The organism is Enterococcus sp. DIV0724b, assembly GCF_050531475.1.
GTDB lineage: Bacteria > Bacillota > Bacilli > Lactobacillales > Enterococcaceae > Enterococcus_L > Enterococcus_L haemoperoxidus.
The window spans coordinates 2,018,497-2,249,182 of sequence record NZ_CP172890.1 but is presented as its reverse complement, the minus strand read 5'-3'; the positions used below and the strand labels follow the sequence as shown (position 1 = coordinate 2,249,182).

197 protein-coding genes, 15 tRNA genes, 3 rRNA genes, 1 other RNA gene, 2 riboswitches and 2 other annotated features (2 of these 220 running past the window's edge) are annotated in these 230,686 nt (G+C 35.9%); of the genes, 184 read left to right on the top strand and 32 right to left on the bottom strand.

The features are described from left to right. The 7 genes from IGJ02_RS10345 to manA all read left to right on the top strand — a co-directional run. Positions 1 to 1,508 carry the 3' portion of a beta-glucoside-specific PTS transporter subunit IIABC gene (locus IGJ02_RS10345; protein ID WP_010763305.1) on the top strand. 382 nt of this gene lie to the left of the window's left edge, so only the last 1,508 of its 1,890 coding nucleotides appear in the window; its start codon lies beyond the left edge, outside the window; the stop codon is at positions 1,506 to 1,508. A 395-nt stretch (positions 1,509 to 1,903) separates the two neighbouring features. Continuing rightward, positions 1,904 to 3,352: a glycoside hydrolase family 1 protein gene (locus IGJ02_RS10340; RefSeq protein ID WP_430601928.1), complete on the top strand. Its 1,449-nt coding sequence runs from the start codon at positions 1,904 to 1,906 to the stop codon at positions 3,350 to 3,352. A gap of 152 nt (positions 3,353 to 3,504) precedes the next feature. After that, positions 3,505 to 4,086, top strand: a complete 582-nt coding sequence (locus IGJ02_RS10335) for a guanylate kinase (RefSeq protein WP_010763308.1) — start codon at positions 3,505 to 3,507, stop codon at positions 4,084 to 4,086. A gap of 168 nt (positions 4,087 to 4,254) precedes the next feature. Continuing rightward, the gene (locus IGJ02_RS10330) at positions 4,255 to 4,902 is read left to right on the top strand and encodes a TetR/AcrR family transcriptional regulator (RefSeq protein WP_010763309.1); all 648 of its coding nucleotides are present in this window, start codon (positions 4,255 to 4,257) and stop codon (positions 4,900 to 4,902) included. A gap of 505 nt (positions 4,903 to 5,407) precedes the next feature. Beyond that, positions 5,408 to 6,244: a VOC family protein gene (locus tag IGJ02_RS10325; RefSeq protein ID WP_430601927.1), complete on the top strand. Its 837-nt coding sequence runs from the start codon at positions 5,408 to 5,410 to the stop codon at positions 6,242 to 6,244. Between the two features lie 39 nt (positions 6,245 to 6,283). Next, positions 6,284 to 7,321, top strand: a complete 1,038-nt coding sequence (locus IGJ02_RS10320) for a serine hydrolase domain-containing protein (RefSeq protein WP_430601926.1) — start codon at positions 6,284 to 6,286, stop codon at positions 7,319 to 7,321. A 42-nt stretch (positions 7,322 to 7,363) separates the two neighbouring features. Next, on the top strand, positions 7,364 to 8,338 hold the full coding sequence (gene manA / locus IGJ02_RS10315; RefSeq protein WP_010763312.1) for a mannose-6-phosphate isomerase, class I: 975 nt from the start codon (positions 7,364 to 7,366) through the stop codon (positions 8,336 to 8,338). 18 nt (positions 8,339 to 8,356) lie between these two features. Here the strand turns inward: manA and IGJ02_RS10310 are convergent, their stop codons facing one another. The 3 genes from IGJ02_RS10310 to IGJ02_RS10300 all read right to left on the bottom strand — a co-directional run bounded on the left by IGJ02_RS10310 (position 8,357) and on the right by IGJ02_RS10300 (position 11,355). After that, positions 8,357 to 9,076 (bottom strand): type 1 glutamine amidotransferase, encoded by a 720-nt coding sequence (locus IGJ02_RS10310; RefSeq protein ID WP_010763313.1) that lies wholly within the window; start codon positions 9,074 to 9,076, stop codon positions 8,357 to 8,359. A gap of 139 nt (positions 9,077 to 9,215) precedes the next feature. Further along, positions 9,216 to 10,550, bottom strand: coding sequence for a MurT ligase domain-containing protein (locus IGJ02_RS10305; RefSeq protein WP_430601925.1), 1,335 nt, complete (start codon positions 10,548 to 10,550; stop codon positions 9,216 to 9,218). A gap of 166 nt (positions 10,551 to 10,716) precedes the next feature. Next, positions 10,717 to 11,355: a helix-turn-helix transcriptional regulator gene (locus IGJ02_RS10300; RefSeq protein ID WP_010763315.1), complete on the bottom strand. Its 639-nt coding sequence runs from the start codon at positions 11,353 to 11,355 to the stop codon at positions 10,717 to 10,719. Positions 11,356 to 11,795: 440 nt separating this feature from the next. On the opposite strand from IGJ02_RS10300, the gene ssnA reads away from it, so the two are divergent. The 30 genes from ssnA to IGJ02_RS10150 all read left to right on the top strand — a co-directional run bounded on the left by ssnA (position 11,796) and on the right by IGJ02_RS10150 (position 47,966). Further along, positions 11,796 to 13,130 (top strand): putative aminohydrolase SsnA, encoded by a 1,335-nt coding sequence (ssnA, locus tag IGJ02_RS10295; RefSeq protein WP_430601924.1) that lies wholly within the window; start codon positions 11,796 to 11,798, stop codon positions 13,128 to 13,130. Positions 13,131 to 13,169: 39 nt separating this feature from the next. After that, the gene (gene ygfK / locus IGJ02_RS10290; protein WP_430601923.1) at positions 13,170 to 16,181 is read left to right on the top strand and encodes a putative selenate reductase subunit YgfK; all 3,012 of its coding nucleotides are present in this window, start codon (positions 13,170 to 13,172) and stop codon (positions 16,179 to 16,181) included. Positions 16,182 to 16,232: 51 nt separating this feature from the next. After that, positions 16,233 to 17,615, top strand: coding sequence for a dihydropyrimidinase (gene hydA / locus IGJ02_RS10285; RefSeq protein ID WP_430601922.1), 1,383 nt, complete (start codon positions 16,233 to 16,235; stop codon positions 17,613 to 17,615). Positions 17,616 to 17,668: 53 nt separating this feature from the next. Next, positions 17,669 to 18,862, top strand: a complete 1,194-nt coding sequence (dpaL, locus tag IGJ02_RS10280) for a diaminopropionate ammonia-lyase (protein ID WP_430601920.1) — start codon at positions 17,669 to 17,671, stop codon at positions 18,860 to 18,862. 5 nt (positions 18,863 to 18,867) lie between these two features. Then, the gene (locus IGJ02_RS10275) at positions 18,868 to 20,184 is read left to right on the top strand and encodes a YgeY family selenium metabolism-linked hydrolase (RefSeq protein WP_430601919.1); all 1,317 of its coding nucleotides are present in this window, start codon (positions 18,868 to 18,870) and stop codon (positions 20,182 to 20,184) included. Positions 20,185 to 20,286: 102 nt separating this feature from the next. After that, positions 20,287 to 21,480, top strand: a complete 1,194-nt coding sequence (gene ygeW / locus IGJ02_RS10270; protein WP_208928074.1) for a knotted carbamoyltransferase YgeW — start codon at positions 20,287 to 20,289, stop codon at positions 21,478 to 21,480. Between the two features lie 312 nt (positions 21,481 to 21,792). Further along, complete coding sequence (gene arcC, locus IGJ02_RS10265; protein WP_430601918.1) at positions 21,793 to 22,731, top strand: carbamate kinase; 939 nt, start codon at positions 21,793 to 21,795, stop codon at positions 22,729 to 22,731. A 30-nt stretch (positions 22,732 to 22,761) separates the two neighbouring features. Then, the gene (locus tag IGJ02_RS10260; RefSeq protein WP_010763323.1) at positions 22,762 to 23,142 is read left to right on the top strand and encodes a Rid family detoxifying hydrolase; all 381 of its coding nucleotides are present in this window, start codon (positions 22,762 to 22,764) and stop codon (positions 23,140 to 23,142) included. Between the two features lie 99 nt (positions 23,143 to 23,241). Continuing rightward, positions 23,242 to 24,561: a nucleobase:cation symporter-2 family protein gene (locus tag IGJ02_RS10255; protein ID WP_430601917.1), complete on the top strand. Its 1,320-nt coding sequence runs from the start codon at positions 23,242 to 23,244 to the stop codon at positions 24,559 to 24,561. 108 nt (positions 24,562 to 24,669) lie between these two features. Beyond that, positions 24,670 to 25,257 (top strand): nucleoside-triphosphatase, encoded by a 588-nt coding sequence (locus tag IGJ02_RS10250; protein ID WP_430601916.1) that lies wholly within the window; start codon positions 24,670 to 24,672, stop codon positions 25,255 to 25,257. Between the two features lie 52 nt (positions 25,258 to 25,309). Next, positions 25,310 to 25,696, top strand: coding sequence for a winged helix-turn-helix domain-containing protein (locus IGJ02_RS10245; RefSeq protein ID WP_010763326.1), 387 nt, complete (start codon positions 25,310 to 25,312; stop codon positions 25,694 to 25,696). After that, positions 25,693 to 26,706 (top strand): XdhC family protein, encoded by a 1,014-nt coding sequence (locus IGJ02_RS10240; protein ID WP_430601915.1) that lies wholly within the window; start codon positions 25,693 to 25,695, stop codon positions 26,704 to 26,706. The genes IGJ02_RS10245 and IGJ02_RS10240 overlap by 4 nt, the downstream gene beginning before the upstream one ends. A 26-nt stretch (positions 26,707 to 26,732) precedes the next feature. Continuing rightward, the gene (locus IGJ02_RS10235; RefSeq protein WP_430601914.1) at positions 26,733 to 27,764 is read left to right on the top strand and encodes a FecCD family ABC transporter permease; all 1,032 of its coding nucleotides are present in this window, start codon (positions 26,733 to 26,735) and stop codon (positions 27,762 to 27,764) included. Positions 27,765 to 27,776: 12 nt separating this feature from the next. Further along, positions 27,777 to 28,571, top strand: a complete 795-nt coding sequence (locus tag IGJ02_RS10230) for an ABC transporter ATP-binding protein (RefSeq protein ID WP_430601913.1) — start codon at positions 27,777 to 27,779, stop codon at positions 28,569 to 28,571. Continuing rightward, complete coding sequence (locus tag IGJ02_RS10225; protein WP_430601912.1) at positions 28,568 to 29,680, top strand: ABC transporter substrate-binding protein; 1,113 nt, start codon at positions 28,568 to 28,570, stop codon at positions 29,678 to 29,680. The genes IGJ02_RS10230 and IGJ02_RS10225 overlap by 4 nt, the downstream gene beginning before the upstream one ends. Before the next feature lie 22 nt (positions 29,681 to 29,702). Continuing rightward, positions 29,703 to 30,872 (top strand): double-cubane-cluster-containing anaerobic reductase, encoded by a 1,170-nt coding sequence (locus tag IGJ02_RS10220; protein ID WP_430601911.1) that lies wholly within the window; start codon positions 29,703 to 29,705, stop codon positions 30,870 to 30,872. Next, positions 30,869 to 31,621 carry an acyl-CoA dehydratase activase gene (locus tag IGJ02_RS10215; protein ID WP_430601910.1) on the top strand — a complete coding sequence of 251 codons (753 nt, stop codon included), beginning with the start codon at positions 30,869 to 30,871 and terminating at the stop codon, positions 31,619 to 31,621. Before IGJ02_RS10220 ends, IGJ02_RS10215 begins: the two co-directional genes overlap by 4 nt. 107 nt (positions 31,622 to 31,728) lie before the next feature. Continuing rightward, the gene (gene xdh, locus IGJ02_RS10210) at positions 31,729 to 34,305 is read left to right on the top strand and encodes a selenium-dependent xanthine dehydrogenase (protein ID WP_430601909.1); all 2,577 of its coding nucleotides are present in this window, start codon (positions 31,729 to 31,731) and stop codon (positions 34,303 to 34,305) included. A 120-nt stretch (positions 34,306 to 34,425) separates the two neighbouring features. After that, complete coding sequence (locus IGJ02_RS10205) at positions 34,426 to 35,025, top strand: NTP transferase domain-containing protein (protein ID WP_430601908.1); 600 nt, start codon at positions 34,426 to 34,428, stop codon at positions 35,023 to 35,025. Position 35,026: 1 nt separating this feature from the next. Further along, positions 35,027 to 36,178 (top strand): selenocysteine lyase SclA, encoded by a 1,152-nt coding sequence (gene sclA, locus IGJ02_RS10200; protein ID WP_430601907.1) that lies wholly within the window; start codon positions 35,027 to 35,029, stop codon positions 36,176 to 36,178. Between the two features lie 18 nt (positions 36,179 to 36,196). Beyond that, positions 36,197 to 37,219, top strand: a complete 1,023-nt coding sequence (selD, locus tag IGJ02_RS10195; protein ID WP_430601906.1) for a selenide, water dikinase SelD — start codon at positions 36,197 to 36,199, stop codon at positions 37,217 to 37,219. 16 nt (positions 37,220 to 37,235) lie between these two features. Continuing rightward, on the top strand, positions 37,236 to 37,826 hold the full coding sequence (gene yedF, locus IGJ02_RS10190) for a sulfurtransferase-like selenium metabolism protein YedF (RefSeq protein ID WP_010763337.1): 591 nt from the start codon (positions 37,236 to 37,238) through the stop codon (positions 37,824 to 37,826). 15 nt (positions 37,827 to 37,841) lie between these two features. Then, entirely contained in the window at positions 37,842 to 38,099 is a 258-nt protein-coding gene (locus IGJ02_RS10185; protein ID WP_010763338.1) for a DUF3343 domain-containing protein, read from the top strand. Then, a complete protein-coding gene (yqeC, locus tag IGJ02_RS10180) occupies positions 38,087 to 38,818 on the top strand; it encodes a selenium cofactor biosynthesis protein YqeC (protein WP_010763339.1) in 732 nt (243 codons plus the stop codon). Before IGJ02_RS10185 ends, yqeC begins: the two co-directional genes overlap by 13 nt. Next, positions 38,806 to 39,636 carry a selenium-dependent molybdenum cofactor biosynthesis protein YqeB gene (gene yqeB, locus IGJ02_RS10175; RefSeq protein WP_430601903.1) on the top strand — a complete coding sequence of 277 codons (831 nt, stop codon included), beginning with the start codon at positions 38,806 to 38,808 and terminating at the stop codon, positions 39,634 to 39,636. Before yqeC ends, yqeB begins: the two co-directional genes overlap by 13 nt. A 291-nt stretch (positions 39,637 to 39,927) precedes the next feature. Beyond that, entirely contained in the window at positions 39,928 to 40,371 is a 444-nt protein-coding gene (locus IGJ02_RS10170; protein WP_010763341.1) for a flavodoxin, read from the top strand. Positions 40,372 to 40,434: 63 nt separating this feature from the next. Further along, entirely contained in the window at positions 40,435 to 41,274 is an 840-nt protein-coding gene (locus IGJ02_RS10165; RefSeq protein WP_430601901.1) for a sulfide/dihydroorotate dehydrogenase-like FAD/NAD-binding protein, read from the top strand. Beyond that, a complete protein-coding gene (gene gltA, locus IGJ02_RS10160) occupies positions 41,267 to 42,694 on the top strand; it encodes an NADPH-dependent glutamate synthase (RefSeq protein ID WP_010763343.1) in 1,428 nt (475 codons plus the stop codon). Before IGJ02_RS10165 ends, gltA begins: the two co-directional genes overlap by 8 nt. A gap of 23 nt (positions 42,695 to 42,717) precedes the next feature. Further along, the gene (gene nifJ, locus IGJ02_RS10155) at positions 42,718 to 46,257 is read left to right on the top strand and encodes a pyruvate:ferredoxin (flavodoxin) oxidoreductase (RefSeq protein WP_430601900.1); all 3,540 of its coding nucleotides are present in this window, start codon (positions 42,718 to 42,720) and stop codon (positions 46,255 to 46,257) included. A 434-nt stretch (positions 46,258 to 46,691) separates the two neighbouring features. Next, positions 46,692 to 47,966: an NCS2 family permease gene (locus IGJ02_RS10150; protein WP_010763345.1), complete on the top strand. Its 1,275-nt coding sequence runs from the start codon at positions 46,692 to 46,694 to the stop codon at positions 47,964 to 47,966. A gap of 85 nt (positions 47,967 to 48,051) precedes the next feature. Here IGJ02_RS10150 and IGJ02_RS10145 read toward each other — a convergent pair whose 3' ends face one another. Beyond that, positions 48,052 to 49,452, bottom strand: a complete 1,401-nt coding sequence (locus IGJ02_RS10145) for a TrkH family potassium uptake protein (protein WP_430601899.1) — start codon at positions 49,450 to 49,452, stop codon at positions 48,052 to 48,054. A gap of 332 nt (positions 49,453 to 49,784) precedes the next feature. Here IGJ02_RS10145 and IGJ02_RS10140 point away from each other — a divergent pair, with 332 nt between their 5' ends. From IGJ02_RS10140 to upp, 7 genes are all read left to right on the top strand, one after another. After that, entirely contained in the window at positions 49,785 to 51,302 is a 1,518-nt protein-coding gene (locus IGJ02_RS10140; protein ID WP_430601898.1) for a flavocytochrome c, read from the top strand. 174 nt (positions 51,303 to 51,476) lie between these two features. Then, on the top strand, positions 51,477 to 52,070 hold the full coding sequence (locus tag IGJ02_RS10135) for a thymidine kinase (protein ID WP_430601897.1): 594 nt from the start codon (positions 51,477 to 51,479) through the stop codon (positions 52,068 to 52,070). A 57-nt stretch (positions 52,071 to 52,127) separates the two neighbouring features. Continuing rightward, entirely contained in the window at positions 52,128 to 53,201 is a 1,074-nt protein-coding gene (prfA, locus tag IGJ02_RS10130) for a peptide chain release factor 1 (protein WP_010763349.1), read from the top strand. Further along, the gene (gene prmC / locus IGJ02_RS10125; RefSeq protein WP_430601896.1) at positions 53,194 to 54,045 is read left to right on the top strand and encodes a peptide chain release factor N(5)-glutamine methyltransferase; all 852 of its coding nucleotides are present in this window, start codon (positions 53,194 to 53,196) and stop codon (positions 54,043 to 54,045) included. Before prfA ends, prmC begins: the two co-directional genes overlap by 8 nt. 4 nt (positions 54,046 to 54,049) lie before the next feature. Continuing rightward, a complete protein-coding gene (locus tag IGJ02_RS10120; protein ID WP_010763351.1) occupies positions 54,050 to 55,087 on the top strand; it encodes an L-threonylcarbamoyladenylate synthase in 1,038 nt (345 codons plus the stop codon). Positions 55,088 to 55,142: 55 nt separating this feature from the next. After that, a complete protein-coding gene (glyA, locus tag IGJ02_RS10115) occupies positions 55,143 to 56,381 on the top strand; it encodes a serine hydroxymethyltransferase (RefSeq protein WP_430601895.1) in 1,239 nt (412 codons plus the stop codon). Positions 56,382 to 56,460: 79 nt separating this feature from the next. Beyond that, a complete protein-coding gene (gene upp, locus IGJ02_RS10110) occupies positions 56,461 to 57,090 on the top strand; it encodes a uracil phosphoribosyltransferase (RefSeq protein WP_010763353.1) in 630 nt (209 codons plus the stop codon). Between the two features lie 91 nt (positions 57,091 to 57,181). Here the strand turns inward: upp and IGJ02_RS10105 are convergent, their stop codons facing one another. After that, a complete protein-coding gene (locus IGJ02_RS10105) occupies positions 57,182 to 57,418 on the bottom strand; it encodes a hypothetical protein (protein WP_010763354.1) in 237 nt (78 codons plus the stop codon). Between the two features lie 137 nt (positions 57,419 to 57,555). Here IGJ02_RS10105 and IGJ02_RS10100 point away from each other — a divergent pair. The 19 genes from IGJ02_RS10100 (at position 57,556) to IGJ02_RS10010 (ending at position 75,047) form a co-directional block, all read left to right on the top strand. Continuing rightward, positions 57,556 to 57,628, top strand: a tRNA-Thr gene (locus tag IGJ02_RS10100). A 218-nt stretch (positions 57,629 to 57,846) separates the two neighbouring features. Then, positions 57,847 to 58,686, top strand: coding sequence for a hypothetical protein (locus IGJ02_RS10095; protein WP_430601894.1), 840 nt, complete (start codon positions 57,847 to 57,849; stop codon positions 58,684 to 58,686). A 184-nt stretch (positions 58,687 to 58,870) separates the two neighbouring features. Beyond that, positions 58,871 to 59,008, top strand: coding sequence for a hypothetical protein (locus IGJ02_RS10090; RefSeq protein ID WP_430601893.1), 138 nt, complete (start codon positions 58,871 to 58,873; stop codon positions 59,006 to 59,008). Positions 59,009 to 59,201: 193 nt separating this feature from the next. Then, positions 59,202 to 60,653 carry a MucBP domain-containing protein gene (locus tag IGJ02_RS10085; RefSeq protein WP_430601892.1) on the top strand — a complete coding sequence of 484 codons (1,452 nt, stop codon included), beginning with the start codon at positions 59,202 to 59,204 and terminating at the stop codon, positions 60,651 to 60,653. Between the two features lie 319 nt (positions 60,654 to 60,972). Then, the gene (locus IGJ02_RS10080) at positions 60,973 to 61,158 is read left to right on the top strand and encodes a hypothetical protein (protein WP_010763358.1); all 186 of its coding nucleotides are present in this window, start codon (positions 60,973 to 60,975) and stop codon (positions 61,156 to 61,158) included. 743 nt (positions 61,159 to 61,901) lie between these two features. Beyond that, positions 61,902 to 62,459 carry a phage major tail protein, TP901-1 family gene (locus IGJ02_RS10075; RefSeq protein ID WP_430601891.1) on the top strand — a complete coding sequence of 186 codons (558 nt, stop codon included), beginning with the start codon at positions 61,902 to 61,904 and terminating at the stop codon, positions 62,457 to 62,459. A gap of 89 nt (positions 62,460 to 62,548) precedes the next feature. Continuing rightward, a complete protein-coding gene (locus IGJ02_RS10070; RefSeq protein ID WP_430601890.1) occupies positions 62,549 to 62,956 on the top strand; it encodes a tail assembly chaperone in 408 nt (135 codons plus the stop codon). A 53-nt stretch (positions 62,957 to 63,009) separates the two neighbouring features. Then, positions 63,010 to 63,315: a hypothetical protein gene (locus tag IGJ02_RS10065; protein ID WP_430601889.1), complete on the top strand. Its 306-nt coding sequence runs from the start codon at positions 63,010 to 63,012 to the stop codon at positions 63,313 to 63,315. Continuing rightward, a complete protein-coding gene (locus IGJ02_RS10060) occupies positions 63,315 to 66,242 on the top strand; it encodes a hypothetical protein (RefSeq protein ID WP_430601888.1) in 2,928 nt (975 codons plus the stop codon). Before IGJ02_RS10065 ends, IGJ02_RS10060 begins: the two co-directional genes overlap by 1 nt. Continuing rightward, positions 66,242 to 66,961: a hypothetical protein gene (locus IGJ02_RS10055; protein WP_430601887.1), complete on the top strand. Its 720-nt coding sequence runs from the start codon at positions 66,242 to 66,244 to the stop codon at positions 66,959 to 66,961. Before IGJ02_RS10060 ends, IGJ02_RS10055 begins: the two co-directional genes overlap by 1 nt. After that, the gene (locus IGJ02_RS10050; RefSeq protein WP_430601886.1) at positions 66,961 to 68,373 is read left to right on the top strand and encodes a phage tail protein; all 1,413 of its coding nucleotides are present in this window, start codon (positions 66,961 to 66,963) and stop codon (positions 68,371 to 68,373) included. Before IGJ02_RS10055 ends, IGJ02_RS10050 begins: the two co-directional genes overlap by 1 nt. 11 nt (positions 68,374 to 68,384) lie before the next feature. Continuing rightward, a complete protein-coding gene (locus tag IGJ02_RS10045) occupies positions 68,385 to 69,116 on the top strand; it encodes a hypothetical protein (protein WP_430601885.1) in 732 nt (243 codons plus the stop codon). A 15-nt stretch (positions 69,117 to 69,131) separates the two neighbouring features. Further along, the gene (locus tag IGJ02_RS10040) at positions 69,132 to 69,743 is read left to right on the top strand and encodes a hypothetical protein (protein ID WP_430601884.1); all 612 of its coding nucleotides are present in this window, start codon (positions 69,132 to 69,134) and stop codon (positions 69,741 to 69,743) included. 289 nt (positions 69,744 to 70,032) lie between these two features. After that, a complete protein-coding gene (locus IGJ02_RS10035; protein ID WP_010763359.1) occupies positions 70,033 to 71,217 on the top strand; it encodes an FtsW/RodA/SpoVE family cell cycle protein in 1,185 nt (394 codons plus the stop codon). A gap of 18 nt (positions 71,218 to 71,235) precedes the next feature. Beyond that, positions 71,236 to 71,592 carry an arsenate reductase family protein gene (locus IGJ02_RS10030; RefSeq protein ID WP_430604098.1) on the top strand — a complete coding sequence of 119 codons (357 nt, stop codon included), beginning with the start codon at positions 71,236 to 71,238 and terminating at the stop codon, positions 71,590 to 71,592. Then, positions 71,592 to 71,927, top strand: a complete 336-nt coding sequence (locus tag IGJ02_RS10025; RefSeq protein WP_010763361.1) for a glycine cleavage system protein H — start codon at positions 71,592 to 71,594, stop codon at positions 71,925 to 71,927. The genes IGJ02_RS10030 and IGJ02_RS10025 overlap by 1 nt, the downstream gene beginning before the upstream one ends. A gap of 48 nt (positions 71,928 to 71,975) precedes the next feature. Continuing rightward, positions 71,976 to 72,220 (top strand) — a binding site (T-box leader). Between the two features lie 258 nt (positions 72,221 to 72,478). Further along, a complete protein-coding gene (locus IGJ02_RS10020; RefSeq protein ID WP_430601883.1) occupies positions 72,479 to 73,513 on the top strand; it encodes a methionine ABC transporter ATP-binding protein in 1,035 nt (344 codons plus the stop codon). Then, positions 73,506 to 74,192: a methionine ABC transporter permease gene (locus IGJ02_RS10015; RefSeq protein WP_430601882.1), complete on the top strand. Its 687-nt coding sequence runs from the start codon at positions 73,506 to 73,508 to the stop codon at positions 74,190 to 74,192. The genes IGJ02_RS10020 and IGJ02_RS10015 overlap by 8 nt, the downstream gene beginning before the upstream one ends. A 21-nt stretch (positions 74,193 to 74,213) precedes the next feature. Next, the gene (locus tag IGJ02_RS10010; RefSeq protein WP_430601881.1) at positions 74,214 to 75,047 is read left to right on the top strand and encodes a MetQ/NlpA family ABC transporter substrate-binding protein; all 834 of its coding nucleotides are present in this window, start codon (positions 74,214 to 74,216) and stop codon (positions 75,045 to 75,047) included. A gap of 82 nt (positions 75,048 to 75,129) precedes the next feature. Here the strand turns inward: IGJ02_RS10010 and IGJ02_RS10005 are convergent, their stop codons facing one another. Together IGJ02_RS10005 and hemH are read right to left on the bottom strand one after the other, a co-directional pair. Continuing rightward, positions 75,130 to 75,702: a hypothetical protein gene (locus tag IGJ02_RS10005; protein WP_430601880.1), complete on the bottom strand. Its 573-nt coding sequence runs from the start codon at positions 75,700 to 75,702 to the stop codon at positions 75,130 to 75,132. Between the two features lie 160 nt (positions 75,703 to 75,862). Next, entirely contained in the window at positions 75,863 to 76,801 is a 939-nt protein-coding gene (hemH, locus tag IGJ02_RS10000; RefSeq protein ID WP_430601879.1) for a ferrochelatase, read from the bottom strand. A 327-nt stretch (positions 76,802 to 77,128) separates the two neighbouring features. On the opposite strand from hemH, the gene sufC reads away from it, so the two are divergent. From sufC to IGJ02_RS09955, 9 genes are all read left to right on the top strand, one after another. Continuing rightward, positions 77,129 to 77,899 (top strand): Fe-S cluster assembly ATPase SufC, encoded by a 771-nt coding sequence (gene sufC, locus IGJ02_RS09995; RefSeq protein WP_010763366.1) that lies wholly within the window; start codon positions 77,129 to 77,131, stop codon positions 77,897 to 77,899. Between the two features lie 14 nt (positions 77,900 to 77,913). Further along, positions 77,914 to 79,200 carry a Fe-S cluster assembly protein SufD gene (sufD, locus tag IGJ02_RS09990; RefSeq protein ID WP_430601878.1) on the top strand — a complete coding sequence of 429 codons (1,287 nt, stop codon included), beginning with the start codon at positions 77,914 to 77,916 and terminating at the stop codon, positions 79,198 to 79,200. Then, positions 79,197 to 80,432, top strand: coding sequence for a cysteine desulfurase (locus IGJ02_RS09985; protein WP_430601877.1), 1,236 nt, complete (start codon positions 79,197 to 79,199; stop codon positions 80,430 to 80,432). Before sufD ends, IGJ02_RS09985 begins: the two co-directional genes overlap by 4 nt. Beyond that, on the top strand, positions 80,419 to 80,886 hold the full coding sequence (gene sufU, locus IGJ02_RS09980) for a Fe-S cluster assembly sulfur transfer protein SufU (RefSeq protein WP_069639886.1): 468 nt from the start codon (positions 80,419 to 80,421) through the stop codon (positions 80,884 to 80,886). The genes IGJ02_RS09985 and sufU overlap by 14 nt, the downstream gene beginning before the upstream one ends. A gap of 27 nt (positions 80,887 to 80,913) precedes the next feature. Then, positions 80,914 to 82,308: a Fe-S cluster assembly protein SufB gene (gene sufB, locus IGJ02_RS09975; RefSeq protein ID WP_069654610.1), complete on the top strand. Its 1,395-nt coding sequence runs from the start codon at positions 80,914 to 80,916 to the stop codon at positions 82,306 to 82,308. A gap of 184 nt (positions 82,309 to 82,492) precedes the next feature. Beyond that, positions 82,493 to 82,984, top strand: coding sequence for a hypothetical protein (locus IGJ02_RS09970; protein WP_208928007.1), 492 nt, complete (start codon positions 82,493 to 82,495; stop codon positions 82,982 to 82,984). Continuing rightward, the gene (locus IGJ02_RS09965; protein WP_208928006.1) at positions 82,974 to 83,591 is read left to right on the top strand and encodes a hypothetical protein; all 618 of its coding nucleotides are present in this window, start codon (positions 82,974 to 82,976) and stop codon (positions 83,589 to 83,591) included. The genes IGJ02_RS09970 and IGJ02_RS09965 overlap by 11 nt, the downstream gene beginning before the upstream one ends. Before the next feature lie 11 nt (positions 83,592 to 83,602). Beyond that, entirely contained in the window at positions 83,603 to 84,529 is a 927-nt protein-coding gene (locus tag IGJ02_RS09960; protein ID WP_430601875.1) for a hypothetical protein, read from the top strand. A 699-nt stretch (positions 84,530 to 85,228) separates the two neighbouring features. After that, a complete protein-coding gene (locus IGJ02_RS09955) occupies positions 85,229 to 88,408 on the top strand; it encodes an SIR2 family protein (RefSeq protein ID WP_208928004.1) in 3,180 nt (1,059 codons plus the stop codon). A 245-nt stretch (positions 88,409 to 88,653) separates the two neighbouring features. Here IGJ02_RS09955 and IGJ02_RS09950 read toward each other — a convergent pair whose 3' ends face one another. Further along, entirely contained in the window at positions 88,654 to 88,962 is a 309-nt protein-coding gene (locus IGJ02_RS09950; protein ID WP_244148179.1) for a hypothetical protein, read from the bottom strand. 177 nt (positions 88,963 to 89,139) lie between these two features. On the opposite strand from IGJ02_RS09950, the gene IGJ02_RS09945 reads away from it, so the two are divergent. The 6 genes from IGJ02_RS09945 to IGJ02_RS09920 all read left to right on the top strand — a co-directional run bounded on the left by IGJ02_RS09945 (position 89,140) and on the right by IGJ02_RS09920 (position 98,235). After that, positions 89,140 to 89,454, top strand: coding sequence for a helix-turn-helix domain-containing protein (locus tag IGJ02_RS09945; protein ID WP_208928003.1), 315 nt, complete (start codon positions 89,140 to 89,142; stop codon positions 89,452 to 89,454). Positions 89,455 to 89,705: 251 nt separating this feature from the next. Continuing rightward, positions 89,706 to 91,379 (top strand): HsdM family class I SAM-dependent methyltransferase, encoded by a 1,674-nt coding sequence (locus IGJ02_RS09940; protein WP_208928002.1) that lies wholly within the window; start codon positions 89,706 to 89,708, stop codon positions 91,377 to 91,379. Beyond that, complete coding sequence (locus tag IGJ02_RS09935) at positions 91,369 to 92,583, top strand: restriction endonuclease subunit S (protein WP_244148178.1); 1,215 nt, start codon at positions 91,369 to 91,371, stop codon at positions 92,581 to 92,583. The genes IGJ02_RS09940 and IGJ02_RS09935 overlap by 11 nt, the downstream gene beginning before the upstream one ends. A 33-nt stretch (positions 92,584 to 92,616) precedes the next feature. Further along, positions 92,617 to 95,841 (top strand): type I restriction endonuclease subunit R, encoded by a 3,225-nt coding sequence (locus tag IGJ02_RS09930; RefSeq protein ID WP_430601874.1) that lies wholly within the window; start codon positions 92,617 to 92,619, stop codon positions 95,839 to 95,841. An 87-nt stretch (positions 95,842 to 95,928) separates the two neighbouring features. Then, complete coding sequence (locus IGJ02_RS09925) at positions 95,929 to 97,485, top strand: endonuclease NucS domain-containing protein (protein WP_430601873.1); 1,557 nt, start codon at positions 95,929 to 95,931, stop codon at positions 97,483 to 97,485. Positions 97,486 to 97,530: 45 nt separating this feature from the next. Continuing rightward, positions 97,531 to 98,235, top strand: a complete 705-nt coding sequence (locus IGJ02_RS09920; RefSeq protein WP_430601872.1) for a hypothetical protein — start codon at positions 97,531 to 97,533, stop codon at positions 98,233 to 98,235. Positions 98,236 to 98,370: 135 nt separating this feature from the next. Here the strand turns inward: IGJ02_RS09920 and IGJ02_RS09915 are convergent, their stop codons facing one another. Further along, positions 98,371 to 98,640 carry a hypothetical protein gene (locus IGJ02_RS09915; RefSeq protein WP_430601871.1) on the bottom strand — a complete coding sequence of 90 codons (270 nt, stop codon included), beginning with the start codon at positions 98,638 to 98,640 and terminating at the stop codon, positions 98,371 to 98,373. 889 nt (positions 98,641 to 99,529) lie between these two features. Between IGJ02_RS09915 and IGJ02_RS09910 the strand changes: the two genes are divergently transcribed. The 8 genes from IGJ02_RS09910 (at position 99,530) to IGJ02_RS09875 (ending at position 107,917) form a co-directional block, all read left to right on the top strand. Next, a complete protein-coding gene (locus tag IGJ02_RS09910; protein WP_430601870.1) occupies positions 99,530 to 99,874 on the top strand; it encodes a hypothetical protein in 345 nt (114 codons plus the stop codon). Between the two features lie 285 nt (positions 99,875 to 100,159). Then, a complete protein-coding gene (locus IGJ02_RS09905) occupies positions 100,160 to 100,864 on the top strand; it encodes an ABC transporter ATP-binding protein (protein WP_430601869.1) in 705 nt (234 codons plus the stop codon). Beyond that, complete coding sequence (locus IGJ02_RS09900) at positions 100,858 to 103,167, top strand: ABC transporter permease (protein WP_430601868.1); 2,310 nt, start codon at positions 100,858 to 100,860, stop codon at positions 103,165 to 103,167. The genes IGJ02_RS09905 and IGJ02_RS09900 overlap by 7 nt, the downstream gene beginning before the upstream one ends. A gap of 197 nt (positions 103,168 to 103,364) precedes the next feature. Beyond that, positions 103,365 to 104,033 (top strand): TetR/AcrR family transcriptional regulator, encoded by a 669-nt coding sequence (locus IGJ02_RS09895; protein WP_430601867.1) that lies wholly within the window; start codon positions 103,365 to 103,367, stop codon positions 104,031 to 104,033. Further along, the gene (locus IGJ02_RS09890; protein ID WP_430601866.1) at positions 104,011 to 104,967 is read left to right on the top strand and encodes an alpha/beta fold hydrolase; all 957 of its coding nucleotides are present in this window, start codon (positions 104,011 to 104,013) and stop codon (positions 104,965 to 104,967) included. Before IGJ02_RS09895 ends, IGJ02_RS09890 begins: the two co-directional genes overlap by 23 nt. Positions 104,968 to 104,985: 18 nt before the next feature. Then, entirely contained in the window at positions 104,986 to 105,171 is a 186-nt protein-coding gene (locus tag IGJ02_RS09885; RefSeq protein ID WP_430601865.1) for a hypothetical protein, read from the top strand. A gap of 280 nt (positions 105,172 to 105,451) precedes the next feature. After that, a complete protein-coding gene (locus IGJ02_RS09880; protein WP_430601864.1) occupies positions 105,452 to 105,733 on the top strand; it encodes a hypothetical protein in 282 nt (93 codons plus the stop codon). 489 nt (positions 105,734 to 106,222) lie between these two features. Then, positions 106,223 to 107,917 (top strand): metallophosphoesterase family protein, encoded by a 1,695-nt coding sequence (locus IGJ02_RS09875; protein ID WP_430601863.1) that lies wholly within the window; start codon positions 106,223 to 106,225, stop codon positions 107,915 to 107,917. A gap of 168 nt (positions 107,918 to 108,085) precedes the next feature. On the opposite strand, the gene IGJ02_RS09870 is transcribed toward IGJ02_RS09875, so the two are convergent. Together IGJ02_RS09870 and IGJ02_RS09865 are read right to left on the bottom strand one after the other, a co-directional pair. Beyond that, positions 108,086 to 108,913, bottom strand: a complete 828-nt coding sequence (locus tag IGJ02_RS09870; protein ID WP_430601862.1) for a hypothetical protein — start codon at positions 108,911 to 108,913, stop codon at positions 108,086 to 108,088. A gap of 21 nt (positions 108,914 to 108,934) precedes the next feature. Then, positions 108,935 to 109,189 carry a hypothetical protein gene (locus tag IGJ02_RS09865; RefSeq protein WP_010763396.1) on the bottom strand — a complete coding sequence of 85 codons (255 nt, stop codon included), beginning with the start codon at positions 109,187 to 109,189 and terminating at the stop codon, positions 108,935 to 108,937. A gap of 637 nt (positions 109,190 to 109,826) precedes the next feature. Between IGJ02_RS09865 and IGJ02_RS09860 the strand changes: the two genes are divergently transcribed. The 4 genes from IGJ02_RS09860 to IGJ02_RS09845 all read left to right on the top strand — a co-directional run bounded on the left by IGJ02_RS09860 (position 109,827) and on the right by IGJ02_RS09845 (position 115,015). After that, positions 109,827 to 110,537, top strand: coding sequence for a DNA alkylation repair protein (locus IGJ02_RS09860; protein WP_430601861.1), 711 nt, complete (start codon positions 109,827 to 109,829; stop codon positions 110,535 to 110,537). Positions 110,538 to 110,785: 248 nt separating this feature from the next. Further along, on the top strand, positions 110,786 to 112,624 hold the full coding sequence (locus IGJ02_RS09855; protein WP_430601860.1) for a beta-glucoside-specific PTS transporter subunit IIABC: 1,839 nt from the start codon (positions 110,786 to 110,788) through the stop codon (positions 112,622 to 112,624). A 52-nt stretch (positions 112,625 to 112,676) separates the two neighbouring features. After that, positions 112,677 to 114,143 (top strand): glycoside hydrolase family 1 protein, encoded by a 1,467-nt coding sequence (locus IGJ02_RS09850; RefSeq protein WP_430601859.1) that lies wholly within the window; start codon positions 112,677 to 112,679, stop codon positions 114,141 to 114,143. Positions 114,144 to 114,163: 20 nt separating this feature from the next. Beyond that, positions 114,164 to 115,015 (top strand): PRD domain-containing protein, encoded by an 852-nt coding sequence (locus IGJ02_RS09845; protein WP_430601858.1) that lies wholly within the window; start codon positions 114,164 to 114,166, stop codon positions 115,013 to 115,015. Between the two features lie 157 nt (positions 115,016 to 115,172). Here the strand turns inward: IGJ02_RS09845 and IGJ02_RS09840 are convergent, their stop codons facing one another. Further along, positions 115,173 to 115,946 carry a MurR/RpiR family transcriptional regulator gene (locus IGJ02_RS09840; protein WP_430601856.1) on the bottom strand — a complete coding sequence of 258 codons (774 nt, stop codon included), beginning with the start codon at positions 115,944 to 115,946 and terminating at the stop codon, positions 115,173 to 115,175. Between the two features lie 219 nt (positions 115,947 to 116,165). Between IGJ02_RS09840 and IGJ02_RS09835 the strand changes: the two genes are divergently transcribed. The 10 genes from IGJ02_RS09835 (at position 116,166) to IGJ02_RS09790 (ending at position 130,219) form a co-directional block, all read left to right on the top strand. Then, positions 116,166 to 117,590 carry a PTS transporter subunit EIIC gene (locus tag IGJ02_RS09835; RefSeq protein WP_430601855.1) on the top strand — a complete coding sequence of 475 codons (1,425 nt, stop codon included), beginning with the start codon at positions 116,166 to 116,168 and terminating at the stop codon, positions 117,588 to 117,590. 14 nt (positions 117,591 to 117,604) lie between these two features. Next, the gene (locus IGJ02_RS09830; protein WP_430601854.1) at positions 117,605 to 119,101 is read left to right on the top strand and encodes a sulfatase; all 1,497 of its coding nucleotides are present in this window, start codon (positions 117,605 to 117,607) and stop codon (positions 119,099 to 119,101) included. Positions 119,102 to 119,172: 71 nt separating this feature from the next. Then, positions 119,173 to 120,009, top strand: coding sequence for a formylglycine-generating enzyme family protein (locus IGJ02_RS09825; RefSeq protein WP_430601853.1), 837 nt, complete (start codon positions 119,173 to 119,175; stop codon positions 120,007 to 120,009). A gap of 21 nt (positions 120,010 to 120,030) precedes the next feature. Then, positions 120,031 to 121,131, top strand: coding sequence for an SPASM domain-containing protein (locus IGJ02_RS09820; protein WP_430601852.1), 1,101 nt, complete (start codon positions 120,031 to 120,033; stop codon positions 121,129 to 121,131). A gap of 19 nt (positions 121,132 to 121,150) precedes the next feature. Then, a complete protein-coding gene (locus IGJ02_RS09815; RefSeq protein ID WP_430601851.1) occupies positions 121,151 to 121,930 on the top strand; it encodes a sulfite exporter TauE/SafE family protein in 780 nt (259 codons plus the stop codon). A 281-nt stretch (positions 121,931 to 122,211) separates the two neighbouring features. Next, positions 122,212 to 122,658 (top strand): MarR family winged helix-turn-helix transcriptional regulator, encoded by a 447-nt coding sequence (locus IGJ02_RS09810; RefSeq protein WP_430601850.1) that lies wholly within the window; start codon positions 122,212 to 122,214, stop codon positions 122,656 to 122,658. Beyond that, entirely contained in the window at positions 122,658 to 125,039 is a 2,382-nt protein-coding gene (locus tag IGJ02_RS09805; RefSeq protein ID WP_430601849.1) for an ABC transporter ATP-binding protein, read from the top strand. Before IGJ02_RS09810 ends, IGJ02_RS09805 begins: the two co-directional genes overlap by 1 nt. 15 nt (positions 125,040 to 125,054) lie before the next feature. After that, positions 125,055 to 126,896 (top strand): ABC transporter ATP-binding protein, encoded by a 1,842-nt coding sequence (locus IGJ02_RS09800; protein WP_010763403.1) that lies wholly within the window; start codon positions 125,055 to 125,057, stop codon positions 126,894 to 126,896. A 248-nt stretch (positions 126,897 to 127,144) separates the two neighbouring features. Beyond that, positions 127,145 to 127,312: riboswitch (M-box (ykoK) riboswitch) on the top strand. A gap of 260 nt (positions 127,313 to 127,572) precedes the next feature. Next, the gene (locus IGJ02_RS09795; protein WP_010763405.1) at positions 127,573 to 129,159 is read left to right on the top strand and encodes a phosphatase PAP2/LCP family protein; all 1,587 of its coding nucleotides are present in this window, start codon (positions 127,573 to 127,575) and stop codon (positions 129,157 to 129,159) included. 88 nt (positions 129,160 to 129,247) lie between these two features. Further along, entirely contained in the window at positions 129,248 to 130,219 is a 972-nt protein-coding gene (locus IGJ02_RS09790; protein WP_430601848.1) for a diaminopimelate dehydrogenase, read from the top strand. Positions 130,220 to 130,443: 224 nt separating this feature from the next. Here the strand turns inward: IGJ02_RS09790 and IGJ02_RS09785 are convergent, their stop codons facing one another. Together IGJ02_RS09785 and nrdI are read right to left on the bottom strand one after the other, a co-directional pair. After that, positions 130,444 to 130,653, bottom strand: coding sequence for a DUF378 domain-containing protein (locus tag IGJ02_RS09785; protein WP_010763407.1), 210 nt, complete (start codon positions 130,651 to 130,653; stop codon positions 130,444 to 130,446). Positions 130,654 to 130,939: 286 nt separating this feature from the next. Then, positions 130,940 to 131,374: a class Ib ribonucleoside-diphosphate reductase assembly flavoprotein NrdI gene (gene nrdI / locus IGJ02_RS09780; RefSeq protein ID WP_430601847.1), complete on the bottom strand. Its 435-nt coding sequence runs from the start codon at positions 131,372 to 131,374 to the stop codon at positions 130,940 to 130,942. A gap of 245 nt (positions 131,375 to 131,619) precedes the next feature. Between nrdI and IGJ02_RS09775 the strand changes: the two genes are divergently transcribed. Further along, positions 131,620 to 132,081: a hypothetical protein gene (locus IGJ02_RS09775; RefSeq protein ID WP_010763409.1), complete on the top strand. Its 462-nt coding sequence runs from the start codon at positions 131,620 to 131,622 to the stop codon at positions 132,079 to 132,081. A gap of 95 nt (positions 132,082 to 132,176) precedes the next feature. Here the strand turns inward: IGJ02_RS09775 and IGJ02_RS09770 are convergent, their stop codons facing one another. Then, a complete protein-coding gene (locus tag IGJ02_RS09770; RefSeq protein WP_430601846.1) occupies positions 132,177 to 133,283 on the bottom strand; it encodes a hypothetical protein in 1,107 nt (368 codons plus the stop codon). Positions 133,284 to 133,504: 221 nt separating this feature from the next. Beyond that, a riboswitch (TPP riboswitch) is annotated at positions 133,505 to 133,602 on the top strand. 53 nt (positions 133,603 to 133,655) lie between these two features. On the opposite strand from IGJ02_RS09770, the gene thiT reads away from it, so the two are divergent. Together thiT and IGJ02_RS09760 are read left to right on the top strand one after the other, a co-directional pair. Beyond that, positions 133,656 to 134,255 carry an energy-coupled thiamine transporter ThiT gene (gene thiT / locus IGJ02_RS09765; RefSeq protein ID WP_430601845.1) on the top strand — a complete coding sequence of 200 codons (600 nt, stop codon included), beginning with the start codon at positions 133,656 to 133,658 and terminating at the stop codon, positions 134,253 to 134,255. A 353-nt stretch (positions 134,256 to 134,608) separates the two neighbouring features. Next, a complete protein-coding gene (locus IGJ02_RS09760; RefSeq protein ID WP_430601844.1) occupies positions 134,609 to 135,916 on the top strand; it encodes an MFS transporter in 1,308 nt (435 codons plus the stop codon). A 180-nt stretch (positions 135,917 to 136,096) separates the two neighbouring features. Here the strand turns inward: IGJ02_RS09760 and IGJ02_RS09755 are convergent, their stop codons facing one another. Further along, positions 136,097 to 136,498, bottom strand: coding sequence for a DUF2871 domain-containing protein (locus IGJ02_RS09755; RefSeq protein WP_010763413.1), 402 nt, complete (start codon positions 136,496 to 136,498; stop codon positions 136,097 to 136,099). A gap of 170 nt (positions 136,499 to 136,668) precedes the next feature. On the opposite strand from IGJ02_RS09755, the gene IGJ02_RS09750 reads away from it, so the two are divergent. Both IGJ02_RS09750 and IGJ02_RS09745 read left to right on the top strand, forming a co-directional pair. Then, positions 136,669 to 138,327 (top strand): glycoside hydrolase family 13 protein, encoded by a 1,659-nt coding sequence (locus IGJ02_RS09750; protein ID WP_430601843.1) that lies wholly within the window; start codon positions 136,669 to 136,671, stop codon positions 138,325 to 138,327. 200 nt (positions 138,328 to 138,527) lie between these two features. Next, positions 138,528 to 139,745 (top strand): pyridoxal phosphate-dependent aminotransferase, encoded by a 1,218-nt coding sequence (locus IGJ02_RS09745; protein ID WP_010763415.1) that lies wholly within the window; start codon positions 138,528 to 138,530, stop codon positions 139,743 to 139,745. A gap of 104 nt (positions 139,746 to 139,849) precedes the next feature. On the opposite strand, the gene IGJ02_RS09740 is transcribed toward IGJ02_RS09745, so the two are convergent. Continuing rightward, positions 139,850 to 140,026 carry a hypothetical protein gene (locus IGJ02_RS09740; RefSeq protein WP_010763416.1) on the bottom strand — a complete coding sequence of 59 codons (177 nt, stop codon included), beginning with the start codon at positions 140,024 to 140,026 and terminating at the stop codon, positions 139,850 to 139,852. A 192-nt stretch (positions 140,027 to 140,218) separates the two neighbouring features. Between IGJ02_RS09740 and IGJ02_RS09735 the strand changes: the two genes are divergently transcribed. Both IGJ02_RS09735 and nagA read left to right on the top strand, forming a co-directional pair. Beyond that, positions 140,219 to 141,046, top strand: coding sequence for a helix-turn-helix domain-containing protein (locus IGJ02_RS09735; RefSeq protein ID WP_010763417.1), 828 nt, complete (start codon positions 140,219 to 140,221; stop codon positions 141,044 to 141,046). Positions 141,047 to 141,149: 103 nt separating this feature from the next. Continuing rightward, a complete protein-coding gene (gene nagA / locus IGJ02_RS09730; protein WP_430601842.1) occupies positions 141,150 to 142,298 on the top strand; it encodes an N-acetylglucosamine-6-phosphate deacetylase in 1,149 nt (382 codons plus the stop codon). Between the two features lie 44 nt (positions 142,299 to 142,342). Here the strand turns inward: nagA and IGJ02_RS09725 are convergent, their stop codons facing one another. Both IGJ02_RS09725 and IGJ02_RS09720 read right to left on the bottom strand, forming a co-directional pair. Next, positions 142,343 to 142,729, bottom strand: a complete 387-nt coding sequence (locus IGJ02_RS09725; RefSeq protein WP_010763419.1) for a hypothetical protein — start codon at positions 142,727 to 142,729, stop codon at positions 142,343 to 142,345. Between the two features lie 32 nt (positions 142,730 to 142,761). Further along, positions 142,762 to 143,430: a DNA/RNA non-specific endonuclease gene (locus IGJ02_RS09720; protein WP_430601841.1), complete on the bottom strand. Its 669-nt coding sequence runs from the start codon at positions 143,428 to 143,430 to the stop codon at positions 142,762 to 142,764. A 201-nt stretch (positions 143,431 to 143,631) separates the two neighbouring features. Between IGJ02_RS09720 and IGJ02_RS09715 the strand changes: the two genes are divergently transcribed. From IGJ02_RS09715 to IGJ02_RS09700, 4 genes are all read left to right on the top strand, one after another. After that, positions 143,632 to 144,333, top strand: a complete 702-nt coding sequence (locus IGJ02_RS09715; RefSeq protein WP_430601840.1) for an ABC transporter ATP-binding protein — start codon at positions 143,632 to 143,634, stop codon at positions 144,331 to 144,333. Further along, positions 144,334 to 147,768 (top strand): FtsX-like permease family protein, encoded by a 3,435-nt coding sequence (locus IGJ02_RS09710; RefSeq protein ID WP_430601839.1) that lies wholly within the window; start codon positions 144,334 to 144,336, stop codon positions 147,766 to 147,768. A gap of 323 nt (positions 147,769 to 148,091) precedes the next feature. Beyond that, on the top strand, positions 148,092 to 148,649 hold the full coding sequence (locus IGJ02_RS09705) for a hypothetical protein (RefSeq protein WP_249024381.1): 558 nt from the start codon (positions 148,092 to 148,094) through the stop codon (positions 148,647 to 148,649). A gap of 20 nt (positions 148,650 to 148,669) precedes the next feature. Beyond that, positions 148,670 to 150,142 carry a flotillin family protein gene (locus IGJ02_RS09700; protein WP_010763424.1) on the top strand — a complete coding sequence of 491 codons (1,473 nt, stop codon included), beginning with the start codon at positions 148,670 to 148,672 and terminating at the stop codon, positions 150,140 to 150,142. A 158-nt stretch (positions 150,143 to 150,300) separates the two neighbouring features. On the opposite strand, the gene IGJ02_RS09695 is transcribed toward IGJ02_RS09700, so the two are convergent. After that, a complete protein-coding gene (locus tag IGJ02_RS09695; RefSeq protein ID WP_010763425.1) occupies positions 150,301 to 150,900 on the bottom strand; it encodes an FUSC family protein in 600 nt (199 codons plus the stop codon). A 116-nt stretch (positions 150,901 to 151,016) separates the two neighbouring features. Between IGJ02_RS09695 and IGJ02_RS09690 the strand changes: the two genes are divergently transcribed. From IGJ02_RS09690 to IGJ02_RS09680, 3 genes are all read left to right on the top strand, one after another. After that, a complete protein-coding gene (locus IGJ02_RS09690) occupies positions 151,017 to 151,982 on the top strand; it encodes an aromatic acid exporter family protein (RefSeq protein WP_010763426.1) in 966 nt (321 codons plus the stop codon). A 266-nt stretch (positions 151,983 to 152,248) separates the two neighbouring features. Further along, positions 152,249 to 152,437 (top strand): hypothetical protein, encoded by a 189-nt coding sequence (locus tag IGJ02_RS09685; RefSeq protein WP_430601838.1) that lies wholly within the window; start codon positions 152,249 to 152,251, stop codon positions 152,435 to 152,437. A 191-nt stretch (positions 152,438 to 152,628) separates the two neighbouring features. After that, the gene (locus IGJ02_RS09680; protein ID WP_010763427.1) at positions 152,629 to 153,132 is read left to right on the top strand and encodes an HD domain-containing protein; all 504 of its coding nucleotides are present in this window, start codon (positions 152,629 to 152,631) and stop codon (positions 153,130 to 153,132) included. A 52-nt stretch (positions 153,133 to 153,184) separates the two neighbouring features. On the opposite strand, the gene IGJ02_RS09675 is transcribed toward IGJ02_RS09680, so the two are convergent. Further along, entirely contained in the window at positions 153,185 to 154,552 is a 1,368-nt protein-coding gene (locus IGJ02_RS09675) for an MATE family efflux transporter (protein ID WP_430601837.1), read from the bottom strand. 319 nt (positions 154,553 to 154,871) lie between these two features. Between IGJ02_RS09675 and IGJ02_RS09670 the strand changes: the two genes are divergently transcribed. The 5 genes from IGJ02_RS09670 (at position 154,872) to recQ (ending at position 161,384) form a co-directional block, all read left to right on the top strand. Beyond that, positions 154,872 to 156,140: a voltage-gated chloride channel family protein gene (locus tag IGJ02_RS09670; RefSeq protein ID WP_430601836.1), complete on the top strand. Its 1,269-nt coding sequence runs from the start codon at positions 154,872 to 154,874 to the stop codon at positions 156,138 to 156,140. Between the two features lie 55 nt (positions 156,141 to 156,195). Next, complete coding sequence (locus IGJ02_RS09665) at positions 156,196 to 156,474, top strand: UPF0223 family protein (protein WP_430601835.1); 279 nt, start codon at positions 156,196 to 156,198, stop codon at positions 156,472 to 156,474. A 1-nt stretch (position 156,475) separates the two neighbouring features. After that, on the top strand, positions 156,476 to 157,249 hold the full coding sequence (locus IGJ02_RS09660; protein ID WP_010763431.1) for an inositol monophosphatase family protein: 774 nt from the start codon (positions 156,476 to 156,478) through the stop codon (positions 157,247 to 157,249). 246 nt (positions 157,250 to 157,495) lie between these two features. Further along, complete coding sequence (gene typA, locus IGJ02_RS09655; RefSeq protein WP_010763432.1) at positions 157,496 to 159,322, top strand: translational GTPase TypA; 1,827 nt, start codon at positions 157,496 to 157,498, stop codon at positions 159,320 to 159,322. Between the two features lie 274 nt (positions 159,323 to 159,596). After that, the gene (gene recQ / locus IGJ02_RS09650; RefSeq protein WP_430601834.1) at positions 159,597 to 161,384 is read left to right on the top strand and encodes a DNA helicase RecQ; all 1,788 of its coding nucleotides are present in this window, start codon (positions 159,597 to 159,599) and stop codon (positions 161,382 to 161,384) included. Positions 161,385 to 161,451: 67 nt separating this feature from the next. On the opposite strand, the gene IGJ02_RS09645 is transcribed toward recQ, so the two are convergent. Then, positions 161,452 to 162,231, bottom strand: a complete 780-nt coding sequence (locus IGJ02_RS09645) for an ABC transporter ATP-binding protein (RefSeq protein WP_010763434.1) — start codon at positions 162,229 to 162,231, stop codon at positions 161,452 to 161,454. A gap of 158 nt (positions 162,232 to 162,389) precedes the next feature. On the opposite strand from IGJ02_RS09645, the gene IGJ02_RS09640 reads away from it, so the two are divergent. The 23 genes from IGJ02_RS09640 (at position 162,390) to IGJ02_RS09530 (ending at position 176,362) form a co-directional block, all read left to right on the top strand. Then, complete coding sequence (locus IGJ02_RS09640; RefSeq protein WP_010763435.1) at positions 162,390 to 162,959, top strand: YceD family protein; 570 nt, start codon at positions 162,390 to 162,392, stop codon at positions 162,957 to 162,959. A gap of 56 nt (positions 162,960 to 163,015) precedes the next feature. Beyond that, entirely contained in the window at positions 163,016 to 163,195 is a 180-nt protein-coding gene (rpmF, locus tag IGJ02_RS09635; RefSeq protein WP_010763436.1) for a 50S ribosomal protein L32, read from the top strand. 245 nt (positions 163,196 to 163,440) lie between these two features. Beyond that, entirely contained in the window at positions 163,441 to 164,862 is a 1,422-nt protein-coding gene (gene gndA, locus IGJ02_RS09630; RefSeq protein ID WP_010763437.1) for an NADP-dependent phosphogluconate dehydrogenase, read from the top strand. Positions 164,863 to 165,010: 148 nt separating this feature from the next. After that, positions 165,011 to 165,697 carry a response regulator transcription factor gene (locus IGJ02_RS09625; protein ID WP_010763438.1) on the top strand — a complete coding sequence of 229 codons (687 nt, stop codon included), beginning with the start codon at positions 165,011 to 165,013 and terminating at the stop codon, positions 165,695 to 165,697. 11 nt (positions 165,698 to 165,708) lie between these two features. Further along, a complete protein-coding gene (locus IGJ02_RS09620; protein ID WP_430604097.1) occupies positions 165,709 to 167,211 on the top strand; it encodes a HAMP domain-containing sensor histidine kinase in 1,503 nt (500 codons plus the stop codon). Between the two features lie 627 nt (positions 167,212 to 167,838). Then, positions 167,839 to 169,399 (top strand): 16S ribosomal RNA (locus IGJ02_RS09615). Positions 169,400 to 169,481: 82 nt separating this feature from the next. Further along, positions 169,482 to 169,554 (top strand) — tRNA-Ala (locus tag IGJ02_RS09610). Positions 169,555 to 169,741: 187 nt separating this feature from the next. After that, positions 169,742 to 172,653, top strand: a 23S ribosomal RNA gene (locus IGJ02_RS09605). 98 nt (positions 172,654 to 172,751) lie between these two features. Then, positions 172,752 to 172,867, top strand: a 5S ribosomal RNA gene (gene rrf, locus IGJ02_RS09600). Together the 16S, 23S and 5S rRNA genes with 14 tRNA genes alongside form the textbook arrangement of a ribosomal RNA operon. A gap of 7 nt (positions 172,868 to 172,874) precedes the next feature. Further along, positions 172,875 to 172,948, top strand: a tRNA-Asn gene (locus IGJ02_RS09595). A 47-nt stretch (positions 172,949 to 172,995) separates the two neighbouring features. Next, positions 172,996 to 173,084, top strand: a tRNA-Ser gene (locus IGJ02_RS09590). A 14-nt stretch (positions 173,085 to 173,098) separates the two neighbouring features. Continuing rightward, positions 173,099 to 173,170 (top strand) — tRNA-Glu (locus tag IGJ02_RS09585). A 12-nt stretch (positions 173,171 to 173,182) separates the two neighbouring features. Continuing rightward, positions 173,183 to 173,255 (top strand) — tRNA-Val (locus tag IGJ02_RS09580). 9 nt (positions 173,256 to 173,264) lie between these two features. Beyond that, positions 173,265 to 173,338: transfer RNA gene (locus tag IGJ02_RS09575), tRNA-Asp, on the top strand. A 13-nt stretch (positions 173,339 to 173,351) separates the two neighbouring features. Next, positions 173,352 to 173,424: transfer RNA gene (locus IGJ02_RS09570), tRNA-Phe, on the top strand. A 3-nt stretch (positions 173,425 to 173,427) separates the two neighbouring features. Further along, positions 173,428 to 173,508, top strand: a tRNA-Tyr gene (locus IGJ02_RS09565). Between the two features lie 9 nt (positions 173,509 to 173,517). Further along, a tRNA-Trp gene (locus tag IGJ02_RS09560) sits at positions 173,518 to 173,588 on the top strand. 13 nt (positions 173,589 to 173,601) lie between these two features. Continuing rightward, positions 173,602 to 173,674: transfer RNA gene (locus IGJ02_RS09555), tRNA-His, on the top strand. A 32-nt stretch (positions 173,675 to 173,706) separates the two neighbouring features. Beyond that, positions 173,707 to 173,779: transfer RNA gene (locus tag IGJ02_RS09550), tRNA-His, on the top strand. Positions 173,780 to 173,795: 16 nt separating this feature from the next. Then, positions 173,796 to 173,867, top strand: a tRNA-Gln gene (locus tag IGJ02_RS09545). A 34-nt stretch (positions 173,868 to 173,901) separates the two neighbouring features. Continuing rightward, positions 173,902 to 173,972: transfer RNA gene (locus tag IGJ02_RS09540), tRNA-Cys, on the top strand. A 16-nt stretch (positions 173,973 to 173,988) separates the two neighbouring features. Beyond that, positions 173,989 to 174,072 (top strand) — tRNA-Leu (locus IGJ02_RS09535). A 70-nt stretch (positions 174,073 to 174,142) separates the two neighbouring features. Then, positions 174,143 to 176,362, top strand: coding sequence for a BspA family leucine-rich repeat surface protein (locus IGJ02_RS09530; protein ID WP_430601833.1), 2,220 nt, complete (start codon positions 174,143 to 174,145; stop codon positions 176,360 to 176,362). An 80-nt stretch (positions 176,363 to 176,442) separates the two neighbouring features. On the opposite strand, the gene IGJ02_RS09525 is transcribed toward IGJ02_RS09530, so the two are convergent. Continuing rightward, a complete protein-coding gene (locus IGJ02_RS09525; protein WP_430601832.1) occupies positions 176,443 to 176,988 on the bottom strand; it encodes a PadR family transcriptional regulator in 546 nt (181 codons plus the stop codon). A 125-nt stretch (positions 176,989 to 177,113) separates the two neighbouring features. On the opposite strand from IGJ02_RS09525, the gene IGJ02_RS09520 reads away from it, so the two are divergent. Further along, positions 177,114 to 178,319 (top strand): MFS transporter, encoded by a 1,206-nt coding sequence (locus IGJ02_RS09520; RefSeq protein ID WP_430601831.1) that lies wholly within the window; start codon positions 177,114 to 177,116, stop codon positions 178,317 to 178,319. 44 nt (positions 178,320 to 178,363) lie between these two features. Here the strand turns inward: IGJ02_RS09520 and IGJ02_RS09515 are convergent, their stop codons facing one another. Further along, positions 178,364 to 181,024 (bottom strand): sigma 54-interacting transcriptional regulator, encoded by a 2,661-nt coding sequence (locus IGJ02_RS09515; protein ID WP_010760240.1) that lies wholly within the window; start codon positions 181,022 to 181,024, stop codon positions 178,364 to 178,366. A 247-nt stretch (positions 181,025 to 181,271) separates the two neighbouring features. On the opposite strand from IGJ02_RS09515, the gene IGJ02_RS09510 reads away from it, so the two are divergent. From IGJ02_RS09510 to ssrA, 23 genes are all read left to right on the top strand, one after another. Beyond that, positions 181,272 to 181,607 carry a PTS lactose/cellobiose transporter subunit IIA gene (locus IGJ02_RS09510; protein WP_010760241.1) on the top strand — a complete coding sequence of 112 codons (336 nt, stop codon included), beginning with the start codon at positions 181,272 to 181,274 and terminating at the stop codon, positions 181,605 to 181,607. A gap of 22 nt (positions 181,608 to 181,629) precedes the next feature. Next, a complete protein-coding gene (locus IGJ02_RS09505; RefSeq protein ID WP_010760242.1) occupies positions 181,630 to 181,932 on the top strand; it encodes a PTS sugar transporter subunit IIB in 303 nt (100 codons plus the stop codon). A 23-nt stretch (positions 181,933 to 181,955) separates the two neighbouring features. Beyond that, a complete protein-coding gene (locus tag IGJ02_RS09500; RefSeq protein WP_430601830.1) occupies positions 181,956 to 183,215 on the top strand; it encodes a PTS sugar transporter subunit IIC in 1,260 nt (419 codons plus the stop codon). 9 nt (positions 183,216 to 183,224) lie between these two features. Continuing rightward, positions 183,225 to 184,280 carry a tyrosine-protein phosphatase gene (locus IGJ02_RS09495; RefSeq protein WP_430601829.1) on the top strand — a complete coding sequence of 352 codons (1,056 nt, stop codon included), beginning with the start codon at positions 183,225 to 183,227 and terminating at the stop codon, positions 184,278 to 184,280. 269 nt (positions 184,281 to 184,549) lie between these two features. Continuing rightward, positions 184,550 to 185,386: a BglG family transcription antiterminator LicT gene (gene licT / locus IGJ02_RS09490; protein WP_010760245.1), complete on the top strand. Its 837-nt coding sequence runs from the start codon at positions 184,550 to 184,552 to the stop codon at positions 185,384 to 185,386. A gap of 162 nt (positions 185,387 to 185,548) precedes the next feature. Next, positions 185,549 to 187,432, top strand: coding sequence for a beta-glucoside-specific PTS transporter subunit IIABC (locus IGJ02_RS09485; protein ID WP_430601828.1), 1,884 nt, complete (start codon positions 185,549 to 185,551; stop codon positions 187,430 to 187,432). A 40-nt stretch (positions 187,433 to 187,472) separates the two neighbouring features. Then, positions 187,473 to 188,903 carry a 6-phospho-beta-glucosidase gene (locus tag IGJ02_RS09480; RefSeq protein ID WP_010760247.1) on the top strand — a complete coding sequence of 477 codons (1,431 nt, stop codon included), beginning with the start codon at positions 187,473 to 187,475 and terminating at the stop codon, positions 188,901 to 188,903. Between the two features lie 220 nt (positions 188,904 to 189,123). Continuing rightward, positions 189,124 to 190,149 carry a putrescine carbamoyltransferase gene (gene ptcA, locus IGJ02_RS09475; protein ID WP_034682663.1) on the top strand — a complete coding sequence of 342 codons (1,026 nt, stop codon included), beginning with the start codon at positions 189,124 to 189,126 and terminating at the stop codon, positions 190,147 to 190,149. 90 nt (positions 190,150 to 190,239) lie between these two features. Beyond that, a complete protein-coding gene (locus IGJ02_RS09470) occupies positions 190,240 to 191,619 on the top strand; it encodes an APC family permease (protein ID WP_430601827.1) in 1,380 nt (459 codons plus the stop codon). A gap of 13 nt (positions 191,620 to 191,632) precedes the next feature. Continuing rightward, positions 191,633 to 192,724, top strand: coding sequence for an agmatine deiminase (gene aguA / locus IGJ02_RS09465; RefSeq protein WP_430601826.1), 1,092 nt, complete (start codon positions 191,633 to 191,635; stop codon positions 192,722 to 192,724). Between the two features lie 10 nt (positions 192,725 to 192,734). Continuing rightward, a complete protein-coding gene (gene arcC / locus IGJ02_RS09460) occupies positions 192,735 to 193,673 on the top strand; it encodes a carbamate kinase (RefSeq protein WP_430601825.1) in 939 nt (312 codons plus the stop codon). Positions 193,674 to 193,789: 116 nt separating this feature from the next. Beyond that, positions 193,790 to 194,887, top strand: a complete 1,098-nt coding sequence (gene aguA / locus IGJ02_RS09455) for an agmatine deiminase (protein WP_430601824.1) — start codon at positions 193,790 to 193,792, stop codon at positions 194,885 to 194,887. An 11-nt stretch (positions 194,888 to 194,898) separates the two neighbouring features. Further along, the gene (locus tag IGJ02_RS09450; RefSeq protein WP_430601823.1) at positions 194,899 to 195,696 is read left to right on the top strand and encodes a MurR/RpiR family transcriptional regulator; all 798 of its coding nucleotides are present in this window, start codon (positions 194,899 to 194,901) and stop codon (positions 195,694 to 195,696) included. A gap of 745 nt (positions 195,697 to 196,441) precedes the next feature. Continuing rightward, positions 196,442 to 198,982, top strand: a complete 2,541-nt coding sequence (cutC, locus tag IGJ02_RS09445) for a choline trimethylamine-lyase (RefSeq protein ID WP_430601822.1) — start codon at positions 196,442 to 196,444, stop codon at positions 198,980 to 198,982. A gap of 140 nt (positions 198,983 to 199,122) precedes the next feature. After that, positions 199,123 to 200,139 (top strand): DMT family transporter, encoded by a 1,017-nt coding sequence (locus IGJ02_RS09440; protein WP_430601821.1) that lies wholly within the window; start codon positions 199,123 to 199,125, stop codon positions 200,137 to 200,139. Beyond that, positions 200,139 to 200,417 (top strand): hypothetical protein, encoded by a 279-nt coding sequence (locus IGJ02_RS09435; protein ID WP_430601820.1) that lies wholly within the window; start codon positions 200,139 to 200,141, stop codon positions 200,415 to 200,417. The genes IGJ02_RS09440 and IGJ02_RS09435 overlap by 1 nt, the downstream gene beginning before the upstream one ends. Positions 200,418 to 200,434: 17 nt before the next feature. Then, positions 200,435 to 201,385 carry a choline TMA-lyase-activating enzyme gene (gene cutD / locus IGJ02_RS09430; protein ID WP_430601819.1) on the top strand — a complete coding sequence of 317 codons (951 nt, stop codon included), beginning with the start codon at positions 200,435 to 200,437 and terminating at the stop codon, positions 201,383 to 201,385. Positions 201,386 to 201,730: 345 nt separating this feature from the next. Then, positions 201,731 to 202,888: a histidine kinase gene (locus IGJ02_RS09425; RefSeq protein WP_010760259.1), complete on the top strand. Its 1,158-nt coding sequence runs from the start codon at positions 201,731 to 201,733 to the stop codon at positions 202,886 to 202,888. A 16-nt stretch (positions 202,889 to 202,904) separates the two neighbouring features. Beyond that, the gene (locus IGJ02_RS09420; RefSeq protein WP_010760260.1) at positions 202,905 to 203,639 is read left to right on the top strand and encodes a response regulator transcription factor; all 735 of its coding nucleotides are present in this window, start codon (positions 202,905 to 202,907) and stop codon (positions 203,637 to 203,639) included. 123 nt (positions 203,640 to 203,762) lie between these two features. Next, a complete protein-coding gene (locus tag IGJ02_RS09415; protein ID WP_430601818.1) occupies positions 203,763 to 204,242 on the top strand; it encodes a GAF domain-containing protein in 480 nt (159 codons plus the stop codon). Between the two features lie 75 nt (positions 204,243 to 204,317). Next, positions 204,318 to 204,740: a VOC family protein gene (locus IGJ02_RS09410; protein WP_430601817.1), complete on the top strand. Its 423-nt coding sequence runs from the start codon at positions 204,318 to 204,320 to the stop codon at positions 204,738 to 204,740. A 160-nt stretch (positions 204,741 to 204,900) separates the two neighbouring features. After that, positions 204,901 to 205,224: a DMT family transporter gene (locus IGJ02_RS09405; RefSeq protein ID WP_034683140.1), complete on the top strand. Its 324-nt coding sequence runs from the start codon at positions 204,901 to 204,903 to the stop codon at positions 205,222 to 205,224. A 141-nt stretch (positions 205,225 to 205,365) separates the two neighbouring features. Then, positions 205,366 to 205,733, top strand: a transfer-messenger RNA (tmRNA) gene (gene ssrA, locus IGJ02_RS09400). A gap of 232 nt (positions 205,734 to 205,965) precedes the next feature. On the opposite strand, the gene IGJ02_RS09395 is transcribed toward ssrA, so the two are convergent. Beyond that, positions 205,966 to 206,832, bottom strand: coding sequence for a LysR family transcriptional regulator (locus IGJ02_RS09395; RefSeq protein ID WP_430601816.1), 867 nt, complete (start codon positions 206,830 to 206,832; stop codon positions 205,966 to 205,968). 121 nt (positions 206,833 to 206,953) lie between these two features. On the opposite strand from IGJ02_RS09395, the gene IGJ02_RS09390 reads away from it, so the two are divergent. The 4 genes from IGJ02_RS09390 to IGJ02_RS09375 all read left to right on the top strand — a co-directional run bounded on the left by IGJ02_RS09390 (position 206,954) and on the right by IGJ02_RS09375 (position 210,068). After that, positions 206,954 to 207,529 (top strand): DapH/DapD/GlmU-related protein, encoded by a 576-nt coding sequence (locus IGJ02_RS09390; RefSeq protein ID WP_010760265.1) that lies wholly within the window; start codon positions 206,954 to 206,956, stop codon positions 207,527 to 207,529. Between the two features lie 160 nt (positions 207,530 to 207,689). After that, entirely contained in the window at positions 207,690 to 208,028 is a 339-nt protein-coding gene (locus IGJ02_RS09385; protein WP_430601815.1) for a cyclophilin-like fold protein, read from the top strand. A gap of 22 nt (positions 208,029 to 208,050) precedes the next feature. Then, positions 208,051 to 208,797: an SDR family oxidoreductase gene (locus IGJ02_RS09380; RefSeq protein WP_010760267.1), complete on the top strand. Its 747-nt coding sequence runs from the start codon at positions 208,051 to 208,053 to the stop codon at positions 208,795 to 208,797. 290 nt (positions 208,798 to 209,087) lie between these two features. Continuing rightward, on the top strand, positions 209,088 to 210,068 hold the full coding sequence (locus tag IGJ02_RS09375) for an aldo/keto reductase (RefSeq protein ID WP_430601814.1): 981 nt from the start codon (positions 209,088 to 209,090) through the stop codon (positions 210,066 to 210,068). Between the two features lie 42 nt (positions 210,069 to 210,110). Here IGJ02_RS09375 and IGJ02_RS09370 read toward each other — a convergent pair whose 3' ends face one another. Then, complete coding sequence (locus IGJ02_RS09370; protein WP_430601813.1) at positions 210,111 to 210,911, bottom strand: MBL fold metallo-hydrolase; 801 nt, start codon at positions 210,909 to 210,911, stop codon at positions 210,111 to 210,113. Positions 210,912 to 210,933: 22 nt separating this feature from the next. Continuing rightward, complete coding sequence (locus IGJ02_RS09365) at positions 210,934 to 211,251, bottom strand: carboxymuconolactone decarboxylase family protein (protein WP_010760270.1); 318 nt, start codon at positions 211,249 to 211,251, stop codon at positions 210,934 to 210,936. 126 nt (positions 211,252 to 211,377) lie between these two features. Here IGJ02_RS09365 and IGJ02_RS09360 point away from each other — a divergent pair, with 126 nt between their 5' ends. Further along, a complete protein-coding gene (locus tag IGJ02_RS09360) occupies positions 211,378 to 211,770 on the top strand; it encodes a MerR family transcriptional regulator (protein ID WP_010760271.1) in 393 nt (130 codons plus the stop codon). Between the two features lie 22 nt (positions 211,771 to 211,792). Continuing rightward, a complete protein-coding gene (locus tag IGJ02_RS09355; RefSeq protein ID WP_010760272.1) occupies positions 211,793 to 212,686 on the top strand; it encodes a MurR/RpiR family transcriptional regulator in 894 nt (297 codons plus the stop codon). Positions 212,687 to 212,745: 59 nt separating this feature from the next. On the opposite strand, the gene IGJ02_RS09350 is transcribed toward IGJ02_RS09355, so the two are convergent. Beyond that, positions 212,746 to 213,342 (bottom strand): histidine phosphatase family protein, encoded by a 597-nt coding sequence (locus IGJ02_RS09350; RefSeq protein ID WP_430601812.1) that lies wholly within the window; start codon positions 213,340 to 213,342, stop codon positions 212,746 to 212,748. Between the two features lie 250 nt (positions 213,343 to 213,592). Here IGJ02_RS09350 and IGJ02_RS09345 point away from each other — a divergent pair, with 250 nt between their 5' ends. Then, on the top strand, positions 213,593 to 215,440 hold the full coding sequence (locus IGJ02_RS09345; protein ID WP_430601811.1) for a beta-glucoside-specific PTS transporter subunit IIABC: 1,848 nt from the start codon (positions 213,593 to 213,595) through the stop codon (positions 215,438 to 215,440). A gap of 76 nt (positions 215,441 to 215,516) precedes the next feature. Beyond that, positions 215,517 to 216,968, top strand: a complete 1,452-nt coding sequence (locus IGJ02_RS09340; protein WP_430601810.1) for a 6-phospho-beta-glucosidase — start codon at positions 215,517 to 215,519, stop codon at positions 216,966 to 216,968. 94 nt (positions 216,969 to 217,062) lie between these two features. Here IGJ02_RS09340 and IGJ02_RS09335 read toward each other — a convergent pair whose 3' ends face one another. From IGJ02_RS09335 to IGJ02_RS09320, 4 genes are all read right to left on the bottom strand, one after another. Then, entirely contained in the window at positions 217,063 to 217,359 is a 297-nt protein-coding gene (locus tag IGJ02_RS09335; RefSeq protein WP_430601809.1) for a bacteriocin immunity protein, read from the bottom strand. A 272-nt stretch (positions 217,360 to 217,631) separates the two neighbouring features. Further along, complete coding sequence (locus IGJ02_RS09330) at positions 217,632 to 219,278, bottom strand: hypothetical protein (protein ID WP_430601808.1); 1,647 nt, start codon at positions 219,276 to 219,278, stop codon at positions 217,632 to 217,634. A 412-nt stretch (positions 219,279 to 219,690) separates the two neighbouring features. After that, positions 219,691 to 220,605 (bottom strand): helix-turn-helix domain-containing protein, encoded by a 915-nt coding sequence (locus tag IGJ02_RS09325; RefSeq protein ID WP_010760278.1) that lies wholly within the window; start codon positions 220,603 to 220,605, stop codon positions 219,691 to 219,693. Between the two features lie 470 nt (positions 220,606 to 221,075). Next, the gene (locus tag IGJ02_RS09320) at positions 221,076 to 221,408 is read right to left on the bottom strand and encodes a hypothetical protein (protein ID WP_010760279.1); all 333 of its coding nucleotides are present in this window, start codon (positions 221,406 to 221,408) and stop codon (positions 221,076 to 221,078) included. 222 nt (positions 221,409 to 221,630) lie between these two features. Between IGJ02_RS09320 and IGJ02_RS09315 the strand changes: the two genes are divergently transcribed. From IGJ02_RS09315 to IGJ02_RS09270, 10 genes are all read left to right on the top strand, one after another. Then, positions 221,631 to 221,948 (top strand): hypothetical protein, encoded by a 318-nt coding sequence (locus IGJ02_RS09315; RefSeq protein ID WP_430601807.1) that lies wholly within the window; start codon positions 221,631 to 221,633, stop codon positions 221,946 to 221,948. A 216-nt stretch (positions 221,949 to 222,164) separates the two neighbouring features. Then, positions 222,165 to 222,212: a sequence feature (sodium ion sensor (DUF1646 type); this cis-regulatory element may regulate processes involved in with the transportation of sodium ions), on the top strand. A 169-nt stretch (positions 222,213 to 222,381) separates the two neighbouring features. Beyond that, the gene (locus IGJ02_RS09310; protein WP_430601806.1) at positions 222,382 to 222,708 is read left to right on the top strand and encodes a hypothetical protein; all 327 of its coding nucleotides are present in this window, start codon (positions 222,382 to 222,384) and stop codon (positions 222,706 to 222,708) included. Continuing rightward, positions 222,695 to 224,698 carry a V-type ATP synthase subunit I gene (locus tag IGJ02_RS09305; RefSeq protein ID WP_430601805.1) on the top strand — a complete coding sequence of 668 codons (2,004 nt, stop codon included), beginning with the start codon at positions 222,695 to 222,697 and terminating at the stop codon, positions 224,696 to 224,698. The genes IGJ02_RS09310 and IGJ02_RS09305 overlap by 14 nt, the downstream gene beginning before the upstream one ends. A gap of 15 nt (positions 224,699 to 224,713) precedes the next feature. Beyond that, on the top strand, positions 224,714 to 225,187 hold the full coding sequence (locus IGJ02_RS09300) for a V-type ATP synthase subunit K (RefSeq protein WP_010760283.1): 474 nt from the start codon (positions 224,714 to 224,716) through the stop codon (positions 225,185 to 225,187). Positions 225,188 to 225,200: 13 nt separating this feature from the next. After that, complete coding sequence (locus IGJ02_RS09295) at positions 225,201 to 225,782, top strand: hypothetical protein (protein WP_430601804.1); 582 nt, start codon at positions 225,201 to 225,203, stop codon at positions 225,780 to 225,782. Between the two features lie 168 nt (positions 225,783 to 225,950). Continuing rightward, the gene (locus IGJ02_RS09290) at positions 225,951 to 226,952 is read left to right on the top strand and encodes a V-type ATPase subunit (RefSeq protein ID WP_430601803.1); all 1,002 of its coding nucleotides are present in this window, start codon (positions 225,951 to 225,953) and stop codon (positions 226,950 to 226,952) included. Next, the gene (locus IGJ02_RS09285) at positions 226,942 to 227,253 is read left to right on the top strand and encodes a V-type ATP synthase subunit F (RefSeq protein WP_430601802.1); all 312 of its coding nucleotides are present in this window, start codon (positions 226,942 to 226,944) and stop codon (positions 227,251 to 227,253) included. Before IGJ02_RS09290 ends, IGJ02_RS09285 begins: the two co-directional genes overlap by 11 nt. Positions 227,254 to 227,417: 164 nt before the next feature. Further along, positions 227,418 to 229,199 carry a V-type ATP synthase subunit A gene (locus IGJ02_RS09280; protein WP_430601801.1) on the top strand — a complete coding sequence of 594 codons (1,782 nt, stop codon included), beginning with the start codon at positions 227,418 to 227,420 and terminating at the stop codon, positions 229,197 to 229,199. Next, complete coding sequence (locus tag IGJ02_RS09275) at positions 229,192 to 230,568, top strand: V-type ATP synthase subunit B (RefSeq protein WP_010760288.1); 1,377 nt, start codon at positions 229,192 to 229,194, stop codon at positions 230,566 to 230,568. Before IGJ02_RS09280 ends, IGJ02_RS09275 begins: the two co-directional genes overlap by 8 nt. A 6-nt stretch (positions 230,569 to 230,574) precedes the next feature. Then, positions 230,575 to 230,686 carry the beginning of a V-type ATP synthase subunit D gene (locus IGJ02_RS09270; RefSeq protein ID WP_010760289.1) on the top strand. Its footprint extends 524 nt past the window's final position, so 112 of the gene's 636 nt are visible here — the first part of the coding sequence; it begins with the start codon at positions 230,575 to 230,577; the stop codon falls past the right edge of the window.

The window sequence follows — 230,686 nt, the reverse complement described above, 5'->3', positions numbered from 1 at the left end:
CACTGGCTGTTACATTAAACTGGCTGACAGCTGAATCAGGTGTCTATGTTGTTCTTTTTGCAATAGCCGACGGAATATTCACATTTCTACCGATTCTTTTGGCATTTACTGCTGCGAAGAAATTCAAAACGAATGAGTTTTTAGCAGTCTGTTTAGCAATGGCACTTGTTCATCCAAGTATTACTGCTTTAGCAGGACAAACGTTAAGTTTTGCTGGAATTCCAGTGATTATCGGAGCTAGCGCATATACGTCATCTGTTATTCCGATTATTCTAGCTGTATATGTTCAAAGTCATGTTGAACGTTTCTTCAAGAAAGTAATTCCATCTTTCTTACAAATTATCTGTGTTCCTTTAGCTGTTTTTCTTGTGATGGCGCCCGTTACGTTTATCGCAATTGGCCCAATCGGTACAATTTTAGGTGATTTACTAGGAAAAGGATATGATAGTATTTATGGTATCAGTCCAATTATTGCCGGTGCAGTTATGGGTGGTTTATGGCAAGTATTTGTAATGTTCGGTATGCATTGGGGCTTTGTTCCGATTATGTTATTAAACCTTTCAGCAGCAGGTGGTGGTGTAGATACAATGGCACCAATGCTTTTACCAGCCGTATTAGCACAAGGTGGTGCTGCATTAGCAGTCTTCTTCATGACAAAAAATGTGAAATTAAAAGGTTTAGCTTTATCTTCAACAATCACTTCGGTCTTTGGGATTACAGAGCCGACTGTTTATGGTGTTACTTTACCACTTAAAAAACCATTTATTGCCGCTTGTATTGGTGGCGCTGTTGGTGGAGCCTTCATTGGTTTCAGTCACGTTCAAAACTATGTATTTGGTTTAATCAGTTTATTGAGTTTACCAGGATTCATTCCTCAAGATACAAAAGATACTTCTGGCTTAATTGCGGCAGTCATCGGGACAGTAATTGCATTTGTGATTGCTTTTGTATTAACATTTATTTTGAAATTTGATGATAAACCAGAAGTAGGTAGTGAAACTGCTACAACAGGTAATAACGCTAACTTAGATGCGCAAAATGGCAACAAAAATGATAAAATTGTTTTAACAAGCCCAATTACAGGTACAATTGTTCCTTTAGATAAAGTGGAAGATCAAGTATTTTCATCAGGTGCTTTAGGCAAAGGAATCGCAATCGAACCAACATTAGGTGAGCTTTATGCTCCTGCTAACGGAGAAATCACAACACTATTTCCAACAGGACATGCGGTTGGGATCACAACGGAAGATGGTGCAGAGGTATTGATGCATATCGGTATGGATACTGTTGAAATGGATGGTGAAGGATTTGAAATAGCAGTGAAACAAGGCGATAAAGTGAAGCAAGGTGATCTGTTAGTGAAATTTGATATTGAAAAAATCAAAGCTGCAGGGCATCCAGTGGTAACACCAGTCGTTGTGACAAATAGCGGTGATTATTTGGATGTATTAGATATGGATCAAACAGATGTTTTACATGGAGAAGATTTTTTGGCAATCGTACGTTAATAGATTTTACTCATAGACTTTTAGGTTATCTAGCTTCATGAGCCAGTATCTCGGAAAAAAGATAAAATCTGCCTGTGACCAAAAGCGTCACATCATATTTTCCTATTTTTCGACGATACAAAGCGGCTCATTATGCTTTTAGGTTATCTAGCTTCATGAGCCAGTATCTCGGAAAAAAGATAAAATCTGCCTGTGACCAAAAGCGTCACATCATATTTTCCTATTTTTCGACGATACAAAGCGGCTCATTATGCTTTTAGGTTATCTAGCTTCATGAGCCAGTATCTCGGAAAAAAGATAAAATCTGCCTGTGACTAAAAGCGTCACATGATATTTTCCTATTTTTCGAAGATACAAAGCGGCTCATTACGCTTTTAGAATAAGGAGGAAAACAAATGGCAAACAAAAGAACAGTATTTCCAGATGGATTTTTATGGGGCGGTGCAACAGCAGCCAATCAACTAGAAGGAGCTTATCGCTCAGATGGTAAAGGGTTGTCAGTAGCAGATGCAATGCCTGGTGGCAAACAACGTTTCCAAATTTTAGGCAGTGATTCGTTCAATTGGGAAATTGATGAGGACAAATTTATTTATCCCAACCATCGTGGTATTGATCACTATCATCGTTTTAAAGAGGACATTGCCCTTTTTGCAAAAATGGGGTTCAAATGTTACCGATTTTCAATTGCTTGGGCTAGAATTTTCCCTAAAGGCGATGAAGCGACACCAAATGAAGCTGGGTTGAAGTTTTATGACCAAGTGATCGATGAGTGTTTGAAACATGGTATCGAACCTGTAATTACAATCTCACACTATGAAATGCCGTTACATCTAGCTAAAGAATATGGTGGTTGGAAAAATCGTAAAATGATCGATTTCTTTGAAACCTATGCAACGGTTGTGTTAACCCGTTATGGTAAAAAAGTGAAATACTGGATGACGTTCAACGAAATCAATTCTGCTTTCCATTTCCCAGCATTAAGCCAAGGAATGGTCAAAGCAACTGGTGCTGGTGATTATCAAAATGTTTTCCAAGCATGGCATAATCAATTTGTGGCTAGTGCTAAAGCTGTAAAAATCGGTCATGAAATCAATCCAGACATACAAATTGGTTGTATGATCATTTATGCAACAACATACAGTATTGATGCAAACCCGATCAACCAAATGGCAACATTAGCACAAAACCAAGAATTTAATTTTTATTGTACAGACGCTCAAGTACGTGGCGAATATCCTGCTTACCAACAACGCATGTTTGATAAATACGGAGTCTCTGATTTAGAAATCGGAGCTGATGATCTAGCCTTAATGAAAGAATATACGGTAGATTATATCGGCTTTAGTTATTATATGTCTTCTGCTGTTAACGAAACGGCTGAAGAAGAAGATACAGTAGTTGGAAACTTATTAGGCGGTGTGCGTAACCCATTCTTAGAGGCGAGTGAATGGGGCTGGCAAATCGATCCTGAAGGTTTGAGAATTGCGTTAAACGAATTATACGATCGATACCAAAAACCATTATTCATTGTAGAAAATGGCTTAGGAGCAATTGATAAAGTAGACGAAAACTTTTATGTTGAAGATGATTACCGTATTGATTATTTACGTCGTCACATTGAAGCAATGTCAGATGCTATAAAAGATGGCGTTGACTTAATGGGCTACACACCGTGGGGCTGTATTGATTTAGTTAGTGCTTCAACTGGCGAAATGAGCAAGCGGTACGGTTTTATCTATGTAGATTTAGATGATAATGGTGAAGGTACGATGAACCGTTATGAGAAAAAATCATTTAATTGGTATAAAAAAGTGATTGAAACAAATGGACAAGAGTTGAAATAAAAAATAAACCAGAGCAGTAGAACAGAGTGGGAATCTCTTCTACTGCTCTGGTTATTTTTCTAGCTAGTATTCTAATAATAATTACCTGTTTTCTTTTTCATTGATGCTATCTCTTTGTTGTTGTATAGTGAATTTATAAGGGGGAATGAGTAGTGAAAAGAAAAAAACTCAAATATCCATTCTTTGTTATTATCGGTCCTAGCGGTTCAGGAAAAACTAGAGTAGCAGAAGCTGTTTTTCCAAAGGAATATAAGGTGATTTCTCATACAACTCGCCCTATTCGAAAGGAAGAAGTAGCGGGTGTAGATTATTATTTTGAAACGAAAGAACGATTTCAGCACTTAATAAGTACAGATGCTTTAGCAGAGCATGATACATATCATGATAATCAGTATGGTGTAGGAACAGCAGAACTAATTCAAAAAACAGCTGATCATTATGCGTATGACGTTTTAACGATCAAAGGGTTTCAAGAAATCGAAAAACAATTTGGAAATATGGTCATTCCGATTTTTTTAGAAGTATCCAAAAAAAATGTATTAACGAGGTTACAGACCAGAGAAGATGATATCATGGTTATAAAACAACGTGGTGCTTTATACGATCAAGAAATTGAAAATAAAGACAAAGTGAAGAGGTACCCAAATCACTATATAATCAATGCAAATCAGCAGTTTGAAAAGGTTGTTCAAGATGTCAAAAAAGCGGTAAACGAGAGTTGTAAAATCATTTGATTGGATTTCATAGAAAAAGTGGGAAAGCAATATGTCTATTGTACCCTCTTTTTCTGTCTTAAATATTTTTGTTGTCCTCTTCATTTTCTATTGCTTTTTTATCTCATGGTGCTATAATGACAAAGTGTCACATGACAACTTGTCATTTAGAAGAAAGGGATGCAATAAATGCCAAAAACAACTTTTTTTCATTTAACTGAAGAGAAACAGCAAAGAATATTGGAAGCCGCTTCGATTGAATTTTCTAGAACTCCGTTGAAAGACGCATCTATCGCTAATATTGTGAAATTAGCTGAGATACCAAGAGGCAGTTTCTATCAATATTTTGAAGATAAAGAAGATCTATACTATTATTATTTCGACTTTTTAAGACAGGATAGTAAAAGGAATATTGAAAAATGTATCAAAAACGCAGATGGGGACTTGTTTGATGGGATGTCAGCTTACTTTTCGAAAATGATTGTGGAAGTTTTAACAGGGGAACATGCATCTTTTTATCATAATCTTTTTATGAACATGGACTATCAAGCAACCAGCCGAGTTTCTCCTCAATTCAGTTCAAGTGACAAAAAAGGTGAACAATGGCAAAAAAAACGCCATGGACATAAGATTTATAAACTAATTGACCTTTCCAAATTGTTGATTCATAATGAACAGGAATTTAAAATGTTGATGCAAATGCTTATGAATACTGTTTATTCTTCAATTGCAGAAGGATACCGTCAACTTGGTGAAAATCCTGAATACGACATTGAGCAAATCATTAAAAACTTTAATACCAAATTGAATTGGATTAAAAATGGTGTCTATAAATAGTTAGTCTGAAATAAATATTGAAGACCTGAGAGTAAAATGTTTGGTTCGTTTTATTCTGAGGTCTTTTTATAAAAGATGTAACTTTATAAAAAGAAAGAACCTAGACTTGCAATAAAGAAAAACTCAGAAGATTTTGGGATCAATGAGAGTGTATCGAATAGGTATACATCAATGGAGCAAACAATCTGAATAAGCAGAATTTTTGATTTAAAAATAACACGTACTTCAGGTATAAAAGTGAAAAAATGAAGAGGTTAATGAAGCAGAAGATGGTTGCATTGAATAATCATGATTTTTTGTATTAAAATTACTCTATTCAAGATTGGTATAGTGTAATTACTTTTTGAAAAACAATCTAATATTTATAAATTGGTCTAGGTAGATAAAACACTGTTTTCTCAAAAGTTTCCTATATTTCTTATTTTTTTGAAAAGAGCATTTACTTGCTGAAATCACTAGAGATGTTTAGAATAATTGTAGGGAGACATTCGGAGGGGGAAGACGAATGGAAAAATTTAAATTATCGGAAGATGTATATGTGAAAACGGTTGCGCTTCGCATAAAAGATGTAGAGAGAATGGTTAGTTTTTACAAAAATGTTTTGGGATTTGTTTTAAAACTAGAAGAGAACAATTTATCAATATTTGGCTCACAAGAAAAAGATAGTCGATTATTAATATTAGAAGAAATAGATTCTGAAAAAGGCCACATAGACGTTTCAGATAAAGCTGTCTGCTTTTCATTGTTGATCCCAACAGAAGAAGAGTTTGGCAGCCTTTTGAGAAGAATTACAGCACATAATTATCCTATCAGCAAATCAGTCCAAAAAAAGCAACGAAAAAGTGTATTCTTAAAAGATCCAGAAGGAAATGAACTAGAAGTTAGTTATCAAGGGGCAAAAGATTCAGCTAAAGAAGTCACTGAGATACTTGATATACAGCCTTTGATCCAGAAAAGCAAAGTCTTATATTCAAGCCTTTCAGTAGGAGTGCGATTTGACCGAATCAAATTACACGTAACAGACAAATCAGAACATCATTCTTTTTATCAAGATATGTTGGGGATGACTTCTGAAAGTAAATTAGCCAATACATTATCGATGAACGATGGAAATTTCAGCATTCATCTAGACGATTCAGAGAAACAAAATAGCCAGAAAGCCGATTCTAAAGAATCCTTGGGATTGGATTTTTTTGTCTTAACTTTAAATCATGAAACAGAAATGAAAAAGCTGAAAAAGCATTTAGAAGAGCAACAACAAGAATTTTTTGTTGATAAAAAATTAACGATTTTAACGATTTATGATCCTAGCGAAATTGAATGGTGGTTCGTTAGAAATTAAAGAGACAAAATAGTCCGAAAAGCAATGAGGTAAATAACGATGTATGAAAAGACAAAGGCAAAAATCAAAGAATTGATGGAAGACGAGGTTTTCCCAGGAGTCAGTTTTTCGTTTATAATGGCTGATAAATCAGAAGATCATATTTGGGGAAATGCCCAAATCATACCGACAGTCGAGCCGCTAAAGCCTGCGCTGCTTTTTGATGTAGCTTCGTTGACTAAAGTTGTCTGTACGACAACGGTGGTTTTGCAATTGGCAGAAGCAGGAGTAATCAATATTGATGTTCCATTTAAACATTATTACTCAGTTTTTGAAGATGAAAAAATAACGATTCGTCATCTGTTGACGCACACTTCTGATATCCAGAGTTATATTGAAAATCGAGATACTTTGTCAAAAGAGGAATTGAAAGCTGCATACAATCAAGTTCAATCAGGTAGACATTTAGGTGAGAAGGTAGCTTATACAGATACTGGAACAATTTTACTTGGATTTATGTTGGAAGAAATGGTAGGAAAAGAAGCTATTGAGATTTTTAAAGAGCGTGTTTTGCAGCCTTTAGATATGAAAGAAAGTATTTTTCTACCGACAGATGCGGCCAAGATTGTACCGACTGAAGCTCATCCAATTAGAGGATTGATTCGCGGACAAACCCATGATCCAAAAGCCTTTGTTTTAGCTGAACATGCTGGTAATGCTGGTCTATTTACTAATTTGACTGATCTTAAGAAGTTTACGCAAATGTATTTGAACGAAGGCTCGTATCAGGAAACAAAAGTATTGGAAAAAAGGACTGTTCGTTCATTATTAGTTGATCAAACACCGAATAAACGTGGCAATCGTTCTCTAGGCTGGGATTTAAAAGAGGATTTGACAGGAAGAACGATTTTATTTCACACGGGCTACACAGGGACCTTTTTGTTGATCGATCCTACTGAAAAAGAAGCGTTTATTTTTCTTTCCAATCGTGTTCATCCTATTGACAAAAGAGCAGAATACATCGAAAAGAGAGACGAACTTATTGAAATTTATTTGCAAGAAAAAATAACAAACAAAGATGAATCGCTTTCTTTTTAGTGGTATAATTAATGAGTATAAGTGGAAGGGAGTCACTAAACTATGCAGCAACCGTTATTTTTAAAACCAGTATTTCAAGAAAAAATTTGGGGTGGGGATCGTTTACATACTGTATTCGGTTTTGACTTGCCAAGTAATAAAATTGGAGAAGACTGGGCGATCAGTGCTCATCCTCATGGGGTAAGTACAGTAGAAAATGGTGAATTTTCTGGTAAGAAGCTAGATGAACTTTGGGCAGATCATCGTGAATTATTCGGTAATGTCAAGGGAGATGTTTTTCCTTTATTAACAAAGATTTTGGATGCCGAAGATGATTTATCTGTACAAGTCCATCCAGATGATACTTATGGTTTGGCTCATGAAGGCGAACTTGGGAAAACGGAGTGTTGGTATATTATCGATGCTGAACCGGGCTCAACAATTATTTATGGACATAATGCCAAGAGCCGTGACGAACTAGAAACAATGATCAAAGAAGCACGTTGGGATGACTTACTGAAGAAAGTACCTGTTAAAAAAGGTGACTTTTTCTATGTACCAAGTGGCACGATTCATGCGATCGGTAAAGGGATCATGATTTTAGAAACGCAACAAAGCAGTGATACTACGTATCGCGTGTATGACTATGATAGAAAAGACGATCAAGGACACGCAAGAGAATTGCATATTCAACAATCTGTTGATGTGACGACCGTTCCTGCTGAAGATGCGCAATTATCGATCCAACAGCAAAATCAAGGACAATCAAGTATCATTACGTATTTGAAAACACCTTTTTTCAATGTGTATGAGTGGCAAGTCAAAGGTGTACTGAATGTAAAGAAAAATGCACCGTATACGTTAGCAACGGTTATTGACGGTGTTGGTCATTTGATTGTCGAAGAGGCTGATGCAGTAAAAACTGAAAGTTATGAACTGACTAAAGGAACAAGCTTTATCATGCCAAATGATATCGAAAAATGGCGAATTGAAGGCGATTTGACGATTATTGCGTCAGAACCTGGAATAGATGCATAGTATTTAAGTAAAAAAGTGTTAGGAATTTTTCCTAACACTTTTTTCATTAACTGCCAGCATTTCCTGTGGAACTTCAAATGCTTCGTTATATTTTTTTTCTAAAGCTGTTTTAATCAACCGAATTCCTAGATTTTCATTACGAGCAAGTATCGGTCCGTGAAAATAAGAACCAAAAACATTTTTGTAGATCACACCTTCAGAACCATCTTCGCTATTGTTTCCTTTTCCTTTAACTACATTACCTAAAGGGCGCTCTCCTTTACCTAAGAATGTGCGGCCGTTATGATTTTCAAAGCCATAATAGGTTTCATTGAATTCTTCATTGTGAATCACGATATCACCGATATAACGGTTATTATCTTGGCTTAATGTATAATGATCCAATGCTCCTATTCCATGGATTTTCTCACCTTTAGCGCCCATATAATAATGCCCTAATAATTGAAAACCACCACAAATCGCTAACATGACCCCATCATTTTCGATGTATTCAGTTAAAGATTCCTTTTTCGTTTGGATATCGTCTGAGATGATCAACTGTTCAAAATCTTGACCACCACCAACAAAAACTAAATCATATTTATTAGGATCAAAAGGTTCATGAATACTAACGATTTCAGAACGAAAGGTCACATTCATTTTTTCAGCAAGGTATTTTAACATTAGTAAATTACCATTATCACCATAAGTGTTTAGTAAATTTCCATATAAATGACACACAACTAATTCTTTAGTCACTGATTGTTCCTCCTCATTTAAAAGCGGAATGGGCTCGATCTGTCTCGACAGAAAAATAGGAAATAAAGACTGAGGCGCTTTTTGCCTCATTCATTATTTATCTTTATTCCGAGAGACAAGCCCATGTAGCTAGATAAAACTATTTAATATAACCTTGTGCAACTAGTGATTTACGTAATTGTAAAACTGCTGTATACGTAGCTAAAATATAAACATGTTCTGTCGGCAATTCTTTTATTGCTGTGATCACGTCATCTAGGTTAGGAATTTCTTTTAATTTATCTTCAGAAATACCTGCGACTTTCATCCGTAAGGCCATGTCCTGATGACGATCTCCACCAGCAATGACTTCTGGGATATCCATTTGAGCAAAGGCTTCATGATCACCATCCCAGATCCAGCTAACATCTATACCATCTGCATAATTTGCATTTAGTAATGACACAAGAGAAAACGGATAGGGGGCAAGTTTCATCATATCGATTACTTGGTTCAAGCCAACTGGATTTTTTACTAAGACTAACGTACATAATTTACCATTGATGTTGATTGTTTCTTGACGACCAAAAACTTTTTCATCATAGCTTAAACCAGCTTTGATTTTCTCAGGAGAAACGCCATAGTGCTCAGCAACAGAGGTTGCAGCCAAGGCGTTATATACATTATACATACCACCAACAGCAATACTATATTCGGCACCATCGATTATAAAATCAGCAGAAGTATTATCCATAGCAACCATTTCAGTTAATTGAACATCTAATTCAGGGCGATGGAAGCCGCAGTTAGGACAATAATATTTTCCAAGATTGGCATAAGTAATCATTTTATAATGCAAAATATGATGACATTTTGGACAAAGTAATCCATCTGTATTGTAATGAGCCATCTGTTCTTCATCCGGCATATGATTAAAACCATAGTATTTTCTTGGATTGATTGTTTCAACTGAATTGAAAATCGGTGAATCACCGTTGCATATAATGGGTGCATTAGGCGCAGCAGCAGCACCGTCAACAATTAGTTTATATGTGGTGTAAATTTCACCATAGCGATCCATTTGATCACGGAAAATATTCGTAAATAAGAATAGTTTTGGTTCGATATATTTTGTGACGCGACTTAAACTCGCTTCATCAATTTCTAAAACTGCAAATTTCTTCTTAGCACCTTTATTTTTGGCCGATAAGAAAGTTGAAACAATTCCTTGTTCCATATTCGCACCAGTCGGATTAGTCAGTACGTGATCAAATTCTTGTCTTAAAATATTCACCGTCAAAGCCGTCGTTAAGGTTTTTCCGTTTGTACCAGTAACAACAACGATTTCATAATCTTTTGCTAGAGTATCCAAAATTTTTGGATCGATTTTTAATGCTAATTTTCCAGGGTAGCTACTGCCGCCTTTGAAGAAAGTTTGTAAAACCCATTGCGAAGTTTTCCCAGCGGCTATTGCTACATGACTTCTGATTCCCATAAAGTGACCTCCAATTTATATCAACGATCGTTGTTAAACTCAATCTATAATAACACAATTAAAAAAAAAAATTAATTCCTTTTACTCTTTCTTACTATATTAGGCAGAATAAAAAGTAGGTAGCTACGTTCAAGAAGAACATAACTACCTATTTAATCATAAATTTTTACTTAGCATCGATATAGCTGTATAACGTATATTTAGAAATATTGAAAAATCCAGCCACTTTATCGCCTGATTTTGTTACAAGAAATGCCCCTTTACTGTTTAAAAACTGGATGCATTTGATTTTGTCATCTTTTGTCATCAGAGGAACTGGTTTACCGACTAATTTAACGGATTCTTCAATTAAATCATCCAAAAGTTCATTGATATCTTGAGGAATATAATCAGGTTCTTTATCGTTTTCTTGTTCATTGATAGAAACAAGGGATTTTAAAGTTGATTCCGCAGCGATCAATGCAGTAATATCATAATTGATCGCGAAAATGCCATCTAAACTACCCGATTTATCTTTGAAATAAACGGTACTTGATTTCAAAATTCGGCCGTCATGTGTTCGTGTTAAGTAATTGATATGATCGACTAAATCAGCGGGGTCTTTTTTTAGAGCTTCTAGAACAACTTGAGAAGGACCATCACCAAGTTGACGAGAAGAAACATGCCCATTTTCAATGGAAACGATGGTGTTGTTTACATTATTTTCATTGATTTTGTGAATCACGATTTCACAATTTTCACCAAACTGACCAGCTAAAGCTTTTGCGACTTGAGTAAGAAAATTTAATTTTTCATCGGAGAGCATGGCTTTGTTGCTCCTTTCTAATTAAGAAGTTATATCGAGCATTTAACATATATCTCTGTATGTTCGAGTAATCTAATTCTTATGGTTTTAAGAAATAGCAGATACGCACCAGTGCATTTTAAGAAAAATTCATTATCTGCAACTGGCTTCGTGTGTAATAATATCATGCGGTAAATGATAATACAAGACAATGGGCATTCTGCACTAAAAAATATTTTTTAGGTAGCATTGTTTTTTTTTAGGTTAGGTGGTATAATTTACTCGAGTTAAGGGAAATAGTTAAATATAAGTTTGAATGCAAGCGCTTTTTTTATCAGTAGTGATCGGATTAATAGATTGTTATTGGTATATCAAATTGTTCGTGAATGTTTGAACTATATATTATGTAAGCGATTTCTGTATAGGCAGAAACAATTAAATGAAATTATAGGAGGGTAATGATGTTATTAATAGGAAATGGACGACTGGTTACTAGAGATAAGGAAAGTACTTTTTTTGACAATGGTTGTGTTGCTATGGATGGTCAGAGGATTAAAGCTGTAGGGGCAACAACAGATTTAAGGAAAGATTTTCCCAATGCGGAATTTATTGATGCCAAAGGCGGAGTGATCATGCCTGGATTTATCAATATGCATAATCATATTTACAGTACTTTTGCTAGAGGGCTAAGTATTAATGGATATCATCCTAAAAATTTTATGGATATTTTGGAAGGACAATGGTGGCGAATTGATCGGACATTGAATTTACAAGATTCGTATCATAGCGCAAAAATCGCTTATTTAGATAGTATCAAAAATGGTGTGACGACTGTTTTTGATCATCATGCAAGCTATGGAGCGATTGAAGGGAGTTTGACTCAACTTTCTGATGCGGCAGACGAGTTGGGCGTTCGTACTTGTTTATGTTATGAAGTATCAGATCGTGATGGTGAAGAAAAAATGAAAGCAGCAGTCAAAGAAAATGCTGATTTTATCAAAGCAAGTGCTGCTCGTACAGATGATATGCAAAAAGCGATGATGGGCATACATGCTGCGTTTACAATGTCAGATAAGTCATTGGACCATTGTGCTGCATTTACTCCAGAAGGCGTTGGTTATCATATTCATATTGCAGAAGATATTGCTGATGTCTATGATTCACTGGCAAAATATGGAAAACCGATCGTGAATCGTTTATATGATTTAGGTATTTTGGGCAAGCAAACGATGGCAGGGCATTGTATTCATATCAATCCTCATGAAATGGCCTTATTGCGGGATACAAATACAATGGTAGTCACAAATCCAGAATCAAATATGGGCAATGCTGTGGGATGTCCACCGGCAATGCGCATGCTTAATGAGTATGGAATCTTGATGGGGCTTGGCACAGATGGTTATACAAATGATGTTACAGAATCATACAAAGTAGGCAACATCATCCATAAACATCATCTAGTAGATCCAAATGCTGCTTGGACAGAGATTCCACAAATGTTGTTTGACAATAATCCGCAAATGGCTAATCGCTATTTTAAGAAGAAGCTAGGTGTTTTAGAGCCCGATGCCGCAGCAGATGTAATTGTGTTGGATTATAAAGGCCCGACACCTATGACGAAAGACAACGTTAATGCTCATATTCTATTCGGTATGAATGGCGGAGCAGTTACAGATACCATCATCAATGGTGAAATACGTATGAGAAACAGAGAAATTCAAGGCGTTGATGAAGAGAAAATCTGGCATGATGCACAATCACAAGCACAATCTCTTTGGACAAGAATCAATAGCTAGTAAATACTAGCCTAGAAAAATAAAAAAGGAGTGACAAACATGAGTGACATCATGCACCCGATTTCAATCGATGGGTTATTGAACTGGATCTTAAAGGAATACAAAAATGAATCAACTATTTTTGGTGTAAGAAAATTCTACAAAGCTGACCCTAGTAAAAAGTTGTCTTTATTCGGTGAAAAAATGGAGACACCATGCGGACCTGCTGCAGGACCGCACACGCAATTATCTCAAAATATTATTGCATCCTATTTAACTGGTTCACGATTTTTTGAAGTTAAAACAGTCCAAGTCATTGATGGGGAAGACCTACCAGTAAGTAAACCGTGTATCACAGCAGCTGATGAATGTTACAACGTAGAATGGTCAACAGAGCTTAGGGTTCCTCAAGCATATGATGAATATGTCAAAGGTTGGTTTATTCTAAAATTGCTTAGTAAAGAACTTGATCTAGGTGATCCAGACGGTTTTATTTTCAATATGAGTGTGGGCTATGATCTTGCTGGGATTCAGTCACCCAAAGTGGATAAATATATTACAGATATGCAGGATGCTGAAAAAACACCGATTTGGCAAGAATGTATTGAAGCTGCTTATAAGTATTTACCCCAATTTGAAAAAATTGATAAAGCATATATTGACTCAATCAGTCCTAAGGTTTGTCGATCGATCACACTTTCAACATTACACGGCTGCCCATCAGACGAAATTGAACGGATTACAACGTATTTAATAGAAGTAAAAGGGCTAAACACATTTATCAAATGTAATCCGACCATGCTTGGTTATGAATATACACGCCAAACAATGGATGAATTAGGGTTTGATTATATGGTGTTTGATGATCATCATTTTGTCGAAGATTTACAATTTGAAGATGCTGTTCCGATGCTGACACGCCTACAAACGTTGGCACATCATAAAGGACTTAATTTTGGTGTGAAAATCACTAATACTTTTCCTGTAGGGATCGCGGAAGAAGAATTACCTGGAGATGAGATGTATATGTCAGGTCGTTCGTTGTTTCCATTGAGCATTTCCTTAGCGAAAAAATTATCAGATGCCTTTGATGGAACGCTGCAAATTTCTTATTCTGGCGGTGCGGATATCTTCAATATCAAAGACATTTTTGATGCAGGAATCTGGCCGATCACGATGGCAACAACCTTGTTGAAACCAGGTGGCTACCAACGGATGAATCAAGTCGCAAATTTGTTAAGTGAATCAGCGTATCCAAGCCATGTTCATGTTGATCTAGCCCAACTTACGACCATTGTTGAAAGAGCCAAAACGCAAGCGCGGTACAAAAAATCTATCAAATTACCAGAAAGTTCCAAACTACGGACGACAGTCCCATTAACCAATTGTTACACAGCTCCCTGCCGTAGTGACGGCGGTTGTCCAATCAATCAGGATATTCCAGCTTATCTTCGTTATGTAAGCGAAGGAAACTATTTAGAAGCCTTAAAAGTGATCGTGGATAAAAATCCGCTGCCATTTATTACAGGAACGATTTGTGCTCATCCTTGTATGACAAAATGTACGCGTCAGTTTTATGAAGGCTCGATCAAAATTCGTGAAGCAAAATTAGAAGCTGCTGAACACGCTTATGATGAACTAATGGCAGGAATGGAAAAGCCTGTTCGTAAAGATAATGCGGCTAAAACAGCAGTTGTCGGTGGTGGACCAGCTGGAATTTCTGCTGGATTCTTGCTTGCTCGTGAAGGCATGCCAGTGACAGTATTTGAAAAAGCCGATACGATTGGAGGTGTCTGTAGCCAAATCGTACCAGAATTTAGAATTTCAATGAAGTCTGTCCAAAATGATGTAGAGATGGCTAAATTTATGGGAGCTGAATTTAAGACTGGACAAGCTGCTCCAAGTATTGAAGTTTTGCGCGAACAAGGATATACCAATATTATTTATGCGATTGGCGCTTGGAAACATGGCAATCTAAGACTAGAATCCGGCAAACCAGTAAACTCATTAGAATTTTTAAAAGCCAATCGAAAAAATCCGCAAATCAATCCTTATGGCGAACAAATCGTAGTTGTAGGTGGTGGAAATACAGCGATGGATTGTGCTAGAGCTGCAACTACTTTACCGAACGTGAAAAAAGTATCCGTTGTGTACCGTCGAGACAAACGAAACATGCCAGCAGATGAGGAAGAATTGTATTTTACTTTAGAAGACGGCGTAGCATTTTTGGAATTACTATCTCCGATTAAACTAGACAATGGCAAACTAACTTGTGAAAAAATGCGCTTAGGAGAACGTGATAGTTCGGGGCGTCGCAGGCCAGTTGCTACGGGTGAATTTACGGAAGTTCTGGCTGATACCGTGATTGCAGCAGTTGGTGAAAAAGTCGATACAGATTTTTATCAATCAATTGGGATCAAAACTGATCAATATGGAAAAGTTGTCTCAAATCAAGAAACGCTCGAAACTAATTTGAAAGATGTCTATGTGATTGGTGATGCCAATTTAGGACCTGCAACTATTGTCGAAGCCATTGCAGATGCAACTAAAGCTGCAAGAAACATTTGCAAAATTCATAACGAGCATTTTGAACAAACGAATCTTAATAAAGATGTGGCAGCTGTTCGGAACAAACGAGGCATTCTAGAATCAAATGAAGCACTTTGTGGGCAAGCAAGTAACTGTTTAGAATGCTCAACGATATGTGAATCGTGTATGGATGTTTGCCCAAATAGAGCGAATACCGTTGTAAATGTTAAAGGTCAACCACAACCGCAGATTGTCCACATTGATCGGATGTGTAACGAATGTGGTAACTGTGAAACCTTCTGTCCATATTCAAGTGCACCGTATAAAGATAAATTCACTTTATTCAACACAGAATCTGATTTTGAAAATAGTACGAATTCTGGTTTCTATGTAATCGATCCAATGGAAAAAAAATGCCTTGTTCGTTTATGGGGCAATATTTCAACAATTCATTTGGACACACAAGGAGCAGATATTCCAGCGGACATCATCGATTTAATGGATACGATGATCGAAGACTATGACTATTGTATGCAAGTGTAAAAAAAGACATGAGTTGCGCAAAAACAACTTCTGAATGATGGAGGTTAAAAAATGTCTATTCTTTTCAAAGGCGGAACAGTAGTGTCCGCAAAAGATCGCCGTCAAGTAGACGTAAGAATTGATGGAGAAAAAATTATTGAAATGGGGACAAATTTAAAAACAAAGGATTCTAACGTAGTCGATGTTTCAGGATGCTTTTTACTACCGGGATTTATCGATGCTCATACTCATTTAGAGCTAAATAATGGTAAAGGATCAATGGGCACCGCAGATAATTTTTATACAGGAAGCAAAGCCGCGGTTGCCAAAGGAACAACTACAGTGATCGATATGGCGACTCCAAGTAAAGGCAGCTCATTGAAAGACTGCCTAAAGGCTTGGGATCATTTAGCTCGGGGAAACAGCTCTTGTGATTACACTTATCATATGTCGATCATTGAGTGGAATCCAAGCATTAAAGCAGAAATCAAGGAAATGATCGATGCCGGTATTACCTCATTTAAGATGTATATGGCCTATGACAATTTAAGAACAACGGATGGGGAAATTTTTGAAGCAATGAGTGAAATTCGTAAGTTTCAGGGCATGTTAGGGATTCATTGTGAAAATGGTGATATGGTCAATAAAATGATCGCAAAATTTGTAGCAGAAGGGAAACGCTCCCCACATTATCATCCATTAACAAGACCTGATTCAGTTGAAGCTGAAGCGGTAGAGCGTTACTTAATGATTGCTGATTTAGTTGGTCTATCTGTTAATATCGTTCATTTAAGTAGCAAACGATCATTAGAGGCAGTCCAGCGTGCAAGAGCTCGTAATCAAAAAGTTTATGTAGAAACATGTCCTCAATATTTAGTTTTAGATGATCATTTATATGATGGACCTGAATTTGAAGGAGCAAAATATGTTTGTTCACCGCCTTTGCGTAAGATCAGTGATCAAAAAGCACTGTGGGATGGTGTGATCAATGGTCAAGTGAACACGATTTCAACAGACCATTGTAGCTTTAACTTTGAAGGACAAAAAACAATCGGAAAAGATGATTTCAGTAAAATCCCGAATGGCATGCCAGGAGTTGAGACTCGCCCCGAGTTGATTTATACCTATGGGGTAACGACTGGAAAAATCAGTTTAGAACGAATGATCGGGTTACTTTCAGAAGATATCGCCAAACAGTTTTCAATGTATCCGCAAAAAGGCATCATCCAAGTAGGCAGTGATGCAGATATCGTCGTTTGGGACCCAAATACGACTGGAATTATTTCAGCTACAACGCAACTTCAAAATGTTGACTATACACCGTATGACGGGATGCAAACAACAGGCAGTGCTAAGTCAGTTTATCTCAGAGGTCAAAAAATAGTTGAAGAAGGTCAAGTTGTTTTAGAAAAACAAGGGAAGTTTATATTCAGAAAAAGTACAAAGAATAACTAGAGGAATCTATCAACTGACGTTGATTTAAATAAAAAGATGGAGGGGAAAATTTTTTGGAAAAAATAAAATGGACGGCAAATGAAATGCCAAAAACAAATGATCAGTATTTAACACTGATGTCAAAGGAAGCAATCGAAAAAGCTTTAGCTTTTCATCGTAGTTTCCCTCAATACAGTCAGACGCCATTAGCTGAATTAAAAAATATGGCTGAATATTTAGGACTAAAAGATTTTTTTGTTAAAGATGAATCCTATCGTTTTGGGTTAAATGCATTTAAAGTGCTAGGCGGTTCATTCGCTATGGCCAATTACATTGCAGAAAAGCTTGGAAAAGATGTTGCAGATTTGACATACGATGTTTTAACGTCCGATAAACTTCGGAATGAATTTGGTCAGGCGACATTTTTCACGGCGACCGATGGAAATCATGGACGTGGTGTGGCATGGGCTGCAAATAAATTAGGGCAAAAAGCAGTTGTATTAATGCCTAAAGGCTCTACTCAAACAAGAAAAGAAAATATTGAAAAAGAAGGTGCAACAGTTACCATCGAAGAAGTCAATTACGACGAATGTGTACGTATGGCTAACAAGATGGCTGAAGAAACTGAAAACGGTGTCATGGTTCAAGATACCGCGTGGGAGGGGTATGAAAAAATTCCGACATGGATCATGCAAGGATATGGAACAATGGCATTGGAAGCATCTAAACAGTTAAATGAATCTGGGAAAGAACGACCAACACATGTATTCGTTCAAGCAGGTGTTGGTAGTTTAGCAGGAGCTGTTGTGGGGTATTTTGCTAATCTTTATCCTGATGATCCACCGAAAATGATTGTTGTTGAAGCGCAAGCGGCAGATTGCCTGTATCAATCTGCAATTGAAAAAGATGGCAAGATTCGTTTTGTTGAAGGCGATTTACAAACCATAATGGCAGGACTTGCCTGTGGTGAACCTAATACAATTTCATTCGATATTTTAGAAAATCATACCTCAGTCTTTGTTTCAGCGCCTGACTGGGTTTCAGAAAAAGGGATGAGAATGCTTGGAGCACCATTAAAAGGTGATCCTCAAGTGATTTCAGGCGAATCAGGAGCAGTCGCAATGGGCATAGTTGCAACGGCTATGCAAGATCCTGAATACAAAGAGTTACGTAACGTACTAGAACTAGATGAAAATTCAAGCGTTCTAATGTTTTCAACAGAAGGCGACACAGATCCAGATAACTATAAAAAAATCTTATGGAGGTAATATAAATGGATTTCAAAGAAATTAACGAAGCAGCAGAAGGTTACAGAAAGGATATGATCCAATTTTTACGAGATTTAGTCAAAATTCCAGGAGAAAGTGCTGAAGAAGGCGCAAAAATGGATCGTGCTAAAGCCGAAATGCAAAAATTAGGTTTTGACAAAATCGAAGTAGATCCTCAAGGAAATTTACTTGGATACATGGGAAGTGGTAAAAAATTGATTGCGTTTGATGGTCATATGGACACAGTGGGAATCGGCGAAATGAGTAACTGGGAATTTGATCCGTATGATGGTTATGAAACAGATACAGAAATCGGCGGACGTGGTACATCTGACCAAGAAGGCGGTATTGTTTCAGCCATTTATGGCGCTAAAATCATGAAAGATCTTGGGTTATTAAATGAAAAATATACAGCATTAGTAACGGTTACCGTACAAGAAGAAGATTGTGATGGATTATGTTGGCAATACATCATCAAAGAAGACGGTATTCGTCCTGAATTTGTTGTCTCAACTGAACCAACAGATGGAGGAATCTATCGTGGTCAACGTGGTCGAATGGAAATCAAAGTAGACGTTAAAGGGGTATCTTGTCACGGGTCAGCTCCTGAACGTGGGGATAATGCGATTTATAAAATGGCCGACATTTTACAAGATGTGCGTGCGTTAAACAACAATGGGGATACTGAAAGTACTGTGATTAAAGGTTTAGTTCGTATGCTTGATGAAAAATATAACCCTGAATGGAAAGAAGCACGTTTCTTAGGAAAAGGAACTGTTACAGCTTCACAAATCTTCCATTCATCACCAAGTCGCTGTGCAGTAGCAGATGGTTGTACAGTTTCATTAGATCGCCGAATGACTGCAGGGGAAACTTGGGAAAGTTGTTTAGAAGAAATTCGTAACTTACCTGCAGTTAAAAAATACGGAGATGATGTTGTCGTTTCAATGTATGACTACGATCGTCCATCATATACTGGTTTAACGTATCCAATCGAATGTTATTTCCCAACTTGGGTGATTCCAGAAGAACATGGTGTAACAAAAGCCTTGATGGAAACACACAGAAATCTTTATGGTGAAGAACGTCTTGGCTCAAAAGAAACGATTGACATGCGTAAAGCACGTCCATTGTTAGACAAATGGACATTCTCAACAAATGGCGTATCGATCATGGGACGCAATGGCATCCCTTGTATTGGGTTTGGTCCAGGAGCCGAAGCCCAAGCGCATGCGCCAAATGAAAAAACATGGAAAGATGATTTAGTCCGTTGCGCTGCAGTGTACGCTGCATTGCCAACTGTCTATTGTGAAAATAACTAATCACCAGAAATAAAAATAAAAGGGAAAAACGATCCGATATTCTGATGTGTAAAGGACGTTGGAATATCGGCTATCGTATTATTCATATAGAGGAGAAATGACATGGAAACTTTTAACGACTATATTGCAAAATTGGACAAATTAGAATTTGATAAAATGTATGAAAACGATTTTTTCTTAACATGGGAAAAAACACGTGATGAATTAGAAGCTGTTTTTACAGTAGCTGATACTTTACGTTATTTACGTGAAAATAATATTTCAACGAAAATTTTTGATAGTGGTTTAGGGATTTCATTATTCCGTGATAACTCAACAAGAACTCGCTTTAGTTTTGCTTCTGCTTGTAATCTTTTAGGATTAGAAGTTCAAGATTTAGACGAAGGGAAAAGTCAAATTTCTCATGGTGAAACTGTTCGTGAAACCGCGAACATGATCTCGTTTATGGCGGATATCATCGGGATTCGTGATGATATGTATATTGGAAAAGGCAACACTTACATGCGAGAAGTGTCTGAATCAGTTCAAGAAGGACATAAAGATGGCGTGTTAGAACAACGGCCAACATTGGTCAACTTACAATGTGATATCGATCATCCTACTCAAGCAATGGCAGATGCATTACATTTGATCCATGAATTTGGCGGTGTCGAAAACTTAAAAGGCAAAAAAGTAGCGATGACTTGGGCGTATTCACCATCTTATGGCAAACCATTATCAGTTCCTCAAGGAATCGTAGGTTTAATGACACGTCTTGGTATGGATGTTGTGTTAGCTCATCCAGAAGGCTATGAAATCATGCCTGAAGTTGAAGAAGTTGCGAAGAAAAATGCAGCTGAAGCTGGCGGTTCATTTACCAAAACAAACAGTATGGCTGAAGCCTTTAAAGATGCCGATGTTGTGTATCCTAAGAGCTGGGCACCATTTGCAGCAATGGAAAAACGTACACAATTATACGGTGAAGGGGATCAAGCTGGTATTGACAAGCTGGAAAAAGAATTGCTTGCTCAAAATACCAACCACAAAGATTGGGAATGTACAGAAGAATTGATGAAAACAACAAAAGATGGAAAAGCGTTGTATATGCACTGCTTACCTGCTGATATCACAGGTGTAAGTTGTGATGAAGGGGAAGTTGAAGCTTCAGTCTTTGACCGTTATCGTGTTGAATTATACAAAGAAGCAAGTTATAAACCCTATATTATTGCGGCTATGATCTTCTTAAGTAAAGTAAAAAGCCCGCAAGCTACATTAAAAGAACTTGAAAAAAAAGCAACACCAAGAGAAGTCAAATAGCGCTAAGATAAATTAGGCATGAAGTGAGATGCTTTCTCTATCGATGATGATAGTGAGAACAAACTAATTTGTTCTCTTTTCAAAACGTAAATGAAACAATCATAAGACCTTTCCAAGTCCATTTATGAATACTATCTGTTAAAGATAAGACTGTATTGACAGAAATCTGCTGTCCACAGATTCTGATCACTTCATGCAAAATTCAGTGCTTACTTAACAGTCAACGATATGATTTATTGAGAGAAAGCATCTTACTTTTAAAATAACCAACAAAGAAATAACGATAAAATTGAAAATGAGGTGAATCACTGAATGGTAAAACGAGTTGTAGTTGCTCTTGGCGGAAATGCGCTTGGCAATAATTTAACAGAACAAATGACTGCCGTGAAAGAAACATCGAAAGCCATTGCAGATTTGATTGAAGCAGGATATGAAGTTATTTTGTCTCATGGAAATGGACCACAAGTTGGGATGATTCAACTGGCAATGGAAGAACTTTCATTGAGTGATCCAAGTAAATATCCAACGATTCCATTATCAGTATGTGTGGCAATGAGTCAGAGTTATATCGGCTATGATCTACAAAATGCGTTACGAGAAGAATTATTGAGTCGTAAGTTGGAACAACCAGTGGGAACGGTGATTACACAAGTAGCAGTGGATCCCAAAGATCCAGCGTTTGAGTATCCAGCCAAACCAATTGGTCGTTTTATGACCAAAGAAGAAGCTGATGCGCTTGTGAAAGAAAAACAAATAACGGTGGTTGAAGATTCTGGTCGCGGGTATCGTCAAGTTGTGGCATCACCAAAACCAAAAGAAATTATTGAAATCCAAACGATCACTTCTCTGATCAACGCAGGCCAAACAGTGATCGCGTGTGGTGGCGGAGGCATTCCTGTAGTGAAAAATGGCAACCATTTAAGTGGAGCTGCGGCTGTTATCGATAAAGATTTCTGTAGCGAGTTATTAGCTGAACTGGTTGATGCAGATTTACTAATTATTTTGACTGCAGTAGAAAAAGTTTGTATTGATTTTGGCAAATCAACACAAAAAGAATTAAGCGAAGTTTCAACAGCTGAAATGAGAAAACATGCTGCAGATGGACAGTTTGCACCAGGTTCAATGTTGCCGAAAGTCGAAGCAGCAATCCAATTTGCTGAATCAAAACCGGGACGAAAAACACTGATCACGTTATTAGAAAAAGCCAAAGACGGAATCGTTGGAAAGACGGGAACGATCATTGAGCAATAAATCAAAATAAGCAAGAGAAGGAGTGAGTCGATGACAAACAAAATGGTCAACTCAACAAATGCTCCAGCCGCTGTAGGACCTTATTCCCATTCAGTTTTAGCTGGACAAACACAATATATCTCTGGGCAATTAGGATTAGATCCGGTAAACGGAGAAATGAAAGCAACAGTTGAACAACAAGCAGAACAAGCCCTGATCAATTTAGGTGCAATTTTGAAAGAAACGGGTATGACGTATGACAATGTTGTAAAGACAACGGTTTTCTTAAAAAACATGTCAGACTTTAGTAAAATCAATGCTATTTATGGAAAATATTTTTCTAATGTTCTTCCTGCCCGTTCTTGCGTAGAAGTATGCGAATTACCTAAGAGTGGACTTTTTGAAGTAGAAGCAATCGCAGTCAAAAATTAATTTTTGAAATATTTCTGATCAAAGAAAAGGGTTGCGGATTTTTAAACTCGGATAAGTGCAGTCCTTTTTAAAATAAAAAGCGAAGAAGGAAACTTGCCTATGAGTGAAAAAGAAGAAAAGGCATTGTTTGACTATGATGCCAAGTTATCGATCAAAGAAGCCGTTCCAATGGGCTTACAGCACGTAGTAGCAGCAGTTGTCGGGATCGTTACGCCAGGAATCATGATTGCCAAAGTCTGTAACCTAAGTTCTGGAGATACAACGATCATGATTCAAACGTCACTGATTTTCTCTGCCGTAGCAACCTTTATTCAACTGTTTCCGATTTTTGGAAAAGTCGGTTCTAGGTTACCTGTCATGATGGGGGCTAGCTTTGCATATGTCCCGATTTTAATGGCTATCGGGGGAGACTTTGGGATTGCAGCGATTTTTGGCGCTCAATTAGTTGGAAGTATTTTAGTGATTTTAGTAGGATTATCAATAAAAAAAATTCGAATATTGTTTCCGCCGCTTGTCACAGGGACTGTAATTTTAAGTATTGGGTTGTCGCTTTTTCCAGTTGCCATTAAATATATGGCTGGTGGAGCTGGAAGTCCTGATTTTGGGTCAGCACAGAATTGGTTAGTCGCGTTACTGACGTTTGGCGTGGTATTTTATTTTAACTATTTTTCAAAAGGATTTCTTAAATTATCTTCTATTTTGAATGGAATGATTATTGGTTACATTGTATCGTTGGTTTTAGGAATGGTCAATTTTACACCTGTTAAAGAAGCTTCTGTTTTTCAAGTGATTACACCGCTTTATTTTGGCTTGGATTTTCAAATTGTTCCGATCTTGACCTTAGTAGTAATGTTCATCGTTGATGCAGTCCAAGCTATTGGACAATTTACTGCAACGACAGTTGGTGCAATGGATCGGGAACCAACGGACAAAGAACTTTCAGGTGGAATTATGGGAAGCGGTTTCTCGAATTTTATTGGTAGTTTCTTTGGTTCGGTACCTGTTGCAACATTTGGTCAAAACGTCGGACTTGTTACGGTGACAAGGGTAATCAATAAATACGTTATGGTTTTTGCTTCTGTAATCTTACTAATAGCAGGATTTGTTCCAAAAGTTGCATCGATTTTGACAACGATTCCTTATGCAGTGATCGGTGGTGCGACTGTTTCTGTTTTTGCCTCGATTTCGATGACAGGAGTACGGATGATATCAACACAAGAATTGACACCTAGAAATACTGGTGTTGTGGGGATTGCGTTAGCTTTTGGTATCGGCGTTACCTTGTCAGTAGGCTGTTTGAGTGGTTTTCCACCATGGGTAACAACGATTTTTGGAAACTCAGAGGTTATTTTAACGACAATCGTTGCAGTTATTTTGAATGTGGTCCTTAAAGAAGAGAAGCAACTGGCAATTGAATAACAATTAAGATTTTCTCTTTTAAAAAAGATGCAAAAGATAAATGAATAAACAGTTTTGTCTTTTGCATTATTTTTATGAAGAAATCAAGTAAGTAAAGGAAAATGAAACATGAATAATTTTTTTCTAGAAGGGGACAAATTTATTGGAAAGTCCACTTTACTACGAGAAGTAATAATGGCTACAGGAAAATCTGTCAGCGGTTTTTACGTGAATCGCCGAATTAATGATCAAGGACACATCGTTGGATTTGAACTGAGAGCAGCAAAAGAATGGGGACAACAAACTCCAGATATGACGCCAATTGCAGATCATTGCTTTATCCACACTGAGAAGGGGCGACGAACAAGAAATTTACAGGTATTTGAAACGTTTGGAAAAGCGTTATTAAAAGAAGCTAAAAACGACACGGCCGATATTATTTTACTAGATGAAATCGGGGGCATCGAATTATTATCAAGTCCATTCAAGGTTGAACTTTTAACACTGATCCAACAACCTAAAAAAATTCTAGGCGTGTTTAAATCAGAAGAAAATTATCATAAACAAAAAAAATACACGCTTGAAAAATTAGAAATAGGACAACAAAGAGTAATGTTAAGACAAGAAATTCTTAAAGAGAATGGTCAAATTCTCAAGTTGAATGAACATAATTATAGTATTGTCAAAAATCAACTTCTCAAATTTTTAATGGAATAATTTTTTTTAGAAATCGTTATCTTTTTGAAGTATAACGAAAGGAGGTTTTAGGTTGAAAGAGCAAGAGGCATTTAATTATACGCTTAATCTAAAGTTGCGAACAAACCGAATTTTTTTCGGACCGGGCGTTGTTGAATTACTTCAACGGATTTCTCAAACTGGCTCGCTAAATACAGCGGCGAAACAGATGCATATGTCATATAACAAAGCATGGCGGATGATCAAAAAAGCTGAAGAAGAGTTGGGCTACCCTCTGATCAATAAAAGTGTAGGAGGCAATAATGGTGGTGGATCGACAGTAACAACACAAGGGAAACGCCTTACAGCGAAGTTTTTACTTTTTCAAAAGAAAACGTATCAAATCACGAATCAATATTTTTCAGAGATTTTCAATGATGATTTAAATCCAGAAATAGTAGAGTTGGAGGAAAGAGAATGAAGGGATTTTTTCAACAAATAGACGAAGCAATCAAACAAAAACAAGATACAGTCTTAGTCACAGTGATTGAAAGTTCAGGGTCGACACCAAGAAGTGCAGGTGCTCGAATGCTAGTGGGGAAATCTGGAAGAATCGCTGGAACGATTGGTGGCGGTGCAGTTGAGTTTCGCGGAGAAAAAATTGCGAAAGAAGTGTTGAAGCATCATCTGTCTAGAGCAGAAAAATTTGTACTAGCACCAAATGATATTGTAGATCTAGGCATGATTTGTGGTGGAAATGTAGCACTCTTTTTTCAATATCTTGCTTGGCAAGATGCCAGTGTGCAGGAAGTCTGTGAAGAAATCATCAACCATTTCCAACATAATCAGCAGTGTTGGTTACTTACTGAATTAAACGCTGAAGGAGCAAATGGTTTTGGGTTGTATAGTTTAGAAACTGGATTAATTGGAAATGTACCTATTGAATTAAAAGAGGCTCAGTTTCTACCAAGATTGACACAAGTCAACATTGATGGGCACATTTATTCAATAGAACCATTATTGCAAACAGGCAAAGTCTTTGTTTTTGGCGGTGGTCATGTTGCTCAAGCTTTGGTTCCTGTTTTAAAAACACTGGATTTTTATTGTGTCGTTTTAGATGACCGGGCAGACTTTTTAACAGAAACTGTATTTCCGGATGCAGATCAGCGGAAGGTCATTGATTTGAATAATATTGAAGCCTCAATTGGAATCACCGAAGCAGACTATGCGGTAGTGATGACGCGTGGTCATCAATTTGATTTTCTGTTAGCAAAACAATTATTGGAAACCTCAGCCCACTACATTGGTGTAATGGGAAGCAAACAAAAGATTGCTACACAAATCAAAAAATTAAAAGAATGCGGCTTTTCGATGACAGATATAAAACGTATCAATATGCCAATTGGATTAAAAATAAAAGCAGAAACTCCCGCAGAACTTGCAATCAGCGTTGCTGGAGAATTAGTTAAAAAGCGAGCAACATCAAGATGAAATCGGTCAAAATAGGAGTGAGCGCAATGAAGGATAGATACTCGAAGATCAACCAGAAAAAAATGATCATTTTAGGTTCGGTGTTACTTTTTCTGCTAGTGTTTACAATCTCTTTCTTTTTAGGGAAGTTTCCAATTGCTAGTGGAGATTTCTTTCGAGCTATTTTGAACAAAATAATTCCGTTGGAGCAAACTTGCAGTAGTCAAGTTGAGACGATTTTGTTTAAGATTCGTTTTCCTAGAATCCTCATGGCAGTGCTCATCGGTGCGGGTATCTCGGTAGCTGGGGCAACCTACCAAGCTCTATTTCAAAACCCGATGATTTCACAAGATATCCTGGGTGCTTCACAAGGCGCTGCGTTTGGGGCTGCTATTGGATTATTTTTCTCTTTGACGTATGAACAAGTGATTTTACTGTCTTTTATTTTTGGGTTACTAGCAGTGGGTGCGGTACTTTTAGTGAGTAAATTTTTGCGGACTGACTCTGTTTTGAATATGGTTTTGATCGGGATGATGGTGGGATCGCTTTTTTCTTCGGCTGTTTCCTTTTTGAAATTAGTAGGCGATCCGACGAATACACTTCCAGCAATCACGTATTGGCTAATGGGGAGTTTGTCATCAATTAAAATACAAGACATTCCATTTGTAGCACCTTTGATTTTAGTTGGAATGATCCCGATATTCTTGTTACGTTGGCGTTTAAATGTTATTTCTTTAGGTGAAGAAGAAGCCTTGACCTTAGGTGTGAACAATCGTGTTTTAAGAGTGATTTTGATTATGGCTGCCACCTTGATTACAGCAAGTGCGGTATCTGTCAGTGGGTTGATTGGTTGGGTAGGATTAGTTGTACCGCATTTTTCGCGGATGTTGATCGGCAATGACTACCGCTATAGTATTCCAGTAACAGCAATAGTAGGTGGTACTTTTCTATTATTTGTAGATGATTTTTCCCGATTGATTTCGACAAGCGAGATACCGATCGGGATCTTGACATCGTTTATAGGTGCACCGATTTTTCTAGTATTGATTGCTAAAAATAATCGTTCGATTAGAGAATGAGGAGGCGTTGTGATGTTGGAAGTAATTGATTTAGAATTTGCTTATAGAAAACAAAACATACTAAAGAACATTTCATTTAAACTTGAATATGGGCAGTCGGTTTGTTTATTAGGGAAAAATGGAGTGGGGAAAAGTACATTGTTTAAATGTTTACTTGGAGTATTAAATCCTAATATAGGATCTATTAAAATCAACGGTCGTTTGATAACAGAGTGTAAAAGGAATGAACTTGCACAATTGATTTCTTATATTCCGCAAAAACAACGTGGAGTCTTTCATTTTACTGTTTTTGAAATGGTTTTGATGGGAACGACGGCCAGATTAAAAAATTATCAGCAACCTGGTCAAGCTGAAAATGAATTAGCAGAATCAGCCTTGACCATACTAAATATTTCCCATTTAAAGAATCGCACTTATTCAGAAATCAGCGGTGGAGAGCAGCAGCTTGTGATTATTGCACGCTCAGTGGCTCAACAAAGTAAGATCATTATCATGGATGAACCTTGTGCCAATCTTGATTATGGAAATCAAATCATGGTTTTAGAAATGATTCAAAAGCTAGCTGAGCAAGGCTATTTGATTATTCAATCCACACATGATCCAAACCATGCCTTACAATATGCTGATTATGTTTTAGTTTTACATGAAGGACAGCTGATGCAAGGTACCCCAAAAAACATCTTAACAAGTCGACAGTTAGAGGCTATGTATCATGTGCCAATCACCGTTCACGAACTGACGGCATATGAACAAAGAATCTGTTTACCAACGAAAAAACTATTGAATAGAAAGGATGAAACAAAATGACAAGAAAACCAAGTTTGACTTTGTTATTAGGCGTAACGATTCTTACGATGATCGGTTGTTCAAATAATAACCAAAACACAAGTGAAACTGAGAATATGGAGACCACTGTTCGTTCGGTCCAAAGACAAGAGGTAAATACACGTACATTTGTTGATTCTGCTGGACGTGAAGTCATTGTTCCGACTAAAATTAAAAAAATTGCGCCATCAGGTCCATTAGCTCAACTAGTATTGTACACAAGTTCACCAGATTTACTAGTTGGTTTAGCAACGCCATTTTCAACGGAAGCAAAAGAATTTATTGATAAAAAATATCAAAATTTACCTAACTTTGGTCAATTTTATGGAAAGAATGCTAGTTTAAATATGGAAGCATTAAGTGCGGCTGAACCAGATGTGATCATCGACATCGGTGAAGCTAAAAAGACAGTAAAAGAAGATATGGATAAATTACAGGATCAGATCAATATTCCAACGATTTTCATTGAAGCCAATTTAAAAAATATGCCTGAAACGTATAAAAAAATAGGGGACTTACTTGGGGAGACAAAAGAAACAGAAAAGCTTAGTAAATATTGCCAAAAGGTTCTAAAACAAGCAGATAGTGTTCGATCTTCATTAAAAGAATCCGATCAAAAAAGGATTTATTATGCCTCAGGAAATGCTGGTCTAAATACAAACGCTGAAGGTTCATTTCATGCTCAAGTAATAGATGAAATTGGGGCTAAAAATGCTGCTACAGGGGTTGATATTGTATCAAAAGGTGGAGGTACGCTCATTTCAATGGAACAATTAGTTCAGTGGCAACCAGATTATATTTTAGCTGAGACAAAAGATGTCTATGAACTAATCAAAACAGATGAGTCTTGGCAAGAGCTGACAGCAGTTAAGGAAGGAAAAGTTTATCAAGTTCCAACAGTTCCTTATAATGTTTTAGGTTCGCCACCCTCTGTCAATCGTATCATGGGAATTCAATGGCTAGGACAATTGGTTTATCCAGAACAATATAAGCTAGATATCGAAGAGACACTAAAAGAGCTCTACTCTCTTTTCTACCATGTTGAACCAACTTCAGAACAAGTTAAAACGATTCTCACAAATGCTCAATAAAAATGATACTAGGAGAGGTTTTATGAAAATCAAAACAGATTTACCAGAAATTTTTGCAGAGTTTGATGATGCCAGACGTCAAGGATTTGTTCAGGTCAAAAAATTAAAAGAACAAGGTGTGCCAGTTGTAGGCGTGTATTGCACGTTTATGCCAGAAGAAATCGTATTAGCAGCAGATGCCGTTCAAATCAGTCTTTGCTCTACATCAGATGAAACAATTTCAGCAGCAGAGGAAGATCTACCGAGAAATCTGTGTCCCCTAATTAAGTCTAGTTATGGTTTTGGTAAAACAGATAAATGTCCATTCTTCTATTTCTCTGATTTAGTGGTAGGCGAAACAACGTGTGACGGCAAAAAAAAGATGTACGAATACATGGAAGAATTCAAACCACTTTATTTAATGAATTTACCTAACGCACGAAATTCCAAAGTAGCATTTGAATTATGGAAAAATGAAATCGTTCGTTTTAAAGAAAAATTAGAAACTTTTCTCGATGTAACAATTACAGAAGACGGGATTAAAGAAGCCATTCGTTTAAAAAATAGGGAACGAACAGCTAGAAAAAAGTTTTATGGACTAGGCAAACTAAATCCGCCTGCAATTGAAGGGTCAGAAATTTTCAAAGTCATGTATGGTGCCAATTATACCTTCGATAAAGAAAACCTGATCCAAAGACTAGATGATACAACAAAAAAAGTTCTCGCACAGTATCCTGAACAACATCAGCCAGATGGCAAACCTAGAATCCTGATTACAGGCTCTCCAATGGGTGGTGTGACTGAAAAAGTTATTCGAGCAATTGAAGAAAATGGCGGTACTATTGTCGGTTTTGAAAATTGTACAGTCGCCAAAGCTGTTGAACGATTAGTGGATGAAGAAAAGGCAGATAGTTATGAAGCCTTAGCTGAAAAATATATTGATATCGGCTGTGCATGCATATCCAATAATACGAGTCGTTTTGATCTATTGAGCCAAATGATCGACGAGTATCAAGTAACCGGCGTAGTGGATATGGTATTGCAATCATGCCATCCATATTCAATCGAAGCCTTAAAAATTAGACGGTTTTGCCAGAAGGAAAAAAATGTCCCGTATCTATACTTAGAAACTGATTATTCTACAGCCGATATCGAACAAATCAATACACGAGTAACTGCCTTTATCGAAATGTTGGAGGATTGTTCATCATGAAAGTGATTGGTCTTGATAGTGGATCAACTACCACTAAAGGGGTTCTTTTTGAACATAATCAACTAATAAAAAAATGGTTGGTATTGACAGCTGGTGATCCAAGACAAGCAGCTGAGCAAGTCATCACTGAGTTAAGCAATAATGAACAACACAAAATAATTACAACTGGCTATGGTCGAAAATTATTAAACGCTGATAAAGCAGTTACTGAAATTACCTGTCACGCTAAAGGTGCATCCTATCTTAGTCACAGTATTCAAAATGTGATCGACATTGGTGGTCAAGATAGCAAGGTAATCAAAATGGATAAGGATGGGCATGTTTTAGATTTTAATATGAATGACAAATGTGCTGCTGGAACTGGACGATTTGTTGAAGTATTAATGCGAACATTAGGAGAAGAAATCGACCAAATCGATAGCTTTGTTGCTACAGCTAAACCGGTAAAAATCAATAGTATGTGTACGGTGTTTGCAGAATCAGAAGTCATTAGCTTAATTGGCAAAGGTGAAAAAAGAGAAAATATTGCGTTAGGAGTTCTACATTCAATCGCTGCTCGTATCAGCAATCAACATAGACAAATCAATCCCGACCAAGGAGCAATCTTTTTTTCAGGAGGCTTGTCACACAGCAGAAAAGTAGCAGAACTGGTTGCCGAGTATACTAAAAAAGAAGTATACTATGATCAAGAACTGTCACAATATGCAGGAGCAATTGGTGCCGCATTGATCGGTATTCAGGAAAAATAAACAAAAAATGTTTTTTTGCTAAATAATAATTTTTAGACCTAAATTTTATGGTATAATCATAGTGATTAAAAGCTATACTTATAACAGAAATTGAGGTGTAAAGAAGAATGTATTCATTGGTAGTAAATGGTAAGACGGAAACCTGCGGAACAAATAAGAAGTTGATGGATTTTTTGCGAGACGATTTAAGGTTGACGGGGACAAAAGATGGCTGTAACCAAGGTTCTTGTGGTGCTTGTTCAGTATTGATAAATGGAAGGGTTTCCAAATCGTGTTTATTTAGTTTAGAGAAGTTAGACGGAAAAGAAGTTGTCACGATCGAAGGACTGGATCAACGCCAAAAAGATGTTTATGCCTATGCTTTTGCTAAAACTGGTGCAGTACAATGCGGCTATTGTATTCCTGGAATCGTGATCTCAGCGCATGGTTTACTAAATAAAAAAGCGAATCCTAGTGATGAAGAGGTAAGAAAAGCGATTCGTGGCAATATCTGTCGTTGTACAGGTTATGTAAAGATTGTGGAAGCAATTCAATTAGCAGCTAAACTATTTCGTGAAGAATTGAGCATTCCAAAGGAACACTCAAATGGAAAATTAGGTGAAGATTTCAAAAGAGTTGATGCCATTGAAAAAACATTGGGAACTGGATTGTATGTCGATGATATTAGCGTTGTTGGGATGCTTCATGCTTCAGCTGTCCGCAGTACCTATCCAAGAGCGAAAGTTTTAAAAATCGATACGAGTAAAGCGCTGGAACATCCAGCTTGTGTAACTGTGTTAACGTCTAAAGATGTTCCAGGAAATAATAAAATTGGTCACTTAGAATTTATCTCTGATTGGGACGTCATGATACCAGAAGGCGAAATCACTCGTTATGTCGGTGATGCAATTGCTTTAGTTGTATCAAATGATAAAGAAGACTTGGAAGAAATCAAAGAATTGGTAGAAGTTGAATATGAAGAATTAATACCAATAACTTCTTGTGAGGCTGCATTGGTAGAAGGTGCACCGTTGATTCATGAAAAAGGCAATATTTTATCTCATGAACATCTTATTCGCGGCAATGCAGATAAACAGTTGGCGGCATCTGAATACGTCGTAACCCAACATTATTCAGTCCCAATCAACGAACATGCCTTTATGGAACCAGAGTGTGCAATTGCGATGCCTGAAGGTGAATCTGGAATTTTACTTTATAGTGCAGGACAAAGTATTTATGATGAACAACGTGAAGTGGCGCGTATGTTAGGCATCGAAAAAGAGCAGGTACATGTCCAAGCCAAATTAGTGGGTGGCGGTTTCGGCGGAAAAGAAGATATGAGTGTGCAGCATCACGCATCACTTGCGGCTTGGTGCTTGCAAAAACCGGTAAAAGTTTTGCTTAGTCGACAAGAAAGCTTGATGATTCATCCCAAACGTCATGGTATGGAGATGGACTTTACTACAGGCTGTGATGCTAAAGGGAATTTAACTGCAATGAAAGCTGTGATTTATGCAGACACTGGTGCGTATGCTTCTTTAGGAGGACCAGTACTTCAACGTGCTTGTACACATGCAGCTGGACCGTATAAATATCAAGATATTGATGTAGAAGGATTCGCTGTTTATACGAATAATCCGCCATCTGGAGCATTTCGTGGTTTTGGTGTGTGCCAAACTGCTTTTGCGATTGAAAGCAATCTTAATTTATTAGCAGAAAAAGTGGGAATCTCACAATGGGATATCCGGTATAAAAATGCGGTTGGGCCAGGTGATTCATTACCAAACGGTCAATTAGTATCAAAAAATGCAGCACTTAAAGAGACGTTACTAGCCGTCAAAGAATCGTATGAAAAAGCAGAAATAGCTGGAATATCTTGTTTCTTTAAAAATAGTGGGATTGGTGTTGGTTTATCTGATGTTGGTCGTTGTATCGTTTCAGTTGAAGAAGGCAAAGTCCATGTTAGAACCAGTGCGGCATGTATTGGACAAGGGATGGCAACTGTTACGACTCAAGTAGCGTGTGAAACCTTAGATTTACCACCAGAAATGATTATTGCGGAGACTCCAGATACGCGTAGAACACCAGATTCCGGTACAACAACCGCATCACGACAGTCTTTATTTACGGGAGAGGCAACGAGAAGAGCAGCGATGCAATTGCGTTATGAGCTAGATATGGGACGTGCGTTATCGGATTTAGAAGGCCAAGAATTTTACGGAGAATATTCAGCTAAGACAGATCCTTTGATCAATGATAAAAAAAGTCCGGTTAGCCATGCAGGTTATGGCTATGCGGCTGAAGTCGCAATTTTGGATGAAAAAGGCAAAGTAGAGAAGATTGTAGCTGCTTATGATATGGGGCAAGTCGTTAATCCCAAAGCTGCCGAAGGCCAAATCGAAGGAGGTATCGTCATGGGAATGGGCTATGCGTTAACAGAAAAATTCGTTTTAGAAGAAGGTTATGTGAAAGCAAAATATGCAACATTAGGGTTACTTAATGCTGCACAAGTACCGCCAATCGAAACGATTTTAGTTCAGGCAAAAAATATCCATGACGGCTTAGCATATGGGATCAAAGGTGTGGGCGAGTTAGCAACGATCCCAACAGCACCAGCATTAGCCGGAGCTTACTATGCTTTAGACGGACAACTTAGACCGACCTTGCCAATGGAAGATACATTTTACCAAAAGAAGAAAAAATAATTAAATGATTTTGTGAGGTGCTTGAAAAAAGACGCACAATAGCGCCAGAAACGCATCCGATAAATCAGATTGGGTGCGTTTTTATTTTTAATGATCGAGTAAAACAAAAGGAGCACATAAATGTTGAAAATAAGTGCAGTTATTATGGCTTCGGGTTCTTCTACAAGAATGGGCGAGAATAAATTATTTCTTGATTATCAGGGAAAGACCTTTTTAGAGCATACGCTAAACCTTACAAATAAACTCGCATTTTTTGAGCGGATATTAGTTATTTCACCAGAAAATTTACAAAGATTGGAGCGACACAAAAATCTAAAAATCATTCAGAATACAGAAGCAAAAAAAGGGCAAAGTGCAAGTGTTCGGTTAGGCACCAAAGCCGCAACAGGTGAAGGGTATCTTTATCTTACGGTGGATCAACCTTTGTTAAACCAAGCATTATTGGAATCACTTTTTCCTGCTTATTCAAAAGAAACGATCGTTTTTCCAGTGGATCGATTGGGCGCCCCATGCAGTCCCATTTTCTTTGGTGAAAAATTCCGTTCAGATTTGCTAAAAGTGACAGGAGATTCTGGAGGACGAGCTGTTCGTAACAATCATCCAGAAGCATGGCGAGAAATTCAGGTAAAAGCTTCTGAATGTTTGATTGATATTGATACACCAGAAGAATATAAAAAATTGATCGATCAAAATTTGGAGATTAGAGGGAAAGGGTTTTAAAATGAAGCAGCCAATTTATTTGAATTATGCAGCAACGTCCAACTATAAATTTGAATCGACTATCCAAGAGTTGAGTCACTATTTAGAAGCAAATAATAATATAAATACGAATCGTGGTTTGCAAAACAGTGATGAACTTGGATTGATTTTTGAAACGCGTGTTGCTTTAGCAGATTTTTTTCATGCACCTGATCCAGCACATATTATTTTCACAGCAAATGCAACAACTTCGCTGAACATGATTTTAAATGGCCTATTGAAATCTGATGATCATATCATAACGACACAAGTAGAACATAATGCAGTTGCTAGGCCGCTTCGTTTGTTGGAAATGCAACAGAATATCTCCGTGACATATTTACACTGTGAATCAGATGGAAAGCTTGATCCTACTCAAATAGAATCATTGATCCGACCAGAAACCAAAGTAATGGTGATGACTCATGCATCAAATGTGTTAGGCACAATTTTACCCATAAAAGAATGCTTCAAAATCGCAAAAGCTCATGGAATCATTACAGTTTTAGATTGTGCTCAAACAGCAGGTTTCTTACCTATTGATATGGAAACAATGTCGATCGATGTTTTAGCTTTTACAGGGCATAAAAGCTTGATGGGTCTTTCTGGAATTGGCGGATTTGCTTTGGCTCAAAATATAGAGAAAAAAATTGATCCTTGGATGAGTGGAGGAACTGGAAGTGCTTCATTGTCACTAGAGCAACCTAGTTTTTTGCCAGATAAATTTGAGCCTGGAACCTTGAATACAATTGGTATTTTAAGCTTAAAGAGTGCATTAAAAGCAATCAATACACTTGGTTTAGATAAAATTGTCACGCATGAACGAGCAATAACTGCTCGATTTTTAACAGGATTAAAAGATCTGCCTATAACTATTTTAGGAAGTGTTGACCCAGCGGAAATGGTGCCAGTTGTTTCTATTACGTCAACAATGTTTGATCCAGGAGAACTTGCTCAGCAATTATTCGATCGTTATCAAATCATTACACGTTGTGGATTACATTGTTCTCCGCTTGCACATCAAACGGCCGGGACGTTAAAAACCGGAGCGGTACGATTTAGTTTTGGTTGGCACACAACGATTGATGAAATCGATTATACCTTGAAAGCATTAAAAGAAATTTTGTCGAAATAGACGCAAAGGAGAAAATCAATGGACTTTTTATCACAATGTACGTCTGGCGGCTGTGGAGCTAAAATCGGACCAAATGAATTAGCTGGATTTTTAAAGAATCTGCCCAAGAGTTCTGACGAGAAATTATTAGTGGCTTTTGATGCATCGGATGACGCGGCGATATATCAAGTATCAGAGGAACTTGCATTGATTTCAACGGTAGATTTTTTCTCGCCAATGGTAGAAGATCCTCGTACGTTTGGTCGGATCGCCGCAGCAAATGCAATGAGTGATGTGTATGCAATGGGAGGGCAAGTCCTATTTGCATTAAATTTAGTTTGTTTTCCTGAAAAAATGGATAAACAAAAGCTTTCAGAAATGCTGATCGGTGGTGCAGAAAAACTTGAAGAAGCGAATGCTTCATTAGCCGGAGGCCATTCGATTTATGATCATGAACCTAAATACGGACTGGCGGTAACAGGACAAGTTGATCCGCAAAAAATCATTCATAATAATACACCGAAAATAGGTGATGTCTTGATCCTTACAAAAGCTTTAGGTGTTGGAATGATTCAATCAGCTGTCAGAGGAGGTCTCGCTTGTAAAGAATCAGAAGCAGCAGCAATTGCATCAATGGAACGATTAAATAAATATGCTGCGGAAAAAATGCGTGATTTTCCTGTTCATGCTTGTACTGATGTGACGGGATTTGGTTTACTGGTTCATGCACTAGAAATGGCTGGAGACAATGTGACATTGATTATTGATACGGAACAATTACCACTTTTACCTCAGACATATTATTATGCAGAAGAATTTTTAGCGACAGCAGCCGGGCAAAGAAATCGTCAATGCATTGGGAGCAAAGTCGATTTGAACACCGTTTCACCAGCATTCCAAGAAATTCTATTTGACCCCCAAACGTCAGGTGGCTTACTTATCAGTGTTGCTGCAGAAAAAGCACTGGAATGTCTTAAAGCTATTCAAAAAAATGACCCAGTTGCTGCAATCATTGGTGAGGTTTATAAAAAAGAATCAAATCGGCCGATTATTCTGGTCTAAGGAAGAAGGAACAGCGATGAAAAAAATCAATGCATTAGGAAAACCATGCCCAATTCCAGTAATTGAGGCGAAAAAAGCGATTCGTGAGTTAAACAACGCTGGAGGAACTATTGAAATAACAGTCGATAATGAAGTATCCGTAAAAAATATCGAAAAAATGGCTGTGGGTCTAGGGCTAAAAACGATTAGTCAAAAGTATAAAAATGATGAATTAACGGTTGAAATCACTGTGCCCAAACACCTCGATCAACTAAATTCTGCTAGTTCAGATAACGAATTAGTGATCGCTTTTGGCAGAAAAACAATGGGAGACGGAGATGCTGATTTAGGTGCAATGTTATTAAAAAGTTACATTTATTCATTAACTGAATTAGACACGCCACCTGAACACCTGTTATTTTTTAATAGTGGTGCATTTCTAACAAATCAAGGTTCTAATACTTTAAAAGACTTACAAGTTTTATTAGAGAAAGGAACACAAATCAGTACGTGTGGAGCGTGTTTAGATTTTTACGAGATCAAAGAAACAATAGCAATCGGTGAAATCACAACTATGTATGGTATAACAGAAGTAATGGCACAAGCAAAAAAAGTCATTAATTTCTAAGGATGAGGTGAAAAAATGGAGTATCTTTTAACGTTTCAAAATACCCATTATGCAGTTCACGGTGAAAAAGTATTGCTCAATAAAAAGATTCATGTATCCGTAATGGCGTTGCCGACAAGTCTAGGGGATTTTTGTGGAATTTGTTTAAGGATAGCTATGGAAGATCTAACACATGGCCGAGCGTTTCTAGCAGAAGCTAATATACCGGTCGAAGGAATTTTTAGGATTGAAAGAACTAGGAAGGAAAGGAAGTATGTACCATGGAAGCCCTGATTGATTGCTTTGATTTTAAGGGACAACAAGTGGTTTCACTGATCGGAAGCGGTGGAAAAACAAGTTTAATGTGGTATCTTGCCGAATATTATCGAAATCAAAATGTTCTAGTTAGCACGACAACTAAGATTGGGTACCCTGTTGATCGTCCATATGACTTTTTTTATAGTAGTAATTTTTCAAATTTAGGCAGTGATGGGCAGGGGATCACCTTAGCAGGAAACCTTACTGCAGGTGGATATAAACTAAGCTCACTGCCACTTACGGTGATTGAAGAGTCACTTCCACATTTTGATAAGACCTTTCTAGAAGCTGATGGTTCTAAGCAATTACCTTTAAAAGGCTGGGAAACATTTGAGCCTGTTGTTTTACCTGAAACGACTGTTACGATTGGCTTGGTTCCAATATCTGTTGTTGGAAAAACAATCGACCAAATGACTGTTCATCGTCTTGCGTTATTTTTACGAGCAACAGGTGCTACTCAAGGAGAGAAAATCAAAGAAGAAACACTAGCCGAAATCATTGCCAGTCCGACTGGGTTATGGGAAAAAAGCCATGGGCAACGTATCTTATGCATTAATCAAGTCGAAACGTTAGAACAATTAAGGCAGGCCAAAAAAGTCTTATCTTTACTGCCGAAAATGCTATTAAAACGTTTGAGTAAAGTAATTGCATGCAATATTCAAACTAAAGAAGGAGTTGTCATATGGGAAAAATAAAACAATCAATTTCTGAAACTGTCGTAGTTGTGCGAGGTGGCGGCGATTTGGCTACTGGTGTTATCCAAAAATTAGCTCATACAGGTTTCAAAGTAGTGATTTTAGAAACGGCGAAACCATTGGCCATTCGCCGTACAGTAGCATTGTGTACAGCTATTTTCCAAAGCAAACAGCAAGTAGAAGACATAGAAGCGGTCTTCGTTTCTTCTGTGTCAGAATGTGAGACGATCTGGAACAATAAACAGATTCCAATATTAATTGATGCCGAGGCGAAATCTTTGCCTGAACTGAAGCCCATCGTCTTGGTCGATACGATTCTAGCTAAAAGAAATCTAGGTACAAACAAAAGGATGGCGCCTATTACGATAGCTCTTGGACCAGGCTTTTCAGCACCAGAAGATGTTGATGTTGTGGTTGAAACGATGAGAGGACATTATTTAGGGCGATTGTATTTTGAAGGGACAGCCATCCCCAATACTGGAATACCTGGAGAAATCGGTGGGAAAAGTGCCGAACGCGTGATACATTCACCTACATCAGGAAACGTTCAACATGTAAAAAAAATTGGAGATGTTGTGAAAAAGGGAGAAGTGCTTTTTTATGTAGGTCAAGCAGCTGTAGAATCACCACTAGACGGTGTATTGAGAGGCTTGATTTCAGATAAAGTAGTATGTCAAGCAGGATTAAAATGTGGCGATGTCGATCCACGACCAGTTGAACAAGTCGATTGCTATACAATATCGGATAAAGCACGGGCTTTAGGCGGAGCTGTTTTAGAGGCAATACTCTTGTTGGGACGGGAAAAAGACTTATTTTGATGTAAATAAAAATAAGTTGCTAAAAATTATTTTTTTTACCTAAAAAATATTGTTTTAAAGGTCTGAATTATGGTATAGTATAAGGGAAGATTTTGCATAATGTTTGATTTAAAAAGAAAGCGTTTTAATTTTTTTGAGATATGTGAAAAAGGTAATTTGGAACTAAACGTCTTTAACAGTACCATAGCTACATGCTTTTTTGATATTAAGTATGAGAAGAATGAAAAGGGTTACACCTTATCTTTTTATACTTTAAAATATTAAGTAAAAAAGGTGAGAGGATGAGTAAATATGGCATTAGTAAAAATCATTTATGCAAGTATGACAGGCAACACAGAGGAAATTTCAGAAATATTAGAAAGTACGGTGCAAGAAGCAGGATTTGATGTAGAAAGAGAAGAGTGTTCAGAAGTGGATGTCGACTTCTTTGATGATGCAGATGCATGTGTGATCGCTACGTATACGTATGGTGACGGTGAATTACCATTTGAATTTGAAGATTTCTATGATGAATTAGAAGAAAAAGATTTAGCTGGAAAAATTTTTGGCGTGGTGGGTTCTGGCGATCGTGAATACGGAGATTTATTCTGCAAATCAGCTCATGATTTTGTGGCTGCATTAGAAAAATCAGGCGCTAAAAAAGTAGCTGAAACAGTTGAAATCGAAAATAATGCAGAAGACGAAGATGTTGAAGCACTGAAAAAATTTGTCCAAGAATTAACGTCTGGGTTATAAAAGTTTCTAAAATCATATGAAAGAAGGAAAAATGAATGAAGCCATTCATTAACGGTACTCCATATGTATAAAATAACCAAAAGTGAGCAGCTTTCGAAAAATGAATATGATTTTTGGATTGAGGCTCCTCGGATTGCCAAGAAGGCTAAGCCAGGACAATTTGTTATGTTGCGGATCAATGAAATGGGTGAACGAATCCCTTTGACAATTGCAGATACTGATGATTCTGGCGGTAAGATTCGTTTAGTTTTTCAAGTAATAGGTAAAACAACTGCTGAACTGGGGAAACTTACGATTGGTGACACCATTTTAGATTTAACTGGACCACTTGGTATGCCGACAGAAATAAAAAATTACGGGACAGTTATGATCGTAGGCGGTGGCGTTGGAATTGCTGCAGTTTTCCCAATCATTAAAGGGTTAAAAAAAGCTGGAAATCGAGTTATTACAATTCTTGGTGCCAAAACAGCTGAACTTGTGATCCTTCAAGAGGAGTGTCGACAATATTCTGATGAACTGATCGTCACGACAGATGATGGTACAAAAGGCATGAAAGGTCTTGTAACGGATGCAATGGAGCAAGTGATTGCAAACGAAACAATCAACAGTAGTTGGGCGATTGGTCCCAGTATGATGATGAAATTTTGTACCATGACTGCAGCAAAATATGAATTGCCACTTTATGTTTCACTAAACCCGATTATGATCGATGGAACAGGTATGTGTGGCGGCTGTCGAGTAACGATCGACGGGAGTATCAAATTTGCCTGTGTCGATGGCCCAGAATTTAAAGGAACAGAGGTTAATTGGGATGAGTTTATCAGTCGCATGAAACAATATAAGACGGAAGAAGAAACCTGTTTGGTGGATTATCAAAAAGTGCAGGTGATAAATCGTGGTTAGAAGAAGTAGAACAAAAACACCAATCGCTGAACAAGACCCAGCAATTCGTAAGTCAAATTTTGATGAGGTTTGCTTAGGGTATACGCTCGAAGAAGGTGCGGCTGAAGCTGTTCGGTGTTTACAATGTAAAGAGGCTCCCTGTATTGCCAGTTGCCCTGTGATGATAGATATTCCTGGATTTATTCTTGCAATTAAAAAAGGAAATATGCAGGAAGCAGCTGATATTTTAGGAAAATATACGAACCTTCCAGCAATTTGTGGAAGAGTTTGTCCTCAGGAAAAGCAATGCGAACAAGTCTGTAAGTTGGGACTGGCTAAAAACTTTGAACCAGTCGCAATCGGTAAATTAGAGCGTTTAGTTGCAGATTGGGCTTTAGAAAATCAAGATTTTTCGAAATGCATTCAAAATAACGAAGCGAAAATTGGTCGAATCGCCGTCATTGGTTCTGGTCCTTCTGGTTTAACGGTTGCTGGTGATTTAGCAAAAATGAACTATGAGGTAATCATTTATGAAGCACTACATGATTCTGGTGGTGTATTGACTTACGGCATTCCAGAATTTAGATTACCTAAGAGAATTGTAAAAAAAGAAATCGAAAGCATTGAAGCGTTAGGTGTAACGATCGAAACCAATGTTGTGGTTGGTAAAACAATCACGATGGATGAGGTCATGAACGAATTTGATGCTTGCTACATTTCTGTTGGAGCTGGAGCTCCTAACTTTATGGGAATACCTGGAACAGCATTGAATGGGGTTTATTCTTCTAGCGAATATTTGACACGAATCAATTTGATGCATAGTTATGAGTTTCCGAAATTCGATACACCAATCAAACGTTCCAAAAATGTTGTAGTGATCGGTGGTGGAAATGTGGCAATGGATGCGGCGCGTTCAGCTAAACGTTTAGGCGCTGATCATGTCAGTATTGTCTATCGCAGGTCATTAGAGGAATTGCCCGCGCGTATCGAAGAATACCATCATTCTGTTGAAGAAGATATCGACTATCATTGGTTGAGCAATCCAGTCGAATATATGAATAACGGTGTTGGGGATTTAAATGGTGTGAAATGCGTCAAAATGGAACTAGGTGAACCAGATGAATCTGGAAGACGTCGTCCAGTTCCAATCAAAAATAGCGAATTTATTATCGAAGCTGACACAGTGATCGAAGCAATCGGTCAAGGGTCCAATAAAGTGTTGTTATCCACTTTCCCAGAACTTAAATTGACAAAATGGGGTTACATTGAGGCGGATCCAAAAACGGGAACTACATCAATTCCTGGCGTCTTTGCCGGCGGAGATATCGTAACAGGTGCAGCAACAGTAATTTTAGCCATGGGTGCTGGAAAAATTGCTGCTGTAGAAATCGACAACTATGTACGAGAAAAAAACAAAACGCCCGTAACAACAAAAGTCTGAGGAAAGATAAAAGGTGAGAACAAATGAAAAAAACAAAGACGATGGATGGAAATACAGCAGCTGCTTATATTTCTTATGCCTTTACAGAAGTAGCGGCAATTTATCCTATCACGCCTAGCTCGACCATGGCGGAATTAGTAGATGAATGGGCAGAAAATGGCTTGAAAAATATTTATGGGCAAAAGGTCCAAGTTATTGAAATGCAGTCAGAAGCTGGAGCTGCAGGCGTTGTCCATGGGTCGTTAAAAACTGGGGCATTAACAACGACTTATACAGCATCACAAGGCTTGTTGTTGATGATTCCTAATATGTATAAAATAGCTGGTGAACTATTGCCAGGTGTTTTTCACGTGGCTGCTAGAGCGATCACAACGAGCGCCTTGAGTATTTTTGGTGATCATGGAGATGTTATGGCGACCCGTCAAACAGGTTTTTGTATGTTGGCAGAGTCAAGTGTACAAGAAGTAATGGATCTTTCAGCAGTAGCACATTTAGCCAGTATTGAAGGCAGTTTACCGTTCGTCAATTTTTTTGATGGTTTTAGAACAAGTCATGAACTGCAAAAAATCGAAGTACTTGATTACAGTGATTTAAAAGAGATGCTTGATCAAGAAGCAGTGGATCGCTTCAGAAATAGAGGAATGAATCCAAATCATCCAACAGTATCTGGAACAGCTCAAAATCCAGATATCCATTTTCAACAAAGAGAAACCGTTAATACAAACTATGAAGCAATGCCAAGAATCGTTCAAAAATATATGAATCAAATCAATGAATTACGGGGCACTAATTATGATTTAACAGATTATTATGGGGTAGAAGATGCGACAGAAGTCATTATATCCATGGGTTCAGCATCACCTGTTATTCAACAAACGGTGGATTATTTAAATAATCGAGGACGAAAAGTCGGATTGATCAATATCCATTTATACCGTCCTTTTCCAACAGAAAACCTACTAGAAAAATTACCAAAAACTGTAGAAAAAGTCGCTGTTTTAGATAGAACTAAAGAAGCTGGATCTGACGGAGAACCATTGCTCTTGGATGTTCAAAGTGCCTTATATCAACATTCTAATCGTCCAATCGTGATCGGTGGACGCTATGGCTTAGGATCAAAAGATGTGACACCTAACCAGATCAAAGCAGTTTATGACCATTTATTACAACCGTTTGCTGAATTGAAACAACGCTTTACAATAGGAATTGTAGATGATGTGACGTATCGTTCATTACCGCAAGGAGAGCTTTTAGATTTAACACCTGACTCAACCTTTCAAGCAAAATTCTGGGGATTTGGCTCAGATGGTACAGTTGGTGCTAATAAACAAGCAATCAAAATTATAGGAGACAATACCGATCTGTATGCACAGGCATATTTTAGTTACGATTCTAAAAAATCAGGTGGCTTGACTATTTCTCATTTGCGTTTTGGAGAAGAACCGATCGCATCCACTTATTTAGTAGAACAAGCTGACTTTATAGCATGCCATAATGCTTCTTATATCCATAATTATGACTTATTGAAAGGATTGAAAGATGGCGGAACGTTCTTATTGAACACCATCTGGGACAAAGAAAAAGTTTATCGCTTACTTCCAGCAAAGTTAAAAAAATATATAGCAGAACATACTATTCAGTTTTATATTATCAACGCTGTAGAATTGGCACGTGAAATTGGATTAGGTCGTAGGATCAATACAGTGATGTCAACTGCGTTCTTTGAAGTAACGGATATTCTGACACGAGAGGAGTACATGCCGTTACTAAAAGCGGAAGTCAAAAAAACTTATGGAAAAAAATCAATGGAAATCGTGGAAAAAAACTTCCAAGCAATTGATAGAACTTTTGATTCTCTTCAGAAAATTGAGGTTCCATCTGAATGGGTAACAATCGTTATCGAACCTGAGAAAAAAGACGAAACATTACCTAAATACGTTACAAATATTCTACAGCCAGTCAATCGTCAAGAAGGAAATGAATTGACCGTTAGAGATTTAATCGATAACGGGATGAAAACAGGCGAAATGCCAATGGGCACAGCGGCTTTTGAAAAACGTGGCATTGCCTTAGAAGTGCCAGAATGGCAAATGGATAAATGTACGATGTGTAATGAATGTGCATTTGTTTGCCCCCACGCAGCGATTCGTCCATTCTTAGCAAATGAAGCTGAAATGCAAGAAGCTCCAGAAGGATTTATCGCTAGAGAAATGCGTGGCGCAGATGGCTTGATGTATCGAATTCAGGTGTCTTTAGAAGACTGCACTGGTTGCGGTCTATGTGTTCAAGCTTGTCCAGTCAAAGAAAAAGCCATTTTGATGAAACCTTATGAAGAACAAAAAGAGCAAGCAATCAATTGGGCGTTTGCAATGACCTTACAGCAAAAAGAAAATCCAGTCAGAAAATTATCCGTTAAAGGATCTCAATTTAACCAACCACTGATGGAATTTTCGGGAGCATGTGAAGGGTGTGGCGAAACACCTTATATTAAATTATTAACACAATTATTTGGAGATCGAATGATGATGGCCAATGCGACTGGTTGCTCTTCTATTTGGGGTGGCTCGTCTCCTGTTACACCCTATACAACAAATGAATGCGGGCAAGGACCTGCTTGGAGTAACTCACTATTTGAAGATAATGCCGAATATGGCTATGGAATGTATGTAGCGAATAAGACCAAACGACAATATTTAGCAGATCAAGTACAAGAAGCTATCGATAAAAATATAAGCTCGAACCAACTGCAAGCTTTAATGGAAGATTGGTTAGCGCATTATTTAGAAGGGGATGGCACTCAACAACGCGCAACAAAGTTAGCAGCAGCTTTGAGCGAGGAATATCAAAGAAATCAACTTCTAGAGAAAATTTACAAGCAAAGGGATTTACTTGTAAAAACCAGTCAATGGATAGTCGGTGGTGATGGTTGGGCATATGATATTGGTTTCAGTGGAATCGATCATGTCTTGGCAAGTGGGGCAGATGTCAATATTTTCGTCATGGATAATGAGGTTTATGCTAATACAGGCGGTCAGACATCCAAAGCGACACCAGCAGCAGCGATTGCTAAATTTTCTGCTGGAGGGAAACAGAACGCTAAAAAAGATTTAGGCATGATGGCGATGACGTATGGCAATGTTTATGTAGCACAAATCGCGTTGGGTGCTAATTCAATGCAGACCATAAAAGCAATCGATGAAGCTGAGCGTTATCCAGGACCATCACTGATTATTGGCTACACGCCTTGTATCAATCATGGTATCAAAGGTGGTATGATCGAAACATTATCTTTAGCAAAAGAAGCGGTTGAATCTGGCTATTGGCAATTGTATCGTTACAATCCACAACTAATTGAAAAAGGTAAAGACCCAATGGTTATCGACTACAAAAAAGCTGATTTCTCTAAGATGCGTAATTTCCTTGAAAAACAAACTCGATTCTCTGCGCTTCATACAATCAAAGACGATCAAGAAGTCGTTGAAAATCTTTTAACGAAAACAAAAGATGATGCAGAAGATCGGTCTGATAATTATGTGAAATTAGTGAGTCAGATCAAGAAATAAAAAAATAGGAACATAGACTATCAAAGCAACTGGTAAAACGATATTTTCGTTTTATTCCAGTTGCTTTTTTACAAGAAAAAAATAATAATAAAAAATTCTTCAAAAATTTCAAAAAGCGTTTACAATGTGGTATTCTTACAGTGTTGGAATTTAAGTAAAAAATAACTTTATTACGAGTCCGAGACAAAACTGTTCAACTTATTTCCGGAACCTTTCAAAACTTAGTGCTTGAGCACTTAGAATTTGATGTGATCGAAGTGTAGTAGCTGCTTTTTTTCTCGCCGTTTACTCGCACCCTTAGCTGTTAGTCTTATGTAGTTTCTCAGGCTAGTCACTGCACTATGGTTAGATAGCTACAAAACCTGAGAAGGATTGAAAGTCTTGGGAAAAGACTTAACGAGCCTGCTATGCTTTAAATTTTAAGGAGGATTTTTATGTTTGATTGGAAGAAGTTAAAAAAAGAAGATATAAAAAGAGAAATTTTAGCAGGAACCACTTCATTCTTTGCCATTTCCTATATCATTATGGTAAATACTGTGATTTTGGCAGAGGCTGGCATGCCAAAGGAACTAACGATTTTTGGAACGATATTTATTTCAATTATTGGCTCAATTTTGATGGGACTAGTTGCAGATGCACCCATCGTGTTAACCACCGGAATGGGGGTTAATTCATTTTTTACCTATACGTTGGTACTTTCATTAGGCTTGACTTGGCAACAGGCACTCGCCGTTAGTTTTTGTGCAGGGATTGTTTATTTATTAGTTGCATTTACACGGCTAAGCAAGTTATTTGCAGAAGTCGTACCGGAATCATTAAAAACCGGGATCACTGTAGGAATCGGTTTTTTTCTTGTATTGATTGGGTTGGAAAAAGGGCACTTGATTTTGCGAGGGGAACATACTTTTTTGCAACTTGCGTCGTTAGATAATAGCTTAACTTTATTAACATTATTTTCGTTGATTTTGACTGTATTTTTATTTATAAAAGGAATTCAGGGCAGTTTTTTTATTGGGATTGTTGCTGTAACAATTATTGCTAATATTTTTGGTTTGGTACCTTCAGCAGAACATTTTTCATTAGGCGGATTGAGTCATTATTCTACGATTTTTTTACAACTAGATTTCAGCACTTTTTTTTCAAAAAGTTTTTTGTTAGGTGTATTTGCGTTATCGATGATTTTAATTTTTGAATCAATGGGGCTACTTAAAGGGTTGATGCCAGAAGCAGATGAAAAAAAATATTTAAGAGCGTATCGTGTGACAGGCTTTATTACGTTATTATCTGGTATTTTTGGAACAAGTCCGACTGTGGCAGCGGCTGAAAGTGCAACTGGGATTGAAGAAGGAGGAAAAACGGGAATAACAGCCATTACTAGTGGAATTTGTTTCTTTTTAGCATTACTCGCGTTGCCGTTGCTTTCTTATATTCCTGATTCAGCTTTAGCGCCAGCAATCATCATAACGGGTTTCTTAATGATCCAGCAAATCAAAACGCTACATTTTGAGGATTTCAGTGATTATTTTCCAGCAATGTTGATGATTGTTTTGATTCCGTTTACCATGAATATATCTGATGGAATGGCATTTGGCTTTGTAGCATATCCAGTGACGAAATGGATTGCAGGGAAAAAAGCAGAATTATCATTACCAATGTGGTTGATCTCAGGTTTGTTTTTGATGTATTTGATTGTGAATGTCCTGATATGATATAAAATAATAAGGATGTTCCTGATTTCACTATTTACAAATAAAATAGGGTGCCAAACAAAAATGATGTTTGGTACCCTATTTTTTATCCAATTATGATTTTCTCAGAAGGATATTCATAGCCGATATCTCGTGTTTCTTTTGGTACAAATAACATTAAAGTATAAAGCATTCCGATCCGTCCAATAAACATTAACAGAGCGATCATTAACTTACCAACTGTGGTTAAATCAGAAGTGATGCCTAGTGACAACCCAGTCGTACCAAAAGCAGAAGCAACTTCGACAATAATAGCAATCAACGGATGGTCTTCTGTCGCAGTTAAAAATAAGACGGCAAAGAAACACATGATTAACGAAAGCATAAAGACAACAATCGATTTTTTTACATCATCATCATCGATCCGTCGTCCAAACACATTGATTTTATCTTCACTTTTCAAAAAAGCATACAAGTATAAACCAATGATCGCAACGGTCGTTGTCCGAACCCCACCACCGACAGAACTAGGGCTACAGCCAATAAACATCAAAAGAGAAAATACCATTAATGTCGTAACCTGAAAATCACCTAAATCATTGATCTGCAGACCTGCATTTCGAGTCGTCATAGAATAAAACATTGATGTGATCCAACGCTGGATCTCACCCATCCCCACAAACAAATGATCTTTCTCCAATAAATAAATCAAAATTGTACCGCCGATAAATAAAATCACAAAAGCCAATACAGCAATTTTACTAAACAATGAAAAACGGAAAGGCAATCCTCGTTTTTTCTTCTTAAAAAACAACCACTCACGAACTTCCATCAATACTGGAAAGCCAATCCCACCGACAAAAATCAAAAACATAATCACGATCAAAAAAAGATAATCGTTGGCAAATGGGATAATCGAATCTCCTGTAACGTCAAATCCAGAGTTGGTAACTGCTGAAATCGATTGATAAAAACCAAAGAAAATCGCTCTGGGCCAGGTTTTATAATAGCCGGAGAAGTAAAAATAAATGGAGAAAAATGTACCAAATATTACTTGAAACCATAAAATAATGGTAAATGTGATTCGAATCAAGCGAACGATACCGCTCAATTTTGGTTGGTTCATATCGGTCATGATTAATTGCCGTTGTTTTAAAGAAATTCTCCGTTTAGATAGAATGATGAAAGCTGTAGATATCATCATGATCCCCAAACCACCAACTTGAAATAACACTTCCAGTAAAATTACGCCGCGGTCATTAAAGACAGAATTAATATCAAATGTAGACAAACCTGTAACACTTACTGTACTGATGGCCATAAAGAGCATATCGATGAAGCCCACATGAGAGCCGGGTTCTCTAAAAAAGGGCAGACAAAACAATAAGTAAGAAACCACTGTCATGATAACATAATAGGAAACAATTATTTGTATAGATGAGAAATTATTAGAAATATAACGCCTTCCATTGCGTTGCGCCAGCCATAAAAGCCGAAATCGATTCATAGTGGACCTCCTGAATATCATTAAACCAAGTATAGCAGAAAATAAATGGTGGGCAAACAAAGAATAAACCCTTAGAAGAAATAAGAAATTGATTAAAAATAACGAGAATAGAGCACAAATCAAACAGAACATGCTATTTTATTGTGAGGGGATTAACATTCTTTTGTTTAATAGGTTGAAAAATAAACTTAATTAAACTAATGAGTGTAGTATAAAAGAGAAATCTATCATTTTAAAAATGTGATTATATTCACATTTATGTAAGATATTAGGTAGATTTAAGTTAAATAATCAGGAGTTGGATGGTTAAAAATTACTGAGGTGGGGAAAAAATGAAAAAAGTCATCATGAGTTTACTATCATTGAGTCTATTTGCAGGAATTGCGGTAGGTTGTACCAGTGATCAAGACAAAACAACCAAGAAAAGTAAAGAATCCAAGGAAAGCACAGAAGTTACTTCTGGTGCATCAGCCAATGGCTATACAGATTTAAGTGAATTAGAAGATCAATATGACATCGTGATCATCGGTGCAGGTGGCGCTGGCATGACAGCTGCATTACAAGCCAAAGAAGCAGGAATGAATCCAGCTATCCTAGAAAAAATGCCAGTTGCAGGTGGCAATACAATCAAATCTTCTTCAGGTATGAATGCTTCTGAAACAAAATACCAAAAAGCAGAAGGTATCACAGATAGCAATGATAAATTCTTCGAAGAAACACTTAAAGGTGGAAAAGGAACGAATGACAAAGAACTATTACGCTTTTTTGTCGATCATTCAGCAGATGCAATCGATTGGTTAGATACGAAAGGAATTGAACTAAGCAACTTGACAATTACCGGTGGAATGAGCGAAAAACGCACTCACCGTCCAGCTGATGGTTCTGCAATCGGCGGCTACTTAGTTGATGGACTTGTTCGGAATGTCAAAGAAGAAAAAATTCCGTTATTTGTAAATGCAAACGTGACGGAAATCACTGAAAAAGACGGTCAAGTCAACGGTGTTAAAGTCAAACTAAATGACAAAGAAACAAAAGAAATCAAATCAAATGCTGTAATCGTTACAACAGGTGGTTTTGGTGCGAATAAAGAAATGCTAGAAAAATACGATCCAAAATTAAAAGATTATGTCACAACAAACCAAGAAGGTACAACAGGTGACGGTATCAAGATGATCGAAAAACTTGGCGGTGCAACAGTGGATATGAAAGAAATCCAAATTCATCCAACTGTTCAACAAGATAAATCATTCTTGATTGGTGAAGTTGTTCGTGGTGAAGGCGCAATTTTAGCATCACAAGAAGGTACACGTTTCGTGAATGAAATGGATACGCGGGATAAAGTGTCAGCGGCCATCACTGAATTGCCAGAAAAATCAGCATACCTAGTCTTTGATCAAGGTGTTCGTGATCGTGCGAAAGCAATTGATTTTTATGATGAACAAGGCTTTGTTGTAGAAGGTACAACAATTGAAGAACTTGCGAAAAAGATCGATATGCCAGAAGCCAAATTAAAAGAAACAGTAGAACAATGGAATAAAGAAGTTCAAGCGAAATCTGATACTCAATTTAATCGCGCAACAGGTATGGATCATGATCTATCAACTGGACCATTCTATGCAATCAAAATCGCACCAGGAATCCACCATACAATGGGCGGTGTGAAGATCAATACGAAAACAGAAGTCTTAAAAGAAGATGGCGCCCCAATCAAAGGATTATATGCCGCTGGTGAAGTAACTGGTGGATTACATGGTGCAAACCGTATTGGCGGAAACGCTGTAGCGGACATCATCATCTTTGGTCGTCAATCTGGAACAGAAGCAGCGAATTTTGCATCAGCACAAAAATAAGTAAGTCTAAGAAAACCAATAGATCGAACGTCCGCGTTTGCCTATTGGTTTCTTTTTATCGTCTAAATGAACTTATAATCAAAAACTAAGAAAGCAATTTTTCAAAAATACTGCTTTTTTGTCGAAAATATAGTAAAATACGAGAGGAACTAAACGAGAGGTGACGACGGAGTAATGGCACAATTATTTTTTAAATATGGCGCAATGAATAGTGGTAAAACAATTGAAATATTAAAAGTAGCGCACAATTATGAAGAACAAGACAAACCTGTTGTCATTATGACAAGCGGACTTGATACTAGAGATGGCGTTGGTGTCGTTTCAAGCCGTATCGGCCTTAGAAGAGAAGCAATCCCTATTTTTAAAGAGACGAATGTCTATGATTTGATCCAAAAGCTTGATTATAAACCTTATTGCATCTTAGTGGACGAATCACAATTTTTAGGCAAACAACACGTGATTGAGTTTGCCCGAGTTGTAGACGAATTAAATATTCCAGTTATGGCATTTGGTCTGAAGAATGATTTCCGTAATGAACTATTTGAAGGATCGAAATACTTGATGTTATATGCAGATAAACTAGAAGAACTTAAAACAATCTGCTGGTTCTGTCATAAAAAAGCGACGATGAATCTACATTATATTGATGGTCAACCAGTTTATGAAGGAATTCAAGTCCAAATCGGTGGAAACGAAGCTTATTATCCTGTGTGCCGTAATCATTATTTCCATCCCCCAATCGATGGTGAGCAGGTAGAACATAATTAACTCAGTAAAAGTGGAAAATAAACGATACTTATCAACTAAAAAGAGGAGCAACTAACTATGTACGATCAGTTACAATCAATTGAAGATCGCTATGAAGAGCTGGGCGAATTATTAAGTGACCCAGAAGTCATCAGTGATACGAAACGCTTTATGCAATTATCTAAAGAAGAAGCGAATACCCGCGAAACAGTCGACGTTTATCGTCGCTATAAGCAAGTAGTCGAAGGAATCAGTGATACCGAAGAACTATTAGGTGAAAAGCTAGATGCCGAAATGGCTGAAATGGCCAAAGAAGAACTTTCAGAATTAAAAAAAGAAAAAGACGTACTGGAAGAACGAATCAAAATTTTACTATTACCGACAGATCCAAATGACGATAAGAATATCATTATGGAAATCCGTGGTGCAGCTGGCGGGGACGAAGCAGCTTTATTTGCTGGTGACTTATTCGGGATGTACCAAAAATATGCGGAATCACAAGGATGGAAAACGGATGTCATGGAAGCGAATATTACTGGAATCGGTGGATATAAAGAAGTGATCATGATGATTTCCGGAGATAATGTTTTCTCTAAACTAAAATATGAGAGTGGTGCGCATCGGGTTCAACGTGTACCGTCAACAGAATCTCAAGGTCGTATCCACACATCAACTGCAACTGTCGTTGTTTTACCAGAAGCAGAAGAAGTAGAATTAGATCTTGCAGATAAAGACATTCGCACAGATATCTACCATGCTAGTGGAGCCGGAGGTCAGCACGTCAATAAAACAGCTTCTGCTGTTCGTTTGACCCATATTCCAACTGGGATTGCTGTTGCTATGCAAGATGAACGTTCTCAAATCAAAAACCGTGAAAAAGCAATGAAAATTTTACGTGCCAGAGTGTACGACCAAATGCAGCAAGAAGCGCAAAGCGAATATGATGCAAATCGCAAATCAGCTGTTGGGACAGGAGATCGTTCTGAACGAATCCGTACCTATAACTTTCCGCAAAATCGTGTAACGGATCATCGTATTGGTTTAACCATTCAAAAACTTGATCAAATTTTAGCTGGAAAATTAGATGAAATCGTTGATGCATTAGTGTTATACGATCAAACATCAAAATTAGAAGAGATGCAAAATGGGTAACCGTTATTTTGAAGTCCTTGAACGGGCTTCTTCTTTTTTAGAAAAACAAGGACAAGAAGGCTATAGTATTCTTTTTGTTTTTCTGGAAAGAAAAGGCTGGACCAAGACGGATTGGCTGCTTCATCTGAAAGAAGAAATAACATCCGAAGACGAGCAACAAATCAATGAGGACGTATTGAGGCTTGCTCAAAATTATCCGCCACAATATTTATTGGGATATAGCGATTTTTATGGTCATCGTTTTATAGTTAATGAGCATACATTGATTCCAAGACCTGAGACAGAGGAGCTCGTCGACCGTTGCTTAAAAGAAAATCCAAATGAGCGATTGACAGTTGTTGATGTTGGGACTGGAACAGGTGCAATTGCGATTAGTCTAAAATTGGATCGACCAAATTGGCAAGTGACTGCAATCGATATTTCAGAAGAAGCATTGAACGTTGCCAAGAAAAATGCAGAACAATTAAAGGTAGATATTTGTTTTTGTCATGGCGATGCACTTAAACCAATGAAAGAGCAAAAAATCGATATCTTGATTTCAAATCCTCCTTACATCAGTAATACTGAATGGGACTTGATGGATGAAAGTGTGCGAACATTTGAACCCAAAACTGCATTGTTTGCAGAAAACGATGGGTTAGCGATTTATCAACGATTGGCTGAAGAAGCAAAAGAGTTGCTGAAGCCAGATGGAAAAATTTATTTAGAAATCGGTTTTCAACAAGGCGAAGCAGTCAAACAACTTTTTCAGCAAACCTTTCCACAAAAACAAGTACAAGTTGCCCAAGACTTATCGGGAAATGATCGAATGGTGATTGTTTCATCTAAAAAAGAGGAGGGGTAGGAAATTGGAAACAAAACAATTTACAGCGGATAACATCGATCAAGCTGCAGAACTTATCCGTAAAGGGGAACTAATCGCTTTTCCAACCGAAACTGTTTATGGACTTGGCGCAAACGCATTGGATGAACGTGCAGTAAAGCAAGTTTATGCAGTTAAAGGACGCCCTAGCGATAATCCTTTGATTGTTCATGTAAGTGATTTTGAGATGGTCAAAAATTATGTGACGGACTTTCCTGAACAGACTAAAAAATTAGTGGATGCTTTTTGGCCGGGTCCTTTGACGTTGATTTTTAATGTGAAAACAGATGCTTTTTCTACTACCGTAACTGGTGGTTTGAAAACGGTCGCTTTTCGGATGCCTAATAATGAAAAAACATTGGAACTAATCAAAACAGCCAAGCTACCTTTAGTAGGACCTAGCGCTAATACTTCCGGAAAACCAAGTCCGACAACAGCAAAGCATGTGTATCATGACCTTCATGGGAAAATCGCTGGTATTCTAGATGATGGCCCAACTCAAATCGGTGTAGAATCAACGGTCTTAGATTTAACTGCTGCAGACGGAGTTCCGGTCATTTTAAGACCTGGTGCCGTTACACAAGAACGTTTGGAGCAAGTAGTGGGTAAGGTGATTGTTGATCAGCACTTAATCAGCGAAAAAGAAGCCCCTAAAGCACCTGGGATGAAGTATAAACATTATTCACCAGATGTCCCTGTTTGGATCGTAGAGGGTGATCAACAGACGTTTAAAAAAGCAATTGAATGGGCTGAAAGTAAAAATCAGCGGATTGGTTTGTTTGCGGACAATCAAGTTACCGAAATGTTTTCTGATGAAGTAGCAGCCATTTTTTCTTTTGGTGAAGGATCAGTGGAACAAGGAACTAAATTATTATTTGCAGGTCTGAGAAGTTTAGATGAACAAAATATCGATGTGATTTTTGCACAAGCTTTTCCAGAATCAGATCTAGGGATCGCTTACATGAACCGACTGAAAAAAGCAGCAAATCAAAAAATTCTAAAAATTGATTCGATTTTTGAGTAGAGAGCATTTAAGTATGATACAATCGGTACAAACAAATGAAATGGAGGCTTGTTTAATGGATTATAAAACATTTGATCCTGATTTATGGGATGCAATTGCCAAAGAGAATGACCGTCAAGAAAACAACTTGGAGTTGATTGCATCAGAGAACGTTGTTTCTAAAGGTGTGATGGCTGCACAAGGAAGTATTCTTACAAATAAGTATGCGGAAGGTTATCCAGGGAAACGTTATTATGGTGGTTGTGAGTTTATCGATATCGTTGAAAATTTGGCGATCGATCGTGCGAAAGAATTATTTGGGGCTAAGTTTGCAAATGTTCAGCCGCACTCAGGTTCCCAAGCGAATACAGCAGCTTATCTTTCATTGATCGAACCAGGAGATACTGTTTTAGGGATGGATTTGTCTGCGGGAGGACATTTAACTCATGGTTCACCAGTCAATTTTAGTGGGAAAACCTATAACTTTGTAAGTTACGGTGTTGATCCGACAACTGAAGTGATCGATTATAATGTTGTACGTATTTTGGCTCGTGAACACCAGCCAAAATTAATCGTAGCAGGAGCTAGTGCGTATTCTCGGACAATCGATTTCGAAAAATTCCGTGAAATCGCTGATGAAATTGGCGCAAAATTAATGGTAGATATGGCACACATTGCGGGTCTTGTAGCCGCAGGTTTGCATCCAAATCCAGTACCTTATGCGGATATCACAACATCAACAACACACAAAACATTACGTGGGCCTCGTGGTGGGCTTATTTTAACGAATGATGAAGAGTTAGCGAAAAAAATCAATAGCAATATTTTCCCTGGTATTCAGGGCGGACCATTAGAACACGTGATTGCTGGTAAAGCAGTTGCCTTTAAAGAAGCCTTAGACATTAGCTTTAAAGAATATAGCGAACAAGTTATCGAAAATGCTAAAGCAATGACAAAAGTATTTAATCAGACACCAGAGGCTCGCTTAGTAAGTGGATCGACTGATAATCATTTATTGTTAATAGATGTTAGTGGTTTTGGTTTAAACGGAAAAGAAGCAGAAGCAATTTTAGATAGCGTAAATATCACGGCTAATAAAAATTCGATTCCGTTTGAACAGCTTAGTCCATTTAAAACAAGTGGTATTCGTATCGGAACACCTGCAATCACGACACGAGGATTTAAAGAAGATGATTGTGTAGAAGTTGCAAAATTAATCGTGAAAGTCCTAAATGATCATGAAAATGAAGCGACTCTTTCTGAAGTTCGTGCTTCTGTTAGTGAACTTACAAAAAAATATCCACTTTATAAGTAAAAGTTTCGAGTGATTGACTAGTCAATCGCTCGATTTTGTTTTACAATAGGAAGGAATAAATTATTGAAGGAGAATGAGCATGGGAAAATTCCAAGTTATTGATCATCCACTGATCCAACACAAATTAACAATCATTAGAGATAAGGATTGTGGAACAAAGGTTTTTCGTGAAGTCGTAAATGAGATCGCAATGCTTATGGCATACGAAGTTTCAAGAGATATGCCACTAGAAGATATTGTTATCGAGACACCGATCTGTGAATCTACACAAAAAACATTATCTGGTAAAAAGGTTGCAATCGTACCTATTTTACGTGCAGGTATTGGAATGGTAGATGGTATTTTGGAATTGATTCCAGCAGCAAAAGTTGGACATATCGGGTTATACCGTGATCATGATACATTAGAGCCAGTTGAATACTTTGTGAAGATGCCTGAAGATATTGATGCTCGTCAATTATTCGTAGTTGATCCAATGTTAGCAACAGGTGGATCAGCAATTATGGCGATCGACGCGTTGAAAGCACGTGGCGGCAGCAATATCAAATTTGTTTGTCTAGTAGCAGCGCCAGAAGGTGTGAAGGCCTTACAAGAAGCACATCCAGATATCGATATCTATACTGCAGCATTAGATGAGTATTTAGATAAAGATGGCTACATCGTTCCAGGCCTTGGCGATGCTGGTGACCGTTTATTCGGTACTAAGTAAAAATAAAATAGCTGCTAAAAACAACTTCATGTTTTTAGCAGCTATTTTTTATGAACTAAAAAATCCATCCAGTAATTATGGATGGAAAAATCTATACTTTTTTTAGTTTTTTGTAATTGATGACGATGACACCATTACTTTTAACCATTAAATCGGTGTTATCAGAATTTTCATCAATTTCCACAACAGCAGAATTATTTAATTGTTTCGTAATAATTCCAGTTTGTGGCTGACCATGCATCAAGAAAGTGACCTGAGTATCGACAGTGAATAAATCCCCTTCTGCAGAAGGCTCAACAGGACGATTAAAGTTACCGAAATTAGACATTCAAAAAAACTTCCTTTCTTAACTACTTCTATTATACCACAAATTAAGAAAAAATTCAGAAAACTAATTTTCTTTTAAAAAAGGAGGTTTTTTGTCTTTACAAAGAATGGGTTTAGTTCTATAATTTTTAGTGTATTGCCAGCTTAGCTCAGTCGGTAGAGCAACGCACTCGTAACGCGTAGGTCGTAGGTTCGATTCCCACAGCTGGCATTTTTTAAACGTGAAAGATCAATGCTTGTAAGCATTGATCTTTCACGTTTATTTATTTTTATAGTAAAAAATCAGGAATTGCCAATTTATAAACAAATTAGTTAGAGGACAATCTCATGATTTCGATATACTTTAGGCTAAAAAAAACTATACAATTCATATTAAAATGATATATAATGTATTTTTAGTAATAAATAAATATAAAAGGGGAATTTGAAATGAAAAAAAAGTTATTAGTCGTTGGTGTTTTAGGAATAGTTGGCCTAGGATTATATGGTGGAACTGTTGTTAATGGTTGGCAATCAGGTTATGGAGATGACTATGTTTACATGCCTGAAGGGAGTATACGTGCTAGTATACTCACATTGATCGAAAGAAATACTCTGGTTGAAACGGAAGATGGAAGTGAAAGTCTATTTGAAATCGAAAAGGAATTACCAACAGTCGATCAAATAAAAAAATATGCATATTCTGATCCGAATCAATATTTGGAGCTTGGAGAATTGAGTTTAAGTGGAATTCAAGGAATCCAACATTTAGGTGAAAATGTAAAGAAAATAAGGCTTGCTGAGATTGGAAACTCTGATATTACTCCAATATTTCTGATGGAACATCTAGAAGAGTTGGATTTAGAAGATGCTAATGTTACGATGAATGAGCTAGATCACTTGTTTACTTCTAAGCGCATGCCAAAACTGAAAGTTTTGCATGTCAGAGATTATGAATATTCGTTCAAAGATTTTTCAGACGTTAAAATACCTGAAAAGTTTCAAGATGTGCTATACAGAAATAGCACAACTTATCCCACCATTACGTTGTCCTCGGATGCAAAGGAATTAGTTATAAAAAATCCAATTCAGCTATCGAACAATAACGGTGGCGAAACAACATACACTTCTAAAGATAAGAATTTCAAAGTTGTTGGCAATGAATTGATATGGGATCTTTCAACTAGTGAGGAGCCTAAATCATTTACATGGGAATATAAGTTGACAGAACCAAACCGTAATATTGTCTTTAATGGGGAAGTAAGATTAAAAGTCCTTTTTGAAGATTAAGAAACTATTAATAAGAGTTGTCAGCACCTAATTATGGTGATTAAAGACTGAAGACAAAAGATACAAATAAATCTTCTTTATAAGAAGTTTGTTTGTATCTTTTGTAGTTTAAGCAAAGTAATAATCAAGGACTTTCATTCTCATTTTTTTTGATATATTTAAAAGAGAAATTGTAGGCTGACTAATGATTGCTAGTATGAAAGATACAATTGTAATGGCGGAAGGTGGATTAATCGTCCATACAGATATAGATTCAGAATGTATTACATTTGTTTCCAATAAGAGCTCTGAAAAATGGATCTATGTCTCATATAAATTCTAAAAGAAACTCATATGATAATAATTTGACTTAATCTTTCTATAAAATCATAAAAATAGAAGTAATAAATTGAGCGAAGTGATCCTAAAGTTTGAAAGTGTTCTATTATTTCTTCTAGAAAAAATAAAAAAACACAAAGTCAAAGTATACTATGTTACTATTTTTTTGTTAAAAAAAGATAAGTGAGAGGCTACGAATGAAAAAACTTTTGCACTATACAGGATTTTTATTGTTAGGATTTATACTAGTCTATGCTCCAGCAGTATTTGCGCAAGGCAATGTTTCTAGTTCAGGAATGAAAACTTCTGATGACGGGACAGACTATGTTCTTGTAGGGAAAGCCTTCCATGATATTTTCTCTGAGCCAACAAAAATAGATTTAAACCAAAATGAGATTGTCTATTTTCAACAAGAGCTGACAGTAAATAATGGTACTATGACAAAGTATTTAGCAAAGTTTATTAATCAAGACAGTCTAGGTAATTCTTGGTTTCAGTTCGCATCATATCCTACAGTTGCTAAAGGAAATGCAAAGATAACTTATACGACAGACGGAATAAATTTTAGTGAAACACTTCCAAAGTTAAATGACCTAGTTGGTTATAAGATGGAGATTACTCAAAATATTGTACATCCATCAGATGGAAATAATAGAGAAGCTGATTTGCTTATTTCATTCACAATGGCTCCCAAAAAAGACTATATTATCGAAAACAATGCGTTAGATAAGGATATCGTTCCTTTTAGTGGAGGTTATGATTCGGGTGGATATGGTACTTATTATGATTGGGGATTTAGAAGAGGTGTACACTTTACCAATATTCCAGTACCTGGGGCAGATGTTGAAGTTACTTATAAAGATAATGATGGTATAGAAATTCATGATCCCCAATGGATTAAAGGAAATGTAGGGGACACTTACGATACGACTACAGAACAATTCAAATTGGAAATTCCTGGATATACATTAAATCAAGAGAGGTTTCCGATAAATGCTATAGGTAATTTTACTGATAAAAAGCAAGTAGTAAATTATGTATATAATAAAAATCCAGTAAAAGCAACCAGTGTAACAGTAAAGTATCAAGATGTTGATGGAAATAAGCTAGCCGACGATGTAGTGAAAACAGGAATGATTGGAGAACAGTATACTACAGAACAAAAAGAAATTCCTGGGTATGCTTTTAATGACATTCTAGGAAGTGCTGCTGGGGTGTTTACAGATGAAACTCAAACCGTAATCTATATTTATACACAAATTCCAACTAAGACATCAAAAGTAACTGTAAACTATCAAGATGGTGCTGGGAATAAATTAACAGATAATGTGGTAAAATCTGGATTAGTTGGAGAGCAATATACCACAGAACAAAAAGGGATTCCTGGGTATACATTTAAAGAAGTTCATGGAAATATCAAGGGGAGATTTACCGATAACGCTCAAATTGTTACGTATGTATATGAAAAAAATAAAATACAACAGCCTAAAGATAACCAAAATAATAATAATCAAGCATTAACAAAAATACTTCCAAGTACTGGTGAAAATAATAGCTATTCAAAAGTGTTGGGAGTATTGGGAAGTGTAATAATTATTTGTGCTATTACTGGTTGGTTTATGATCAAGCAAAAGAAAGACCAAGAATAAAAGAGACAAATTTCTAGTATTATGAAAAAGAGGACGAGACAAAAGCGTTTAGCTCCGAGAAATAAGAGGGAGCTGCTTTTTTCTCGCCGTTTATTCGGATTTAGAGCGCGAAACAAAACTGATCTTTAGTTTTGTCCCACAGTTTTTTTTATTTCAGTAAGTATTACTCATTTAAAGGTTGCACAGCATAATCTGCTTCTTCTGGCGTGAATTTTTCACCTCGTAGAGTTTCAATATAGATCAAATACATAATCGTTGTATATTTGTAAAAAAGAGCCTACACTAAGAGTATAACTTAAGTATATAGGAGGACTGCATCATGTCAGAGAAAGTTGATAACATCAATAAATTAGCCAATGAAGCAAAGAAAGAAGTCGAACGCTTAGAAGACAAACGGCAAGAAAGCCTTGGAAACTCTATCAATTATATTGAGAATGAATTGCAAATCCAACGTTTATATGCTCAAATCGAAGCTTATGAAAAAGTTTTGGATGTTGTAAAATAAGTCTATTTTTGTAATGACGTAGTATAAAAAATCAAGTTTAATACCAATAGGCCAGACAAAACGATTTTAGTTTTGTCTGGCTTATTTTATTTAATAAAATTTTAAGAAAAAAACTGGACAGAATTATGAAAGAAAATTGGGAGGATTTTGAGGGGTGAGTCTTCATAAAATAATTTATTATTAAAACATAGGAAGTGCAAAGATAAGTTTATAAAAAGGGAGAGAATCAAAATCGGAAAAGATCAAGAATATAAATATACAGATGCTGATGTAGATAGAATCGTTAAACAAAAGCTTCATCGTTGGCAACGAACAAGAAAAGTAGAAATTGCTTGTTTCGAAAAGCGAAAAGACACTATTTCTTCTTACAAAGAAGCAGCGATTATTTTTTTAAATAATGATCTACCTTTTGATATAGACGTTATCGATTGTGTTGTTGATGAACGTTTAGAAGTGACCCAAAAAAAAGCGCAAGCAATCGTAAATTTCGTTTCTTCTATAAAAAAAGGGAACAAAGAAATACGTTAGGCAGAATGGGATAACTATTTTTCAGTAAAAGAAAAATGAGAATATCTTGAAAGAACAGATACATAAAAATCAACTATCATGTGACGTGAAACAACTGTCCAAGCATTGAAGACATAAAAAGCCATGGAAACGTGCAAGCATTTACCCACGTAAAAAGATCTGGAAAAGCAATTATGATACATCAAAAATAGTTAATCAAGAGGAGAGAATCATTTATGGAAAAAGCAATTCATGGTAAAAATGTCAAATTAATGTTTCGTTTATTAAAGGAACGCGCACACAAAAAAGCTGGGTTACTGGCTTTAGAAATGAGTCATACGTATAACCGCGAAACAAATGTAGAAACACAAGCGACTAAAGATGGAAGTGTAGCTACTGGTGGTAGTATTGAATCGAACATCGAAATGGAATTTTTAAAAACAAATACAGATGTATTTAGTATGCTGGAATATGCTTATGAAAACGGTGAAGAGATCGAAGTATGGCGAATCTTTTTCGATAATCCTGTAGAAGGTGAAAAACGTAAATATAAAGCACAATACGGTACTGGTATTTTAGGGAACTTTCCAGATGCGGCAGAAGCAGAAAGTAATGCATCTGTTTCAACGATGTTAAATCTAAACGGTTTGTTAGTTAACGGAGAAGCAACGGTAGATGCTGAAAATGATGAGCTAGCAAAAGCATTCTTCTACGATACAGTAGTAGATGCTAAACCAGAAGAACCCAAAGCCATTTACGAACCACAAACAACACCAGCAGCGCCTACTGAATAAATAATAACGTAATCAAACATAGCAATGTAGAGACGAGACATGTTTAGTTTTGTCTCTCGTTGTTTAAAAAACTTATTGGAGGAATATTCATGGCTAAAAAATCAATCAAAGCAGTAGTAACAATCAAAGACAAAGCGTATCCTTTAATTTTTGGTTTCAAATTCTTAAATGAAATCAATGCTCTACCGAAAGATTCAGAACAAGTTGACAATTTAACACTATTGATTGGGGGATTAATTGATGGTGATCCTAATGCGTTAAAAGAGGTTTTAATTGCAAGTTTAAGCACTTATGATGAGTTAGAAGAATGTGACATCATCCGTTACTTAGAAACATCTGACGAGGTGGAAGCTTTATTTGAAAATTTTATCGAGTTCTTAACATCGGCACCATTATTGAAAAAACGAACGATGAAGATCAAAGCTACGATCGAACAAATGATGAAAACAGTCGAAGCACAAGCCAAAGCCGGTTTGGAGCAAGCTATGACGAAATAGTTCTTAGCTGCTTTCGTTATTTTTCAGGAATCACGTTAAAAGAAATCGAGCGAATGACGCCTTGGGAATATTCACTTAGAACAAAGGCTCATTTGTTGAACGAAAACGAAAAAGAGCGAAGAGTTTATGCGACAGCTTTTGCGAATCGCTTATTTAAGGCGGAAAAGAAAGGTCGTTTCACGATAAAAGATGTAAAAAGTATTTATGACTACGAGAAAAACGAGCAACGGATTTTATCGGATCTTAATCAAAAAAGTATAAAAAAACGGAAAAATACTGAAGATTTGTATGAAATGCGTAACCGTCTTTTACGAGCAAAAGAAGTCGTGGCAAAAAAGAACCAGGGAGGAGGGAATTAATGGAAGAAAAAGATACTAAAATAACTAGACTTCAAGTGGACGATGAGGATTTTACCAACAGACTTACTAGTGCACAAAGTCTTTTGGAGTCATTTGGAAGTACGATACAAAGTGTTGGTCAATTTAGTGCCCAGTTAGGAAATGATTTAGGGTTGATTACCAGCTCCATGGACCTATTGGTAGCCTCAAGTGGTTTAGCTGCGACTGCACTTAATGATTTCAAAGGGGCTAGTGAAGCATTCATTAGTATTAAAAATAGTGTAGAAGATTTAAATGAAAGTATTGGTAATAATCTTAAAAACAAACTTATAACCGCAAAGGAAGTTGCGTCTGACTTTTTTTCAACGCTAGGTTCGACTGCTTCAACAGCAATGGGTAATTTTAAATCAGCTATCGAAACATCAGGTGGGGTTATTCCTTTTTTTAAAGATCACGTTAGTAATATGGCGACAGGCACGATGGAATCATTGAAAGGCATAGGCCAGTCTGCTTCAATTGGAATGAACGGGTTCAAACTTTCAGTTGCTAACGCAGGTGGAATTGTTCCTTTTTTTCAAACTCAAGTTGCTAGTATGGCATCAGGAGCAATAGCGTCAATTCAAGCGTTTGGCTCGTTTTTACTCGCTAACCCTATTGGAGTTGGGCTGGCTTTGATTATTGCTGCAGTTGTAGCAATGTCTGCAGCCTGGAAATCTAATTTTAATAATATTCAAGGCTTTGTCTCATCTGCGTTTGGTGTTATCAAAGGATCAGTCACAAGTTTAGCTCCAGTCTTTAGTCAATTGATGGCGGTATTAAAACCAGTTGGAGCATTCCTAATTGAAACGTTAGTCGTTGCTGCCGCAGCAGTCGTTGATGCATTCAGATTTTTAGTGGTAACAGTCATGTCTGTTGTGAATGGATTTATGACGTTATTAACGCTAGGAAAAAGTGTTTGGAAACTTTTAACGGGTGATTTCAAAGGTGCTGATGAGGAATTTAGTAAAGTAAAAAGTAGTGTTAGCGATATTGTTGATGAGTTCAAAAATTTAGGAGAAAACTCAGCTGTAAAAGGTGTACTAACAGAATCAACGAAAGAACTTGGTAAAGAAGCTGCCGTAACAAGTGACAAAGTTAAAGAAATGGGCGAAGTTTATAAAACGAGCTTGGAAGAAGCAGGAACCAGAATCGATAACTTAAAATCTAAATACTCTGAAGTTGGACAAGCTGCAATTACAGCATTCTCGGGTGAAGGAATGGAGCAATCAACTGCTCGTTTTGAAGCTGCAGAACAAATCATGGTACGACATGCTGACAACATGAAATCAATGAAAGAAAAAGCTGGTGAAGAACTAGCAAAAGCAGATGAACTTTCAGGTGAGAAACAAATAGCAGCTCAAAGCAGTGCGTATTCAATGATGATTACTCAAGCCAGTGTTGGCTCCAGTGAAATGTTGACTATCGCAAATGCGAATAAAGAAATGTTGCTCAACAATAAAACTTTAGAAGGTCAAGAACTATCCGAAGAACAACGAAAAACATTACAAGATCAAAATAACGCTGTTCGTGAAGGCTTAATGGAACAACAACAATTACTCATAGAAGCCAGTCAAAAGAAATTAGAATTAGGCCAACAACTAAGTGAAACTGAACTACAAGCAACTGTAAGTGCGACACAAGCTCTTTATCAAAATAGAAAAGAGCAAATGGTCACAAATGAAGAGGAAATGGCAGCGTTAAAACAACAAATCAATGAAACGTCAGATGAAGTACAAAAAGCGAATTTGAATCAGCAACTTACAGCATTATCATTACACAATGAACAAGCAAAAGAACAACAAACCCAAGCCGGCGTTGACATGTTAACGATGTTGCAACAAAATGAACAGCTAAAAGCTGAAACAGTCTCTAATGGTCTAAAAGGAATGGGCGAAATGACGGGGCAAGAATTAGCCAATATTGTAAGTAAATATGGTGAATCGAACAATAGTGTCAACGATCAAATGACCATACTTGCCGGGATTTTACAAAGTAGAGGACTTGAAGCTAGTGATAGTCTTGTGACTGCTTTACAAAGCGGTGATTTGACCCAGGTTGGCGCACAATTAAGCCAAAATGCAATTGCCGGAATCAGTAGTTTGCCAGATGAGTTATTTTCACAAGGTGATATTGGGAAGAACAAGTTGATCGAAGGCTTAAAAGCGGGAGAGTTAGATGCTAATGAGGTAGGTGCCTTATTGATTAGTTCAATGAATACAGGTTCGACTTCTAAAATAGGAGAAGTACAAACCGCTAATAGAGCACTTTCAAAAGCTGGAACAGATGCTTTAAAACAAGAAGATGCTCAATATAAAGCAACTGGAGCAGGAAATTCAGGCGCTTATGTAGTAGGTATTAGACAAGAAGTTGGCAATGCAGGCAATGCAGGACTAACGTTAGCAACAGCAGCAAGAGGGCAAGCAGATTCATTAAATTTCAATTCAGTAGGATCAAATATGGCAGCGGGTGTTGCAACTGGTATTAGTGCAGGTCAAGAAACAGCTGTCGAAGCAATGCGTCAATTGGTAACGGCCGTAAATGAAGAAGCGAAGAAAAAAGCCATAATCAAATCACCTTCAAGACTATTTAGAGATACAGTCGGCAAATTTATCGCACAAGGTGTGGCAGTCGGGATCGAAGAAGATACAGATGTTGCCGTAGCGAGTGCCAGAAACATGGTTACGGAAATTCAAAATGCTGTATCAGACTCGGATACAAATACACCTACTGCAACAGTAAAAGTAGAACATGACGTCCAAAATAGCATGGTAAACCAAATGCATGAAATGATCGAAACCATTAAAAATATGAAAGTTGTCTTAGAAAGTGGGGCACTAGTAGGTGGAATTGGGAATCAAATGGACGGCTTTTTAGGAAATCAAGCAGGCTATGCAGGGAGGTATCGTTAGTGGCAATTGAAATAAATGAATATATCGAAATGGGACGTTTCAACAGTAAAGAAGCGGGCTATTATGTTTTAGAACATGATGCGCCAAGTCCAGATGAACAAGAAATTATTGAAAGTATTCCCTTTATGCAAGGTGTGTACGATTTCTCAATGTTGTTAGGAGAAAAAGTCTTTGATAATCGAAAACTCACTGTGAAATTATATCGACCCTTAACAACCTATGAAGAGCGCAAACGCTTAGAACAAGAAGCCAAAGAGCAATTGATGTTAAATGAAATCTCATCGATTACTGATTCATGGTTGGATGGCTGTCACTGGTTAGGAAAATGTACAAGTGTAATCGCAGATGATGATCAAAGTCGAAATTCATTGACTCTAACGCTAACTTTTGATTGTTACCCATTTGCCTTGAAAGATGCAGCAGGCTATACTGACGAATTTGATGTTGATTATTTCGTCGACGGTGTGGATCAATGGACTGGATTTTTTGTGAAAGGTCAACGAACTATTTTGTTGATCAATGAAGGCGTAAATGCAACAAGTCCGATCATCACCGCAACTGGAAAAATGCAATTAACTACGGATGACGGTGAATCGTTAGATATTCAAAAAGGACAAAACCAAGATTTGTTTTTCAAATTAAAAAGAGGAGAAAATCGCCTCACGATATTTGGAAATGGCCATATTCGTTTTATTACTGGGACTGAGGTGATGGTGTAATGTATCGAGTAACACTTTTCAAAGATGCTCAAGATAAAAAAGGAATAGTAGTACATGAGCCAGCAAATTTCGGCAACAAAGTGAACTCAGGTGATTTAGAACTTTCATTGGAAGGGTTAGGTATTAGTACATTTGAATTTTCGATCAATGCTAATAATCCCTTATATAGAAAAGCTGAACCTATCGTTAATTTAGTCACAGTTTCTGATCGAAATGGTCAATTGTTCAAGGGAAGAGTCGCAAAAATTTCCAATGTGATGAACAATCAGGGGCATTTTATTGAAAAAATATTGTGTGAGGATCAAAAAGCATTTCTATACGATAGTACGCAAAAATATATGAAAAGTATGATAATGTCTGTAAGCCAATTTTTAGGCAAATTATTGAATGAGCATAATAATCAAGTAGAACCTCATAAAAAAATTTATTTAGGTACTGTGACAGTGACAGACTCTGAACAGGTTTATCGTGGTTCAGATTATGGAAAAACGGCTGAGGTGATCAAAAATCAGTTACTTGATCGTTTGGGTGGTTATTTGATTCTTAGAGAAAAAAACGGGCTGCTGTATTTAGATTATTTAGCTGATTATGGAACTACATCTACAACTCCTTTGCAAATTGCTCGTAATTTAAAAAGTGCTAGTCGAGAAATCGATATTTCCGAATTAGCCACAAGAATCGTACCTATCGGTAAAGATCTTGAAGTGGATGCAACAACAGATATGCAAACGAATCAATTTAGACCTAAAACTACGATCGAGAGCGTGAACGATGGTAAAAATTTTTTAGAAGATGTTTCACTGGTTAAAAAATTTGGTGTGATTCAAACAATCGTTGATTTTCCAAATATAACGGATAAAAATACCTTGAAACGAAGGGGTCAAGAATACTTGGATAATCAGCGTTTAATGATGGTTACTTGGAGTGCAGAAGTGATTGAACTAGGTTTGTTGGATAAGCGCTATGAAATCATCAAATTGGGGAATTCCTATCCAGTATTTAATCCTTATCTGTATGAGAAAGAGACGTTGCAAGTCATTGAGAAAAAAATTGATATATTGAATCCACAAAAAATCAGATTGACAATTGGTAGTGGTAAAAAGACATTTTCACAATATCAATTAGAGTATAAAGGGATGCAAGAAACATTAGAATCTGTTAAAACGAACATTGGAGCCAGCAGTCGAACGATTGATAACTTAAAAGCACAAGCACAGCAGTTAGAAGAACAGACTGCTGTTTTGCCAAAATTTGAGCAAACGCTTAATGAACAACAAGAAAGTTTAATAACACAGTCCAGTACACTTAATGAGCAAAAGGAACTGATTCAAAAACAGGAAATAAAATTAACAGAACAGCAAACGAAATTAGAAGAACTGTATACACTAGTAAAAGAATTACAGAAAAAGTAGGTGAATAGAAAATGTCAGAACAAAAATTTTATGATACACAACCCACAGGTGAAAATCACGAGGTCGATTACAAAGATCCTACAGATGTGGAAGAAATCGAAGAAGCAATCAAATTTGGTGTGATCGATCCGCTGACGCAAAAATATGCTCTTTGGGTAAGAACTAAAATGTGGCGTCGTCATGTAAGGGAATCTATTGCTAGAATTTCGGAATATTCCAGTGTGTTATTCAACCGAATTAAAGAAATTGCGGAAAAGACAGAAAAAAGACAAACACAAGTTGAACAGCGACAAACGAAAATAGAAGATCAATTTAGAGAGGTTCAGCAAAATGCAACAGTTGATAGTGAACTGATTAATGCGAGAAGCAGCGATTTGTACGGTAAATTTCCAGTATTAGATGATCGATTAGAGAATATTGAACAATTGCTTGTTAAATTTTTACCGATTGGTTTTGATGTGACGATTGGCCATTCTTTAGGTGTACAGCCCGAAATCAATGTTCGCACATGGACTCATGGGATTGGTGTCATGAATTTAGGAACAGAACCCGTAGGACTATTTGGCGGTTCAGCAAGTCAGTCGATCCCTTGTCAAGTTACGCATATCGGCGCTAGAGAAAGTATCGTGTCATTGCCAGTTGACTATAAAACGGATGCAGCAATCGTTAAAATTGATGAATTGAATTATATGCTTATTGATGAAGAAAATCTGCGTTCAATTATTTTTGAATTACGTAAATAAGAAGGAGGAAAAAAGATGGAATTAGAAAAAATTTATAGAGGAATGGAAAATGGAGCAGAAACGATTCAGGAGAATTTTGAAAACACTGTAACTAAAACAAGTGATCAAGATATCTCGGGATCTAAGAATTTTATTCAATCACCTTTATTTGCAGGGATGAAATTATTAGATGAAGGTAATTTTCAGATGTCTGTTATAGATGGTAAGGAAGGTCAATTATCAGGCACAGCGTTGAATGGTAAAATAGTTGGGTTTGGCAACACGGTCAGCAACCTTTTAGGAACTTCTGGACAAATTCCGGTGACAGTAAATAAAACAACGCATGAAGCTATCGTCAATAAAGATGGGTATTATGCCATTTTGATTCAATCTTGGTGTCAACCATCTGGGACTGTAGACGGCTATTGGTACTATAATTTTGCTAAAAACGGTGCCAGAGCAGGTGGTGAAGATCGAATCGCAGGTTGGGGTTCGAACGCTTGGAAGAATAGAAATGATGGTTTTGGAATCTATTGTGCCAGATTAAAGAAAGGTGATCGCTTAGGAGCAACTATTGAAACTAGTATTACAGGACAGATAATTAGTTGTGGTCTAAAGTCGGCTATTTTTATTAGATTACAAGATTAGTAGTAATTCTATAAAATTTTATACGTTAAATAGAGTGGGATAACACTGTTTTTTCTGATTATCTCACTCTATAATTGGTAATGAAAAAGAAAAACTCATCACAGAATAAATGAACATAGCTAGTCAAAAAAATGTTTTTTAGTTATAGATGACAAGTTTGTCGTAATACGAAAAAAGATTAATTGAAAATTTCCCTAAAGTTTTTCCAAAATCATCAATACTATACTTTCTTTTCTCCCTATAGAAAGTTATAATAAAAAGCGTATGATTTAAGGAAAAGGGATGACGAATGAATAAAAATAAACTAATGCGTAACTTAGATAATAGAATTGATTATGGTGTGATTTTACCGGTATTCCTTCTTTCAATCATCGGAATACTGTCGCTTTATGTAGCGTTAAGCAATGATCCAAATCGACCAGAGATCGGCAATATGTTGATGAAACAAGGATTGTGGTATTTAGTCGGTGGCGTCAGTATTGTGATTGTGATGAATTTCAGCTCCAAGCTTCTTTGGCGACTGACACCTGTGTTTTATGTGATTGGATTGATTATGATGGGGCTGCTTTTAAAGTTCTATGATCCTTATCTAGAAGCGCAAACAGGTTCTAAAAACTGGATCAGTATAGGTGGGACAACTTTTCAACCTTCAGAACTGATGAAAGTAGCCTTTATTTTAATGCTAGCATATGTTGTGACGATGCATAATGTGAAGAATGTCAATCGAACGCTAAAATCTGATTTTTGGCTAATTGGAAAAATGCTATTGGTGACAATGCCTGTCATCATTTTGATTTTACTACAAGATGACTTTGGGACGATGCTAGTTTTCTTAGCAATTTTTGGCGGAGTTTTCCTGATGTCAGGTATCTCTTGGAAAATTATTTTACCAGCGTTTTTGGCAGCATTACTAATAGGTGCAGGCACGATTTACTTAGTGACCACGACCACTGGACGTGAATTTCTTTATTCAGTAGGGTTTAAACCGTATCAGTTTGATCGAATTGATTTATGGATGAACCCATTCCATCATGATCCTGATCGTTCTTTCCAACCAGCTTTAGCGATCACAGCGATTGGTTCTGGCGGATTGCTTGGAAAAGGGTTTAATGTTAGTGATGTATATGTACCTGTTAGAGAATCAGATATGATTTTCACCGTTGTGGGTGAAAACTTTGGTTTTATTGGCGGATGCTTTATTATTTTGCTATACTTTATCTTGATTTACCGCATGATTCGTGTTTGTTTTGAGACAAATAATGAATTTTATGCCTACATTGCGACTGGAATCATCATGATGATTTTATTCCACGTGTTTGAAAATATCGGGGCGAATATTGGACTTCTACCACTAACAGGGATTCCATTACCCTTTATCAGTCAAGGTGGTTCCTCTATCTTAGGCAATATGCTAGGAGTAGGATTGATTATGTCAATGAAATATCAAAAAGAAGCAACGATTGAAGACTATTAAATGAAAGAAGGCGTTAAAATGTACACATTTTTCTGGTATCCAAAATGTTCAACTTGTAAGAAAGCAAAAGCTTGGTTAGATGAGCATCAGGTAAAATACGAAACGATTGATATGATCGAAAATCCTCCAACTGTAAAACAGTTAGCAAGCTGGATGGAGCAAAGTGATTTGCCAGTCCGCCGTTTCTTTAATACAAGCGGTATTCGTTATAGAGAACAAGGGTTGAAAGATAAAGTCAATGATTTTTCAATCAAAGAAGCAAGTGAATTATTAGCGACTGACGGTATGTTGATCAAACGTCCGATTTTTGTTAAAGGAGATCAATTTTTAGCAAACGGATTTAAAGAATCTGATTATGAAGGAGCTATTAAATAATGGCTGAAGAAGTGAAAATAATTGATAGTCTGTGGATTTTGAAAACAGATGCAGGTTATAAAATTGGTTTGACAAATGAAGCACAAGAAGATTTAGGAAACATCACTTTTGCAACGATGCCTAAGGTTGGTCAAAAACTGCAAAAAGGGGATTCACTAATCGAATTGGAAGCTGAAAAAGCTGTAAGTGAATTTAGTACACCAATCAGCGGAACGATTGTAGCAATTAATGAAGCAGCGGAACAAGATACTAGTGTTTTAGATGATGCAGATCAAAAAAATGCCTGGATCGCTATTTTAACGGATGTTGATGAAGCAGAATTGAATCAAGCGTAATAATAATTGACAAGCGATTTGGATATTGCTATAATTTCATCAATAAAAGTAAAAGCTTTGAAAAGAAGAGTACATGCCAAAAGTGTTTGAAGAGAGCCCTGTTTGCTGGAAATGGGTAACACGATTGAGATGGAAGATGGTCTTTGAGCGGAATAAGTGAGCAAAGGTGAACTTATTACGGGAGTGCCCGTTACAGCACGGCAGTATGCGAATTCAAGTACTGTATAAGGCTATTATTGTGAAATAATGGTAAATCAAGGTGGTAACACGAAAGACAAGCTTTCGTCCTTTTGTCAGATTAATGACAGGGACGGAGGCTTTTTATTGTGAATCACTACGACTGGCTTCGCCATAGTAGATGATGAACAATACTTGGCGAACGAAGTGAGAGTAGTTTTATTTCTACCGAATCATAATCCAAGCCAAAATAAGAAATAGGCGAGCTAGGTCATAAAAATAAGAAAATTAATCTGTCGATTATTTCACAACATAGCACAAAGCATGTAGTATAATAAAAAAGAAGTAAAACCAAAGAAAGCGGAGGGGAAAAAATGCCTCTAATCGAATTACAACACGTACAAAAACAATTTTCCGGAAAAAGCGGACAAGTAACAGCTGTTAACGATGTTTCATTAACAGTCGATCAAGGGGATATATATGGAATCGTTGGTTATTCGGGTGCTGGTAAAAGTACTTTAGTTCGTTTATTAAACGGCTTAGAATTACCAACACAAGGTGAAGTTGTTATCCAAGGGCAAAATGTTGCGCAAATGGCGAATCGAGAACTACGTCAATTTCGTAAAAAAATTGGGATGATTTTTCAACATTTCAATTTATTATGGTCAAGAACGATTTTAGAAAATATCATGTTACCGTTAGAACTAGCAAATGTTCCAAAAAACGTGAGAAAAGAACGTGCACAAGAACTTTTAAATTTAGTTGGTTTACAAGGGCGTGGAGATGCGTATCCAAGTCAATTATCTGGTGGACAAAAGCAACGTGTAGGGATTGCCAGAGCACTAGCTAATAATCCGGAAATTTTACTTTGTGATGAAGCAACAAGTGCATTAGATCCGCAAACAACAGATGAAGTATTGGACCTTCTGTTAGAAATCAATAAAACATTGAATCTGACAATTGTATTGATTACGCATGAGATGCATGTGATTCGCAAGATTTGTAACAAAGTTGCTGTAATGGAGCTGGGTCAAATCGTTGAAGAAGGCGATGTGTTAGAAGTCTTTAGACACCCTAAACAAGCTGTTACAAAACGTTTTGTTCAACAAGAATTAGAACCAAAAGAAGATACGGAAGAGTTATTACAGGAATTGATTAAAGAAAATCCAAACGGTAAAATCGTCGGATTACATTTTGATAATGAAAGTACAAATGAGCCAGTCATTTCTCAAGCTATTCGTGAATTTGATATTGATATTTCAATTTTACATGGAGATGTCAAACAAACTAAAGAAGGTTCGTTTGGAACGCTTACTGTGATTTTACTTGGAGATCCTATTGAAATTGAAAAAGCATTAGAATTCTTTAAAAACAGACAGTTAGGAGTGGAGGTAGTCACTCATGGATAAAAGCTTCTCAGAAACGTATTTCAATTTTGAAAAAATCAATGCCGAAACGATGCAAAAAGCATTTTTTGATACATTGTATATGACTTTAATTTCAATGGCATTTGTTTTAGTATTTGGCTTATTGTTAGGCTTATTGTTATATACCACTCGTAGGAAAGAAGAAACCTACGCTAAAATTTTATATGCAGTGATTTCGCTAGTCAGTAATATATTTCGTTCTATACCATTTATGATTTTGATGGTATTAATTATTCCATTTACAAAAATGATTGTTGGCACAATGCTTGGTGCGACTGCCGCTATCCCTGCTTTAGTTTTATCAGCGGCGCCCTTTTATGCTCGTTTGGTAGAAATTGCATTTCGTGAAGTAGATGCTGGTGTTTTAGAGGCGGCTGAAGCTATGGGAGCAAATTATGGTCAAGTGATTTTGAAAGTTTTAATTCCTGAAAGTATTCCAGCATTAATTTCTGGATTGACTGTAACTAGTGTTTCGATGATTGGTTATACGGCAATGGCGGGCGCAATTGGTGCAGGTGGTTTAGGTGGTTTGGCATGGCAAGAAGGCTATCAATTAGGCAATCTCACAGTTACTTTAGTTGCAACACTTATTATTTTAATCATTGTATTTATTGTTCAGGGGTTAGGAGATTTCTTTGCCAAAAGAACAGATAAAAGATAAAAAGAGATAGGAGATGTTTTTATGAAGAAGAAACTAATTGGATTTGTAGCGATTATTGCTTTAACACTTGCTTTAGCCGCATGTGGTGGTTCGACTAAAAAAGATGTAGATGCAAAAAAAGATGATACAGTATTAAAAGTTGGTGCTTCACCAACGCCACATGCAGAAATTTTAGAACAAGTTAAACCAATATTGAAAAAAGAAGGTATTGACTTAGAGATTGTTAAATTTAGCGATTATATTTTACCAAATAAGTCTTTAGCTGAAGGTGAAATTGACGCGAACTACTTTCAACATATTCAATATTTTGATGAGCAAGTAAAAGATAACGGTTATAAGTTTGCAAATGCTGGAAATATTCACATTGAGCTAATGGGCTTATACTCAAAAAAAATTAAAGATGTTAAAGAATTAAAAGAAGGAGCAACAATTATTACTTCTAATTCGAAATCTGATTGGGGCAGAATCATCACGATTTTACAAGATGCAGGGTTAGTTAAAGTTAAAAGCGGTGTGAATTTAGCAACAGCAACTTTTGATGATATTGCAAAAAATCCTAAAAATTTGAAATTTGTTCATGATATTAATCCAGAATTACTTGCGACTACGTATCAAAATGATGAAGGAGATTTAGTAGCTATCAATGCAAACTTTGCTTATCAAGCGGGCTTAGAACCTAAAAAAGATGCAGTGTTATTAGAAAAAGAAAATTCTCCTTTTGCAAATATTGTCGCTGTACGTGAAGATGACAAAGATAAGGAAAGTATAAAAAAATTAGTATCTGTATTACAAAGTAAAGAAATACAAGATTGGATTTTAGAGAAGTGGAACGGTTCTATTACACCAATTAAATAAATTCATAAAATGAAAAAGCACTATAAACCATTTATTATTGGTTTATAGTGCTTTTTTCGTTTTTATGTGCCTTATTTATGATCTAGTTTCCGCCGTTATAAACAAGGCTATTGGTATTCCAAGCAGAAAGCCATACATTACTGCTGCTTCCCCAATCTGTACTGTGTAATCTAAATAGTCGATAGTAGTATCCGTTATACCAAAAACTTGTACCATAATCTGAAACGTAGTTCGGTCTGAAACTAAAGGCATTCATATTGCCAGTTACATATAAAGAACCAATACCGTTCTCATGCCAAGTAAACCCAGAAGGTGCTAAAGCATGACTACGAAAAGCAGTTCTTTTTCTTCCTTGATTGTCTTTGATTGATCCCGTCTGAGCGATATAATATTGGCTTGTAGCTGCTCTCATATTCATTTTAGGGTTGTATGATGATTGTGGTGGTTCCTCTGTGGTTAGATATTCTATTGGGACAGGACAAGAATCCAATGCTCCATTTTCTTCTAAAATCTCAATAGCTTTTTGGTTGGCTTGGGGATCAGGCACAAAGTCCGTATAAGCTGGGTCATAGGCTGCGTCAACAAGTATTTCATTGTAAAATATTCCCAACTGAACCAAGAAACATAGACCTAATAATTTTGTGAATTTTTTCATTTCTAACACTCCTTATAATTGTATTAACGTTAAATTAATATTTAATGTTAATACAATTATAACGAAATGTGATCGTTGTTGCAATGTATTTTTTTCTTAAAGTTTAATTTTGTCGTTTTGAAGACTGTTATTTAAACACTGAGGTTAAGTGATAATTATCTTAGTCTATGATCTTCTCCAAAATATCAACAAAAATCGGGTTATCATTAAAGGGATGAATATAATGGAAATGTTCTCCGCCGTTCTCCATAAAGTAACCATAATTTTCTTTTTCAATCTCTTCTATTGTTTCTAAGCAATCAGAAACGAACCCAGGTGTCAAGATCAAAATATTCTTATCCCCTTGCTTAGGTAATTCCTTTAGGGTTTGATCAGTAGCCGGAGTCAACCATTCAGCAGGCCCAAATTTTGATTGGAACGTACTTATGAAAGGAATATCCCCTACTTGCTCCATCACAGCTTGAGTTGTCTGGTTGCAATGTTCTAAATAATGATCCCCTTTTTCAACATAAGAAACGGGGATACCGTGATAGGAGAAAACAATCTTATCGATTCTTTTTTCTGTTAAAGCGTGTTTGATTTGTTTTGCTAAAGCGTCAATATATAGTGGCTCATCATAAAATGATTGAATAAAATGTAAGCTGGGAATGGCTTCAGCTTTCAAATAAAACTTAGCGACTTCATCAAAAATGGGTGCTGTGGTAGTCGTTGAATATTGTGGATATAACGGGATAATCGTTATATCGGTAACACCAAGATCGTTCATTTCTTTTAATACTTCTGGAATCAAAGGCTTGCTGTAGGACATTGCATAGCGTACAACATGATCTGGAAAGCGTTCTTGCAGCTGCTCTGCTTGGGATTGCGTATAAAGAAGTAAAGGCGACCCCGTTTCTTGCCAAATCTGTTGGTACAACGCAGCTGTTTTTTTTGGTCTAGTTCGTAAAATAATGCCATGTAAAACAGGTAGCCAGATCAAACGATGGGTATCAATTACTCGTTTATCTCCTAAAAAACGTTTAAGATAGGCTCGAACTTCTTTCGTTTCAGGTTTATCTGGAGTCCCTAAATTAACAATAATAATTCCTTTTTTAGACATTAAAACCCTCTTTTCAAATGGCTAGGACAAAATGCGTTTTGCTCTAGTCAACATTTTTCTGAAATCATTGTAAATTATCTCACAAAGAATAAGGAAAATCAAAATAACTTAGCTAATCATCACCAATATTTGGTTGAGTAGAATAGAGAAAAGGCAGATAATAAAACAATAACCATTTTAGAAAGATTCTAATTAAGTCCATTTTTTCACAAACAAAACCTAGATTAAATAAGAATTATTCTAGTAAAGAGATTGCTTATCATTCTCAATTAGGATAAAATGAGTGAGAACGATAAAATAATTATTTTAAGTTGGAGGGAATTGTACATGTCCGTTTTAGAAATTAAAAATTTACACGTATCAATCGAAGATAAAAAGATTTTAAAAGGGGTTAACCTGACCATGAAAACAGGTGAAATCCACGCAATCATGGGGCCTAACGGAACAGGTAAATCAACCTTATCTGCGGCCATCATGGGAAATCCTAATTACGAAGTCACAGAAGGCGAAATCTTGTTTGATGGAGAAAATGTATTAGAACTTGAAGTGGACGAACGTGCCCGTTTAGGTTTATTCCTTGCAATGCAATACCCAAGTGAAATTCCAGGAATTACGAATGCTGAATTCATGCGTGCGGCAATCAACGCCAAACGTGATGAAGATGACAAAATTTCAGTGATGGAATTCATCAAAAAATTAGATAAAAAAATGGATTTACTAAATATGCCAGAAGAAATGGCTGAACGTTACTTAAACGAAGGCTTCTCTGGTGGGGAAAAGAAACGGAACGAAATCCTACAATTATTGATGTTGGAACCAACATTTGCCATTTTAGATGAAATCGATTCTGGTTTAGATATCGATGCGTTGAAAGTTGTTTCAAAAGGCGTAAACGAAATGCGCGGTGAAAACTTTGGTGCATTGATCATCACTCACTACCAACGTCTATTGAACTACATCACACCTGATGTGGTGCATATCATGATGGAAGGCCGTGTGGTGAAAACTGGCGGTGCTGAACTGGCGAAGCGTTTAGAAGCAGAAGGCTATGCAGGAATCAGCCAAGAATTAGGTATCGAATACAAAGAAGAAGCATAAGGAGGACAAGATAAATGAAGGAAATAACAACAGCGAATTATCTTGACGACATCAACGCTTTTTCAGCCCGTAACGAAGAACCTACTTGGATGACCGACTTACGTGTAGCGGCTTTAGAAAAAGCTGAAAACTTAGAATTACCAAAGATCGAACGTGTGAAATTTCACCGTTGGCCTTTGTTTAATGTGAATACTGAAGAGTATGCACCTGAAACGATGAATATCCCAAGCTTTGATGCAATGAAAGACAATCCAGTGATCGTGCAACAAGGGTCGATTACAGCTTTTGAACAACTTTCAGCGAAATTAGCCGATCAAGGTGTAATTTTCACTGACATGTTTACAGCCTTGCAAGAACATGGCGATTTAGTCAAAGAATATTATATGAATAAAGCAGTTGAAATGGATGAAGATAAATTAACGGCTTTCCACACAGCCTTTATGAATAGCGGTGTATTCTTATATGTACCGAAAAATGTTGTCATTGAAGAACCAATCGAAGCAATCTTTATTCAAGATTCAGCCAGTGAAGAATCTTTCTTCAAACATGTATTGATCGTAGCGGACGAACATAGTGAGTTCAGCTATTTAGAACGATTCCAAACAATTGGCGATCAAAAAGTCAAAGTATCAGCGAATATCGTCGTTGAAGTGATTGCCAAAGCTGGTTCAAAAGTGAAATACTCAGCTGTCGATCAATTAGGCGAAAATGTTTCAACGTATATGAACCGTCGTGGACACATTATGCGTGATGCATCTGTTGATTGGGCGTTAGGCGTGATGAATGACGGTGACGTGGTTGCTGATTTTGATTCAGATTTAGTAGGCGAAGGCTCTCACTCAGAAGTCAAAGTCGTGGCAATCAGTGCGGGCAAACAAACGCAAGGAATCGATACGCGTGTAACCAATAAAGCGTCTCACTCAGTGGGACACATTTTACAACACGGAGTTATCCGCGAACGTGGAACTCTAACATTCAACGGAATCGGTCACATCCTAAAAGGCGCTAAAGGGGCGGATGCTCAACAAGAAAGTCGTGTCTTAATGCTTTCTGATAAAGCCCGTGGCGATGCGAACCCAATTCTATTGATCGATGAAAATGAAGTAACTGCAGGACACGCTGCCAGTGTTGGTCGTGTTGATCCAGAAGAAATGTACTACTTAATGAGCCGTGGTTTACGTAAAGATGATGCGGAACGTTTGGTTATCCGTGGCTTCTTAGGTTCAGTTATTACGGCGATTCCTGTGAAAGATGTGCAAAAAGAATTTGTAGACGTAATTGAAGGGAAGTTGAATGCATGATAAACGCAGATAAGATTCGTCAGCAGTTTCCCATCTTGTTTCAAGAAGTCAATGACGAGCCGCTTGTTTATCTGGATAATGCAGCAACAACTCAAAAGCCCAAAGCAGTTTTAGATAAACTGACTTATTATTACGAACATGATAACGCTAATGTCCATCGTGGTGTGCATACCTTGGCCGAACGTGCCACGAAAGAGTATGAAGAAGCTCGTGAAAAAGTTAGAGCCTTTATCAATGCCAAAGAAACAGCAGAAACGCTCTTTACCCGAGGTACAACGACTAGTTTAAATTGGGTCGCAAAAAGCTATGGTGATTTAGCGGTCGAAGCAGGGGATGAAATTGTGATTTCTTATATGGAACATCACTCTAACATCATTCCTTGGCAACAGTTAGCTGAACGAAAAGGCGCAACCTTGAAATATATCGAGATCACAGCAGATAGCTTTTTAGATATGGAAAGTGCGAAAAAACAAATCACGGATAAAACCAAGATTGTTTCTATCGCGCATGTATCCAATGTTTTAGGCGTGATCAATCCAGTGGCAGAGCTGGCAGAGTTAGCTCATAGCCACGGAGCTGTCTTAGTTGTCGATGGTGCTCAAGCTGTACCACATATGCCAGTGGATGTTCAAGCAATTGATGCTGATTTTTACGCATTCAGTGGGCATAAAATGTGTGGTCCAACTGGAATTGGTGTATTATATGGAAAACGTGAATTACTAGATCAAATGGAACCCGTGGAATTTGGTGGTGAAATGATCGATTTCGTGAATTTGTATGATAGTACCTGGAAAGAATTGCCTTGGAAATTTGAGGCAGGAACACCAAATATTGCTGGAGCAATTGCTCTAGGTGCGGCCATCGATTTTCTAACAGAGATCGGATTAGAAGAAATTCATCAACATGAAGCAGAATTAGTAGCTTACGTATTACCAAAACTATTGTCGATCGAAGGTTTGACGGTTTACGGGCCGCAAGATCCAGCCCATCATACAGGTGTTTTGGCGTTTAATTTAGATGGATTACATCCACATGACACAGCGACGGCTTTAGATATGGAAGGAGTGGCAGTTCGTGCAGGACATCATTGTGCCCAGCCATTACTGAAATATTTAGACGTTCCGGCGACAGCTCGTGCAAGCTTCTATCTTTATAATACAAAAGCAGATGCGGATCGATTGATCGAAGCAATTTTAGCGACAAAGGAGTTTTTCCAACATGGCTCTATCTAGATTAGATAATTTATACCGTCAAGTGATTTTGGATCATTCAAGTCATCCTCATCATCATGGAACATTAGCAGAATCAAGCAAGAAAATCGAAATGAATAACCCAACTTGTGGCGATGTAATCGAATTGCAAGTAGCTATTGAAGACAATGTCATTAAAGATATTGCGTTTAGTGGCAGTGGTTGTTCGATTAGTACAGCGAGTGCCAGTATGATGACAGATGCGGTGATTGGGAAAACCTTAGCCGAAGCAGAACAGTTGGCTGAAGATTTTTCTCAATTGGTACAAGGAAATGATGTACCAGAAGAAGAAAAACTAGGTGATGCAGCGATGCTTAGTGGCGTAGCAAAATTCCCAGCACGGATTAAATGTGCAACACTTGCTTGGAAAGCGTTAGAACAAGCAGTTGAAAATGACGGACAAGGAACCGCAGGACAATTACACTGCGAAGAATAGAAATAAATCAAAAGGGAGCGTGAGCCTATGAGTACTGTACCTGAGTTAGAAGAGTATCAATTTGGTTTTCATGATGATGTGAAACCAATTTTCAGTACGGGAAATGGACTAACAGAGGAAGTTGTTAGAGAAATTTCACGTAAAAAAGAAGAACCAGAATGGATGTTAGAGTTCCGCCTAAAATCATTGGAACAATTCAACAAAATGGCTATGCAAGAATGGGGACCAGATTTATCTGATATTGATTTTGAAAAAATCAAATATTTCCAAAGAGCCAGCGACAAACCTGCTCGTGATTGGGATGATGTACCAGATAAAATCAAAGAAACCTTTGAAAAAATCGGGATTCCAGAAGCGGAACGTGCGTATCTAGCTGGAGCTTCAGCGCAATATGAATCAGAAGTTGTCTACCACAACATGAAAGAAGAATTCCAAAAATTAGGAATCATCTTTACAGATACCGATTCAGCGTTGAAAGAATATCCTGATATATTCAAAAAATATTTCGCAAAATTAGTCCCACCAACAGATAACAAATTAGCAGCACTAAACTCAGCAGTTTGGTCTGGTGGAACATTTATCTATGTACCAAAAGGGGTTCGTGTGGATGTGCCATTACAAACATACTTCCGAATCAATGCGGAAAACACAGGACAATTTGAACGTACGCTGATTATCGTGGATGAAGGCGCTAGTGTTCACTACGTAGAAGGCTGTACAGCACCTACGTATACAAGTAATAGCTTACACGCAGCAATTGTTGAGATTTTTACCCATAAAGATGCGTATACACGTTATACAACCATCCAAAACTGGTCTGATAACGTTTATAACTTGGTAACAAAACGTGCCAAAGCTTATGAAGGTGCCACTGTCGAGTGGATCGACGGAAACTTAGGTGCTAAAACAACGATGAAATACCCAAGTGTTTATTTAGATGGAAAAGGTGCTCGTGGCACAATGCTTTCAATTGCATTTGCTGGGGAAGGCCAAATTCAAGATACAGGGGCGAAGATGATTCATAATGCGCCAAATACATCAAGCTCGATCGTTTCTAAATCAATTGCCAAAGACGGCGGTGAAGTGAATTACCGTGGTCAAGTAACGTTTGGAAAAGATAGTGCTGGCTCGATTTCACATATTGAGTGTGATACGATCATTATGGATGATAAATCGAAATCGGATACGATTCCGTTTAATGAGATTCATAACAGTCAAGTGGCGTTAGAGCATGAAGCGAAGGTTTCGAAGATTTCGGAAGAACAGCTTTATTACTTGATGAGTCGTGGGTTGACTGAAGTTGAGGCGACTGAGATGATCGTTATGGGATTTGTGGAGCCGTTTACGAAGGAATTGCCGATGGAGTATGCGGTTGAATTGAATCGATTGATTAGTTATGAGATGGAAGGATCAGTCGGGTAATTAAATCTTGGAAGCTGGAAATGTCTGATTGCAGGTATTTCTGGCTTTTTTTGTTTTGTGATGTAGAAAGTAACAATAAAATTAACGCCAATTAGAAATAAAAGCCAAATTTTTATGAATTTTAATAGTAATGTGTTGTAATGCTTGATATAATTATCTTGATATAAGAAATGGGGGATGGAATATGAATGTAGAAAATAAAAAAATATTTAAACATTTCCAAAATAATTGTTACTCTTTTCAATTAATTTCTTATGATGCTAAGAAGATTTCATATTCACAACTGATAAAAAAATTAAAACAGGAAAATAGCCGTCAAGTTTTGTTTAACTCTGAAGTTATGATAGAGCTAATAAAAGAAACTGCAATAAATAATAAAGAATATATAGTAGCAGCTCTGAAAATAGGAAGCGAAGATGATTTAGAAGTACAAGAGAATATTAATAAGATAATTCTTTCTATGAGAACTGATTACTCAAATGTAGTAAGATTAATAGAGGAATTGTCTTGGTGTTATGATAATGAATCTATAGATATTAGTGAAATAAAAATTGTAGGTCGAGGCGGAAACTACGACAATGCAAAAATATTATCAAATGGTATATATTTCGGAGATGAAGAAATATTTAATAATTTCATTGTTCCAGTTTTAACGAGGTATTTTAATGGGGAGTGAAGTGTTAAAACAAGTTAAAGTCTTATTCTTAATGATAGGTTCATGTATATGTGCATATAAATTTCCGCTTGCAACCATTTTTTTAAATATAACTGATCAAAAAGTTTTGGCATCATTAGACATTGGTTTTTATAATTTTGTTTTTAGTGTGATATTTGCATTAGTGTTTAATTTCGTCAGCAATCGCTTACTACATATTGACGTAAATATTAGCTACCCAAATCAAGAAACTAATAAGATTGTTTTTTCAGAATCAGATTTAGCAAAAAGCATGGATATAGAAATGAAAATAGTAGCCAAAGGAAAAGTTAGGAAAACTTATAAGAGTATTACTTTGGTATGTCCTGAATCTTATATGATTCAGTTACATGAAAATTCAAGTAGAAAATTTATTTCTATTGACTCAGGCGGTTCAAATTACGAGTTAGATATAAACAAAATGATATCCAGATATAAGAAGGACGTTTCAACTGTTAGAACAATTAAATTAAGTCTAGTTTTGGAAGAATACAACAAGGGTGATAAAGATTACCTTGTTTTAGAAAAACCAATCTGGTTAGGTTTTGTTAGTCTTAAAAAGAATAAATTAGAATTGAAACAAAATTAAGGGGTGTCAATATGGTATATTCAAAGTGGCAAAATACGATAAATAGAGATATAGATAGCTTAATAGATCATATAATGTCTTATTCTGAATGGCTTAAACCTAGTATAGATCCATTTGATAATAGTAATTTATCTTTTAGAATAACAAAAGCTTTTCCAAAAAATGAAAGTATACAACTAAATAATGAAACTGTAGAGTATAATTTTTTAGAGTTTCAATTTGAAAGAGTTAGAAATAGTGAAAAAAAAAATAGTAATAGAGAAAAGAGAATTAGAACTGAAGATTATGAGATAATAATTTACAGCCATAAAAATAAAGTTAAGTATATAGTTAATAGAGGATATACACAACCTACTTTATCTATACTAAGGAAATTGCACGGTTATGAGGGAAAACATGAAATTAAAGAAGAAACTATAGGTGGTATTAAGTCAGACCTTTTTATTTGGTTAGTATATAATTTAATTGAAAATCCTAGCCTACCGTTAGGCGTGAATTCAAGCCTGTACCTAAAAAGTCTAACAGGTTTTATGGGGAAAACAGAAGACAAAATAAACACAATCCAAGGAACTGGGAAAAGAATTCTGAATATGTTGACAACTCTTTTATTTTTATTTGAAAATCAAAATATATCGAAAGTGAATTTAGAAATTAAAGATGATAACCATTTTTATGATATTACTTTAGGAGAAGAAAGTTTCATAGATGTGTCTATAATTGATTATGAAGGACCCGATATGTTTGGTATTGAAGAAATTGTAAAATCAAGAATACTTTTAAGATCATTCATAGAGCTTATACCTAATCTAATAAAAGTTTTTTCAAATGCACAGACACCACCAAGGGCTAGTTGGAGTGAAAAAAAAGAGCGAGCATTTTTTAATGAAATAGGAAAAACTATTAAAAAAAATATTACAGAGTTATTGAAAAAAAAATAATTTTGAGGTTTAAAAACAAAAGTAAAATTGTTTTCTGATCCGCTAAGTATAATATCACAGAATATAGATACTCATTTTTATTGGGTGAATCCAGGGTCGTGTCTATTTAGATCTACTATCATTTGCGGTGTTTTTTTATCAAATGACTTTTTCAAAAGGAGTTTTTATTATTAAAAATGGTCATTTTGGAACATTGTCAATATTTTTTGCTTTCTTTGCAGTTTTTAATGGATTTAGTTTATATTCTAAAACAACCGATGAATACTCGGGTAATTTCTTTCCTAAGTGTCCACAATTTTTGAATGACAATCGCTTGATTTTCAATGACATTTAGTTTTAATAAGAAAATATTGATTTGTTAATATGACTGGTTTTCCAGCTCATTCATTTGTAAAATCTCAAATGAAAGGTTCAGTTGGTTAATAACAAAATAAAAACTAGGAACGCTGTTATCTAGGCATTCCTAGTTTTTTTAATATCTGAAAATAAAAGTAGTATTAATATTAGTACCAGTAGTACCTAGAATAATACTATTTTTGTTTCGGTGAACTTATAAATTTGTATCGGTTTAAAATAGGTTGAACAGTAGAAAGTTTGATATAAAAATGTTAGAGTTATTGAAGAAAAAAAGTAAATAATACTTATTTATAAGATTGAAATAATGCTAACTAAATTATTGCAGTAAGACGGGAGATTATTATGGGCAATTATTATACAGAAAACGAATTTGATGAGTTAGTTGATTCATTAGCAGGAGCAGTAAAAAACTTTAATCTAGTTGTTTTTGTAGGAGCAGGTATTTCACTTTCGCAAGGCTATCCTAACTGGAATGGTTATATTGAAAAATTAATTCATTTTTGGCAATTCAATATACAACATGTTGCGGGGGGAAAGATAGAAGTATCAAATAAATTGCTTTCGCAATTTGATGAAATCTTGAGATCAAAAAATGGTCCAAAAAGAAAGATTGATTTATTACATACTTTGTTGCACGATATTTTGGGAGAAGACTTTGACGATGTAAAGCTTAATTTTGAAAAATATTTTTTTAAAGAAGTCGTACCAGATTATTTAGAAAATAGTGTGTTAGTTGAATTGATAAAATTAGATCCAATCTTTATAACTTCAAATTATGATTTCGAAATTGAGAAACATTTGAAACGTATCAAGCAGAAAGATGCATTTAAAACTATAAATAATCTACATGAATTTACCAATTGGAGTAGTAGACTAATATCTGGTGATGTGTTGCATTTGCATGGAACTACAGAAGGAGAAGGGCATTATTTTGTTAATTCATCATTGGATTATTCTCGGCAATATTTAAAAGAAACACAGGAATTTCAGAAATTAAGAACATGGTTTGAAATGAAACAACCTATTGTTTTATTTCTTGGAAGTAGTATGGAAGAAGAAGAGATTTTATCCTTATTACCAGCAACATCTAAAAATTTTGCGATGATGAAAACAGAGCGGAATGAATCTCCAGAGTTCAGAAACCTTTATAATCAAACCTACCAAAACAATAATCGTACAACCATTTTTTGGTATGGTGATGATTATGATGATTTGCCAAAAGAAGTAGAGAAAATGGTAAGTTCTGTTCAGAGAAAATTAGAAGTGGCTAAGTCTAGTGAGGATTGGGCTATACTCCACAGTATATCAACCGATAAAGAAATTTATCAGAAAATACTTGAGAAATATTCGGAAGATGAACATTATTTATCTGATATTTTTAAAACGGATGATATTGATTTGCAAAAGAAGATTTTAAAAATTACTTTACGTAGTCAGATCTTATTGAAGAAAATTAGTAATATCAGTAGTTTTTGGAATATGGTTAGTAAAAATTTTAAAAATATAGACACTGAACAACTTAAAATAATTGTTGAAATTTTTAAGAATAAAAAACTAAATATTTACTGCCAAGATCTTTTTGAAGTGTATGAACAACTTCTGAACTCAGATAATATTTCAAACGAAGATATTAATGAAATAAGAAAACATTTGGCACAAAATCAATCGTTAGTTAATACATCTTTTTCAGGTGATTCAGATTTGATGGGATATTGGCTAAGTGAACAATTTCAACAGGAAATTTCACGTCATAGAAATATTTTTTACGGTGATCAGAGTCTTAAAATTAATTTTAGAAATGAAATGATTACGCCAATTATCGAGTCAGTAAAGGACGAAGGAATATATCTCTATTGGTCATTTGATGAAATTATTTCAATGGATGGGTTAATAAAGATTATATATAATTCCCTTTTAGATGAAAAATTATTGTTCGAAGATACGTTTATTTTAGAGAATTTCCCCGAACCCTTATTGGAAACGCGTCTATTTCAACGAGTGCTAGTTAATATTGATAATGAAAAGAAATTGCCTAATCCTATTGTTAACAAGTTAATAGCTAAAATTGATTTTACTGATACTATTTTTGGAACTGAGCTAAATGAATTTGCAAGAAATCATAAAACAGAAATAGGAGAGGATGCTCTTGAAGTTTATGAAAATGCGATTGAATCAGGACCTGCTAGTATTGTTCATCCTCGTTCATTTATAGACAGTAGTCAGATTCTTAAAGAAAATGAAGAATCAATCTTGGAGATTTTATTAGGTGGTCAAGATGAGTCATTTTCACAGAGAGAAGACTTTTATTCTGAAAAAACCAATAAAGAAACTTCTAATTATTTGTTAAATGTATTGAAAAAAAATGATGTAGTTTCGCAAAAAATAGAGAAGATAATCATTGATAAGGGGTCACTTCTATATCCAAAATTTGATAGACTTTTTCTCAAAATTTTAACGGATGATTATAACTCTGATTTAAAAGAGAAGGCTTTAAATATATTTTTAGAAAAATTCAATTCAGATAGTTTTAGTTGGGAAGAAAAATTGTTCTTCCAAGAGTTGATTTCTAAAAAGGAATTTGAACATAAAGCTTTTGAAAAGCTATTTCAAGTCGAGGTTAATAAGCTTAGTTATAACTATGTGTATACAAATAAAGAGAGACCTGAATTAATTGAACGTGATGATTTTATTAATACTGAGTTAGGAAGGTATTTGGATATACTGATATTAATAAACAAAAAGGACAAGTCTAAACGTGGTGTAATTAAAGAGATTGTAGCTAAAGTTAATTTCAATCAATTTAGAGAATTTACGCTGGGAGCTTTGACAACAGTTGATAATTCAATAGATTTAGAAAAGGTTACGATCAATACTTTCCAAGGATATTCTTTTTCAATAAGCGGATTCAAACAAGGTGATTTAGATAAATTTAAGCTTGTAGGTCAAGAGTTACTGAAAAAAGGCTATGTAAATAATGTAAATCAAAATAATCTGTTCTTTCTTGCTCTATCTAAGATAAACCCTAGTGATGAAGGAATGGAGATAAATTGGAATAACATCAATTTTTCTTGGATGCTCTCTCTTATTTTTCAAAGTGAATTTGAGTTTGAGTATGAAGAGAAGTGGCTTCGAGAAATAATGCTGCATGATAAGGAAGGTGATTTTGGAAGAGACATTCTTTATTATTTAGAGGAAGACAGCACTGTATTATCTAAAGGAGAAAAGGTTTTACGGGTATTTGAAGAAAACATTTCTGATTATAAAGGGAAGGTAAACATTCATTCACTTCCTGATAGTCTCAAAGAACAAAAAAATAGTGAGAAAAAAGATTTATTGATTAAGCTGTTCTTTTTATTGATAGAAAATTCAAAAATTGAAAAAAGTTATTTTGGCAGTCGTACTTTATTAAGTATCATGCAACAATTACCTTTGGAATCAAAGAAAAGACTTGCAGGTCATGCAAATCTTTCAACGGTTCTTTCACCATTAGAGATTGATGAGTTGAAAAGAGCTATTGATTAAAGTTGAAATTTGTAAGCTGACTATCAAATCGTTGGATTAAAGCAGTGTTGGAAGGCTCAACATGAAGCGATATGGATAGAACAAAGGATTATCTTACCTAATTGTGTGAAATGAATAAAATGATATTTTACATGTATTAATGCAATAAACGAAGTCAACAGCTATTATGTAGATTTAACATAGCTATTGGCTTCGTTTATTATCTAAATCTGTCAATGTTCGAAGAACTCATAAAATGATTGGAATTATTGAGTAATTTTCACTTTTTCTTTTTTCATTAATTGATCCAGTTGTGTTTCTAATCGGTCAATACAGGTTGAAAAATCATCCATAAATGAACCGAAAATTTGAGATATGGAGTAGTAATCTTTTGCAATTTTTTTCTTGTCTAGTGGTAGTTTTCTATTGGCAAAGTGTTTATCTACCACCATTAAAATTTCTGTCCATGATTCAAGTTGTTCCAGAGTATCTTTCATAGCATACATGTCTTGGTAGGAGACTTGTTTGATGGGTTGCTTGTTTTGGGTTAATAGTGTAGTCTTTTCTTTTTCCAATATTTTGTATCCTCCTATTTTTTAGTATGATTGAGATAAAAGGCGATTACACTTTTTAAATATGCCTTATGAACATTATACACTTTATAAAAATGAATTTCAATAGAAATTGGTTTTTATAACTCGTAAATTTTGGTTTTTATGTTGTAAAATTGTGTGTGAAAGAGGAGTGATAAAATGCATGAATCAGAACTTAAACGTTTTATATCAAAAAAGCTAAGCTACTTTCGCTCTAGGAAAAACGTTAGTGCTAGAGAAATGAGTTTGGCAATTGGACAAAGTGATAATTATATCAATTCTATTGAAAATGAGCGTGTTACACCTTCCATTCAAATGCTATATGTTATTTGCGACTATTTAGATGTGACCGTTGAAGAATTTCTTCGAGAAACTCGTTCAAAAGAGTATTATTTGAAAGAAATTAATAAAAGATTGATAGGGTATGAAAGTGAGCAACTAGAACATATTTTGTTAATGTTGAAATCTTTTTAGGAATAAAGCTAGGTGTTGAAATAACGGATAAAAAATATTGAAAAAAGTCATTCTTTAAGATATTGAGAATGGCTTATTTACTGAGTTCAGATTGAGATAATGATGTATACACAATAGATTCCATCAAGACAGTTAATGATTAACTATAAATACACTGAAAAGTATACTTTTACATTGCTTTAATATATAATTTACTTGACTACGTATATAAATAATTAAACATATTTTTATAGATAAAGGGGCAACTAAAATTGAATGATAAAGAATTAAAAAAACTGAAAGACGATCTTTGGACGACGGCGATTGATATGCGTGCCAACTCTAATTTAAGTGCCCATGATTATGCTGAACCCATTTTAGGGCTAATTTTTTTGCGTTTTGCTGACGCTAAATATAAAAAATTTGAAAAAGCTATTGAAGAAGAATTTGAAAAAAGGCAAAAAAGTACACGTATTTCAGCAAATAAAAGTGAGATTGCTCTTGAATTAGCAGGAATTTATGTGCCAGATGACGCAAGATACGATTATTTATTAAATCTTCCAGAAAAAGAAGATGTTATTGCGCCAGCAATTGTAAATGCAATGACTGAAATGGAAAGATATGCATCGTCTGTAGAAGGAGCATTACCCAAAGAAAAATACAAAGAAATACCAGCAACGAATTTAAAAAATTTGCTGAAGAATTTCAAAGATATTCCAACTGAGGGATCAGTTGATATTTTTGGAGAAATCTATGAGTTCTTTCTTGGAAAATTTGCCATGGCTGAAGGACAAGGTGGCGGTGTCTTTTACACCCCAGCATCAGTTGTTCAATATATGGTAGAAGTTGTCCAACCCAAAAAAGGTAGAATATTAGATCCGGCATGTGGCTCAGGAGGCATGTTTGTTCAATCGGCTCTTTATGCGAAAAAACATGGCTATGGCCCAAATGCTTTAAGAGCCCACGGCGTTGAAAAAGAACCGGCAACTGTAAAATTAGCTCAATTGAATTTATTACTTCATAACATGAACGGAGATATTTTCCAAGCCAATTCATTTTACGAAGATCCCCACATTAGCTATGAGAAGTTTGATTATGTTTTTGCCAATCCTCCGTTTAATGTAAGAGGTGTTGAATACGAGCGTGTATGTAATCAAAAAAGATTTAATGAATATGGTATTCCAAGAAATTCTAGTAAAAAAGATGAAATTGAGAAAGTCCCCAATGCCAATTACTTATGGATTAATCAATTTGCCACTGCACTGAAAAAAAATGGAAAAGCAGCATTAGTTATGCCAAATGGAGCTTCCACAGCAGGGGACGGCGGACAAAAAGACATTCGCAAACGTTTATTAGAAAGTGGTCACCTCTCACAAATTGTTGTGTTACCTTCAAATATGTTTAATACAGTTACTTTGCCAGCAACTCTTTGGTTCTTTGATAAATCAAAGAAACATGAAGAAGTTTTGTTTATTAATGCTGATAAAAAAGAATTATATACACAGGTAGATCGTGCACATCGTAAATTTGATGAGGCGCATATTAAAAATCTTGCCTTGATTACAAGGTTGTATGAAGGCAATACTCAAGAATATGAAGAACTCAAAAACTGGTATCAAGAAAATATTGACTTAAATGATGACCAAAAGGAATATTGGCTAAAACAACTAAATTGGGTCAATGAACAATTTCCAGAAAGACTGTATAAAGACATAGCGGGATTATGTAGCGTTGTTCCAGTTCATGGAGAAAACAGCATTGAATCAAAAGATTGGAGTTTATCCCCTGGTCTATACGTTGGTGTGGAAGAGATAGAAGCAGATGAAGAACCATTCGAAGAGAAGATGCAAAGGCTAACAAAGCAATTATCGGAACAGTTCCAACAATCTAGTGAGTTGGAAAAAGAAATTCGTAATGCCCTAGGAGGGATAGGGTATGAGATCTGAGTGGAAAAGAAAACGACTAGATGAAATAATTGATTTTGCTCCTAAAGAAATTCTAAAACGCGATACATTAGCAAAAAAGATTAGTATGGATAAATTGCCTAATTTTGCTAGAAAAATAAATGGTTTTGAAATTGAAATGTTTAAAAGTGGAACTAAGTTTAGAAATGGAGATACTTTGATGGCAAGGATAACTCCTTGCTTAGAAAATGGAAAAACGGCAATTGTAGATATACTAGATAAGGACGAAGTAGGATATGGCTCAACTGAATTTTTTGTTCTGCGTGCTAAAGAAGGCATTTCTGATCCTTTATTTATCTATTATTTGTCTATCTCAGAGGAAATTAGGAACATAGCCATAGCTTCAATGACTGGAACTTCTGGTAGGCAAAGAGCTCAAAAAGAAGCGATATTAGAGTATGAAATGGCTATTCCTACACTTACAGAACAGAAAATAATGAGTCGCATTTTAGGAAATTTAGATTCAAAAATCGAACTCAATAATCAAATTATAAACACTTTAGAAGAAACAGCAACTACTCTTTTCAACCATTGGTTCATTGATTTTGAATTTCCTAATAAAAATGGAAATCCATACAAATTAAATGGTGGGAAAATGATTGAAAGTGAACTGGGTGAAATTCCAGAAGGATGGGAAGTAAGCTCATTAAAGAATATTACAGAAATTATTATGGGACAATCTCCAAAAGGAACATCATATAACAATGAAAATATTGGTTTACCACTAATCAATGGTGCGAGTGATTTTAAGAATGGTTTTGTTAACCCCAAAAAGTATACTACTGAACCTAAAAAAGTGACAAAAAAAGCCGATATTATTTTTGGAGTTCGTGCAACTATCGGGAATCCAACAATTGTTCAGCAAGAATATGCGATCGGTAGAGGAGCAGGTATAGCAAGAGTTATAGATAATCATTATCAAGAATTTGTATTTTTGTTATTAGAAGAAATGTTTAAATATTTTGCGAATACTGGATCAGGAAGTGTGTATATTAATATTTCTAAAAATGATTTTGAAAATTATAAGTTTGTAAGTCCATCATTTGAAGTAATACTGATGTTTCATGAATCTGTAATGAGTATTTTTGAATTGATTGCAAACAAAAGAAGTGAAATTGAATCCTTAAAAGAACTTAGAGACACTCTACTCCCAAAACTTCTTTCTGGAGAAATTGAACTAGAGTAAGAAAAATGAAACTTGAACTAAAGGAGGTCTAAAATGGTTGATTTTATAACGGAAGATGATTTAGAATTGCGTATTATGGAAGAATTTGAAGATTTAGGTTATTCACTTTTGAATGCTTACACAAAAACAAATTCTTCTCTTAAGGACGGAACACATCGACAGACAAAAAAACAAGTTGTTTTACCTGATGTTCTTTTAGAATACGCTCGTAAACTAAATCCTTCAATTCCAGATGCACTCATTGTTGGGGAAGTACAAGCAATTATCAAGGATGATTCTTTGAATTCTAGGTTATTAAAAGATAAAAATTATGAGTATTATCAATCTTTAATCAACGGTGTCAATATAAAATTCTCTCTTAATGATGAGGAACAGATTGAAACATTAAAGCTAATTGATTTTGAGCATCCTGAAAATAATTATTTTATTGCCGCTCGACAAGTTTGGATTGCTGGTGAGATTGGGTACCGTCGACCGGATATTATCGTGTATATCAATGGACTTCCTTTAGTTTGGATTGAGTTAAAGAAACCAAGTGAAAATGTCCAATTAGGGTATTCAAAAAATCTGATGGATCAGAAAAAGGATATTCCGCAATTATTTTTCTTCAATCAATTATGTATTATTTCAAATGGACATATCACCAAGGCTGGCAGCTATAATTCGACTTTCTCTCATTATTTTGAATGGCTTAAAATTGAGGATGAAAAAGAAGTGATTGATCGAACAAAAATTCATGATGAAGAGCTATCCATTCAATATTTACTTAAAGGACTTATGCCAAAAGCGAAACTTTTAGATTATATTGAAAACTTTATTTTGTATCTAAATAAAGATACGAAAATCGTTGCGAAAAATCATCAGTTTTTAGGTGTCAATCATGCGATTGAAGCTTTTGAGAATAGAGAAGCTAGAAATGGAAAATTAGGGGTATTTTGGCATACACAAGGTAGTGGCAAAAGCTTTTCCATGGTGATGTATGTTCGGAAAATAAGACGGAAATTTGCAGGAAACTATACCTTTTTACTTGTGACAGATCGCAATGATTTAGATTCGCAGTTAATCAAAAATTTTGTGCGAACAGGTGTAGTTGAAGATACAAATATGGTTAAACCAAAAAGTGGGTTGCAACTTAGAGAATTACTTAAAAGTAATATCTCGATGATTTTCACTACAATACAAAAATTTAGATACGATAAATACAAAGATTTTCCTCTGCTTTCTGAACGAAAAGATATTATTGTGATTGTAGATGAAGCCCATCGAACTCAATATAAAAATTTAGCTGAAAACATGCGTAAGGGCATACCTAATGCGCAATATATTGCTTTTACAGGAACACCACTGTTAGGTAGTAAACAATTAACCTATGATTATTTTGGAAATCCAGTGAGTGAGTATACATTTAATGATTCCATTAATGACGGTGCAACAGTTCCTTTATTCTATACAAAAAAAGTCCCTACAGTTAATTTGAATAATGATCTGTTAAATGATGAATTTTTGGATATTATTGATAAGGAAGAATTAACAGACGAAGAAAGAAAGAAATTAGAGAATAAATACCGTAGTTCTTTAAACGTAATGAAACGAGACGACCGGTTAGACGAAGTTGCTCAATACATCGTTAAACACTTTCCAAAAAGAGGTTTTTTAGGAAAAGGGATGGTTATTTCAGTCGATAAATATGCGACAGTTATGATGTATAACAAAGTGCAAGAGCATTGGAAAAAAAGAATACGAGCCATTAATTCTGTGTTGCAACAAACACATTCTCAGGAAGAGAAAGAAGCTTTATTAAAAGAGAAAACATTTATGAAGAGTGTCGAAATGGCTGTTGTGGTAAGCGAGGAAAGCGGAGAAGAAGAAAAATTCGAGCGGTTTGGCTTAGATATTACGCAACATAGAAAAAGATATCATCAAGTTGATGACGAAGGTCGTGATATTGAAGAGCAATTCAAAGATCCGGATCATCCTTTACAGCTAGTTTTTGTAACCGCTATGTGGCTAACTGGCTTTGATGCGCCTTCGGTTTCAACGCTTTATTTAGATAAACCAATGAAGAGCCACACATTAATGCAAGCCATTGCCCGTGCGAATCGTGTTTATTCAGATGATAAACGTGGGATTAAGATCAATGGCTTGATTGTAGATCATGTGAATATTTTCCATTATATGAAAAAAGCCCTGAAAGACTACGGCGGTTCTCATCATGAGGCTGAATTAGACTTGCCAGTAAAACAAGTAGATGAGCTGGTTGAGATGCTTGTCTTAACTCAGGAAGAAATTATTCATTTTTGTACATCCTTAAATATTGATTTAATGGAAATAGTAAGTACTGAAGATGTATTTTCAAAAACTTGTAAGATAAAATCTGCAGTTAATGTTGTTCTAGCAACAGATGAGCAAAAAGCACAATTTATTATTTATACGAATTTATTAAAGAATATTTATGATGCTTCTTGTCCTGAAATTTTCCAATATGATTGGGATAATCGTATCTTTAAGCTGGTTCAATACATGTCAAAATTGATGGGAAATTTGATTCAAAATGAGCGAATTGAAGAAGCACAAGTGAAAGTTGAAGCATTATTGGATGTGAGTGTGGATTCGGAGAATTTATTTTATATCAAAGAAGATTCAGATGTTGATTATAATAATAAAACAATCTCACTTTCAGAGTTAGATGTAGAAACAATGATTGCAAAAATTCAGAAATCAGAATATGTAAATATTAAATTGGTTGAATTGAGAAATTTTATCGAACAAAAATTAGAAGCAATGCTAAATAAGAATGAAACAAGAGTTTCTTTTGCTCAAAGGTACGAAAAATTAGTTCAAGGATATAATGCGGGTGCTACAGCAAATGAGAATTATTTTGAAGAGTTAAAGAAATTTGTAAAAGATTTGAAAAAAGAAGATGCACGTGCGTCAACAGAACATCTTTCCGAAGAAGAATTGGTTTTATATGATTTACTCTTGAAAGAAAAACTAACAAAAGAAGAAGAAAAGCAAGTGAAATCAGCAGCCACTCAATTGTATCATTCGTTGATGAAAGAAAACGGAAAATTTTTGAGTGTCGACTGGTTTAAAGATGAACAGCCAAAACAACGAGTGAAAAATAAAATAGAAACAGTGCTTGATAAAGCATTACCAGATTCATACGATAAAGAAGTCTTTCAAAATAAGACAGAAACCATCTTCCAATTTATCTTGAATAGAGCTGTATCAGGTAGGGGGTATGTTGGAAACTTATAAAATAAGAATAGTATTGAAATGAATGATCAAATTTCAATACTATTTTTGTATAGAAAGTTTTATTCAACCTATGAAGGAGGTTTGGAAATGGAGTCCAAAATTCGGGATTATTTAGCAGGAAATTTAAACTTTTTATCGGATGAACTAAGTTTAATTGGAAAAGAATACTTATTACCCAATAATGATGGGACAAAAGGATATGTAGATTTACTAGCTAAAGATAAGCAAGGGAACTACGTGATTATTGAAATAAAAAGAAGTAATCAAGCTGCACGACAAGCGTTACACGAAATTTTCAAATATTCAGCTTTATTAAAAAGAAATCTATATATTAAGCAAAGCGAAATTAGAGTTATCTTAATTTCTACAACTTGGGATGAATTATTGGTTCCTTTTTCTCAATTTGTATTAGAGACTGATTTACTAGTTGAAGGTTATGAGATCGATTTAAATAGTAATTTTATACCAATAACTAAAAGAAAGATAAAACCACTACCTAATCCTATTCAAAGAAAAATATCAAGAATTCAACATATTTTTCTCTATGCGTCCAAACGTTGTATAGATGATGAATTATCAATAATAGGTTATCTTTTAGAACAAGTGGGTATTAAGGAATATATTTTATTAAATCTAAATTATCAAGGCACAAATAATCAGGTTATCTATCCAAAAGGGATATATCTAGCTTTCCAAACAGTACCAATTGGTAATTATATAGAATTTTGTAAAAAACAGGGTAAAAATGATTTAATAGATTATGAAAATTTATATGAAAAATTATTAGAAATAGAGCAATATTGTGATGGAGAAGAATTACAGGGAGAGATAGAACAAGCAATATTAGGGGAGGTAATCAACCGATCATATTGTGATACATCTGAGATTGGCTATCCAGAGAAATTTTTGAATATGTTGAATTCTGATTGGAAGATTGAGCATCCTGTTTGTGGAGGAGCTTTTGCTAAAGACCAATTATATACAGTAAATAAAATAGTTCAAGATACAGCAGGGTTAAACGATACGAATTATGTATTCTTTTATGATTATGCCAATTCTAACCATTTGGCAAAACTGAAAGAGGTGTTTAGCAGTGCAAAGAATGTTTTTTACGGTAATAAAATTTGGAAGCAACATTTTACTTGTATTTTTAATGAATTAGAAGAGAACTACGACAACTATACGATTTTTGTTTCTATAACAAATCCTGAAAGTATATTGGAATGTATAGCGTATGGAATAGAACCTACATATGAAATTATCATAGATCATAAAGATTATGAATCAGCGCAAATATATCGAGGAAATATAGAATACAATTTTAAAGAAATATCTTTAAAAGACATTTTATTGCAGCATTTTAATAATGACCCCATGATGTTGTTTATTGTACTAAATTATGGAGAATTATATATGCAAGAAATGGATATAATGAAAGATATCGGACTAAAATATGTTAGTAAGAGATATGACATTTCTGATGATAAAACAGAATGTTATGATGTACGTATTTCAGAATATGGAGAGATATTTTATACTCCTTGTGAAGAAAAAACACTCTTTCAGGATTATTTGAAGGATAGTCATGTCTTAGTTTCAGATTTAAAAGAACTTTTTTCAAGTAATATCGCATATGATAATTAGTATTATTTTGCTAAATTTATAAAAATGACAGAAAGGACAATAAAAATGATTCAAAATTATCTTGATCTTCATATTTCTCTATCCGATATTATTAGCATTATTATATCAAGTATCGCTTTATTTTTTTCTTATAAGGCGATTAAACAAACAAATAAGTCGATAGAGCTAAGTAATAAGCAAAGTTTATTTGATAGAAGATTGATCATTAATGACTTTTTTAATGCAATTATAGAGTTAAATTTTTCTTATATAGATTCTTTAAATTTAGATACTGATTTTAAGGATTACTATAGGTCTAGAGCAGGAAATTCACTAAAAGGACATAAAGCATTAAACGAATTAATTAATAATCAATTTGTACAAGTAGTCAATCATTCTTTATTTGTAGATAAGATAAGATTTTCAGAAGCGGATGATAAAAAAGAATATGAGTTGGTTCGAGTGGAATACTTAAAATATAAATCAGAATTAAAAAGCAAAAGCAATCAAGTTTCATTTTTATTTTCTGATCAAGTATATAATCAACAACTAAAAAAGATATTAGAAACATACTTGGATGTATTAGATAGTTATAATGCTTATTATTATTGTTACTTTAATACAGAAATACTCAATCAACCCTATAGAATTAATAGTATGATTGCTCATCTTGAAAAAATAAAAAAAGCTCAAATAGTGATGATTTCTCTAATTAGTGAAAGTGATGATATAAAAAAATATATGAATTCTGAGATGAATTTTTTAAGATAGTTAGTTTTGTAGAATATTTTATATAAATATTTTGATATTTTTTTGACATGTATTGATTAGTAAAAAATAATAAAAGCTAAAATCACAAAAAAATCCAGATTTTAGCTTTTTTACTGCATCAAACTTTCTGTATACCTACTTAATCTTCCCTCTCTGAACCATCCTCGCTACAATCTCCTCACTCTCCTTCAATACCCCCTCAAAATCCCCAGAAAATACCTGATACAACTGCTGACAAGAATAATACCGCATCCGCATATCCTTCTTATTCCTCGTAACCTTCCCATCAAAAAATTCATCCAAATAAACCAATGACTTCTGCCAAGACCGAAGCTTGATCAACTCACTCCGCACATCCAAAATATCCTGATAAGGTACCGCCTTCAAATTCTGTTCTTTACTCATCACTACACATCCATTCCTATTTTTTTGAAAAACCAACAGGAAAATAAAAAACGATCAGACCTATCTGTGCCTCATCGTGTGCAATAGTTCGCCAAAGAACACATGAAATCGCCAAAAAGATGAAAGAATCCAGCAAAGAGACTAGTAAAATCAATCAAAATTAAGTACAATAAAACATGCGAGTACTTCGGTACGCGCTATCGGCAACTCGGATAAGCAGTCGTTGCTGTTTATTCGGGGCCTTGCAACATGATTCCAGTCAGGTTGTAAGGTGCCGTTTTTTATTTTTCTATTTTTTAACTGGTACATCGTTACGTTTCATTATCACCATCATCGATAAAATTCAGACCTAGAATAGAAACAAAAAAGGCATTGGCGCAATGTCCAATACCTGAATAAGTCAATAGTACCTTAAAGAAACCTAGCAATCCTTTCTAGTGGTAACTCAAAAAGAGACACGACAAAAAAGCTAGTGATTCATTTACTATTGGCATACTTGTGCGGACAGTCGTTGCTGTTTTCAAGACCATTTCCGTTCAGTTCCAGCCAAACAAAAAGGTGCCAAGGATTAAATTGTCATAAAGTTGAGTGATGTTCTGAATCAGGACTTACTCAGCTTTTTTATTTCCATTCTATACACTAAGTATAAATAAATCGACAGCGAGAATCAAGGCGAACAGAGAAAAAAAGCAAATAAATAACTATGAAAAATTTATTATTTGGATTGAAACTTATCTTAAAAAATGAAAAACATTCCATATAGAAAAAAAGAATTGATTTTTGATTATATTTGTAATACAATTTGATAAACAAGTTAATGGTAACGGTTACTTTATTTATCATTTGTGAATTATTGAGCGTTCCGTTCTATTTAAAAGGAGGAATTATTTTGGAAATAAAAATCACGATTGTATTGATAGTTATATCTCTTTTATGCTTTGCTTCATCTTATTATTACAATGGTAATGGGCAATTGGGGTACAAAGGAATTCTCTTTTGGAAATCTAAGGAAAACGATCGAGGTTTTGTTTATAAATATTCTAATAGATCCTTTGGTATATTACTATTTATAGGTAGTACATTTTTTTTATTATTGTTTACGTTGATTGAAAATAAATCTTTAAACCCAAAGTATTTGCAAGACATACGTATAGCGTATTTGATATATTTTTTATTTTCTATGTTAGCATCCGAATTATTTGTTACTTATAAGAAAAGAAAAGCTAAAATATGAGTAGCATATAAAATATATATTCTTGACAAAAAAAGGTGCCGATTATTAGATTGCTATAAAGTTGAGTGATGTTCTGAATCAGGACTTACTCAGCTTTTTTATTTATATTATGCATACCATACTCCGAAAAAATAAGAAACGTCAATAATTTATCTAAAATAAAACAAAAGTTTATTGACTAAAAGTATTTATTTTCGTACAATAAATACATGTTCGAATGAACATTCGTTCATATTTAGGTTGTTGGGTTACAAAAAAATTTACACTAAAAAAGGAGGGAAAACAATGACGTACATCAATTTTAAAGAGGTCAGCAAAAAATACCAAGTAAGCGGAGAAGTCACGGTAAACGCTGTAAACCAAGTAAACTTCACGATTAAAGAAGGGGAGTTTGTCGTAATCGTTGGTGCAAGTGGAGCTGGAAAAACAACCCTTTTGAACCTACTAGGTGGAATGGAAAAAACAAGTTCCGGTACAATCGTTATCGACAATAAAGAAATCTCTTCACTAAAAAAAGAAGAACTGACAGAATATCGGAGGAATGATGTTGGGTTTGTCTTTCAATTTTACAATTTAGTCCCTAATTTATCTGCTTTGGAAAATATTGAGTTAGCTGCGGAAGTTTGTAAAGAGCCGCTTAATTCTCGTGAGGTATTAACTAGCGTTGGTCTTGATCAGCGAGCAGGGAATTTTCCAAGTCAGTTATCAGGTGGCGAACAACAACGTGTATCTATTGCCAGAGCACTTGCGAAAAATCCTAAAATGTTACTATGTGATGAACCAACAGGCGCCTTAGATTCAGAGACAGGTAAAACGATTATCAAACTTTTAATAGACACATCTAAAAAAATGAATAAAACAGTGATTATTGTGACCCACAATGCAGAGTTCACTAAAATCGCGGATAAAGTCATTAAAATGCATAATGGAAAAATTGCAGATATTTATAGGCAGGAAAGTCCTTCAGATGTGGAGGACTTGGTATGGTAATGTCTCCTTTGAAAAAAATGTTTCTTCGTAGTTTTAAAAAGAACAGCATCCAGCTTCTATCAATTGCATTGATGTTGATTTTAGGTGTAGCGATCTATATAGGAATCGATAGTACTTGGAGAAGTTTAAATGACTACGTTGAAACGAACTATCGTAAAGAAAATAAAGCGGACATTGAAGTATTGATCAAGCCAACCAACAAAGATTTTTCACGGCTTGGTGAGTCAGAAAACATTAAGCAGCTCGAAGAGCAATTTCTAATAGAAGGGGCAATTATAGGTAGTGACGGCAAAGAAGTCTTAATTAACGGCGTAGATCAAGAAGCTAAACTCAATCAGTACACGATTGTTAAAGGGAAAAATTTAAACAAACAGAATACGGTTGTTATCGATAAAAGCTTCGCTGAAGCAAATCATTTAGATGTTGGGGACAAACTCACGATTGAAATAAATTCACTTGAGAAAGAGGTTTCGATTAGTGGATTGGCTGTAAGCTCTTCTTATATTTATATTACGCCAGATTCAACAACCGTGGTACCAAATCACGAAGATTACGGCTTTATCTATATGAATAAAAAAGACACGAAAAATTTTACACAAAATAATGCAATGACCAATAAACTCGTCATAAAAGTAGCAGATGGGAAAAATGTCGAAACAGTCAAAAAAGAAATCGAACAGAAATACGAACAGGAAATTATTAGTATTCTAGAGTCAAAGGAAACGTTGAATGATTTAGCTACTAGTCAAAAAGTACAACAATATCAATCAATAGGCAACCTATTTCCAATTATCTTTTTTGCAATTGTCATCCTAATGAGCTTCACAACAATGTATCGTCTAATCAATAAGGAACGAGCAATCATTGGAACGATGAAAGCGTTAGGCTACAGCAGTTTTAAAATAATTACGCATTATTTATTTTATGGTATATGGATGAGTATTATTGGTGTATTTTTCGGCGTTTTAATTGGTTGGAAGGTCATTCCTAATTATATCTGGCGATTTTTTAACGAGTTATTTATTTTTGATCATCCTGAAATTGTCATCAATGGCTACCAAGTGGCGATAATTACTACGTTATCTGTATTTAGTACATGTGTTGCCACGTTGATTGTTTTTTATAATGTTGAAAAAGAGTCGCCAGCTTCACTTTTAAGAGAAAAGAGTACCACCAAAGGCTATAATATTTTGTTGGAACGAATCAAGCCTTTTTGGAAGGGCTTAAAAACGTCCCAAAAGTTGACGCTACGGCAAATGTTTAGAAGTAAAATCAGAATGTCAATGACGATTATAGGAGTGGTTGGCTGCACGAGTCTTTTGTTATCTGCTTTGGGAATTAGAGATACAATTAATCATGTGGCTAGCTCAGTTTACGAAAAATCTTATTTATACGAAGAAAAGGCTTATGTAGCAAGTGACACAGATTCAAGAGAACTGTATGATAAAACTCGGAGCAATAAAGAGATAGAAGGACTTGAAGAACGACCATACTTTATTCTATCTGATAGTAAAAATAAGAGTGGATTGATTCATGTTATAGAGGATAGTAGTTCGTATATAAAATTTTATGACGAGAATAAACAAGTAAAATTATCAGAGGATCGTTTACTTATTACAAAGAAAACAGCTGAAATTTTTTCTTTAAATAAAGGAGATGATATTCAATTTAGAAATTCTGTTGGGAATTTAGTCAAACTAAAGGTGACTGATATTGCAGAGTTGAGTATTGGGCAAGGCTTCTATTTAACAAAATCTGCATGGGAGAAAGCTGATCAAGTATTCGTGCCAACGAGTTTGGTAGGTAAAAATCTAAAATCAACATTTTCAAATAATGAAATGAAGAAAATTGTCCTAACAAAAAATCAGGAAAATGACTTTTTGGGTAGCATGGGAAGTACCCTTTCGATGTCGATTTTATTGATATTGTCTGCTAGTCTGTTGTTGACTGTTGTTTTATACAATCTAGGCACGTTGAATTTTTCAGATAGAGAACGTGATATGGCGACTTTATCTGTTTTAGGTTTTAGATTTTCCGAACTGAAAAAAATTCTTTCGACTGAAAATATTATTTTATCTCTTTGCGGTATCATTATAGGGATACCTTTTGGGATTAAAATTCATGAAAAGATCTTTTCTAATGCAGGAATGGGTGATGAGCTTTATTTCAGACCAGTTATTGATCAACAGAGTTATTTGATTACGATTATTTTTACGATTGTTTTAATCATTATTGTGAATTGTCTCTCCAATCGAAAAATTAATAAGATTAAAATGACTGAAGCGCTTAAGAGTGTTGAATAATATATAGTTTTATTTGATGATGTTTCAATAAACAGAGACAATTTAAGCAATTAAGAGTTGAGTAACGTTCTAAAACAGAACCTACTCAGCTTTTTTCTCATTAACTAAAACAATGAAAATATGTTTTGACATTCCCTCAAAAAAGCGTATGATAAAAACATACCGATTGAATTTTTTTTTTAGAAGGAGAGATTACAATGGCTAAAAAATATACAGCAGAAGAAGCTAAATCATTAATTCTAGATGTTTCAACAAAACTATTTATCGAAAAAGGCTACGAAAAAACATCTATTTCGGATATTGTCAAAGGTTTAGACGGTTTAACCAAAGGAGCCGTTTATCATCACTATGGATCTAAAGATGAGATCATAGATGCCGTTATCAGACGATTTATTCCCAATGAAGCAGCCTTAACAACAATCATGGAAAAAGATAAATTAAATGGATTAGAGAAAATTCAGGCTTTGTTATTTGAAGGAATGTTTAACAGTGAAGCCAATCAGTCTCGTATCCTTAGTTTTACGTTATTAGATAATCCTAAATTCTTTTCAATGTATATTCGAACGATGAATGAAATCATGGCACCATTAGTAGAAACCTGTTTAATTGAAGGAAATAGCGATGGATCAGTCACAGTTGAGCAACCGAAGCAAATGGCTGAATTAGCGATCTTGATTTTAAGTACGTGGTTTATTCAAGCGTTGTTTCCAAATACAGTAGAGACCTTTTTTGAAAAATTAATGGCTGCCAAAACGATGCTTGAGAATACTGGAATGCCGATTATTAGCGATGCGTTTTTAGAGAAACTTGACCAACAAATTATGATAAAGGCGGCAGAATTAAATGATCAAAAAACTGAAAACTAAATCACTAGGCATCAGACTATTACAAGGATTAGGCAAAATAATCTTATCGATAATCACTATCCTAATTGTGTCCTTGTTGATTACCTTTACGATTCACCAGTTAAGTTTAAAAAGTGAAGCAAAACGAATTGAGTCGTATGGGGAGAAATTAAAAGTCTTTGATGGTGAGATGAATATTGTCGATGAAGGTGAAGGAAAGAAAACTATTTTACTTTTACCAGGGCAAGGAACAGCTAGTCCTTATTTAGATTTTAAACCGATGATCGATGAGTTGAAGAAAGAGTATCGTGTGGTTACGATTGAGCCATTTGGCTATGGATTAAGTAGCCAAACGAATCGACGTCGTAGTGTTAAAAATATCGTGGAAGAAATCCATCAAGTAGCCAAAGAACTGAACATTTCTAAATACACGTTGATGGGACACTCGATTGCAGGTCTTTATGCGGTGAACTATACTCAGGTTTACCCAAATGAAATGGAAGGCTTTGTGGGAATTGATTCTAGCACACCAGAACAACCTTGGCCTGGCATTGATATGTCAGTCTTTGATTTCTTAAAAACAGCAGGTGTTTTTCGAGCGTTGATCAAAGTGAATCCAGAAACGGGTTTAGGCGTGAGTCAAGATAACCCTGACTTTGAACAGATTAAGTTATTGACAATGAAGAACATGAGTAGTCCTGCGATGAAAGATGAGCTTCAAGAATTAAGCAATAGCTTCGCTGATTCTCGTGGCTTAACGTATCCAAAAAATATGCCTGTTTTATTATTTGTTGCAGATAATGATATGAATCAAAAAAATTGGCTTGAGATGCATCAAGATCAGGTGAGAGGCTTAGAAAAAGGAGAATTGATTCAATTGCTAGGTGCCCATTATTTACACCATACGAAAATGGAAACAATCGTAAAAGAAACAACAAAATTTTTGGAAAACTGATAGATTTGAGGAATGACTATGAAAAAAATAGTTAAGGTTTTAGGTATTTTAGTCGGAAGTTTATTATTAGTTGTGTTTCTTGTTTTTGTCGGGATTTACACAAATAATAAAATCCAACTACAAAACAAAACTAAAAAAATTATTCCTTATGGTCAAGAAGTAGAAGTGGAGAACAAATCTCTACGTGTTCAAGTGACGGGGTAAAAAAACAATGGTGTTGTTACTAGGTTTGTACTTGATTTCAATTACTAGCGAATGAGTTATGAAAAGATTATAAGGTTGTCATAGTGGAATATGCCTTAAGTGATGATACGGATAAGGTACGGTCAATTTAGTATTTAACGAATGAGCTTAATCAAGCGTGGAAGCAGCTGAATATCAGCTCATATCAATTGGTAGGACCTTCGATTTCTGCAGTCTATTCACTTGCTTATATAATGAGTAACTAAATGAAGTGAAAAGCTTTATTAGGATTGATAGTAGTTTGCCCGACCAAGGTGGAGCGGATGATAATCAAGGTGTGGCAATTAAGTTATTGAGTCAGAGAGGTATCTATCGTCTATTCTCTGATATCGATCCGACCTTTTTAAATGCCCCTAAGCTATCGAAAGCAGACGCTGAACAATTTAAATATATTTCTTTGAAGAACATTGGCAATAAAGCGACCTTGAATAAAGGAGAAGTAGTGCAAGAGAACTTTGATAAGGTGGCTAAATTAACTTATCCAGCTCAGCCTAAGAGTACTTACTCAGTTTTTTTGTTTTGATTCTATTTTTCTTAGTATAAATAAATTAATAGCGAGAATCAAGGCGAACAGAGAAAAAAGCGAGCAATAATTAGATGATCTAGTGAAGCATAAAATAAGTCAATTTTTTTCAGGCATTCTTTTAAGCTCAACCGCTTCAATCAGCGTTAACACTTGTTTTGCCCATTCTATAGTATCTATATTCTTTTCCCAAATTCCATCACGAACTAAACAAACTGCATGGTAATAGTATCTATATACTTGTTTAGTCCAATTTTTAGCAATTGTAATTATCTTCAAATCACTATCATATGATTAGAAACCAGAAAGGCGAAAAAATCATCCAAATTAACTGGGAAATAATAAATCTGAAAAAGGAATTGATTTGTGTCATAAGCCATAATACAATGAAGGTAACAAAAAATTGACAGCGTTTTTTATTGTAAATATAGAACTTCATTTTTTTTAAGAAGAAAAAAGTCAATATTTTATGAAAAGTAGGTGCAATTAATGACATCAACTAAAAACAAAAATTCTTTCAGCGTGGGTAAACAAATCCCTTTTTCACTATCACAATCTGAAATTAAATTACCGCCAGCACTTACAGCTCGCTTTGATCTTTACCCAGAAAATAAACGACGTCCTGTTAATAAGACAGTATTCAAAAATGAGTACTTCCAATTAACCTATAACATGAAAGACAACTCGTTGAATATATCATCTCAAGGAGATCTCGTCTATTCAGCAATTCCATATGATACCGCAAGAAATTATATTCAACGTGCAGCGATTCAATATTTGTTGTATCCTGAAGCAGCTCGTCAATATATCGAATCGCATAAAAAAAATTTAGAAACGTATCTTAAGCTAAGTATCTTTCAAATAACAAACAAACGGGTGAATAGGAACTCTCCTAAAGTGGTTCAAGCGTATAATGCGATACTTGAAGATCCGTTACTTGAGATTCAGATTTTAGGACGTTTACTGCAGCATGATGAAACAGGAGCACTTTCTGCAAATCTTGCGGGAAAATTTTTATTTAGTGAAAATGTAAAAACAGGAATATCTGGCTATGTTTCAGAATACCTTCACTTTGCTGTTCAATTGACTCAAACCCTGCCGATAATGACTGATGGGAAAACTATACGACTATTAGAATCGGCGTTGCAAGACGATGCTATTGCAGATAACCATTTAACTTTTGAATCAGATATTGAAGCAGCGTTAGCTTTACTACCACAAGATGTAAAACAAACGATAAAAAATTCAATCGTGATCAGGAAACAAATTGTACCTGGAAATAATAAGTTACTCTTACGGTCAGAGTTTGGCAAGGAATTGTCAGAGGTCAGAAAAAATTACGTGGCCCATAGTGTTGATCCTGGAGAATTGGAACAGTATTTTGAAAATGTTCTTCCAGAAGAAAATACAAACTTAATAAATGTGGTTTCTGACATTCATACAACGGCTGGAAAACTTCCGTTCATAAATAACAATTTTAATATCTTGGCGGGTGATTTACACGATTCTCATCTAGAAGAAGAGATTGAAGGACTCTGTGTTATAGGGAATCATGACTTAGTATATGTATTGCCAAAAAGTGAGAATAAAGAAAATGAAGAATGGCAGAAATGGCGACCGTTTTTTAAATATGAGTGGTTTCAGGAGTTGGTGTTAAATCCTGATGATTCTTGGTACAAGTTACCTATCGGAAATCATATCTATTATGAATGTGTCAAAGCCGAACTCGAAAAGCGATTTCCTAAAATGAATGTGTTAAATAATAATAGTATCATCCATAAAGGCATTCGCTATATCGGATTAACAATTCCTGTTGCACTAGCGAAACGAAAAAAGAAACAACAAGCGTTTATCTTCAAATCGTTAAAGTACCTACTAAATGAAGAGCATAGCATACCAACTGTGATAGTATCTCATGCACCGTTGTTTAATGAACTTAGTATGCTTTCTCAAAATAGTCGAGCTTATGAAAAAAACTATGTATGTTCAGAGCCAAAAATTATGGCGTTATTTGAACAATTTAATATAATTGGTGCTATTCATGGGCATCATCATATACCAGCATCCTCAGGGCGTTATAAAATTGTGAATTTTGCAGGCAAAGAGCTTTTTGTAGTGTGTTCAATTTATTCCAAAATGAATACAGGATTTGAGCTTACACATCTGCTTGAAGTGGAAAATTAGATAACAAGATAATTGTGTCTATGCATCTAGTAGCACATTGAGCCGACTTTCAAAAGGTAGAATTTTGGAAGTCGGCTCAATGATTTATTTTTATAAATTATTATTTGGTCATACTCACGCTTCAAGTTCACTATCTTTCTAAAAATATGCGGAACAACCAAATTTTCTTCATTGTAAAGATTTTGCTAAATTATCAGTAATATTTTTTAGACTGTCTCGATAACTAATTAAAAAGTCGACTAGCGAATCTTTTCCAACAAGACGTTTATTCCCGTATTGTTCATATTGCTTTTTTTGTTCTTCAAAAGAAGCATCGTATTGTTTTTTCTGTTCTTCGAAAGAGGCTTGATCATACAAAACAGTATCTTTGATCAGACTTTCGTAATCAGAAAAATAGTTATTGATGATGGCTTGGTACATCGTTAAATAGTCTTGATATGTTTTTATAGATTTTATTGTTTGATCCGACACATCTTCAGGCTCAAATGCTAATGATTGTGATTCTTGAGATGTCGCGATTTCTTCTTTTTCTGTACTAGAAGAAGATGACGTAACAGTAGAAGAAGATTCCTCAGTTGAACTGGTTTCATTTTTGGTTCCATCAAAGTCATGATCAGAGTAGCCAACAATTATCGTTGCTCCTTTATCGGCATAAAATCCATGTTTGTCACCAACCTCTTTGGTGTCATAATATTTGACAGAGCCTTGGTCACTAGAGATTTGGTTACATTCTCCTTTTCTTAAAAAACGTTTATTATACTTAGCTGCTTCATCAAAATTAGCAACGACAAATTTGGGTTTCAATCCAACCGAATCAAATTCAGCTGTAACCTGTTCTTTTGTTTTAAAATAAGTTTCAGGAATTTCAACTTTCCCCTTCAAAACAGTTTCTGCGTTTTTAATAAGCTCTTCATTTTTATTTTTTTCAGATTGTCCACAAGCGGAAAATAGTAATAATCCGGCGAATAGACATATCATAATTCTTCTTTTTTTCAACAGTTTACGCTCCTTTTTACTTTAATCATTCATACGCTTTTTCTTTGGCAAAAGTAATAATATAACAATCGGGATAACCAAAAATAGTATCATCGAATTCATTGCCCGAGCATCTGAATTTGATAAGTTAAAAAGATTATTTTGCCAATTGTTAATAAAGATTCCTAAGGCATCATATTTATTCATTGTATAAAATAAAGCGACACTACCCAGCATGTCTAAGATAATAACAATGATGCACAGAACTTTGACAATTTTACCAACCACATTTTTCATTTTTCAATTCCTCTTTTCGAGATATAATTTTGTTACAAAATGATTATACCATGACTTTTTTAGCTAGTTGTATCAATTTATGAAACTAATTCTTAAAAAAATGATTCATAAAGTATAAATAAATATCGAATATTAGTATGTATAGTAAAAGATATAGAGAATTTTCACCTAAACCTTCTAATGAGCTATTAAAAAAGAGCACTATCATGGCTGTAAATATTCATTTTTCCATTTATCAAACACGCATTCTATGTCAAGTGACATGCACCGTTTAGCACATTATATTGGTGGAAAACAAGTGGCGCTGCAAGTGTTAGAACGAACATTAAATTTTGTTAAATAGTGTTATTATTGGTGGATATGAATTATAGTGGTTACTTATTGTTATGTCGATCGCTTGCGGTTACTCAAGTTTCAATAAAAAAATTCAATTTATACCGCCAGCTTAATTTAAATAGATTGACTATTTTTAATCATAAAAGTAAGCAGAAAATCAATTTCTACGCTGATTTCCTGCTTGTATTTCTGTATTGACTTGACAGATTCTTGTTCACTTTTTGATATTGTTACTAAATTGAATTATACTTTAACCACGAATCGAATTTTCTATTTCGATTAGTCTAAAAGGGGTATGAAGATGAACATAGAAGATGTTATGAGTAGATTAAAGGAACTGGGAACAGAACAGACTAAAAAGACTTTACGTAAATATGGCGCAACAGAACCTTTTTACGGCGTGAAAATAGGGGATTTAAAAAAATATCTTGTAAAAGAAGTTAAAAAAGATCAGAATTTAGCTTTAGCCTTGTTTGATACAGGTAATTCTGATGCACAATATTTAGCAGGTTTATCCATACAACCTAAACTAGTAACGAAAGAACAGTTACAGCATTGGGGTGAGAAGTCTCATTGGTCAGCAATTAGTGAGGCAATTGTGGCAAGTGTTGCGGCAGAAAGTCCATTTGCGCTGGAATTAGCTCGAGAATGGTTAACATCGACAGATGAGTTGATTGAAAATACTGGTTGGTGTTGCTATGGAAAATATATTTCTATTGCACCAAACGATCAAATTGATTATAAAGAAGTGGCCAATCTTTTAAAGAGCGTAAAAGAGACGATCCATCATTCTCCAAAAGGTGTTCGCTATTGTATGAATCAATTTGTAATTTATGTTGGTGTCCATTATTCTCCTTTACTAGCTGAGGCACAAAAGGTGGCAGAAGAAATAGGGGAAATCACAGGATCATTTGGCGATGTTTCGTGTAATGTTCCGCTTGCATCTAAAGCCATTCAAAAGACACTTGACTCAGGTAGAAATGGCTTAAAGAAAAAAAGAGCTGTGTGTTAGAAAACAAAGCTCAAAGTTAAATTGAATGAGAAGAGTAAATTGTTTTTTGTGGTTGCGTTTTCAAAAAATCTATGCTACCATAAAGACAATTAATAACAGGCATGTGACTGGTAAGGCAGGCAGGACCTAAATAAAGCATTTTTCAACAGAAGGAGTTTCACTCTGATGAATGTTTTATTTAGTTTCTGTCTGTTTTTTGCGTAGGATTTGGCCAATTTTGCGTAACTAATTATAAAGGGGAAATAACGATGAACTACAAAGAAACTGCTACGTCGATTCTAAGTTTGATCGGCGGAAAAGAAAATATTTCACATCTTGAACACTGCTCAACGCGCTTGCGATTTACTTTAAAAAATAATGATTTGGTGGAAACTGAAAAACTTGAAAAAGTTCATGGCGTAATTGGTGTACGGCAAAATGTTCAATGCCAAGTCATTATTGGCAATGATGTTGTAGAAGTTTACGATGAAATGAAGGTCCTCTTAGGAGAATTACCTCAAAACGATGGTCCAAAAGAAAAACAAAAATGGGGAACAGTGCTACTAGACTTTGTTATTTCCATTTTTCAGCCACTCATTCCAGCAATAGCCGGCGGAGGTGTATTAAAATCATTATTATTACTCGCTTCAGTAACAGGACTGATGAGCGATCAAAGCCAAACGTATCAAATTCTTAATTTGATTGGTGGTGCACCATTATATTTTCTTCCAATCTTAGTTGCGATGACAACAGCCAATAAATTAAAAGTCAATCAATTAGTTGCTGTGTCAGCAGTTGGCGCCTTAATTTTACCAGATTTAACTACGATGTTAACGGAAGGCACAAACTTTCTTGGTTTTGGTTTAACCAATATTGCATATGCGTCACAAGTTTTCCCAGCTATTTTAACAGTATTGTTTTATGCACAAGTTGAGAAGCTTTTTACAAAATACTCACCTAAACCAATTCGGATTTTCTTCGTACCGATGATGAGTTTATTGATTACAGTACCAATTGCTTTACTGATTTTAGGTCCACTTGGCTATAATGTTGGTACCGTTTTTTCAACAGTTATCATTTGGTTATATACTCATTTTGGTTGGGTTGCGACGGCTGTATTAGCAGCAGTTTTGCCATTTATGGTCGTGACAGGGATGCACAAAGCTATGATTCCATATGCTGTATCTTCCATGAGTGAAATTGGGGCGGAATTACTTTATTTACCAGCTTCTCTTGCTCATAATATTGCTGAATCAGGAGCTTGTTTTGCGGTAAGTATCAAGACGAAAGATCAAAAGTTGCGGTCTACTGCAGTATCAGCGGGTATTTCTGCATTATTCGGGATTACAGAACCTGCTTTATATGGTGTCACGATTTTAAATAAACGTGTTTTATATAGTGTGATGTTTGCAAGTTTAGTTGGTGGTGGTTTTGCCGGTATTATGGCGATCAAAGCATTTGCTTTGGTTGGTCCTGGTTTAGCGAGTATCACAATGTTTGTAGACAAAGTGAATCCAATGAACTTGATCTGGGCATTTGTTACGTTAGGAATCTCTTTTGGTGTAGGGTTTTTGTCTGTATTATTTGTGTACAAAGATGAAACAGCTTTAGAGATAGCTGATGGTATGGAAATGAGTTCTGAATCAGGAATTGAACAATTGATCAGCCCAGTTGCTGGTAAAGTTATTTCTCTGACTGAAGTAAATGATGATGTTTTCTCAAGTGGATTGATCGGTGACGGAATTGGGATTATTCCGGAAGATAATGTTTTGGTTGCGCCAGAAGCAGCTGAGATCACTATGGTTTTTGAAACAAAACATGCATTAGGCTTAAAAATGAATAACGGAGCCGAGATTCTTTTTCATATTGGTATCAATACTGTGCAATTAGGTGGTGAGGGGTTTGAAGCTTTTGTAAAAGTTGGTGATAAAGTAGTCAAAGGGCAAAAATTGATGGCTTTTGATTTAGCTAAAATCAAAGCTGCTGGATTTGATCCAACAATCGTTTGTGTTGTAACGAATAAAGAAGCCTATCATGTCCATTCATCTCACTATTCAGAAATGGTGACGAATCAAACAGATATATTGTCAATTGTACCAATTATATAAATAAAGATAGTTTTAAGGGCTTCCCTTAAATAGTTTAAACGAGGAGAACAGTATGAATACAACAAATGAATTTCCAAAAGATTTTTTATGGGGTGGCGCAATCGCTGCAAATCAAGTTGAAGGAGGCTGGAATCTTGGTGGAAAAGGCTTATCTGTAGCAGATATAGCCAGTTATAAACCTCATGTCGATAACAAAGATTATGCTGCTCATATGACTATTTCGACTGCTACAATCGAAGCAGCAATGGCAGACAAGACAGATAAAGATTATCCAAAACGTCGTGGGATTGATTTTTACCATCGGTATAAAGAAGATTTGGCATTATTTAGTGAACTAGGTTTTAAAACGTTAAGATTATCGATTGCCTGGACGCGACTATTCCCTACAGGCGAAGAAGAAGAGCCAAATGAAAAAGGAGTTGCCTTTTATCGTGATGTTTTCAAAGAAATGCAGCACTTAGGAATCAAGCCTATTGTTACTTTATCCCATTATGAAATGCCACTGGGACTTAGTTTAAACTACAATGGTTGGGTCGACCGTCGAGTGATCGATGATTTTGTTCGATTTGCAACAGTTTGTTTTGATGAATTTGGTGAATATGTAGAATATTGGTTAACCTTCAATGAAATTGACAGCATTCATCGCCATCCTTTTACAACGGCTGGAATTGTTCCCGATAAGTGTTCACCAGGACAAGAAGAACAAGAAATTTATCAAGCTTTGCATCATCAATTTGTAGCGAGTGCTTTAGTCACAAAAATTGCCCATGAAAAAAAACACAACAATAAAGTAGGGTGTATGCTGACTAAATTAATGACTTATCCCTTAACCTGTGCACCACTTGATGTAGAGTTAACCTTAAAGAAAAATCTTGAAAATAATTTTTATGCCGATGTACAAGTTAAAGGTGAGTATCCTAAAATGATAGAAAAATCTTTAAAAAATAAAGGAATCAACATCAAAATAACGCCAGAAGAACGTCAAATTTTAAAAGAAAATACGGTTGATTTTCTTTCGTTTAGTTATTATATGTCAATGGCAGAATCTGGTGATCCAAATGCTGAAAGAACACCGGGGAATACAGTTTTAGGTGTCAAAAATCCTTACTTACCTTCAACTGATTGGGGCTGGCAAATTGACCCTAAAGGGTTGAAAATTTCCTTGATTGAACTTTACGATCGCTACAATGTACCAATGATGATCGTAGAAAATGGCATGGGCTCTGTTGATTTAATAGAAAACGGTAAAATCCATGACCCTTATCGTGTAGATTATTTTAAAGCTCATTTTCAACAAATGAAAGAAGCAATCGATGAAGGGGTTGATTTGATAGGGTATACTAGTTGGGCCCCAATTGATTTAGTTAGTGCAGGAACATCTCAAATGTCAAAACGCTATGGTTTTATCTACGTGGATGCAGACGATGAGGGTAATGGCACCTATAATCGTTTTAAAAAAGATTCTTTTGATTGGTATCAAGAAGTTATTGCAACAAATGGCGCAAGTCTAGCGAAGTAGGAGACAAGGAGTGGATCTTGATGATCTTGGTGAAAAAAGTATTGAATTCAAGTGTCGTACTTGTTGAAAAAGAAGGACAAGAGATGATTGCGTTAGGAAAGGGAATTGGGTACGGTAAAAAAATTGGTGAGGCGATTTCTGATTCTTTAGTCGATAAAATATTTTTGCCAATCGAAGCAAAGAAATCGTCTCAATTTGCTGAATTAGTTGATGAAATTCCAATGCAATATTTTGAAATCACCAAAGAAATCGTTGCAATTGCTGAAGAAGAGTTACCCTACCGATTGAATACTAGTATTTACTTAACTCTTTCAGATCACTTACACTTTGCTGTAGAACGTACCGAAAAAGGCTTGAATGTTTCAAATCGTTTGTATTGGGAAATCAAAAATTATTATCCGAAAGAGTTTCTTATTGGTGAAGTTGTTCTCAAAGAAATGAAGGCGAAATATCAAATTGAACTACCAAGTGAAGAAGCGTCAAACATTGCTTTTCATTTGATCAATGCGCAATCCGACGATCATGAGGATCAAGCTGGTTTGAAAAAAGCGAAATTAGTTGGCACGATCGTCAATATGGTACGATACTCCTTACATCTGGAAATTGATACGAATTCTGTTCATTATACCCGTTTCATAACCCATGTTCGCTTTTTTGTTGATCGTTTTTTCAATAATGGATTACTTCGAGAAAGGGAAGATGAACTGTATCGTCAAATGTGGTCACTATATCCAGGCGCAATGGATATTGCAACGAAAGTGAAAAATTATATCGATCAAACCTATCATACACAGATACCAGAGAATGAAATTGTTTATTTAGGTGTTCATATCAATCGTTTGATGAATCATTCAGCAATTGATAATGAGTAAAAAAATTATGCTAATAGTTATGAAGTTGGGACAGAAGCATATTTTGGTAGGAATTGCTTCTGTTACAACCATTTATTCGGATGCCTTAAGGGTGAGATATAACTCGTAGAGTTATGTTTCACCCTCTTTTATTTGAATAAAAAAGAAACAGTTAACGTTATTCAGAAGTGCTTTTTGTTAGTAAACACTCAATATAAAGTCGAAAACGATGCGCTAAAAAATCAATCAACAGATGACAAATTCCAGAAGAAAACTTCATCATCGGTCCATCAGATTTGGCTAAAATTGAAAAATTTAAAAGAGAATGCTCATTTAACCAATTCTTTTCTGTCACAGTGATCGAAACAATCGGTGTTGCTTTTAGTAGAGGGACTGTCATTAACTCATTGATCTGAGAATTATTTCCTGAACCAGAAAAAACGATAATAAGATCATGTTCATTAATATTATCCAAAACGATATTAGCAAGTTCAACATTACTATTTCCTGGAATCAAGGTACAAACAACATTCATCTTCAAAAAAGCACGAGCAAAGTTTTGAGCTTGAATCTGCTGATCTGTTCCAGTTGCTAAAAGATAAATCTTAGGTGTATTTCTTAATAATTCAAAAAAACTGATCAAAGTATCTTCCTTGATATTGGATAAAACGGTATTTAAGTAGTCAGTTAAATGATCAATTGAAAACATTTCGTGCAAGTTATCTTGTACACCGTGCCAATCAATTAAATATTTAAATTCACTATAGCCTTTAAAACCAAGTTTTTGCACGAATCTCAGTACGGACGATTTAGAGGTATAGCTGTATTCAGCCAATTTTGTAATGCTGGTTTCGGGAATAAGTTCTTGATGGTTGTAAATATAAGCACAGATTGTTTTATCTGTATCGCTGAAATTTCCCATTTTATTTTGTAAAAGTTGTTGGAATTTCATTTTTGTATCCTTTCCCAATACCTTGGGAAGCTTCCCCAAGATTGTGTAGAGTATTTATTTTTTATCTTACCATAGTTATGATGGATATAGGAAGCGCTTCCTGAATGGATAGAGATCTTGAAAAAGAGTAAATAGGAATAAGGGAAAAGTTGCTTTAGGTCTATGATCTCTCAGATCTTTACGAGCCTGCGACGCATTCAAATTTAGGAGGAAACTTAAATGAGTTATGAACCATTGGCGAAGACTATTGTAGAACTTGTTGGTCAAAAAGAAAATGTTAAGAGTGTTACACATTGTGCAACACGTTTGAGATTTAAGCTGAAAGATGAAGAAGTCGCTCAAACGGATGAAATCAATCAACTAGATGGTGTGGTAACAGTGATGCAAAGTGGAGGGCAGTATCAAATTGTAATAGGAACACACGTGAGTCAAGTTTACGCACATGTTTTATCTGAACTTGATCTGCATCAAGGTGAGTCAGAACCTATTTTAGAAGAAAACGCTGATGATCAAGAAAAAGAAAGTTTATTTAATCGTTTGATTGATATTATTTCAAGTGTATTCACTCCAATCCTCGGTATTTTAGCGGCATCTGGGATGATAAAAGGGTTAGTCGCAATTTTACTTGTATCAGGTATCGTTACACCTGAATCAGGCACTTATCAAATTTTATGGGCAGTTGGCGATGCATTATTTTATTTCTTTCCGGTAGCTTTAGGATATACCTCTGCTAAAAAATTCAAATTGAATCCATTGATAGGGATCGTAATAGGGTGTGCACTCCTTTATCCAAATCTAGCAAATCTGATTGGTACGCCTGCTCCTTCAATGATGTTCCAAGGAACGTTATTTGAAGCACCGGTCTATTTCAAGTTCTTAGGTATCCCAGTTTTGATGATGAGTTATGGGCAATCAGTGATTCCAATTATTTTGGCTACATTTTTTGCGGCAAAGTTAGAGAAATGGTTACAAAAAGTTTGTCCTGATATCGTTAAAATGTTTTTTGTTCCATTTTTCACCTTAATTATTGTTATTCCATTGACGTTTATTATGATTGGGCCAATTGCAACTTGGGCAAGTTCACTATTAAGTTCTGCAGTGCTTTGGATTTATAATGTGAGTCCTCCATTAGCTGGTGCAGTGATTGGTGGTTTGTGGCAAGTACTTGTAATGTTTGGTCTGCACTGGGGCTTTATTCCTATCGGGCTGTTGAATATTCAATCTTTTGGTTATGATCCAGTGATGGCGTTAATGTTCGCTGTGCCGTTTGCTACGATGGGCTCTGTTTTAGGAGTCATGTTAAAAACGAAAGATAAAAAAGTAAAATCATTATGTGCACCATGTTTTATCACAGGGATTTTTGGTATTTCAGAACCTGCGATTTATGGGATCACGTTACCAAGAAAAACACCGTTTTATTGCACTTTGATTGCTGGGGCTGTCGGTGGTTTGATTATGGGTTTTTCTGGATCTAAATCTTATACTCAAGGAGGTATGGGGATTTTTGCATTGCCAAATCGAATCTCAGAAAAAGGCTTAGATATGGGGTTCTATGGAAGTATTATCGGTATTATTGCCGCGTTCATCGTAGCGTTTATTTTAACATTTATTTTTTGGAAAGAGACGAAGACAAAGTCTAGTTAAAGGAGTTGAGAGAAATGAAAGCAATTATGCTTATGTTCGATACCTTGTCTAAAGCTTATTTGCCAAACTATGGGAATACCTGGGTGCATGCGCCTAATTTTGATCGACTTAGAGAAAAGTGTATGACCTTTGATAATTTTTATGGAGGAAGTATGCCTTGTATGCCAGCAAGAAGAGAGTTGCATACAGGTAAATACAATTTTATGCATAGATGTTGGGGGCCATTAGAAGCGTTTGACTATTCAGTTTTTGAGAAATTAAATCAAGAAAACATTTATACTCATCTGATTACCGACCATTCTCATTATTTTGAAGATGGCGGCGCAACGTATCATAATCGGTATTCTTCATGGGAAGGGTTTCGTGGGCAGGAAGGAGATCGTTGGATGCCACGACTGGATTCTATGGAAGATCAGAATAAAAATCCATTAAATAAACCAGCAGATTCTATCTCAAGAATTCAACATCTTGCTAATCGGACCAAAGTCAAAAAAGAGTCTGATATGTCAAGTGTCCAAGTAATCAACGGTGGGTTGGATTTCCTACAAAAAAATCATGAAAAAGATAATTGGTTTTTACAACTGGAGTGTTTTGATCCCCATGAACCTTTTTTTGTGCCAGAGAAATATCGTGATCTTTATAAGTTGACTGAGACAAAAGATATCCCGTATTGGCCGGTCTATCAACAATTATCTGAAGAAGATAAAAAGTACTATCAAGGAGATATTTATGATATGCAAAAGGAGTATGCCGCATTGATCAGTATGTGCGATCATCATCTCGGACGTGTATTAGATTTTATGGATGAACATCAAATGTGGAATGATACATTATTCATTGTGAACACGGATCATGGTTTTCTACTTGGCGAACATAATTGGTTAGGGAAAAATATCGCGCCAATGTATGAAGAGGTAGTTCATATTCCGTTTTTCATGCATTTGCCGCATCATAAATTAAATGGTCAAAGAATCGACGGATTATGCCAGACAATCGATTTACCACCGACGTTGGCAGAATATTTTAATGTTGAGGCTTTTGAAAATATGGATGGTCGTTCCTTATTCAACCTTGTGAATCAACAACAGGAAAATCATCAAAGTATTTTATTTGGCACAAACGGCGGTCACGTCAATTTATTCGACGGGCGTTATACGTATATGAAAGCCTCGGCTAATAAGGACAATATGCCACTGGTCAATTATACATTGATGCCAACTGTAATCAGAGGTTTTTACCCAACGACGGCACTAGAAAATATCTCTTTATATGATGGGGATTCTTTTACGAATGGATTGCCATGTTTGAAAGTACCGTTGTGTTCCTCCTTTGTAAATTCATTTGATATCGGTTCGCTGATATTTGATCTTAAAACAGACTCAGAACAAAATATGCCAATTAAAGACCAAGCACTTCAAGAACAATTAGATAAAAAATTGATTCAAAAGATGAAAGAAGTAGGTGCACCAAAAGAAGAGTTTATAAGATTAGGGTATAAAGAGTCACTTTAAAATGGAGCGACTTAAATTTGAAATAAGTTAGATTTGAGTCGCTACATTTTTTTAAATTGGAGGAGATAAAAATGCAGTTGATTCCAAACGGAACGTTTATCATGGGAAATACAGGCTTAGAAAATGGTTTTTTTGAAGATGCTGAAACACCAACGCATCAAATGAATGTCTCACGTTTTTATATGGATGAAACCACTGTGACAAACGAGATGTTTCAAAAATTCATCAGTGAAACAGATTACCAGACAGATGCAGAACTTTTTGGAAATTCAAGTGTTTTCTATTTACTTATCCCCGAAGAAAAACGAAAACGATATCAGCCAGCAGGGAGTATGTTTTGGTGGCTGATTGTTCCAGGTGCGTCATGGAAACATCCAGAAGGCATAGATAGTCAAATCATCGATCGAATGGACCATCCGGTTGTCCATGTTTCCTATGATGACGCTCAGGCTTATTGTAGATGGGCAAACAAACGATTACCAACGGAAATAGAATGGGAGTATGTTGCTAAAAATCAACAAGATAGCTTGTATCCATGGGGGAATGAGTTATTAAAAGAAAATCAGCATCATTGTAATATTTGGCAAGGAAATTTTCCATTTGAAAATACAGAAGAAGATGGCTTTATCGCAACAGCACCAGCCAAGTATTTTGAAGCAAATAGATATGGAATCTACCAGATGATCGGAAACGTGTGGGAATGGTGTGACAATGCTAGTAAAATCCCATTGGCTGATTTAGCAAGTGGAAATATAAAAAGCGGTCCCGTAAAAGATGAATTTGCGATTCGTGGAGGATCATTTTTATGTCATCAGAGTTATTGTAAAAGGTATCGCGTATTTTCTAGGAATGGGGCATATCGAGAAAATACAACAAGTAATATGGGGTTTCGCTGTGTAAAAGATTGATATTGGAAAGGATTACTAGGAATGCGTAAATTAGCGGTTATGATCAAACCTGCATCTTCTTTGTGCAATATTCGCTGTAAATATTGTTTTTATGCAGATGTGACCGATAGTAGAGAAGTAAAATCTTATGGAAAAATGAAACCTACCATTATGAAAATAATGATTGATCAATTACTGTTGGATCTAACCTCTCAAGATCAGCTGACGATCACTTTTCAAGGCGGAGAACCAACGCTAGCAGGTTTCGCATATTTTCAGTCTTTTGTTGATTATATGAAAGAAAAAAACACGAAAAAAGTTTCAATACAATATACGCTTCAAACCAATGGTATTTTGATCAACGAAAAATGGTGTCAGTTTCTCAAAGAGCATCATTTTTTAGTAGGACTTTCAATCGATTGTTATCAATCGATTCATGATCGAAATCGTGTCGATCATAAAAGAAAAGGAACCTACCTCCGAGTAATTAAGACAAAGAAATTGCTTGAAAAATATGATGTTCAATACAATGTATTATGTGTGTTGACCAATGAACTAGCTCGCTATCCACACAAAATATATCGATTTATAAAACAAGAAAAGATTGAATATATTCAATTTATTCCTTGCTTAGGTAATCTAAATGGAGAGAAGTCGGTTTATGAACTAACACCTCAACGTTTTTATCATTTTTACCATTTATTGTGGAAATTATGGAAACGAGATTATCTAGAGGGAAAGTATCAAAGTATTAAGTTTTTTGATGATTTAATTGCCTTGATTGGCGAGCAGCGTGTGAGCGCTTGTGGTTTGATTGGTCAGTGCCAGCCGCAATACGTGATTGAATCAAATGGTAATGTCTATCCATGTGATTTTTACGTCCTAAATCAACACCTAATGGGGAATATTACGGAAAATTCGTTAAAAGATTTGTATAAGAGCTACATAATGAAACACTTCTTAACAGAACCAAAAAAGTTTTCTAAAAAGTGCGAAGAATGTCCGTTTATTTCTATGTGCATGGGTGGATGTAAACGAATGAAGCATTCAATGTATTTAGATAAAGAAGAAGCATATTGTGGGTTTCAATCTTTTTTAGGGACACATGGACAAGAAATCGTCCAATTTTTTGGAAGGAATTGATTAGAGTAAGGAGCATGTTATGGGGATTTATCTGATTTACTTTATTATTGTTTTACTATCAAATACAGTAGGGGCAATATCTGGAATGGGTGGTGGCGTTATTATAAAACCCATGTTAGATGCAGTTGGTTATCATAGTTTACAACAAATTGTCCTGTATTCAAGTATCGCTGTTTTTACAATGAGTATTTCGTCAACAATCAAACAAGTAAAGAGTGGCACAAAAATTAACATTAAAGAGATTATGTATCTATCTGTTGGTGCAATTGTAGGGGGATATGTAGGAAATAATGTGCTGGATTCTTTACTAAAACATAACGAGGACAGTCATGTATTGGCCCTACAAATTTTTATCACGATCATAACATTAGGTTTATCATTGATTTATGTTAATATGAAACAATTTCATTTCTATTGTAGAAAGAGTCTCTCTTTTCTTTTAGCAGGCTTATTTTTAGGGACGATCTCCGCTTTATTGGGTATTGGTGGCGGACCGATCAATGTTGCTTTATTGACGTTGTGTTTTGGTTTTTCTATTAAGCAAGCAACAGTTTATTCAATTGCCACTATATTTTTTGCACAATCTACACAATTGCTTACCTCTTTTTCTAAAGGAGATTTTTACTTATTAGACATTCGATTCTTAGCAATTATTCTTCCAGCGGCATTATTAGGTGGTTATTTAGGGGGTACCTTTAACAAAAATCTCTCTGAAAAAAGTGTTTCCTATCTTTACAGTGGAACAATAATTATTGTGCTGTTACTTAATGTGTACAATTTAATTAGTATTTATTCATAGAGAAATGATATGAATAGAAACAGCTAATAAAATGAATTTAGCGAAAATATCAAAATAGTCTGGTAAGGTGGATCAATAACTTTACTAGGCTATTTTTTTGAGAAAATTCGGTTATGGGATTCTATTTTAAAGACTTTTTAAATAAAACCGTATTCATTTATATTTTCAACCCAATCCTATTGACATTAAAAGCTATTTGCGTTAATATCAAACAGCATTAGTTACTAACACTGTTAGCTATTAATGGTGGAAGTAATTATTTTGAAAAAAGGAGGAGTCATATGTCATACGCAGAAGAAGCCGAACAAGAGCTTATGCGTCTAATGGTTCAAAATCGGCATAGTGCATTTAGCAGACTAGAAAAGAGTAACCAAGGTGAAAGTATTGTCATCAAATTTCTTGCACGCTATGGGGAACCAACTAGTCCAAAGCATCTAGCTGAATCACTGAACCTATCTAGCGCTCGTATTGCAGTCGTTCTAGGAAGTTTAGAAAAAAAAGGTCAAATTGAACGTAAGATGGACCCAGATGATCGTCGTCGTATCAACGTTACTTTAACAGATTGTGGGAAAAAGGCAGCGCAACTACAAAAGAAAGAAATGCGTGATAAGATCGTGCGGATTTTTAAACTAATGGGAGAAGCTGATACGAAACAGTTCATCGAGCTGACTGCGAAATTCGTAGACTATTCCCAACAAATTTCCCAGAAAGAGGAAGGTGACCAATAGTGAAGATTTTTAAATATCTCGGTAAATACTGGTATGCGGTCATCGCAGTTCTTGTGCTTTTAGTTGTACAGGCAAATAGTGATTTAAGCTTACCAAAATTAACATCGGGTATCGTCGATGTCGGTATTCAACAAGGAGGGCTTGAATATTCCACACCTGAAAAAATCAGGAAAACAACTCTTCAGGGAATTGAAATGTTCATGACAGACGATGAGAAAAAAATAATTGAAGATAATTATAAACTAACGACTGAAAAAATCGATGGCAATGAAGTTGAAGTCTATAATTTAAACCTTCAAGAGGATATGACAGAAGCAAAATTAGCAGATATTTTTAATCTACCAATGATGATGCTTGCAACTTCTCAATCAAAAGATTCATCGAGCGGAAGTGAAGCAAAAGCAATCATTGAAGATTATAAAAAAGTTGGAGAAGATGCTGCTAAAGCGAAACAACTTGGTGAAGAAGCAACAGCCCTAGGCGAACAAGCCAAAGCGGCCGGTGCAGCAGCTGCGTCTGCAACAGATGCTGCAACAGCAATGGAAAAAGGACAAGAAGCACAAGATTTGGCTGCTCAAGCGCAAGCAAAAGGTGCTGAAGCAAAATCCTTGGCTGATTCAATTCAAACAACGACAAATGCTATGCCAGCTAGAGTCGAAGCGGCACGCAAAGAAACCAAAAAAGGTTTAGGTGATCTAGGTGCGGATTCAATGAAAACAGTGGGAATTCAATTAACACTGGGTGAATACAAAGCACTAGACATGGATACACAACAAATTCAAACAGATTATATGATTAAAACAGGAACGAAAATGGTTCTTCTAACACTGGTTTCAGCTGTTGCTGCAATCATTGTTGGATTGATTGCTTCACTCGTGGCTGCATCAGTCGGTCGAAATTTGCGTGTGGGTCAATATGAACGAACATTACAATTCTCAAATACTGAAATGGAAAAATTCTCTCCAGCTTCATTAATCACACGTAATACCAATGATATCCAACAAATGCAAATGGGGATCGTGATGATTATGCGTATCGTTTTATACGCACCGATCTTAGGTATTGGTGGGATCTATAATGTCTATCAAACAGGAACAGGTATGGGCTGGATTGTTGGAGTTGCGGTAGCCGCTGTTTTAGTGTTAGTTTTAAGTCTGCTATTGACAACGATGCCTAAATTTAAAGCATTACAAAACTTAGTTGATAGAGTGAATTTGGTTTCTCGTGAAATCATTACTGGTTTACCTGTTATTCGTGCGTTTTCTCGTGAAAAATTTGAAGAAAAACGTTTTGATCGTGCCAACACTGATTTAATGAAAACTCAATTATTCGTTAACCGTGCAATGTCTATTATGATGCCGGTCATGATGTTATTGATGAATGGGATTTCTGTTTTGATCGTTTGGGTCGGCGGACATAATATGAATAACGGTCAACTACAAGTTGGGGATATGATGGCCTTTATCACGTATACAATGCAAATCGTTATGGCTTTCATGATGTTATCAATGGTTTCAATTATTTTACCTCGTGCCAATGTTGCTGCTGGTCGTGTGGAAGAAGTACTTGAAACAGAACCAACAATCAAAGATCCAGAACATCCTAAAGATGATCACGACTTCAAAGGTGAAGTGAAATTTGAAGCAGTAGAATTCCGTTATGGTGATGCTGATGAAGATGTATTGCATCACATCAACTTTGTGGCTAAACCAGGTCAAACAACAGCCTTAATCGGTTCAACTGGTTCAGGTAAATCTACGATCGTTAACTTGATTCCGCGCTTATTTGATGTAACTGGCGGGCGAATCACGATTGATGGTATTGATATTCGTGAAATGAGCTTGCATAAATTACATGAAATCATTGGGTTTGTACCGCAAAAAGGAATTTTATTCTCAGGTGATATTGCATCAAATATCAAATTTGGTGATGCAAACATCTCAGATGAACAAATGAGAAAAGCTGCTGAAATTGCACAAGCAGAAGAATTCATCGATTCAAACGAAAAAGGCTATGACCGAGAAATTTCTCAAGGTGGAACGAACGTTTCTGGTGGACAAAAACAACGTCTATCCATTGCGCGTGCCTTAGCGAAAAATCCTAAAATCTTGATCTTTGATGATTCATTCTCAGCGCTCGATAATAAAACGGACGTAGCGTTACGTAAAGCATTGTCTGAAAATATCAAAGGTGCAACACAAATCATCGTTGCACAAAAAATCTCCACGATCCTTCATGCAGATAATATTATCGTATTAAATGAAGGTCGTGTAGTCGATCATGGAACACATGATGAATTAATGAAATCATCCACTGTCTATCAAGAAATTGCTCAATCACAATTGAGTAATACTGAATTAGGCATAGAAGAAGCAGAGTAGGGAGGAGCGAATATAATGGCAGAACAAACACAAAATCGCCCTCGTGGCGGACGCGGACCTGGAAATGGCGCTCCAGTGGAAAAAGCCAAAGATTTTAAAGGAACATTAAAAAAATTAATCTCCTATATTGGTGCTTATAAAATACCCGTTTTCTTTGTAATGATCTTTGCAATTGCTTCAACCATATTTAATATTTGGGGTCCTAAAATTTTATCTCAAGCGATCACAGAATTATTTAATGGCTTGATTAAAAAGTATCAAGGAACTGGTGGAATCGATTTTAATAAAATTGGTGGAATCCTGCTCTTCATGTTAGGACTCTACTTAGTGGCTTCAGCCTTCGGAATCATTCAAGGTTGGATCATGTCAACGATTTCGCAAAAAATCACGTATCGGATGCGTAAAGAAATTTCAGAAAAAATCAATCGCATGCCAATGAATTATTTTGAAACACGGACAACAGGTGAAGTATTATCTCGTATCACGAATGATGTGGATACTTTAGGTCAATCACTAAACCAATCGATTACGCAGTTGATTACGTCTGTCTTCACCATTATCGGTGTTATCATCATGATGCTATCGATTTCTGTTCAAATGACAGGGATAGCCATTTTGATCGTCCCAATTTCAATGATCTTAATTATGATTGTTGTGAAAAATTCGCAAAAATACTTTAAAACACAACAAGAATATCTAGGTGTCATCAATGGTAAAGTAGAAGAAACAATCGGTGGCTATAACATCGTCCGTCTATTCAATGATGAAGAAAATTCACTTAAAGAATTTAAAACTCAAAACGATGTCTTATTCAAATCAGCTTGGAAATCACAATTTCTTTCAGGTTTGATGCAACCCATTATGAACTTTGTCGGAAATCTAGGTTATGTTGCCGTAGCGATCTTTGGTGGAATCTTAGCTTATAATGGCACAATCACAGTCGGTGATATTCAAGCGTTCATCCAATACGTACGAAACTTAACACAACCTATTGCGCAATTGGCTCAAGTATCTAACTTACTTCAATCAATGGCAGCAGCAGCTGAACGTGTCTTTGAATTCCTTGAAGAAGATGAAGAAGCACAAACTGTTCCAAACCCGGTTAAAATCGATAAAGCAAAAGGTATGGTCGACTTTGAACATGTTCGTTTTGGTTATACACCCGATAAAATCATTATCAATGATTTCAGTTCCCATGTTGATCCAGGCCAAACTGTAGCGATCGTAGGTCCTACTGGTGCAGGGAAAACAACAATGGTTAAGCTATTGATGCGGTTTTACGATGTAACATCTGGTGCGATTAAAATCGATGGTCATAATATCAAAGACTTTAATCGTGCAGACTTACGTAAAAATATCGGGATGGTTTTACAAGATACTTGGTTATTTAAAGGAACGATCATGGAAAACCTTCGTTATGGTCGCCTAGATGCAACAGATGAAGAAGTTTACGCGGCAGCCAAAGCTGCTCACGTTCACCACTTTATCCAAACGTTACCTGGCGGCTACAACATGGAATTAAATGAAGAATCGTCAAATATTTCCCAAGGTCAAAAACAATTATTAACGATTGCTCGTGCAATCTTGGCGGACAAACCGATTTTGATTCTTGATGAAGCAACGTCATCTGTTGATACAAGAACAGAAGGCTTGATTCAAGGCGCCATGAATAACTTGATGGCTGGCCGTACTTCTTTTGTTATCGCTCACCGTTTATCAACGATCAAAGATGCAGATAAAATTCTTTATATGCAGGACGGCGATATCAAAGAACAAGGTACACATGAAGAACTCCTTGCTGAAGGTGGCTACTATGCGTCACTTTATAACTCTCAATTTGAAGAGTTAGAGGAGTAAAAACTTGTAAAAGAGAGGCCGATACAAAAGCGTTTAGCTCCGAGAAATAAGCTGCTTTTTTCTCGCCGTTTATTCGGATTTAGAGCGTGGGATAAAACTGTTCTTTAGTTTTATCCCACGCTTTTTTTTTATTTGCTAGAATAAATCTTTCTGAATTCGCTTGATTTTAAATTAAGAAAAAATAAAGACTCTTGAAATAACTTGAAAAAATTTTTTTCCAGCGTTATTCTTTAATCAAATAAATAGATAAATAACCTTGTTAGGTGAGGCTCCTATACAAACAGAGGCTATTGCGCAGAAACGTCGAAAGACGCCAATGTGTAAAACAGGAATTGTCGAATTAAGGCTTTTCATAAAATAGCTAAGAAATTTTCTTTACGTTGTATAGTGCTAAAACTCAGACGATGAGATTGATTAAAAGTCAAACGTCTTAAGGAAAAATGTTTGGCTTTTTTCTTTTGGTAAATTAGAAAACTATTTTATTTACTGAATGTATACCGTCTTAGTACTTACTTGTGTTTTTTTGGAGTGTGGTTGAATAACGCAAAAAAAGACTGCTAAAAGATTCGCTCCTATCTATTAGGGAATAGAATCTTTTAGCAGTCTTTTTGGGAAATGCTTATGGTTCTTGTTTGATTAGTTTTTTAATGAATATAGGAATGAAGGGATTTATCACATGTATACGTCGAAAGAAAAGAATTTTACTCCAGTTATTTTTAGTGTTGTACTTTTTTCATTACTAAGTTTTTTAGTTGTTAAAAATGTAAGTTGGTTTACAAATTTAGATTCATGGATTTATCAATTTAATTGGAAGCCAAATGAAACACTGACTAGTTTCGTGAATCTATTTGCAAAAACTGCTACAATCGTGCCTATTTTTAGTTTGAGTCTTATCGTGTCATTTGTTCTATGGAAAAATAAGCATAAGCTACTAGCAGTTTGGATGAGCAGTAATGTTTTAGTAGTCAGTGCTTTAGGCTTTATACTTAAGAATTTTGTTGCTCGGCCACGACCTAATGTGGAACAGTTAGCCGAGAAAAGCTCTTACAGTTTCCCAAGTGGGCATTCTCTTTTAGCCATGTGTCTAACTTGTTCTGTTATTTTGATCGTACACACATTTTATCCAAGGAAAACGAAAAATTACAGGATTTTAAAAAATGTATTGCTTCTTTATGTTCTTTTGATTGGCTTGAGTCGAATTTACTTAAGAGTTCATTATCCGAGCGATGTGATTGCAGGGTTTCTTTTAAGTTTTTCTTGGGTGAATTTTTCTTATATCTGCCTTCAAAGGTTGTATCTTAATAGAACATTCACATCACGAGAAGCTAAAAAAAAGTTTGTGCAAAGAACCATTTTGGCTAGCTTAACTGTACTTTTACTGGCCGTTGCGGGAGCTTCTGTATATGGTGCAACAGTCTTTAATAATGTTCAAAAAACGGCTGACAAAATGTATCAGCCGCTGAATCGAAAAACAAAGCCTGCAGAGCTTAATAATAGTAAACCTGTTAGTTTTTTACTTTTAGGGATCGCAAATGATTCAAAGCGTAAAACAGATCTTCGAGCGAATACGATTATGGTCGTGACTGTCAATAATCAATTAAAGAAGACGACAATCACAAGTATTCCTAGAGATGCTTATGTAGAAATCGTTGGAAAAGAGGGTGTATACGACAAAATTAACCATGCCCATTCTTTTGGCGGTGATGAGATGATGATCAATACTGTCGAGCATTATTTAGACATTCCGATCAATCACTATTTTGTCATCAATATGGATGGATTAGCTGCATTGAGTGATGCGGTTGGTGGTGTTACTGTCAATAATGATTTTGAGTTTGATGCAGAAGGAATTCATTATCCAAAAGGAGAGCAGCATTTAGGCGGTTGGGAAACATTGCAATATGCAAGAATGCGCTATGAAGATCCTTTAGGAGACTATGGGAGACAAAAAAGACAGCGGGAAGTAACGATTCAGCTTACCAAAGAATTAATTTCTATGAAAAGTGTTTTTCATTATCAAGAATTACTAGACGTAATTGGTGATAACGGTCAAACTGACATGACCTTGGATCAAATGACTCTCTTGATGAAAAATTATCAGAAGGCTCTAGAAAATATTGAAAGCTATCAAATGCAAGGGGAAGGATTTACTGGGGATGGTTATACAGGAGAAGAAGGAATTTCTTATCAGAGTATTTCAGATGAGGAAAAGCAAAAAGTCACCAGCGAATTAAAGAAACAATTGAATTTAGATGCACCATAATGAAACAAGCTCATTTTTTCAACTTCCAATTGTCAGAGGTCTTTTTCTTTTGGTATAATCTGATTTATAGAAGTGGAGGAATGTTAGTATGATAAAAGTAGCAATCGTTGGATATGGCAACCTTGGACGCGGGGTTGAACGTTCAATAAAACAAAATAAAGATATGGAATTAGTAGGTATCTTTACAAGAAGAGCTCCTGAAACCGTGAAAACAGAAGGCGCTAAAGCATATACAATGGATCACCTAAAACAGAAAAAGGGCGAAATCGATGTCTGCATTCTTTGTGGTGGTTCAGCGACAGATTTACCTGCTCAGACACCAGAATGGACACATTTATTTAATACAATTGATAGTTTTGATACACATGCTAAAATCCCTGAGCATTTTGCTAAAGTGGACCAAGTAGCCAAATCAAATCAAACTACATCGATTATCTCAACAGGCTGGGACCCTGGTTTGTTTAGTTTGAATCGTTTGTATGCCCAAAGTATTTTGCCAGTTGGACAGACGAATACATTTTGGGGTAAAGGAGTTAGTCAGGGGCATTCGGATGCATTAAGACGAATCGAAGGTATACTAGACGCCACGCAATATACGATTCCAAACAAAGAGGTCATTGAGAAACTTAAAGCTGGTGAGAATCTAGATTTGACTACTCGAGACAAACATTATAGAGAATGCTTTGTTGTACTCGAAGAGGGGGCAAATGCAGAAAAAATTCAGGAAGAAATTATTTCAATGCCTAATTATTTTGCTGACTATGATACAAAAGTACACTTTATTTCTAAAGCTGAATTGGATCAAAACCACAAAGCAATGCCGCACGGTGGAACTGTCTTGCATGCTGGAACAACACATGACAATACGAAGCAAGTTATTGAATATAATTTACAACTGGAAAGTAATCCAGAATTTACTGCAAGTGTGTTAGTGGCCTATGCTAGAGCTTGTGTTCGCTTAGCTAAGGAAAAACAATATGGGGCGTTTACAGTTTTAGATATTGCACCAAAATATTTATCTGATCGAACGGATGAAGAGTTAAGAAAAGAATTATTATAAAACTTAATAAATAGCGGGGGATGTCGAGACAAAAGCAGTTAGCACCGAGAAGTTGATATGATTGCAACGGAATGTCATCTGTTTTTTTCTCGCTATTCTAGTTGGACTTAGAGCGCGAAACAAAACTGTTTTTTAGTTTTGACACACGCTCTTATTTTTATCTTATTAAAGAAGATAAAAATAAAAAGACAAAAAAAGACCTGAAAATCAGGTCTTAATAAGACTTATGCTTGATCTTTTCTGGAGATAAGTGGAAAAAATTTTAGACAATAAATAGCACATAATCCAACGATCACATAAATGATCTTAGCAAAAATCGTTGTTGAACCGCCAGCTATCGTTGCGACTAAATCAAATTCAAACAGACCGACTAGTAGCCAGTTCAATCCACCGACAATCAGCAAAGCCAATGCAACTGAATCTAAAGCTTTCATAAATATTACCTCCTTTATTTGGAATAAAATTATAGTAAAACAATTTTTTTGTAATTGCAAAAATTTCGAATTATTTTATTTGAAAAAAACGACATAATAGCAGGTTTAATTAAAAATAAGTTAATAATAATTATGAGATTCTACGGTTGTTCGGATTAAGAGAGGCCGAGACAGAAGCGTTTAGCTCCGAGAAATAAGAGGGAATTCACGAAAATTGCTTTTCAAATTTTTGTGAATTTCAGCTTATTTCCGAAGGAGCTGCTTTTTTCTCGCCGTTTATTCGGATTTAGAGCGTGATTCTGTCTACTAAAATTTTATAAACTCTTTCTAAATCTTCTTGTGTTCCTCGGAGTTCGTAGTCGGCTAAAAATGGAAAATCAAATTTCTCTGCGTATTGTTTCGCTGTCAAGCAGTATTGATTGTTAAAATTTTTATTTCCACTACCGATGACACCTAAACAAAAATGATAGTTGCAATGATAGTCCAAATATTCCCGCATCGTTTCTGTTAAAATTTCTGTATCCCCGTTATCTACACCATTGCCACCATCTAAGTATGTTGGAACAAAAGTAAAAAAAGGCATAAGTTCATCTTCAAAGACTGAATTTTCATGAATCTCTTTCACTTCAATTTGTGTATCATATTTATCAGAAGCGTAAGTCACCAAACGCTTAACAAACGAACGTGTATTACCAGATATTGAAATATATAAAATCCTCATTTTTACCCTCCTAAACATAAAAGTATAGTAAGACCATACAGTTCCAATAGAAAAATAGGAAATTAAGAGTGAACTAACAAAGTTAAACACTCACTATTTCTAATCTATTTTTACATCTTAACTATAGTTGATTGAAAGCGAATTTCCAAGTCTTTTGTGAAAAAAATCATTTAGTCTTTATTGTTTGTCACTACTTCCTACATAACCTATAATATTTCTATACTAAAAGAAAAGAGGAGCAAAAAATGGTTTACAAAGTGGATTTTAAAAACGTTTCAACAGTTGGCTTTGAAACTTCTCCTGTCGCAGAAGCGTTAGCAGGCTTACGAGCTAATGAAGCTCGTTATTATTGGAATAAATACAAGCATGAATTTGTAACGGTACCTGCAAGTGAAGATCCTGACACTTTAGGCTGGATCGAAAAAGTCTTAACGGAACGTGCGATGACATTCCCTTACAAACCATTGGAAGTTTCAAGTTTTGAAGTAGATGGTATCAAGATGGCCTATGTTTTTTATGAAAATGGTCTAGCTGTTAATGTAATGTATACGCTTGAAGAAGGCGGAAAACGTGCTGTGGGCTTTAAGCTATCAGATGGCATGGATATTCCAGCAGAGTTTGAAGGCAAGTTTAAATTTGCTCGACAAAAATCAAAATTAGCGGGTACGATCAGAGGGTCATTCTTTGTCATTAAAGGCGAGTACTAATCGTGAGGGAAAGAGTCTAATGCTTTAATTATAGAAAAATAATTGATTTTAGAAGAATAATAAAAAAGTGATCTGGAGAATTTTGTTTAATCATCCTAATCACTTTTTTTGTAAAAATAACGATTATTATTTATAAAAATCTTTTCATAAAGCCAAGTATTCAATTTTAACTCAACTTTAGCATCACCAAGATTTGGGGCTTTGTCTACTAACGTTCTTCCTATTTCCAAACAATCTAAAGCAGCTTGGGTATCCTTTTGAACAAAATAATTATAAGCTGCTTCTATTCGTTTATTTCCCATTAAAGGCTGCTTCAAGCTCATTTTCACTTTTTTATCGGACCAGAGTTGAGAGAGTCTAGGATCATCAGGATTAGTGATGGCTAAGGAGAAAATAAGTTCTTTTTTTACTTCTATTTGATATACAGAAATCAAGTCATCTAGCCGTTTCCACAGCGATTCCACATGGTCATTTAAGCGTTGCCAATCGAATGCTTCTGCTGACCGTGCGATTTGTAAAAAATGTTGATACTCATTGAAGTAGGTTTGGGAAGATTCAGAGGGGACTATCTCGAAATAAGTATTCGGAAGTTCGAGATACGTCATCCCTTGATTCAGCAGATAGTTTACTTCAAATTGGATATATAGCAAGTACTGCTGCTCTTCGCTAGAAGAGGCTACTTTTAGACTCATGCCATCATTGAAACCAAAGGGATAAGCATTTGTGACAGCCATAAAGAGTCCTACAATGACAAAAGTTGCAGCAATCAACGAATGAGGGACAAATAAAATAATGGCGATGATGCTCGTTATTAAATTTGCTAAAACGCCTCCGAGCAAATATAGTCGAAAAGGAAATTTTCCTTTTTCATAAAGTGGGGGAGCCATCAAACATTGCCCCAAAGTTCCTGGAACTTTCAAACGACGAAAGACGATTGAACCATCATTTTGCCAAACCCACATAAAAGAAAAAATTCGATAACTCACCATTTTATATCCAGTTAATTTTCCAAAAATCCCGTGTCCTGCTTCGTGAATAATGATATGAAAGATAAAAGAAACAACCAACGCAAGGGAAAAAATCACCATATCAAAGCCCGAAAACGCATTTTTTTCAATTAGATAACCACCAAAATACCCGATCGTGGCCCCGAGTCCTGTCATTGCTAAAATAGTTCCAACTTGTTTCACTTTCTTTTTCATAGTTTACCTCCTTTTTATATCTATTTTACCTTAAAAAAAGGTTTAAAACGAAATGATTTTAAAACAAAGTGGGTTAAGACAAGAAGTCTCTATTTAGAGGATGTATTTTAAGAAGGAACGAAACAAAACAATAAAGTGCTTAATTTCTTTACTTTTGAATAGCCTCATGTTACGATTTTGTTGTTGTCATGATAATGATGACCATTAAAAATTAAATAGAACCCATCACAAAGGGGAGCCATGGCTGAGAATGAGTAATAACTCTAAACCCTTGAACCTGTTCGTTAGTACGAGCGTAGGAATTGTGATGGAGTAAATAAATACTTTTACTCCTCCTTTGTGAATTGGTCGTTCTAAAGGGAGGATTTTTTTATGCAAAGAACATCAGAGTTACGAGTTTGGATCGAAGGGACAATCGTGGCGGCAATTGCGATGGTTTTATCTTTTATTCCAACGAATGTCGGCAGTAGTTTTTCAATATCTTTGGGGATGATCCCAATCACGCTGTATGCGTTGCGAAGGGGGACAAAGGCTGGATTTTTTTCAGCTTTTATCTGGGGATTACTGCACTTTCCGTTAGCTCAAGTTTATTATTTAATGCCTGCCCAAGTAATTATTGAATATATTTTAGCTTTCGGTTTTGCAGGTTTTGCAGGTATGTATAGTAGTAAATTGAAGCAATCAATCCGAGAGAAAGAGTACATGAAAAGCGGTCGGATTATTATTTATGCTTCTTTTTTAGGTACGCTTATGCGTTATTTTTGGCACTTTATTGCAGGTGTTCTCTTTTGGGGAAGCTTTGCACTTTGGGGGATGAATCCTTGGTTGTTTTCATTCGTTATGAATGGACTAAGTGGTCTAGCAACAGCGATTGTGACCTCAGTGGTGTTAATGTTACTACTTAAAATCAATCCTACATTATTTCTTTCAGAAAATAGGGTGCAAATGAGTCAACATGATAAACAAATTTAATGACAGAAGTAGTTAAGTAGTCTGGGCTAAAACGTAACAAGTTTTAGCTCTTTTTTATTTTTGTAATAATTGAAACCGAAAATAAGATAAAAGGGACTTACTTTCTTTTTATTTATATCTGCACTAAATAATTCAAGCGTAGGTTAATTATTTGTTTGAAAAGAATAACTCAAGTAGAATAAAATTATAATAATTTGGCTAAGTAAGGAAGTTAGTAAATGACCTATATGCTGAGGGTAATGATTTACTCGATGCGTTAAAAAATGTGTAGGCTTTTCTGATTTTAGATAAGCACTTCAAAACTGGAAAAGTATCTAAACAGAAATTAAATACTAATTTGAGGAGTGTTTTTAATGTCTAAAAATCCCACTTTATTTGAGCCTATTCACTGGAAAAGAAATTTTTATTTGTTTCTAACAGGACAATTTTTATCAGGAATTACAAGTATGGTTGTACAATACGCGATTATTTGGTACCTTACAAAGACAACAGGTTCGGCAACGGTTTTGAGTTTAGCAATGTTATTGGGAATGCTGCCAATGGTTTTATTGAGTCCGTTTACGGGTCCTTTGATCGATCGTTGGAATAAAAAAATATTGTTAGTTGTGACCGATATCATCGTAGCGATTTTTGCAATAATTTTATCGATCACTGGTACACTTTCACCTGAATTTCCATTGTGGTTAGTATTTGTTTCATTATTGATCCGTTCAATTGCACAAACGTTTCAAATGCCAACGATACAGTCAATTCTACCAACGATGGTGCCAGAAGAGGAATTGACTAAAGTCAATGGACAATTTAGTATGGTGCAATCAGCAAATTTCATTATCGCGCCTGCTTTGGGAGCGGTTCTTTATTCTATAGTCCCTATGAATTTCTTGATTTTATTAGACGTACTTGGGGCAGTTTTTGGCGTTGGATTACTTCTTTTAGTTACAATTCCACGCATCACTTCAGAAGGCGAACCGATTCACCTTTTAGCAGATACAAAATTTGGCTTTAAAAAATTGTTTGAAAATAAAGGACTTTGGTATATTACAATCGTTGGAGCAATCTTTATGCTGCTATTTATGCCTGCAGCGAGTTTATATCCGTTGATGACGATGAATTATTTTAATGGATCAGTGGGACAAGCAGGGCTTGTTGAAGTGGTTTATTCAGTTGGAATGCTGATCGGAGGTGCTGTGATTGGAATTTTTGGGAATTGGAAAAACCGGATGAATCTGATCTTTTTTGCTTATGCTGTGATTGGCGTGACGATTAGCTTAAGTGGTTTTTTGCCACCGACAAGTAAAGGGTTTATCTATTTTATTCTCTTAAATGCCATTGCAGGTTTTGCTACACCTTATTTTAACACCTTACTAATGGCAATGATCCAGCAAAGTTATGAACCGAACGTTTTAGGGCGGGTGTTGGGTGTATTAAATTCTTTGATGAGTATTACTGGTCCAGTAGGCTTACTATTTGCTGGCCCATTAGCGGATAAAATAGGTGTAGAAAAGATGTTTGTGATTGCTGGATTTGGTGCGATTATATGTGGAGTGATCAATTTTATGATACCAGTTGCTAGAAATTATGATAAAGAATTGCAGAAAAAAATATTGGAAGAAAAAGAGCGAGAAGAAGAAAATGAACAGGTAGAATCACCTGATATATAGAAATATGCTGAAGAAAGTAAGAATGGTTGAATAATTAGTGTATTGTTTTTTGTGTCTATCTAAATTAAAAAGTGCATGTTCACTCTGGGTGAATGCACTTTTCAATACATTTTATAAAATGAATAGAGCGAAAATGTAAACCTAATATAAGTGATTTAAATGATCCTAGCAACTACACTATTATTCTTTAACTGCTTTAAACAAAACTTGAAAGAAATAAGCTAATCCTACCGTAATGATGATATGACCCAACCCAGCGATTCCTGAGATAGCCGCAGATTCTGGATAATCTAACACTTGTAAAACACCGCGAACAATCATTAGCAGTAATGTGACCCCTAACCCAATATTATAAATAATATAGAATTTTTTATAATTTTTTTCTTTACTCAATTGAAAATTCTTCTCTAAAAGTAAAACAATCAAGAAAAAGAACATTCCTAAAATCAAGACATGTGTGTGTAAAACACTAAGTTGTGTTTCACCAGTAAAACCTGTCCATTTCGTAAATTCACGATAAAAAATACCAGCCAACAATCCGAATATCATATAAGACATGCTTACTCTAACTAACTTTTTCATTATCCACCTCTAATTTTATTTTTCAAACACCTTAACTATAGCAAAGTGAGTAGTTAATTTCTATGTATTTGCTTTTAAACTAAAGCGAAAAATACTATGCATTTTAGATACGCTTTTTTTTCATATCTTATATAATGAATGAAAGACAAAGACAAATTGGAGTGATACAGATGACAATCAAACGTACTTGGTGGAAAGAAGCAGTTGGTTATCAGATCTATCCAAGAAGTTTTATGGATACAAATGATGATGGTATTGGTGATTTAAATGGTATTCGCTCAAAGCTAGATTACCTCAAGGATTTAGGAATTGGCTTTATTTGGATCACACCGATTTATGAATCACCTAATGTTGATAATGGTTATGATATCAGCAACTACCAAGAAATCCTTAAGACATTTGGTACAATGGAAGAATTCGATTTATTGTTGAAAGAAGCACATGAATTAGAGATCAAAGTTATTATGGATTTGGTCATCAACCATACATCTAATCAGCACCCATGGTTTATAGAATCAAGATCATCGCTTAAAGACGATTATAGAGACTATTATATTTGGGCAGACGGAAAGATCGATGGTCCGCCAAATGACTGGGTTTCGATTTTTGGTGGCTCTGCATGGGAATTTGATGACACGACAAATCAGTATTATCTCCATGTTTTTGCTAAAGAACAACCTGATTTGAATTGGGAAAATCCACGAGTGAAAAGAGACCTATTTTCAATGGTCGACTGGTGGCTTGATAAAGGGATCGATGGTTTTCGTGTTGATGCGATTTCACATATCAAAAAAGCTCCATTAGAAACATCTTCAACCAACGATCCATTTGAATCATTTAAAAATGTACCTGGGATTGAAACGCATTTAAAGGAATTGAGAGATGTTTTTAAAAAGCGTGATATACTAACGGTTGGAGAAGCCAATGGTGTTAGTGCTACGCAAGCGCATCAATGGGTGGGAGACAAAGAAGGCTATTTCAATATGTTATTTGAATTCGATCATATCTCACTTTGGAATAAAGAGGAACATGAAACTTTAGATGTTATTCATTTTAAACAGGCACTTACGGCTTGGCAAGAAGCGCTGGCAGATGGAGCAGGTTGGAATGCTTTGTATATGGAAAATCACGATATTCCTCGTTCGGTATCTAGTTTTGGTAGCGAAGAAACGGTATTTTGGCAAGCATCGGCAAAAGCGTTAGCACTGACTTTTCTGTTACTACAAGGCACACCGTTCATTTACCAAGGACAAGAAATCGGTATGACAAATATGCCGTTTACTTCTATTGAAGAGATTGATGCAGTCGATACTAAAAATTTTTATTATGAAATGATTCATACAGGTGTTGATCCTTTAAAAGCGATGAATGTCATCCGCCGAACGGCCAGAGATAATTCGAGAACACCTATGCAATGGACGGCAGAAGAATATGCAGGATTTTCTAAACGAAAACCTTGGATAGTTCTTAATCCTAATAAGCAAAAAATCAATGTTTTAGATGAGTCAACGGATCCAAATTCTGTTTTGAATTTTTATAAAGAAGTTATTCAGTTAAGGAACAATAATGAAGCATTGATTTATGGTCGTTACAAACTGTACTTACCCGAGCATCCACAGCTGTTTGTCTACGGACGTCGTTTGGGTACAGAGCGGTTTGTGATTATTATCAACTTATCCAAAGACTTTGCATCGGCAGATCTTCCAGAAAATGTTCAGATCGAAGACTGGGAGCTCCAGCTATGCAATCTGACAGATCACACAATCCATCAACATACAATGTTTGCGCCTTATGAAGCACGAGTATACAAACATAAAGTTAGTGAGTAAAAAACTAAGTTGTTTTCTTTCATTGAAAAGAAAGCAACTTTTTTTAGAGATGAAACAAAAAAATGATTTAATTGGAATAAGAAAATAGAACACTGAGCACTAACAAGTTTTTTTTTTAGAAAATTTCCAATTTTTCATTGCTTTTTTTTTCTAGGTGGCGTAACTTTAAAGATATAAATTTTGAAAATGAGGGATACAGTATGAGAAATTTTGAAAAATCCAACAAACTTGATGGTGTAAGTTATGATGTACGTGGTCCGGTTTTAGAAGAAGCGGACAGAATGCATGAAGAAGGCATTCGCATTTTGAAACTTAATACTGGTAATCCCGCCCCCTTTGGTTTTGATGCGCCAAATGAAGTAGTTCGTGACATGATCATGAACGTTCGTAATTCAGAAGGCTATTCTGACTCGAAAGGAATCTTCTCAGCACGTAAAGCAATTGAGCAATATTGCCAAGTCAAGGGTTTTCCTAATGTGACGATCAATGATATTTATACAGGTAATGGTGTCAGTGAGCTGATCTCAATGTGTATGCAGGGGCTATTGAATAATGGCGATGAGGTTTTAGTACCAATGCCGGACTATCCACTATGGACAGCGTCAATTTCATTAGCTGGTGGAAATCCTGTTCATTATATTTGTGATGAACAAGCAGAGTGGTATCCAGATATTGATGATATTAAATCCAAAGTTACGGCCAATACGAAAGCAATCGTGATCATCAATCCTAATAATCCGACAGGAGCGTTGTATCCTAAGGAAATTCTTGAACAAATCGTTGAAATTGCGAGACAAAACGATTTGATCATTTTCTCAGATGAAATCTATGACCGTTTAGTGATGGATGGTTTAACGCATATTCCGATTGCGACATTAGCACCTGATTTGTTTGTAGTTACATTAAATGGACTGTCAAAATCACATAGAGTTGCTGGTTTCCGTTGCGGCTGGATGGTACTTAGTGGAAATAAAAAACATGTTAAAGGCTATATTGAAGGGCTAAATATGCTAGCGTCGATGCGTTTGTGTTCGAATGTATTATCTCAACAAATCATCCAAACAGCATTGGGTGGTTATCAAAGTGTGGATGACTTGTTATTGCCAGGAGGCAGGATTTATGAACAACGGGAATACATTTATAATGCAATCAATGATATCCCAGGTCTTTCTGCTGTAAAACCCAAAGCTGCTTTTTATATTTTCCCAAAAATCGATACCGCTCGTTTTAATATTTATGATGATGAAAAATTTGTTCTTGATTTTTTACATGAGCACCATATTCTACTTGTACATGGTGGTGGTTTCAACTGGACACAACCTGACCATTTTAGAATCGTGTACCTTCCAAAGATGGAAGATTTGAAATTTACGACTGAAAAAATGCGTGAATTTTTAAGTACCTATAAGCAAAAATAAGTGAATACATTTTGAAACTAAAAAGAGTGACTCAAAACTTTTCCAGTTTTGAGTCACTCTCATTTTAAGAATGCGTCCTACAAAGAGCTATTGAAATGTCAACGTTATTCTGCAGTTTGACAATCTTTTTTACTAATTACCATACGATTTGTATATTTTTCTTCCATATCCGGACTTGGATCCGAAACAACAACCAAATAAGCATTTTCATATTCTTTTTCGACATAGCCTTTATAACTGTTTTTTTCCCAACTAAAGCTAATTCGTTTCTCCTGTATCATGAGTAACACCCCTTATTTGCAAAGTAAAATTAGTTTAAATCGTCTTGGTTTAGTGATAGGTAATGTTCTTGCAGTATATTATGCTATAAAGTACAATAAATGCATAATGCGAATTCGCATATTTAGTTCTTTTTTAACAACAAAACGTTTTTATTGACAATAGCTAATTGAAATTGACATAGGAGTGAGAGCATGGATTCTTTTGGAGCAGTTATTAAAGAAATTCGTAAGAATAGAAAATTAACACAAAAAATGTTATCAGAAGACATTTGTTCACAAAGTGTATTGAGTAGGATAGAAAACAATGAAGAATTACCTAATGTAGTCGTGATGCAGCAGATTTGTCAACGTTTAGGCGTGACAATGGACCAAATTATGCAGTTCAAATCAGATGAAGTTCGGTTGATTACTCAAATCTTTGAAAAAATAGCAGATTATTTTCGTCATAAAGAATACGAAAAAATAATGACTTATATGGAAGATACTCAAATTGAAGAGCGGCTCCATCTTGATACAGATTGGCAACGGTATTATTATTATTTGGGTAGCTGTAAATTTTATCTTTGTAATGATTATGAACAAGCAATATTGGATCTAAAAAAGGGTCTTTCATTTACTTATCAAGCAAACAAAGTGAATTTATCCGATTTTGAAATCCAAGTGATCAGCTGTATTGGCAGCACGTATAGCAGTATTGGTAAAATTGCTGAAGCTGAAAAATACTTAAAGCTAAGCATTCATTACTTTCATAAATTACCAAATGAACGTGTGACAGCTGAATTAACAAAAATATTTTATAATTATTCCAAGTTTCTAGCAGACCATAACCGTTTTGAAGAAGCACAAATCTATATCGATCAAGGAATTGTTTGGTCTAGGCATAGAAATAGTTACTATTTTTTAAGTGAATTATTTCAATTGAAAACCCAATTGATGTTTGTCAAAGGGAATACAGAACAAGCAGAAGAATACCAACTTTTATCTGACCAAATCCGTCGTATTGAAACAATTAAAATCTAAGGAAAGTTAAGTAAATATTTTTTGAAAAGGTCTACACCATTCTTGACTTTAGCTGATTTTAAGAGTACGTTTAAAGTAGAAAATTAAAGAAAGAAGGATGAAGATGAGAACGTTTATCTTTGCTGAAAAGTTCTTTTTAAAAAGTGATGTAAAAGGACCAGGATATTTAGAAATCACAGATGGCTTATTCGGAGATTTTTATAAAGAAGTCCCTGAAAAAGATGCAAAAGTAATCAAAGAAGAAGGAAAGTGGATCGCACCAGGATTAGTTGATACTCATATTCATGGCTATATGAATCACGATGTCATGGATAGTGATGCAGAAGGCTTGAAAGTGATGTCAGAGGGGCTATTGTCTTGTGGTGTAACGTCATTTCTACCAACAACATTAACGTCAAGTAAAGAACGTTTGAAAGATGTTGCAAAAACAATTGGTGATGTCTATCAAGAAGTACCTGGAGCAAAAGTTCAAGGAATCTATTTTGAAGGCCCGTTTTTCACTGAAGAACACAAAGGCGCTCAAAACCCAAGTTATTTTGGCGATCCAGATTTAGCGACATTTAACGAATGGCAAGAAGCTTCTGGTGGTTTGATCAAAAAAATTGCATTAGCTCCAGAACGCAAAGGGGTTAAAGAATTTGTTAAAGCTGTAACTGATGAAGGTGTCGTTGTGGCATTGGGTCATAGTGATGCAACCTTAGAACAAGCAACAGATGCAGTGGAATCAGGTGCTAGTGTTTTTGTACATGCATATAACGGTATGCGCGGATTAAATCATCGTGAACCAGGAATGGTTGGGGCACTAATGTCATTAAACCATGTGTTTTCTGAATTAATTTGTGATGGACACCATGTTCACCCCAATGCAGCGGATATTTTAATGGAAAAAGCAGGACATGATCATGTTGCATTAATCACTGACTGTATGATGGCAGGTGGTATGCCAGACGGTAATTATAACTTAGGTGAATTTCCAGTTGTCGTAAAAGACGGTACAGCTCGTTTAGAGTCTGGGAATTTGGCTGGTAGTATTTTGAAATTAAAAGAAGCAATCAAAAACGTGGTGGACTGGGAAATTGCGACACCAGAGCAAGCTATTATGATGGCAACGCTAGTGCCAGCAGTTAGTTGTAAAATCGATGATAAATGCGGCATGATCACTCGAGGTCGTGATGCCGACTTTATCGTATTGAATCCAAATATGGAATTAGATGCAACGTATTTAGATGGTGTAGAGCGTTATCGAGCATAATAAAAACGAGATTTCAGCTGAACTGCTGAAATCTCGTTTTTTTATTATTCATTTTTAGGTAAGATTGAAGAACAAATCAAATTGTTTGTGTGTGCAATAAAAAAATCTGATAAAAATAGATCATAAGTTTCAATATCTGATTTATAAAGTGAAACTGGAATGACGAAAGATTGTTCCGTAGTACCTGCAATATAATCGCCATCGATTGTTTGTGCGACAACTAGAAATTCTTGTTCACTCCAATTTGAAAGATCATCTAAAGAAATCGTGTCATCAGAAGCGAGGTAGTGAACATTCTGCTCAAACTGCTCTTCTATGGTTTGACTGAAAATAATCGTACTTTCTTCATCTTGGTCATTTTCTAAAACCGCAGTTAAAAAACTTTTTGGGGTAGATTCTGTAAGTTGGTCTTTTATTTTCTGAAAATTCATTAGAATACCTCCTGATTTAAAAGCTGAACAATCTACTTTTCATTCAATATCGTAACATGAAAATCAATCTTTGTATTTTTATTTAGACCCTTAGCTTCCAAATCGATTTGTTTACATAATAATTCTGTTCCTTCATAAATAGGTGTCACACGGTAACGAATGGTTTCGCCATTGTCTAATGCCTGACGAATCTGGTTTTCATATTTTGTCATGAAAGGTGTATTTACAGGTGTTTGATAAAGAGTAGTGAGATTTCTTGTATCATCACCAGTACCACCAAGCTGACGACCGATCAGATGCCCTCTAGAATGAGACGTAGGTTCTAAACCAGAAACAAAGCCGGGTGGACGAATATCTTTATTAGCCGATGTTCCTGTATTGACCATTGCGGGTTTTAATAAAGCATCGGCACCGGTTGCTCTTCCAAGTGAATCTAAAGCATGGTAATCGACCCATCCTTTTTTACTGTCTGTTAGTTCATCTGCTGAAAAAGTTGCAGGACCTAGTTCTTTTGGACCTGGATTGGTGGAACTTATAGGTTTTGTTGTGCTGGGTTTGGTTTGTTGTTGGGTGTGAATACCGAACATTTCTTGAATATCATCAGGAACTTGAACTCCAAATACGCCCAAAACTAAAATAATTAAAACCGCTACAAGCATAACTGCAGGACTAAACGGCGGCTTTTGTTTTTTTCTTGCCATGTTTTTTCTCCTAACTAATTTCAGAGATCGAAAAGAACCCTATTTTTCTAAGTCACATTTTCTGGACTCATCGTTTATTTGGATTTAATCTCATCCTTCTATTATACGAAAAAAAATCAAAAAATCAAAAACCTTTTGAGCTGTAAGAGGACTTGTTAGCATTCTTATGATAAAATTCTTTTGAGAGGGGATTGAAAATTTATGGCTTATATTGACGTTATTAATGAATATAAAAGATACCATATGGGAGATACCACAATTGCTGCAAATGATGGGATTACTTTTTCAGTAGAAAAAGGCGAAGTTGCAGTTATTTTAGGCCCAAGTGGAGCGGGAAAATCAACTGTATTAAATATTTTAGGTGGGATGGATTCTTGTGATGAGGGGCAAATCGTAATTGATGGGACCGATATTGCAAAATTCAATGAAAAACAATTAACGACTTACCGTAGAAATGATGTCGGTTTTGTTTTTCAATTTTACAATTTAGTTCCGAACCTAACGACGAAAGAAAATGTTGAACTAGCTTCTCAAATCGTGACAGATGCATTAAATCCAGAAGAAGTGCTGAAGTCGGTCGGATTAGGTGGAAGATTGGATAATTTTCCTGCACAATTATCTGGAGGCGAACAGCAGCGTGTAACAATTGCTAGAGCAATTGCCAAACGACCTAAATTGTTATTATGTGATGAGCCTACAGGAGCATTAGATTATGAAACGGGCAAGCAAATCCTAACGATATTACAAGAAACGGCTCGAACGACAGGCACGACTGTGATTATTATCACACATAATTCTGCGATTGCACCAATGGCAGATCGTGTGATTCGTATCAATGATGCCAAAGTTCGTAGTGTAACGATCAACGATGAACCAAAACCTGTAGCTGAGATAGAATGGTAGGTGACAGTCTTGAAAAAAACAGCCTTACTTAAAACAAGTTTTCGTGAAATCAAACAATCGAAAGCGCGATTTATATCGATCATGGGCATTATCTTTCTAGGTGTTATGGTCTTTGTTGGTTTAAAAGCCACAGGACCAGATATGACTCAGACTGCATCAAATTATTATCAAAAGCAAAAACTACCTGATGCTAGAATTGTTTCTACGCTTGGTTTAACCAATAAAGATATTGAAGAGTTAAAACAAGTAAAATCGGTTGAAAAAGCTTTTCCTAGATATACAAAAGATTTAGCTATTAGCGACCGAAATGTTGCGGTGAAATTTGTTAGCTACGATTTAAAAGAAAAACAACCTTTGATCGATTATCGGGTTGTCAAAGGTAGAATGCCCGAAAAAAGTGGAGAAATTGTGTTAGATGACCTTGCTCAAATGCGTGGACATTATAAACTCGGTGAGACACTGACACTTTCAAAAGAAGATAATAAGGACAAGGCGTTAAAAAAGGAGCAGTTTAAAATCGTCGGATTTGTCCAATCTCCTGAGTATATTGAAAATACTTCTCGAGGGAATACGACGATTGGCAAAGGTTCATTAGATTTTTTTGCAGTCGTTCCCAAAGAAGATATGGACCTTTCAAGTTTTACAGAAATTCTTGTGTCATTTAAAGGCTTAAACGACCTAGACAGTTATTCAGCAGAATATAAAAACAAACGTGAAACTGCGATGAACTCAGTTAAGCAGGCGATGAAAAAACGCCCCGAACAACGGGTCGAAGAAATTCGTGAAGAATCAAAAGCGTCATTTGAAAAAGCTCAAAAAGAGATTACTGATGGTGAAACTGCATTGAAAGATGCTGAAGCTAAACTCCAGTCAAGTGAGCAGGAACTAGCCTCCGGCAAGCAAGAATTAACGCGAGCACAAGAAGCTTATACACAGCAAATTGCAACTGCTGAAAATGAACTTGCGGCAAACCAAGCCGCGATTACAAACGGTGAAAATGAGTTAGTTCAGCAAAGAAATATACTTGAAGCGAAGAAAAATGAATTAGCACAAGCTTCAGCAGAAGTCATGCAAGGACAAAATAATTTATCTGCTTTACAGCAACAGCGTAATGAGTTAGCGGCAACCAGTGAATCATTGAAGCAATTAGCCAATGGCTATCAGAGCTTAGCGGCAACAGTAGCTATTTTAGATCGGGTGCCGGATGAGTTATTAGCAGAGAGTATTACGGATGCTGCGCCACAATTGCAGGAAGCTGTTCAATCTTTAGGCGCACCTGTTGAGATTTCAGCAGCAATCAATCAACTAATTAGCCAACCGCAAAGGGAAAATATTGCAAGTGTTATGGCAACTATCAATGCGGCTTTAACGAGTTTGTCAAATCAACAAACCCAAGCGACACAAGGGTTGCAAAACTTGGATCAAACAATCGGTACGATCAATCAGTCGATTGCTCAATTTACAGAGGCCAAACAACAACTGGATGCAGCTGAAGCTCAAATTGCTCAGGCTGAAGCACAATTAGCCACAGGGAAAGAACAGTTAGCAGCAGGACAAGCACAATTGGAGCAGTCAAAAATTGATGGTCAAGCAAAATTGAATGAGGTTCAAACCCAACTTGATGAAGCTCAAGCAGCGTATAACCAAGGTTTAGAAGAGTTTCAAAAGAAAAAAACAGAAAGTTTGCCGAAACTTGAAGAGGCCAAACAACAATTAGAAAAAAAACAAAAAGAATTAGCCGATTTAAAGGCGGCCGATTACTATTATTTTACAAGAGATGATAATCCAGGTTATTCGGAATATGAAGACAATGCTAACCGTATTTCTTCATTATCAACAGTTTTTCCAATTTTCTTTTTCTTGATTGCTGCATTAGTTAGTTTAACAACAATGACGCGAATGGTGGAAGAAAAACGAATGGAAATCGGTAGTCTGAAAGCATTAGGTTATCGCAATGGCGAAATTGCCTTCAAATTTTTAGTATATGCAACGATTGCCAGTGTGTGTGGAGCTGTTTTAGGATTGTTTGTAGGGTATTATTTATTCCCTACCATTATTTTTGATGCCTATGGACAGTTATATAACATTCCAGATTTTGTTACACCATGGTATTTGAATTATAGCTTGATTGGAATTTTAGTTGCTGTTTTATGTACGGCTGGCGCCGCAATGGTTGTTTTACGGATCGATTTATTTAGTACACCAGCTAGTCTATTACGTCCCAAAGCACCTAAAGCTGGTCAAAGAATTTGGTTGGAGCGTATAAAACCGATTTGGAATCGATTAAGTTTTATTCAAAAAGTAACAGCACGAAATTTATTCCGTTACAAACAGAGAATGTTGATGACGGTTTTAGGTATTGCTGGATGTATGGCATTGATCATTACCGGCTTTGGGTTGAAAGATTCTATTTCAGATATTGTAGAAGTTCAATTCAATAAAATCTGGCATTACCAAGCAATCGTGACGTTTAAAGAAGAGGCTTCTGAAAAAGATACACAGAACTATCAAGCGGTGTTAGACAACGTTGACGGCTTGAAAGAGACGATGCCGTTATATATTGAATCTTTAAAAACAACGAAAGAATCTAACGCTAAACAAGATGTTTCTATCTATGTTCCTGAAAAACCTAAAGAGATCGATCACTTTATTTTATTCAATGATCGACAATCTGGTAAAAAATATCAGTTGACGGATGATGGTGTGATCATTAATGAAAAACTAGCAAATCTATTCAACTATAAAACCGGCGATACACTTGTTTTGAAAAATAGTGATAACCAAGAATATAAATTTAAAATCACAGCAATTGCGGAAAATTATACCGGTCACTTTGCGTATATGTCACCTGCCTATTATGAAAAGATAATCAAGAAAAAACCAAACTATAACACGGAGTTTTTACTCTTTGATAAAGTACCAACTGAAAAATCCGAGGCTTCTATAGGTAAAGAATTGATGGGGAATCCTAATGTGTTAAATGTTTCATTCCTTTCAATTTCAAGTGATGCTTTAGATGATACGATCCATAGTTTGAATATTGTTGTTTGGGTCTTGATCACAGTTTCTGGCTTATTGGCGTTCATTGTCTTGTATAACTTGACGAATATCAATATTTCAGAACGAATCAGAGAACTTTCAACAATCAAAGTGTTAGGCTTTTATGATAAAGAAGTGACAATGTATGTTTATCGGGAAAATATTATTTTAACATTAATCGGCATTTTCTTCGGTTGCTTCTTTGGAAAACTTGTTCATGGTTACGTATTGACCACAGTGGAAGTTGATATGTTGATGTTTTCTCCGACCATTCATTGGTTTAGCTATCTATATTCAGGTTTGATCACCTTGTTCTTTACGTTATTGGTCATGGTGTTCATGCACAGAAAATTGAAAAAGGTTGATATGATCGAGGCATTAAAGTCTAACGAATAAAACAGATTTAATAAATGGAACGAATAGTCTTTTAACTAAGATGTCTTCGTTTCATTTATTTTTGTGAAAGCAAATACATCCCTTGTATGATTTTACAAAATTAGCTGTCATTTTGTACAAAGTATTGGTAAAATATAAGTATCTTCATAAGAACGTCGGGAGAGAATGGAAGAGGTTGTTTAAATAGTAAGGCGATGAAAAGCTTAGGAGTGCTCAAGGGAAATGAGTACCTCTATTCTAGGAACGAAGTGACGTAGAGAGAACAGACGTTACACCAGCGTTTCGATCGCGACAAATTCTAAGTGCTAAAGCACTAAGATTTGATGGTCGGACCAAAAGGAGAAAGGAGTGGGGATGTGATTCAAGGTATTCCGATTGAAACAATTTATCTTTACGCACTGATTATTTGTGCAGGAATTGCTGTTTTGTTGGTGATTTTTGGTGATGTCTTCGATTTTGATGGACCAATCGATCCAATGTTGGCTATTCCATGGTTGGCATTCACCTCATTATTTGGTTATCTAGGAGAACGATTGTTGGATTGGAATCACTTGATGTTGTTTCTAGTGAGTGGAGCCATTTCTTCAATTCTGGTATTTTTCTTGAATTTTTATGTATTGATGCCAATGAAAAATGCAGAGTCAACTATTTCGATTTCTGAAAAAGACATGGAAGGACATGTCGCAACTGTTGTTACTCCGATTCCTGTTGGCGGAATGGGTGAGATTCAATTGAAAAGTGTTACTGGATCAATCAGCCGGCCGGCAGCATTTTACGCTTCACAAGACCAACCAATCGAACGAGGAGCGCAAGTATTGATCATTGAAATCAGAGAGCGTGTATGCTATGTGGTTCCTTATGAAGGAAGTTTACAATTATAAAACAGAAGGGGTAGAAGAAAATGGAATTAGGGATTTTAGGACCAATTGTTCTGGTTGTGTTTATTTTACTGATGTTATTGATCGTTTTTATTTCAAAATATCAAACAGCAAAACCAGATGAAGCGTTGATTATTAGTGGGAGTTATTTAGGAAATAAAAATGTTCATGCAGATGAAAGCGGTAATAAAATAAAAATAGTACGTGGTGGAGGGGCTTTTGTTCTGCCGGTATTCCAACGATCAAATAGAATTAGTTTATTATCAAGTAAGTTAGATGTGTCGACTCCAGAAGTTTACACAGAACAAGGGGTTCCTGTGATGTGTGATGGAACATCGATTATTAAAATCGGTTCTTCTGTTGAAGAAATCGCTACAGCCGCAGAGCAATTTTTAGGAAAAACACGTGAAGAACTTGAAAATGAAGCACGTGAAGTATTAGAAGGTCATTTACGTTCTATTTTAGGTTCGATGACGGTGGAAGAAATCTATCAAAATCGTGATAAATTCAGCCAAAGTGTGCAAGAAGTTGCCAGTGTGGATTTAGCAAAAATGGGTCTGATCATTGTATCGTTTACCATCAAAGAAGTTCGCGACAAAAATGGCTACTTAGATTCTTTAGGGAAACCAAGAATCGCTCAAGTAAAGCGTGATGCAGATATCGCGGAAGCCGAAGCTTGGAAAGAAACACGTATCAAAAAAGCTGAAGCTGAAAAAGAATCACAACAAGCCGAATTACAACGTCAAACTGAAATCGCAGAAGCATCTAAAGAAAAAGAATTAAAGCTTGCAACATATAAAGAAGCGCAAGATATTGCTAAAGCCAAAGCTGACCAAGCCTACAATTTGGAAACAGCCAAGGCACAACAAGAAGTTATTGCCCAAGAGATGGAAGTTAAAGTCATCGAGCGTCAAAAACAAATCGAGTTAGAAGAAAAAGAAATCGTTCGTCGTGAGAAACAATACGATTCAGAAGTGAAGAAAAAAGCCGATGCAGATCGTTATGCGAAAGAGCAAGAAGCATTAGCACAAAAAGCACGTGAGGTAGCGGAAGCGGAAGCGGAGCGTTTCCGTGTTGAATCATTAGCGGAAGCGGAAGCAAATCAAACACGTTTGGCTGGACAAGCCGAAGCTGAATCTATTTTAGCTCGTGGTGCTGCTGAAGCCGAAGCAAAACAAAAAATTGCGGATGCATTTAAGGAATACGGCGAAGCTGCTGTCTTAAGCATGGTAATGGAAATGTTGCCACAATTAATGAAAGAAGCAGCTCAACCACTTAGCAATATCGATAAAATCTCGGTTGTTGATACAGGAGGCGGCGGAGAAAATGCTGGCGCTAACCGAATCACCAATTATGCTACGAATTTGTTAGCAGGAACACAAGAAACGTTAAAAGAAACAACGGGATTAGATGTCAAAGAATTGATTGAAAACTTCTCTAAAAAAGGAACGAACAGTAATGTAAATTTCTATGGTGATGAGAAAGAAGAACAATAGTTAAAAAAGAACACCAAGCAGAAAATTCTGTTCGGTGTTCTTTTTTGACGTAATATTACTAACTGCTGTCGATTTTATTTCCAGTCTGTACCTACGATTAGTTAGATAGAGGATAAACTCATTCGTCAGTAAGTTTATCCTCTATTTTTAGTATGTTTTTATTCTTTAGAATCATCAGATTCTTGTTTTTTTAAAATAATTTTTTGTTTGAGTATTTCTAATTCTTTTTCTTTCTTCGCGAGTTCAGCTAAATCTTCATCGATTTCATGTTCTTCTTCAATTGGTTTAGGTTTAAAAAAGAAGTTCAGTCCGATCCCGATAAATGTGCCAATAAACGTATCGATTACTCTTGCTAAAGCAAAATAAAAGGATTCACCTTGAGGAATACTAAGTGAAATCAGTAACAAAGTTGCAATAGCAGAGATGATTCCTGAATTATTGTTCATCCCGTCAGAAATAACAATAACGACAATTACTAAAAAAGGGAGGAAAAATAATTCCACTAAAAAATCATTAGAAAACAGATCCTTGACTAGAAAATAAATAATCGCTAGACCGCCACCTAAAGTATTACCAAGAATCCTTGATTTTCCAAAAGTAAGGCTAGTCGTTAGATCTTGTCGCAATGAAAAAACCGCAGCAAGAGCTGCAATCATCGGTGCTCCCCGATCAAATACTTTAAATAAAATAATACATATCATAACAGCTAAAGCCGTTTTTAATGTGCGTAAACCTAAGCGAAAAGGACCGACTTCCATGAGCTTTCTCTCCTATAATCAACATTTAATCAATTTTCTATTTAATGATAACCGAAATAGAGGTAAAATTACTAGTATTAAAACAAAAGATTAATCATTTTGTGAGGAGCTGTCAAATGAAAATAGGATTACGAACAGTCAAAACTGCAGTGAGTGCAACCTTATCGATGATTGTGGCAGGAAGCTTAGGGTTATTGTATCCAGCTTCAGCAGGAATCATTTCTGTATTGAGTGTCACAAATACGAAGAAAACTTCTTTATTAACAGGGCTCTATCGATTACTTTCTCTAGCTTTGGCGACAGTAATTGCGTATTTTTGCTTTTCTATTCTAGGATTCAACCCCTGGGCATTTGGTATTTTCTTACTTTTATTTATACCTGGAGCTGTTTACTTCAAGCTTTCAGATGGTATTGTAGTAAGTTCGGTTTTAGTAACCCAGTACTTAGTCGAACAAGACTTATCTTGGTCAATTATTGGTAACGAATTCTTACTGATGACCATTGGTGTTGGGTTTGCGTTACTCATGAATTTATATATGCCTGATACAGAAAAGCGTTTGAAAGAAGACCAAGAAGTTATTGAAACGATGTTTCGTAAAATATTGAATAATATGGCAGCCTATCTAAACGAGCACAATAAGGAAAGAAACTTGTTTGAAAAATGTAATGACTTAAAATCTTTCATCCGAACAGGAGAAAATTGGGCGAAAAACCATGCAGAAAATCAGCTGATAGCTTCAAATCACTATTATATCGAATACTTTACAATGCGTCGTTTGCAAAGTAACAGTTTGAAAGACATGCTACGAATTTTGGAAAACATTACAGTTGAACCAGAACAAGTTGGAAACATCCAAGAATTACTGCAATATACAGCTGAAACTTTTGCTGAAAATAATGATGGACAAGATATCTTGGATAGAATCGCTCAAGTTTATGAAGCGTATCGCAAAAAAGAATTACCAAAAACTAGAGAAGAATTTGAGAATCGTGCCCAGCTTTTTCAATTTTTACAGGTATTTCAATCATTTATAGAAATTAAAGCGGAGTTTGCAAAACAACAGAATGAAGGAAGAAAATAAGATGAATCAAAGTCAACTTGTCTAATTAGAACATACAGATGATTTGTCTAATGATATTTGCTTATATTTAGGTGAAAGATATCAACCAGTTGCTTGTCATTTCATTGAGGTTGCTGAATCTCTAAAGATCGATGTGTTTTGTGAGAAACGAAAACTACCAATGATTATTCATCAAAAACTTTCCAAGTATATGGTACAAGAAATATTTAGCATCAATTTTGTCTGCTATAGAATACCATACAACAGTTAAAAGAGAATTTACTCAGATGGATATGATCGTCTTTTTGGCTGATAAAATCAAGTGGGATCGGCTCGCTGAACTACCCTATTTGAGTGAGTTATTGTTAGCTTTAGACACGTCTTTAGAAAAAACTTCATTAGTTTATCTTGATTACTTACTAAATTCTAGTCAGCAGTTATTCATCCATGGGCGAAAGAAGCACAAGATAAACTAAGAAAACAAACGAATCAAAAAAGCATAAACCAACAGATTTATAAAGGAAATATTAAAGTTTAGTTACGGAATTCAAAAATCCTAGTATTTGTAAAACCAAGATGCTATACTTTCTTCAAGTTAAAAAGACTTTTTATTAAATCAATCTAAAAATAGAAACTTTAAGTCTCTAAAAAGGTGGAACCAGGATTAATGACTGAAAAATGGCGTGAAGATCAAGAATATATGTCTTATGTAGAAGATTTGTTAGAAACTGAAGAAGTACAGCGTTTAGGCAACTATACGCAGCATGTTCACTCAACTCGTTTAGATCATTCAATCAGCGTTTCTTATTATAGTTATAAACTAGCTAAAAAATGGAACGGTGATGCTAGAGCAACAGCTCGTGCTGGACTTTTACATGATTTGTTCTATTACGATTGGCGTACAACTAAGTTCGATGAAGGATCTCATGCTTATATGCATCCAAGAATTGCAGTAAAAAATGCGGAGAAACTAACTGAACTTTCAGATTTAGAACGTGATATTATTATCAAACATATGTGGGGTGCAACGATTGCACCACCAAAATACAAAGAAAGCTACATTGTTACGATGGTCGATAAATATTGTGCTGTCAAAGAAGCATCTGAGCCGATGACGAATTCGGTGAAAGCGAAATGGCGTCAATATTTCCCAAGTAAACAATCTGTATAAAAAAATCGATCGATTTTCTTTTTGAGAATCGGTCGATTTTTTTGTATTTATTTTAATCGGAAAGCTGTTGTTTCATAATTGTTTGTTCGTGCTCTAATTTCTTTAACCGCTTGATTGCCTTGAAATAAGAAGCAAGCAACACAATCACGGACCCCGCCCATGCAAGTGGCGATGCTAAAGCAGCGCCGACGAATCCTAAAGAAGCAGTTAAAATAATCGCGGCAAATGAACGCATGATCAACTCCATAATTCCAGCTATTGTGGGAATCACACTTTGTCCAAGACCTTGCAATGTATAACGAATAATAAACAAGATTGCCAATAACCAATACATACTGCCATTGACATTAAAGTAAATCTGAGAAAGGTTGAGTACTTTTATTTCTTTTACGCTGACGAAAAGGGTCATTAAATTTTGACCAAAGAGAATTACGATTCCACCAGCTAAAATGCTAAACCCAATACTCATCACAAGGCATTGATTAACCCCTTGTAAAATTCGTTTATATTTTTTTGCGCCATAATTTTGGGCGGTAAAGGTGGCCATTGCGATACCAAATGACATCATCGGTTGCGTCGCAAATTGTTCGAGTTTGCCCGAAGCAGCTTGAGCAGCCACAACGTCGGTTCCTAGACTATTTAGGGCAGCTTGTAAAATAATTGCGCCTATTGCAATGATTGATGATTGAAAAGCCATTGGTAAAGCGATGTTTAGATGAGTGCGAAATTCAAGTTTATCAATGTAAAAATCTTTTTTCCGTAATTGAAGATTAGGAATTTTCCAGCGAATATAGATTACACATAAGACACTAGATATGATTTGAGCCGTAACTGTGGCAATACCAGCTCCCGCAACGCCCATATGAAAATTAAGAATCAAAATTAGATCTAACACAACATTGATGATACTAGCAATGATCAAAAATAAAAGCGGCGTTCGACTATCACCTAAAGCTCGAATCACATTAGATAATAAATTAAATGCCATAGCAGCAAAGATTCCGACAAAAATAATGGAGATAAAGATTTGCGCATCTTCAATAATTTCTGGAGGTGTTTGCATAAGTAGCAACATAGGTCGAACAAAAATCAAACTCAACACAGTCAAAATGATCGTTACGATTCCACTGATGATGATTCCTGTGGCAAAGCTCTTTTTCACCCCACGGTAATCTTGTCCACCGAACCGTTGTGAGGTTATGATAGAAAGGCCTGCTGTCAACCCTTGAGCGAAACCAATGATCAAAAATGTAATACTTCCAGTCGAACCAACTGCTGCTAAAGCGTCTTTTCCTAGCGTTTGTCCAACGATGATCATATCAGCCATATTATAGAACTGTTGGAAAATGTTACCAATCAATAATGGAATCGTAAAGAAAAAAATCAATTTCGCGGGATTTCCATGTGTTAATTCTTTCAATGAAAACATCCTTTCATTACGAGAGGACAATCCGCGGAAGATTTCCTCTACAATTCTAACGAAAATAACGGTCAAATTTGATGTAATGTATATAGTAAAATTATTGAAAATTTCCTACTTATAGTAGCACAATATTTGGCTTTTGCAAGTGCTTTATCAAACCCAATTTATTTTTAGTCTAAATGAGTGTTTTTGGCTATAAAATAATGTAGAATTGAATTATTTCTCGTTTCTTTCAAAAAAATTGCTATAATTGATCAGTATAGATTTAAGAAGTGGTATCATAGAATAGTTGATTTATTATCCAGGAGGTGACTACGTGAAAAGTGAATTAAATAGGCTGACAAAAATTAGCATTTATATGGTTAAATGGATAAGCATTGCTTCATTGATCGGTTTAATAATGGGCACATTGTCTGCCTTTTTTTTGAAAAGTCTAGATGTAGTAACGCAAATTAGGCTAGATAATCCCTGGCTTTTATTTATCCTACCATTTAGCGGAGCGGCTTTTGCTTTCCTATATAAAAAATATGGTGGCAATGCTATCAGAGGGAATAACTTGGTGATCGATCAAGCCAACGGTGAACAAGAAAATATTCCATTACGACTTATTCCACTGACTTTATTTGGCACGATTACAACTCATTTATTTGGTGGTTCTGTTGGTCGTGAAGGGACAGCCGTACAAATGGGCGGGACAGTAGCAAATGCAGTTGGACGAGCTTTTAGACTCGATAAAGTTGAGCGAGAAATTGTTATAATTAGTGGAATCAGCGCTGGTTTTAGTTCTGTTTTTGGGACTCCTTTGGCAGGAACAATTTTCGGCTTAGAAGTTTTAGTGATCGGACGTTTAAGATCAGATGGACTATTCCCTAGTTTTTTTGCCGCTTTTTTTGCAAATTTTGTTACGGAAGCTTTCGGCGTAAGCCATATACATTATAGTGTGGGGACGATACCTGAGTGGTCATTGCTGTTGTTTGCCAAATTAATGATCGCAGGGATTTGTTTTGGTTTAGTCGGATGGCTGTTTAGTCGTTCAATTGCCTTGCTTAAAAAAGTGTATGCAAACTGGTTTGAAAACGTTGTGTTACGAAATTTTTTTGGCGGAATCTTTGTAGTAGCTGCTGTTTTTATTTTACAGACGCAACGTTATCTTGGATTAAGTTTACCCTTGCTAAAAGATGCGTTTAATGGAGAAAATTACTGGTTTGATTTTATTGGAAAGCTGTTTTTTACTGTACTGTCATTAGGCGCAGGTTATCAAGGCGGAGAAGTGACACCTTTATTCGAAATCGGCGCAACCTTAGGGAGCACTCTAGCTATGATACTTCATCTATCAATTCCATTTTTAGCTGGATTAGGTTTTATTGGTGTTTTTTCTGGCGCGACCAATACACCAATTGCTTGTTTTATCATGGGAATCGAGCTTTTTGGAAGTGAAGCTGCTGTATTTTTCTTTATGATTTGTTTAATCAGTTATATGTGCTCAGGTAATGCTGGAATTTATTCAGCTCAAAAAGTAGAAGTAGAAAAAGGTGTCTTATTCTTACCCCTCATCACCAACTGGCAAAATAAGAAGCGAAATTAGCGTATTATAGAAAAATATTCTTAGGCTATGATAAACTAGAGAATGAGGTGAAAGCATGAAAGACTATCAATATCCATTAGATTTAGACTGGACAACAAACGAAATGGTGATTGTGACAAACTTATGGTCAGCAGTAGAACAAGCGAATGAAACCGGAATAGATACCAAAGCTTTTTTGGCTACTTATAAGGAATTTAAAACGGTGGTTAAAAGCATAGGTGAAGAAAAGCGTTTAGGAAATGAATTTCAAAAAGCATCTGGTTATTCTTTATATCGAACACTCCAACAAGCAAAAAAACAAGAGTCAGGCAGATTGAAACTAGGAGCTGATTAAAATGACAAAAGAAAAAATGATCATTGAAATCAAAGAATGGTTAAAAGAAGCAGCAGGTTACATCCGTGTTAGCCTAACCAATGAACTTAAAGTTTCTCAAAAATCGGGCAGAACTGATTTAGTAACAAATATTGATGAAGAAACGCAATCATTTCTTATTAAAAAAATAAAGCAACGCTATCCTAATGATCGAATTTTAGCTGAAGAAAAAGAGTTTAATACCATTGATTCTCTAGCAGGTCGAGTTTGGATTATCGACCCGATCGATGGCACGATGAATTTCGTGATGGAGCAGGAAAATTTTTGTATTATGATTGCTGTTTTTGAAGATGGTATTGGGCAATTAGGGTTCATTTATGATGTGATGAAAGATGAATTATATTGGGGCGGTAAAAATTATGGCGTCTTTCTTAATGAGCAAAAATTACCGCAGCCAAAAGATACTTCTTTATCAGAAGGGTTATTAGGCATGAATGCCTATATGTATGGTAAAAATATTCATTCTGCCGGAGAAATGGGACACGCAAGTATGGGCATTAGGGTCAGTGGATGTGCAGGCGTGGAACTGATTGCTATGCTTAAAGGAAATCATATTGGCTATGTTTCCAATCTTAGTCCGTGGGATTATGCGGCTGGCTTGGTTTTGCTGGATGAGTTTGGATTTAAGTACTCTAATATAGAAGGAAAACCATTAGCATTTGCTGGAAGGGAATATTTTTTAGCAGCAACGCCTACAGCTTATGTAGAAATTCAGGGGAATTTTCTTCAGAAATAGAGAGAGTGTGTTGTTGGCGTACACGAAAGAAAAACCAATAAAATTTCAAGATAAGCAGTGCTATCTTGAAAGAAAACGTTGCTTTTTTTCTGAAAATATGTTATTTTTCAAAAAAAGGCAATAAAATATGAAGTTTTCACAACTTTTGAAAGCTTTAGACTATATTTCATGAAAAAAATTTGGTATAATAAAAAGTCGGATTTAATGAACAAGTGACGTAAGGCAAAAGGATAAGGAGCAATTACATTGAAATACAGAGAAGATATTAGAAACGTGGCAATCATCGCCCACGTCGATCACGGTAAAACAACATTAGTAGATGAACTTTTAAAACAATCAGATACTTTAGATGGACACACACAATTACAAGAACGTGCAATGGATTCGAATGCGATTGAAAGCGAACGTGGGATCACGATTTTAGCTAAAAATACAGCAGTTGATTACAAAGGCACTCGCATCAACATTTTAGATACACCTGGACACGCGGATTTCGGTGGTGAAGTAGAGCGTATCATGAAAATGGTTGACGGTGTAGTTTTAGTTGTTGATGCTTATGAAGGAACAATGCCTCAAACTCGTTTCGTATTGAAAAAAGCATTGGAACAAAAAGTAACACCAATCGTTGTTGTAAATAAAATTGATAAACCTTCAGCGCGTCCTGAACACGTTGTAGATGAAGTATTAGAATTATTTATCGAATTAGGTGCGGATGATGAACAATTGGACTTCCCAGTTATTTATGCATCAGCTTTAAATGGAACTTCAAGTGATTCTGATAAACCAGAAGATCAAGAACCAACAATGGCTCCAATCTTTGATCAAATCATTGAACATGTGCCAGCGCCAATCGATAATTCAGATGAACCATTACAATTCCAAGTATCATTATTAGACTATAACGATTATGTTGGACGTATTGGTATCGGCCGTGTATTCCGTGGAACAATGAAAGTGGGCGACCAAGTTGCCTTAATGAAATTAGATGGTAGCGTGAAGAATTTCCGTGTTACTAAAATCTTTGGTTTCTTTGGACTTCAACGTGTTGAAATCAATGAAGCGAAAGCAGGCGATTTAATTGCCGTTTCTGGTATGGAAGATATCTTCGTTGGTGAAACAGTTGCTGACGTTTCAACCCAAGAAGCATTGCCAATTCTCCATATTGACGAACCAACATTACAAATGACATTCTTAGTCAATAACTCTCCATTTGCTGGTCGTGAAGGTAAATACGTTACTTCACGTAAAATTGAAGAGCGATTAATGGCAGAACTACAAACAGATGTATCATTGCGCGTAGAGCCAATTGGTCCGGATTCATGGACGGTATCTGGTCGTGGTGAATTACATTTATCAATTTTGATTGAAAATATGCGTCGTGAAGGATATGAATTGCAAGTATCGCGTCCTGAAGTTATCGAACGTGAAATTGAAGGTGTGAAATGCGAACCATTTGAACGTGTTCAAATTGATACTCCTGAAGAATACATGGGTAGTGTTATCGAATCATTAAGCCTACGTAAAGGTGAGATGCAAGATATGATCCACACTGGTAATGGTCAGATTCGTTTGATTTTCTTAGCACCAGCTCGTGGTTTGATTGGGTACACAACTGAGTTTCTATCAATGACTCGCGGATATGGTATCATGCATCATACATTTGACCAATATCTACCAATGATTCAAGGAACAATTGGTGGACGTCATCAAGGTGCGTTGGTTTCAATTGATACTGGTAAAGCAACGACTTACAGTATTATGAGCATTGAAGAACGAGGAACAGTCTTTGTAGAACCTACAACTGATGTATACGAAGGAATGATCATCGGTGAAAACAACCGTGATAATGATTTGACTGTAAACATCACAAGAGCAAAACAAATGACTAACGTTCGTTCTGCTAATAAAGACCAAACATCTGTAATCAAAAAAGCAAAAATCCTTACATTAGAAGAGTCATTAGAATTCTTGAATGAAGATGAATATTGTGAAGTAACACCAGAAAGTATTCGATTGAGAAAACAAATTCTTAACAAAAACGAACGTGAAAAAGCAAGTAAAAAGAAAAAATAACCAAGTAAACTAAGATTATATAATCAAGTTTAGAAAGATAGGGCAGAACTTAATAAGTTTTGTCCTATTTTTTGTGGATAACTTCTAGTAAATAATCCTAAAAAATGCGTATCTTATTTTAGAAACCTTGATAAATAGAGGGTTTGAATTTTATTAAAAACTATACTATGTTTCACAAAGACGGAATTGTTTCACGTGTGAGAAAATCCTTCCTTGAATTGCCTTATAGTGCATGCTAAAATAACAACCAGATACAAAGAACGGAGAGAATTTCATGATTGACATCAAAGACTTGCTAAAAGAAAAATTTGGATACGACGAATTTCGTCAAGGACAAGAAGACATCATCAATCATGTTTTACATAAAGAAAATGTTTTAGGTATTATGCCAACAGGTGGCGGTAAGTCTATTTGTTACCAGCTACCAGCGCTTGTCTTAGAAAATCTGACTCTAGTGATCTCACCTTTGATTTCTTTAATGAAAGATCAGGTTGATGCCTTAAATATGATGGGCATCCCTGCAACGTTCATCAATAGTACGATTTCACAGCAGGAAATGAATAGACGAGTTCAGATGGCTGTTAATCGTGAGGTTAAGCTTTTGTATATAGCACCTGAAAGGTTGGAATCATTTGATTTCCAGCAGTTACTGCTACATGTCCCAATCGATCTATTAGCAGTAGATGAAGCGCATTGTATCTCTCAATGGGGGCACGATTTTCGTCCAAGTTATTTACGTTTAGCCGAAATTATTGAACAGTTCCAGCAGCAACCTTCAGTCATTGCGCTTACGGCGACTGCAACACCGCAAGTAGCTGAAGATATCCTTAAACAGTTACACATCCCAAAAGATAATCAGGTACAGACAGGTTTTGCTCGTGAGAATCTATCTTTTCAAGTCGTTAAAGATCAAAATCGAGATGTTTTTCTTTTAGAGTATTTAAAGTTGAATCAAGGACAATCAGGTATTGTTTATGCAAGTACCCGTAAAGAAGTTGAACGGATCTATCATTTGCTTCAAAGTAAAAAAATAGCTGTAGGTATGTATCATGGCGGCATGAATGAAAAGGAGCGCAATCATAATCAAGAAGAGTTTTTATTTGATAAAATCCAAGTGATGGTTGCGACGAATGCGTTTGGTATGGGGATCAATAAGAGTAATGTTCGTTTTGTGATTCATGCGCAGATCCCTGGAAATATCGAGTCTTATTATCAAGAGGCTGGACGTGCCGGACGTGATGGACTCCCAAGTGATGCCGTTTTACTTTATGCACCGCAAGATCTTCAAATTCAGCAATTCTTTATTGATCAATCAGAAATGACGATTGATTATAAACAAAAGGAGTACATGAAATTAAGAGAAATGTCTCAATACGCAAATGCTCAAATGTGTCTACAAAAATTTATATTGCGCTATTTTGGAGAGAAAGGATCTGACTGTGGTCGCTGCTCCAATTGTTTAGATGAACGGGAATTAGTAGATATCACAGTGGATGTTCAAAAAGTTCTTTCTTGCGTGAAACGAATGGGTGAAAAATTTGGTAAGGGGTTAGTTGGAAAAGTGCTAACTGGTTCTAAAGATCAAAAAATCGACCAATGGCATTTTAATCGTTTACCTACATATGGTTTAATGAAGGATCGAACGCAAAAAGAAGTGAATCAATTGATTGATTATCTAACAGCCGAAAGATATTTAAATCCGTCAGACGGTCAATATCCTTTATTATCAGTTTCACCGACAGGAGTTCAAGTCTTGTTAGGCCAACAGACAGTATTTAGAAAAGAAAATCAACGTGTGCGCAAAGTTGTTGTGAATGATGGCCTTTTTGAAACATTAAGAGAATTACGGATGGATTTAGCGCAAGAAGCAGGCGTGCCGCCATATCTCATTTTCTCAGACAGTACATTAAAAGAAATGTGTGAGAAACTCCCTAAAAACTCAATTCAATTATTGCAAGTAAAAGGTGTAGGTCAGAATAAACTGGATAAATACGGGGAAAAATTTTTGGCAGAAATCGAAGTATTTAAACAGACAGAAGAAAAAGACGTTAGTTCTCAGTAGGCATTTAGACAGGATTGACTAAAAAAAGTTAGAGCAGGACTCTAACTTTTTTTAGTATCAGTTTCTATTAGTTAGGATAAACGGCAAAACGTTCATCTTTTAATGGAATAATTTGGATCGGTTCAGCGTAAAAATCTGCGAATTTTTCTTCATTAAATAGTTCTGATCGTGTCCCTTTGGCAAAAATTTCGCCGTCTTTCAACAACATCAAATGATTAAAACACGGTAGAATTTCCTCAGTATGATGGGTAACATAAAGGAGTGTAGGATGACTTTCTTGTTCAGCAATTTGCTTGATTTGTGATAAGAGCTTTTCTCTAGCGAATAAATCTAAGCCGTTACAAGGTTCATCTAGAATCAGTAATTCAGGGTTGGTCATTAAGGCTCTAGAAATCAAAACCAATTGACGTTCTCCCTGAGATAAAACTTCATATTTTTTTCCGATAAGCGATTCACCACCAGCATTTCGTAAAATAGCTTTTGCTTGCTCTAGCTCGTCAACAGTATAGTGCTGATAAATACCAATACTAGCAAATTTGCCAGATAAAACAATTTTTTCAGCTGTTTCCCAATTTTTCATCCGATACTGCAATGCCGTACTAACCCACCCTATTCGCCTCTGCAGATCGGGTATTGAGGCCTGACCAAACACTTGATCCAAAACTACTAAGTGTCCTTTTGTTGGCCATAAATATCCGCAGATCAATTGTAAGAGCAATGTTTTGCCAGCACCGTTCAATCCAAGGATAGCCCAATTTTCACCCGTTTCAGCCGACCAACTTACGTTATTTAACAATGTCTTTTTATCCCGAATAAATGAGACGTTTTTAAATTCAAAAGCTTTCATACTAACTCCTCCTTTGCTTTATTTTACCACTAAGAATTAAGAATAGAATAGTTGTAATTGAAAAAAATTGAAAGAAGAAAATACTGTCAAGAAAATTTCATTGACAAAGCTTTCAAACCCTTGTATAATTGCTTTTGTTGCGTTATGAGGTGATGAATATGAAATGGTCTTTACTAGAACTAAACAAATACAAAGACAAACCGTGTGAATTTTCAGAGACACTTGATTTAAAGGCGTCCTTGATGAAACGAGATAATCTGATCTTAGATGTTAGTCCTGTCAAAGCAACCGGGATATTAGCTGTAGGAAAAGAAGAGTACTTGCTGCACTATAAAATCGATGTTATTGTAACAGTTCCATCTTCACGTTCTTTAACACCTGTTCCTCTTACACTTGCCATTAATGTTGATGAGGTATTTATGACTCCTGAACAGTATCAGCAAAGAGATGAACGTTTGGCGGATGAAGAAATCATTTTGTTGGAAAAACCAACGATTGATTTAGATGAATCAGTCGAAGATAACATTCTTTTGTCTATTCCAATTCAAGTATTATCAGAAGAAGAGCAAGTAAGTCAAGATATGCCAAAAGGCAATGACTGGGAAGTTCTGTCAGAAGAAGATTATGTACAGAAAAGACAAGAAGAAGCACAACAAACAATGGATCCTCGTCTTGCTAAATTATCCGAATTATTCAGTGAAACATCTGATGAGGACGATAAGCAGTAGGATTGGAATATATCGTGCATTTTATGCACACATCTTTACAAGGAGGTGGAACACCAATGGCAGTACCAGCTAGAAGAACTTCAAAAGCTAAAAAGGGCAAACGCCGTACTCATTACAAATTAACTATCAAAGGTTTGAATGCATGTTCAAACTGTGGTGAAATGAGAAAAAGCCATCACGTATGTCCAGCATGTGGTCATTACGATGGAAAAGACGTAATCTCTAAAGAAGCATAAAAACATTTTTTTGAAAATGTTAAAATCCCCTAGGCTAACCATGGAGCCTAGGGGATTTATTTTGGTTAAAAGTAACGAATTTGAGCGACAATTCTCTTGTATTGTCCAAATTCTAAAAAATAAACAAGAATAAATCAAATTAATCGAACTATTTTGTTTTCATATCAAGCATTCTACGTTATAATAATGTAGATTATAAGAAAATTCTAATGAATTTCTTTTCAAAGACAGTGGGAGGATACAAGATGACAAAACAACAATTTGGCGTAGTCGGAATGGCCGTAATGGGAAAAAATTTGGCCTTAAACATCGAAAGTAGAGGATATTCAGTTGCTCTATTCAATCGTACAGGTTCAAAAACAACGGATGTGGTTGAAGAACATCCAGATAAGAATTTTAAAGCGACTTACACAATTGAAGAGTTTGTAGACTCTATTGAAAAACCACGTCGTATCATGTTGATGGTTCAAGCGGGTTTTGCTACAGATGCGACAATTCAAGAATTATTGCCTCATTTAGATAAAGGAGATATTTTGATTGACGGTGGGAATACATTCTTCAAAGATACGATCCGTAGAAATGAAGAGTTAGCAAACTCAGGAATCAACTTTATCGGTACTGGTGTTTCAGGTGGGGAAGAAGGTGCATTAAAAGGTCCTTCAATCATGCCAGGTGGTCAAAAAGAAGCTTATGAATTAGTTGCTCCAATTTTAGAAAAGATTTCAGCTAAAGCAGAAGATGGTGAACCATGTGTGACCTATATTGGTCCAAACGGAGCAGGTCATTATGTTAAAATGGTCCATAACGGAATCGAATATGGCGATATGCAATTGATTGCTGAGTCATATGATTTAATGAAAAATATCCTTGATGTATCTGTAGATGAGATGGCAGATATTTTCAAAGAATGGAATCAAGGAGAATTAGATAGTTATCTTGTAGAAATCACAGCAGATATTTTAACTCGTAAAGATGATGAAGGAACAGGAAAACCAATTGTTGATGTAATCATGGATGCTGCTGGTAATAAAGGAACAGGCAAATGGACAAGCCAAAGCGCTTTGGACTTAGGTGTTCCGCTACCGTTGATTACTGAATCTGTTTTTGCTCGTTTTATTTCTGCTTATAAAGATGAACGTGTGAAGGCAAGTAAAGTCCTAGCTAAACCTGAAGCACCTGCTTATCAAGGGGATAAAAAAGAATTGATTGAAAAAATTCGCGAAGCTCTTTACTTCAGTAAAATCATGAGTTACGCACAAGGATTTGCTCAATTACGTGTTGCTTCAGAAGATTATGAGTGGGACTTACCATTTGGTGAGATCGCTAAAATCTGGCGTGCAGGTTGTATCATCCGTGCGCAGTTCTTACAAAAAATTACAGATGCATATGATAAAAATCCAACAATTGAAAACTTACTATTGGATGAGTACTTTATTGATATTACAAAAAAATATCAACAATCTGTTCGTGATGTTGTATCGATCGCTGTTCAGGCAGGAGTTCCAGTTCCAACATTTGCTTCAGCTATTGCTTATTATGACTCATATCGCTCAGAACGCTTACCAGCAAATCTGATTCAAGCGCAAAGAGATTACTTTGGTGCTCATACGTATCAACGAGTTGATAAAGAAGGTACTTACCACTATAGTTGGTATAACGAACAATAATAAGTTGGAAAGCCATGGGATTCAATGATTTCTCATGGTTTTCTCCTTGCTGAATGAGTGAAATAGGTTGTTACTAGCTTTTTGGGGTAAAAGTGGGTATAATGGGTAGGCTTTAAGATAGCTTTTAAAGAGAAAGGACAAATAACCAATGAGTAATATTCTTATTATTGAAGATGAAAAGAACTTAGCGCGTTTTGTAGAATTGGAGCTTAAACATGAGGGTTACACTGCGGAGGTTCACTACAATGGACGTACTGGTTTAGAAGCGGCTTTAAATAATGATTGGGATGCTATCCTTTTAGATTTGATGTTGCCTGAATTGAACGGGCTTGAAGTTTGTCGACGTGTACGCCAAGTGAAAAATACACCAATTATCATGATGACAGCGAGAGATTCAGTGATCGATCGTGTATCTGGTTTAGATCATGGAGCGGATGACTACATTGTAAAACCATTTGCTATAGAAGAATTGCTAGCGCGCTTACGTGCATTACTTCGCCGAATTGATATCGAAGGTGACAAAAACGTTGCAAAACAAACAACGATTACCTATCGTGATTTAACGATTGAAAAAGAAAATCGTGTTGTTCGCCGTAATTCTGAAATGATCGAATTAACGAAACGTGAATACGAATTATTATTGACTTTAATGGAAAATGTAAATGTTGTATTGGCCCGTGATGTACTATTAAATAAAGTTTGGGGTTATGAGACAGAAGTCGAAACAAATGTTGTTGATGTTTATATCCGTTATCTACGTAATAAAATTGATGTTCCTGGCGAGGAAAGCTACATTCAAACTGTTCGTGGAACAGGCTATGTGATGCGCTCGTGAAATCAATAAAAATGAAAAAAGCGGCAAAAAAAGAACTGAAGGGGCCTTCTTTGACAATCAAGTGGGCTTCTGCAAGTTCTTTCTTCATATTTGTTGTATTCACTATTTTCGCAGTGATTACGTATAAATCTTCCGTCAATCTTATCGTTGAAAAGGAACGCGAAAATGTAGAAAGAACAGTTGCAGAGGTTGGTAACCGTTTAGCGAACGCAAAAGGAAACTTGACTGTTTCTGATGTCTATGAAAAATTGAAGACACCTAGTGTTGAAGAAGATGATTTAGATAGTAAAAAAATTTCCGTAGAAGGATCATTGATGGAAATGGATAGTATGATTTCTGAATTAGGTCAACCGCCATTATTTCTATCTATTTACGACACAAATGGAACATTAATATTTGAGACTCAGAAAATACAAAGTAAGTTAATGAAAAAAGAGAAGCAAGCAGCTGAAATCAAAACATTAGATGACAAGACAGGTTTTTTGATTATTCAGCCAGTTTATTCAAAAGATAATAGAGAACAAGTCGGATACATACAAGCGTTTTATGAGTTATCTTCTTTTTACGATATTAGAAACCGTCTATTGTTAACATTGATTGTTTTGGAGATAATCTCATTGATTTTAAGTAGCATATTAGGATTTATCTTATCATCATACTTTTTAAAACCCTTGAAAGTTTTAAGGGATACAATGGATACGATTAGGAAAGATCCCCAGTCGGATATTCATATGCCAGATATCCATTCGAATGATGAGCTTGCCGACCTTGCGGAAATCTTTAATGAGATGTTAGATCGTATGAGACGCTATATTGAGCAACAGGAACAGTTTGTAGAAGATGTTTCCCATGAATTACGGACGCCAGTAGCGATTATTGAAGGGCATTTGAATTTGTTGAATCGATGGGGGAAAGAGGATCCAGAAGTATTGGATGAATCTTTAGAAGCTAGCTTACAAGAGATTGTCCGTATGAAGAGTCTAGTTCAAGAAATGCTAGATTTGTCTCGAGCAGAGCAAGTCGATGTCCAGTATTCAAATCATACCTCTAATGCGAAACAAGTTGTTTATCAAGTGTTTAATAACTTTAAAATTTTATATCCAGATTTTGTTATTACTTTAGATGATGATCTCTTACATGAAGTGACGCTAGGGATTTACCGTAATCATTTTGAACAACTTTTGATTATTATTCTAGACAATGCTGTCAAATATTCAACGACTCGCAAAGAAGTTCACATTTCCATTTCGAAAACATTAAGCGAATTTGAGATAGCCATTCAAGACTTTGGCGAAGGAATACCAGAAGATGATTTAGACAAGATATTTAATCGTTTTTATCGAGTGGATAAAGCGCGCGCCCGTAATAAGGGGGGGAATGGATTAGGTTTATCGATTGCCAAACAATTAGTAGAAAATTACAAAGGCAGAATCGATGCGGAAAGTGTTGTTCATCAAGGAACAATATTTAGAATTTATATTCCAATAGTAAATAAAAGTGAAATAGTAGAGTAGGGAGAAATACCCTGCTCTTTTTTTTATCATTTTACCGAATGATTAATCTTTTCTGTTGTTTAATCCGACGGAAAAAGCGAATACTTAAAAGAAGTTCTTCTGATTTGTTCGCTAAGAAAAAAAAGAATCTAAAATAACTATTTTCTAGTTGCATTTTGCAATAAGTCTTGTTATATTTATACATGTTCTTGTGATTGCTAGTTACTTATTTACAAGAGAAAAAAATTATTTTTTCTTCTTGACTAATGTAAGATAATCATGATAGAATAACAAAGTCGCTGAAATAAAAGCGACTCAAACATATTGAAAAATCAGGAAAAAAGTTGTTGACAAATAACAAACAACCTGATAAACTAATGAAGTTGTCACGAAATATTCGATAACATCAAGCAGAAAAAAACTTTGAAACTTTATTGAAAAAAGTGTTGACATCGAATCGAAAATTTGATATGATATAAAAGTTGCTGCGAGGTAACACAGTAGACCTTTGAAAACTGAACAAAGTAAGACGAACCAAATGTGTAGGTTGTTTTTACAACGGTAAAAACAAACAACAATTTTTAACAAAGCGAAGCAATATGCTAGCAAACAAATGAGCTTAACAATCTTCGGATTGTGTTCAACTTTTATTATGAGAGTTTGATCCTGGCTCAGGACGAACGCTGGCGGCGTGCCTAATACATGCAAGTCGAACGCTTCTTTTCTACCGAGTGCTTGCACTCAATTGAAAAGAGGAGTGGCGGACGGGTGAGTAACACGTGGGTAACCTACCCATCAGAGGGGGATAACACTTGGAAACAGGTGCTAATACCGCATAATAGTCGACACCGCATGGTGTTGATTTGAAAGACGCTTTCGGGTGTCACTGATGGATGGACCCGCGGTGCATTAGCTGGTTGGTGAGGTAACGGCTCACCAAGGCCATGATGCATAGCCGACCTGAGAGGGTGATCGGCCACACTGGGACTGAGACACGGCCCAGACTCCTACGGGAGGCAGCAGTAGGGAATCTTCGGCAATGGACGAAAGTCTGACCGAGCAACGCCGCGTGAGTGAAGAAGGTTTTCGGATCGTAAAACTCTGTTGTTAGAGAAGAACAAGTAAGAGAGTAACTGCTCTTACCTTGACGGTATCTAACCAGAAAGCCACGGCTAACTACGTGCCAGCAGCCGCGGTAATACGTAGGTGGCAAGCGTTGTCCGGATTTATTGGGCGTAAAGCGAGCGCAGGCGGTTTCTTAAGTCTGATGTGAAAGCCCCCGGCTCAACCGGGGAGGGTCATTGGAAACTGGGAGACTTGAGTGCAGAAGAGGAGAGTGGAATTCCATGTGTAGCGGTGAAATGCGTAGATATATGGAGGAACACCAGTGGCGAAGGCGACTCTCTGGTCTGTAACTGACGCTGAGGCTCGAAAGCGTGGGGAGCAAACAGGATTAGATACCCTGGTAGTCCACGCCGTAAACGATGAGTGCTAAGTGTTGGAGGGTTTCCGCCCTTCAGTGCTGCAGCTAACGCATTAAGCACTCCGCCTGGGGAGTACGACCGCAAGGTTGAAACTCAAAGGAATTGACGGGGGCCCGCACAAGCGGTGGAGCATGTGGTTTAATTCGAAGCAACGCGAAGAACCTTACCAGGTCTTGACATCCTTTGACCACTCTAGAGATAGAGCTTTCCCTTCGGGGACAAAGTGACAGGTGGTGCATGGTTGTCGTCAGCTCGTGTCGTGAGATGTTGGGTTAAGTCCCGCAACGAGCGCAACCCTTATTGTTAGTTGCCATCATTCAGTTGGGCACTCTAGCGAGACTGCCGGTGACAAACCGGAGGAAGGTGGGGATGACGTCAAATCATCATGCCCCTTATGACCTGGGCTACACACGTGCTACAATGGGAAGTACAACGAGTCGCTAGGCCGCGAGGTCATGCAAATCTCTTAAAGCTTCTCTCAGTTCGGATTGTAGGCTGCAACTCGCCTACATGAAGCCGGAATCGCTAGTAATCGCGGATCAGCACGCCGCGGTGAATACGTTCCCGGGCCTTGTACACACCGCCCGTCACACCACGAAAGTTTGTAACACCCGAAGTCGGTGAGGTAACCCTTGTGGAGCCAGCCGCCTAAGGTGGGATAGATGATTGGGGTGAAGTCGTAACAAGGTAGCCGTATCGGAAGGTGCGGCTGGATCACCTCCTTTCTAAGGAATATTACGGAAACTTACACATTCGTCGACACTTTGTTCAGTTTTGAGAGGTTTACTCTCAAATTAATAGTACCATGGGGCCTTAGCTCAGCTGGGAGAGCGCCTGCTTTGCACGCAGGAGGTCAGCGGTTCGATCCCGCTAGGCTCCATTAGTAACCAATGGGTTACTAATATTGTTCATTGAAAACTGGATATTGAAGTAAAAAAGTAATCAAAACAAACCGAGAACACCGCGTTGAATGAGTTTTTTAATTAAAATAGTTCGAAGCTTATTTTATTGGTCACGCCTCTATCGCTAGAGAAACGAACCAAACAAAACCGATCGTAAGATCGTAAGGTTAAGTGAATAAGGGCGCACGGTGGATGCCTTGGCATTAGGAGCCGATGAAGGACGGGACTAACACCGATATGCTTTGGGGAGCTGTAAGTGAGCTATGATCCAGAGATTTCCGAATGGGGAAACCCAGCATCTTTTATAGGATGTTACTTTCCAGTGAATACATAGCTGGTTAGAGGTAGACGCAGAGAACTGAAACATCTAAGTACCTGCAGGAAGAGAAAGAAAATTCGATTCCCTGAGTAGCGGCGAGCGAAACGGGAAGAGCCCAAACCAACAAGCTTGCTTGTTGGGGTTGTAGGACTCCGTTGTGGTAGTCTGTCAAGATAGTCGAAGAACCTGGAAAGGTTCGCCAAAGTGGGTAATAGCCCCGTAGACGAAATGTTGGCAACACCTAGGAGGATCCTGAGTACGGCGGAACACGAGAAATTCCGTCGGAATCCGCGGGGACCATCCCGCAAGGCTAAATACTCCCTAATGACCGATAGTGAACCAGTACCGTGAGGGAAAGGTGAAAAGCACCCCGGAAGGGGAGTGAAATAGATCCTGAAACCGTGTGCCTACAACAAGTCAAAGCCCGTTAATGGGTAATGGCGTGCCTTTTGTAGAATGAACCGGCGAGTTACGATTGCATGCGAGGTTAAGGTGAAGAGCCGGAGCCGTAGCGAAAGCGAGTCTGAATAGGGCGAATGAGTATGTAGTCGTAGACCCGAAACCATGTGATCTACCCATGGCCAGGTTGAAGGTGTGGTAAAACGCACTGGAGGACCGAACCCACGTACGTTGAAAAGTGCGGGGATGAGCTGTGGGTAGCGGAGAAATTCCAAACGAACTTGGAGATAGCTGGTTCTCTCCGAAATAGCTTTAGGGCTAGCCTCGGAATTAAGAATGATGGAGGTAGAGCACTGTTTGGACTAGGGGCCCATCTCGGGTTACCGAATTCAGATAAACTCCGAATGCCATTCATTTATATCCGGGAGTCAGACTGCGAGTGATAAGATCCGTAGTCGAAAGGGAAACAGCCCAGACCACCAGCTAAGGTCCCAAAATATATGTTAAGTGGAAAAGGATGTGGGGTTGCACAGACAACTAGGATGTTGGCTCAGAAGCAGCCACCATTTAAAGAGTGCGTAATAGCTCACTAGTCGAGTGACCCTGCGCCGAAAATGTACCGGGGCTAAACATATTACCGAAGCTGTGGATTACACCTCTGGTGTAATGGTAGGAGAGCGTTCTAAGGGCGTTGAAGGTCGATCGTGAGGACGGCTGGAGCGCTTAGAAGTGAGAATGCCGGTATGAGTAGCGAAAGACGGGTGAGAATCCCGTCCACCGTATGACTAAGGTTTCCTGGGGAAGGCTCGTCCGCCCAGGGTTAGTCGGGACCTAAGCCGAGGCCGATAGGCGTAGGCGATGGACAACAGGTTGATATTCCTGTACCAGTTGTTTTTGTTTGAGCAATGGAGGGACGCAGGAGGCTAAGGAATGCATGCGACTGGAAGTGCATGTCCAAGCAGTAAGTCTTGAGTAGAGTCAAATGCTTTACTCTATACGGACAAGCTGTGATGGGGAGGGAAATAATAGTACCGAAGTTCCTGATGTCACACTGTCAAGAAAAGCTTCTAGTGAGAAAACAACTGCCCGTACCGTAAACCGACACAGGTAGTCGAGGAGAGTATCCTAAGGTGAGCGAGCGAACTCTCGTTAAGGAACTCGGCAAAATGACCCCGTAACTTCGGGAGAAGGGGTGCTGACTTCGGTCAGCCGCAGTGAATAGGCCCAAGCGACTGTTTATCAAAAACACAGGTCTCTGCAAAATCGAAAGATGAAGTATAGGGGCTGACGCCTGCCCGGTGCTGGAAGGTTAAGAGGATGGGTTAGCTTCGGCGAAGCTCAGAATTGAAGCCCCAGTAAACGGCGGCCGTAACTATAACGGTCCTAAGGTAGCGAAATTCCTTGTCGGGTAAGTTCCGACCCGCACGAAAGGCGTAACGATTTGGGCACTGTCTCAACGAGAGACTCGGTGAAATTTTAGTACCTGTGAAGATGCAGGTTACCCGCGACAGGACGGAAAGACCCCATGGAGCTTTACTGTAGCTTGATATTGAGTGTTTGTACCACATGTACAGGATAGGTAGGAGCCGATGAACCCGGAACGCTAGTTTCGGTGGAGGCGCTGGTGGGATACTACCCTTGTGTTATGAACCCTCTAACCCGCACCACTTATCGTGGTGGGAGACAGTGTCAGGTGGGCAGTTTGACTGGGGCGGTCGCCTCCTAAAGAGTAACGGAGGCGCCCAAAGGTTCCCTCAGAATGGTTGGAAATCATTCGCAGAGTGTAAAGGCAGAAGGGAGCTTGACTGCGAGACTTACAAGTCGAGCAGGGACGAAAGTCGGGCTTAGTGATCCGGTGGTTCCGCATGGAAGGGCCATCGCTCAACGGATAAAAGCTACCCTGGGGATAACAGGCTTATCTCCCCCAAGAGTCCACATCGACGGGGAGGTTTGGCACCTCGATGTCGGCTCGTCGCATCCTGGGGCTGTAGTCGGTCCCAAGGGTTGGGCTGTTCGCCCATTAAAGCGGCACGCGAGCTGGGTTCAGAACGTCGTGAGACAGTTCGGTCCCTATCCGTCGCGGGCGTTGGAAATTTGAGAGGAGCTGTCCTTAGTACGAGAGGACCGGGATGGACTTACCGCTGGTGTACCAGTTGTTCTGCCAAGGGCATTGCTGGGTAGCTATGTAGGGAAGGGATAAACGCTGAAAGCATCTAAGTGTGAAGCCCACCTCAAGATGAGATTTCCCATTTCTTTAAGAAAGTAAGACCCCTGAGAGATGATCAGGTAGATAGGTTGGAAGTGGAAGTGCAGTGATGTACGGAGCGGACCAATACTAATCGGTCGAGGACTTAACCAAAGAAACGAAATAAAAAAGTTTTTTCGGACTGTTTGATTACATTACTTCAATCCAGTTTTGAGTGAATAATCACTCAATTGAATAGCAACAACACCCAGTGTGGTGGCGATAGCGAGAAGGATACACCTGTTCCCATGCCGAACACAGAAGTTAAGCTTCTTAGCGCCGATTGTAGTGAAGGGTTTCCCTTTGTGAGAGTAGGACGTCGCCACGCTAATTATTCCGGCATAGCTCAGTTGGTAGTAGCGCATGACTGTTAATCATGATGTCGTAGGTTCGAGTCCTACTGCCGGAGTTCCTTAATATAGGACTTATGAGTAATGTTTTGCTTCTTTTAACTTTGGAGAGTTGTCCGAGTGGCCGAAGGAGCATGATTGGAAATCATGTAGACGGTTAACGCTGTCTCAAGGGTTCGAATCCCTTACTCTCCGTATTAAGTTTTATTGGCCCGTTGGTCAAGCGGTTAAGACACCGCCCTTTCACGGCGGTATCACGGGTTCGATTCCCGTACGGGTCATTTATATTTTTTGGAGGTTTAGCTCAGCTGGGAGAGCACCTGCCTTACAAGCAGGGGGTCGGCGGTTCGATCCCGTCAACCTCCATTAAATTACGGTTTGGTAGTTCAGCTGGTTAGAATGCCTGCCTGTCACGCAGGAGGTCGCGGGTTCGAGTCCCGTCCAGACCGTTTTATAGTTTTTGGCGCAGTAGCTCAGTTGGTAGAGCAACGGATTGAAGCTCCGTGTGTCGGCAGTTCGATTCTGTCTTGCGCCATTTGGAGGAATAGCGAAGTGGCTAAACGCGACGGACTGTAAATCCGTTCCTTAGGGTTCAGTGGTTCGAATCCACTTTCCTCCATTACATAGTAGGGATATAGTTAAACGGTATAACTACGGTCTCCAAAACCGTCATTGTGGGTTCGATTCCTACTATCCCTGTTAATATTTTATGGCGATTGTGGTGAAGTGGTTAACACAGCGGATTGTGGTTCCGCCATGCGTGGGTTCGATTCCCATCAGTCGCCCTTAGCTTTAATATTATTATATGCTTTTCATGGCGATTGTGGTGAAGTGGTTAACACAGCGGATTGTGGTTCCGCCACGCGTGGGTTCGATTCCCATCAGTCGCCCTTAGCTTTAAATTATTGGGGTATAGCCAAGCGGTAAGGCAACAGGTTTTGATCCTGTCATGCGTTGGTTCGAATCCAGCTACCCCAGTTTTCTCTTTTAGAGAATCTTTAAATTATGATATGGCGGTATAGCCAAGTGGTAAGGCAGAGGTCTGCAAAACCTTCATCACCGGTTCAAATCCGGTTACCGCCTTGCAATTTTATTTCATGCCGGCGTGGCGGAATTGGCAGACGCGCTGGACTCAAAATCCAGTGCCCGCGAGGGCGTGCCGGTTCGACCCCGGCCGCCGGTATAATTGATATATTAACGTTCTCAGACGTTGGTATATCTTTTTTTTTAGTAAATTAATAGAAGAGGTTATTATGAAAAAAATAAGTATTTGTTTTTTAACTATTTTACTAATAGGCTATATTTGTCCAATTTTTGCAAGTGCAGAAGAGATGAATTACCATAAATTAGATGAGTCTGTAGAAGGAAATATTTTAGAAGATAAGTCAAAAAGTTCCAGTGTAGATAGTGTAGATGAGGAAGAAATCATGGAACAGAATGAGTACATAACAGATAATTCAGAAAATAGACTTGAAGTTCCCAATGAAACTAAGCAAGAAAACTATGAAAAAAGTTTAAAGTCGATTGTAGCTTCGGGTATGTTTGGAACTAGTAAATGGCAAATTGATAATACTGGAGCTTTACATATAGCTAGTGGTGAATTCATTAATACTAAGAACAGTTCACCGTGGTTACCCTATAAAAATCAAATTAAAAAAATAGTTTTTGATGGACCTGTAAAAGCTAGCAGCAATTCTTCTCATTTGTTTTCAAATTTGAATCAAGTTATCGACATCGAGAATATTAGTCAGTTTGATACAAGTGCTGTTACGTTAATGAGGGATATGTTTTCTAATGCAAGTAGTCTAAAAACTTTAGATTTATCAAATTTTGATACGAGCCAAGTAATAGATATGGCGTTTATGTTTTCTTATATGAGTAGTTTAGTAAACTTAGATGTTTCAAGTTTTAATACAAGCCAAGTAGTTTATATGAGAAGTATGTTCTATGATACGAAAAATATAGTTAATTTAGATGTATCGAATTTTAATACAGGTCTTGTAGAAGATATGAGCGGTATGTTTACTGGCAGTGGTACAAAGAACTTAGACATGACTCATTTTGATACAAGTAGTGCAACTGATATGAGTGGTATGTTTAGCAATCTTAATTTAGATAGTTTAGATTTATCAAATTTTGACACAAGCCAAGTGAAAAGTATGGCTGCTATGTTTAGTTGGACTAAGATAAATAATCTAGATGTATCAAATTTTAATACAAGTCTTGTCAAAGATATGGGTGATATGTTTACTGGAACTGATATAAGCAGCTTGGATTTATCAAATTTTAATACAACTAGTATAACGAATATTAACAATATGTTTAGCGGTAGTAAACTGAATAGTCTTGATATATCTAATTTTGATATGAATCAAGTGGTTTATATGTATGATATGTTTGCAAGGATGAATGAGCTTAAACACATTAACCTTGGTGAAAACTTTCAATTTAAAGATGGAGTAGTTTTACCATCTCCAAGTAATTCTTTACCTTATTATGGAAAGTGGCAAAGAGATTATGAAGGAGCTGTTTATACTTCAAAAGAATTGGCAGAAACATATGATGGTCTAACAATGAAAGGAAATTATTATTGGGCAGAAAAACGACCAACCTTAGAAGTTAAAGATTCTACAATCTATGAGGGGGACTCATGGGATCCGCAAGATAATTTTGTTTCAGCGGCTGACGAAGAGGGGACTATTCTTTCTTTTGATCCAAATATGACCACAGATGTTGTTGATACAGCGATTCCAGGTATATATAAAGTTACTTATACAAATAATACTGTGTCAAAAACAATCACAGTGACAGTAAAAGAAAATTTAGAAAAGATCGACGCTAAAGATTCTGTTGTTTATACTAATGATCCATGGAAAGCAGAAGATAACTTTCTCTCTGCTACTGATAGAGATGGAAATAGTATAGAATTTAATCCTAGCATGACAGTTGATACGGTAAATACAGAAATTCCTGGAACTTATTTAGTGACGTATATAAATGGGGCATCATTGAAAAAAATTAATGTTACTGTAAAAGAGAGTCAAGCAAGTATCAAGGTGCATGATTCGTCTATTAAAGTCGGTGATCCATGGAAAGCAGAAGATAACTTTAAAAATGCAACAGACAAAGATGGAGCTCAAGTAAATTTCAAAGAGCTAACCGTGATTGGAACCGTGGATACTTCAAAAGCAGGCAGATATGAAATAACATATGCTTACGATAAAATATCTTCGACTGTAGTTGTTCTTGTTGAAGAACATAGTGATAAGAACAAGAAAGAAATTAACAGTGGTAACGACAACTTTACAGATAAAACTGATAATAGTAAAAAACAACAACGTATTCCTTCAAAAAATAAGGACCAAATACTTCCTAAAACAGGGGAACAACTTCAGGGGTTTCTTGTTATACTTGGTTTAGTTACTTCTACGTTATCAGTAATTTTGTTAAATTTACGAAAAAGATTTTTATAGCCAATAATAAGTTAAAAAGGGAGGAAAGACACTAAGTGCCTTTTCCTTCTTTTTTATTTGTAAGCAATGCGTAAATAGCATCAGCTATCTAATTCCGTTGTGAATAATTGTTCAACTTGTTCTTCAGCCCACTGACACCAAAGCAGTTCTTCTTCACAGATGCGTATTCTTCTTTGGATAACGAGAAAACGTCCAAAGTTTTTTTTCTGTTCTTCCGGATTATTCAACATTTCGATTTGTTTTTGTTTTTCTTGGTTTTGTTTTAAGATTTTTAATTGGTGTTGTTTTCTTTCAAAAAGTAGACCTTTGACTGTATCTTTGTCTAAGATGGAAGCAACATACATTTTGGCTAGAAATTCGTCTTTTTGAGAGGGTTCTTTGGTTTCTTCTTGAATCCAAATATTAACGATTTCTTCTCCCTTAGTTGTTAAGTGATAGATCTTTTTTTGAGAATGTGTATCATCATTTTCTACTGATACGTAACCTTCTTTTAAAAGTTTTGCTAAGGAAGTGTAAATTTGACTATGATGTGCTTCCCAAAAAAGAGTCAGATATTGTTTTAATTCATAACCAGTACAAGGTTTTCTAACTAACATACAAAGTAAAATGTAACTAAGAGTATTCATTTGAAGCTACTCTCCTTTTCCTTATTTTCTTTATTATACCATAAAAAATATATGTATTAATATACATGTAAATATTGACATGTTTCTTTTTTTGTAGTATCTTTTTATAGAAAGAAGGGAATCAAATGGAAGAAACAGGTATTTTAGTGGAACAAGAGGAAATGTTGAATAAGGTAGGTCTTCGATCGGCATATGCAGTAGCATTTACTTGTATGATCGCATTTATGGGAATCGGTTTGGTGGATCCTATTTTAAAAACGATCGCACACCAATTAAATGCAACTCCTGCTCAAACGACATTATTATTTACAAGTTATATGTTGGTAACAGGAGTCATGATGTTATTTACAGGGTTTATTTCAAGTCGAATCGGTGCAAAAAAAACATTGATCTTTGGACTTATTATTATTATTGGGTTTTCATGTTTAGCAGGTTTTTCTGAAACAATCGAAGGATTGATCTATCTACGTGCAGGTTGGGGGCTAGGGAATGCTTTATTTATCTCAACAGCTTTATCTGCTATTGTGGGCGTGTTAGCGGGGCAAACAGAGAAAGCAATCATTATGTATGAAGCTTCTATGGGACTGGGTATGGCAATCGGACCTTTGCTTGGTGGTGTGTTAGGTAGCATGTCTTGGCGTATGCCATTTTTTGGAGTAGCCACATTAATGTTTGTAGCAACATTAGCAATTGCCTTTTTATTAACACCAATTGCTAAACCAAAGAAAAAAGCATCTCTTTTTGCTGGAATCAAGGCTTTAAGCAATCATAAATTACGTTCAATTGGCGTCATTGCACTTTTGTATAATTTTGGCTTTTTTACATTATTAGCGTATGCACCATTTTTGCTTGAAGGCTTTTCAGAAATGCAAGTCGGCTTTGTCTTTTTTGGCTGGGGTGCATTATTAGCTGTTGCTTCTGTATTTATTGCACCTATTTTAGAGAAAAGAATAAATACGTATCGGACGATTATACTTGCGTTATTCTTTTTCTTAACTTGTTTGAGTTTTATTGGTTTTAACGCTCAATCACCTAATTTAGTTGCTGTAGGTGTGATTATGGCAGGATTATTCCAAGGATTGATCAATACTCTTTTGACAACAATTGCGATGGAAATACCTGATATTGAAAGAAGTGTGGCATCATCTTCTTATAGTTTTATTCGTTTTTTCGGTGGAGCGATCGCTCCGTTTGTAGCTGGAAAATTAGCGGAGATTTGGAATTCTAGTGTAACATTTTACTTTGCAGCGTTTATGGTTTTGATTGGTTTGGTTTTTGTGATTGTTCATAATCAGTATTTTGCAACAGAGGAAGAATATGAACAAGCTTAAATCAACAAAAAAAGTACCTTCGAATTTTTTCGAAGGTGCTTTTTTTAAAGGAAAGATTCATTCATGAAAAAAGCCGTGATATAAAAGATTTCGTCCTTAGGTATTGTAATGGAATAATAGGCTTCTAAAAGCTGACTATTTTTTTGAACACTGATAATTTCAGTTTCATATTTTTCCTGAAATACGTTTGTTTGTGGGAAACTACTAACATTTTTTCCTTGTTTTAAGCGATCGATCATGCAAACGATATGGCAAGCCAATCCTACTTTTATTTCATATGAGATATCAGGATTGATTTCTACGGCAACTGTTTCCACCCATTCTCGAACTGAAGTGATCAGATTTTCACCGTCTTTATAGTCCAACATATTTGCAATATTGGTTCTCATTCCTTCAAAAGCAATTTCGTAATCAATAAGTAACTGAATTTTTTCTGTTTTTGTTTCATCTAATGCCTCGGTGATTGAAAAATGAGGAGAAGGGAGAGCTAATCGAAAAGTACCGATCGTACAGATAATTTTTCCAGAGTTAGTTAAATTCTTTATCATTTTATCTAGCAGCTTCTCGTCGGTTATTTGTAGGGATACAATTTCACAAACTCCTCCTCTTAAATTTAAGCGACTTCGTAACATTGTTTTAATCAGTTGAGCAGAGCCTTCACCTGTCGTACATAAAGTGAGAATATACAATTTTAATAATTTTGGTTCTTCAGAATCTTTTTTATAACTAGATAGTCCTCTAATATTCTTTGTGGATTCAAATACCTCATTCAACTCATAACCAAGAGCAGCCTTTCGACTTGCTTCCAACACATGGAGTGTACTGACTAGTTCAATACAGCGAATTTCGATATTTAAATTCTTTGCCAATTCATCACTAAAATTTATTAAAGAGCCCATATCCACAAGTAGAAGGACGCTTTTTAACTGTTCCTTTGTGGCGAGATAATTTTGGATATTTGTCAAAGTAACGAGCGGTTTCTCTTCAAGATTCATATCAAATCCGACGACTATTTGTTCACCAAGGAGTTTATTAACAACAGTTGCCATGCTTGTAGCAGTTGACTCACCATGAGCTACGACTATGACTTCAACTTTGGCTCTTTTTTTATTTTTGTTTTCGTCAGATGTAAAAAATAGTGCGATAAAGCCAGCCTCATCTTCAGGAAGTTGGATACTAAAATCAGATTCAATAACCGAAAGGCAATGTTGAGCTGTTTCAAAAAGACGAGGATGGTTTTGTTTTATCTCAGTAATTCGCGGATTGCGGATAGTTTGGCCTCTTTTTACACGTTGAATTGTATTATATAAATGTAGTGCCAGTCCATAGCGGACATTATCTGATAAATAAACAGTTAGTAAACGGGAGGCTTTTTCGCATACTTTATTGGTAGTTGCGACGATTTCTGACCCAACGATCTGTTCCAAATTGGTTAAATCAACGGCCGAATCATTATTATATGACCGATAATAATTGGTTATAGTTGTATCAATGATTTCGGATGTTTGGGAAATATCTAGACCAATACGTTCCATATCATTCATTTTTTGCTCGATGATTTGATAAATATCATTCCCTTTTGTCTCTTTAGGCAAAAAAAGTGTGGTTTCTTCCTCGTTGAAATGGAAGAACCGAGCATTCATATTCGGTAAAAGTAGCCAGATTTTTTTACGATCTTCAGTATTATAAAGACCTTCGCGGATATAATGGGGGAGTTCATAACTACTGATTTTGATCGTTTTTTCTTGGCGCACAATAAATTGTGAATATGCTTTTGCGCAGAGTAGTTGGATATCTGCTTTAAGTTGACCTACGTTATTAGGACAATGATACCCTAACAAGGCTCGAATCGTATTTGTGGAGACTTCGATAGGTGTTCTTAATTTTTTAGTTTCAGCTTGGAAAAATGTTGCGATCAGGCTTAGTCGTTCTTCTAACCCACGGTCAACTAAACTAGGTATTTCGATCCTCATGGGAATTCTTCGAATAAATGTTTGTAACAAAGAAGACGTTGTATCTTCTGTAGTTGCACAAACAAGTAAAACTTGAGCTTGACGTTCACTGTTTGTTTCACCAAGTCTGCGGTATATACCTCGATCAATGAAGGTGAATAACATTTCTTGTCCTTCTGGTGGGAGACGGTGGATTTCATCAAGGAAAAGAATTCCACCATTGGCTTTTTCTAATAATCCTACGCGATCATTATCTGCTCCAGTATAAGCACCTTTTAGAACACCAAAAATAGAGCCTACCAATAATTGTGGATTATTCGCATAGTCTGCACAGTTGAACGTAATAAAATGAGAATCCGCTTTCAATTTATGTTGTGATCTTGCATACGTATATATTAATTCAGCAAACATACTTTTTCCAACGCCAGTATCACCAGTTAATAAAATGTGCATCCCGTTTGGTGGGTATAAAACAGCTGCTTTAGCCTGTTCACCACAGTGAAAAAGACTAGGGCTCTTTTTGATGAAATCTTCTAAGATATTCTTTTCACCTATTTCTTTTGTAGTTGTTGAAAAGAAATAAACAGGTTTGGTACCACTTTTATTTGCTTTACCTAATTTAACCAATTGATTTAAGTCACTACTGACATTAGCTCGTGTAATATTCAATTGTTCCGCAATATCAGTTGCGGTGACAGGTTGTTTTTCAGAGTAGTGTTCCAGTAATTCTGCTACTTTATCGATTCTTTTCATTTTTCCCCGACCTTTGATAGATAGTGTGTTCTATGTATAAGTATAAGGTTGTGAAAGGAAATAGTCAAAGTCATGTGTTTTATTTTCAATAATGTGTTTTGTTGTATGTAAATAATGTGTTTTATTTAGTCGGAATACAAAACACATTTTTTGGAAACTGTTATTTCATCAGTGTTTTACTAGTTTGGCACAGTTATTGCTTATATAAATATGACAACGTAATTAATGTTTGAAGGGAGAAGGTCAAATGATTTCAGAGACAGATGTAATGCAGATCATTGTTTATGCTGGGAATGCAAAATCCTTAGCAATGAATGCAATCAAAGAAGCAAAAAGTGGAGAGATATCGGGTGCAAAAAAAATGTTGGAAGAAAGTAAGAGCAATCTAAAAATTGCCCATCAGTATCATACAGATATCTTACAAACATTTGCAAATAATCCGGAGGAAGTAGCAAATATGTTTTTGACCCATGCGCAAGATCACATGATGGCTGCAATCACAGCAACAGATTTTGCAAAAGAATTTATCGATTTACATGAAGCAATGCAAGAAATGCGTATCTTAATTAAACAGAACGCATAAAAAAATAGAAAAGGTGATTAGGATGAAAATTACATTAGCGTGTGCAGGTGGAATGTCAACAGGAATGTTGGTTAAGAAAATGGAGGAATATGCAAAATCACAGGGAATAGAGGCTGATATTTCAGCATGCGGGCTTAGTGAATTGGAGGAAAAAGTGACAGGTTCAGATATTATTTTACTAGGGCCGCAAGTTGGTTACCAGTTGGATGATGTAAAAAAAGAATACCCAGATATTCCAGTACTTGTGATTGAAATGATGGATTATGGCATGATGAATGGTGAACAAGTCTTTAAGAATGCTCAAGAAGTTATTGCGTCTAATTAGTGTTATTTAAAGGAGGATTACAAATGTCAGAAACGAAAAAAAGTTCATTTATTAAAGGGTTGAATGTATTTGTTAATAAGTTTTCCAATAATACATTTGTTAAGAGTATTGCTAATGGTATGATGATGACCCTGCCAATCACAATAGTAGGAAGTCTGACAACAATTATTGGGATGATTCCAGGGTTGCCTGAAATCGTCTTGAAAGCTTGCTCGTTAGGAACATCAATTTCAAGTAATCTAATTACGATTTATGTGATTATTGGTATCTCTTGTGCGATGGCAAGAGAGAAAAAAGGGGATACGATTGCGTCAATTATTCTTTCATTAGCTGCTTTTTTTGTTTTGACACCGATCACGGCTTTTGATATCGGTAAAGAAAAACCAGCTATGGCGTTTGAATTAACTTATTTAGGTTCTAAGGGGATTTTTGTGGGGATGATCGTTGCATTAGTTGTTACTTGGGTTTTCGCTAAAATGGTGCAAAAACGTATTACTTTTAGGATGCCTGAGAGTGTACCAACAGCGATTGCTAAAACCTTTGAAGCCATTGTTCCAGCTGCAATTATTTTTATTGTTGTTATCATGATCAGTACAGCTTTTGCCGAAACTAAATTTGGTAATATACATGACTTTATTTATACTAATTTGCAAACTCCGCTTGAAGCTTTGGGCGGGTCGATCTGGTCAGCACTATTTATCATGTTTTTATCAGAATTACTGTGGTTTTTCGGGATTCATGGAAGTATGGTGGTAGGCTCTGTTATTGCTGTTTTATTTACAACGCAAGCCTATGCAAATATGGAGGCTGTGGCGGCTGGAGAAGCTGCTACGAATATTATTAATTCATTTTTCTTAGATGCATTTAAAGGTCCAAGAGCCTTAGCACTAGCTGTTATCCTCGTTTGGATGAGTAGAAGCGAAAAGTTTAAATCAATTGGTAAAATCTCTTTGGTACCAAGTATTTTTGGGATTACTGAACCTATGAAATTTGGAATTCCTATGATTATGAACGCGATTATTTTTATTCCTTTGACTCTTTCAGCAGCTGTCTGTGTAGGAATCGCTTATTTGGCTACGATTATTGGTTTTCTACCCGTTATTAGTGTTAATGTACCTAAAAATCTACCAACCTTTTTATCTGGTTTTATGGCCGCTGGTTGGCAAGGATTAGTGGTTCAACTGATTCAATTTGTTGTGGTACTATTATTGTATCTACCATTTATGAAAAAATTAGATAGTCAAGGTGTTGCAGAAGAAGCAGCAAATCTTGAGAGTAATTAGGAGCGTGATATGATGCAATCACTTCAAGTAAAAAGAGATGATAACGGATTAGCAATCTACATCCCTGAAACGGTGAACTTTCCTGTTAAAGTTTACTATGGAGCAAACAATTTTGCCGAAAATGAGTCTAACTATATAGAGTTTACTGAAAATGGTTGGCAAAACTTTGCAGATCCCAATTCTAAGGAACGCCTTTACTTTAAAACAAGAGTAAATTCAGAGATTTTTGTCGGAGCAGAGCGACGCTTACCATTAAAAAACTTGTATAATTGTCGTGATATGGGAGGCTATTTAACCAAAGAAGGTCGTTTAACAAGTTGGGGCAAAGTTTTTCGTTCAGATGCACTTCATCAAATAGATGATGTGGGGCAAGCTTATATCGAACGAATGGGCGTTAAGCGAATCATTGATTTTCGTTCACCAGAAGAAATTGCGAAAGACCCGAACAAATCAATTTTGACAAGTAAGTCATTTAATTTTAATCCTCATGCAGATGTCGCTCAACAAGCAAGTACACAATCTGTTTCTAAAAAGGATGAAGATAAAATTATTCAATTGGAAAAAATGGTTAAGACTGAAGCTGGTCGAGCTCAGTTGATTAAAAACCGAAATGTTATGATCAAGCAAATGGAACAATTAGTTGTAGGAGAAAATGCTATTAAAGCATATAAACAATTTTTTGAAATACTATTACAAAACTCAGTGACACCTTTGATTTTCCACTGTCAAGGTGGAAAAGACCGTACTGGCTGGGCAGCGGCTTTGTATTTAGGAGCACTAGGAGTAGGGAAAGAACAAATCTATCAGGATTATTTGCTGACAGATAAGATGAATGCGCCTAGAAATGCAAAAAGGATGGCTATCTACAAAAAATACACTGACAATGAAGATGTTTTAGCTTTTTTAGCCTCACTTCAGCAAACCAAAAAAGATTATCTTGATGGTGCGTACACAACGGTAGAAGAACATTATGGCACGTTAGAGAAGTACTTAAAGGAAGTGCTAGAGATAGAGGCTAGTCAGTTAGAGGTTTTAAGGAATAAATACTTGTATCCTGTAGAATAGGGAGAATCTAAAAAACGTTAGGGTGGCAAGATAGAACAACTCATCTATCTTGTCATTTATCTATTCACGATAAGTAACAAAAATAGTTGATTTGAAAATTAGTTTGATCTTAAAAACTAAGTGTTACTTTTTCCTTTGTTGACAACGCTTTATTTTCATGTTTTAATAACAAGAGAAATTAAGATTGTTACTGAATTTTCAGGCTATACTTCATTTCTTTTTATTAACATTTAATTAGCTAGCTGATCTAATCTCATTGAGGGGACAATATGGAAGTAAAAAAAGTAATCAATAATAATATTATAAAGTCTCTTGATGCGGACGGTCTTGAAGTGCTAGTAATGGGTAAAGGTATTGGCTTTAAAAAAAATATAGGGGATGTCATTGATGATGCTCTTATTGAAAAAATATATACAAGCAATGCCGATTTAAATACAAATAAACTTACTCAGTTATTAGCAAATGTCCGTTTGGAGCATTTACAGGTGGCAAATGAAATTATTGGTTTTGCTAAAGTTTCCTTAGGAAAAAAGTTAAACGAAAATATTTATCTTACATTGACCGATCATATCGATTATGCGATTGAGCGTCACAATAGTGGCTTACCTGTTAGAAATGCACTTCTTTGGGAAATCAAACGTTTTTACAATCATGAATACTTGATAGGAAAAGAAGCGTTAAATATGATTTCCAATCGTCTGGGCATTGCGTTGCCTGAAGATGAAGCGGGTTTTATTGCATTGCATATTGTTAATGCGGAACTGGATTTATCTCAAGTCAGCCAAGTCTCTGAAATGACAAAAGTCATTCAAAAAATCATCAATATTGTTAAATATCATTATAAAACAGATTTGGATGAATACACGCTAAATTATGAGCGATTTATTACGCATTTAAAGTTCTTTGCACAGCGTTTGTTTAGTGGTATAGAATTGGATAAAGATAAGGACGAAGGATTCTTATTTATGCTGAAAGAAAAATATCAAGACGAATATCTTTGTGCATTGAAGATCCGTGATTATATCAGTAAAGAATTTGGTCGTGATTTACAAGAAGATGAGATGATTTATCTCACTATTCATATTAGAAGAATAACCAACAATTAAAGGATTGTTACTGCGTTAGAGCAGGCTATACCTAAGAAAATCTCTTTGAAATAAGAGGTTTCTTAGGTATTTTTTTATGGATTTCAGTGTATTTTATGGGGCTATCACATTTCTGAGTGAAGCCAAATTCACGATTTAATTTTAAAATTTGGAGGATAAATAATGAATTATCAAGAATTAGCACAAACGATTATTGAAAAAATCGGTGGCAAACAGAACATCTCTGGTTTGACTCATTGCGCTACAAGATTACGTTTCAATTTAAAAGATGAACAAGCAGCGGAAACAGACGAACTTAAAAATACTGCTGGCGTGATGGGTGTTGTTTCAAAAGGTGGTCAATATCAAGTAATTATCGGTAGTGATGTTGGCAGTGTTTATAAGGAGATTTTAAAAGAAGTGCCTTCTTTAGATGGAGAGCAAACCGTATCTGACGAAAAAGATGACCGCGGTACTGCTTCGAAAATTATTGACACAATCACTGGTATTTTTACACCGATTTTACCAGCGATTACAGCAGCCGGGATGTTAAAAGCTGTTTTGTCACTATTGGTTGTCTTTAATGCAATCGATAAAACGGGGCAAACGTACATTATTATTGATTTTATGGCTGATTCTGCTTTTTACTTTTTACCTATTTTGCTAGCAGCATCATCTGCACAAAAGTTTAAAACCAATATGTATCTAGCAATGATGGTTGGAGGAATCTTACTGCATCCAAACTTTGTGGGAATGGTTAATGCAATCAAAGAAGCTGGAGAAGGTGGAATTCATTTATTCGGATTACCAATTTCTGCAGTAACATATGGTTCATCCGTTATTCCGATTATTTTAGCTGTTTGGTTTATGTCCTATATTGAACCGATTGCGGATAAAGTGTCACCTAAAGCAATCAAGTTTTTCAGTAAACCATTGATTACGATTGCAATTGTCGGGACAGTTTCATTAGTGGTCATTGGACCAGTTGGTTATTTTATTAGTGATGGTATTTCAAATGGGATCAAGGCATTGGAAAACTTTAGTCCATGGTTAGTTCCAACGATTATTGGTGCATTGACACCATTGTTTGTAGCGACAGGAACACACTACGGTTTAGTGCCGATTGGGATCAACAATAGAATGACAACAGGTTATGATAGTGTGATCTATCCAGGTATGTTGGCGTCAAATCTTGGGCAAGGGGCTGCTTCTTTGGCAGTTGGTGTTAAAAGTAAAGAGTCTTCAATTAAACAAGTTGCAGCTTCAGCTGGTTTAACTGGTTTATTTGGGATTACTGAGCCTGCTTTATATGGAGTCAACCTAAAATATAAAACTCCTTTATATGCTGCAATGATTGGTGGGGGTATCGGTGGTTTATTTATGGGAATCACTCGAGTGAAAAACTTTACAGGTGGTTCGCCAGGCTTGTTAACACTTCCAAGTTACATTGGGGATGATACGTTAAGACATTTATATATGGCTTGTATTGGAGCCGTTATTAGTATTGTGATTTCTTTTGTGATCTCATATATTTTATATAAAGACCCTGTAATCGAAACATCAAACGTACCAGCAAAAAAAAGTGAAGATATTCATTCTTCTGATATAAGTGCTATTACAGAAGTTGCTACACCAATCAAAGGAGAAGTAGTTGCTCTTTCAGTAGTTGAAGATGGCATGTTTTCTGAAGAAATTTTAGGTAAAGGTTTTGCAGTGAAACCAGTAGAAGGTGTTGTTTATGCACCAGTTTCAGGAATTGTAACAGCAATTTTTGATTCTAAACATGCAATTGGTTTGACCAGTGATTCAGGGGTGGAGTTATTGATTCATATCGGCATTGACACAGTTCAATTAAATGGTGATGGTTATAAGTATTTTGTTGAAAAAGGACAAAACGTTGAAATTGGTGATAAATTAATTGAATTTGACTTAGAAAAAATTGCTGAAAAAGGCTATAATATTATTACACCCGTTGTTGTAACAAATTCAGCAGATTTTGGTGATATTATTACGTTGACCAAAGCGTTATCTGAACCAGGTGAGCAAGTAATGAAGGTTATTCGATAACAAGAATTCCTTTATTCTAATAAATTGGAGGTTGATTTGAATGGCATTTAGAAAAGATTTTTTATGGGGTGGCGCAACAGCCGCCAATCAATGTGAAGGCGGTTATAACGAAGGAGGACGAGGTTTAGCGAATGTGGATCTAGCACCCGTTGGACCAGATCGTTTCCCAGTAATTACTGGAGAGAAAAAAATGTTTGCGTTTGATGATGAACATTTTTACCCTGCTCAAAATGCGATCGACATGTATCACCGTTATAAAGAAGATATCGCATTATTCGGCGAAATGGGTTTTAAGACTTACCGCCTATCAATTGCCTGGAGTCGTATTTTCCCTCTAGGAGACGAAACAGAGCCGAATGAAGAAGGCTTGAAGTTCTATGAAGATTTGTTCAAAGAATGCCGTAAACACAATATAGAGCCCCTTGTAACGATCACTCACTTTGATTGTCCAATGCACTTAGTGGAAAAATATGGTGCGTGGCGTAGTCGCGAGCTTGTTGGTTTTTATGAAAATCTATGTAATGTGATCTTCAACCGTTATAAAGGCTTAGTAAAATATTGGTTGACGTTTAACGAAATCAATATGATCTTACATGCACCATTTATGGGCGCGGGTCTTTACTTTGAAGAAGGCGAAAACAAAGAACAAGTCAAATATCAAGCAGCGCATCACGAATTATTGGCAAGTGCTATCGCAACGAAAATCGCTCATGAAGTCGACCCAGAAAACAAAGTCGGTTGTATGTTAGCAGCTGGTACAAACTATGCATATACATGTAAACCAGAAGATGTCTGGGCAGCACGTAAAGCCGATCGTGAGAATTTCTTCTTTATCGACGTTCAATCACGTGGCGAATACCCAGCGTATGCTCTTAAAGAATTAGAGCGTGAAGGTATCGAATTGCCAATTGAAGACGGTGATTTAGAATTATTGAAAGCACACACAGTAGACTTTATTTCATTCTCATACTACTCATCACGTGTTCAATCAACAGACCCAGCGGTTAATGAACAAACAGCTGGAAATATCTTTGCTTCAGTGAAAAATCCCTATTTAGAAGCAAGTGAATGGGGCTGGCAAATCGATCCATTAGGATTACGTACAACAATGAATGATCTATATGATCGTTACCAAAAACCATTGTTTATCGTTGAAAATGGATTAGGTGCCGTCGATACACCAGACGAAAATGGCAACGTGATCGATGATTATCGTATTGACTACCTAGCTGCACACATTCAAGCAATGAAAGATGCGGTAGAGCTTGATGGCGTAGATTTACTCGGTTACACAACATGGGGCTGTATCGATTTAGTGTCAGCTGGAACAGGTGAAATGAAAAAACGTTACGGTTTCATTTATGTAGACCGTGACAATGAAGGGAATGGAACCTTAAAACGTTCGAAGAAAAAATCATTTGACTGGTATAAAAAAGTCATTGCGACTAATGGAGAAGATTTAACGAATTAGATTTTATAAATAAAAGACAAAAGCAAGTGTACCGTTCTTGTTTTTGTCTTTTTTTTGTAACCTGTTACGCAAAATGGAACAAAATACAAGCTGCTGTTCTCTTCATCAAGAGTTTGGAAACCGCTTTAAAAAGAGTAGACTTCGAGGTATGCTTAACTCGTCAAAAGGAAAACTCGAGGAATCCGACAATAAAAATCAAAATGGATTGGTGGAAGAAATGATGAAAAAAAGAGACTTTGTCGATACAAATGATTTTACGAAAGCGGAAATCGATTTTATGATCCAACTAGCTTTAAAATTAAAAGAATCAATTAAGAATGGATACTATCCACCGCTTTTAAAAGATAAAACATTAGGGATGATTTTTGAGCAATCATCAACTCGTACTAGAGTATCATTTGAAACAGCCATGACACAACTAGGTGGGCATGCCCAATATTTAGCACCAGGTCAAATTCAACTAGGTGGGCATGAATCCTTAGGGGACACTGCTCGGGTGTTATCTCGTTTGGTGGATATTTTAATGGCCCGTGTTGAACGTCATCAAACAATTGTTGATCTAGCAAAAGATGCGACGATCCCAGTTATTAATGGTATGAGTGATTATAACCACCCTACACAAGAACTAGGCGATATCATTACGATGACAGAACATTTACCAGTAGGGAAAACACTGAGTGATTGTAAAATAGTCTTTGTTGGAGATGCGACTCAAGTGTGTGTTTCCACGATGTTTATGGCAACGAAGATGGGAATGGATTTCGTTCAATTCGGGCCAAAAGGTTTCCAGATCAAAAATGAAACCTTAGCCATCGGGCAAAAAAATGCCGAACTGTCTGGCGGTAGTGTGTTGATCACTGAAAATGCAGAAGAAGCGATGAAAGATGCTGATTTTATTTATACAGATGTTTGGTATGGTTTATATGAAGCTGAACTATCAGAGGAAGAACGAATGGCGACCTTCTATCCAAAATATCAAGTAAATCAAGCCTTGATCGATATGGCGGCACCTCATGTTAAATTCTTACATTGTTTACCTGCAACGAGAGGGGAAGAAGTGACAGACGAAGTATTGGATGCTTCTTATTCAGTTGTCTTAGATGAAGCTGAAAATCGCTTAACTGCAATGCGTTCATTATTAGTTTATTTCATGAATCCATATTTGGAATATGCAAGTAAAGAGGTAGGAGATCGCTATGATGCCGAATTTGAATTAATGTTGAAAAATGCTGTAGTTGCTAAGTGATTTTAGAGAAATGAGGGAAAAGAAGTGGAATTGTTCTCTTAAAATTTCTGCTTCTACTCCCATTTCCTTAATGAAAGGTGCGTACAAAACATGAAAGAAAAAAAGAAATTTCGTTTGTTTGACGCAGTTCTAATGGCAGTCGTCGTAATACTTGTTGTTGAATCTGCTGCTCCTGCCGCTGCAATCGGATCGTCACAATTTTTTTGGTGGGGAATTTTACTTATTTTATTCTTCTTACCTTATGGGTTAATTTCAGCTGAATTGGGCACGACTTACACTGGAGATGGAGGTATTTATGATTGGGTGAAAATGGCCTTTGGTCGTCGTTGGGGAGCTCGTGTAGCGTGGTTTTATTGGATTAATTTTCCAATTTGGATGGCAAGTTTAGCCGTCCTTTTTACAGAAGTGATGACGCAGATTTTTGGCTTAACATTAGGAACGCCTACTTTAATTATACTTCAGTTAGTTTTTATCTGGGGTGTGACATTGATTAGTTGTTATCCAGTTAGTGATAGCAAATGGATTTTGAATCTCGCGGCTTTTGCGAAAGTAGCGATCATGGTCTGTTTAGGTGTATTAGGTATTTATCATGCAGTGACGAAAGGGATGGCCAATGATTTTTCTGGCAAAGCGTTATTGCCAAGCTTTGATTTGAAGAGTTTAAGTTTTATTTCAGTGATTTTGTTTAATTTTTTAGGGTTTGAAGTCGTGACGACATTGGCTAGTGATATGGAAAACCCTAAAAAGCAAATTCCTCAAGCTATCATCTGGGGGGGAATATTAATTGCATTCTTCTATTTATTTGCAGCTTTTGGTATGGGCGCTGCTGTACCGGCAGATCAATTGTCAACATCAGGTGGTTTAATTGATAGTTTTATCTTACTAGTGGGTGGAATCAATCCATTTGTGGTCGTTATTGGTTTATTGTTTATGTACACATTAGCGGCTAATCTGATTTCTTGGGCGTTAGGCGTAAATTATGTTGCCTTTTATGCTGCTAAAAATCAAGATATGCCAAAAATATTTGCAAAAGAAAATCCTAAAAACGAAATGCCAATTGGCGCTTCTATTATTAATGGAATTGTAGGGTCAGCCTTAGTGATCGTAGCCCCATTTATCCCAAATGAAAATATTTTTTGGGCGTTCTTTGCTTTAAATGTGGTGGCATTATTAGTTTCTTATATTATGATGTTTCCCGCTTTTTTAAAATTGCGAAAAATCGATCCTGATAAAGAGCGGCCATTTAAAGTACCAGGCGGACCTGTTTTATTAAAAATTATTGCCTACATTCCAATGCTGCTATTAGTTATTACGTTGTTCTTCTCAATTGTTCCATTATCAAGCTCAGAGTTTTCAGAGAAAATTCCAATTTTGATAGGAACCATCGTTGCAACGATCATTGGTGAAATCTGTATTCGGCTAGGGGATAAAGAGTACGCTAAAAAACAAGTGGAAAAAAATCAAAATTAAGGGAGTTTTGAACATGAAAACAATTGATAGTTCACCAAAAAAAGACGGTTTTCGGATGCCGGGAGAATTTGAATCTCATCAAGGCGTTTATATTTTGTGGCCGGAACGTCCTGACAATTGGCGCAATGGTGGTAAAGCGGCACAAAAAACTTTTGTAGATGTAGCAGTTGCAATCAGTGAATTTGAACTAGTAACTGTAGGGGTATCTGCAGAACAATACGATAATGCTCGTCATATGTTACCTGAAAATGTTCGTGTCGTTGAAATTGCCAATGATGATGCGTGGGTTCGCGACTGCGGACCGACTTTTGTAAAAAATGACGAAGGAGAGATTCGTGGGGTAGACTGGACCTTTAATTCTTGGGGTGGATTGGTAGACGGTCTATATTTTCCATGGGATAAAGATGATCAAGTGGCGCAAAAGATTTGTGAAATAGAGTGGTTGGACCGTTATCGTTTAAATGATTTTGTATTAGAAGGTGGTTCTATTCACGTTGACGGTGAAGGAACGTTGATCACTACAGAAGAATGTTTACTTTCAGAAGGCAGAAATACTCAACTTTCAAAAGAACAAATAGAACAAGTTCTAAAAGAATACCTTTCGTTAGAAAAAATTATTTGGCTAAAACGTGGTATTTATTTAGATGAGACGAATGGTCATGTGGACAATATCGTTAATTTTGTCAAACCAGGAGAAGTTGTACTAGCCTGGACAGATGATAAAAATGATCCACAATATGAAATTTCCAAAGAATGTTTAGAGATTTTAGAAAATGAAACAGACGCTCACGGCCGCAAGTTAATTGTTCACAAACTATATGTGCCTAAACCAATCTTGATTACAGAAGAGGAAAGTTTAGGTGTGGATGCAGTGGCAGGGACGCTACCTAGAGAAAAAGGGGATCGTTTAGCGGCTAGTTATGCAAATTATTACACAGCAAATGGCGGAATCGTTCTTCCTTTGTTTGATGATCCGAATGATGAGAAAGCCATCACTTTGTTGCAAAAACTATATCCTGATAGAAAAATTGTTGGTGTGCCAGCAAGAGAAATTCTTTTAGGTGGTGGGAATATTCATTGTATTACCCAACAAGTGCCAAAATGAGGTGGAATAGATGAAAAAACGTATCGTAGTGGCTCTAGGAGGAAATGCTATTCTAACAACAGATCCTAGTGCTAAAGGACAACAAAAAACTTTAGCTCAAACGGCCTATTATTTAGCTGATCTTATTGAAATAGGCCACGAATTGATCATCACACATGGAAATGGTCCTCAAGTTGGTAACTTATTATTACAACAACAATTAGGTGCAACAGAACAAAATCCAGCAATGCCTATTGATACAGCAGTTGCGATGACCCAAGGTAGCATTGGTTATTGGTTAGAAAATGCCTTAGTGGACGAGTTAGAAAAAAGAAATATCTCTAAAAATGTGGCCACAATCTTAACACAAGTTGTTGTCAGCGAAACAGATCCAGCTTTTCAAGCACCAAGTAAACCGATTGGTCCCTTTTTAAGTGAATCTGAAATGGAATCGGAGAAAAAACAAACTTCAGCAACTTTTGTAGAAGATTCGGGTCGAGGCTTCCGTAAAGTTGTACCGTCACCAAAACCAATCAATATTGTAGAGCATCCTGTAATAGAGAAGTTAGTTGAAAATGGTATCATCACAATTGCAGGTGGTGGCGGAGGAATTCCAGTCGTCAGAAAAAATGATTCCTATCAAGGTATTGAAGCTGTGATCGACAAAGATTTTGCCTCTGAAAAAATAGCTGCGTTGGTTCATGCAGATATGTTAGTGATTTTGACAGGCGTCGCGCATGTAAGCATCAATTTCAATCAACCGAACCAGACTGATTTAACCAATGTCACAGTCTCGGATATTGAAAAATATATTGACGAAGATCAGTTTGCACCAGGCAGTATGCTACCTAAAGTTCAAGCAGCAATAACATTTCTTAAAGAAAATACTAATGGCAAAGCAGTCATTACCTCCTTAGAAAATATCAAAAACTTATTATCAGAAGAAACGGGTACAATTATCACTGCTTAGTTTGACAGAAAGAGTAGAAGCAAATGCTAGTTTCTGCTCTTTCTTTCTGATATATTAAAAATATATCGCTTACATATGAAAAGAGTGAGCCATTATCGAAAAGGAGCACAACATCTATGAAATTAACATCTAGCAATCCAAAAAAGGATAGCTTTTTTGCACCAGCAGAATTTGAACCACATGAAGAAGCCTATATGATTTGGCCAGAGCGAGCTGATAATTGGCGCAACGGAGCCAAGCCTGCTCAAACAGCCTATATAGCAGTAGCTAAGGCTATTGCAAAGTTTGAACCTGTTACAATGTTTGTTTCTGCTAAGCAATACAAGAATGCCCGTCAGTTATTACCAGAATCCATTCGAGTAATGGAGTTGAGTAATAATGACGCTTGGATCAAAGATTATGGCCCAATTTATGTAAGGAATAAAGAGGGGGAAGTCCGTGGAGTAGACTGGCGTTTTAATGCGTGGGGTGGTTTATTAGATGGACTATATTTTCCATGGGATCAAGATGATTTGATTGCTGAAAAATTATGCGAATTCAATCGTATGGATTACTATTCTTTAAAAGAGTTTATTTTAGAAGGCTGTTCGATTCATTTAGATGGTGATGGAACACTTTACACTACAGAAGAAGTTTTACTTTCAGAAGGTAGAAATGGTAAACTTTCTAAAGGGGAAATTGAAAAAATATTAAAAGATTACTGCAATGTAGAAAAAATCATTTGGCTAAAGAAAGGCTTTTTTTTGGACGAAACGAATGGCGATATCGACAACATGCTTAACGTTGTTCGTCCTGGTGAAATTGTCCTTACATGGACGAATGATCCTGATGATCCGCAATATGAAATTTCAAAAGCGGCATATGAACAGTTAAAAAATGAAACAGATGCAAAAGGTCGAAAACTGGTCATTCACAAGATGCACATGCCAGAACCGATGTACATTACGACAGAAGAAAGCCAAGGAGTAGACCCAGTGAATGGAATGCTGCCACGATTTCCAGGCGACAGATTGACAGCAACATATGTTAGTTATTATACAGCTAATGATGGCATTGTTTATCCTTTGTTTAATGATAAAAATGATCAAGCCGCTGGATTATTGCTAAAAAAATTGTACCCAAACCGTAAAATTATTGGCATTCCTGCTCGTGAAATTTTATTAGGTGGCGGAAATATTCATTGCATTGCACAAAGTGTTCCTAAAATCAGGTAGGAGGGAAATATGTGGACTTTTTTGAAGTGGTAAACCCTCATGTTTCAGAGTTAACAAAGAATGAACATCTATTATTTGATTATGTTGTGAAAAACTTAAATGAGATTAAAAATAAAAGTATTCGTGAAGTGGCAGATGATTGTTTTGTATCGACAACAACTTTTTTAAGGTTTGTTCGAAAAATTGGTTTTTCTGGCTACAGTGAATTTACAACGGTTATCAAATATACTCTTTTAAATCAGAAAAAAGAAGAAAAAGTCAGCCCTTTTGTAGTTTCTCAAAAAGATTATCGAGAGGAGTATCTTAAAAATATCAATGAATCGGTTCGTGTCATTGACAAAAATAGTTTGATAACGGTTGGAGCATACTTAAAGAAGAAGCCAATCATTTACTTATTTGCTAAAGGAATGAACAAGCAGCTGATGCAGTATGCAAAGTATTTATTTGTAGCAGCAGGTTTTTTGGTGGTATTTCCGGAAGATCAATCAATGCGGGCCGTCGTTCAAAAGCAGATAAAGTCAGATGATCTAGTTTTTATTTTGACGTATCAAGGAAAAGATGAAGAATGGATTCGATTGATGCAACGTTTAAAAAATACTGCTCATCCTCTACTTGTTTCAATTACAGGAGCAGATAATAATGTGGTTCAAAATATGAGTGATATTAATTTTTACATGTTTACAGATGAGCTCTTTTTAAATAAGATGGAAATCACGTCGCATGTTTCGATGTTGGCAATTCTTGAATTAATCTTGTATCAGTATTTGGATAATGCTGAAGAAGGTGAGTATCATTTGGTTTTTAAATAATTGATCATTTTTCTATTTGAGAAGCTATTATTAAAAAATAGAATAAAAAGTTGTCTTGAACAAAAAACGTTCAAGACAACTTTTTTGCTATAGTTTGCCATAGTCGTATAAATGTTTCGATGTATATTTCAAACATGAATAGGAAGCAAGTGAAATTGCTGATAACGCTACGCCTGTAAATAATATTTTTTTCATAATCATCATTCCTTTTTTATAGTATAAAAGTCTGTGTTCAAGTGCAAAAACTGCACGTACGTGGACGGTAGGATTCGAACCTACACCTCATCGGGTCGAGAATAAACATCCGTTAGTCCTCAAAGAGTTTTAACACCACGTTCATCCACAATATTATTGGTTGTTTACTATGATTAAACTATAACCTTAATAGATTAAATCAAACATAAAAAAGCTTGAAAAAAGTGTGAATTCGTTTGAATTTGTTATGAATAGTATGAACATCTTTCCTAATAAAAAAACAAAGTTTTGATAAAATAGCTAATTCATAATCTCTCTTTATTACAATAGAAGGTCTTTATTTTAAAAAAATCTATGAATTTTACAAGTTAAACTAAGTCATGTAAACAAATTCATGTCTGAGGAGGTTATGAAGTATATAAGATGAGCTAGAAATGATAGGAGTAAAAGCTTTTTGGTAAATATAATATCGCTAGTTAATAGTCAAATGGAATGTAAGCGTGAACAGTTTGGGGAGTTTATTTGTGCGAGAATATAGGAGGAAAAGAATATGAATAATGAACTTTTAGAAAAACAATTAATTGATGCGACAAAAAATCTATCGAGTACGGATTCACAGGAGTTAGTCAAAGTATTTTCAGGTGTCATACAAGAATTAAAAGAGGACGATCCTGTAGTGGTATCAAATATCTCAACATTTCAAGGAGATGAATTAAGCAGGTTTAGTCCGCGATTAAAAAAATTAAAAGACCACTATTTAACGATTCGTCCTTCCGTAACGGCGCATCGAGCAAAAGCAGTGACCGAAATTGCAAAAAAATATTGGGGCATGCCTAAAATCATTTTACGAGCTAAAGCGTTTAAACATGCATGTGAAACAGCTCCTTTACTCATTCAAGATAATGAACTAATCGTAGGTCACCCGTGTGGCCGTCCTCGTGCTGGGGCAGTTGCTCCAGATATTGCTTGGCGTTGGGTGTTGGATGAACTTGATACAATTGATTCACGTCCGCAAGATCCATTTGAAATTACTGAAGAAACAAAGAAAATGTTGCGTGAAGATATCTTCCCATTTTGGGAAACACGTTCGCTGGATGAAGTGTGTCAGTCACAATATGAAGAAGCAGGTCTTTGGGAATTTTCTGGTGAAGCGTTTGTCAGTGATTTATCCTATCATCAAATCAACGGTGGTGGTGATACTTGTCCAGGGTATGATATTTTACTAATCAAAAAAGGAATCAATAAAATTAAAGAAGAGGCAGAAACAAAACTTTCTGAATTGTTGATGAGCAACCCAGACGACATCGAAAAAATTTATTTCTACAAAGCTGAAATCGAAACATGTGACGGTATTTTAAATTACTCAAAACGTCTGTCTGATTATGCTAAAGAGTTGGCTATGGCAGAAAGTGATCCAGTTCGAAAAGCGGAACTTCTAGAAACAGCAGAAATTTTATTAGCTGTTCCAGCAAATCCGCCAAAAACCTTTAAAGAAGCATTGCAATCAATTTGGACAATGGAATCATTGTTTGTAATTGAAGAAAATCAAACAGGGATTTCATTAGGGCGTTTAGATCAGTATATTTATCCAATGTATAAAGCTGATCTTGAAGCCGGACGAATGACTGAAAAAGAAGCAATCGAATTATTAGGCTGTTTCTTTATTAAATGTTCTGAATACATGTGGCTTTCTAGTGAAGGCGGCGCAAAATTCTTTGCAGGCTATCAACCGTTTATCAACTGTACTGTTGGTGGCGTAAAACGCACAGGTGGAGATGCCACCAATGAATTGACGTATGCAATCATGGAAGCAATTCGCATGACAAAAGTGTATCAACCTTCTTTAGCTTGTCGTATTCACAACCAATCACCGCAAAAATACTTGAAAAAAATTGTTGAAGTTGTCAAAGCAGGTATGGGGTTCCCTGCATGTCATTTCGATGATTCTCATATTAAAATGATGTTGGCTAAAGGGTTTGGCATTGAAGATGCACGTGATTATTGTTTAATGGGTTGTGTAGAACCTCAAAAATCCGGCAGAATCTATCAGTGGACTTCAACTGGCTATACACAATGGCCAATTGCAATCGAGTTTGTTTTAAACCGTGGAATCATGAAATGGCATGGTTCCAAACAAGGAATCGATACAGGTGATTTAGATCAGTTTGAAACCTTTGAACAATTTGATGAGGCAGTGAAAGAACAGCTGAGAAGAATCGTTCATTTATCAGCAATCGGCACTGTAATCAGTCAGCGTGTCCATTCAGAAGTCGCTCCAAAACCGTTGATGTCATTGATGGTGGAAGGTTGTATGGATAGCGGGAAAGATGTTACACATGGAGGAGCAGTCGTCAATAATGGTCCAGGATTAGTTTGGTCCGGTTTAGGAACTTATGTAGACTCAATGGTTGTTATCAAAAAATTAGTATTTGAAGATAAAAAATATACATTAAAACAAATCAAGGAAGCGTTAGATGCTGATTTTGTTGGATATGACCAAATCAAACGTGATTGCTTAAGTGCACCAAAATATGGCAATGATGATGATTATGCTGATTCAATTGCAGCGGAAATCATTAACTGGACAGAAAGAGAACATCAGCAATATGACATGCTTTATTCGAAAATGAGTCATGGAACATTATCGATTTCCAACAATACACCATTTGGAGAAATGACCGCTGCCACACCTAACGGCAGAAATGCTTGGGTACCACTCTCTGACGGAATCTCTCCAAGTCAAGGTGCTGATAAATTCGGCCCAACAGCGATCATTAAGTCAGTCAGTAAATTAGGTGTTGAAAGTATGACGATCGGTATGGTTCATAACTTTAAACTATTAAAAGGGATTTTAGAAACGCCAGAAGGAGAAAATGGTTTAATCAACCTCTTACGCACAGCATCTATACTAGGAAATGGACAGATGCAGTTTAGTTATATCGACAACGAGTTATTACTAAAAGCCCAAGAACAACCAGAGAAACATCGTGATTTGATTATTCGTGTAGCTGGCTATAGTGCATACTTTGTTGAATTATGTAAAGAAGTGCAAGATGAAATCATCAGCCGGACTATGATCGAACATTTCTAATGGTTAGTTAGAAGGAGCGTTCTTTTTAAATAGCTTAAAATTTAAGAATGGTGAGAAAAAAGTTGTTTGGTCTATTCCAACAAATCGGGATGATTAAACAACTTTTATCTTAAATCCATTTTATAGAGGGAGGAAAAAGAATGAATAATGTAAATGACTTAAGTGGGGCTACAGTTGAACAAGCAAAAATAAAACAAGCAACTAGTTTTGAGCGAAAAGGCTTGTTAAATGGTTTGTCTTCGGGCTTACTTTTTGGGTTGAATAGTGCATTACTAGCTTTAGCAATTTCGTTGTTTCTCTTTTCAGATGAACCCAATGCCTATGCCTTACCTTTAGTTTTTGCGGGATTCAATGATTTTTTAGCCGCGATTTGGTTAATTATTTATAATGCTTATCAAGGAAGATTAAAAGAGATTTTAAGAAGTTTGAGATTATTTCCAGGAAAAATGACGTGTTTAGCTGCTTTAATGGGTGGTCCGATTGCGCAAGGTGCGTATCTTCTAGGTATTGCTTTTGCAGGACCAACTTATGCTGTGCCGATTTCAGCTTTGTGCCCAGTAGTTGGAGCGTTGCTTTCAGCTGTATTCTTAAAAGAAAAAATTACTCAGCGTGTTTGGGCAGGTATGGGGATTTGTGTAGTAGGTGCTATTGTTATTTCATATACACCTCCAGCAGGTAATGTAGAGAATTTTTATTTAGGGATTATTTGTGCAGCAATCGCTGCTTTAGGATGGGGATTGGAAGGTGTACTTTCAGCCTTCGGTGGTTCTGTTTTAGACCCTAAGGTAACGATTACGATTCGTGATATTACATCTGGTTTAACATTTTTCCTGATCGTGATGCCTTTAGTAAATGGGTTAGGCGTTTTTCAACAGGTGTTCCAATCACCAAAAACGTTAGCTGTTTTAGCTTTAGCGGCATTAGTTGCTGCGGTATCTTTTTTACAGTGGTATAACGCAAATAGTATGTGTGGTGTTGCGAAAGGGATGGCGTTAAATAGTACGTATGTTATGTGGGGAATTATTTTTTCAGCTGTTGTTTCTCAAGATTTTTCAGCGATTACACCAACTGTTATCATAGGTGCACTATTAATCACGTTTGGGGCAATCATGGTCTCAGTCAATCCACTCTCATTTTTCAAAAAGGAGGCAGCATAATGGCAGAAAATCTATTACCGTTACGTTTTCGTGTATTAAAAGAATTAGAAGAGAAAAAAATGCATTTTCAAGAATTGATGACTTGTTTGCATCCAGAATATGGCGCAGAGAAGCAATTTAATGAAGCAGCATTTTTAGATCATGTCCTTGCATTAAAGGAAAATGGGTTATTAGACGAAGCAGATGCATATATCAATGAACAAAATCAACTACTGACGACGTATCAAATAAATGAGGCTGGAAAAGAGATGCTAAGAAAATATTTACCGAAAAAATAATGAAAGTAGTGAGTAAGATGTTACCAGCCATAAAAACGGCCCGGATCTTTAATATTCAGAAGTATTCTATTTACGATGGAGATGGGATTCGTACGCTAGTCTTCTTTAAAGGCTGCCCATTACGGTGTAAATGGTGCTCAAATCCAGAAAGTGTAGAATCAGGCTTTCAAGTAATGAAACAACAATCAATATGTGATAATTGTGGTATTTGTGTAGAGCATTGCCCAAAAAATATTCATAAAATGCGTACGACGACAGATGGAAAAAAGGAACACTTTGTTGATCGAGAAATTTCTTGTAGCGGTTGCCGTATTTGTGAAGAAAGCTGTCCAAAAAATGCTTTGACAGTGATGGGGCAAGATATGACAGTTACTGAAGTGATGGATGTTATTTTACAGGATATGTTGTTTTATATGAGCTCCAATGGGGGCGTTACTCTTGGCGGTGGTGAGGTGACGTATCAAGGAGATTTTGCAGTAGAACTTTTAGCTGAATGCAAAAAGAATGGCATTCATACAGCAATTGAAACTTGTGGCTATACGAAGTGGGAAATAATGGAAAAATTTGTTGATGTGACGGATTTATTTTTATTTGATGTGAAACATTTTGATCCTGAAAGACACCGCGAACTAGTGGGGGCAAGAAATGATCGTATCATGACAAACTTGGAACAGCTGTTTCAAGCAGGAGCAACTATTTCTGTTAGAATGCCATTGATAAAAGGATTAAATGATTCTATCGAAACGTTAAAAGCAACTATTTTATATATTAAAAAAATCCAAACCAATGGTTACCTGAAAAGTATCGATATTTTACCCTATCACAAATTGGGTGTTGCAAAATATGAACAATTAGGACAAAATTATCCATTGCAAGATGTTGACATGTCGTATACAGATGAAGAACTTGAAAAAATCAGAGAATACATGGCTCAATTCGATTTACCAATTAGAGTAGTCAAACATTGAGAATTAAGTTAGCTTAAACAAAAATCAAACAAAAGTAGACTGATAGGATTGAATTGAAGCCTTTGATCTATTCTGAAAGTTATGTAAGAAGACAAATCAACAAAAAAGAGCAACTAAAACTTGATAAAAAATATCGGATAGCCTGAGTAAAAATTAGTATAGATTGAGCTGATAAAAAATTGTAGTAGCAAAAGTATTTATTGCGAATATTCATTTGTTACGCCCCTGATTTAATACATTATATAATCATTTAGTCATAGTAATTTAAAAGCTAAAATTGTAGTAAATGTTATTTATGTTATACTGTATGTATGACAAAAATTGTATTAAAAAGGAGCAATTAGTGTGGAAAATGTTTATCTCACTATCTACACCAGCTCAGAGCTTTCTCAGCAAACGATTGAGCAATCTCAAGAGCTATTGAAAAGGTTTCCGATTAAGGTCCGTCCGCATTTTCAACTTTTAACTAAAGTGAGTTCAACAAATGACAAAGCAAACCAAAGCTTCTGCAAGAGAGCGATGGATTGTTCATCTTGTCCCTCTAGCAGCGGTATTTTTAGAAAGAAGAGAAGTTCTTCCTATTGTCATCGCTGTAGTTATGGACTAAGTAAATTTATCTATCCGTTTCAATACTGTGGGAACGAACGAGGATTATTGATTTTTGGTCCATTTTTTAAAGATGAAACAGATATCAACTTGTTGATCTTATCTGATATCGATATAGCTGGTGCGAATGAAAGAATGAATATCTTAAACCTTTTTGAAGTGGAAGATTTAGAAAAAGTTGAAAATTTTGCTTCAGTGTTTGCAGCTTTTTTATCTCAAACTTTAACGATGGAAAAATTGGAAAAAGAAAAACAGAAAACGGAGAATAACCTAAAAATTTTATCTCAAAAAATAGAACATATAGAAAATCAGGATAATATCAAAGGATTGACACCTTATTTTGTATTCAATTCACTGACTACATTGGCAAGGTTAGCTCATTTTAATGAAAATCCTGATCTAGAAGAGGCTGTTTATAAGCTTTCCAGTGTTATCCGTTACAATTATCAATCACAAAATCATTGTGTTTCTTTGGAAGAAGCATTCAGCTATTTAAATGACTACTTAGAACTTAGCACAACAAGGTCTATAAAGAGATTATCGTATCAAGTCAATCTTCCCCAAGAATTGACACAATATCGAATACCTGTAATGACGTTGATTCCAATTGTAGAAAATTTACTAGAAATTAGATTACCAAAATATGGAGATGATTTTTCTCTACTATTTACAGTAACAAAAACCAATGGAAATATTATCATTACGATTCAAGAGCAAATTCACTTAGATAGAAAAAGAGAATTGGTTGTAGAGGAAGAATTTCTACATACAGTGGCCAACCGCAACAAGAAATTGATTGAATTATTAGGAGATCAAGCGCATGTTCAGGTGGTAGAAATGTCTAATAAGTTAATTGTGGAAGTTGTGATTCCAGCTTCAAAAGGATTAATAGTATGACCAGAAGGTGATGTACATGAAAAATATAATGATCGTTGAAGAGGATGAGTTGGAACGCCAATTTATAAAAGAGATTATCAAAGAAAACTATCAGAGAGAAAATTTAAATGTAGTGGAAGTCCAAAATGGAATCGAAGCACTATCTAAAGCTAGAATATTTCAACCTGAATTAGTTGTAATGGATATTGAAGTAGCTGGGATAAATGGACTAGAATTACAAAAAGAAATGCTCCAGATCAAACCAACGATTTACACAATTTGGACATCAATCTATTCTAATTTCGATTTATTGAGCCAAGGATTGACCTATAATATTCGAGGCTATTTACTAAAACCATATTCGAAAAAAGAAATGATGCAGCATCTAGATAAGTTCATGAAGCGTAAGAAGAAATACACGCTTTCTGAAAGTTACAATAAGCAATTTAGTGAAGGAGTCAATAAAGCAATTCAATTTATCAAGAAGAATTTTAAACAAAAGACAACAATTGACGATATTGCAAATCATGTTTATTTAAATCCACAGTATTTCGGCCGATTATTTCGCAAGGAGCTTGGAATCAGTGTAAATGACTATATCAATATCTTGAAAGTCGAAGAATCCTGTCGTCTGTTGCATGAAACTGATTTGCCATTATATCGAATTGCAACAGAAGTTGGTTTTGCTGATTCTTCCTATTTTACTAGAGTATTTACGAAATATCTAAAAATGACACCACATGAGTATCGTAAACAAGAAGTAGTCAAATAAGAAAATAATGGTGGAGATAATGGAATAAAACAATTCAAAATTTGCTAGACTAAGTCTATAATATAATAAGAAAATAATTAAACTATTTCCTATTATAAATATAGAAAAGAGTGTGAACTGAAAATGTGGAAAACAAAAGAAGAAAAGATCGCTACATATCAACTTTTAGTACAGCAACAAGCTGCAATTATTGAAATCGAACATGATAAAATCGCGAACCTCGCCAATTCTTCTGCACTATTGGCAGATGCGTTACCTAATACAGTTTTTGCCGGTTATTACTTATTTGATGAAGAAGAACTGGTATTAGGTCCGTTTCAAGGAAAAGTTTCGTGTACTCGAATTAACATGGGTAAAGGTGTGTGTGGAGAATCTGCTGAAAAACGTGAAACGTTAATTGTTGATGATGTAAAAAATCATAAAAATTATATCTCTTGTGATTCAGCTGCACGATCTGAAATTGTCGTACCAATGATCAAGGACGGAAAACTGCTTGGCGTTTTAGATCTAGATAGTTCGGTAACTCATGGTTATGATGAAACAGATCAGAAGTACTTAGAACAATTTGTTGCAGCGCTTTTAAAAGATACCAATTTTAGGTAAATATGAGCATCCCTTTCGCTTAATCTATTTTGGCATGAGATAATCATTAAAAATAGAGTGAGGGGATGACAACCAATGCTAGAAGTATATTTAAATTTTAAGACTGAAGCGGCAGAGGCAATTGCATTTTATGAAACAGTATTTGACGTAACATGTGAAGATGTTATGACGTTTGCGGATGCACCGGAAGATCCAGAACATCCAACACCAGAAGCTTGGAAAAATCTGATTATCAATGCATCAATGACAATTGAGGGTGTACCCGTGATGTTTTCTGATGTGCCGGATGGAATGGGCTTGACGTTTATTGAAGGAAATAATGTTTCTTTAGTGATAAGCACAGAAGATGAAGCGAAAATAGATCGTATTTTCGAACGTTTAACTGAAGGTGGAAAAGTAACGATGCCTTTAGGTGAAACATTCTGGTCTAAAAAATATGGTATGGTCATTGATAAATTTGGAATCAATTGGATGCTGAATTATTATATTGAGTCCTAATTTTGTAAAGAATCAGCTAAAATAAATAAGAGATCATCAATGGATTTTGAACGATTAAATCTATTGATGGTTTTTTTGATTATATAGAAAAATCTACGTTCAATTTGGGTGGAATTTTGATATAATGATTTAGTTATTAGATAAGGAGGGGAAAATTTTGATAGGGTATTTATATCTATTTATTGCCATAATAAGTGAGGTTATAGCAACAAATCTACTAAAAGCAACGGATGGATTTAGTAAGTTAGTGCCATCGGTAGAATGTTTAGTTGCTTATGTTGTCTGTTTTTATAGTTTGTCTAAAGCGATAAAATATATGCCATTAAATGTTGCATATGCATTATGGGGAGCAGTCGGAATCATCTTGATCACGATCTTTTCAGTGGTTTATTGGAAAGAACAAATCAATACACCAACCGTTATCGGTATTGGTTTTATCGTGATTGGTACGGTTTTAGTCAATACTTTTGGAACTGGACATTAATTTTTTTAGAAATGAAAAATTATTTCAAGAAGTGTTATTTCGCTATAAATAGAAAGGTGAAGAAGCAGCACCTGATCCTTTAAAAATCAAGATGAATATGTTATACTAATAAAAGCGTATATTATGCTATTTAATCTTAACGGGGACGTTACGGATTCGACAGGCATAGTTGAGCTTGAATTGCGTTTCGTAGGTTACGTCTACGTAAAAACGTTACAGTTAAATATAACTGCTAAAAACGAAAACAATACTTTCGCTCTAGCTGCGTAAAAACAGCAGGTGAAGATCCTCCCGGCATCGCCCATGTGCTCGGGTAAGGGTCTCAAATTAAGTGGGATACGCTACATTTTTCCGTCTGTAAAATGTAGAAGAGATCATCAGACTAGCGAGAGTTTGGGCCTGTTATGCGGCATGAACTTCAGCGAAGCCTTAAAATAGTATGACTATGAGCGTAGAAGTTTAAGTGGCAATGTGTTTGGACGCGGGTTCGACTCCCGCCGTCTCCATTTTTAGTAAATGTGAGACCAAAAGTTAAAACGAAAAACAGCTGTAAATGCCTTTAGTGGGTATTCATAGCTGTTTTTTATTTTTAGAAAATGAAATGATTTTTGCAAGTATTTTACATTGCCATTAAGTTTAAATAGCTTTTATCGTACTAATTTTTTTAAATCTAGCCTTTCTCAAATAAGTTAAAAAGTGTGATAAAGTATCAATCTGATTATTAATAAGTAGCAGATATAACTAAACCAATTTCAGTAGACGTAGAAATTCTTTTGAAGCACTTGAAAAGATTTGATCTTTTTTCCAAACAATGTTGATATTTGCGGTTAATAGTGGTGAAAAGGGAATAAAGACTAGATTTGTATTAGCCGTATTCACAATGCCGTCAATGCAAAGGGCACTTGCGATGCCTTCTTTTACCAACAATGAGGCATTATAAAGTAAATTATATGTGCCAACAACATTTAGGTGTGTTATATTTCCTCCAAACCATTCGGACAGCTGATTATCAACGAATGATTGATTTGAAATGAGCAAAGGTGTATGTTGAATATCTTTTGGCTGGACTGTTTTTTGGTTAGCTAGAGGATGTGATTTATTGACTAAAATTCCCCAGGAATCAATCAAAGGCAGGCGAATATATTCGTATTTTTGTTTTTCTACGGGGTCGATAACCAGCCCAAAATCTAACAGCCCCTTATCAATTTTTTCCAATACATCATCAGCATTTCCGCTATAAAGGTGTATGTTAATTTCTGGATAGTTGTCTCTAAGTTCATGCAGAATACGTCCAAGAAACTCAAACGCTTGCGTTTCCCCGCCACCAATAGTGATCTCTCCACTAATGACTTCATTCTTAATAAGGTTTGTTGTTGTTGACTCAACCAAAGATAGAATTTCTTTTCCTCTATTCATTAAATAGATACCATCTTCCGTTAATGTGATAAATCGATTTCCTCTAGTAAATAAGGTAACACCAAGCTCTTCTTCTAGTTCTTTTAATTGTTTTGAGAGCGTTGGCTGAGATAGATGTAAAACTTCAGCCGCTTTACTAATTGTTTTTTCTCTTGCAACAGTTAAAAAGTATGTTAATACACGAAGTTCCATTTAATACCCCTTCCTATAGTTAAAAAGAATAGTTGTATATGATTTATTGGTATTAGTTAAGTATAAACGATTCAGGTATAATTTGGGTAGTGAAAATTTAATGAATAAGGAGGGAAAGAAAATGTCAAATATAAGTTTACAGCAGAAAATCGTAGGAAAAGAGATTTTAAAAGATTCAACCATATTTAAAGAAATTCATTTAGTTAAACAGCATAACGAGCGATTGATTATGATGATGAACGCACAATATTATTCTAATGAAGAGATTTTACAATACTTAGAAGAAATTACTAGTCAAAAAATTGATCCATCCGTAAAAATTTCGCAGCCCTTTTACACTGATTTCGGTAAGCATATCACATTTGGAAAAGATATTTTTATTAATCAAAATGTGACGTTTGTTGATTTAGGAGGGATTACGATTGAAGATCAAGTGTTGATTGGCCCAGGATCTAGATTAATTACAGTGAATCATTTGATCTCTCCTAAAAAAAGACGCGGAATTAAAGTAGAGCCGATTTATATTAAGAAGAATGCATGGCTTGGGGCAAATGTGACCATTTTACCTGGTATTACAATTGGAAAAAACTCGATTGTTGCAGCGGATTCAACAGTAACAAAAGATGTTCCTGATAATGTGATTGTTGTAGGAAGTCCAGCCAAAGTGGTTCGAAAGATTGAAGAAGATGAACTGTAAAAGAATAGCAGACTTTTTATTTCTTTTATTTATAAGCGTAATGATTTGTTCCGGGTGCACGGCAATTTCGTCCAAAAAAGACACAGTATTAAAAATTTCAAAAACGGAATATAACGATATAGGGAAATACTCACTAGAAGCAAACGGAGAAGTAACTGTTATGAACATAACTATTGAAAATAAACCGTTTCAAATTGAATTGGAATCGAATCAAACAACGAAAGAACTATTAGTTCGACTTCCAATGAATCTAAAAATGAATGATTTGCACGGAAACGAAAAGTATACTTATTTAGTAGAAACGTTACCAACACAAGTTGAACAAGTAGGCAAAATCGAAAAAGGAGCTGTCATGCTTTTTGGTTCAGATTGTCTTGTTCTATTTTATGAAACATTTCCTACTAATTATTCATATACTAAAATAGGCAAAATAAAGGAAGCTGATCAACTCGATTTTATATCAAAGAAAGTAGCAATCAATGTCATATTGACACTATAAAAATAACAAAGGAGCGAGACAAATGGCGATTAAAGATAAAGTAGTGATTATTACAGGAGCCTCATCAGGAATTGGTGAGGCAACAGCAATGCTACTAGCTGAAAAAGGAGCAAAAGTAGTATTAGCAGCACGCAGAGAAGAAAAATTACAAACAATTGTTGCAAAAATCAAAGAAAATTCAGGTGAAGCAGTATATTTAGTAACAGATGTAACTAAGCGAATCGATAATCAAAAATTAGTAGATTTTGCTATTTCTGTGTATGGAAAGGTAGATGTTATCTTTTTAAATGCTGGTATTATGCCTAATTCCCCATTATCTGCACTCAAAGAAGATGAGTGGGACCAAATGATTGATATCAATATCAAAGGAGTACTGAATGGTCTAGCAGCAGTCTTACCCAACTTTATTGAGCAAAAATCCGGACATGTACTGACAACATCATCCGTAGCTGGACTCAAAGCTTACCCAGGAGGAGCTGTTTATGGTGCAACGAAATGGGCGATTCGTGATTTGATGGAAGTATTACGAATGGAATCAGCGCAAGAAGGAACCAATATCCGTACCGCCACAATTTATCCAGCTGCAATCAATACAGAGTTACTTGATAAAATTACAGATTCAAAAACTGCTGATGGAATGACTAGTTTGTATGATAAATATGGTATTGCGCCAGAGCGTGTGGCAAGTATTGTTGCATATGCAATTGATCAGCCTGAAGATGTAAATGTCAATGAATTTACAGTAGGGCCAACTAGTCAGCCATGGTGATATATAACAGCTTCGTTTAAAGAAACTGCTCTCACTGAATCTAGGTTAAAATAGGCTCTAATTTCATAGAGAAAGTCAAATTGATTCTAACATTGTTCGTGACTCTCTATGAATGGGTCGTTTGAGGTATGTGTCTTTTTATCAATGTTATTAAATGAAATAGAAAACTTCAGGGTATAGATAATTACACAAAACAAATCAATTAAATTAAAATTTAAGCCTTGCGTTAAAGTGTGCTTTAAGTTGTATAATAAAAATAGAACAAGTACAAGACGGAGAGGATGATAAAAATGGAGTATGCAAAATTAGGCAATACTGGACTAGATGTTTCAAGGATTTGTTTAGGTGCAATGAGCTTTGGAGACCCTAAAAATTGGATTCATAAATGGGTACTTGAAGAAGAAGAGAGCAGACCATTAATCAAAAGAGCACTAGAACTGGGTATCAACTTTTTTGATACTGCAAATGTTTATTCTTTAGGTAGAAGTGAAGAAATTTTAGGCAAAGCATTGAAGGACTACGCTAATCGAGATGAAATTGTACTAGCGACAAAAGTTCATCAAAAAATGTTTGATGGTCCAAACGGTCAGGGATTATCAAGAAAAGCTATTATGTCTCAAATAGATCAGAGTTTGAAGCGTCTGCAAACAGATTATGTGGATTTATATATCATTCATCGTTGGGATCCCTATACACCGATTGAAGAAACTATGGAAGCATTAAATGACGTTGTTAAAGCTGGTAAAGCAAGATATATTGGTGCTTCCGCGATGTATGCTTATCAATTTCAACAAGCAAATAATATAGCAGAAAAAAATGGTTGGGCAAAATTTGTCTCTATGCAAAACCACTTAAATTTGATTTATCGTGAAGAAGAACGTGAAATGATTCCCTATTGTCTTTCTGAAAAAATTGCACTTACACCCTATAGTCCAATGGCATCAGGGCGATTAATTAGAAGTACTTCAGAAGCAACCAAACGAAGCACCACCGATGATGCACAAAAAGCTAAATATGATGAAACCGCGGATAAAGATCAGATGATTATAGATCGCGTTGCTGAATTGGCTGCCAAATATGAGACCAATAAAGTGAATATTGCCTTAGGATGGTTACTACAAAAAAATCCAGTAGTTGCACCTGTTATCGGCGCAACAAAAATGAATCATATCGAAACAGCGGTGGGCGCGGTAGATTTTAAATTAAGTCAAGCAGATGTTCTTTATTTAGAAGAACCTTATATCCCACACAAAGTAGTGGGACACGTCTAAAAAAATACTTCCCGTTCTTTAATGAATGGGAAGTATTTTTTGCTATTTTCTTAAAATGAAACGATCTCCAGCAGCCATTATCTGGATTCTTTCAGGATTGGTTACTCTATGAATCAGATCAGCTGGATTTCCATTGAAAACATTCATATGAGGAGCATCCACTGTTCCCCAATGAGACAAAAGTAAAGCAGCATTTGGATAAGTGTTAGCAAGTTTAATCGCATTATCTAAGCCAATATGCCATTCGTTATCAGAAAAATCAAAGAGAATCGCATCAGGTTCAGGCATTTCTAGATGAGATGCTAATAACTTGGAATCGCCAGGAATCCATAAGGTTCCATCTGGTGTTTCAATCCAAAATCCACAAAAGTCCTCTAATTTAAAGACACGATCGTATTTTTTACTTTCATTTTGCCATAAATGGTCAGCAGGTGTTAATGTTATTTTTAATGGACCTTCGTTAAAAGAAGCATGTATTTCATGACCAAATGCTTCAAACATCATTTTTTCTTTAACTAGTCCAGCTACATATTTAGGTGCGTGTAGAGCATTTGTCAGCGGTAGTAATTTTTTTAAGGTTGCTATACTAAAATGATCATTGTCAGCATGGGTGATAAGAATACTATCCAAATGTGGTACTTGATCCGTTTTGATTGGCATTTCAATTAACAAAGGCAAATCAAATCCTTCTAAAACTGGATCAACCATCATGCAATAACCTCTGCTATTTAAAAATATACCTGAATTTCCTAGCCATCGGATTTCAGTATGATGATTTTCTTGAAAGGCTTCTGCGCCAAACGGAATGGTTTTTGGTGGTGTTGCTTGTGATTGTTCGTTCATTATTTTCTCCTCCCCAAGAACATTATTTTTTGTAAATATCTTTAGCAATTGTAAAAGCTGACCAAGCTTTAGGCCATCCAATGTAAAAGGCAAGGTGAGTAATGATTTCTGCCATTTCTTCTTGAGTAACCCCATTTTCTTTTGCTTTTCCCATATGAAAGACTAACTGTTCAAAATTGCCTCCAGAAATTAAAGCTGTAATTGTAACAATTGAGCGATCACGTGGATTCAACTCCTCTTCTCTTGACCAAACTTGTCCAAATAAAACATCATCATTTAGTTCAGCAAATTTTGGTGCAAATTCACCGAGTTGGTCACGGCCTGCTGTAATTTTTGTCATAATTGATAACCTCCTAATGTTGCATCTGTTTAAAGTATACACCTTAAAGTGTACTTTAAATCAAGAGGAAATACTGGTAAGATAGAATGAACAAGTACTTAAATGACAGAAGAGGGATTGATTACTATGAATATTTCAGAAGTTGCAGCAAAATATGATATGACACCTGCTACGATTCGCTACTATGAGAGTCAAGGGCTAATGCCGGCGATTACCCGTAACCAATCGGGAACTAGAGATTTTCAAGAAGAGGATTTAAATTGGGTTGAATTCATTAAATGTATGAGAGATTCAGGATTGTCTATTCATTCTCTTTCAAAATATTCAGAGTTATATCAAATTGGGGAACAAACGTTGACGCAAAGAAAAGAGATTTTGTTGGACGAATATCAAAAACTTTTAAAGAAACAGGCATTAATTAATGGAACTGTTGCTAAATTAGAAAAGAAAATCGCGAATTATGATGTTAAAATAAAAAAATATGAGGAAGAGATAGTTACAGAAAAAGAACTAGGCTAGTTTAAACTGGAGGGAAATGAAAATGTATCTTTTTCAAAGAATTGAAGAAGCAGTCTTTAAGCAAAATGATGCCCGACGAGTGATTGGTGAATTTATTCTTGAAAATCGTGACCAACTAAAATCTTACTCGATGGAAGAGATTGCCAAGAAAACCTTTACGTCTAAGCCAACCTTAGTGCGATTTGCGAAATATTTTGGCTATTCAGGTTGGAAAGAATTCATGTATGCTTTTACTCATGAAGTGGCCTATCATGACGATAATGCTTACGTAGATGTTGATCCTAACTTTCCATTTTTAGCTCAACACGATACGTTAGAAATCATTGAAAGTATTGCGACTTTAAAAATTCAGAGTATCAAAGATACTGTTTCTTTGATTGCTATAGAAGATCTTAACAAAGCTGCAGAACTTATTCATCGTGCAAATAGCGTTGTGATTTATGGGACGAGTCCAAATTATTATTACGGTGAACTGATTAAGAGAAATTTGTTATCGATTCAAAAGAAAGCAATCATGGCCAATTCGGGTGAAAGTGGTATTATCACACAAACAGTGAATAACAAAGATTGTGCGATTATGATTTCTTATTCTGGAAGTAGCTTTGATGACAACCCAACCAGCAATGTAAAATTATTAATGAAAAATTCTGTACCAATCATTAGTATTACAAGCGGTGGTGAAAACTATTTAAGGGATTACTCAGATGTTGTCCTTAATATTTCTAGTAAAGAAAAATTATATTCCAAGATAGCCAATTTTGCGACACAGGAATCCATTCTATTTATTCTCGATGCTCTGTTCGCAAAGGTATTTTCACTTGATTATGAAGTCAATAGAAGGAATAAAATTACAAATTCAAAATTATTAGAGTCTAAAAGACAAGCAACCTTTAAAGAGCTATCTGAAAAATTTTAATCATAAAAAGCACTTGGATATTTTTGGTCAAGTGCTTTTTACCTGTTTTCATAACCAGATTAAAGAATACTTTTTTTACTTGATGGGTCAATAATATCAGTGAGGTCAAATTGATCTTTTTCATAAGTGTAAATGAAAATGGCACAGTTTGGAAAATAAGTAGGAATTTTTCTGTCAGAATGTTTCCAAATAGAGTTTAAAAAGTAAAAACACGCGCCATTGTGCGATACTGCCAAAACCTTTTGATGATCCTCCTGCTCCATAATTGAGAGAAGCGTATGGCATATTCTCTTTTGAACATCCCGAGCTGTTTCACCTCCAAATTGTTCATAGAAAGTTTCAAAATTGTGGGAACCTTTTGGCTGTAGCTCCGAACTTTCTCCCTCAAATCGTCCAAAATTCATTTCTTTCAAGCCTTTTTTACGTTGATAAAAGTGATTGCTATTGGTAATGATTTCCAATGTGTCGCAAGCACGCTCTTGGGTTGATGAGTAGTAATGATCAAAGTGAATTTGATTTTCTTGAAAAAATGTTGCAGCTTGTTTTGCTTGCATTTTTCCTTTGTTTGTTAATGGAGAGTCACATGCACCTTGGACTTTTCCTAGCACATTAAAAAGAGTTTCTCCATGACGCATAAGATACAACTGTTTTTTCATTTATACACCTCCTCAAGCTCATTATAAGTCTTAAAGCGAGCTTTAAGTCAATCATTTCCGTTAAAAATTCAAGGAAATATGAAACAGATTTCAATAATTTCAACTTTTTCCTTTATTTTCCGAAATATGTTTCGAGATGTTTTGAAACTATTGGTAACGCTATCAATAAGTGGTAAAGTTCGATTAGAAACAAGAGTTGAATAACCGGTGGATTCAAAATAGGATCTTGTTACATTGAAGGGAGAACTCCATGAGTAAAAAATATGAACAGTTGGCTCAAGACATTATTGAGACGTTAGGTGGAAAGGAAAATATTGCAGATGCCTATCATTGTCAAACACGCCTTCGTTTTAAACTAGTAGATGAACAAAAAGTAGATAAAGATGGTCTTGGTGAATTAGAAGGAGTCGCAACTTATTTAGTTAATGCAGGCGTTCATCAGGTTGTCATAGGAACGCATGTGAAAGATGTCTTTGAAGAGATTGAGAAAAAAGTTGATATTACTGCAAAAAATGAACCATCATCTGAGAAAAAAGGCATATTTAATAGCATTATTGAGTTTGTAGCTGGTACATTCCAGCCAATTATTCCTGCCTTATCTGGAGCTGGAATGGTGAAGGCTGTTCTAGCATTGTTAGTTGTTTTTAAGGTTGTTTCTGTAGAATCACAAACGTATTATTTATTGAACTTATTTGCAGATGGTGTATTTTTCTTCTTACCAATGATCTTAGCTTTTACAGTTGCTCAAAAATTGAGATGCAATCCTATCTTGGCGGCATCTGTCGCAGCAATGATGATGCATCCAAATTGGGGTGTATTAGTCACAGCAGGGGAGCCAGTTAAATTTTTTGATCTTATTCCTTTTACCTTAGCTACTTATACTGGCTCTGTTATTCCGATTCTTTTAATTATTTTCGTTCAGTCTTATGTAGAGAAATTTCTCAATCGTATGATACCAAAATCAGTTGAATTAGTCTTTGTACCAATGTTGACTTTTCTAATTATGGGAACTTTGGCTTTTTCAGTACTAGGTCCTATTGGTAGCATTATTGGTGGTTACCTTGCAGCATTCTTTACGTTTTTAAGTGTAAATGCTAGTTGGGTACCAGCAGTCTTGATCGGTGGTTTTCTGCCGATTATGGTGATGTTTGGTCTTCACAATGGTGTTGCTCCTTTAGGGGTGATGCAAATGGCAGAGCTTGGTTATGATAGTATTTTTGGGCCAGGCTGTGTTTGCTCAAATATTGCTCAAGCAACGGCTTCTGCAGTAGTTGCATTTAGAACAAAAGATAAAAAATTGAAGCAACTAGCAGTATCGGGTTCAATTACTGCATACATGGGGATTACTGAACCAACATTATATGGTGTGAATTTACCTAAAAAATACCCGTTGATTGCAGCTATGATTGGTGGTGGAGCGGGTGGTTTATATGCTGGATTAACGAATACACATCGCTTTGCAACAGGATCATCTGGTTTACCTGCAATTTTACTTTATATTGGTGATAATTCGATGGCTTTTTTCTGGAATATTGTGATCGCTTTGATCATTTCAGCAGTCGTATCAGCCGTATTAACCTATGTGTTAAGTTTTAAATTTGAAAAAGAAGTAACAGTACCATCAGTTAAAGAAGTTATTTTAGAGGATACAACAATTGCTAATCCTATTAAAGGGAATGTCATGCCCTTGAGTGAAGTACAAGATAGCGCTTTTGCATCGGGGGCTCTTGGTAAGGGGTTTGCTATTGAACCAATAGAAGGGAAAGTAATTGCACCATTTAATGGGAAAATTGTGGCTATTTTTCCAACAAAACATGCAATTGGACTTGTGTCGGATACTGGAATAGAACTTTTGATTCATGTAGGTTTAAATACTGTAGAGTTAAAAGGTCAATATTTTGATACTTTGGTAGAATCGGGACAAACAGTAAAAAAAGGGCAGGTAATCCTAAATTTTGATTTGGAAAAAATAAGAGAAGCTGGCTATGAAACGCAAGTGCCAGTTGTGATAACCAATACCCCTCAATACTCTTCAATTGAATTAATAACTAAAGGACAATTAGCAAATAGTGAAGAAGTATTAATCGTTAAAGTGTAAAGATAATAGAATAATCATCTAAATGGATAATAATTAAGATTAATAGTTTTGAAAAAAGAATAGGAGCTGTAAATATATGACTTTAGATAAACATTTCTTATGGGGTGGGGCAACAGCTGCAAACCAAGCAGAAGGTGGTGTATTAGAAGGTGGCAGAAAGCTTTCTAATATTGATGTATTACCATGTGGTGAAGATCGTAAGAAAGTAGCTTTAGGTGAGTTGGAAATGTTAGATTGGCAGGACGGTTATTATTACCCTGCAAAAGAGGCAATTGATATGTACCATCGTTATATGGAAGATATTCAATTATTTGCGGAAATGGGGTTTAAAGTTTATCGTATGTCATTGTCGTGGTCTCGTATTTTCCCAAATGGAGATGACGCTAAACCAAATGAAGAAGGTCTTGCGTTTTATGAAGCTATTTTTAAAGAATTAAGAAAGCACCAGATTGAACCATTAGTGACGATTGCTCACTTTGATGTTCCCGTTCATTTAATTAAAGCTTATGGTGGCTGGAAGAACCGTCAGTTGGTTGAATTTTATACGCGGTATGCTGAAACTGTTTTGAACCGTTATAAAGGCTTAGTTAAGTATTGGTTAACAATCAACGAAATCAACATCATCTTACATCAGCCATTTGTTGGTGGCGGAATTATCTTTAGAGAAGGTGAAAATCAAGAAGAAATTAAATATCAAGCTGCGCATCATCAATTGGTGGCAAGTGCTTTAGCAACTAAAATTGCCCATGAAGTTGATTCAAAAAATCAGGTTGGCTGTATGTTGGCAGGTGGTAGCCATTACCCTTATACGTGTCGTCCAGAAGACTATCAAGAAGCGATTAATCGTGATCGTGAAGGCTACTTTTTTATTGATGTTCAGGCACGGGGAAAATACCCCAATTATGCCTTGAAAAAATTAGCGCGCGAAGGGTTACATATTGTGATGGAAGCAGGAGATGAAGAAATTCTGGCAGCATCACCAGTTGATTTTGTAACCTTTTCTTATTACTGTTCACGGACAGTGAGTGCCCATTCAGAAGATTATGAGCAATCAACTGGTAATATCTTTGCATCAATAAAAAATGAACACTTATCCTCAACTGAATGGGGTTGGCAGATTGATCCATTAGGCTTAAGGAACTCTTTGAATCAACTATATGATCGTTACCAAAAGCCTTTATTTATTGTTGAAAATGGCTTAGGTGCAATTGATACGCCAGATGATAATGGTTATGTAGAAGATGAGTATCGTATTGATTATTTACGCAAACATATTCAAGCATTTAAAGATGCAGTAGAGATTGATGGCGTAGAATTGCTTGGCTATACAACGTGGGGATGTATTGATTTAGTTGCTGCCAGTACAGGTCAAATGAGTAAACGCTATGGTTTTATTTATGTAGATCGTGATGACGAAGGAAATGGCACATTAGAACGCTTTAAAAAGAAATCTTTTTATTGGTATCAGCAGGTAATTGAGACAAATGGGGAAAACCTTTCTAGTGAAAATTTGAATAATGTGAAGTAAGTAATAGCTTCATATGAGAAAAGAATCAATCGTGTTGTAAAAATGTCTCATGATTGATTCTTAGTTACATAGGAGTTGTACCATTTTTACATGGTTAATAGCCATATCTAATCATGGATAAAGAAGCCAACTCTTTTAATTTTTTAGATTGATGATCAGATAAAGGAACCCCTTCATTTCTGATTGCTTTAGAAATATCTATGTTCATACGACTCAAAACCATAGGAACAGAAGCCACCTTTTCTCCTAACTCCTCAAGATAATTCTCTAACACGTTTTGTAGAGCTTCGTTTCCTGATTCTGTTTTTAAATCATGCAACAATTCTGTGATAATGGTTGTTGCTTTTTTTCCCCGTTCGTTTCCGTCAGAATACCATTTTAATTTGCTCATAAAATTTCGCTCCTTAATAGTACACATGATTTTAGTTTTTCTTTATCCTCTGTTGAATATCCTACGTTTGATAGTATAGCATAATTGTCAAAACTATAATTAGGTTACACCTGGATTATTGTACATGTAGTAGTAAACTGTGGTATGTCAAAATTGGAACTGATGATGGTAATGTAAAAAAGTTTTTATTTAATTTTTGTCGAAATAAAAATAGCTAGTAGCATGAATAGAGTAAATTAACACTATCTAGCTTTAACAAGAAGAATTGAGCATCATTTATTGGTTTGCTTGTTTTTTATTACATTATATAAAAGGATTAACCCCGCTAATAAAACAGAAAAAATAGCTGAGACTTTCTGGATAATAGTTTTTTTATAGGTAATACTAAGTTCATGTTCACCAGGCTCTAATTTAACCGTCACTAAGCCATCTTTATTGTAATTAGGAACCACTCGTTGATCCACTGTAACCTCATAACCCACGTAATAAAACTTAGGTAGCTGAACTTCTTGGGTTCTGTTAGTTCTCACAGTAAAAGCACTATGATTATATTTATTTACAGTGTTACGAGAGAGATCAGCATATGGAATACCATCAATGAACAAACCAGGAGAAGCAAAATATTTTTTAAAATCTGTATTTTTTACTAAATATTCTTTGCCGTGTCCAATTTCCGATTCATAAAAATCAGTAAAGTTTTCATTCGTTACAGTTACATTGTTTTGAACGGCGCTCTGGGTTAAATTATTGATATTAAAACCAAGCGTTAAAAAGCTAGATAACGTAATGAATAACAGTACATTTTTCTTTGAAAGTAAACAAAATTGTTCAACCAAACAAACTGCAAGTAAACTAGCAAAAAAAGAAGCGAATACCAATAATCTCCAAGGGAATTGAATCGTTGCTAACAGCGAAACTTTGAAAAATCCCCAAGGAAAAATATTTGTTGCAAGTAAAATAAAGAAAAGTGTAGCGACAGTAATATGTTTAACTGGAGTGGTTGACTTTCGGTAACTGAAAACAGCAATTATGACAGTTACTAAGAGAAAAAGACCAATATTTGGTTTTAGCTCAGTAAATGGTGCACTCACATTAGCAAGGCTGTTTGTAAATAAATCCCCCAAGCTAAAATTTAATCCACTAGCCCATAGTGTCGTATTATTAAAGTTAAACGTTAAATGATGTATCTGTTCCAAATAAGGAAATAAAAACCAAGCAGATAAGCCTAGTGACAATAGACCTGCCTTAAACAGGCTATTTATTTGAGCTTGTCTACATTTTTTCCAATTAATCAAGATGAAGATAATAAGCAGGATAGATGAATAGAAGGCTGTGATCAAGTGGCTGGCAATCAATAAACTCATTCCAATTCCAAGTAATTGCCAGCGATGTTTATTCCCATAAAAAATCGAATAAACACCAAGAATAAACAAAGGTAAAAAAGCAAATGCTAAAGTTTCACCAAGTGCTGCTCGAACAGATTGGTCAATTAAACGATAGGTAGAAAGAGTATAAAAACAAGAAAATAAAAGCGCCAGTTTTCGCGATTTTTTGATTGAATATAGGAAATAATAAGCACAGGTTGCAGTAACAAAGCTAATCAATAATTGATACAAGTAGTAGGAAGGAACAAAAGCAATCCCAATAATCCTAAAAAATGCAAAAGGCAGTAATAAAATAGAGGGATAAAATAAATCTGCACCATAGCCAAAATTTAATCCCATAGTAGAAAAAACACGTGGGAAAAAATCTAAATGTTTTACTGCTTGAGTGTAACTTTCTAATCTTGTTCTGTGAAATAGGAGATCATCTTGACTGAAAATATAGTTATTAAAAAAATAGGGAAAGATGGAAATAATGCTGATACATAGTAAAACCAATAAAAGAGTGATTTTTACTTTTTTATATTTTAAATTCAAGTCATTTCGCCTACTTTATAATGTTTTATATTTATTTTAACAGAAAATTAGCTTATTATATAAAATATTAATATGGAAAGTGAAAGCCTAAACGAAAAATTAATTTTATTGGTATGTAAAAGATCTTGAGTAAAAAGAATATCCCAGCAGATGCCAAAAAATACACTTGAATAAATCAACAAGTGAGATAGATCGCGATGTTAGAAATCAAAGGCAGTTGAGTCTTTTAACTTACAGATGAACAAATAAAAAATATTTATTAACCAAAGGGTTGAAATTTATAACATAGTGTAGTATTATAAATATACCCTAACAGTATTTTCATTTTACTCAATCCGAGTAATACTCCTTATCCCACCTTGAAAGAGGTGGGATATTCTGATTTTAAGAGTATTCTTAATGTACAAAACTCTTATGTTTCTTTAAGAAGACCAACAGAATAGCTATTTAATAATTTTTCTCCGTTCTTTTCATGAGTAAGAATTTTTACTTCTTTTTTTACTTGAGCGGCTTGTAAAGTATCACCGGTATTTTCCAATAGATGAATGAAATCGTAAACACGTTCCATATAAACAGGTTCACCTTCGCGAATGTAATTTAGAAGATTCGATAAGTATTGTAAATTCAATTTAAAGCTATAATTTTCACTTTGTCTATCTTGCTTCTTAGCTAATTTAATATATTTTTCTGCACCATCATAATCTTTGGCATATAATTTTAGTGAAATTAGATTGATAAGAATGTTATAAGCAAATTTTTTAGTGGTAAAGTCACGTTGTTCTTCATATTTTATTGGAAACATCCGTGTAACCAATAGGTCTGCTTGTTTTGCATTGAAAAATCGACTAAGATTGGCTGTAATTACATAGTCATATTGAAGATAAAAAGGTTTTTTTAATAAGTCTTCAAAAATATCATTGACTTCTTTCGATGTGATTGGGTCTATTTCATCCCAATGAGCATGGAAATAATTCTTAATAGCTATATAATTTGATAATTCTCTTAAAGTTTTTACTTTTTTATTATTCAAAGAAAAGAAATAGGTGAGCAACTTTTGCTTAGTGGTTTTATTTTCTAAATGAGCACCGCAATAATAAAAAAATTCTCTGAAATCTTGTTGCTCTTTATCGAAAGTAGTAAAGCTAAAGAATTCCTCGGCATTAATAGATGTCTGCCCTAATATCTCCTCAAGTTCATTTACTTTTAAAGAACGTTTGCCACTTTCAATTTTTGAATACGTAGAAGGATCAGTGTATTCTGACATCATTTCTCTTTGAGTAAGCTTCAATTTAAGTCTGAAAAAACGTAAAGTTTCTATAATATTCAAGAGTTTCTCTCCCTTCTTATGCGATTATAGCATGTATTACTTATAAAATTCTTATTTTTAATAAAAAAAAGAATAATTCGTCAGATTTTTATGCTAATTTCGCACTTTTCGATTTTGATACTTTATTTTTTTTCGTCTGTTTGTTATTCTTTACTTAAGGAAAATTATTTGTTTGCAAACGTTGATGTCAAAAAACTGAATGGAGGTGTGCTAATGATATCATTAATTGCTCTAGTTTCTGGTGTTATTTCTGTATTTGTTATTACCGGTGGAGGTTAGATATATTATTTAGCTATCTCGTATTTAAGTTATCAAAACGAATGTTGTAAACAAACAATTTAACTTAACTAAAAATTACTAAAATGTATAAGTAAAAAGTGCGTACCAAAAGAAAGTGCAAAATAATAGCTTCTGATTTACTTTTCCTGTTGAATGAAGTAAATCAGAGGCTGTTATTTTTTTTAGCCATCTTATTTTATAACTTCATCACTTGGTGTAGAAACTAGATATTGCTCTAGATTATACTTAGTTGCTAATGACTTTGAAAAAGCTTTTTCTTGCGCTGTCTTCATATAGTTGAAAAATGCAATTTCGCTTGCAGTGGGTGTTTCTTTAGACAAGACCTCTTTGTTATATGTTAATGCGATAGCTTCTGAAAAGAAATAAGAATCATTTTTAGCGATAGAAAGTCTTAATGTATCTCCAAATAAAATCTCGTTTTCTTCAGAAAAATGATCTTTTTTCAAGTCGACTAGCCAAGTATTATGAAAAGATGTTGTCACTTTAGTTACTGTTTGCTCCATTAGTATTCCTCCGATTGATGAAATAGTAGCTATACATCTCTATTATATCAAATGGTATTGAATTTCAAACACAAAGTTTAAAGAAAAATTCGCTTTTTTGTGACGATTCTGATTGAAGCTATATACATTTATATAGGTTAGATGATTTATAAGCGTGACTTGATTTTTCAAGCGGTAGTTTGATATGATAAAATTATTGAAGAAATCAAAGGAGTAAATTGTATGAAGCAAATCTCACCTACAATGTTTGTCACGTTGCTTGATAATAAAGAAGATCGTTTTGCTGTCATTATCAATCACTGGTTCTACTACATAGAAAAAGGACGTATCTATCGCTTTCAGCAACATAATAATACAAAAATGCTTGCTATGTTAGGGTCATTTTATGAAGGGGATATTGATGCTGAGGGATTGATCGATGAGTTGAAAAAAAGTATCATCAATCAAATCCAATATGACTGGTTTACAGATGTATGGAAAGAGACGATTATTGAACGAATTAGTCATTCTCCATATGACTTAGAAGCTTTCTTTTTTTAGAACGTTACGAGGCCTATCATTTGTAAAAGTAAAAATAGGATAGTAAGATAAAATTATCCTAACAATAAACTTTTTTTCATTTACTCTCATGAGTAAAACTCCTTTCCCGTCTTCGCTTGAAGATGGGATTCTTTTTGAACGTTAGATAAAGATTACTCGTAAAGCAGTTGTAATTTTAGTTTTTTTTTGCTAAGATGAGTGCATATTAATAAAAATGGTTGGGCGCAAGCTTCAAGGATCAGGTTCTTCAAGGGGTGAGAAGAATGTTTTTTGAACTTACGCCCTTTTTTATTTTTCAAACAAAAAATAAGGGAATAAGTTGTGCTTCTATTAAGTTAGAAGCATAAGTTATTCTCTTTTTGATTGTAATAAAAAGGGATAGGTTCGATAATAGAAATGAAGACGAAGTCATCAGATGATAGGGGTGAAAAAAATGGTTTTGGAAGCTTTGGATAGAATCCGTGAAGCGGAAGATCAGGTTAAAAAAATGAGACAAGCAGTCAAAGAAGAAATTAATGGATATGAACAAGAAAAAGTAGAGGATCTTAAGCGAAAACAAGAAGAAAGCCAAGAGAAAATAAAAAGGTTACTTCATGAGTTAGAGGAACAAAAAAATGAACAGCTTCAAAGAGAAAAAGTTATTTTATTGAATGAAGCGCAAGAACAAAATCAAAATTTCAGAGAAAAATATAAAAAGAATAAAGACTCTATACTTGATCATGTAATAGAAAGGGTGAAAAAAATCTATGGCAGTCAATAAAATGGAAAAAATGACGATCATAGCTGCAGCGGAAAGAGAAGAAGCCATTCTTCAAGCAATTCAAGGCTTGCAGGCAATCGAAATCAAAAGTTTTTTTCATTCGAATGTAGATAGCTCTTATATTGAGAAATACTTTGCGGACACATTAGTACAAGATGACGAAATCCAAAAGAAACGTTTCAAGACGATGTTAACAGACATACAGGATGCGCTCACTTTTATTGAGCATTTTTCAGAAAGCTCATCAAAAAAGAAACCGTTAAAAAGACAAGTTCTTTCATTAAGTTCTTTGGAGAAAAATTTTGATGAGCAACAAATCAGTGTTTACCTAAAAGAAATAGCTGCTCTTAAAAATAGATTTACATTGATTGAGACTACGAGAAAAGATTTATTGTCAAAAGAAAAATGGTTGGCTCGTTGGCAGTATTTAGATACTATTCCAAAAAATAATTCGCTGGAAAGTTCCAATATATTGTTAGGAACAATCAGCTCAGTTAATCAGGTAGATTTTTTAGCAGACTTAAAAAAAGTTTCATCTGTTTATGTAGAAGAAATTTATCATAGTCAAAATCATGTGTACTATAGTTTGATCTATCTAAAGAGTTACTCGGATGTTTTAGGGGAAATCACTGCTAGATATAGTTTTAATCAATTTGACTATCCGTATGATATTTTACCGAAAGTGGCCTATCAAAAAAATAAAGAAGAACTCGCTTCACTTGTTGAAGAAGAGAAGCAATTAAAAACTGATTTATCTTCTTATCGCAGCCATTTAGAAGAACTTTATTTAGCAGAAGAGATGACGTATGCCTATATTCACCGAGAGAATGCGAAGAAACATTTGCTGAATACTTCTTACTTTTTTATCCTGCAAGGATGGCTTCCTAGCGATGAAAAGCAGGAGTTATCCGGTGTTTTACAGGAGGCACTTCCTAAAGATGAGGTATATGCTGCTTTTGATCAGCCAACTGAGGATGAAATTCAAGCGGATATTCCAGTGAAGTTAAAAAATAATTCTTTGGTAGCGCCATTTGAGATGTTGACTGAAATGTATAGTTTACCAAAATATGACGAGATTGATCCAACGCCGATCATGACACCTTTTTATATGGTATTTTTCGGCATGATGGTGGCAGATATAGGTTATGGATTGTTGATGTTGCTGGGGGCATTACTGGCATTAAAGTTGTTGGTTTTACCACGCGGAATGAAACGTTTTGCAGATTTCTTCCTAATATTATCGTTTCCAACGATCATTTGGGGTTTTATTTATGGGTCATTCTTTGGAGCTGCTTTGCCAAAAGTGTTGCTGGGGATCCAGTTACCGTTTCCTATTTTATCAACGACTGAAGATGTGAATACAATTTTGATTATATCGGTTATCTTCGGGTTTATTCAATTGTTGACAGGATTGATGGTCAATGGGATTGAATTGACGAAAAGGAAACGTTATTTAGAAAGTATTAGTGAGAGTTTTGCTTGGCAAGGGTTGCTGGTAGGTATTTTGATCATTGTTTTAGGGATGTTGCTCTTTAGTAATGATGGTTTAGTTACAACAGGAATCGTCGTGGCAGTCATTTCAGCTTTATCGATTGTGATTGTACCAATCATTCAATCAAAATCAAAAGTCAAAGGGTTGGCTAAAGGTCTTTATGGATTATATGGTTTGACCGGTTACATTGGTGATTTGGTCAGTTATACACGATTGATGGCTTTGGGGATTTCTGGGGGAAGTATTGCTGCAGCATTTAATATGCTAGTAGCGTTTATGCCACCAGCAGCCCGATTTACGGTAGGAATTTTGCTGATTATCGCATTACATGCATTGAACCTCTTTTTAAGTTTATTGAGTGCGTATGTTCACGGTGCGCGTTTGCAATATGTAGAGTTTTTTGGAAAATTTTATACCGGTGGCGGTCGTCCGTTTAACCCGTTAAAGACAGAAGAAAAGTATATAAACATTGAAAGAAAATCAAAAGTAAAAGAATAATGGAGGATTACTAATATGATAGATTACTTAATTAACAATAATGGCGGAATTCTTTTTGCAGTTTTAGGAATGGCAATGGCAACGATTTTAGCAGGGATTGGCTCGGCTAAAGGTGTTGGATTTACAGGGGAAGCAGCAGCAGCACTAACCACAGAACAACCTGAAAAATTCGGACAAGCATTGATTTTACAACTATTACCAGGAACACAAGGGTTATACGGATTCGTTATTGCCTTTTTGATTTTTATCAATTTAAACAATGATATGACGATGGTTCAAGGTTTGGATTATTTTGTTGCATCCTTACCGATTGCTTTTGCGGGTTTATTCTCTGGGATTGCCCAAGGACGTGTTGCAGCTGCTGGGATTCAAATTTTAGCTAAGAAACCAGAACACGCAACTAAAGGGATCATTTATGCTGCCATGGTTGAAACATACGCGATTCTTGGGTTTGTTATCTCATTCTTACTTGTACTAAATGTGAAGTAATAGGAGGAAAAACATGGATGCAATCGAAAAACTCGTCGAACAAATTCTAGAAAAAGGGCAAGCTGAAGTTTCAGAACAAAAAAAAGTCGAAATTAAACGTATCAATCAAGAATATCAAGAACAAGAAGAAGCGCTTTTTTTGCAAGAAAGTAAACTAATCGAAAAAAATCAAGAACTAATAAATAAAGCGTTTAAACAAAAACAAAATCGTCAACAACTAGACATCAAACAAGCAACGTTGAATCAAAAGCAGGGGTATCTTGAACAGCTTTTTTTAGAATCGATTGAGCGGATGAACCATTGGTCGGAAAAAGAGTTTCAAGCATTTGCAGAGCAAATCATTATCCAGTTACCGGTTGAAGGTGAAGCTTACTTGAAATTAGGAGAGTTTTCGGAGGGTAAGCTGTCAGAGCAGTGGTTAGTAGAACATACTAATAGCAAATTGACATTACTACTGGATAAAGAAGTAATGTCAAATGATGGCGGATTTATCATATCTAAAGAAGGAATCGAATATAACTTTTTGTTTTCTAGTCTCGTACAAGAAATAAAAAAAATGGAAAGTTTTAAAATAGCAGAATTACTGTTTCAATAAAAGTAGTGTTTAAAGAGTCTGTTTTGCTGTGTCTTATCTAGTTTCAAGGGCTAGCCTCTTTTAAAAAAGACAAAAATTGAATGTGACAAAAAGCATCACAGTTAATTTCCACTATTTTTTAATCGAGATCAAGCGAGCTCACTATGCTTTTAGATTAGGAGGGTCGTAATGAAAGAGACTGCATATAATCAAATTAATCCTTTGATTCGTCTTAAAGAAACAGAATTGTTAAGCAGTGCCCAATATGAACAATTACTGACTGCAAAAAACATAGATGAACTAAAAGATAGTTTAAAAAATACTGTGTATGGAACGTATATGACGGATGATTTTGCAGAAAATTTTGAATATATCTATTCAAGAGAAAAAGGCAAACTCTATGAGTGGCTCTATGAAATGGCGCCGGAACCTGAAGTCATAACGATCTATACTTCTAGAGCAACATTTCATAATTTAAAAGTCCTGACGAAAGCTGAGTTAACAGGTCAAGATTTGGACTATCTGTTTATTGATGATGGTCGCTATTCATTGGAAACGCTGAAAAGTGCAATTCGTACGCGTGTTTCCAATGAATTACCAGACCAGTTGATGAATGCGGTTCTTGAAGTGTTGGATTATTTTCAAGAATCTTCTACACTTCAAGCAATCGATATTATTTATGATCGGAATTTTTTAACGTTTCAACGACAATTAGCTGAAAAGCTAGATGATAAGGATATTGTGGCTGAGGTTATTGCATTCATTGATTTAACGAATATTTCTACAATGGCTAGAGGAATCCTTCAAGGACAACATGAAAATTTTTTATCGACGGTATTATCTAGTTCAGGAAGTATTCCAAAAGAAAAATTTTTAGAATACACTCAACAATCATTAGCTGTGTTTACTGATTTTATTCTTAGTACGGCCTACAGCGGACTTGTAACACCAATCATCTCTGCTGACACCAAATCATTAGATTTAGTCGCTTTTGAAAAAGTTAAAGATGATTATCTAACTAGTATGTACGACAAGGCTAAAATTAAGGCTTTTGGACCATTACCTTTACTTGCATTTTTAAATGCCAAGGAAGTGGAGTGGAAGAATTTACGCTTGATTCTAGTCAGTAAGCGGAGTAACTTTCCAATTGAAGTGGTTAGAGAAAGGATGCGTATGACTGATGGCTTATAAAATTGGTGTAATTGGTGATAGAGACTCTGTTATGCCGTTCAAACTTTTTGGTTTTGAGGTTATTTATGCAATCTCGTCAAAACAAGTGCGAGACACAATTGAATCAATGGCAAACAATAATTTTGGTGTTATTTTTATTACAGAAGATGCTTCTGAATTAGCTGTTGAAACGATCAACCGCTATAAAGGTGAAGTTACACCAGCCATAATCTTAATCCCAAGTCATAAGGGAACCAAGGGAATTGGTTTGAAAGAAATTCAAGATAATGTTGAAAGAGCCGTTGGACAGAATATATTGTAGAAGGTTGAAGAGTACGCTCAGCTTTATATTGATTTAGCTACGCAGGCTAGCTCTTCGGAAAAAAGATAAAATCTGAAAAAGGAAAAAACACCTCAGTCAGATTTTCTATTTTTCAATCGGAGCTAAATGAGCCTGCTCAGCTTTACTGAATAGGAGGAATGATTTTGCAAACCGGTAGAATTATTAAAGTATCTGGTCCTTTGGTTATGGCTGAAAATATGTCTGATGCAAGTATTCAGGATATTTGTCATGTAGGGGAATTAGGAGTTATAGGAGAAATTATTGAGATGCGAGGAGATGTCGCATCTATTCAAGTATATGAAGAAACAACAGGAATTGGACCAGGTGAACCTGTTGTAACGACAGGAGAAGCTTTGTCAGTTGAGCTGGCACCAGGCTTGATCTCAGAGATGTTTGATGGGATTCAGCGTCCGTTAGATACATTTGCTGAGGTTACAGAAAGTAACTTTTTAAGCAGAGGGGTGCAGATTCCTGCACTGGATAGAACAAAAAAATGGTTATTTGAGCCAACTGTTTCTATTGGAGATGAAGTTTCTACAGGAGATATCATTGGATTAGTCCAAGAGACGAAAGTGATTCCTCATAAAATCATGGTTCCTTTTGGTATCAGTGGTGTTGTTAGAGACATCAAACAAGGCGAATTTACGATCGAAGAAACGGTCTATACCATCGAAACGGCTACTGGTGAAAAAGAATTTACAATGATGCAAAAATGGCCAGTCCGTCGTAGTCGTCCAATTCTAGAAAAATTAAATCCAGATGTACCACTTCTAACAGGTCAGCGTGTGATAGATACATTCTTTCCAGTGACAAAAGGTGGAGCTGCTGCTGTTCCAGGCCCTTTTGGTGCGGGGAAAACAGTAGTGCAGCATCAAATTGCTAAATGGGCAGATGTTGATTTAGTTGTTTATGTAGGGTGTGGTGAACGCGGAAACGAAATGACTGACGTATTGAATGAATTTCCAGAGCTGATCGATCCAAGTACGGGGGAATCAGTGATGCAACGAACTGTATTGATCGCAAATACCTCTAATATGCCGGTAGCTGCTCGCGAAGCCTCAATCTATACAGGAATCACAATTGCAGAATACTTCCGTGATATGGGCTATTCTGTAGCAATCATGGCAGATTCAACGTCTCGTTGGGCAGAAGCATTACGTGAAATGAGCGGACGTTTGGAAGAAATGCCAGGTGATGAAGGATATCCTGCTTATTTAGGTAGTCGTTTAGCAGAATATTATGAACGAGCTGGACAAGTTGTGGCTTTAGGGAAAGATCATCGTGAAGGAAGTATCACAGCAATCAGCGCTGTTTCGCCATCTGGTGGAGATATTTCTGAGCCGGTTACTCAAAATACCCTACGTGTCGTAAAAGTATTCTGGGGATTAGATGCAACCTTGGCGCAAAAACGCCATTTTCCATCGATCAATTGGCTCCAAAGTTACTCTTTATATGATTCAGAGGTTGGTAAATACTTAGATCAGCAACTTCAAGTTGATTGGTCTAAAATGGTTATGGATGGTATGCGCATTTTACAAGAAGAATCGCAATTAGAAGAAATCGTTCGGTTAGTCGGGATTGATTCACTGTCTGATAAAGACCGTTTGACATTAGAAGTAGCGAAATCGATTCGTGAAGATTACTTACAACAAAATGCTTTTGATGATGTTGATACATTTACCTCAAGAGAAAAACAATACAAAATGCTGGACTTGATTTTAACTTTCTATAAAGAAGGACAGGCTGCGTTGGATTTAGGGGCATATTTAACTGAAATTATGGCTGGAACGGTTGAGCTAAGAGACCAAATTGCCAGAAGTAAATATGTACCGGAAGAACAAATCGGCCAATTAGATAACTTAGTTGACGAGATGAAGCAAACATTAAAACAAATTATTGCAGACGGAGGGATGACAAATGATTAAAGAGTACCGTACGATCAATGAAGTTGTCGGTCCGTTGATGATCGTTGAAAAAGTTGAAGGGGTCAAATATGAGGAATTGATCGAAGTTCGTATGCAAAACGGTGAAATTCGTCGAGGACAAGTTCTTGAGATCAATGGAGATAAAGCAATGGTTCAGATTTTTGAAGGAACCAGCGGGATTAATCTTCGAGATTCAAAGGTTCGTTTTTTAGGCCATCCTTTGGAGTTAGGTGTATCAGAAGATATGGTTGGTCGAATTTTTGATGGTTTAGGCCGTCCCAAAGATAATGGACCTGAAATTTTACCAGAAAAAATGGTTGATATCAACGGGGAAGTCATCAACCCAGTTGCTAGAGATTATCCAGATGAGTTTATCCAAACAGGGATTTCTGCCATCGATCATTTAAATACATTAGTTCGTGGACAAAAATTACCAGTATTTTCAGGTTCTGGCTTGCCTCATAAAGAATTGGCTGCTCAAATTGCTCGTCAAGCAAATGTCTTAAATAGTGATGAAGAGTTTGCCGTTGTTTTTGCGGCAATTGGGATAACTTTTGAAGAAGCCGAATTTTTCATGGAAGATTTTCGTCAAACTGGAGCCATTGATCGATCCGTAATGTTTATGAATCTAGCCAATGATCCAGCAATCGAGCGGATCGCTACACCAAGAATGGCACTTACAGCGGCTGAATATTTAGCGTACGAAAAAGGTATGCATGTCCTTGTGATCATGACGGATATGACTAATTATTGTGAGGCTTTACGCGAGATTTCAGCAGCACGACGTGAAGTACCAGGCCGTCGTGGGTACCCAGGTTACCTTTACACTAATTTAGCTACGCTTTATGAACGAGCTGGTCGTATTCGTGGTCTAAAAGGTTCTGTAACCCAGATTCCTATTCTAACGATGCCAGAAGATGATAAAACGCATCCTATTCCTGATTTGACTGGTTATATTACGGAAGGGCAAATTATTTTATCTAGAGAACTATACAAGAGTGGTATTCAGCCGCCAATTGATGTATTACCATCACTATCCCGTTTGAAGGATAAAGGAACGGGTGATGGTAAAACTCGGATCGATCATGCGCCAACGATGAATCAATTATTTGCAGCGTATGCTCAAGGAAAACAAGCAAAAGAATTAGCGGTAGTTCTTGGAGAATCAGCATTATCAGATGTGGATAAAATCTATGCGAAGTTTGCAGATCGTTTTGAAAAAGAGTATGTCAATCAAGGATTTTACACGAATCGTTCTATTAACGAAACACTCGATTTAGGCTGGGAACTATTGTCTATGCTTCCAAGAACCGAATTAAAACGAATCAAAGATGACATGTTGGATGAATACTTGACTGAAGGAGAGTGATCGATTATGGCACGGTTAAATGTGAATCCTACTCGAATGGAACTCTCTCGTTTAAAAAAACAACTAGGAACGGCAAGTCGCGGACATAAATTACTAAAAGATAAACAAGATGAATTGA

Bases quoted from the DNA above. Each gene is read 5' to 3' on its own strand.
- IGJ02_RS10340 (WP_430601928.1), top strand. From the start codon at position 1,904: ATGGCAAACAAAAGAACAGTATTTCCAGATGGATTTTTATGGGGCGGT.
- IGJ02_RS10330 (WP_010763309.1), top strand. From the start codon at position 4,255: ATGCCAAAAACAACTTTTTTTCATTTAACTGAAGAGAAACAGCAAAGA.
- IGJ02_RS10325 (WP_430601927.1), top strand. From the start codon at position 5,408: ATGGAAAAATTTAAATTATCGGAAGATGTATATGTGAAAACGGTTGCG.
- IGJ02_RS10320 (WP_430601926.1), top strand. From the start codon at position 6,284: ATGTATGAAAAGACAAAGGCAAAAATCAAAGAATTGATGGAAGACGAG.
- manA (WP_010763312.1), top strand. From the start codon at position 7,364: ATGCAGCAACCGTTATTTTTAAAACCAGTATTTCAAGAAAAAATTTGG.
- IGJ02_RS10305 (WP_430601925.1), bottom strand. From the start codon at position 10,550: ATGGGAATCAGAAGTCATGTAGCAATAGCCGCTGGGAAAACTTCGCAA.
- IGJ02_RS10300 (WP_010763315.1), bottom strand. From the start codon at position 11,355: ATGCTCTCCGATGAAAAATTAAATTTTCTTACTCAAGTCGCAAAAGCT.
- ssnA (WP_430601924.1), top strand. From the start codon at position 11,796: ATGTTATTAATAGGAAATGGACGACTGGTTACTAGAGATAAGGAAAGT.
- ygfK (WP_430601923.1), top strand. From the start codon at position 13,170: ATGAGTGACATCATGCACCCGATTTCAATCGATGGGTTATTGAACTGG.
- hydA (WP_430601922.1), top strand. From the start codon at position 16,233: ATGTCTATTCTTTTCAAAGGCGGAACAGTAGTGTCCGCAAAAGATCGC.
- IGJ02_RS10275 (WP_430601919.1), top strand. From the start codon at position 18,868: ATGGATTTCAAAGAAATTAACGAAGCAGCAGAAGGTTACAGAAAGGAT.
- ygeW (WP_208928074.1), top strand. From the start codon at position 20,287: ATGGAAACTTTTAACGACTATATTGCAAAATTGGACAAATTAGAATTT.
- arcC (WP_430601918.1), top strand. From the start codon at position 21,793: ATGGTAAAACGAGTTGTAGTTGCTCTTGGCGGAAATGCGCTTGGCAAT.
- IGJ02_RS10260 (WP_010763323.1), top strand. From the start codon at position 22,762: ATGACAAACAAAATGGTCAACTCAACAAATGCTCCAGCCGCTGTAGGA.
- IGJ02_RS10255 (WP_430601917.1), top strand. From the start codon at position 23,242: ATGAGTGAAAAAGAAGAAAAGGCATTGTTTGACTATGATGCCAAGTTA.
- IGJ02_RS10250 (WP_430601916.1), top strand. From the start codon at position 24,670: ATGAATAATTTTTTTCTAGAAGGGGACAAATTTATTGGAAAGTCCACT.
- IGJ02_RS10240 (WP_430601915.1), top strand. From the start codon at position 25,693: ATGAAGGGATTTTTTCAACAAATAGACGAAGCAATCAAACAAAAACAA.
- IGJ02_RS10235 (WP_430601914.1), top strand. From the start codon at position 26,733: ATGAAGGATAGATACTCGAAGATCAACCAGAAAAAAATGATCATTTTA.
- IGJ02_RS10230 (WP_430601913.1), top strand. From the start codon at position 27,777: ATGTTGGAAGTAATTGATTTAGAATTTGCTTATAGAAAACAAAACATA.
- IGJ02_RS10225 (WP_430601912.1), top strand. From the start codon at position 28,568: ATGACAAGAAAACCAAGTTTGACTTTGTTATTAGGCGTAACGATTCTT.
- IGJ02_RS10220 (WP_430601911.1), top strand. From the start codon at position 29,703: ATGAAAATCAAAACAGATTTACCAGAAATTTTTGCAGAGTTTGATGAT.
- IGJ02_RS10215 (WP_430601910.1), top strand. From the start codon at position 30,869: ATGAAAGTGATTGGTCTTGATAGTGGATCAACTACCACTAAAGGGGTT.
- xdh (WP_430601909.1), top strand. From the start codon at position 31,729: ATGTATTCATTGGTAGTAAATGGTAAGACGGAAACCTGCGGAACAAAT.
- IGJ02_RS10205 (WP_430601908.1), top strand. From the start codon at position 34,426: ATGTTGAAAATAAGTGCAGTTATTATGGCTTCGGGTTCTTCTACAAGA.
- sclA (WP_430601907.1), top strand. From the start codon at position 35,027: ATGAAGCAGCCAATTTATTTGAATTATGCAGCAACGTCCAACTATAAA.
- selD (WP_430601906.1), top strand. From the start codon at position 36,197: ATGGACTTTTTATCACAATGTACGTCTGGCGGCTGTGGAGCTAAAATC.
- yedF (WP_010763337.1), top strand. From the start codon at position 37,236: ATGAAAAAAATCAATGCATTAGGAAAACCATGCCCAATTCCAGTAATT.
- IGJ02_RS10185 (WP_010763338.1), top strand. From the start codon at position 37,842: ATGGAGTATCTTTTAACGTTTCAAAATACCCATTATGCAGTTCACGGT.
- yqeC (WP_010763339.1), top strand. From the start codon at position 38,087: ATGGAAGCCCTGATTGATTGCTTTGATTTTAAGGGACAACAAGTGGTT.
- yqeB (WP_430601903.1), top strand. From the start codon at position 38,806: ATGGGAAAAATAAAACAATCAATTTCTGAAACTGTCGTAGTTGTGCGA.
- IGJ02_RS10170 (WP_010763341.1), top strand. From the start codon at position 39,928: ATGGCATTAGTAAAAATCATTTATGCAAGTATGACAGGCAACACAGAG.
- IGJ02_RS10165 (WP_430601901.1), top strand. From the start codon at position 40,435: ATGTATAAAATAACCAAAAGTGAGCAGCTTTCGAAAAATGAATATGAT.
- nifJ (WP_430601900.1), top strand. From the start codon at position 42,718: ATGAAAAAAACAAAGACGATGGATGGAAATACAGCAGCTGCTTATATT.
- IGJ02_RS10150 (WP_010763345.1), top strand. From the start codon at position 46,692: ATGTTTGATTGGAAGAAGTTAAAAAAAGAAGATATAAAAAGAGAAATT.
- IGJ02_RS10145 (WP_430601899.1), bottom strand. From the start codon at position 49,452: ATGAATCGATTTCGGCTTTTATGGCTGGCGCAACGCAATGGAAGGCGT.
- IGJ02_RS10140 (WP_430601898.1), top strand. From the start codon at position 49,785: ATGAAAAAAGTCATCATGAGTTTACTATCATTGAGTCTATTTGCAGGA.
- IGJ02_RS10135 (WP_430601897.1), top strand. From the start codon at position 51,477: ATGGCACAATTATTTTTTAAATATGGCGCAATGAATAGTGGTAAAACA.
- prfA (WP_010763349.1), top strand. From the start codon at position 52,128: ATGTACGATCAGTTACAATCAATTGAAGATCGCTATGAAGAGCTGGGC.
- prmC (WP_430601896.1), top strand. From the start codon at position 53,194: ATGGGTAACCGTTATTTTGAAGTCCTTGAACGGGCTTCTTCTTTTTTA.
- glyA (WP_430601895.1), top strand. From the start codon at position 55,143: ATGGATTATAAAACATTTGATCCTGATTTATGGGATGCAATTGCCAAA.
- upp (WP_010763353.1), top strand. From the start codon at position 56,461: ATGGGAAAATTCCAAGTTATTGATCATCCACTGATCCAACACAAATTA.
- IGJ02_RS10105 (WP_010763354.1), bottom strand. From the start codon at position 57,418: ATGTCTAATTTCGGTAACTTTAATCGTCCTGTTGAGCCTTCTGCAGAA.
- IGJ02_RS10095 (WP_430601894.1), top strand. From the start codon at position 57,847: ATGAAAAAAAAGTTATTAGTCGTTGGTGTTTTAGGAATAGTTGGCCTA.
- IGJ02_RS10090 (WP_430601893.1), top strand. From the start codon at position 58,871: ATGATTGCTAGTATGAAAGATACAATTGTAATGGCGGAAGGTGGATTA.
- IGJ02_RS10085 (WP_430601892.1), top strand. From the start codon at position 59,202: ATGAAAAAACTTTTGCACTATACAGGATTTTTATTGTTAGGATTTATA.
- IGJ02_RS10080 (WP_010763358.1), top strand. From the start codon at position 60,973: ATGTCAGAGAAAGTTGATAACATCAATAAATTAGCCAATGAAGCAAAG.
- IGJ02_RS10075 (WP_430601891.1), top strand. From the start codon at position 61,902: ATGGAAAAAGCAATTCATGGTAAAAATGTCAAATTAATGTTTCGTTTA.
- IGJ02_RS10070 (WP_430601890.1), top strand. From the start codon at position 62,549: ATGGCTAAAAAATCAATCAAAGCAGTAGTAACAATCAAAGACAAAGCG.
- IGJ02_RS10065 (WP_430601889.1), top strand. From the start codon at position 63,010: ATGACGCCTTGGGAATATTCACTTAGAACAAAGGCTCATTTGTTGAAC.
- IGJ02_RS10060 (WP_430601888.1), top strand. From the start codon at position 63,315: ATGGAAGAAAAAGATACTAAAATAACTAGACTTCAAGTGGACGATGAG.
- IGJ02_RS10050 (WP_430601886.1), top strand. From the start codon at position 66,961: ATGTATCGAGTAACACTTTTCAAAGATGCTCAAGATAAAAAAGGAATA.
- IGJ02_RS10045 (WP_430601885.1), top strand. From the start codon at position 68,385: ATGTCAGAACAAAAATTTTATGATACACAACCCACAGGTGAAAATCAC.
- IGJ02_RS10040 (WP_430601884.1), top strand. From the start codon at position 69,132: ATGGAATTAGAAAAAATTTATAGAGGAATGGAAAATGGAGCAGAAACG.
- IGJ02_RS10035 (WP_010763359.1), top strand. From the start codon at position 70,033: ATGAATAAAAATAAACTAATGCGTAACTTAGATAATAGAATTGATTAT.
- IGJ02_RS10030 (WP_430604098.1), top strand. From the start codon at position 71,236: ATGTACACATTTTTCTGGTATCCAAAATGTTCAACTTGTAAGAAAGCA.
- IGJ02_RS10025 (WP_010763361.1), top strand. From the start codon at position 71,592: ATGGCTGAAGAAGTGAAAATAATTGATAGTCTGTGGATTTTGAAAACA.
- IGJ02_RS10020 (WP_430601883.1), top strand. From the start codon at position 72,479: ATGCCTCTAATCGAATTACAACACGTACAAAAACAATTTTCCGGAAAA.
- IGJ02_RS10015 (WP_430601882.1), top strand. From the start codon at position 73,506: ATGGATAAAAGCTTCTCAGAAACGTATTTCAATTTTGAAAAAATCAAT.
- IGJ02_RS10010 (WP_430601881.1), top strand. From the start codon at position 74,214: ATGAAGAAGAAACTAATTGGATTTGTAGCGATTATTGCTTTAACACTT.
- IGJ02_RS10005 (WP_430601880.1), bottom strand. From the start codon at position 75,702: ATGAAAAAATTCACAAAATTATTAGGTCTATGTTTCTTGGTTCAGTTG.
- hemH (WP_430601879.1), bottom strand. From the start codon at position 76,801: ATGTCTAAAAAAGGAATTATTATTGTTAATTTAGGGACTCCAGATAAA.
- sufC (WP_010763366.1), top strand. From the start codon at position 77,129: ATGTCCGTTTTAGAAATTAAAAATTTACACGTATCAATCGAAGATAAA.
- sufD (WP_430601878.1), top strand. From the start codon at position 77,914: ATGAAGGAAATAACAACAGCGAATTATCTTGACGACATCAACGCTTTT.
- IGJ02_RS09985 (WP_430601877.1), top strand. From the start codon at position 79,197: ATGATAAACGCAGATAAGATTCGTCAGCAGTTTCCCATCTTGTTTCAA.
- sufU (WP_069639886.1), top strand. From the start codon at position 80,419: ATGGCTCTATCTAGATTAGATAATTTATACCGTCAAGTGATTTTGGAT.
- sufB (WP_069654610.1), top strand. From the start codon at position 80,914: ATGAGTACTGTACCTGAGTTAGAAGAGTATCAATTTGGTTTTCATGAT.
- IGJ02_RS09970 (WP_208928007.1), top strand. From the start codon at position 82,493: ATGAATGTAGAAAATAAAAAAATATTTAAACATTTCCAAAATAATTGT.
- IGJ02_RS09965 (WP_208928006.1), top strand. From the start codon at position 82,974: ATGGGGAGTGAAGTGTTAAAACAAGTTAAAGTCTTATTCTTAATGATA.
- IGJ02_RS09960 (WP_430601875.1), top strand. From the start codon at position 83,603: ATGGTATATTCAAAGTGGCAAAATACGATAAATAGAGATATAGATAGC.
- IGJ02_RS09955 (WP_208928004.1), top strand. From the start codon at position 85,229: ATGGGCAATTATTATACAGAAAACGAATTTGATGAGTTAGTTGATTCA.
- IGJ02_RS09945 (WP_208928003.1), top strand. From the start codon at position 89,140: ATGCATGAATCAGAACTTAAACGTTTTATATCAAAAAAGCTAAGCTAC.
- IGJ02_RS09935 (WP_244148178.1), top strand. From the start codon at position 91,369: ATGAGATCTGAGTGGAAAAGAAAACGACTAGATGAAATAATTGATTTT.
- IGJ02_RS09930 (WP_430601874.1), top strand. From the start codon at position 92,617: ATGGTTGATTTTATAACGGAAGATGATTTAGAATTGCGTATTATGGAA.
- IGJ02_RS09925 (WP_430601873.1), top strand. From the start codon at position 95,929: ATGGAGTCCAAAATTCGGGATTATTTAGCAGGAAATTTAAACTTTTTA.
- IGJ02_RS09920 (WP_430601872.1), top strand. From the start codon at position 97,531: ATGATTCAAAATTATCTTGATCTTCATATTTCTCTATCCGATATTATT.
- IGJ02_RS09915 (WP_430601871.1), bottom strand. From the start codon at position 98,640: ATGAGTAAAGAACAGAATTTGAAGGCGGTACCTTATCAGGATATTTTG.
- IGJ02_RS09905 (WP_430601869.1), top strand. From the start codon at position 100,160: ATGACGTACATCAATTTTAAAGAGGTCAGCAAAAAATACCAAGTAAGC.
- IGJ02_RS09900 (WP_430601868.1), top strand. From the start codon at position 100,858: ATGGTAATGTCTCCTTTGAAAAAAATGTTTCTTCGTAGTTTTAAAAAG.
- IGJ02_RS09895 (WP_430601867.1), top strand. From the start codon at position 103,365: ATGGCTAAAAAATATACAGCAGAAGAAGCTAAATCATTAATTCTAGAT.
- IGJ02_RS09890 (WP_430601866.1), top strand. From the start codon at position 104,011: ATGATCAAAAAACTGAAAACTAAATCACTAGGCATCAGACTATTACAA.
- IGJ02_RS09885 (WP_430601865.1), top strand. From the start codon at position 104,986: ATGAAAAAAATAGTTAAGGTTTTAGGTATTTTAGTCGGAAGTTTATTA.
- IGJ02_RS09875 (WP_430601863.1), top strand. From the start codon at position 106,223: ATGACATCAACTAAAAACAAAAATTCTTTCAGCGTGGGTAAACAAATC.
- IGJ02_RS09865 (WP_010763396.1), bottom strand. From the start codon at position 109,189: ATGAAAAATGTGGTTGGTAAAATTGTCAAAGTTCTGTGCATCATTGTT.
- IGJ02_RS09860 (WP_430601861.1), top strand. From the start codon at position 109,827: ATGAACATAGAAGATGTTATGAGTAGATTAAAGGAACTGGGAACAGAA.
- IGJ02_RS09855 (WP_430601860.1), top strand. From the start codon at position 110,786: ATGAACTACAAAGAAACTGCTACGTCGATTCTAAGTTTGATCGGCGGA.
- IGJ02_RS09850 (WP_430601859.1), top strand. From the start codon at position 112,677: ATGAATACAACAAATGAATTTCCAAAAGATTTTTTATGGGGTGGCGCA.
- IGJ02_RS09845 (WP_430601858.1), top strand. From the start codon at position 114,164: ATGATCTTGGTGAAAAAAGTATTGAATTCAAGTGTCGTACTTGTTGAA.
- IGJ02_RS09840 (WP_430601856.1), bottom strand. From the start codon at position 115,946: ATGAAATTCCAACAACTTTTACAAAATAAAATGGGAAATTTCAGCGAT.
- IGJ02_RS09835 (WP_430601855.1), top strand. From the start codon at position 116,166: ATGAGTTATGAACCATTGGCGAAGACTATTGTAGAACTTGTTGGTCAA.
- IGJ02_RS09830 (WP_430601854.1), top strand. From the start codon at position 117,605: ATGAAAGCAATTATGCTTATGTTCGATACCTTGTCTAAAGCTTATTTG.
- IGJ02_RS09825 (WP_430601853.1), top strand. From the start codon at position 119,173: ATGCAGTTGATTCCAAACGGAACGTTTATCATGGGAAATACAGGCTTA.
- IGJ02_RS09820 (WP_430601852.1), top strand. From the start codon at position 120,031: ATGCGTAAATTAGCGGTTATGATCAAACCTGCATCTTCTTTGTGCAAT.
- IGJ02_RS09815 (WP_430601851.1), top strand. From the start codon at position 121,151: ATGGGGATTTATCTGATTTACTTTATTATTGTTTTACTATCAAATACA.
- IGJ02_RS09810 (WP_430601850.1), top strand. From the start codon at position 122,212: ATGTCATACGCAGAAGAAGCCGAACAAGAGCTTATGCGTCTAATGGTT.
- IGJ02_RS09800 (WP_010763403.1), top strand. From the start codon at position 125,055: ATGGCAGAACAAACACAAAATCGCCCTCGTGGCGGACGCGGACCTGGA.
- IGJ02_RS09795 (WP_010763405.1), top strand. From the start codon at position 127,573: ATGTATACGTCGAAAGAAAAGAATTTTACTCCAGTTATTTTTAGTGTT.
- IGJ02_RS09790 (WP_430601848.1), top strand. From the start codon at position 129,248: ATGATAAAAGTAGCAATCGTTGGATATGGCAACCTTGGACGCGGGGTT.
- IGJ02_RS09785 (WP_010763407.1), bottom strand. From the start codon at position 130,653: ATGAAAGCTTTAGATTCAGTTGCATTGGCTTTGCTGATTGTCGGTGGA.
- nrdI (WP_430601847.1), bottom strand. From the start codon at position 131,374: ATGAGGATTTTATATATTTCAATATCTGGTAATACACGTTCGTTTGTT.
- IGJ02_RS09775 (WP_010763409.1), top strand. From the start codon at position 131,620: ATGGTTTACAAAGTGGATTTTAAAAACGTTTCAACAGTTGGCTTTGAA.
- IGJ02_RS09770 (WP_430601846.1), bottom strand. From the start codon at position 133,283: ATGAAAAAGAAAGTGAAACAAGTTGGAACTATTTTAGCAATGACAGGA.
- thiT (WP_430601845.1), top strand. From the start codon at position 133,656: ATGCAAAGAACATCAGAGTTACGAGTTTGGATCGAAGGGACAATCGTG.
- IGJ02_RS09760 (WP_430601844.1), top strand. From the start codon at position 134,609: ATGTCTAAAAATCCCACTTTATTTGAGCCTATTCACTGGAAAAGAAAT.
- IGJ02_RS09755 (WP_010763413.1), bottom strand. From the start codon at position 136,498: ATGAAAAAGTTAGTTAGAGTAAGCATGTCTTATATGATATTCGGATTG.
- IGJ02_RS09750 (WP_430601843.1), top strand. From the start codon at position 136,669: ATGACAATCAAACGTACTTGGTGGAAAGAAGCAGTTGGTTATCAGATC.
- IGJ02_RS09745 (WP_010763415.1), top strand. From the start codon at position 138,528: ATGAGAAATTTTGAAAAATCCAACAAACTTGATGGTGTAAGTTATGAT.
- IGJ02_RS09740 (WP_010763416.1), bottom strand. From the start codon at position 140,026: ATGATACAGGAGAAACGAATTAGCTTTAGTTGGGAAAAAAACAGTTAT.
- IGJ02_RS09735 (WP_010763417.1), top strand. From the start codon at position 140,219: ATGGATTCTTTTGGAGCAGTTATTAAAGAAATTCGTAAGAATAGAAAA.
- nagA (WP_430601842.1), top strand. From the start codon at position 141,150: ATGAGAACGTTTATCTTTGCTGAAAAGTTCTTTTTAAAAAGTGATGTA.
- IGJ02_RS09725 (WP_010763419.1), bottom strand. From the start codon at position 142,729: ATGAATTTTCAGAAAATAAAAGACCAACTTACAGAATCTACCCCAAAA.
- IGJ02_RS09720 (WP_430601841.1), bottom strand. From the start codon at position 143,430: ATGGCAAGAAAAAAACAAAAGCCGCCGTTTAGTCCTGCAGTTATGCTT.
- IGJ02_RS09715 (WP_430601840.1), top strand. From the start codon at position 143,632: ATGGCTTATATTGACGTTATTAATGAATATAAAAGATACCATATGGGA.
- IGJ02_RS09705 (WP_249024381.1), top strand. From the start codon at position 148,092: ATGGTCGGACCAAAAGGAGAAAGGAGTGGGGATGTGATTCAAGGTATT.
- IGJ02_RS09700 (WP_010763424.1), top strand. From the start codon at position 148,670: ATGGAATTAGGGATTTTAGGACCAATTGTTCTGGTTGTGTTTATTTTA.
- IGJ02_RS09695 (WP_010763425.1), bottom strand. From the start codon at position 150,900: ATGGAAGTCGGTCCTTTTCGCTTAGGTTTACGCACATTAAAAACGGCT.
- IGJ02_RS09690 (WP_010763426.1), top strand. From the start codon at position 151,017: ATGAAAATAGGATTACGAACAGTCAAAACTGCAGTGAGTGCAACCTTA.
- IGJ02_RS09685 (WP_430601838.1), top strand. From the start codon at position 152,249: ATGGATATGATCGTCTTTTTGGCTGATAAAATCAAGTGGGATCGGCTC.
- IGJ02_RS09680 (WP_010763427.1), top strand. From the start codon at position 152,629: ATGACTGAAAAATGGCGTGAAGATCAAGAATATATGTCTTATGTAGAA.
- IGJ02_RS09665 (WP_430601835.1), top strand. From the start codon at position 156,196: ATGAAAGACTATCAATATCCATTAGATTTAGACTGGACAACAAACGAA.
- IGJ02_RS09660 (WP_010763431.1), top strand. From the start codon at position 156,476: ATGACAAAAGAAAAAATGATCATTGAAATCAAAGAATGGTTAAAAGAA.
- recQ (WP_430601834.1), top strand. From the start codon at position 159,597: ATGATTGACATCAAAGACTTGCTAAAAGAAAAATTTGGATACGACGAA.
- IGJ02_RS09645 (WP_010763434.1), bottom strand. From the start codon at position 162,231: ATGAAAGCTTTTGAATTTAAAAACGTCTCATTTATTCGGGATAAAAAG.
- IGJ02_RS09640 (WP_010763435.1), top strand. From the start codon at position 162,390: ATGAAATGGTCTTTACTAGAACTAAACAAATACAAAGACAAACCGTGT.
- rpmF (WP_010763436.1), top strand. From the start codon at position 163,016: ATGGCAGTACCAGCTAGAAGAACTTCAAAAGCTAAAAAGGGCAAACGC.
- gndA (WP_010763437.1), top strand. From the start codon at position 163,441: ATGACAAAACAACAATTTGGCGTAGTCGGAATGGCCGTAATGGGAAAA.
- IGJ02_RS09625 (WP_010763438.1), top strand. From the start codon at position 165,011: ATGAGTAATATTCTTATTATTGAAGATGAAAAGAACTTAGCGCGTTTT.
- IGJ02_RS09620 (WP_430604097.1), top strand. From the start codon at position 165,709: ATGAAAAAAGCGGCAAAAAAAGAACTGAAGGGGCCTTCTTTGACAATC.
- IGJ02_RS09530 (WP_430601833.1), top strand. From the start codon at position 174,143: ATGAAAAAAATAAGTATTTGTTTTTTAACTATTTTACTAATAGGCTAT.
- IGJ02_RS09525 (WP_430601832.1), bottom strand. From the start codon at position 176,988: ATGAATACTCTTAGTTACATTTTACTTTGTATGTTAGTTAGAAAACCT.
- IGJ02_RS09520 (WP_430601831.1), top strand. From the start codon at position 177,114: ATGGAAGAAACAGGTATTTTAGTGGAACAAGAGGAAATGTTGAATAAG.
- IGJ02_RS09515 (WP_010760240.1), bottom strand. From the start codon at position 181,024: ATGAAAAGAATCGATAAAGTAGCAGAATTACTGGAACACTACTCTGAA.
- IGJ02_RS09510 (WP_010760241.1), top strand. From the start codon at position 181,272: ATGATTTCAGAGACAGATGTAATGCAGATCATTGTTTATGCTGGGAAT.
- IGJ02_RS09505 (WP_010760242.1), top strand. From the start codon at position 181,630: ATGAAAATTACATTAGCGTGTGCAGGTGGAATGTCAACAGGAATGTTG.
- IGJ02_RS09500 (WP_430601830.1), top strand. From the start codon at position 181,956: ATGTCAGAAACGAAAAAAAGTTCATTTATTAAAGGGTTGAATGTATTT.
- IGJ02_RS09495 (WP_430601829.1), top strand. From the start codon at position 183,225: ATGATGCAATCACTTCAAGTAAAAAGAGATGATAACGGATTAGCAATC.
- licT (WP_010760245.1), top strand. From the start codon at position 184,550: ATGGAAGTAAAAAAAGTAATCAATAATAATATTATAAAGTCTCTTGAT.
- IGJ02_RS09485 (WP_430601828.1), top strand. From the start codon at position 185,549: ATGAATTATCAAGAATTAGCACAAACGATTATTGAAAAAATCGGTGGC.
- IGJ02_RS09480 (WP_010760247.1), top strand. From the start codon at position 187,473: ATGGCATTTAGAAAAGATTTTTTATGGGGTGGCGCAACAGCCGCCAAT.
- ptcA (WP_034682663.1), top strand. From the start codon at position 189,124: ATGAAAAAAAGAGACTTTGTCGATACAAATGATTTTACGAAAGCGGAA.
- IGJ02_RS09470 (WP_430601827.1), top strand. From the start codon at position 190,240: ATGAAAGAAAAAAAGAAATTTCGTTTGTTTGACGCAGTTCTAATGGCA.
- aguA (WP_430601826.1), top strand. From the start codon at position 191,633: ATGAAAACAATTGATAGTTCACCAAAAAAAGACGGTTTTCGGATGCCG.
- arcC (WP_430601825.1), top strand. From the start codon at position 192,735: ATGAAAAAACGTATCGTAGTGGCTCTAGGAGGAAATGCTATTCTAACA.
- aguA (WP_430601824.1), top strand. From the start codon at position 193,790: ATGAAATTAACATCTAGCAATCCAAAAAAGGATAGCTTTTTTGCACCA.
- cutC (WP_430601822.1), top strand. From the start codon at position 196,442: ATGAATAATGAACTTTTAGAAAAACAATTAATTGATGCGACAAAAAAT.
- IGJ02_RS09440 (WP_430601821.1), top strand. From the start codon at position 199,123: ATGAATAATGTAAATGACTTAAGTGGGGCTACAGTTGAACAAGCAAAA.
- IGJ02_RS09435 (WP_430601820.1), top strand. From the start codon at position 200,139: ATGGCAGAAAATCTATTACCGTTACGTTTTCGTGTATTAAAAGAATTA.
- cutD (WP_430601819.1), top strand. From the start codon at position 200,435: ATGTTACCAGCCATAAAAACGGCCCGGATCTTTAATATTCAGAAGTAT.
- IGJ02_RS09420 (WP_010760260.1), top strand. From the start codon at position 202,905: ATGAAAAATATAATGATCGTTGAAGAGGATGAGTTGGAACGCCAATTT.
- IGJ02_RS09415 (WP_430601818.1), top strand. From the start codon at position 203,763: ATGTGGAAAACAAAAGAAGAAAAGATCGCTACATATCAACTTTTAGTA.
- IGJ02_RS09410 (WP_430601817.1), top strand. From the start codon at position 204,318: ATGCTAGAAGTATATTTAAATTTTAAGACTGAAGCGGCAGAGGCAATT.
- IGJ02_RS09395 (WP_430601816.1), bottom strand. From the start codon at position 206,832: ATGGAACTTCGTGTATTAACATACTTTTTAACTGTTGCAAGAGAAAAA.
- IGJ02_RS09390 (WP_010760265.1), top strand. From the start codon at position 206,954: ATGTCAAATATAAGTTTACAGCAGAAAATCGTAGGAAAAGAGATTTTA.
- IGJ02_RS09385 (WP_430601815.1), top strand. From the start codon at position 207,690: ATGAACATAACTATTGAAAATAAACCGTTTCAAATTGAATTGGAATCG.
- IGJ02_RS09380 (WP_010760267.1), top strand. From the start codon at position 208,051: ATGGCGATTAAAGATAAAGTAGTGATTATTACAGGAGCCTCATCAGGA.
- IGJ02_RS09375 (WP_430601814.1), top strand. From the start codon at position 209,088: ATGGAGTATGCAAAATTAGGCAATACTGGACTAGATGTTTCAAGGATT.
- IGJ02_RS09370 (WP_430601813.1), bottom strand. From the start codon at position 210,911: ATGAACGAACAATCACAAGCAACACCACCAAAAACCATTCCGTTTGGC.
- IGJ02_RS09365 (WP_010760270.1), bottom strand. From the start codon at position 211,251: ATGACAAAAATTACAGCAGGCCGTGACCAACTCGGTGAATTTGCACCA.
- IGJ02_RS09360 (WP_010760271.1), top strand. From the start codon at position 211,378: ATGAATATTTCAGAAGTTGCAGCAAAATATGATATGACACCTGCTACG.
- IGJ02_RS09355 (WP_010760272.1), top strand. From the start codon at position 211,793: ATGTATCTTTTTCAAAGAATTGAAGAAGCAGTCTTTAAGCAAAATGAT.
- IGJ02_RS09350 (WP_430601812.1), bottom strand. From the start codon at position 213,342: ATGAAAAAACAGTTGTATCTTATGCGTCATGGAGAAACTCTTTTTAAT.
- IGJ02_RS09345 (WP_430601811.1), top strand. From the start codon at position 213,593: ATGAGTAAAAAATATGAACAGTTGGCTCAAGACATTATTGAGACGTTA.
- IGJ02_RS09340 (WP_430601810.1), top strand. From the start codon at position 215,517: ATGACTTTAGATAAACATTTCTTATGGGGTGGGGCAACAGCTGCAAAC.
- IGJ02_RS09335 (WP_430601809.1), bottom strand. From the start codon at position 217,359: ATGAGCAAATTAAAATGGTATTCTGACGGAAACGAACGGGGAAAAAAA.
- IGJ02_RS09320 (WP_010760279.1), bottom strand. From the start codon at position 221,408: ATGGAGCAAACAGTAACTAAAGTGACAACATCTTTTCATAATACTTGG.
- IGJ02_RS09315 (WP_430601807.1), top strand. From the start codon at position 221,631: ATGAAGCAAATCTCACCTACAATGTTTGTCACGTTGCTTGATAATAAA.
- IGJ02_RS09310 (WP_430601806.1), top strand. From the start codon at position 222,382: ATGGTTTTGGAAGCTTTGGATAGAATCCGTGAAGCGGAAGATCAGGTT.
- IGJ02_RS09305 (WP_430601805.1), top strand. From the start codon at position 222,695: ATGGCAGTCAATAAAATGGAAAAAATGACGATCATAGCTGCAGCGGAA.
- IGJ02_RS09300 (WP_010760283.1), top strand. From the start codon at position 224,714: ATGATAGATTACTTAATTAACAATAATGGCGGAATTCTTTTTGCAGTT.
- IGJ02_RS09295 (WP_430601804.1), top strand. From the start codon at position 225,201: ATGGATGCAATCGAAAAACTCGTCGAACAAATTCTAGAAAAAGGGCAA.
- IGJ02_RS09290 (WP_430601803.1), top strand. From the start codon at position 225,951: ATGAAAGAGACTGCATATAATCAAATTAATCCTTTGATTCGTCTTAAA.
- IGJ02_RS09285 (WP_430601802.1), top strand. From the start codon at position 226,942: ATGGCTTATAAAATTGGTGTAATTGGTGATAGAGACTCTGTTATGCCG.
- IGJ02_RS09275 (WP_010760288.1), top strand. From the start codon at position 229,192: ATGATTAAAGAGTACCGTACGATCAATGAAGTTGTCGGTCCGTTGATG.